The sequence below is a fragment of the Bacillus salacetis genome (assembly GCF_049177075.1).
In the GTDB taxonomy this organism is placed as follows: Bacteria; Bacillota; Bacilli; order Bacillales; family Bacillaceae_B; genus Rossellomorea; species Rossellomorea salacetis_A.
In genome coordinates this window covers 387,672-618,357 of record NZ_CP185377.1, presented here as the reverse complement: position 1 = coordinate 618,357, position 230,686 = coordinate 387,672, and the positions used below count along the sequence as shown (strand labels likewise).

Here is a 230,686-nt window from a genome sequence, read left to right as displayed (position 1 = left end):
AATTTGAGCGATGTAACGCTGATGGTTGAACATTTCATGCTGATACAGGATCTTTTCAATGATTTCCTGCGGACTGCCGATATTCATGATGTTATGTGGATCGACTCCCTGAGCAAAGTGCTGTTTCGGGAAGCCTCCTCCGTTTGTCTTTTTCATCCCTTCATTGATATGAGGGTACAAATCTTTCAAGGCCTGCTGGGATGTTTCAGCCGCATAGAAGAATCCGGCCGTTGCAACCGGCAGTTCAGCCGGGTCGAATCCTTTGCTCCGTGCTGCTTCGCGATAGGCGTCGACCGTCCGCTTGAAGACAGATGCCGGACCGCCTAAATGGGCCATGAACATCGGCGCCCCCGCATAACCGGCCTTTATGGCGCTGGCAGGAGTGCCTCCAACCGCACGCCAGATCGGCATGGATCCACCTTGAGGACGCGGCAGGATTTTCGCATTTCTTAACGGAGCCCGGAACTCGCCTTCCCAGTTCACCACTTCTTCCTGATTGATTTTCATCAGGAGGTCGAATTTTTCCTCATACAGTTCTTCATAGTTTCTCAAGTCATATCCGAGTAACTCGAAAAGCCCCACTCTGGACGCACGGCCGGCAATGATTTCAGCCCTGCCATTCGAAATCAGGTCGATTGTTGCAAAATCCTCATATACCCGGACCGGGTCGGATGTGCTGATGATAGTGGAAGAGCTTCCAATTTTAATATTTTTCGTGGCCTGTGCGATAGCAGACAGAACAACGGAGTGTGCCTGCGTCGCAAAATAATTCTGGTGGCTCTCGCCGACACTGAAGAAATCAAGTCCAGCCTGGTCTGCCAGTTTTGCATATTCGATGATTTCACGCAGCCGCTGCTGTGCAGAAATCCTTTCACCTGTCCTTGGGTCCGGGAGATGGTCACCTAAAGTGTAAATCCCGAACTCCAATCCCTTACTTTGATCGATACGATACTTTTCCATGTTGGTTCCCTCCTTCTTTCCTTTATTCCTCATTAACCGTGAGCCTAACATCCATATCCACTAGGCTTTCCAATTTATGAATGATATCCTCGTCGTCGATGTAAAAATCATTTACATATTTGGTGCCTGTATAAAACTGCTGCTCGCCTTCAAAGTAAAAAACATCTGCTGTTCCATGGCAGTTCTGGATGAAAACTGTTCCCTCTTGGGGATGAAGCTGGTATATGGACAGCAGGATGTCCTGATCATTGAATGGTTCAAACAGTTTTGCCACAGGGATGCCGTCCAGTGTTAATACTGATGATCCCTTTTCTTCTTTTAGTAGTACTTTTCCGGTAAAACTGGCCATTTTCTATCTCCGTGAAATCTTTTTGATTTTTTAAGGCTGACTCATTTGCGCCGCTTGCCATTCTAACTACATGATCTCTTCCTTTCAAGGCAATTCATGTATCCTGATCGACATTCTGACTACATGGCTTCCGCCTTTTAGGTCAACCCATGTATCCTGGTCGACATTCTGACTACATGGCTCCCGCCTTTTAGACCAACTCATGTATTCTGATCGACATTCTGGATACATGACTCCCGCCCTTTAGGCAATTCATGTACCAAAATTCGCTTCAGCTCGAGAAGAAAAATTCCTTCGCTCTTGATACTGATGTCTGCTCTTCCTCTGGAACTTCAAAGTCCTGATAAATAGCCCCGATTGGACAAACGACTTCACACATGCCGCATTCTATGCATCTTGATGGGTCGATGAAAAACTGGTCAGGGCCTTTTTCGATACAATCGACCGGACATACATCCACGCAGTCCGCTGCCTGTTCATGCATGCAGGGTGATGTGATTACAAATGCCATTTTCTATCGCTCCATTCTTTTATAAAAACTCATTTTTCAATTCTTCTGGTGACCTTTCCCAGTAGACCTCATTAAAATCAATCAGGAAGTCCTTTAAGAGAGATTTTGATAAAGAGTCCATGTGGCTGATCAATATTCTTCCTTTTAAAACTTTATCCAGAGTATTCACATGCTCAGGCAGGGACTTGTAGCCTGACTTGATCCGTTTTTCTTCTTGGGAGACCATAATTTCACAGGCACCGGCCCCTGAATAAAACGGACCGCCTTCCCCCACTTGCAAAGCCATCCAGACAATCCAATAAAGTTTCGGGTCCACCAGTTCATCCTTCACCGGCTTGAACCTCACTTTTTTCTCAACCTGGCTGCGTGCATGCAAGGCTCCCATATTGATAAAGACTTCCTGCTCGCCAGGGTCCACGATAATCGGAGTGATATTTTCAAGGGAAATGGTTCCTACTCCATATCCCCCTTCCCCTCGGGTCGGGTCATTTCTGAGTATATTAAATTGGGCGCTGGTGTTAGGTGATTTCGCCATCATCATCCTCCTTCCTTATGCCTCTTGCTTCCTATTTAAAAACACTTGTACTGTGCAGCGGCTGCACTCTGGCATTCGGTTCGATGAAGGCTTTCGCATTGTTGATGGCGATCGGGGCTTCCCCAAGACCAACTGCGATCAGTTTGACTTTCCCTTCATACGTGCTGATATCGCCTGCTGCATAAATTCCTTCTATATTCGTTTCCATCTTGGAATTGACGATAATAGAGTTTTTCTCCATTTCCAGTCCCCAGTTTTTGATAGGGCCCAGTGAAGAAACGCTTCCATAATTGACAATGACATGGTCAACATCCACGCTTTCTTCCTGTCCTTCTTTCGTGCTGAGTACAACCTGTTCTATCCTCTCTTCGCTGCCGCGGAGTTCCTTGATGTTAAAAGGTACTTTCACTTCAACGGAGCTGTCATGCAGCTTATTGACACTGCTTTCATGAGCCTTGAATTCTTTTCTTCTATGCGTCATGGTTACCTTTTCGGCAACGTCTTCGAGCATCAAGGACCAATCAAGCGCAGAGTCTCCCCCTCCGCAGACAAGGACTCTTGAACCCCTGAAATCTTCAAGGTTTTTTACAGAGTAATGAAGGTTTTTATCTTCATAGTATTCTGCTTTATCAATGTTCAGCTTTCTTGGCTGAAAAGCACCGATTCCGCTGGTGATCAAAATGGACTTGGTCAGGTGCTTTCCATTGTTTGTCGTCAGCTTGAAGATTTCTTCTTCTTTCACAACTTCCAGCACGGTTTCGTTCAGGCAGACTTCCGGGGAAGCAAACTCGGCCTGATCGATCAGATTCTGGATAAAATCTTTTCCAAGGACCTTCGGGAAACCGCCGATATCATAGATATATTTATCCGGGTAAAGCTCAGCAACCTGCCCGCCCAATTGACCGAGACTGTCGATGATCTTTACGCTCATGTTCCTCATTCCTGCGTAAAACGCGGAAAACAAGCCGGTTGGGCCTCCACCGATAATCGTTATATCAAATACTTTTTCCTCGTTCATAGTTAACTCCTCATGATGTTTTAAGATTTCTTGTTTGTCATTCTATTAATAGGCAGAATCCTTATGAAACTACTCAAGTATCAATTTGGCCTCTGCCTTATCCTCATTCATCTGGGCAACCAGCAAGTCCAGGTTATCGAACTTGATTTCATCTCTTAAGAAACGGAGAAAATGGATGGAAACCATTTTATCGTAAAGATCTCCGGAAAAATCAATCAGATAAGCTTCCAGGCGGTAGACGCGGCCGCCGACTGTCGGACTGAAACCTGCGTTGATCAGCACATTCCAATACTCCTTATGGTCAGGTGAGTGATGAATCTCTGCGGATCCCAAATACAGCCCGGGCTTCGGCGTTACATATTCCTCGATGCCGCCCATGTTGATGGTCGGAAATCCGAGTTTTCTTCCGAGGGCCTCTCCATGCACCACTGTTCCGGTGATGCTGTAAGGCTTGCCCAGCACAGCTTGGACCGACTCCATCTTTCCATCCGCAATCCATTCCCTGATTTTGGTGCTGCTGATTTTCCTGCCATTCTCTTTTATGACAGGAACGACCGTGACAGCTATATTCAAGTTGGAACAAAGATCGATCAGGTCATCTGTCCCTGACTCTCTTCCTGCGCCAAATCTGAAATCCTCTCCCACGACGATTCGTTTAATATTCAACTGTGAAAGGTGTTCCATAATGAAGGTTTCTGCGGAGATGGCTGCGTAATCCTTTGTGAAATCTACCTGATAGACCCTTTCCACACCGAATTGCTCCAGCACTTCCATCTGCTCTTTTTCCGGCAGAAGGCTGCCTTTAAAACGGATATCTTCTTTTAACACCCATAACGGATGCTGTTTAAATGTCCAAACAGCAAGGCTCTCTTCTGGTCCTTTCTGTTTAGCGGCTGCGTTCAACAGAGCCTGGTGCCCTTTATGAATACCGTCCAGCTTGCCGATCACAAGGACAAGAGGTTTGTCATCCCGAGCGGGTGTTCCATTCACGTACATGATCTCCATACTATTCCTCCGCCTGCCTGAAATAAGCCATAGAATAAGGCACCTTTAAAAAGGCACCTTATCCTTCTGCCTTATTTAGTTGTTTTGTGCTGCTTCATAGTTTTTTGCGACAGCATCCCAGTTGATGATGTTGAAGAAGCTTTCGATGTAATCCGGTCTTCTGTTTTGGTAGTTCAGGTAGTAAGCGTGCTCCCAGACATCAAGTCCAAGGATCGCTGTCTGGCCGTCCATGATCGGGTTGTCCTGGTTCAGCGTGCTTGTCACTTCAAGTTCGCCATTTGCATTGACGATCAGCCATGCCCAGCCGGAACCAAAGCGCGTTGCAGCTGCTTGAGCGAATTCTTTTTTAAAGCTATCAAAGCTGCCAAATGCTTTATCGATTGCTTCTTTCAGGTTTCCAGAAGGCTCATTGCTTTCCGTCGCAGGAGCGATCACTTCCCAGAACAGGCTGTGGTTCAGGTGTCCGCCGCCATTGTTTCTCACTGCAGTGCGGATATTTTCCGGTACACTTTCTAAATTGCTTAGAAGCTCTTCAAGAGATTTTGATTGAAGTTCTTCGTTTCCTTCAAGAGCAGCGTTCAATTTATCAACATATGCTTGATGGTGTTTTCCATGATGGATTTCCATTGTTGTTTGATCGATATGAGGCTCAAGTGCATCGAAGCCGTAGTTTAATGTTGGTAAAGTGAATTTTGTCATAGTGAATTCCTCCAAATTAGATGTTTTGATATTTTTTATACTAAAAAGTATAATTAAGACAAATTAAGAGTAATTCATAAGCAGGTGATAAAGCAATTCATTTGCTCAGGAGTTTCAAAGATTCCGAATCACTTCCTATTTTTTATACTTCATAGTATAATAATCCTTTCGTACTGCGTATCTTTCAATAGAATTGAGGTGTTCAGTTTGACTGTCACAATGAAAACGACGAAAGATAGAATACTTGATTTGCTGAAACGGGAAGTGGCGCTCAGTGTCAACGACCTGATCGATCAGCTTGGGATTACCCATATGGCCATCAGGAAGCACCTGAATGTTCTTGAAAAAGACGGCCTCATCCATTCCGTGGAAATCAAACAGCCCAAAGGGAGACCGCTTTACCGTTACTCCTTGACTGAAAAAGGCGAGAGGCTGTTCCCTAAAAATTATGAAGGTATCAGTGTAGAATTCCTGCAGGATATAGAAGAATCCTTCGGCAAAGAATCCGTCGATACTCTTTTTAAAAAGAGAGAAAAGAGATTGACCCAGGAATATAAAGAACAAGTTGAGAAAAAAAGCGGAAACCTCGCAAAAATACAAGAGATTGAAAGAATCCAAAACGATAAAGGCTACATGGCCAAGGCCAGCCAGATCGATGAGAATACCTACGAACTGATAGAATACAACTGTCCGATCATGGCCATTGCCAACAACTTTAAAACAGCCTGCAAATGCGAAACGGAAATGTTCAAAAACGTCCTCGGAACAGACCAGGTCAAGAGGGTAAGCTGCAAAACAGAAGGAAACAATCATTGTAAATTCCTGATCAAATACGAAGAATAATTCTTTAACACACTAACGCGGTGGGGGACAGTCCCCCACCGCGTTAATGCGTTAACCTACTAAAAGGGACTGTCCCTCTTAGCGCTTTAACGTGATAAAGGAGTCCATTAATTCTTGTCCATTTGATTCTTCCTGTTCATTTACAATTCATACCAACTGTCCTATACTTACTAAAAAAAGCGAGGTGTTCTGTTTTGGCAATTGTCACTGTAGATTTTGATGGGACGCTCTATCAGGGGAACTCTTTTAAAGCGATGTTCCAAATGGGGCAGAAAAGGTTCACCGCGAAGCAGTGGGCCGTTGTAGCTGCGGGCTTGGGGAAGGCGGCGGCTGCCGGTGTGCTTCAAGGGAAAACAAAATTCAAGCATGAATTTTTCAAAGCCTTCGCGAGGACATTCAAAGGAAAAACCACTGAGGAATTAGATCTTTTCTTCCAAGAGCTTGTTGCGGTTGGAAAAGACGAGGTTCACCGCAGCCTCGTACTCAAAATTCAGGAGCATCAAAACAACGGAGATACGGTCGTTGTCTTGTCCGGCGCCCTGCAGCCTTTCCTGAAAGCTTTTATCCAGGATCTTAAATTGGACGTGCATGTGCTCAGCACAGACTTATTATTTGATCAAAATGGCCACTGCACCGGCGAGATTGGGGAAATCATCAATGGAGATGCAAAAGTGAAAATTCTGCAGGAATGGATGGGCCAGCAGAAGCATCTTGAAGAGAATTCAGCAGACGAAATTTGGGCCTATGCGGATAGTGCAGCCGATATTCCCTTGCTTCACTATGTGACCCACCCGATCCTGGTCAATCCTAAACAGGAGATGGTAAAAGAGGCTGAGAAAAACAGCTGGTCTATTTTTGCCTGAAGAGTGCGGGGACATGGAACCTGTCCCCTTTTTCTCACTTAAAAAGAAATCCGAACACCTGCGGCAGCCTTTCTCTCCAGGCGATTTCGTTATGAACGCCGCCTTTGATAATATCAAAGCGGACATTTTCCACTTTGTCTTTCAAAATTTCATAGACACGCTCACTCGTGCGCTCATATGTCTCGCCGTCAATCGTTTCAGTGACTTCGGCAGTGCCGACATCCATATAGAAACGTTCAATGGCAGAGAGATCGCTTTTTCGAATATGGTTTTCAATTTCTTCCTGATTGAACCAGTAAGCGGAAGACAGTGATGCAACCCTTTTAAAAATATGAGGATACTCGCAGGCGGCATACGTTGAAATCAGCCCGCCCATCGAGCTTCCCGCCATACTTGTTTCATCAGGATTTGTCCTGTATTTTTGATCAATCAGGGGTTTCAACTCATGGACGATATATTCTATATACTCCCTGCCTTCTCCGCCGATTGTGCTGCGGCTGGCATCAAACACCTCGGGCATCTTGGAACTCTCCCAAGGGCCGTACTCATCAAGGCGCTTCAATCCCTCATTGCAGTCAATCCCGACCACAATCAAATCCAGCCCGCTATCATCCAGGTAATCTCCTACTCTCCAAGCCATTCCATAGCCAGCATCCTCATCACGATACAAATTCTGTCCGTCATGCATATATAGGACCGGATAACGCTTCTCATTTTTATCGCTGTACCCTTTCGGAAGATAAACACGGACCGTCCTCTCTCTATTTAAGGGTGTTATGTTAACAGTGAAGTGTTCGTACATCTGATCAATCCCTCCTGTAAAAGCGGTTACCCTTCCATTTTTAACGAGCAGGCTTCATCCGTCAATAATTGTTTCAAACCAGAAACAATATTAGAGGAGTTTTTCTTTCTATTGGCGAATAAACTGGGACGGAGGGACAGGTACATTGGCCCGGCTGATTGTCTGATTGCGGGCTATCGACGAGTTTTCGTTTTCTAACGTCGAGTTTGCACACTCTATCAACGAGCTCTAAAAAGGGAGAGTTACTATGAAAAAGCAAGGCAGCCTGAGAAGATATGATTTGGATTGGATCAAGGTTTTGGCGACGATGTTTGTGTTTTTGTATCATTGTTCCATGTTTTTCAATCCATTCGAGTGGCATGTGAAAAATAATGAAGTGGATTCGACTGCCATCCTGACATTTTCACTTTTGATTGGAACTTGGATCATGCCGATCTTTTTTGTCATTTCAGGGGTAAGTTCAAATTATTCCTTGCAAAAAAGGAGTGCAGGAACCTATTTAAAAGAAAGATTCATACGACTGGGGATTCCGCTGTTATTCGGGATTGTCCTCCTGTCTCCCCCGCAGGTCTATATCGAGCGGGTTTCCAACGGGCAGTTCATGGGATCGTTTCTGGATTTCGTCCCGCAGATGTATGAGGGGGTCTATTTGGAGATCGGAGGTTCGGGTAATTTCGCGTTTGTCGGCTTGCATTTATGGTATCTGCTCGTCCTGATTCTCTTTTCCGTGCTTACTGTGTTTCTATTCAAAAGAACTAGGGCTTTTATGAATATGACGTGGATTCACTTGCTGCTGATTCATGCGGCAGCGATTGCGGCCGCTGTCTTTGCGGATACTGTTCAGCTCGGGGGATGGGATCTGGTCGTCTATCTGGTGCTATTTCTCATAGGTTACTATATTTTCAGCAGTGAACAATTACTGCCCCTGTTAAAGAGGACCATATGGGGTAACCTCAGCCTGGGTGGTTTGGCGTTAGTCTCCTATACGATTTGGTTTGTGATGGACTATCCCGATAAGGGGTCTGCTGAATTTATCCTTTTCCAATCTTTAGCCGTCATCAGCACTTTAAATATCATTCTTTCATTCTATTATATTGCCAATAATTATTTGTCTTTCACCAATGGCCTGCTCCGGTACACCAGTGAAGCGTCGCTGCCATTTTATATCCTGCATCAGCCGGTGATTGTAATGACTGGTTTCTTCATTAAAGATCTAAACTGGCCGATTCCGGTGAAGGCTTTCTTCCTGGTCTTTGTTTCATTTGCTGTCATTTCTGCAGTGTATCATTTTGTTTTCAGGAGATTCCGGCTTCTAAGAGTGCTGGTCGGACTCAGCGGAAAAAAGAATTCGATTCCAGTACAGCCACCTGCTAAACCAACATTAACGAATTAACGCAGCGGGGGACTGTCCCCCGCTGCGTTAAAGCGCTAAAAGGGACTGTCCCTCTTAGCGCTTTAAAGTACAAAAGGATGGGTCCATTATTTCTTGTAGTATTCCATTGTCACCCACTCGTTTGTCTGCATGGTGTTTATTTTTTCAAAGCCTGCCTGCTCGAAGGCCTGCTCTACTCCTTCTGTGTGCCAGTTGACGAGACCCGACACGAGGAATCGCGGGCTTTTTTGCAGCAGCTCATGCCTTTGGATGATATGCAGAGCTTCGTCTCCGCCAATATTGATGAAGATCCAGTCGTACTCATCCTCAATCCGATACTCCCCGTCGATCAGGTCCTTCTGCATCACCTCGACCTGTTCTTCCACACCATTCAGCCCGGCATTATATAAAACTTCCCTTTCGACCGGCTCGTAATCGATGGCGGTTACATGACGGGCTCCTTTTAACAGGGCACCGATTGTCAGGATTCCCGATCCCGTTCCAAGGTCGAGTACTTTTTTATCCGTGAAATCCTGCTTGAGAATAATCCGCAGGCAGTCCTGGGTGGTTTCGTGGAGCCCTGTTCCAAAGGCAGCCTGGGGTTCAAACCTGAGCACATTCTTCCCTGGGTGTTTTTCCGGATCGCCAGAATAAGCGATGACCCAGTCCTCATTCAATTCGATATCTTCAAAATCAGGCACCTCTATATTCTCTTTCACTTTAGAATGAGTGATGCCGGCTTTGGGAATTCCGGAAGCCTCTGTAACAATGCTGAAGCAATCCTCAGGAAAGTGCTCCACCTCATTCTCTTCGAAATAGATGTTAAAATCGAGAAGCTCTTCTTCCGCTTCCTTATATTCATATCCATTTGAGAATGTGATGACCTCGATCGGCTGTTCATAATAGAAGTTGTACAGCCCGCGGCTGCTTAATTTTTCAATCAGTTCATCCACTTGGGATTGTTCTATCTTTATTTTAAATTCATACAGCATAGCTTTTTCCTTTCTCTTCCTTAACTTGGGCTGAAGCCGCTCTTGGATACGCCGACTTCAATGCCGCTGCCCTGCATCTCTTCATGGAGCATTTTCAGCACCACTTTGTAGGCAGTCGGATTGTACCACTTTTCCAGGCCGAGCTGCCGGTAGATCTCTTCGACCCCCAGCTTGCTTGTCCTTCTTCCGCCTGTTCCGTCGCCCATCCAAAAATCATCAATCGTGATCCTTTTGGCAATTTGTTTGAGCTTAGCAGGAAATTCCCTTGAACAAGGAAGCAGCGGTGCGATGGTCGCCTGCGTCATGATTCCCGCTTCCGTGATCTCTCTTAGTGCCTTCATTCTCGCAAGAATCGGCGGGGCGGACGGCGAGAACGCCTTCCTTACTTCTTCTTTATCGGTTTCGATCGTCATTGATATTCTAATTTTATCTCCGAATTGTTTAAAAAGGTCGATGTCCCTCTTCACTAGAGGAGAACGAGTTTGTAAATGAATGAAATCCGGCTGGACCTCCAGCATCAATTCCAGGAGGCTCCTCGTTAACCGCGTTTCATGTTCGATCGGCTGATAAGGGTCCGTAGATGAAGACATGAATAACGTGACCGGCCCTTTTTTCTTCGCTTTGATGAGATCTTTTCTGAGAATCTCCGCCGCATTGGTCTTGATATCGACCCATGTCCCCCATTCCTGTTCGCGAAAAAGAGAAATCGGCATCTGCCTGACATAGCAATACTTGCAGCCGAACACGCAGCCTGCATAGGGATTCAACGAATGAGTAAAATTATCGATGGCCCCTTTTCCCGGCGTTAAAATGGACTTCGAAACAATATCCTTCAGTTCTGGTTTCACCTTATCACCTTCTTTCCATTACTTATTATAAAACACTTTCATGCATTAACGCACTAAGAGGGTCTGTCCCTCTTAGTACACTAACGCATTACCGCGGTGGGGGACAGTCCCCCACCGCGGTAATGCGTTAGTTTAGTAAAATTTACTTAGTTTATTCATTAGACAAACTAAGTTTATTCTGATACAATTCAGATAACTTAAATAAAAAGTTACATTCATCTAGGAAAAGGAGGGATTAGGGCAGTCCTCAACTTAATTATGCTCACTATTGAAAACGCTTCATCTTTTATCAAAAATGTAAGCGTCATCACGGCATGATTATCCAGCAGATTTGCCTGTACCATTATGACAAAACAAAAAGGATCACTCTACATTTTTTCTATTACATTAGTCGCCACTCTCGGCGGATTGCTTTTTGGTTATGACACCGCTGTAATTTCTGGGGCCGAAAAATCCGTCCAAGCCTATTTGATTGATGGATTGGGATTAAGTTCCTTCATCCACGGTGCCACTATTTCAAGTGCATTGATCGGTTGTATCATCGGCGGCCTCATTTCAGGATATTTTTCCTCTGCTTACGGCCGTAAGAAATCACTGATCATCGCCGCTTTTCTTTTCTTATTATCCGCATTAGGTTCAGCCTATCCGGAGTTCCTTTTCTTCACTGCAGGGGAACCGACAATGGGATTGCTGGTGGCTTTTAACCTTTACCGCATCATCGGCGGTATCGGCGTAGGACTGGCCTCTGCGATTGTTCCAATGTATATCGGAGAAATCGCTCCAGCGGATATCCGCGGACGCTTGGTTTCTTTTAATCAATTTGCCATCATTTTCGGGATGCTAGTCGTTTATTTTGTTAACTGGGGCATCGCAAGCGGGCAGTCCCTCGAGTGGATCAACGAAGTCGGCTGGAGATACATGTTTGCTTCGGAAGCCATTCCGGCGCTGTTATTCGGGGTCCTCCTGTTTTTCGTTCCGGAAACGCCGCGTTATCTTACATTGAAAAATAATGATCAAGGAGCACTGGAGATTCTGAGTAAAATCAATGGTGCCGCTGCCGCCAAGTCCATTTTAAGTGAAATCAAACAATCCGTGAATGTTTCTTCTGAAAAGCTATCGGTTTTTGCTTACGGAAAGATGGTCATCATCATCGGAATCCTGCTCTCTGTATTTCAACAGTTTGTCGGGATCAATGTGGCCCTCTATTACGCACCGCGTATCTTTGAAAGCATGGGCGCGGCCAAAGATGCTTCCATGCTGCAGACCATTGTCATGGGACTGGTCAATGTCATCTTTACCGTCATCGCCATCATGACAGTTGATAAATGGGGACGCAAGCCGCTTTTGATTGTTGGTTCCATCGGTATGGCTGTTGGGATGTTCGGTGTTTCCGGACTGGCTTTCTCCAATATCATCGGGATCAGCACGCTGTTCTTCATTATCGTCTATACAGCATCCTTCATGATGTCATGGGGTCCGATTTGCTGGGTATTGATCTCGGAAATCTTCCCGAACAGAATCCGTGGACAAGCCGTGGCCATCGCCGTTGCAGCTCAATGGGCAGCCAACTACCTTGTCTCTTCCACTTATCCAATGATGATGGAATTCAGCGGAGGCATGACATATGGCATCTACGGACTGATGAGTGTCCTTTCCGCCATCTTCGTGTGGAAGTTCGTTCCTGAAACCAAAGGAAGATCACTAGAGCAGATGGAAGACCTTTGGAAGACCCCTGCTCCTAAAAACACAAAAGCAGTATAATTCATATAACCCACCTTTCTTCCAATGAAAGGTGGGTTTTTAATATGCTTCATTACGTTAAAGCAGATCTATTTCCAGTCCCGAAAACTTCGCCCCTCTAAAAAAGTTTCACTTTTTACCTGATTCTTTTTCACCAAAAATAGTAAAGCTCTTTACATCCTATTTACCTAAGAGACATCAACCAAATAGTAAAAATATGTATTTTAGTAGGTACTTTAAATTAAGAAAATTCAGAAATTATTATTTTTGCGGAATAAACCTAGTAAACTCCAATAAGACTAGTAGGACTTCTTCACCTTTTTAGTAGACTGACTATTCTGATATATTCTATTTGTACTAAATTTGAAGGAGTGGTGCACTTGTTAAAAGTCTTATCAAAAACGGGTCTATCCCTTGCGCTTGCTGGCAGTGTGGCGTTTGCCGGGTTCCAGGCAAACAGTGATGCCCCTGTCAAAGAAACCAGCAAATATGATTTAAGCCTTGCCCATTATGTGGGAGCTTCTCCCGAATTAGCCCAAAAGGCGAAAGATTTGGGGGTCGATGTATCCAAAGCAGATCCAGCTGAAAAAATCGCAAACAACGGCGCGAAGTTCCAGCAGGCTGGTGATAACCATGTAGCTTATAAAAAGGCGACTGGCGATGTTCCGGTGCTTGTGTTATTAGCAAAGTATCCTGATGGAGACGAGCCTGTAGGTGATATGCCTGGACAAGTTCCTGCGCACTATTACGAGGATTTGATTTTTGGAGATGAGTATAACCCTTATGAATTGCCACAGTTTGCAAAATATGACGGAGACGATGTTCCTAAAGACCGCACAATGCAGAATGCGTATAAAGAGTCTAGTAGTGGTGCTGTTAATCTAGTTCGTAAAGAAAACACAGATTTTGCATGGGTAGAGCTGCCAAAAGGTGCTTCCTACTATTTAGATCAGGAAGGTACATATGCAGACAATGGTAAATACGTTCTTGGAAACGAGAACGGTGACGCCCATACAGGTGAATTCGTTCGTGACCTTTTGAAGGCAGCAGATGATCAAATTAATTTCTCTGATTATGCAGTAGATGGCGAAGTTCCTAACATATTCGTTATCCACGAAGGAACAGGAGCAGAATTCAGCCGCGACCCTGCACAGTTCTGGTCTCATAAATGGTCTTTATTAAGTGCCCTTTATTATGGTAAATACTATGAAACTGGTAAACCAGCAGATGTTGTAGCGGGTATGAGCCAAAAAGACTGGATCGCTAAAACCCAAAAAGAAGACATGACTTATGACGGCGTAGTAGTCAACAACTACAACATCCAGCCGGGTATCGGTGGTAACGTTGCAGGTTTCGACTTGAACACTGGCGGTTATAAAGAAGAACTAAAAGAAGGTCCATACCCAGCACAAACTGGCGTTTATGCCCACGAATTCGGACATGCCCTCGGCTTACCGGATTTCTATGACACTCTTTACACTTCTGAAGGTGTCGGAAACTACTCAATGATGGCCGGCGGATCCTGGATGCGCTACCCTAATAAACCTGCATACTCTGGTAACTCACCGACACACTTTGATCCGTTCTCCAAGATCTTCTTGGGCTGGGCAGATCCAATTAGTGTAGGACCTAACGATGGAGTTCAAGAAATCACTCTTCCATCTATTGATAAAGCGGATGCTGATAACGGTATCGTCAAAATGGAAGTACCGGGTTCCAACGGTACTGAATACTTCCTATTCGAAAACGTTCAGCAAAGCGGATTCAACAAAGGCTTGAACCGCCAAGGTGAAGATTCTCATGGATTGGTCGCATGGCATGTCGATGAGAACATCATTGAACTTTATCAATCTGCAGGCTTCCGTCCAAATAACGTTGAGAACTGGATGAACAAGCGCTTCCAGTACAACCAGTCTCAGACGGCAAGTGACGGTACAGAAGTAACACACTACGGCCTGTCCGTTCTTCAAGCAGATGGAAACTATGACCTTGAGAAATATGTAAACCGCGGAGATTCCGGTGACTTCTTCAAGACTGGAGATAAGTTAACACCGAACTCTTCAAATGTTCACACTGGTTCCTACTATTTCTGGAAAGGCAACGGATCCACTCCTGCTGACTCCGGTATCCATGTAACGGATATCGCAGAAAACGAAGATGGATCAATCACGGCTAAGTTTTATTACAGCACAAATGAAAAGAAACGATAAAAAAAAGAAGGCTGTCTCTAAACAGAGGCAGCCTTCTTTTTTTACTGATTATAAGATTTCAATAAATAGTTAATATTAACCATTACATAGAGTACAGCACACCCCCTGTCCCCTTCATGCCGATGATGTTACAATTGTGAGCATGCAATACATATATAAAGGACGGAATAATGAATAATTTTCAATACTATGATCCACTCATCAATTTTTTGCTGATTATAATCAGTTGCTTAATCATTGTTTTTTTGGCTGAACTAAGAAGTTTTAACAGAAAAAATTACAAACTCTTTATTTTTCTGACATTTTCAATAGTCATCATTTTATGCATCCACTTTTCCACCTATCTCACTGAGGGGCTCATCTGGGATCTTAGGGATATCCCTATAGTTTTCGGCACTATCTATGGTGGACCGGTTGTAGGCATCGGTTTGTATGCAGTCACGGTTGTATACAGACTTTCCCTTGGCGGGCTCGGGATTTACACAACCATGCTGGGAAACGGTGCAGAGGTTCTGGCAGCCATTCTGCTGTATAAAGCTTATCACGCCTTTTCATACAGGAAAAAATTCCTTACGGGTATTGGTCTGACACTGCTTTCCCCTATCATCACAGGGATCTCAGGCCTGATCTTTTTCGAAATCAAACCCCAGCTTGTTATCGTGTGGTTGTTTGATTTCTCTTTGACACTGATCAGTTCCATGGTCGTTATGCTGGTCATTTTACTTCTTACAAGAAGCCTTCAGTATAAAGAAAAAACGCTGATTGCCGAAAAGAATGAAATTGTGGCCCATCTGTCAGCGAGCATCAATCATGAACTGAAGAATCCTCTGACCACTGTCTTCGGGTTTCTGCAGGTCCTCCATCAAAGTGAAGAGGACAAGCAGAAGAAAGAGTATATTGAGATTTCATTGAGTGAGCTGGAACGAGCCAAAAGCCTGATATCCAACTACCTTGCTTTTGCCAAGCCATCCTCTGAAAAAATGGAAAAACTGAATTTAAAAGAACAGATTGAATATGCGGTTCAGGTGGTGAGGCCATTGGCCAATCAACACAGTGCCGAATTGATAGCTGAACCAGGGGAAGGAAAAATCCTGGCTGATAAACAGAGGTTTCAGCAGGCCATCATGAACCTGCTGTTAAACAGCATCGATGCAACCGCACAGGCAGCACAAAGCGGTAAAATCACCGTCCAGTCGAAGACCTCTGGCAAAAAGGTCATTCTCACCATTGAAGATAACGGAATCGGCATGGATGAGGAGCAGATCAGCAGGCTGGGCCAGCCCTATTTCACCACAAAAGGTCAGAGCGGCACCGGCCTCGGCCTCATGGTATCCTACAGCATCATCAAAAGCCTCGATGGCACCATCGATGTGGAAAGTGAAGTCAACAAAGGAACCACCTTCACCATCACCCTTCCACTCGCTGAAGAATAAACACTTTCACACGTTAAAGCACTAAGAGGGACAGTCCCTCTTAGCGCACTAACGCATTAACGCGGCGGGGGACTGTCCCCCGCCGCGTTAGTGTGTTAAAGTCCTATTCAATTGAAAAAGGACAAGATCTACCTTGTCCCCCATTGGTTCTTTAGATTATTTTATCCTGCTGCAAATCACTTTTAATTTTTAAGATGTCCTTCAAGCTATTGGATTTTTTAGCTTTATCGTATATTACTTGCTTTCTCTTTAAATCCTTTTCGATCGTAAAGAGAAGACTTTCTTTTAAATAGTTCTTCAATATTTCTTTCAACAGTAATGTATCCAGCCGGCATTCTTGGTCAATAGATATGTTGTAAATCTCGGTTTTATCTTTTTTTATTTTTAAGATTGTTGTATTTCCCGAGCATTCAATTGAAATACCTGAATCTAGTACTTCATCAATCTTTATTAAATAGTCCTGAACGTTATTTAGATTGAGATCAATGATCATGAAATCCTCTAAGATACTTAATTCTTCGGGCATATTTAAGTATAAAATTCCCGCGGAAGTAATTTTAACTGGATAATTTGAGTTCATAGTGACCTCTCCTTAATGTCGATACTTAGGATAGGCAGTAGTTACTTTACCAGTATCCTTGTCATCATGCTGATAAAAATGTATGACCATTCCATTTTCCAAAACAGATTCATACAGCCTGGCCTTGATTTTATTCTTTTTATTATAGGCATTTTTTATCGCATTTAGAACATCCACAGGAGTTCACTTCTCCTATAAAAATATGAACTATTGAAGAAGTACTATAAATAATCTCTTTGTAGTCTTATAAAGCTTAGAAACATCCATGCATTCACCTCGTTTTGTGAAAGATAAATGCATCCCCTTCCTCTTCTTAGTTAACCTTACTTTTTAATTTTAGAACACATCATTTTGTCTATCTTCTGGGAGATTTTCTAAATACTCTTTAAAGGAAATAAGGAAGTGCTCCGGAGGATTACCAAAGTGGATAGTGAAGAAACCATTACCTTCATAGGTCATTAAATAACTCTTTTCTTTATTACAGTTCTCAAAAACATTTTTATAGGCTTTCAGCTCTCCAGCTGATAAATTGCCATCCAAATAGATTCTTATCCAATCCCCTTTTTTAGTTTCCAGGTGTACAGAACCATAGCCTCCTGAAATTTCTACCCGAAACGGAGTATTATTTTCTTCATCATACTCAGCATATTTATCATAGTGATAACCACAGATAGAACATATCAAAAACTTTTCATCTACCTTATAATACCAATCTTCCATAGCTACACGTCCACAATTGTGGCACTCAGTCTCATGTAATATTGATGCTATCGAAATCATCTCCTTATTTTTATAGTTTTGATAAATGAATAGGATATTAATTGAAGGATTTCTTCGTGCGGGATTTGAAGAGGCATAATGAAAGAGAAAGGGGATGCACTTCCATTGTATTCCATATTGTGAGTTTCGGCAATGAGATCCTTTCACTTTCACACGCTAAAGCACTAAGAGGGACAGTCCCTCTTAGCGCACTAACGCATTAACGCGGCGGGGGACTGTCCCCCGCCGCGTTAGTGTGTGAAAGGGCAGGTGTCTTTCCGCCCAGTCAATTTGGTAGTTTAATTCCCTGTTAGTTGGAAAAACACGTAATGTACTAACTTTTGAGGTGATTATTTTGAAAAGATACAAATTGGCAAAAGTATTATCAGCGAGTGCACTTTCTGCACTCATCATGGCCGGCTGCGGCAATGATGATGGAAATGTAACGACAGAGGATAATGCTGAAGAAACAGCAGTGGACGAAACCACTGAGGAAGAACCGGAACAAACGGACCAAGAAGAAACAGACCAATCAGCTGAGCAGGAAGAATCTGAGGTTGGCACCCGGTCGAACCCAGTGCCGATGGATGAAACTGCTACAATTGAAACCGTGGTTACCGATGATAACATGAATGAATACAATACGACAGTTGAATTGACTGTAGACGAAGTCATCCGCGGGGAAGAAGCTTATCAAATGCTAACTGAGATGAATGAATATAATGAAGAAGCCCCGGAAGGCTACGAATGGGTACTGGTTAATGCCAACGTGAAAGTGGTGGATTCTGAAACAGAAGACTATCCATTTTTGATTGACGGCGTCATGGATTTTGGCTTCGTTAGTGAAAACGGAGATGTATACAGCGGGGATCTTGTCGGGACAACGACACCTGAATTTTCCTTTGAGATGTATAAAGGAGGAGAAAAAGAGGGTTATCTCGCAGGCCTCGTGAAAACAGGAGAAGACGCCACGCTGTCCTATGATTCTTGGACAGGAGACAAGGTGTTCTTTAACCTTCAATAAGACGTGAAAAAACTACCTGGCACTTGTTAGTGGCAGGTAGTTTTTTTAATGGATTGAAAAGGGACTTCCCCCTCCTATGCCACTTCATTAATATTGACGGCTTTCCCTTCCTTCTTTCTCTCTTTTAACTCGCTGGCTGCCGTGAACAGCACATCCGTTGAGGAGTTCAACGCCGTTTCGAATGAGTCCTGCAAGACGCCAATGATAAAGCCGACCCCGACGACCTGCATCGCGACATCAGCCGGGATTCCAAACAAGCTGCACGCCAAAGGAATCAGAAGCAATGAACCGCCGGCTACACCTGAAGCGCCGCAAGCCGATATGGCTGCTACCACACTCAGGATGATGGCTGTCGGAATGTCCACTGGAATGCCGAGTGTATGAACCGCCGCCAATGTCAGAACCGTGATCGTCACAGCGGCACCTGTCATATTGATCGTCGCCCCCAATGGAATCGAGACGGAATAACTATCCTTATTCAACCCCAAGTCCTCGCATAACCTCATATTCACAGGGATATTCGCAGCTGAACTTCGAGTAAAAAAGGCTGTAATCCCGCTTTCCTTGAGACACTTAAACACAAGTGGATAAGGATTTCTTTTTATCAGCATAAATACAATGACCGGATTCACAACTAACGCGACCAAGACCATACAGCCGATCAATACGGCAAGCAGTTTTCCGTAGCTTAACAGCCCTTCAATCCCGGTAGAAGTGACCGACTCAATGACCAGTCCCATGATCCCTAACGGGGCAAATTTAATGACCCATGTCACCAGCTTCGTGACGGCCTCTGAAAAATTCGCAATCACTCCTTTAGTGGAGTCCGCTGCATTTTTCAGAGCCACCCCAAGCAGGACTGCCCAAGCCAAAATGCCGATATAGTTCGCGCTGGCTACCGCATTGAACGGATTGTCCACAATGTTGAGCAGTAAAGTTTCGAGAACCTCCGCAACACCACCGGGAGCCGTCATCTCCTCCGCCCCTTTAATAAGCGTCAAACTCACAGGAAAAATGAAGCTGACAACGACCGCAACCAGTCCTGCCAAAAAGGTTCCTAGCAGATATAAAAGAATAATAGATTTCATGTTGGTCTGGCTGCCTTTTTTATGCTGAACAATGGCCGACATCACCAGGAAGAGAACCAATACCGGGGCAATGGCTTTCAGAGCCCCTACGAATAATGAACCCAGTATGGATAAAGGTTTTGCTGCTTCCGGATTCGTTACAGCGAGGAGGATACCGACCACCAGCCCGATGATGATCTGCTTTACAAGACTTAACTGCCCCCACTTTTCGACTATGTTTCTCATATAAAATTCCTCCCTGCACGAACAAATGTATTTCTAGTAAAAACTATTATATAGCCTCTGTATTTTTTTACAATGACTTTCCCTCATAAAAATATAGTCTGAATTAACTGATAATTAACACGAGGTGCATCCGCGTCCACATAAATCCTCAAGTGTGCCAACAGAGGTTTATTTTTCCCCCACAAGTCTAAACTACCTAAAAGGTCTTTATCACACCACCGCACTGGGGGACAGTCCCCCGCTGCGGTAGTGCGCTAAAGCAATCCAGCCACACGAATCAAATAGATTGACTCTCTATTTCAATTGTGTAAAATTAAATTGTGCACAACTTAATTACAAACACTAATAAAACGAAAAGGAGAAATGAACATGTCTGATACATTATTTACAACTTCCGTTAAAGCAGTTGGCGGCAGAGAAGGACGAGTGGAATCTTCTGAAGGCAACATTAACTTGCAGTTGGCGATGCCGGGAACACCTCGTAAGAAGGAACTTCCTGAAGCGACAAACCCTGAACAGCTTTTCGCTGCCGGCTATGCGGCATGCTTTGATGGCGCTCTTAATCTGATTGCCCAAAAAGCCAAAGTGAAATTAGAGTCTGAAGTGACAGCGAATGTGAGTCTCATCAAAGATGAAAAGGATCAAGGTTTCAAACTCGGTGTGAAATTACAGGTGAAAGGTACAGGGGTTGACCGTGACACGCTTGAGGATCTTGTCCACAAAGCGCATGACTTCTGTCCTTACTCCAAAGCAACAAGAGGCAACATTGACGTAGAGCTGGAAGTTGTCGAATAAAAAAATAAAACGTTCACGATTGTTTAAGTCGTGAACGTTTTTTTATTAATCAAACGTTTGATTGAAGATTGTGAAGGAGCTTTAAAAGCGAATTTCTTAGGATTTCGCTTTCCTTTTCATCATTCCCGGCAAGCGAGAAAACACGCTCAGGAATATCCGCAGCCTTCTGCTTCAAAGACTGGCCGTTTTCAGTCAAAGTGACAAACACAGAGCGCTGATCTTCGGAAGAACGCTCCCGGACGATAAGCCCCTGCTCTTCCATCCGCTTCAGCATCGGCGTCAGCGTCCCTGAATCCAGGAACAGCATCTCCCCCATTCCTTTGACTGTCAGGCGTTCATGTTCCCAAAGCAGCAGCAGGACCAGATACTGAGGATAGGTCACATTCAGATTCTCCAGCAGTGTCTTATATTGCTTCGTCATTTCCCTCGACGCCGCATACAGCAAGAAGCAGAGCTGATTCTCAAGCTTCAAATGTTCGAAATCATTATTGTTTTCCATCGTACACCAACTCTTTTAAAAAGATTCTATCACTACTATACCCCTTTGCCCTCCTCAAATAAAACAAATTATCACTTCACCCCTTTAAAGCACTAAGAGGGACAGTCCCTCTTAGTGCTTTACCGCATTAACGCGATGGGGGACTGTCCCCCATCGCGTTAGTGTGCTAAAGCGACATTGGATTCTACAAATTTTTACATTTTCTTCATTCGATATCCTGTATACTTTTATCTAAAAAAACTAGGGGACAATTTCATGAAAAAAGGAACGATGATTGGGGTATTTATTTGTTTGTCACTGCTTCTTTCCGGATGCAGGGTCGTCTGGCATGATCCATCTCTTGCATTGAACAATAAGAATGTACTCGCTCGGAACATCGTCAGTACTCATATCAAAATTTATGGCGAGCTGACCGGTTCCGAAAGTATTACCGTGACTGGAGACAGCAATCTGAAAAAGGGCGTAAAATTATCGATCGCCATCCAGGAATATGTCCGCCGGCCTGGCCTCTCGAAAAATCATGTACTGTCAGGCGAACAGCCTACCGGACCAATCGTTGCGGAAAAAGAGGTCACTGTCGGCAGCAACGGCCATTTCACCACAGAAATTGATCGGAATGGAAGCAAAACCATGAGCAAACTGACGATCACGTTCAAACCGGAAAATCAATCCGAGTCCATCAAAGAGTTTTACGGAAAATATGGTGAAAAGATATCCAACACTGATTCCAGTATTACTACTATTCAATATACTCACGATGGAAAAGATTACAGAGGGCATCAGGTCTACGGAATCGTTGGTTCTACAGGAACAAAGTCCCCGCTCTGGTCCATTTATTCGGGAGCGGTCGAGGATGAAATCATTGAAGTTACAGCAGCAGAAGGCACGCCGGACTGGACATTCCAGCACCTGGAGAAAGCCGTGCAGGACCTGGACTACGAAACATTTATGAAGTTTCAAAACCAAAACAATCCTACTTTTTATAAAGAGCAGGCCAGATGGTTCGAAGAAGTCATGTTTACAGAGGCCAAAGGAAAGGATGTTAAACTGGCAGTCCTAGGTTTTAAGCAGATCGATGAGACAACCGGGACCGTGAATTTTCACGTGAACATGCAGCAGTCTGAAGGCAGTGAGGCCTATACGAACAATACTGTCACTTATGAATGCATCAAGGCTGGAAACACATGGCTCATCAATGATCTTCCTTTCGAACAGATTGTCTCGGAATCCGGGGATATTACGGTTTATTTTAAACCGGGAGATGAAGCCAAAGGTCAAAGCACTTTAGAAGACACCGAAAAGCTCGTCAACTTTTACTCAAAACAATTCAACTGGGATCCTTCTCCGATCACGATTAAACTTTATTCCACCAATGAAGAAATTTCGGCAACGGTCCCTTCTCCTTCTCTTGCGGGGTGGAATGAGACAGGAGAATCCTTGAAAATCAACACGGCAGATAAAATAGAAGACACTTTTTCCATCCTATCACATGAACTGACGCATAAAATGCTGAGCGATCTCACCAATGATAATGCAGCCATCTACCTTCAGGAAGGCTTTGCAACCTACTTACAAAACAGGGTGCAGAAAGATGAGGCAGGCGCCATTTATTTTGATGATGAACTCGTTGACACCAATACCAAGAAGGCCATTGAAAACAATCCAAAAGTTCTGTCCATAGAGGAACTGAACGAACTCTCCTACTCTGACGACATTTTCACTATCTACCGTGACGGCTACCTCATGTCCAACTATTTGATTAAAACGTACGGCATGGAAAAATTCAGTGAGGTCCTCAATGACCTGGCAGCCTATGAATACATCGATAAACGAATTGAACATAAAATGGAGACCATCCAGCCCCTGACCATAGAGGCTTTCGAAAAAGTATACGGTCCGGTGGATGCGCTCTCGAAAGAGTATATTGATTATTACTCAGACTAATAGGTACGCGGGAAGAGGGACAGTCCCCCTTCCCGCGCCGCACTTCCGACCTAATGCACGATCATTCCATAAGCAGTGTCTTTTCAGTACCAACAATCGTGCCTATTTGTTCTCCAGCAGAGATTTTAAGCATGACATCCTTTTCATTAAAATCAAAGATATGAACAGGCAGATTGAAGTCCCTTGCAAGCAATAAGGCAGACTGATCCATTACTTTAATATTATTTTGAACGATATCATTGTAGTTTAATTGTTTGTACATCCTTGCATTTTCATCTGTTTTTGGATCGGCTGTATAAACCCCATTCACCCCTTGTTTCGCGACAAAAAGAGCATCACAGTCCATTTCAATTGCCCGCTGTACACTCGGGTAATCGGTGGTCACAAAAGGCTGTCCGTTTCCTCCTCCAAAAATCACGATATACCCTTTATCTAAATGGTGGATGGCTTTCAATCGGATATAAGGCTCTGCCACAGAGGGAGCCGGTACAGAAGTCATGACCCGCACTTCTTTCTTCGTCTTTGCTTTTAATACCCCTCTCAACATCAGTCCATTTATAATGGTACCCAAGGTTCCGATATTATCTGCCTCTACCCTGTCTATTCCCCAGTTCGCTGCCAGATTCCCCCTGAATATATTTCCGCCGCCAACTACAACCGCTACTTCAATACCCTTGTCTGTTAAGGCGATGATCTCGTTCGTGATATGCTCCAGGTTATCAACTCCAAAACTATCACCTTCAGCACTTGCCAATGCACCGCCGCTTATCTTGATCAAAACCCTCTTGTACTTGCTCATCCTCTATTCCTCCCCATAATAAAAGAGCCAATGAACAACACGTTGACTCCTGCTAAGAATTAAATAAGTACTTTTTAAATATCAGAGTTTATCGAGCTGACCCACCATGCTTTTTCATTACCGGATAAGTAGTTTCTGATAAGATTTCGAATTGAAAAAGGCTGTAAATTCCGTTCATCAAGTTCGCTTACAGGACACCAGAAGAACTCCAGATGCGCTTCATTGGGAGTTGGGTTTTTTGCGTTCACATCAAAACCGTTCACTGAAAAAACCTGATTGATTTCATACTGCATCACTCCATTCTTACTCCATTGATGCTCAATCAACCCAAGAAAGTCACCTGCTTCAACATCCATATTCAACTCTTCTTTTATCTCTCTTGATAGTGCATCTTTTGCGCTCTCCCCGACTTCCACATGCCCTCCAGGTAAAAAAGTGTTTGGATATCCCTTTGCTTGAGCAAGCAGCACTTTATTATCCATAACAAAAATACCCCTTGCTAAATGATGAAATGGTTTTGACAAGGTAAACCCTCCAATTCAGTAAGTGAATTAATAAAACTGATGCTGCATACCACAATTTTATTTTCCTCAAAATTACATTACATACAAAACTTGTTAGAAATATAACCTTTGATATTTTAGCATATGTCTATATCTTTCAGTACATATTTTTCAGAAGGCTGGCTTAAATAAAATCCCAGAGACACTTCACCGCACTAACGCACGAAAAGGGACAGTCCCTCTTAGTGCGTTAGTGCGTTAAAGGACCTCTGTCCCCATCCCCCTTCTTCTGATATACTTCTAGAATACCTTTCAATACAAAAAAGAGTTTTTCGAGGTGTTCTCCATGATCAACGCAACCGGCTGGGTGACCTTTTCCTATACACCTAAAGCCGTTAAAAACTATGAACAAAAAGCCATCAAAACCATCAACGGCTACAGTAAGAACGGCAATACATTTCATGTTCAAAAAGTCTCGCCCCCATTCGACCGGGAAGGCGATATTGCCCTGCAGGTGAAGTGCAATTTCGATATCAATATAAAAGAGCGTTATGGATTCAGGGAAGGTACGGACTACATCCCTGTGGTAGGAGAGGAATTACAGGGGCTGCTTCCAATGGCGGGAGTGCCGATTACGCAGATTACCAATATTCATAGATTTTAAAATCTGGCCGTTCCCCCGCCCCCTGTCCGATTTCCCTCCACAAAAAAGAGGCCTTCCCCCAAAATTCGGGAAGGCCTCAAATCTATTTTAACTACCCTGAAAAAGCTTTGCATCGATAAAAGGCAGGATCGGACCGATTTCACTCAGCCCCTTTTTATTCAGAGCATCCACCGCCAGCTCATTCAAAAGCTTCTTTTGAATGAATGGAGCTACGGGCAGCAGTGACTGAATTCCCTTCTCTTCATAACTTATTTGGGCGCATTGAGCAAGCACCTCTTCACTCACCGAATGTGCCATCGCAGCCAAACTCCCCAAGCCGCTTCTTTCAAACTCTCGAACAGCTATTTCGTCAATGATTTCTTGACTGATAAAAGGCACTATTGGGGATAGCACTTTTGCACCCTCCAATTCAAATTGCTTCCTGGCACATTCATCGATCACTTCCTGGCTGATGAAAGGAGCGATCATAGCCAAATCAGAAAAGTCCTTCTCCTTTTTGGCTATGGCATCAACCACTTCCTGGCTGAGGTAAGGCGCTACAGATGCCAGTCCTGTTAAGCCATGCTGTTCAAACTCTTTCACCGCCAGCTCATCGATCAATTCCTGTCCGATGTAAGGCGCGATCAATGGCAGCTCCTTTGAAGACAAATTCTCCTTAAGGTTTTGATACACCATATCCGCCTGGTCCTGCGTCATGATCGGGGCAGCCTGCAGAAACTCTTCCTTATCAACCAGCTGTGACTTCATCTCTTCCTCATCTTCTACCAGCCCTTTAACCAATTGTGTCCCTTTGTCATTTGATAAAATTTCATCAATATTTATATCCAAGACCCTTGCCAGATCAGGCAGTTTCGAGATATCCGGCATCGTTTCTCCACGCTCCCAATTGCTCACCGCCTGAAAACTGACCCCCATCTGGTCCGCCAGTGCCATCTGGGTAATCTTCATTTCTTTCCTTAATTTCGCAATCTGCTTTCCTACTCTTTTCATGTCAAACAAACCCATCACCTCTTTTTTAAGTATAAATCAAGTGTAGAGGCTGAAAGCTGATTTTCCTATCAAGTGATGCTTGAGTTTTGTTGAAAGAAGGCTCAAGCAGCTGTTGAATGGGTAGGGGATGCGGGGCTGCCGTCTATGCAACTATAATAATTACATTTTTTTGCAATATCTCCCGCCCCCTGCATGTATAATGATTAAGACTATATATAAAAGGAGAAGTGTCTATGAAATCATCGCCGGTTTTGGGCAAGGATCGCATTGTGACGATCGATATTATCCGGGGCTTCGCATTGTTCGGGATTTTCCTTGTGAACATGCCTGCCTTCCATTCAGCTGAATTTTTAAGATCATTTAATGGAGTGGAAGCTGAACTGTCCGGAGCAGACTATTGGGTGGATTTATTTTTCGCCCTGTTCATTGATATGAAGTTTTTTACGATTTTCTCATTCTTATTCGGACTTGGCTTTTATATTTTCATGAGCCGCGCCGAGCAAAAAGGGCTAAACTACAAATCGCTATATCTTAGAAGAATTATAGGATTGTTGTTGTTCGGGGCAGCCCACCTGGTCCTCCTGTGGTTTGGGGACATCCTTCACACCTATGCTCTTACCGGCCTTCTTCTCTTATTCTTTTATAAAAGAAAAATCAAAACCATGCTTATATGGGCGTTCAGTCTGCTTGTCGTCATCAATGCGCTTTTCAGCCTCACTCTGCTCCTGCCTTCTGGGCTGCTGGAAGATATGGCTGGCACTCAAACAGCCGCTTTCAATGAACAATTTGATGAATATGTTGATGTCTACCAAACAGCAGGATACGGAGAATGGGTGTCTTACCGGCTTGGCGCTGAAGTCGTGCCGATTGTACTCAATACAATTCCAGCCATGATTCCTGTATTGGCGATGTTCCTGTTCGGGCTAGCGGCAGGAAAAGCCGGGATATTCAAACCCGACACACCGCACCTGGGCTTGATTCGCAAAATCCGTACAATCACGTTCCTAATCAGCATTCCGCTCGTCACGATCCTGGCTCTTTATAAACTGGAAATCCTTGACGCCGGAATTAAAAATTCAAGTGTAATACAGGTCTTCACCAGCTTGAGCGGTGTAACACTATGTTTCTTCTATATCTCCATGCTGACCCTGCTGCTGCGGAAGGACACTTGGCAAAAGCTGCTTCGTCCACTCGGATATGCCGGCCAGATGGCGTTGACCAACTATCTGTCACAGTCGATTATCTGTGTGGGAATCTTTGTCGGATTCAATCTATATGAGGAAGTCAGCCTGTTAACAGGCACCCTGCTCTGCTTTGTCATCTTTGCAGCGCAGATCATCTTCAGCTACTTCTGGTTAAAAGCTTTCCAGTTTGGGCCATTCGAGTGGCTATGGAGATCGTTTACCTATGGAAAGATTCAGTCTTTGAAAAAGAAAGAACCGCAAGCGGAACCGGCGGGGAATTCTGCGGCATTATAACGTATGGGGCCACTCCCCACAAGCATTTAAAAAGGGTGTGAGGGAATTTCCCTTACACCCATATTTATTACAATTTCTCACCATTACTGCTGATAACATCTTTATACCAGAAGAATGATTTCTTTCGGCTTCTTTCCATCGTACCGCTTCCATCATCATGTTTGTCTACATAGATAAAACCATAACGCTTTGAATATTCTCCTGATGAAGCACTTACTAAGTCGATGCAGCCCCATGATGTATATCCGATAAGATCCACACCATCTTCAACCGCTTCCCCCATTGCTTTGATATGATCACGCAGATAATCGATACGATAGTCGTCGTTGATGCTTCCATCTTCTTCAACCTTATCGTAGGCACCCAAACCATTTTCAACAACCATCAGCGGTTTTTGATAACGGTCGTATAGCTCATTCAGTGCTACACGAAGGCCGGTCGGATCGATTTCCCAGCCCCAGTCACTTGCTATAAGGAACGGATTCTTCACACCGCCGATCAGATTGCCTTCTCCAATCTCTTCTGGTGTTTTCTCCTTTTTCTCCGTTCTGGACATGTAGTAGCTGAACGAAATGAAGTCAACCGTTCCTTCTTTGATTATCTCCAAGTCTCCTTCTTCCATTTCAATCGTAATATCATTCTCTTTGAAATAACGATCGATGAAAGTCGGATATTCTCCGCGAACCTGTACATCGCCACAGAAGAAGTTAAAGATTCTTCCGTCTTCTAAAGCGTGCATAACGTTTTCAGGATTTGAATCGTAGGAATACGTCGGTGCGTAGATCAGCATATTGCCGATTTGAGACCCAGGGATGATCTGGTGTCCAAGTTTTACCGCAATCGCACTTGCAACAAATTGATGATGCAATCCTTGGAAGCTTTCCTGCAGGCGTGTTTCATCACTTGTTGCTGAGAATCCAAGCCCGAACAGCGGGAAGTGTGTCGCCCCATTGATTTCATTGAACGTGAGCCAATATTTCACTTTATCTTTATAGCGGTTGAACAATACAGTTACATAGCGCTCGAAAAACTCTACTAATTTACGATTCTTCCAGCCGCCATATTCTTTAATCAAGTGTAAAGGAGTTTCATAGTGAGCGATTGTTACCAACGGCTCGATTCCGTGCTTATGAAGTTCATCGAATACACGATCATAGAAAGCCAAGCCTTCCTCGTTCGGCTCAAGCTCGTCACCCTTAGGGAAAATCCGGCTCCAGGCGATGCTCATGCGGAACACTTTGAAGCCCATCTCTGCAAACAGAGCAATGTCTTCTTTATAACGATGATAGAAATCGATCGCCTCATGGTTTGGATAAGTATACTTTTCTGTATCCATTTCATAGTCAAAACCACTTGTTGCTAGAAGCTTCATCCGCACTTTTCCACCAGGTAATACATCTGCAAGATTTGGCCCCTTGCCCCCTTCATGAAATCCGCCTTCTATTTGATTCGCTGCTGTTGCGCCGCCCCATAAAAAGTTTTCTGGAAATTTCATCATAATTACCTCCTGTATTTTAGTAAAGAGTGTGATTCAACTTAGTAAAATCACACCCATTTTGCAAAACCTTAAGCTTCAAGCTCCAAAAGAACATCATCGTGTGTAACGGAAGGTTTATCCGTTTTGTTCACTTTTGCGAATGAAGTAGTGTTTGTGATGATAATAGGTGTCACTGTATCAAAGCCTTCTTTTTTAATGCCTTCAATATCCACTTCCAATAACGGCTGGCCGACTACAACACGGTCACCTTGCTCAATCAAAGCTTCAAAGTATTTGCCATCAAGCTGTACTGTATCGATTCCAACATGGATCAGGATTTCCACACCTTCCTCAGATGTGATACCAATTGCATGTTTTGTTCTGAAAAGTGTTGTTACAACACCATTCACCGGCGATACAACCTTTCCATCTACTGGCCTTACCGCAATTCCTTCTCCCATAACTTCAGAAGAGAACGTTGGATCACTTACATCAGCAAGTTTTATAACTTCCCCTTTAAGCGGGCTTACTAAAACAGCGTCAGTATCCACTTTAGTAGCAGCCACAGCTTCTTCAGCCGTTTCTTCAGGTGTTGTTTCACCCTGGTTTTCACTCGGGACATCTTCAAAACCTAGCAGGTATGAGATGATTGTCGCAGCGAAAAACGCAACTGCAAGCCCGATTAAAGCGTGTACAAAAGTTGGGCCAATAAATGATGTCACTCCTGGAAGACCAGCGCTTCCACCTAAGATATAAGCTGCAACTCCTGTAAGCGCGTAGTACAAGCCCCCAACAGCTGCACCTAATAAAGCGCCGACAAATGGTCTTTTAAGTCTGACGTTAACCCCATACATAGCAGGCTCTGTAATCCCCATTAATGCAGTAATAGAGACAGTCAATGAAAGAGATTTGAATTTTTTGTTGCGGGATTTCAAGAATACTGCAAATGCAGCACCCGCTTGCCCCATATTCGCCAAGAACATTGCCGGCATAATATAATCAATACCTTTTACGGTAAGATTATTGATCATGACAGGTACCAAAGCATAATGCATACCGGTCATAATGATTAGCGAGAAGGTACCCGCCAGTAAGACCATTGCAATAAATCCATAGTCTTCAAACAAGAAACCTAATCCGTCGGACAGATAGTCACCTAAAATAACCCCAAGCGGCCCAACTGTCATTAACGTGACAGGGACAACAAACAAAATAGTTAAAGTCGGTACAACAATCAGTTTCAATGAACTATGTGTGAATTTATCAACAAATCTTTCAACATAGGATGCAATCCAAATTGCCAAGATGATCGGGATAACGGTTGAAGAATAAACAGCCGCTATTACTGGTAACCCAATGAAACGAATAGGTTCTCCAGCATTAAATAAAGTCGTTAACGTCGGATGCAGAATCGCCGCTGCTATTGTGGCTGCAATATATGGATTGCTTCCAAACTTACGAGCCGCACTGACAGCTAACAGAATTGGCAAAAAGTAGAATGCTCCATCACCAATTGCATTTAAAATGATATATGTTTGTGAAGCTGCATCAAGCCAACCAAACGTCGATAGGATAGCCAGAATCCCTTTGATCATACCAGCTCCGGCGATAGCCGGAAGGATCGGAGTAAATACGCCGGATATTACATCAAAGATGGCACTAATGACGTTACCTCCGCCTGATCTTTCTCCATTGCTGCTATCTTCATTCAAGTTACTATTATTAATGATTGCTTTATAAACCTTCGGAACATCATTCCCAATGATAATCTGGAACTGCGAACCGCTTATATTCGTACCCATGACCCCATCTAAATTTTCCAACTCACTTCGTTTTACCTTCTGGTTATCACGAAGATTGAAGCGCAATCTCGTCATACAGTGAATAACACTTCGAACGTTATCCTCTCCGCCGACAAGTTCTAATATTTTCATACCTAACTCTTGATGGTTCATCACCATGCACCCCCTAGTATTTTCAATACATTTTGATAAAAGAAAAAACCTAAACTACGTGATGATCAGACATAAGTTGCCCGTCATTCCCGTAATTTAGGTTTTGCCTCGCAGAGTAACAATCCTAATATGGAATCGTTATTTACTTTTTGACTACTCTTTCAATATGAATCGTCAGGTAAAGAATCTCTTCTTCGGTTAACTCATATCGGTACTGCTTTTCCACAAACTTTTTGATCTTCAAAGAACATTGATAGGCTTCTGGATACTTATTGATAATGACGTTTAAGAGGTCATCTTTCCCATCCTTATAATGCTCTCCCTTGACCAGTCGGTGTGCAAAGAACTTTAGATGGGTAATAAACCGATGGTAATTCAAAGAGGTTTCATCAAATTCAATTTTGAAGCTGTACTTCACAATGGTTAAGATGTCTTGAATAACCTTCGTCATATCAACCGTGTTCGTCATGTCTTCATTGAGCTGGGCATTCACCAGATGCAGCGCGATGAAGCCCGCCTCATCTTCCGGTAAAAGGACACCGAAACGATCACATATTTTATCCAACGCTTCCAGTCCGATTTCGAATTCCTCTTTATAGAGGTTCTTCGTTTCCCAGAGCAGTCCATTCTTGATTGGAAGGTTATTATGAAAACGCTCAATCGCAAAATGGATATGATCCGTCAAAGAAATATAAATGCTGTCATTCAGCTTTTTCCCAAGCTTAAGTTTGGCGTAGTTAATGATTTCTTCAGACAGCTCCATATACTCCATAGGAATATCGGCAATCAAGGTCTTAAACTTCTTTGTAATATCCTGGTCTTCCAAAGTGAAGATCTTCTCTACCTTATCCTCATCGATGTCTTCTCCAACTCGTTTATTGAAGGCGATTCCCCGCCCCATAACGATAACTTCCTGCTTGTCCTTTAAGGAGACAATCACATTGTTGTTCAGTACCTTACTAATCTTCACTTCGTCCACCTCCGATAACAAAAAAGGCAAAACCTTCCCTTTTTTAATAAGGAATCGGTTTTGCCTGATTTAACAGTAACAATCCGTTCTGTATGCGCTTACTCATTATATTACATCATGTATTAGTTCTATGCAACCACTTTTTTATAAAGTTCAGAAAAGTAGTCTTAGGTAAATGGTTCCAACAACTGCACTTCACTGATACGGCCCAATCAAAGCATGCTGCGAAGCCGTCAGCAAGTCTCTCCATGCCCGGTTAAAAGGTGAATCCTGATCAGAAGCATACATTCCCAAGTACGGATACAAAGTAAAAGCAACTTCGCGGACTCCCTGTGCAATCTGGGCACAAACTACCCCCACTTCGTTATACTGCTCTTCAGTAGACTCTCCTTCTATATGGAGATTCCAGTTACCTTCAATCGTGTTATAAAATGTGCTTTCCAATGACTTTAACCGTGCTTCCTGTTCATCCAGCACGCTTTTCAGAACCTCCCTTTTAGGCGAATCCTCACTTAAAAGTTCCTGATAACGCAATGCTTCCTCCAATACACGACGCCCCAGCCCAAGAACTACTGCTGTAAAAGAAGCCTGTGCAAACGGCAGGAATGGATAGGTGTAGACTGGCGCATCCGCTACACCATTGGATTCAAAAACCGAAAATATCCTCTCCTCAGGAACAAACACATCCTTAACTTTAATCGTGTGGCTTCCGGTCGCCTTCAAACCGAACGCATTCCAATCCTTTACGATTTCCACTTGTTCCGGGGTAAAAGCAAAGGCCCTTATTTCCGGTTCTTCACCAGCTCCGGGAATCACCACAGTCGCAGTATAAGTGGTCGCAAACTCTGCACCTGAACAATACTTCCATTCACCGGTGACACGATATCCACCCTCACATCTCTCAGCTTTTCCTGTCGGAGCCCCGCTGCCCGCGATTACGTCATTGCCAGAATTGAAGACGTCATCCAGAACTTCTTCCTTCATATTCCCTGCAAAAAATCCGCCGCCCGAACCGATCGTCACGAGCCAGCCGAAGCTGCCATTGATCGATGAGGCCTCATCAAAAATCTGTACGCTTTCCGGAAGGGATACCATCCGGCCACCCAGGTTTTCCGGCACAAACAATTTGAACAGCTGTTTTTCATAGATAATATCGAGAAGTTCCTGTGGAAAACTTCCCTCCTGATCCATCAATTTTTCATAGGAACGAATCGTGTTTATTTGTTGATCTGTGAATTCTTTCATCTCGTACACCTCTTTATGCTGCTATATAAATAATGGTACGCTTTTCAAACTAAAAAAGACAGCCTGGCTACCCCGCCAAAACTGTCTAACTTAAATCTTTGGCTAACAGACCTTTATGCTGCTGAGATAACTTCATTAAGTCAAAATTCCCGCTTCTTATTAGATTTAACAGGTTCTTCTGCTCTGCCCAAGCCAAATCATATAAGTGCTTATCGATAATTCCAGCTGAAAAAGCCTCCTCCAGTTCATCCACATCTTTCTCAATGACTTCTCCGGATGGCAGTACAATGAGATCCAAATATAAATCGTGCATACAGGGTATTCCGTTTTCCACTGAGTTTTTAAAACAAATATCGATGTACCACTGCATGATATCCCCTTTCGCATCAAACATCGTTGTTACTGCATGATGCTGGCCCGTCGGAAACTGATGAAGCCACATATACCCATCGTCAACAATACAAACCTTCCGGCCACCATATCGAACTGTTAAAGGGTCCGTCACTTTCACTGTGTTTAAAAGAGTTATATATCCAGTAAATGATTTAGTATCCAGGTAAGTTTGGGCATACTTTCTGTCAATGACTCGTTTCCATCCGGAGCGGTTTCCGTATTTTCTTTTCATTATCCGTCTCTCCCCAAATAGACTCCATATTTATGATACAATTATACCAAATTCATCCAAATGGTATATTCGAAAGGAGCCTGATCATTGTTTCTGCTTAATGTCCTGATCGTCTACATACTCCTCGTCCCTCTAGCGGTCTTCATCCATGAGATGGGCCATGCCCTCGGAATCATTCTTTTCACAAAACACACCCATGCCAATCTATTCCTTGGCCCACCCAACAATGAGAAATGCAAACGTTTTGCGATGGGAAGAATCAACTTTCATTTCCGCTGGGCGACATTCGGATTCTGCTTTTCCGCAGATAAAGAAGGAAAAAGGACAACGGAAAAGCTTTCTGAAGCACAGGGAGCCATAATCGCAGCAGGCGGCCCCTTCCTTTCACTTGTCTTTGCTTTAATTGCTTTCTCCACCTCTCCTCTGTTTACCGGGGAATTATATGCACTCATGAGAGCCTTCACCATACTTAATTTAGCAACATTCCTATCAACTGCACTCCCGTATAAATACCCTTCCTGGAAAGCAAAACCATTAGCCGGCATGCCAACTGACGGATATAGAGTACGGGCGCTGGTACGGAAGATAAAACAGAAAAGGAAGGAACAGAGGAATGTTGGATGAAGATTAGTCATTTCTCGAATCAAATAACTAAAAGCCTGTTCCCCCGGTACGCTAAACTTTTAGTGTACCGGGGGAGCAGGCCCATTATCATGATCTTTTTATTCTTCTGCTTCTTTAAATTCCAACCCTTTTTTGCCCATCAAGTATTTAAGTCCATCTCTGAAGGTTGCATAGGTGATAAACTTGTTTGTATCAACGCCTGATACCACAATCTCATGAGCAAAATTAGGTGAGAAGCCTACAAAGATTGTCTCTACCCCCATCAGCTTTAAGCCTGACTGTATTTCAGTGATCTGATAAATCAGGTTTTGCAAGCCCAGGTCCTCTACCTCTAAGTGACTGATCCCAGTGAAATCAATGAGAACCGTGTCAGCTTTTTGTTTCTGTATACTAAACAAAACCCTGGTCTTGATATTATCCAAACGCTTCTCATTCAATGTCCCCATTAAAGGCACCAATATCGTATTAGGAATAATAGAAGGAATAATAGGAGTAGAAAGTTCATCAATCAACTTTTCACATTCTTGAACCCTTTCCTTAAGTTGAGCAATTTCCTCTTCTGGAGTCTGAAACTCACTCATCTATTTCCACCTCTTATAAAAATATTATACGGTCATTATACCACTCCACTGCTATTAGTGATAGAAAAGTACTACACTAAACCAGGTCAGCCACAGGGAGCCATGCCCTCTGGAAAACATTTTTTCAGCCTTTTTGTTAAAATAAAGATGATGAGAAGATAATCACTTACCATAAAATACCACTAAAGTCATTTTACTAGTTTGTTTTTTAAAAAAGGGGATACATATGAAACAATCGACTGAAGACCTGCTTAATCAAATAACGAATTACATTAATGAAATCCTTCAAGACCAACAGGGAACAGGGCTGAGCGTTTCAATCGTTAAAGATAAAGACATCATCTACTCGAAAGGCTTTGGGCATTCCCGCATCCAGCCTGATATGAAGCCTATCAACGGCGATACAATGATGAGCATTCAGAGCATATCCAAGAACTTCATGGCTCTTTCCATCATGCAGCTTGCAGGAAAAGGGTTGATAGCATTAGATGATCCTGTAGTGCAGCACCTCCCCTATTTTAGAACAAGAGATAAACAGCAAAGTGATACGATCACCATCCGGCACCTCTTAACCCATACAGCGGGCTTTCCTTCAGAGTTGGGCATCGCCAATATGATCGCCCCGAATGTAAGGGAAATATTTTCTGATACCCCCACTGAATTTCAAGAAGCACTAGATTACTACCAGCTTACAGAAGAAGAGATTGATAGGATTGAATCCAGAGAAGATATAACGAGATGGTTTCAAAAAGTAGAGTTGGAGTACCCAGTCGGACAGGGATGGAATTACTGTACGGATTCCTATGTCATCCTGGCCGATTTATTTGAGAAAGTGTCAGGTTCCCAATGGGAGACCCATCTTAAAGAGGAAATCCTCACGCCTCTAAACATGAACCGGACAACGAGCAATCCCGATCGAGTTCAACAGGATAAAAACAGTGCGAGGTATTACCTGGGCAAGGAAAGAGTGGAAACCCCTTTTCCGAAGAACCCGATTTCAGCTCCCATCGGCTATTTGTATTCAACAGCAAATGATCTCGCAAACTATTTAGCCTTCCACTTAAACAAAGAGCCGGAAATTTTGTCTTCAGGATTAATAGAAGAAATGCAGACTCCATTTCATCTTGTCAGTGAGGAATGGCAATTTGGAAGTGACGTCAGAAGCTATGGGCTGGCTTGGTTTACAGACAAGCACAAAGGACATAGAATCGTGGAACACGGCGGCGGTCAAATGGCTGTAAGGTCGCTTATGACCATCTTGCCTGAACTAGAGTTGGGCGTGGTTGTCTTGCTAAACTTTGATGGAACCGCTCATCATGATATTTGCGATAAGATCATTGATTTGTTCATTGAAGCATGATCTTTTTATAACCACTGTAATTCGTTTGAATCTCCATTGATTAAATAAGGGAAGTTTTTTCCGTTATTTAGTGGAATTGGACTAGGTTCGGGGTAAATAAAGGAAATTTTTTCCGTTAAAGCAACGTCAAATGCTTTTTTTCACACTTTTGGAGTAAATAGCGGAAACTTCTTCCTCTATTTGCTCTATTTTTTGCACTAATTCCTCAATAAGAGAAATTTCTTCCCTTATTTCAGAAAAAAATGCTTGGAGCATATGTCTCCAAGCATTCTTTCTTTACGATTACTCTCTATCAAACAATGACGCGCCCGCAATCCCAGGTTCCGTCATCTCATAAGGATTCAATATCAAATCAAGCTCTTCTTCCGTCAGTACATCATACTTCAGGCAGAGCTCCCTGATCGGCTCGCCGTTCAGAATCGCTTCCCTAGCGATCCTTGAAGCGACTTCATAGCCGATATGCGGATTGACGGCCGTGATGATGCCGACACTCTTCTCCACATAGTTCTTCATTCTCTCTTCATTTGCTTCGATGCCTTTTACACAGTACTCTGTGAAAGAATCAAACGCATTGTTCATGATAGAGATGGATTGAAGCAGGTTAAAAATAAGAACCGGCTCCATGACGTTCAAATCAAACTGGCCAGCTTCAGACGCAAGAGAGATCGTCTGGTCGTTCCCGATTACCTGGAAAGACACCTGGTTGATCAGTTCCGGCATAACAGGGTTCACCTTACCAGGCATGATGGAAGAACCAGGCTGTCTTGCCGGTAGTGAAATCTCTCCCAGACCAGCTCTCGGACCTGAAGCCATCAGACGAAGGTCATTGGCAACCTTGGACATGTTGATCATACAGATTTTCAGGCTGCTGGATACTTCCGTGTAAGAATCCGTATTTTGCGTAGCATCGACAAGATGTTCTGCGCCTTTGAACGGCAGTCCGCTGATCTCTGCAAGGTAAGGGACGACAAGCTCGATATACTTCGGAAATGCGTTAAGGCCTGTCCCTACCGCCGTAGCCCCCATGTTCAATTCATAGAGGTGCTCCCTTGTCTGCTTGATGCGCTTGATGTCTCTCGCAATCACTCGGCTGTATGCTTCAAACTCCTGGCCAAGCCTGATCGGAACAGCATCCTGAAGATGAGTTCGTCCCATCTTGATGACATGACTGAATTCCTGAGCTTTAGCGCTGAACGCCTCATGCATACGCTCCATTGTCGAAATCAACTGTTCGAGCAGGTTCAGAATCGCAATATGCATACTCGTCGGGAACGCATCGTTCGTTGATTGGGACATATTGACATGGCTGTTCGGGCTGCAATGACCGTAAGAGCCCTTCTCTTTACCCATCAATTCAAGAGCACGGTTCGCCAGGATTTCATTGATGTTCATGTTAAACGAAGTCCCAGCGCCGCCCTGGATCGGATCGACAAGGACCTGATCATGCAATTTCCCATCAATCATTTCATCTGCCGCTTTCATGATCGGTTCGGCAATGCCCTCATAAAGACGGCCGACATCCATGTTCGCCTTGGCAGCAGCCTTTTTCACCATGGCCATCGCCTTGATCAATTCCGGGTGAATCCGGTAGCCTGTTATCGGGAAATTCTCCACTGCACGAAGCGTCTGAATCCCATAATAAGCATGCTCAGGTACTTCTTTTTCTCCCAGGAAGTCTTTTTCAATTCTAGCGTTGTTCAGTATGACTGACATTTGGTTGTATCCCCTTTGTTTTTCTCTATTGGATGAATCTTTTTTCTATTAAATTTCCTACTCTATATTAGCATGAGACAGACTGCTTCTCTACCCTCAATTAGTACAATCCTTTGTAAAAACCCGCAACAATTAAAGAACTTTTATAAATGCTGCACCCAAAATGAAAGAGGGCTGAGAATCACCTCAGCCCTCTTTCATAATGCTCCTCGCTGCATAATACCCGCTCAGCGTCGAAGATAATGTACCAGGCCCGGGAAACACCTGCTCACCAACAATGTACAGCTTCGGCAGTGCAGACCGCACGCTTTTCGGCTTGGTGATGGCATTCCTTACAGTCAATGGAAAACCGCCAACTGACATTTTTCCAATATACCGCTTATAAGTTAAAGGTGTGCCGGCTTCGGCGAATACCAGGTTCTCTTTTACAGGGAGGACGTTCTCGATTTCAGCTAAAATTTCTTTCGTCACCTGCTCCTTAATCCGCTTGTACTCATCCTCCGTATAGTGGGACCAGCTGTCTAATTCAGTATGCAATGAGACCGTCATCATAACTTCTCCTTCAACATGTTCTCCCTTCCGATCCTGTGCGTTATTGAAGGTGACATAAACAGGTCCATGTGTGTTTTCTCTAAGGGCAGGGGGATCCAAACTCGGCACGATCTGATAAGCAAACGGTAATTTCTTTTCCTTTAAAAGCCCATTCCTCACCTCATCAGACAGAATGGCATCTATTCTAAAGGCTCCCCAGGAGAACTCATCCTCACTATCATAACTCGTCCCCTCCCCGAAGGAGATACCCGAATTGTTGATCACAAAATCGAAAGAAGAGGTGCGCTTCCTGCTGGTTACATCCCATTGTTTCCTGCTTGCGTCATAAACGAGTCTCTCAACTGGGGACACTTTCACAACCTCGCCGCCAAGTTCTTTAATGCGATTCGCTAGTGCTTTTCCCAGCTGGCCCATACCGTTTTCTATAAAAAAACTGCCTCGCCGGTAGATCGTCAAAGCCAAACTTGATGGAAGCAAAGCCGCCTTCGAGACATCCGTCTGCACCGCATCAAGAAGCTGGGCATTCAGCAATTGACGCAAGGGTTCGTACGATTCGAGCCGATACTTCTTTATGAGATCTTCGACCGTATAAAGCGCATAACGAGCCAGCCGAGCCATTGATTTTGGGTGCTTTAAGGCATGACGAGGTAAGCTTCCTAGGTCATAAAATTTTTGAATGGGCAACGAAACCCGGCTCTCCGTCACAGCGAGGACATCATCCGCTATCTGTTGAAGAGCCTCCCAGAACTTTAATACATCACCGCTCCTTGGATGAAAAACTTCTTTCAGTTCCTGCTCCCACATCGTTGAGGTCTTGAATATCGAAACCTTCCCTTCCGGCAAAACGACCTCCATCGGGTGAAGCAGCTCTTCTGCCGGCAGGTCGATATCCAATTCCTTCAACACCGTGCTTAACAATCCGCTTTCCTCTAACCCAAACGCAATCGTTGCGCCGGTAGGAAACTTCCGGCCATTGCGAAAATACCAGCCCGCAGAACCGCCAACAGTCGTGGCTTTCTCAAGGACCGTCACCTTATAGCCCGCTTTGGCTAAATAGGCAGCTGCCGTGAGCCCGCCAACACCGGCACCAATGACACATACAGACTTGGACAAGGAATCACCTCCACACCTTGCTTTTGTTAAGCAATGAACGATGTATTTTCAACCATTATATCGTTTACAGGTGGGTGAAGATAATAATGGAGGTGCTGGGGTGTGCTAGGGGGACATATGGTTATAACCTGCTCCTTCATATGGGGTTCAAATCTGATTGAAAAATGGCTTGTCATCAAGTAACATCCGGGTTTGTTCAATAGCTGGTCCCACCCAGCCTTCAAAGAGCGCAATGAAAATCAGCAGCATGAGCTTTTGAAAATAAGGGAAGAAACTTCTCTTATATAGGAAAAGTCACTAAAAATAATTGAAATAAAGGAAACATTTTCCGCTATTCATATGAAAATCATGAAAAACGAGGGATGTTCCAGGAATAAGGGAAATATCTTCCCTTATTTATCGCTCAATCAGCTATTTTAGCAGTATAAGGGAAAATTCTTCCCTTATTTTATGGATCTGCACCCCATTAAAGGAGCGGAATAGTCGAAGGTGATTTTTATCATACCCTAAAGTGAAGGGGTTGCACTTTACCTTAGGAATCAGGGTGCCGATTAGTATGCAGTTTCATATAAAAAAAGCAGTTCAATTAAGGGTACAAAGCTTGTTTATGCACTCCAAAACTGAACTACTTTGTTCTTATATTAACGCACCCTTTACTTGAACACAGAGGGTTATATCTTATTTAGAAATGTGTTTGTATTCAACTATTTCTATTCTGAAATCGTGATCACAGACCTGTTTATTAATTTTGCCACTGTCACAGGAAGGGGATACTCTTACTGTGACTAAATCTTCTTTTGCATTATCGTTATCGGAAGGAATATTAATCCTTACAGCAACATCATACGAATGATTGTCATTGTAGGTTACTCCGACGATTCTTTGTGTTTTCCAGTAAATGTGAGGACTACCTCCATACTCTTTTATTACTCTCTTATCAATAATCGGTATAATAAGGTCTAAAACAATATCTTCTGTTGTGACATAAATAGCTTCTGCCTTTGGAGCTGACTCCGCCCGAACAAATTGCTGCGGGATTAAAACAAATGTTAGTCCAAATAGAATCAAGCATTGTTTAATCATATTAATTCACCTCGTTTTGACTTTTAGCGTTATCCTCTCCAAAACGGGCTTCCTTATTAAACTAAACTTTCACTTTTCTTATATAGATTTAAAGACGCTGCTATTGAGCAAGCGTCATCGCTAGTTGTGTGGTTCTCTTCATCTATCCCTTTTGTAAAAAGTTAAGTTCAAAACCACTGCTATTTCATTTAGTTATGTTCCTTGTATTTGAAAATAACTAAATTACCCCTCGAATTCTGAATCGATCCTGCGTTTTTCAGACTCTATGTAGTCATACACATTCAATAGTTGTATTTATAATATTTCCATACACTTCGCGGTCATTTTGAAAGAAAAAGCCGGAGATCGGATAATCGATCTTCAGCTAATGCCCCCTTACTTCAATAAATTTATTAACTTGAGATCGCATTGATAATTAGAAATTGTGGACTTTTCATAAGCCGGTCATAACTTTTAGGTGCCTTTTCTTTAAAAGCACTTGTAGGCTGGGGCTCAACTACTTCTTCAATGGAAAAATATTTAAGGGTTGTGTTCAAAATATAACTTAGAGGTCTTCGATAATAAGGCACCTCATATAATTTACCTTCTTTATTCCATTTATCTATTATTAATTCAGTTGAGAAATATTGAGGGTCTTGGAGTAACTTTATGTCTGTAATTGGGTGATGCACCGAAAACAAAAGGGTACCTTTTGGCTTCAAAATCCTTTGAAATTCACGAAAGGTATAATCCCAATCCTTTAAATAATGCAGAGTAAGTGAGCTTATAATAAAATCAAAAGAATCATTTTCAAAAGGTAGTTCATCCTCTAAATCTATACAAATAACCTTTGCCTTTTCCCCAACACGCCTTTTTGTAGAATTAACCATCTCAGGACTAATATCAGTTGCCGTAACATTAGCACCTCTATTGATTAGTTGGAAAGTATACCAGCCGGCAGCACAGCCAGCATCCAATACAGTTTTACCCTTTAAGTTTTCTGGCAGCTGCTCTATCATTGATGGCCTTTCATATTCGCTATTAAACAAACTGGTTGTGTCCACACTATTTTCATAAACCTTTGCAAGTTGATTGAACGTTCCTTTTACCATTTCTTTCACAACTTTTCACCCCTATCTTAAATCGTTCCCAGACCTTCAACTATTGTTTCCTCTATAAACGGGGCCTGATCTCCGGTACCCTGATGCTTCTGTAAATAAAAAAAAGTACCCACCCTCCACAATGCCTTTTGCTGGTGATTTAGGAGTTCGAAATGAGTGAAAAAATAAGAGGCGCTGACGCTATATAGCAGCACCTCTATTTAATGTTTTTCTACATTAGCGTCCCAAAAATGAATACTTCCTAATCTTCAATTATCCTGATATCTTTAAAGGGAAAGTATACAACTTTTGTGGTTCCTACTACCTCATCTATGGGGATTGCTCCTATTTCCCTGCTATCAGTACTATTTCTTCTGTTATCCCCCATAAGGAATAAGTGACCTTCAGGTACAGTCGACTGCCCAACAGCTGTATTTTCCAATTTAAATGACTTTGTCAGGTCACCTTTAATGTTTTCTTTTTGCTTATCTAAAAATGGTTCATTATATGCTTTTCCGTTAATAAATAGTGTATCGTCTTTATACTCAATTCTATCGCCAGGCAATCCGATAACACGCTTAATATAATCTTGTTCAGCATTGGCGTGAAAGACAACAATATCAAATCTTTCTGGTTCTCCAAACTTAGTGACAACCATTCGATCCTGGTCATGTAATGTAGTGTTCATTGAAGCCCCTTCAACTACAATAGGTGTAATTAAGAAGGTACGAACTATGAATAAAATTAGTAATGCGAACCCCAATGCTTTTACCCATTCTAATACCTCATTTTTCTTTTCAACCAATCTTGATACTCCTCCCTATATTTAATTTTCTAAAAGTTAGACGCTATCCAATAGTATTTAGTTTCGGACGTATTTCGTCCCCCCTTTTATTGAAGAAGAAGGACAAAGCCAGAGGGCTATTGGCTGCTCTTTATATATCCTAATTGCTTAATGAAAATCAATTTTTGTTTTCCTCTTGAAAGTCCCGCCACTCTTCAGAATAATCAGGGTTAGTCACTTTAATTTCTTCAGAAACAATTTCCATATTATTTAAATCATATATAACAATATAATTCCCGAAAGGAGATTCATTTTTTGCCAACCCTCTATCTAATTCAACTAGCCCTTTGGAACTAACTTTGGAGGCACTCGTCGTTTTGTAATCAGGATCAACATAATCATCAAGAACAGGATTAAAATGGCTTAAATTATTTGCTAATTTATCCATTAACTCTTGTCTTTTTTCTTCTAAAATCCTTGATTGTTCCATTCTTTGAGTTTGATAGAACATTAATATTATTCCTAATACAACAATCAGAACACCACTAAATGTCGGAAGTACTCTCTTCAAGTTAACTCCCCCCTTAAAAAATTTGCAAAAGAACGTCCTTCTTCAATTAACCATTCCCCATTATTGAAGATAGGCTATATCCGGAGGATCGCTTAACTTATCTCCTGTTATTGCCCACTTTAAGAGACTCCTAATTCATTAGTCACCCTGTTAATCTCCCGGATCTTGAATTCTATAATTTCTTTGATTTTTTCTTCGGATGTATATTCTTGAAGATACTTTTCAATCTCCCACGCCAGCATCATAGTGGTATGGTCAATATAAAAGTAATTAAAATCTCGTTGATATTCTTCTGAGGGGATATGGAAGTCATTGTTGTGTAATACCTTTTGATAGGACTCTTTTACAAATTGAATCAACCGCGTGTCATATAAATCTTGGCACAATATTGTTATATCCCTTAAGGGGGAACTCAACGCTGCCCATTCCCAGTCAATCAACCATATCTGTCCATCTTTCAGGAAGATGTTCTCCAGGTGGGGGTCTCCGTGAGTTATTACTCGTGGACACTGCTGCTGAAAGTTTTTCAAATCTAATTGCTCATAAGCATTGTTGATGGTTTTAATCCATTCTGTCTTAGTCCAGTGGTTCTGTTCACATAAGCGATTCATTTGGTCAACGCACCATTCGTGCCAATCGGATGTAGTTTCGTGAGTGGGTAATCCGTTAGCATTCTTGCCGACACTCAAACTGTGTAGTACAGCTAGTCTATCTAAAATTCTTTCTATCAAGTTTCGCTTATCAGAACCTGATCGTAACTCAAAGTCCTTTTTAAGCGGGGAATTTAAGTCATGCATAAGAATAGCCTTTGGCCGGGAATCCCACACTGTTACCACTTTATTGAATTGTTTAATAAGGTCTGAATACTTTAAGTAGAGGTGGAGTTCATTGTTCCGGTCGGTTTCATACTCTTTATAGACCAGGTTCGCCTTTTGATTCTCTTCATCGACAGCTTCAATTCTATAAATTCTTCCTGCGTGAGACCCATTGATCGCCTCTTTTTTTAGTAACTTTAAACCTCTTTCAGCCAATCTTTCTTCTAAATGTGTCAATTCACCTTCTCCTTTTGATGCTGCCTGGTCAGCAACGCGAGCAGATTTACTTATGAGACATGATCGTTTTATCTAAAGGAACGGTTGTTTCTATAAAATCCTGGTCAATACTAAAAAACACTTCTTTCAATTTTTCTCGGCCGCCCATTTGTTGAAACCATTTCTGGACACGCTTAACGTGTTCTTCATCACTTTTGACTTTATTTTCAATGATTTCATATTCTTCATGGCTATCATATTCCCATATCGCAAAGATTTCTATAACACCTTCAGTATCTTTAGTCATCCATCTGCCAACTAACCTAGCACCGTATTTAAGCTGAGTCGGCAGAAGCGTCTGATTAAAATGCTCGTTAAAATCATTTAAAATACTTGGAGCGACTTTGTACATCTTTCTTCGAAAAATCATGTTTCACTCTCTCCTCTATGGTTTGATTGAGCCCTTCTTATTTAAATAAACCTCTCTAAATATTCACCATATATCTTGTTCATGACTTTAGGGGTGTTTTCTAAATAAACATTCATTTGTTCCGTGTTCGATTCGAATTGATCGGAGTTACTTTCTTCTGTTGGGAAGTCAGATATTCCTTTGATGATAATGCACTCGACCTCATTCTTCTTACAGATATAAGCGATTGCACTTGCTTCTGTATCGGCTATGATTATGTTGTTCTCTTTCAGTTCTAAATAGTCCTTCCACATCACCACTGCTTTATCAGCCGTGCCAATGGTTCCGGTATGAAAATCATTCCCATATTGGGATAGGTCAATATCGACTATGAAGGATTCTTTAATAAAAGGCTCGATTTCTTTTACAGTGCAATCATATTGAACGGCTTTATCGGGGACAAAAACATCCAAATTACTGAACTGATCATCGATTCCTGCACATGTTCCAGCAACGATGACTTTCGTTAAATTAAATTTGGAAATCATATACTGATTGCCGCCAACACCATTTACTTTCCGTACACCGGTACTGTAAAAAACAAGCTCCGTTTCATTAATCGTTCTCATGAAATACTCGCCATAAGGATAACCGAAACGTTCGTTATCTTTTATGCTGAAGTACTCCAATGTCGCTTCAAATTCCCACTTTGTCGCTATACTTATTCCGATCAATCGCTTATCCCCCTTACCTATTAAAGTTTTGTTCTATAAATCTTGTGAAAGTCGAACCATATCAATGACTTGAATACCATTTTCAAATATGGGCTCATCATAATGCCTGACAAAAAAATCACGATCAATGGAAGTCATTCTGAAACCGCATTTTTGATAAAGCGCCAATTGAACAACTCCTGAATTTCCCGTTCCTATTTCAATGGTTTTATAGCCTTCACGTCTTGCCGTTTCAATGGCATGGAGGACAAGCTGTTTTCCGTAGCCCTGACCATGATAATTTTCATCCACAGCTACATTTACAATTTCAACGGTTTCTGGCCGGGTTGGAATAAGGACATATGTACCTACTATTATTTCATCTTGTTTCATAATAAAGCACTTACCTCTTGAAACGTATTCTCTGACAAGCTTTTCTGATGGATCTGCCAGCAATAACAACTCTAACGGCAGCTCTTCATCTTTCCTTAATTCTCTTATCAACTTGAAAACCTCCCTAAACTTCCGTTAGCAGAAAACCTTAAATACTTCGGCAAAATAACGTTGGTTCAATTATTTTCGGTTTTTGCCAGTGTCTTGGCAAACTCATTGAGTTCCGTTTCATCATCGGTTTTAAAGATGATGCCTTCGTGATCTGTGACAATATAAGTCGGGGCGTCATCATATAGCTCTAACAATTGCTTTGTGTTTTTGACTTCATTGGCAGACATGTTCATCGACATCGAATGAAAAAGTTCCATTGTCTCAGGCGGGCTGTATCCCCCCTCCTCATTGGGCTTTGGATTGTAAATATATAGAGCGTATTCTCCTTTTTCCGCTGTCATTTCCTCTACAAGATCTTCTTTCGAATAAGGAGTGACTGTCACTTTTTCAGCAACATAATCAGGGAGTTCTTCTCTCTCATCAAAAAGGGCATTTGCCGTTACCAATTCTTTTTCATACTTCCCTTTAATCTCGACCGTCACCTTTTGTTCCATTTTCAAGTCCTCAAAAGACTTCACGTCCCCTGTTACCTCTGCGTCCTCAGCTCGAACCAAGAAGGCTTCAATATTTTTTTCTTCTTCATCAAAGTTCTGGGTTTCTCTTTGGGACTTTGTCAATTCATCATCAACATACACAATGATTGTTTTATTCTCTGGGTCTACACTGTATATCTCACTTTCAATAGAAACGGGTTCGCTGTTTGTGCATCCTGACAAAAGTAACAAAGCCATAAGAGTAACGATTCTTATATTTAACTTCATAATCCCCCTCCTATAACGGAATAAGGGGAGCTACCCAATAACCTGGAAGCCCCCTTTTTTATGGTATACTTTAAAAAATTATTCAAATGATCCTGCGGTTTCGATCAACTCTTCTTTCGTAACTTCATCACCATTTGCCATTAAATGATAGGTCAGATCACCGTCTTCCCAATGAAGACTCAATGAACCATTTTCAGTTTTTCCAAAAGTACCTTCGTGATCACCGATCTCTACTTGCTCATCATTATCAGTTCCTGAAAAGTGAACTTCGCCACTATTGGTTTTCAAATCCATAAACTGACCATCCACGCCTTCGAATTGGAAAGTCTGCATGACCTCTCGTTGATCTCCTGGAGTCGGAGTAAAAGTGGCTCCTTTCACTTCAAAAGGCATTTTCGTAGGCAGTTCTGATTGAAAGGCTTCCTCCTGCAGGTCGTCTTTCAAGTTTGAGTTATCAAAATCCTCGAGATTACTCGAAGCCCCGCTGTTCCCACACGCTGCCAGAAACAATATAGTGACAAGAATAAATAATTTTTTCATAAAACCCCTCCAATTAATTACTTTTACGGATGGGAGCAGGAAAAGTTTCAATATTCAGTGAAAATCCCATTTTATTAGGGTCCTAATTCTTCATCTGTTACCCTGATAATTTCCTGGATTCTGAACTCTGGATGTCCTTTGGTTAATCAATCCTCTTCACAAACAACACCCTATCTTGGTTTGGTCCATCATAATCAGAATAAACCGGTACTCCATCCACTTCTTTGTCACCATTCAGAATTTCAAATCCCATGTTCGTGTGATAGGCAATAGAAACCTTGTTTACTGGTGAAGTTACGGCACGGACAACTTTTCGGTCACTCTCTTTTACCACATTGAAAAATTCATTATAAAGCTGCTTTCCAACATGATTTTTACGGTAATCAGGATTAACGCCAACAAAATGTATGTAGGCAGCATCTGTATGAGATTGAGATAGGAAACCAATTAAAAAGCCAATAATCTGACCGTCTTTTTCGGCAATGAAACTAGTATTATTAAAATGGTCAAAAAACAACTTCGGCAGCATATCGGACATTTGCCTGCCTCCCCACCATTCATTAATCAAAGGTGAGATGACGTAATAATCAGAGCTTTCCACATTGCGTATCTCCATTTCTAACACCCTTTCTTATTTGTGTAAAAGCAAATTAATATCAGACCTTTGTTTTATCTTTCTTTAGCTGAGACTTTAAGATTATACTCCTTAGAGCCATTTTTAGGGATACTGAGGATAATCCATTCCGAATCTTTTATCTGTTTTCCAATATAAAGGATTTGACCGATATGATTGCTTATATGAGCAATTTCTATCTGAATAGCAGCAAGTACACTTTTGGGGTTATTTCTCAAAGTTACAATTCGCTGCAGGTCATCCTCTTTCAATATTTTCATTGTCTCCAAGAGTAACTTCCATCCAGCATTCCACTGCTCCATGAGGGATTCTCTAGTTGAACTGTGGTCAATGAACTCTTTATCTCTGTCACGAGTGGTTTTTTCACCGTCGGTAGTTAAAAAACTCAACCACCTTGAATTCATATTCCCGCTAAGGTGTTGAATTAGAATAGCTATGTTATTCGATTCACTGCTTGGCTTCCAATGCAATTCTTCGTCGGATAGCTGGATAAATGCCTCCTCTGCTCTCTTTTTTAGTGCTTCTAGCTGGTTTATCACAACATCTAAGTATTCCCGTCCGATACTACTCATGCAAAAATTCATCCTCCACTTCATAAGATACTCCACTCGACAGATTTATTTAATGGTTTCTTGAAAAGTAGAATATAGTTCCCACTCCATCATCGTCTTGCCAAGAAGTTCTTTGATATCACGAAGACGAGTATCTCCACAATCCTTTTTATTGGCAAGATCTAATAAAGCGATGATATCCAATAGTTTTGCTTGTTGCAGCCATTTCTGCGGTAAGACTCCTCCATTTTTTAGATAGCTTGATATAAAGGGTTTGATAAATGAAGACTCCTGTATATTCTCATACCGGAGCATATTCCCCACATCAATCAATGGCGAATTGCTGAAAGAAAACTCCCAGTCCAAAATGCCCGTTACGTTGACACTGTTCCCTTCTTTTTGAATCAGGATATTCAAAGGGTTAAAATCGCTATGTACTAAAGAAGATTTATTGCCTATATCATCTATTAGATGCGCTTGTTCATTTGTAAACTCCATGATGCTGCGAATCAATTCCGACCCTAGACTTTCCGTCACTGGCCCTCCACTGATCATTTCATCTATGAGACTCTTGAAGGATTCTGAACCTGATAGTTCGAATGGTTGTATGTTGAGGTGTTCATCAAAGAAACCTGGTGAGGCAAACTGGATAGAATGCATCTTTGCTAAATATCTGCCTACTTCATACCCTGCATTCGATAGTGATGCTTCATCCCCGGTTAAAAATAATTCTGACAGCTGAACACCTTCCACCCAGCTTAATAGTAAAAATGGGTAATTAAATTGAGACAACGAAAAGTCATAATAAAGGACTCGAGGTACTGGAAGGGTGTTTTCAACAAGTTCCAGAACCTTCATTTCAACTTTCGCTTTTACTCCAGACTCATTGTATATACGCAAAACAAACGTGTCTTTATTATCGACGATGATCTTCAAATTCGAATTGCTAAGTCCGCCGCCCAGAGGCTCTATTTGGACAATCTTTCTTCCATTTAAAAAGTTTTGCAGCATATGAGTTACCGTTTGATGATCCGGACTGATAAACGGCTTGTTTCTTTCCCACCCTGTCTTCAATTTTGATCACTCCCGCCGATTGTATAAGATAAAAAAAGCCCAATTTCTTAAGTATAAACTAAGAAATCAGGCTGCATTTTAATGTATGTATGTGACGTTCAGTATACTTCTCTCTACATATATATTATACAACGAAAAACGAATAATTTATAGACTACTCTTTCCGGCGTTCCTGGCCTATACTGTAGAAACAAATCTAAAGAATTCGGGGTGTGTCAATATGAATGACAATGTTTTGGATAAAGGGCCTTTCTTTCATGGAACAAAAGCAGAACTGAATATCGGCGACATGTTAGAACCGCAGCACCTTTCAAATTACCAGGATAAGAAGTCGAACTATATCTATTTCACGGCCACACTGGAAGCTGCCAAATGGGGTGCTGAATTGGCAAGGTCTTCATCCAAAGAAAGAATCTACATTGTAGAACCTACAGGTGCTTTCGAAAATGACCCGAATGTAACCGACAAAAAGTTTCCCGGAAACCCAACGCGTTCTTATAGGTCCAAATCGCCTCTTAAAATAGTCGCCGAACTAGGCTCATGGGAAAGACATTCCGATGAACAAATCAATCATATGCTTACCTCTTTAAAAACACTGCGGGAACAAGGAAAAGCTGTCATTTACGATTGATCCTATATAATTGAGACGCCATTCCATTCATCCCGCGTTTGTTGGATAAGTAAATTGAAATTTATTGGTCATACTATGCTTATTAAATCAGTAAGGAATAGATAATATGAGATATCCAACTCAAGAAGAAATAGACAATGTACATAAGCAACTTTTAGAGATGAGATATGAAAACTTTATACATCAAGATCTATTTAGTCCTCAATGGTGGTTTTTACTAAGCGTTCTATTCTTACCTTGGATCATCTGGTGGTTCTTAGTGGATAAGAATAGAATAAAAGAAGTGTGGCTATTTGGAACCATGTTGTCAATCCTCATCATCATATTAGACGATTTGGGGATTGAACTTAATTTATGGGACTATCCATATCAACTCATAAATATTATACCAAGGTTAAATCCAATAGATATTTCAGTATTACCTGTGTTCCATATGCTTGTTTATCAATACTTTACAAAGTGGAAATCCTTTATCATTGCTAATATTGTAACTGCCTTTTTATATGCATATTTAGCTGAACCGCTCTTTGTTAAAATAAATATTTATGAATTAACTAATTGGAAATATATTTATTCAGTTCCGCTTTATATCGGAAAGGCAGTTTTAATTAAATTTATCCTTGAAAGGGTTTTACAAAAGAGCAAGGGTGAGTAGCGACCTGACAATTCTCTATTAAGCATTACTCCACCTTTACTTGAACAAAGGGCGGCTGCTTGTTCAGCAACGCCCTTGGATTAAGCATTGATTAGTCAATATCCTCTTTACTTTTTCTTTTTTCTCTTTCCGATGATTACTACAGTTATTAACACAATCATTAGTAAAAACATACCTTCAGCCATAAAATTCGCCTCCTTGAATTTTTATATAATTCAACATAACGAAGTGGCCGATCTCCATTTTAAGATTTCCTTCTCTAAATAAATACGAAAAGAAAGATGATTAGTTTCAAAATCAGATAATTCACGCGATAAATCATACTCATTCTTAATTAAAGGACGGCTGAACTAAAATGGGACGGAGGGACAGGTTCCTTGTCCCATTGCCGGCACGTTATTATAGAAGAATAGGAGGTTTTAATATGGAATTTACTGAACTGGAATTAACAGAAGCCAAACGTCAAATTGATTCAACTTTGCACAAGTTAAGGGAAACAGTCAAAACGTTTGAAGGTAAAGATAACCCTGGCAGATATAAATCTCAAATCACCTTAGCAAAAAGGCGGATAACCGCATTCGAAATTTCATTAGCACTGATTAAAAGAGAGATTGATGAGCTTAAGAAAGGCGGGGCCTGACCCGGTACAGTAGGGTCAGCCCCGATTTAGAGGGATTGCCGTTTCTTTTTAAAAAGCGAAATTTCCTTTCACAAATACAGGGACTTGCGATCCTTTTGCGGTTGTTCCGATAATTTCGAGGTCCTCTGTCCCAAACATGAAGTCAGCATGGACGATTGAATCGTTGACCCCGATTTTTTCAAGGTCAGCCTCGCTTAAATGCTGGCTGTTCTTCACACAGATAGGATACGCTTTCCCAAGGGCGAGATGGCAGGAAGCATTTTCGTCAAAAAGGGTGTTTAGAAAAAGGATATCCTGCCTCGAAATCGGCGAGTCGAACGGGACAAGGGCAACTTCACCGAGATAACATGAACCCTCGTCCATTTCGATCAGATTTTTTAGAGTTTCATGTCCTTCCCGGGCTTCAAACTCCACAGCCTTTCCGTCTTTGAATACAATATAAAAATCATCAATTAAATTCCCATTGAAAATAAGTGGTTTTGATGCTACTACCTTACCGTTGACGTTGGTCTTCATTGGAACTGTAAAAATCTCTTCCGTCGGCATGTTGGCGACAAACTCGACTGCGTCTGCTGCGGTTTCAGACCCTCCAATCCACAGATGGTTTTCAGGCAGCTCGACCACTAAATCAGTCCCGATAGAATTTTTGAAGTGAAGCTTGATAAATTGGTTCTCATTCATGAACTTCTTTTTTTCCCTAAAGGATTCCTTATGATTTGTCCAGGCATTCTCAGGATCTTCAACATCAGCCCTGACAGATGCTAATATCACGTCCCAAAGCTTCTCTACTGCTTCTTCTTCACCAATCCCCGGAAAGACTTGCCTTGCCCAAGCGGCGGTGGCTGCCGATGCGACCGTCCAGCGGTTTTGATTGCTCATACGACGCTCTCTATATTCCTTGACCGCAGGCCCCCTCACTTTCTGGACCTTGGCAATCCTGTCTGCATCCACATCCTTGAAAACGCCGGGATCTTCCGCATAAATGCTTATGTATGCCGCCCCTTGCCTTGCAGAGTGATTGTAGAAGTCCTTCTCCCAGTCGGGATAATACTCCAGAGCCTCTTCCGGTGCAGACTGAAGACGAAGCTTTTCCATCAAGTCGTCATTCCATTTGACAATTACATCCCTTGCCCCTGCATCATACCCTGCCTTTGCCACCATCCTGGCGAATTCTGCTGTTTCAATGGGTGAAGAAATCACCAACAACTGCCCTTCTTGCAGGTTTACCCCAGTTTTGACCAGCAATCTGGCGTACTCTTCGATTCTGCCATTTTTCATTTCCCAACCTCCAATTTGAATCAGATAATCGTCATGTTGACCACTGACTAACTAAATAATTCTCCCCATACTGCCTGATTTCCTTTATAGATAAGGGTGGATGAAAACTAAAAAAAAGCTGTATCAGCAGGATCTTTTCTAAAAAACCAGGACCATCACATGGTTTTATTAGTAACAGGTGAAGAAAGATTCATCATTGTATATGGTTCACCGTATTCCATCGATAAGTCGATAAACTCTTCCAGCAACTTATACGTTTCGGTAACGATCTTAACGAGGTAACTGTATTCGCCAGTCAACCTATGACATTCGATAACCATAGGATTTTCCTTGCAAAACTCTCTGAATGCTTGGCATCGATGCGTTTTAATAAATATGAATGCTTGAACCGGCTTTTCAATCTTCGAATTGTCAATCACTGCCCTGTATCCTGTAATGACTCCTTGTTCCTCAAGCTTTCTCACCCGTTCTGTGACCGCAGGAACAGATAAAGAAATTTTCTTGCCTAACTCTGTCATTGAAATCCTGCCTTCTACTTGTAAAACATTTAGTATTTGCCGATTAATGGGGTCCATAATGCTACCTTCTTTTTTAAAGAATTTTTAAAAAATACATTTTTTTATTAAGTTTACCAAGCTAAATACCTTAAGAAAAGTATGTTGTGAGTTTTATTTTTTACCTAGAATTATATGTATATCTAATGTAGGAGGTTTTGTAAATGGGATTGGAAATGAAGACCCGCTGTGAGAGATGCGAAAGTGAATTGAAGGGAAATGCTTATATATGTGTCCATGAATGTACGTTTTGTGAAGACTGTACGACCGAAATGTCGGGAGTATGTCCGAACTGTTCAGGAGAACTTGTTAGGAGGCCTAAAGGAGCCGGATATTGTCCTGTCAGCTGATTATATGAAGAAAGAGGTGCTCTATGAATAAGGCATTGTTAATCATCGACGTGCAGAATGCTTTTAACGATCCAAGTTGGGGACATAGAAACAATCCTCATGCTGAAGAGAATATTAAGAAATTACTAGATCAGTGGCGAAATCAAGGTGATGAGGTGATTTTCATTCAGCATGTTTCTCAAAAACCCCAATCCCTTTTTTACCATGCTGAAGCTGGCAGCACGATTAAAGACATCGTAAAACCACTGAAAAACGAGAAAATCATTCAGAAACAAGTAAATAGCGCATTTATCGGGACTGACTTAGAAAAGCATTTACATGATCGTGGTGTGGGAAAAGTCATTATCACGGGACTCACAACCCCTCACTGCGTTTCCACCAGCGTTCGGATGAGTGCCAACCTAGGTTTTGAAACCATTCTTATTTCTGATGCAACAGCTGCCTTTGGGTTATATGATCACACGGGAAACTATATAGACGCTCAAACCGTTTATGATGTTTCCATCGGGACACTTCATAAGGAATTTGCCACAATATTTTCTACGGAGGAATTTCTTTCTAACGGTAAGCACGGTCATTAAATCAAGGAAACTAGCAACATGAAAAATAAGGGGAGAAACTTCCCTTATTTTTCTAATGACAGTAAAAATAGGTGAAATAAGGGAACTATTTACCGCTATTCCTTTAAAAATCATGAAAAATGGGGTGCTGAGCCAGGGATAAGGGGAAATTCTTCCCTTATTCATCGCTAACTCAGTCATTTTTGCAGTTTAAGGGTAATTTCTTCCCTTATTTATACATCACCTCGCGAATGAGGTCCTTAATTTCAAAAAAAAGCAGCTCAATTAAGGGTACAAATCGTGTGTTTGTACTCCAAAACTGAACTGCACTCCCAAGTAACGGATACTAGTTTACACTTCCACCTGCATTAATGTAGCGGGCATTAAATTCCTGAACAAATTGATTCACCACTTCCGCATCGTGGATGATCAACATGTTTTCATCATTCACATTATTGCCATTGTTGCTCCAATTGGTTGAACCGACAATCACGGTTGGGTCACTGGAAGTGTCGGCATCGATCAACATCGTCTTGCTGTGAAGTTTACGATCTTCATTAGCTTGATAGACCGGTGCCGGATTAGCCCAGCGGTTATTGGGATTATCTGTGCTTGCCTGGCTGCCGGTTCTGCCCGTCATTTCCACACTGGCACTCCACCATTGATTCCAGAAGCTTGGGTCGAATACCCCTCTCACCTCGAACCCCGTAGGCGTACCTTCCATATCATTGTAGGAACCTTCGTATTTATTTTTCAGCTCATCGACAAGTCCTTGGTCACTCCACGCAAAGATCGAGAAGTATGTATTGATGTCAGCTTCATTTTTCACCAAGTCTCTCATGCGGCCAAGCGCATCATCGCCAGTAGAGAAATACACTTCAACCGTTTTACCGCCTATATCAAATAGATGCTGCGTATTGTCTGCCTTGCCTGTTCCAAAGTTTGAAGCCATAGGATCTGGAGCCAATGTGTCACTTCCCCACATTTCGTTGAACTCTGTTTCATACGCCTTGGCAATGGCAGGCGCATGCAGTTCCACGACATGCTGTTGATTTCCATCGAGGACTCCATTTGCCATGTTTTCTTCCGTACCATAAAGCCCTGTTACAGTGAAATTCCAACTACCTGTAAAAACCCACGTGTCATCCACCACTGCAAACTTATTATGCATTTGGATACCTGGAGAATAATAATCTCCATCTGTTTTTTGCTCAGCATCTACAAAAAGATAGCCAGTTTGATTAGTACTTCCGATTGTAACGGTAACTTGCGGGAAATCACTTGGATCAGCAGGAAGCCCGTGTTCCGCTCGCAAGGCCGCATCCTCCACTGCCAGCATGGCGGAATCAGAAAAGACATGAACATCATCGTCAGTACCGACAACGCCATCTTTCCCCCGTACCATTTCCTCAATAAATAATCTCATTGTGTTAAAACGATCAGCATAATGGGGATCGGCAGCGTCCTTGGCATCCGCAATGACACGCACATCCACTCCTTCAGCTGCTTTGTTGATCAATGTATCCACCACCCGCGGCAAATTGATTTCGTAAGTGGCAAAATCAATGCTGGTCGTCGCTTGGTTGAGGCGCTCAATCAATCGGTCTTCCAGATTGACATTATAATTGGCGGAATTTCCCGCGGTGCCATATTCCGTAAACGCACACTTATTAAAGTAAACATTGATGGCATGCAGTTCATTAGAGACATTGTTCAGACTTTCCGTTGTATCGCCGCATACATTATCACCGGCACCACTGCCATTTACTGTCGAACTATTGGAAGGTGTACCATACCCGCCATCATAAACGGCTGTGGCAGTACCCCAATTCTCAGCAGTCGTTCCTGCTGCCATGGTGTCCACTCTTTCCATTGTCGACTTGGAATCATTATCACCACTATACCAGCTATCAACTGTATCCACTATCATTCCACTGGCATCACGCAATTCCAAAACCTCGCCGCTGTTGCCCAACGAGCCGCTGTAGATGAAATCAGCAGCCAGGCCGGCAACCGAATCGTCATCTGTCTTTTCCAGTAAAAAGAATCCGTTCGCTGGAATTTGCCCTTGCAGCTCAATAGCAGGCGACCCATCTTGGGCATTTAACGACCATCCACTCAGGTCAATGCTTTGTCCGGAGTTGTTATACAATTCGATCCACTCATCCGAATAACTGTATGTAGTGCCCATCCAAGCAATCTCGCTAAGCACCACCGTTCCAGCAGTCGCTGCGGTCGCTTTCTCTTCCTTTTCAAAAACAGGAATAAAAAATGAAAATACTAGAGCGAAAATCAATGAAATATTTAATGTCTTTGTCATTTCCCCAACCCCTTTAATGTTTTTAAAATTATGTACGACCCAAGTATACAGGTATCAAGGAGTGTATAACGTAAAGGTTTGTATTTTGTCTGTAAAACAATCGTAAAGAACTAGAGGTGTAGAGAGGTATGGTTCAAACGCAGGAGATATCAAGTATCTTCGGCTAACGTGCAGTATTAAAAACCCAAATTCTGAATATGACAATAAAGAGGAAATTCATTAGATTGGGAGTGTTTACTGTGAGGATATTAGTAACTGGTTCAACAGGACAACTTGGTTCGACTTTAATTAAGCAGCTTAAAGGTTCCGATCATAAAGTTAAAATAACATCTAGAAGAAAACCTGAAGGAATAGGACATTTCGAGTGGATTTATAGTGATTTATCGTCTGGTGAAGGATTAGAATCAGCAGTAAAAGATGTAGATGTCATTATACACGCAGCAACAAGTCCTATTAAAAATTCAAAAATGGTCGAAGTCTTAGGGTTTAAAGAGTTTTTAAGTAAAATGAACCACATAAAACATCTTATTTATCCGTCAATTGTCGGGATAGATGAAATACCATTTAGATATTATAAGCAAAAACATGAAGCAGAAGAATTGATAAAAAATTCTTCTATCCCTCATACGATTGTACGTGCCACTCAATTCCACAACTTTGTCGAAGATTTATTTATATCAAAACCACGCTTTAAAAGATATATTGTCCCTGGAAACTTTAAATTTCAAAGTGTTGATGTTAATGAATTTGCCAGTCATCTAATAGGTTTAGCGGAAAAAGAGCCCCAAGGAAGAGCCGAGGATTTTGGCGGACCAGATATTATGACATTAAAAGAAATGGCTGAACTGAAAATCAAAAAAAATAACGAATCAAATAAAGTTATAAGTATTTCGTTTCCAGGAAAACTCTACAAATCTATCTCTGATGGTAAAAACACAAATTCATTGCGGAAAATGGGGAAAATCACCTTTGGGGAATATCTAAGTAATAAGCTAGATGAAGTATTTTAAGCTCAGACTTCTAAGATCTTTTCGCATTACTCATCCCTTTAACTTACCGCTGGAAGAGATCTTCTATTATGAGGGAAAAGATCCCGATTTTTGGCACTGAGTTCTCCTGTGAAATTGATTCAGTAGGCAAAGAAGTCGGACGGAGGGCAGGTTCCTTGTCCCTTCAAACTTGTTCCTTGATATGGGACAGTGTACCTGTCCTTCTGTCCCCTACAAGTATCCATTTTTTGGAGGGAGCCAGATTTTCTATTAGAATGAGACAATCTTTCTACACGTATATATTTAAATGAAATATTCGTAAAGAAGGAGGATTGTATGACAAATCCATTCGTTGTAAGGTCGTTGGATGAAATTCGATTCTGGTCGAGGATCATGAAGGAACATGCCTTATTCTTAAGTTTGGGCTTCACTTATGAGCAGGCACAGCTGATTGAAGAAGCTAAAAGGTTCATTACTATTTTTGAAAGGATAGAGGAAAAATTATCAAGGTTCACGATAAATTCTGATTTGCGTGAGGTTCAAGCATTCAACAGCGAAGTTTACCAAGCGGCAGCAGCCATATGGAGCTATAAACGAAAGGTCTTAGATTTAACACTAAGATGTGAAATCCGTCATAACAATTTCCCGCTGTTAATTGATCACATTAGCAGAGAAGCAGCTTACTTCGCTAATCGACTAAAGGAGTTAAATGAAGGAAGGCTGGCGCCTACACCGGATGATGTGATTCAGGAAAATGTATTCTTTTTGAAAATTATGGCGGACCATGCCAAGTTCATCGGTCACCTTCTGGATCCATCAGAAAGACAGTTAGTGGAACAGGCAAGAGAATTCAGCCATGATTTTGACCAGCTGATGTTTCAAGCGGTGGATCTAGACTCTATGCGTCATCAATCAGAGACTGTACCTATTTTGGATCAGTTCCTGGATCAAAACAGAGTTTCAGTCGTTTCGTTAAGGGACTTTAAGAAAACAGCAAGAGAATTAATTGAAGCCTGCCGTATTAAAAGCAATATTCATCCCCTTTTAGCTGACCATACCTTTAGAGAGGCTGAGAGATTTCTGCAAATTATTGATTTATTCGAAGCAAACCTTCAAGAGAATAAAAAATGAGTTACTCCTATTTCGGGACAGAGGGACAGGTGAACTGTCCCTCCTGTCCCATATTAAATAAATTCAAATATCCTTATATCAACCGAATCTAAGTAACCTAATTCTTCTTTCAGATCCCAGAGTCTTATTTCAGTAGTTTCATTATTTTCTATAAAAGGTTGCAGCTTTTCCATTTCTGTAAAATAAACCGGGTTATATCTAACTTCGCCACTTATTGTTCTTTTTGACTTTAATAACCCCTTAAATTCTATATCGCTCACTATTTGTCCCGTTTCCTCATATAACTCTCTAATCGCACATTCCTTTGGAGTTTCATCACCTTCTCTACGTCCAGCTGGCAGTTCCCATTGTTTGCGCCATTTGTTGTAACACATAAGATATTTACCTTCACACTTAATCACTGCAAAGGAACCAGCCAGTGGCTGATATTTTAATATATCTTCTTCATCCATACTAATGAAATCAAGAAATTCAATCCCATTGTTCTTAGTTAAATTCAAATGGTTTCCTCCTCGAACAGGTGTCACTTGATATACGATCTTAATTCAGAATATGAACCGCTCCAACAATATACATATATAATCCTGTGAGAGATAGAATAGCCCCCAATATAAATGTCCAAGGATTGTCTTCTTTTTCTTTATCAAATGTCCCAATTGTAAGTATGGTTACTGTCAAAGTTACTACTGGAAAAATGACATATTGTGGTCCAAATGCGAATGAAATTCCACCAAACATTAAGACAATAAGTCCATAAGGATTAGCTTTCTTGATGTTATCAATATATTCTTTCTCAGAAGTCGAAAAATCATCATCCTCATAATAATAAAACACTTGTTTGAGTCTATTTAGGAGAGTAACTATCTTTTTAAATAAGCCCATATCGCCCTGGTTCAATTCCTTCCTTTTTTCAGTAGCCCTGAGAAAGGGTGTGGCCTGACCCCAGGTTCGTTTACACCTTCAAATACTTAGAATTAACCCTTACCCTTTCGCCCAAATAATGCTGCCTCCAATAGTAGTTATCTCTTAATCTATTTTGGCACTGAGCTGTAAACTCGTCTCTTACTTCTGGATTCTCAAATATGAAGTAGTCACGATTCTTTTGGGTGCTCAACATACTCATAAAAGAAAAACCGTATGTAGCATAATTCTTTATTCCTGAACTCTTTCTTGGAATAAACATCATGATTTCTTTAATAGTGAACACTTTGCGCGGATCTAATTCGCTCTTTTCTACTTCCATCAAAAAACGTAAAAACAACTTATCCGCATTAGCCCTGTTATCAATATTCGTTGTAGAAAATAGTTTGTATTCTGATTCCCAATCTAAAGCTGCCATTGTAATCCCCCTATTTATTAATACTTCCCTATCCACCTAATCAACTTCGTTTTACTAGGGTCATACCACTGAGAACACAGCAAATACTTCTTTCCTTGAATTGTAATAGGCTTAGCATAATACCGATTGCGCCCAGTATGATCCTTTTTTAGCTCATCAACCTTACCCATGTCCGTTATTTCCTTAAGCAAAGGGAAGTTCAGGTCAAAAGTGTCTTTGGAGTACCTTTTGTTCTTCAAATTCTCTATCACAGATTGCGGAACACGTCCACTTTCCAGAAGATTTTTCAAATCCGTTTTGGCGATAGCCCCTACCTTCTTCTCACTAACAGGCTCAACTTCCACCACTCCCGTCACGGCAACCTCTTCTTTAGCTCGATTATATTCTTCGTACCTGCGGGCTTTCCGGTTTAACCGCTTCAGCAGCCTCTTCTTTTCCTCTATCTTTTCTTCCAGCTCCAACAGTTCTTTCTGTCTTAGGCTGATGGTTGTTTCAAGGTTTGAGAGTTCTAAGAATTTCTTAATCATTGGGACCTCCTATATTCGCTCGCACGATTCCAGTTATATCTATGTTATTATAATTATACCAAATAAACCCATATATTAGGAAAGGATCCCCAACATGCTTAAACAAGGAATCTATGAAGAAATCATTACGAAGAAGCTTCAGGACGAGCTGTCTGGCTCCGACTTGGATTTTGATATCGGCAAGTCCCCTCTGGATGTGGAGGAAGCGCGGAAAGTCCTTTCTTCTTACATCAGTTCGGTAACGAGGAATGCTCTGAAAGCTGTTCGCGATGAGGAGCGGAATGATCAGCAGGCTCTCCTGAGACAGATCGAGACCTGCAATGAAATCATCACCATTCTTAGCCAGCGATTGGACCGCCAGGAGTTTGAACGACTGAAGATTGCCGAAGAAGGCGAAGTCCTGACACATATCTACTCCAAGATGAACTCCATCCGGAGCATCGGGAATCAGGAAGTCATCCGTCCCGTGACACCCATTTCTGAGAGCTCCTTATTCACCGGCTCCAGCTACGAGCCGAACATGCTTGGTGAACTGAAGAAGGAAATCGTCTCTTCTGATTCTATCGATATGCTCGTTTCCTTCATCAAGTGGAGCGGGCTGCGGATCATTTTAGAAGAATTGAAGACATTCACGGAGGGTGGCGGCAGGCTCCGGGTCATCACGACCTCCTACATGGAGGCGACGGATTATAAGGCGATCCAGGAGTTGAGCAAGCTTCCCAACACCGAAATCCGGATTTCCTATGATGTGCAGCGGACAAGACTGCATGCCAAGGCCTATCTTTTTAAAAGAGAGACCGGCTTCAGTACGGCTTATATCGGCTCTTCCAATCTCTCCAACCCCGCTCTAACTTCCGGGCTCGAATGGAATGTGAAGGTAACCGAGAAGGATTCATTTGATGTTCTCAAAAAATGTGAGGCCACCTTTGAAAGCTACTGGAATGACAAGGAGTTCAAAGCGTTTAACGGAGAAAATGAGGAAGACAACCTAACGCTCAAGCTGGCTTTGGAAAAAAGCAAAGTCGCTGAGGAATCGGTTCAGTACCTCTTTGACATCCAGCCTTACTACTATCAAAAAGAAATCCTGGAAAAGCTACAGGCAGAACGGGAAGTTCATCACCGCTATAAAAATTTGTTGGTCGCCGCAACAGGTGTTGGAAAAACGGTTATCTCTGCCTTTGACTACAAACGCTTCAGGAAAGCAAACGGCGGGAAGGCAAAGCTTCTATTCGTTGCTCACCGGGAAGAAATTTTAAAACAAAGCCTGAACACCTTCCGCGCGATTTTACGGGAACCGAACTTCGGAGACTTGCTTGTTGGTTCACACAAGCCGACTTCTCTCGATCACTTATTTATCAGTATCGATAGCTTTAACAGCAAGGAGCTTCATCAGCATACCGAAAGCGGCTTCTACGACTTTATTATTGTCGATGAGTTCCACCATGCCGCCGCTGAATCTTATCAAAAGCTGCTGAACCATTATCAGCCGCAGATTCTCCTGGGACTGACCGCTACCCCTGAGAGGATGGATGGTAAAAGTGTTCTTTCTTATTTTGATGACCACATCGCAGCCGAAATGCGGTTAACCGAAGCGGTCAATCAAAAGCTGTTAAGCCCTTTTCAGTACTTCTGTGTCACCGATACCGTCGATCTCTCAAACCTGAAATGGTCGAGAGGCGGTTACGATACCAAGCAATTAGAAAATGTCTATACGTCCAATCACCTTAGAAGCTCACAGATCGTCCAAAGCGTCCAGAAGTATGTCACGGATATCAGCGATGTAAAAGGACTGGGCTTCTGCGTATCGATTGCACATGCGCAGTACATGGCCGATTTCTTTAACAAATCCGGCATCCCTTCCATCGCATTGCATGGAGGAACCGACCGTAAATCCCGTCTGGAAGCTCAACAGTTGCTCGTCTCAGGAGAAATCAAGTTCATCTTCGTCGTCGACTTATATAATGAAGGAATCGACATCCCGGAAATCAACACCGTGCTGTTCCTGCGGCCAACGGAAAGTTTAACCGTCTTCCTGCAGCAGCTCGGACGCGGTCTTCGTCTATCAGAGGACAAAGAATGCCTGACCGTCCTGGATTTCGTTGGACAAGCCCACCGCAACTATTCGTATGAAGAAAAACTGAGAGCCCTGATCGGCAAATCCAAGCACTCCGTCCAGTACTATGTCGAAAACGGATTCTTCAACCTGCCAAAAGGCTGCTTCGTCCAGCTGGAAAAACAAGCGAAGGAATACATCCTGCGGAACATCAAGGCCGGGGCCAACACCAAAGCAAACCTGGTAGCCAAACTAAGAACCTTTGAGCACGATACCGGAAAATCTGTTACCTTGAAAAACTTCCTGGAGCGCTATCACCTGGATCTCTATGACTTTTACGGAGGAAATAAAAATAGAAGTTATTCCCGCTTGTTAGTGGACGCGGGACTTGCAGAGGGTTTCACCTATGAAGGAGAACAGTGGCTTACAAGCCGCCTGCCGAACCTCTTTCATCTCAACTCAAGAAAGCTGCTGGAGTTTTTAATAGAGTATATGGAAACAAGTGAAGCGAACGGGAAAGAAGAAGAACTGATGCTGAACATGTTCTATTACTCCTTTTATCAAGCCCATCCTGAAAAAGAAGGACTCTCTTCTATAAAAGAAGGATTTGAACAAGTGTTGAAGCATCCTCTGTTTAAAGAGGAAATCAAACAAATTATAGAGGTTCTATATGACTCTTTAGAAACGATTGAGCTGAAGCCGAACTTCGCCTTCCCTTGCCCGCTCCAAGTCCACAGCCGCTACTCAACTGCTCAAGTGCTGGCTGGATTTGACTACAACAACGAAGAGCAAAGCCCGGCGTTCCGGGAAGGAGTCAAGTACTTCAAGGACAAGAACCTGGACATCTTTTTCATCACCCTGAACAAATCAGAAAAAGACTTCTCGCCATCAACACTTTACGAGGACTATGCCATAAACGAAAAGCTGTTCCACTGGCAAACCCAAAGTAAAGTCAGCGAAGAAAGCCCAACCGGCCAGCGATACATCCATCACCGCCAGACCGGAAACAAGATAGCCCTGTTTGTCAGAGAATACAAAAAAGAGAAAGGCAGTATTCCTTCACCTTTCATCTTTCTTGGGACAGCCAATTATATTAAGCACTCTGGGAACAAACCCATGAGTTTTGTCTGGGAGCTTGAGGAAAAGATGCCTTCTTATTTGGTGCCTCGGGCTAATAAAAATATATTATAAAGGGGAAACCGTATGGAATTAACAATGTTCTTAGTTAAGAAAGGTGATTCTTTTTTGTTAAAAGACAAGGACTTTCACCTACTAGTAGATGGAGGAATTAAGGAGAGTGATGCAGTCGGTAATGTTACAGCTGTTACTAATAATATAGATGTTATGATATGTACTCACTATGACAGTGACCATATCCGAGGACTTCTAGGGCTTATCAAACATGCTCTGTCATCAAAAAAATTTTTCATTAAAGAAATCTGGCTCCCAGAGATATTTGGAAGAATCTCAGTATCAAAGGCAAAAGGGTTAATAATTGAGAATATTAACAGAAATGATTCTATTAAAGTTGAAGATGAGGACGGTAAGCTTGTAACACTTACTTCAAAAATTAATGTTGATATAGCAGTTCGACTTATACATGAAATAGTGACCTTAAGCTACCATTTACAGTCCGCGAGAAAAACAAAAATTCGTTGGTTTTCATTCACAAATAATGTTGTTAACAAGTCAGTAGGAAACAATACTTTCGGAATAAACTGTAAAGAACTTAAAAGAAAAATCGTTCCTTACAATAATTCTAGAGGGTTAATATTACATCTTACAAAGATTAACCAAGAGAGTCTAGTGTTCCGGTATAATGATATTGGGAAACCTAATGTACTTTTCACCGCTGACACAGCCTTTACTTTTATTCAACCAGGGCAGATAGTTCCTATAACAGATTCAAAATCTGTTGTTACAACTCCCCATCATGGATCAAGTGCCAAGGAACATAGAAAGGTTTACGCACATTTAAATTCACACTATCATGATTTCATTTTTATTAGAAGTAGTGAGCTCCATCGAAGTCGTCCCTGTCCTGAATATAATTCACATCCAGTAACCAAAAGGTTTTGCACTAGATGTAATACTTCAAAAATCACTGGAACTGTTAGGCTAATATTTAATGGTTCGCAGTGGGTCCCTGTCAATAGAGGTATTGCTTGCAATTGCATCTAAGCCTATGGCACATGTCAAATTAAGTACTAGATTCGTAGACTCTAGGTAGGCAGGTTCAAGGGAGGGACTTCCTAATGGTAGTCCCCACTTCTGACTAAGATATTTCGGAAACAAAAAACTCTTTTATAAGTACCATTTCTTCCAACAGTTAACTCTACTAAATACAATTTCAATCTCTATACTTTAGATTCGAAGTAATCCTGAATTAAATCCAAGGAATTTTCACCGTTTAACATAGATTCAAACTCTAGTAAATCTCGTTTCTTAATCTCAACCTGCTCTTCAATTAAATTAAATGAAAAGTAAAAAATAACTTGAATAATACAATCTACAACTACTTCCAGCTGTGATAAATGCGACTGAATCGCATCTTCATTAAATTTCATATAGTCGGAGAGATATTTATGTGGTGTAAAGTTTTCTTTTGTGTTCACATGAACAATACTAGAGAAGTTTGAATATAATTCATATAAGCAACAGTATAATCCTTCCACTGGTGTCCCACTATAATAATCAATTACAAATCTAGTAAGTCTCCCTATCTTATGAGTATCCTGCATACTTTTTAATTCACGTAGGGACTCTGTTACAGAGAAAAGACCTTGTTTCTTATTTTCCTTGTATTCAATATACCTACTTATAGCTAACGACAACCTAAAAAAGGATTCTATAGCGGAACGTAAAATTTGTTTTGAAGCATTGATATAGTTTACATTTGCTAAATCATAACTAATAATTAAATTGTTCTTACATTCGTTAAAAAAATTTTCAACTTTACTACGTTTATCAAGATTAGTCACAGGGCTTGTAAAAGTTGTATACAAAAATATTTTCTTATATATTTTCACTAACTCGTCTCTCAAGTCTGTATTAGTAAAAAGATCTCTTTCACTTAACAACTTCTCATAGTGTTCAAAGTCCTGTTGCCAACTAGGCTTTATATCTTCAAACATTTTATCAACTCGCTTAAGATTCTATTATAGAGCGCCAGCCCTCAATTACTTTTTTATTGCCATTCTTTTGCTTCTTATTATCACCGCTCGGTGTTTTTTTTGAAGTCTCATTTTGGATATTACCTTCAAATTCCTCATTATATTTAGTAGATAAGAATTCTTGTATGTTCTGTTCTAATTGTAAAAAATGATCTTGGTTTTTCATTTTATAATCCCTAAGATCCTTTATAATACGCGCATAGAGCGCCGGTCTAGAATCAAATAAGTAGTCTTTATAACTCTCTAGAAGTATTTCGGTTGTAAATTCTTTCAAGTCTTTATTTTTTTCAAAATGGAGCCTATCTAGTATAATCTCACTTAGTACAGCTACACTAAGAAATAGAAGATTTTCTATCACTTCCTCATTAGTATCCTTACTATTAATCTCTAAAAAATCTCTAATGTAGTTCATATTGACACCTCTCTTTATGTCAAATTGCCTTTCTAACAAACTCGTCACAAAGTTCTATTATTTCCTCTTTCGAATATTCCATATCATACATTAAAGTAGATAATCTTCCAGTACGGACTCTTTCATACTCTGATAATTTATTACTAAAATGTGGTTCTTCCTCAAAAGACTCTTGAATCGCTATTCTTCCATGTCTATCTTCCTTACATAAAGTAAAGACTATGCCTATATTTGAAATATCATGCCCTTTTAATGCATAATCTTTACCCATTATTTTGTGTAGTAAAGAATATCCCAGTGTGGAAAATACGTCAGGTGCTATCGGAACCAAATAGAAATTTGATGCCAGTAGTGCAGCTTGTGAATAAATTGAGTACGTGGCAGGAGTATCTATTAGGATATAATCTAAATCATAATTTTGGAGGATATTCTCTTCTATAAAACTCGCAAGAATCTTTTCAGCCCCTCGGCGACTTGATTCATAATCGATAAGTTCTAAATCTCCCGGAATTAAATAAAGTTGTTTTTCATTAGTAGTCCTATGTAGTTGAATCACTAAATCTTCGTGAGTATAAGCCTGGGCTTCCATTGCTACACCGCTACCCCTATTTTCCATTACGACACTAGCAATAGTTTTTCTCTCTTTCCGTAACTTTTCATACTCGTTTATTGATTTAAATTTTGTAAACAATGCTTGTGTGGCATTAAATTGGGGGTCCATATCAATCACTAAAACATTTTTATTAAAATGTCTTACTAATGTATCTGCAATATTAATAGTAGTTGTTGTTTTACCAACACCACCCTTCATATTAATAAACGAAATAACTTTTGTATTTCCCATTTCTTTTTAGCCTCCATTGTTTTAGAATATATATGTATTTTATTACACTTAGAAAATATTGTAACCCTTAATATTATTTGAATTTTTGTTTGTTAGTCGAAATCCTCCCTTGTAAAAGGCAGGGCCTGCCCCTCGGTACGTTAAACGTCAGTGTCCTGGGGGCAGGCCCTAATTCTGATATTAATGAATTGTTCGGAATTAAGAAATATTCAATTCAGTATATACTTCTTCAAACATATCATCCATAATAAACGATCTAAATTCACTGTTTTCAAGCATTTTCATAAAGAACTTTTCGTTTTGTCCCATTCTGGAAATAACAAAGTCCATAAACGCCTTTTCATAAGAGAATTTAAAGTTATCTTTCGTGTTGTTACGAGCTTTACTTGCTAAATCTTCATTATTGATTATGTCTTCTTTGATTTGGTCTCTTGAAAGCTTATCGGTATCTGTAAATTCCGTACCAAACCTCTCATTCAACCGGTCAATGATAGAGGATAGCCTTTCTTTCTCTTCTTCTTTTCCCCCGCCTTTTCCGTGTTTTGTACCACGTAGTTCTGCTCCACCTTCCACACTCAGTGCGATACTACCCTCAAATACTTTCTCATTACGGTAATATTGTAAGGCAACATCATCTGCCAAATAAACGTCATCAGTTGTTCGCCTCGGAAGTTTCTTTAATAGGTAGTTTAAGTAAACGAACAGCTTATGAAGTTCTACATCACCAAATGGGGCAATCTGCAATATAAAGGAATACGTTCGGATAAATTTAGTGGAAGCTCCTTTAAAGTCTTCCTGTTGTTCTTTCTCAATTTGATTATTAAAACGTTCAACAGCTTTATCAAGTATGGCATTAAGCTTTTCTTGTGTTTTAGCTGTCTTCTTTTTCCCGTTAAATTCTAATTTACAAACTTCCTCTACCTCTTCTTTTGTATACACTTGACATGCATCTAACTCTCGCTCTAAGTCATACAGTACATTTGGATCAGTGGTGCTTTCTAATCCAGTTACTTCGTAGTAGGGCTGAAAAGCCTCTTGGATTTCCTCCGCATCATTTACAAAATCAAGCACAAAGGTATCATTTTTACCCTTACACGTTCTATTTAACCTTGATAATGTCTGTACTGCCTTTATGCCTGATAACGGCTTGTCTACGTACATTGTATGTAGCAAGGGTTCGTCAAAGCCAGTCTGATATTTTTCTGCGACTAACAGCACCTGGTATTCATCTGAATGAAACTTATCTGGAAGTTCCTTTTCACTAAATTTATTCATATCTGGTTCTGTATAGGAGATTCCATTATCTTCAACCGTACCGCTGAAAGCGACCACTGCTTTCATATCATGATAGCCTTTTGATTTGATATATTTATCGAAGGCATGTTTGTATCTCACCGCATGAAGACGACTTCCTGTCACAACCATCGCCTTCGCTCTTCCACCAATCTTATACCTTGTTACAGAGCGATAATGCTCTATAATAATTTCTGTCTTCTGAGCAATGTTATGTGGATGTAGGGATACATACTTGGCAATTTGTTTTGTAGCTTTACTTTTCACCACTTCTGGATCATCTTCCACGCTCTTCGCTACTTTGTAGTAGGTTTTATATGTGGTGTAATTCTTTAGTACATCAATAATAAAGCCTTCTTCTATCGCTTGTCGCATAGAGTAGACATGGAATGGATGCGGTTTTCCTTCTGCATCATATGTACCGAATTTTTCAATGGTTTTTGCTTTCGGAGTTGCGGTAAATGCAAAAAATGAAATGTTATCTTGGCGGCCACTTTTTGCTATTATTTCAGCAATCTTTTCTTCCATATCTCCCAATTCTTCTTCTGCAATACGATCAACTTCAATCGCTTCTTCCAAAGACTTATCAGACAAAATATTTGTCATTGCCTTGGAAGCCTTTCCGCCTTGACTACTATGAGCTTCATCAATAATGATTGCATACTTACCTTTTGCAAAGTCCCCTACCTTTTCCATTATGAAAGGAAACTTTTGAAGTGTAGTTATGATAATTCTTGTCCCGCTTGATATGGCATTCGCTAATTGTGATGAATCCTTATCAATCTTCTCTACCATACCGGCTTTATGTTCAAGTTGATAAACAGCATCTTGTAACTGCTTATCGAGAACCCTGCGATCAGTAATAACAATCACACTATTAAACATCGCTTCATCATCTTGATTGTGCAGCTTTGCTAAACGGTGAGCTAACCAAGATATGCTATTCGTTTTCCCACTGCCGGCACTATGCTGAATCAAATAATTCTGTCCTACACCTTTACCCGTTACATCATCTTCAATCTTTCTTACTACATCCAATTGATGATAACGTGGAAAAATAACTGTTTCCTTTTTATCAATAATTTCTCCAGTGCTATCAAGTATATCTTCTTGATTGACATAGACAAAACGAAAGAGAATGTCCAAAAGACTGTCTCTTTGTAAGACATCTTTCCACAAATACGATGTCTTATAATCGTTATAGACAATAGGATTGCCTTTTCCCCCTTCATTTCCCTTGTTAAAAGGTAAGAAAAAGGTCTTTTCTCCATTCAATTGTGTTGTCATGTAAACCTCGTCCGTATCCACGGCATAAAAGACAATAGCACGTTTTTTAAATTCGAAGAGAAGCTCTCTTGGATCTCGATCATTCCGATACTGCTTTTTTGAGTCTTCCACTGTTTGACCCGTTAATTGGTTTTTCAATTCTAATACAGCGATGGGGAGTCCATTAAGCGAAACCATCATATCAATGCTGTTGTTATTCTTACTGCTGTAAAACACTTGTCTACTAACAGTAAAGATGTTTCGCTCATATTGTTCAATAAGAGTTCTATTCATGGTGCTGACAGGTTTATTAAAGGCAAGTTTCAGTGTCACACCATAGTCTTTAATACCATGCCTGAGAACATCAATTGTACCACGCTTTCCAAGCTCCTTATGCAGACGGTCAATGATTTTAGCCTTGTACTGTTCCTTATACACCTTTTGTAACTGTTCTAGGGCTTTTTCTTGCGTTACTTCTAAAAATTGAAAAAGCACTTCTACATCTATTGCATACTTCTTAAATGAAGCTAATGCTTGACCCGTTAGTTTTCGCTCTGAAAAACCAGATTGTATCAAACTTTCCTCAATATTTTCTTCAAACCCTCTTTCACTGTAATCAATCGCCACAAGTCTCCCTCCTTAGTTTGTCACTTTTTGATAATCCCGCACATCAATTTTTCCTGTGACAGCTTCGTAGATGAGAGATTGGCGGTATTCTTTTAACTTTTCTATTTGTTGTTTTATCTCTAAAATTAATTTATCAATGTCGGATATTTTGGTATCAAGGTATTTTACAATATCTTGCTGTTCTTGAACTTTTGGTACTGCCCATATTTCATTTTCAATATCAGTTCCCACAATACTTGGTAAGGCTGTCTGTGTCATGTATACATCCCAAGGGAAAACAATAAACATATAATAAAACCATTTTGAATTCATCCCTTTATAGAACTTTGTAAAATACATGGTATCAACTGCCCAAAATCTCCCCTCTACGAATATTGGCTTTCCAATTGTACCCTTACGACCAAACAAAACAGATTTACCTTCATATAAAAACTCATCTGTCTTTTTAAAAACCCCGCCTGACCCATAAACGTCAACACCAATTGGTTCCTCAATACTTATTTCATTCTTTATTTCTTTTCCATTTAATACTTTTAAACATCTTTTTAGCTTAGTTATTTCCCAATGCTCTGGTACCTCCCCAATCCATTGTACACCTGAATTTTTATATTTCACATCAGGATTTAACCCTTTGGTCACTGCTTCAGTAATAATCGCTTGACGTTTTTCTTCGAGCAGGTCGATGAGCTTTTGTTTGTCTCCTATGAGTGTTTCGACATCAGAAGTTTTATGTTCAAGGAATTCTGATATTTGATTTTGTATCTTTCTAGATGGTAGTGGCATTTTAAAATCTAAAATATCCTTTAATGACAAACTTGCCTGGTTAGCTGTACCATGTGCAAATAAGTCCAGATACTTTCTATATGAATGACTATTCAAAAAATAGAACAAAAAATTATTTGTTATATCTTTAGACTTACAACGAAGAATTACAGCGTTTTGATTAAGTAAAGCGCCCTCATATTTCTTTTGTACCTTTCCGATTTGTCCAACGGCGGAATTTGTTACTTCTACTTTACTACCAACTGTACTCATTAAAATATCATTTTTCTTCACACGAACATTTTTATATTCATGTTCGAATCTTTCATCAATAAATATATCACTATCTTGTATTTTGCCATTCTTTATATCAGTAGTTTTTATTATTGGTACACCTTTATCCCCAAATAATTGGGATTTAAAAGCATAGCCCTTGATAGTCTCAACTAAATATTTTAACTTTTTTTCAGACCAATCTTCAGGAACTCTCTCATACCAATTTATATCTGCACTATTTTGAAATTCATTTAGTACCACTACACCATCACCTTTTTCAATTTCTCTAAGATGTCCTTCTCTAACTCTTTAATTTCTTCCTTGATTTCCTCCGAGCTTCGTAATGCAGTATATTCATAAAAGTGACGAGTAAAGGGAATTTCATAACCGATCTTAGTTTTTGCGTCATCTATCCAAGCATCAGGTAAGTGAGGCTTTACGTCCCGTTCAAAGTATTCATGAATATCCTCTTTTAATGGTACATTCTCTGTATCACGTAAATCTGCATCTGGTTCAGATTTCCCTTTACTATCTGTACATATATCAGCAGTTTCATCTTTCTCTGATAGAGCATTTAAGATTGCTTTTAGTAAGGTAGCGTTTATCGTTAAATCAAGTTCCTTAAACAACTTCTTTAGAATTTTGGTGAATTCAGTTCTATTTTTATAGATTTTCTCATCTTTTATTGACATTAGTGCGTTAATAATCTTTTCCTGTTGCTGTTTTCCTTGTTCTATTTCTTGGATACCCGATTCGCCCTTTTTCTTGGATTTTGCTAAGTTTATAAAGGCAGTTTGATTATAAAGCTCTTGTATACGAACCTCGTCAATTTTAAAATTTAGGCGTAGAGGCCGTTCTACTGTAATCTTCTGATAACCGAAGTCTTCATTTTCAAATATTTTCACTTTTTCATTATCAGAGAAATCACCATAAAGTTGAACAATTTCTTCAAGGTGCTTATCTGAAAGTTCTTTCCTCTTACTTCCCATGTTTTTTTTCATTTTTCGCCAGAAATCCACTGCATTTACAAGTTGTATCTTGCCTTTACGCACTGAACTTTTGTGGTTTGTTAAAATCCATATATATGTAGAAATTCCAGTATTGTAGAATAAATCAGTTGGCATGCCCACAATTCCTTCAACTAAATCATTCTCAATTAGATAACGACGAATCTCGCTTTCCCCACTGCCTGCATCCCCTGTGAAAAGAGGTGATCCGTTCATAATGATTGCAATTCGCGAGCCTTTTGGATTATCTTCTGAAACAGTCTTCATCTTCGATACAAGATGCTGTAGGAATAGTAGTTGTCCATCTGAAATACGTGGCAATCCTGCTCCGAAGCGGCCGTTAAAACCTAAGTTTTCATATTCTGCTTTTACAGCCTTTTCCGCAGGCTTCCACTCTACTCCATAAGGTGGGTTTGTAATTAAATAATCGAATTTCATTTCAGAAAAAGCATCATTGGATAACGTATTTCCGAAGCGAATATTCCTTGCCTCTTCCCCTTTAATTAAAATATCAGCTTTACAGATTGCGTATGATTCTTCATTAATCTCTTGTGCAAAAAATTCTAAATCTGCTGTTGGATTCAACTCCTGTAAATATTCCTGTGCAACAGAACCCATTCCACCCGTACCCGCACAAGAATCATACAAAGTTTGCGTAATACCCTGTTTTGTCAGTATGTCTTCATCTTCAAGAAACAGCAGATTGACCATAAGACGTACTACTTCTCTTGGTGTATAGTGATCACCTGCTTCGGCATCCTCGGAGAACCTACGAATCAATTCTTCAAATATATATCCCATCTCAACATTAGAGACTACTTCTGGATGCAAATCAATCTCACTAAATCGTTTCACAACAAGATATAGTAGGTCATTCCGCTCCATTTTTTCTATTTGCGTATCGAAATTAAAATAATCAATTATATCCCTTGCTGTTTTAGAGAAGCCGTTAATATAGTCACGCAAGTTGTCAGCGATATTGTCAGCATCACTTAACAGCTTCGAAAAATCGTATTTACTTATATTGCTAAACTTTTGCTGCGCTACCCGATTTAAGATTTCATCTCTTGATTCTTCGGGGAGATTCTTGAATTGTTCATGCTTTTCCAGCACTTCATCTTTGGTGTCTTCAAGAACACAATCAAATCTTCGAAGGACTGCCATTGGGAGTACGACTTTTCCATAGTCTTCTGGCTTATATGGCCCCCTTAAAATCTCAGCAATTGTCCATATAAAATTGACTTTATCATTAAAATTAATCATCGTTAGTTCTCCTTTACTCATCGCATTCTATCTTTTTCCATTTTAACAAAATCATTAAATTGATGATACTGGTCTTCTTTCTATTTCCTTTTCTTACCTGTTAACAAATGAAGCTGCCTACTCTATATCAATCTTATTAGCAATAATTCACTACATGCTGAATAGTTATATATTCATAGCTCTTTTGTTATAATGATGATAAGTATTTATTACATTTTTTTCTATATTTCGACAGAAAGTTCACATAAATACGTAAAAAGCTAAAACGATAAAATGAGGTTATCTAATGAGAGAACAATTAATACACATGCGGGACAAATTGAATAATATCAGCAGAAGAAACCGCTCAATTCGTCTATTGAAACTCTATAATAAATGGAGCTTTGACTTAACTGAGCTGGATAAAATAAGTGATGAAAAAGTAAGCCCCAAAATTGTAGAAAAGATTGTTAAACAATCTAAAAGTGACATTACCCTTTTCAAGCCTTCAATGGATAAGGATGAAACCATGATTCTATCCAAAAAACTCACAGACCTTTCTCGAAATATGAGAGGAATAGAAGAGGAAACAGGAGTCCATGATTTCTACTTGGGGTTTCCTTTCATTTCAGGTACTCTTCAAGACGGGACATTTTTTCAAGCTCCCCTATTTCTGTATCCCATCCGTTTGGAAAAGAATAATGTTAATTCACAAAAATGGATCGTTCGTTTAGATGAGGGCGAACCTCAATTAAACAGGACTTTGTTTCTTGCTTTTAAAAAGTTGAACAACTTATCTTTTACGGAAGATTTTTTCGAACAAGGTGCAAGCCTCTCAACCACACTGGACTACGAAAGCTGGATAAGCTTTTTAAAAGAGTATGATTTGAACGTTCAACATACAGAGACAGGAATCAAAAAACTTACTCAATTTAAAAAAGATGAAATCCCCGAAATAGCAAATCTAACTATATTGGAAAATGCCATCATAGGTAACTTCCCACAAGGCGGCTCTTCATTAGTAAAGGATTATGAAATGCTAATTGAAAAAGTTGAAGAAGGAGGCGGCCTTTCACTTGCTGGTGAACTAATTAATCCAGAAGCGAATTCTGAAAGAAATGAGGAGTTTGCTGAATCGGAAGAAATAGATACTAGTCAACCTCAAAGTGAACCTGATATCCTAAATCTCCTTAAAGCAGACGGATCCCAAGAGGAGATTTTAAGAGAAGCCCGTTATCAAAAAGGGTTAGTTGTTCACGGACCACCCGGCACCGGGAAATCACAGGTGATTGTTAATCTAATCACTGATGCTTTACAGTTGGAGAAAAAAATCCTGGTCGTATGTCAAAAACGGGCAGCACTTGATGTCGTTTATCAGCGGCTGGACAGTTTGGGATTAAGCAATCACGTCGCCCTTGTACATGATGAAAAGCAGGATAGAAAAAAGTTATATACGAAATTATCATCTGTCTTAGACCAAAATGAAATTACACATGAAGAAGCTGTGAATATGTTAGCCTCCGCTTCTAACAAATTGAATAATCAAGAAGAGCTGCTGAATAGCATTGCCAAAGCTTTATATGAACAACAGGCTTATGGTTTTAGGTTATACGATTTATACGGTCTCGCAAATGCTGTAGGAGATACCACACAAATCATCGAGCTATCTAATATCTTAGATTCCTTAAACCGTGAGGAATTGGATAGCATGTCTGAAAGTGTTTATACCTATGCGGAATGGTACGACCAGTTTGGATCTGAAGACTATATCCTTAAGCATCGTAAAAGTTTCGCCTCAATGGATATGAAAGAAAAGCTGCAGGCTATAGAACTGCTGAACGGTGTACTTGAAAAAGCGAGAAATTCTGTAAGCTACCTGGAGTCACTTGATCATGAAAAAATTACTCCTGCCTATACATGGATGATTGAAAACAAGCTAGATAAGGTTTATCCGGATTTAGATGACAGCAATCAGCGTACACTGCAGGGTCTGAGATTATGGTGGTGGACATCTTTTTCAGGAAAGTCTATCTTAGAGGAACTTTTAAATGGAGATAAGTTCAAGGGAACAAACTCGACTGAATGGTTAGAGATTAGGAAATCACTCATTACCATGCATCAACTTGCAAAAGAAACAAAACAAATGTCTGATGAAATAGACAAGCTCAATAAGTATATAAACGATGAAAAAATCAAGGAATTCAAGACCAGGATTTCTGAAGGAGATATTCCTCTTAAAGAACTCGACCAAATCACGGAATATTTCCATCGGGATTTTGAGGAATTGCAACAAATGGACAGCTATTGGGCACGATGCTCTGAAAACGTTAAAGATGTGATTTTAAAGCTGCAGAGTAAAACCAATCATACAGAGATGTCTCTTCCAGACTTCTGGGTGGACTTATTCAGGAATTCAGCTTACGTCCATTGGATTGATCAAACTGAAAAGAAATATCCACAGGTACAAAAAGTATCAACCAGTGAATTCCAAAGAATCAGGGAATCATTTGCTCAATTAATTGAAGAAAGAAGAACAGTCGCAACACAGTACCTTATTCACTCTCTAACTAAAAGTGTAGATTTTGTACAGTCTACACATCCAAAAAAGGTGAAAGAGCTTAAACACCAAGTCGGCAAAAAGAGAATGATCTGGTCCTTAAGAAAACTTGTTAACCAATTTGCCGGCCAGGGGCTTGTTGATATTATGCCTGTTTGGCTTGCTTCACCAGAAATAGTTTCATCAATTTTCCCACTTGAAGAGGGATTATTCGATTTAGTTATATTTGATGAAGCTTCACAATGTACAGTAGAGAACGGAATTCCTGCTGTTTACAGGGCAAAACAGCTAGTCATTGCAGGGGATGAAAAGCAGCTCCCTCCTTTCAACATGTTCCAATCTTCAGCAAGCAGTGATGATGAGGATGAAGAACCTGAATTCGATACTGATGAATCAATCAGTCTGCTAAATCTTTCGAAGAGGAGATTTCCAGAGAAAATATTACAGTGGCATTATAGATCGAAATACGAAGAGTTAATCAACTTTTCCAATCATGCCTTTTATAACGGTCATGTCCAGATTGCTCCGAACGTAATTCCTTTTAAAAATCCACCTGCAATTCAATGGAAAAAGGTAAACGGCAGATGGATTAATCAGTCGAATGAAATGGAAGCTATTGAAATAGTGAAGGTATTAAAAGACTTGCTGGTTAATCAGCCTGGTAAAACCGTAGGAATCATCACCTTTAACTCTAAACAGCAATCTAAAATCATGGATATCATTGATAAAACAGCTGGCGAAGACGAAGAATTCAATGTTCTTTATCAGCAAGTTATGTCAAAAGAGTTGGATGAAAGAATTTTTGTAAAGAATATTGAAAATGTCCAAGGGGATGAGCGGGACATTATCCTCTTCTCAATAGGCTATGCAAAAAATGAAGAAGGCAGGATTTATAACCGCTTCGGAATGCTGAACCAAAAGGGCGGAGAAAACAGACTAAATGTTGCCGTTACACGGGCAAAAGAAGGCATTATCGTTGTATCAAGTATCGAGCCTGAAGAACTTAATGTAACGAATACGGCCGAGCTTGGTCCAAAGCTTTTCAAATCATATCTTAAGTATTCAAAAGCAGTAGCCAGTTCACAGGTTGAGCAAATAAATGCAGTAATCCAGGAAATCAATGAAAATGTAAATACTCACGTGAAGCAGCAAGACCTACATTTTGATTCACCTTTCGAGGAACAAGTCTATAAACAGCTGAGAAACCTTGGGTATGAGGTTACCACTCAAGTAGGAATGTCAGGCTACCGAATAGATATGGCCATTGTACATCCTAACGATTCATCTAGATTTATTCTAGGAGTAGAGTGCGACGGCGCTATGTACCATAGTTCCCAGAACGCTAAGGAAAGGGACGTTTACCGCCAAGCCTTCCTCGAAAGCAGAGGCTGGACTATAGAAAGAATTTGGAGCAGAAACTGGTGGAAAAACCCGATTGCCGAAACCGAACGAATCGATCAGCGGGTTAAAGAATTGGTTAAGAGAGAGAAAATCACTGAAAAGATAATATAAAAAAAGTGCCGTATGAGTTTATGTTCATACGGCGCTTTTTTTGATTTAAATTATTAAATTAAACCTTTTCTCTTAAGCTCTTCAATTTGCTTTAATTCTTCAGCGGTTGGACTTGTAGATGGTTCCTCTCGAACAGGGAAATCCGATTGATTTAATCCCCAATCATTTAGTAAAATTAATAGCTCATCAGAAATCCTAATATCTCTTTCACGAATTTCATCTAACCCCCAATCATTATGGTGGTTAGACAGGTCAAGTAATAATTGCACCTCTGATTTCTCGTAACTGGCTTGTTTCTTTTTAAAGTATCCATTACTCGCAACAATGTTTAATTTTTTCTCAAAAGGAATCTTATTTCCTATATGTTCCACTAATTCTCTTACTTCTTCATCAGAATTGCTTGGAAAATAACTTGATTGCCATTTCTGAGGAAGTATATGCTCTATTTCCCATTTAACAGGAAGTAGTTTCTCTTGGCGTTGATAAGTAAGAATCTTTAATATCATACGGACAGTGTTACGGTGAGCCGTCTTAACCTTTCCTTTTAATTCCTGTTCATCCACTTTAGCAAAATCAAATACTGGCATAGGAGATCTAATGATTTCAGAGTTTAATTTCAAGATTCCTCGTTTTACAGCATTAATAGTTGGTGTGACTATATACTGCGCTGCTAAAACTGCGAGTAATTTCTTGAGAAATCTCAAAAATAGTTCTTCAAAATCTTGAGTACCCTGATATTTAAGATAGTAAATTACTACAGGATACTTCCAAAATTCATTTGGATACGAAGATAATCCATCTAGCACTTGGATAATTTTATTATTTTTTGACCAAACTTCTCCCTCAATCTCTACACGATTATTAATTACAATCCATAAATTAAGAATCCTATTTAGATTTTTCATTACGTCTTTCTTATATAACTGCTCAAAATTATTTCTAGAATAGTACTTTCTTATTCCTGGTGTAGTTGTATTTTTATCTTTGTCTAAGGCTCTTAAATAAAACATATAATAGTAAAATAATTTTTGAATACTCTCATTGGCATTAATTGCTTCTGCATCTAGTTGTTGCCACTGTTCAATAAAAGCCCCTTTCCCCTTATCATCCAATTGATTATAGATCTTCGCTTTAAATATATCTGCGTCGGATAAAGCTAGTCCCCTATCGTTCAAAGTGGAGAATATTGTTAACGCCGTATCCTGGGAATCTGCAGTAATGGGTAATAATATTGCTTTATTTAAAACATTCCGGATGAACCAAAAAAACAATTCGGGTTCATTTGTAGCATAATTATCTATAAGCTCTGTGAAAATTTTATAATTTAATGAATAGTTATCTTTCTCACCTTCTTTAATAGTACCTCTGGTAAGAATTTCTGCAAAGATTTGGTTTCCTTCATCCCTCATTACCCTTGATTCAATAAGCGTTTTTTCGTAATCAACCTCAGCAGTTAACTCATCTTGTTCCCACAATGCTGATTCAATTTGTCCTTTAAAATTCTTTACTTCTTTTGTTTCTGTCATTGAATTAAGTTTTGAATAAAGGGCACGAAGTAATAAAAATAAAGAAGTTATACGCTGTTGACCATCTATAATTTCCTGTTCATCGTTGTTTTCATAAGATACAATTGTTCCTAGAAAATAAGTACTTTCGTTCTGATTTTTCGTGTATTCCACTAAATCATCAAAGAGAGTCTGGACTTGTTCGTCAGACCACGCATATGGACGTTGATACTCAGGGATAATGAATTTATTAACTTTTCCTGTTTCCAACAATTGTTTGACACTCTGTTTGTTCACTTCGATTGTCGTAGCCATTGTCTATTCTCCGTTCTATATTTTTACTTATTTAACTGTTTTTTAAGATTAACTCATTCTAGCTCATCTGGTCCCTTGTACCGATACATCGTATACAGCCAGTTAAGTAAAGCGGTATAATTTCTGCTGCTACATTAAGCTTTAGAATTTCCATAAACTACGGAAAGAAAAATAGTATTCATAACAACTTTGTGCTAACTAATGATACAATTTTTTATGATGTTTCTAAATGAGATTTTTAATTAATTTTTGCATCAGTATAGTACTTTTTTAAGGTATCTAATTCCCTCAACCAAGTCAGCTGGCTAAATGCTTATTTTGCACCTAAACTTGGCTCTTCCACACTTCAATAAATTTCATCTTATTTCAGTAGAAACCGGATCAAGGAAGAATAGCCCAGAGGTTTCATTGTATTCCTCAACCACAGCAGTGATATGGAGATTTTGTCCCACCCCAATAGTTTCTGGTATTTCAGAACCAGTAAGATGTAAATCAAAAACACTGACATCTTCGAACTTAAAATTAGGTCCACTAAAAGTTGTTTCACTATAATCACCAGCAAAAATCATAAAGTTATATCTTGTTTTATAATTATCATGTTTTACCATATATGCAATATTTCCATCAAATTCTATAGTTCTACCAGTATATTTTTTCGCAAAATTCCCGATAATGGGATCAAATTCATCCTTGACTGCCAATACAGCTGCAAGTTCTTCATTATTATTCACAGTTAATACTTCCTCATTAATTTCCTCAGCAGTATCATTGGTTGATTGTTCATCTGTCTCAGAATTCTCTTCATTAGTAGTTTTGGTGTCGGTTACCTCTTCTTCTGGAAATGTGTGATATGTAATAAGTATTTTGGAATCTTTTTGAAAACTATCACTCGCGGTAAATTCAGTATTTCCATTAATCTCTATTTGTTCAATTTCTCCATCCTTTGTCAGCCAACCAGTAATTAAATCATCCAATACTTTAGTCTCAATATTAGTAAATCCTGTTTCTTCTAATTCCGAAAGGACTGTTTGATAGTTTTCTCCAACTAACTCATCTGAAGATTTGCTTACTTTTAACACATTGGGATCCTGTTCATCAGAACATGCTGCAATACTAAACACTGCAACCATGAAACAAAGGAATAATAGAAGTTTTCTCACAATGTCGTCCCCCTTAAATTATGTATAAAACTTATTTATTGTTGCTTTCCACTCACCTTTTCCTAATTATACCATCAGGTAAATCGTAATAGGGGTATACTTTTCAGAAGGTTATAATATCTTCAACTTCCATCTACACCTCTAATTACTTCTAAGCAAACCAACTAAATTCTCTTTATCCCATCAGAAAATGGCTCTTTTTTCTACGTTCAGTAATACAATTTGTTAGTGAGAAAAGGATAAAAGGCGCATCAGCAGCCCCTCCCTCCTCTTGTTAATGTCATAGAGACAGAGCACATACACTCAGGTCCTTCTTGTAAACCTGTTAAAATAGAATCACATCACTATACAGAAACGAGGGATAGAAAATGACCACACTTGCCTTTGATCATCTTGTTCACTTTTCATCTGATCCTACATCAGCCAAGAAAACGATGCTACAGCATGGCATTCAGGTTAATGAGGGTGGGAAGCATGAAAACTGGGGGACTTATAACACGCTTGCTTATTTTGGTTTAGGTTATATCGAGTGGCTCGGAATTCAAGAACCATCTGTTTCCATGCAGGTTGACGATAACCCGCTGATTCAACAGCTTGTCGCTGAGCTGCCTTTGGGAGACCATCCGGGGAGGATTGCTCTCAGGACGAATAACATGGATCAACTTGCTGTCGAGCTTAAAGAGAAAGGTCTGAAACTTCATGGACCTGTCAAAGGGTCCCGGTTAACGGACAGTGGAGAACTTTTGCAATGGTCCATGCTGTTTATCGAGGAGGAGCATCCAACACTTCCCCTTCCCTTCTTCATCCAATGGGGAGAAGATGATGTGGTTAGGAGAGAGAAACTGAAGGTATTCTCCAGCCATCCAGCCGGCTCTCTTCAAGTAAAGGATGTGTTGTTAGCAGTTGAAAATTTGGGTGATACCCTTTCCAGATGGTCTTCTCTTTTCGATCTGCAAATCGGAGAGGCGTTTATAAATGAGGAATGGGGTGCAAAATGCCAGCGCCTAAACATGCCGCACGGAAACCTGTTGTTTTGTACACCTGTCGAAGATGGCGTTATTAAAGATTTCCTCAATGCATTTGGCGAAAGACCCTTTGGCCTTCAGCTTGAAAACGGACGCCAGAACCAGTCCTTCCACTTACAGGGAGGAATATATGAGATTAGCAAAGAGTGATTGGAGAGGGTGAACCAAAGAGGGACAGAGGTTTCACCTGTCCCAATGTATTTTAAACAAACGTTTGATTAATTATACACTCGCTTTATTCCGAATTAAACCAACTAAAATCCAAAATAAAATTCAATGTAACAGTCCCATGATTCTATCAAAATTGCACTTTATATTTAATTGATTGGATACACTTTATTTATAGAAAAATATTGGAGGTTCCAAATGGATATAAGAGAAGACATTGATTCTTACATAAGAGCAATGGAGGAGATTCAAGTTTCAATAATTCAACTTCAAGGAGAAAGGTACTTGAAGAATCACCAAAAGACTTTACTTTTTAGTCTTTTAGAGACTATTTCCAATGGTGTGTATGGAAACGGACTCCGAAATGTAGATAGATTTAAAAAATTCATCATGGAATTTTGTGAATGGGAAGACGCAACCAGAGTAAGCCTTCAACAATTGGCACTCTTACTTGAAAACACTCAAGAACCAGAATATCGAAGATTAAAAGATCATGTTTCCGAAGGGATAGAAGATTATCCTCCTGCAAGTGCAGCTCCATTTAGTTGTGACTCTACTATTGAAGAAATAAAAGCACTAATGCCAAGAGGTGAACCAGTAATAAATGGTGTGGACATACACAGTCTTACCCACGTAAATCTCTTGTGGAAATACCGCAACAGTTTGGTACATGAAGCAAGGTCAATTGGTTCAACAGAGTTATTCGACCATACTGACTACCCTCATTATGTTCATTTTACAATGTTAGAGAAAGACGGGGAATGGGAAGTTTGGAAAATCTCTTATCCTATTATGTTTTTTAATAACCTCGTGGAGAGAGCATTAAAAAATGTTAGAGTGCATTGTGTCGAAAGGGAGTTTGATCCAAGACAGAACTATGACTTTGGAGAACTTTGGATAAAACCAAGGCAATAAATATAGTAAAAGGAGTTGTTTTTAATGTTCAAGAAACTGTTTGGAATAAAGGACGAAAGTAAAAGCAAGTCCCCAAAAGCACCTATAAACACACCAAAGAAAAACTCATGTTTTAATACTCAAGTGGATAGAAACCTAAAAGGTAAAGAACTTGAAAGCCAGGGTAAGGTTGAAGAAGCAAAACTACTATATCTTCAAAATGTCAATGAAGGGTTTGAAGGAAACCACCCTTATGATCGACTTGCAATTATTTATAGAAAAGAAAAAGCGTATGACAATGAAATTGAGGTTTTGGAAAAAGCAATCAATATTTTCGAGAAAAAAGTAAATAACCAAAGGGCAGATAGACAACCAAAGTTGGAACGATTTAAAAAGAGACTTGAAGACGTGAAAAAGAAAGTCTCTCAATAAGAAAGGAAATATGTTATGAATGATATTCTTACCACGGTTCTGACAAGTGGGTTTACAACAGCAATTGTTTTAGCATTATATAGACATTTTTTAAGTAGAAATATTGAATCATTCAAGAGTAACTTATTGTTTGACTCACAAAGGAAGGTTCATGATTTCCAACTTTTCACCACAAAGAAACATGAGACATATCCAAAGTTGTACGGTTTGTTCTACAAATCAACAGATTCTATTTTAACTGTTACTAGCTGGTTCCAAGAGTATCCTTCATTTGTGGAATACTCAAAAACAGATTTAGAAAATTATCTAAGCAAGCATGAACTGTTAGAAACTGATAAAAATAGAATCCTTTCTCTTTGGGAATCAGACAAACGAAAAATGCAAAGTGAATTGCACACTCTCATTCAACATAAAATGTTTTCTGAAGCAGACATTTTAAGAGTTGACGCTTATAGATTGTTTAGTGAATCGTTACTTTATCAATCAGAAAACGTTGCTGAAATTGGTGAGAAAATTGTGCAGAAACAAAGACAGTTGCTTATAAATCATGATTGGTATAGACAAGAAGTTGAGGTTAAAGAGAGAAAAGAAATCCGAGAACAAATTAAAGAAAACAAAGACACACTTGAAAAATTGAGGAGAGAACTATTAGAAACAATGAAAGCTGAACTAACAGTGGGGTATTATGAAGATCCTGAAATGAAATCAATAACTTGAAGCAAAGAGGAACCTCAATTGGCTCCTCTTTATTATTTAGTCGTTTTTTTAATTGGCAAGTGTTTATCAAGCACTTTAACTGTTGCTTTGATACCTCTAAGAAACCCAATCATTGCTGCTTTAATTTCACTTGAAGTTGTGTACTTTCCAACACCCAATATTTCAACGCCATTTATTTTTCTTATTCCAGAATCTTTATGGTATGGAGGGTAATTGTGTGCAATGTCATTTCTCATTTTGACACCAATTTGGAAGTCATCAGTGTATTTTACTTTGTTGAGGTCTTTGTACAATGGACGATTCACGTTCTTTAATTTAAAGATTGCACTGTTAAAACTCACTTGGTCTCGTGGATCGTCTTCTTTGATTTCAAAGTTATAAACTTTAAAAAGTAAATGTCCAATCGTCTCATATAACGTGTAAGACTTTAGAAAGAAGGTGTCCACAAAATAAGTGAAGTTATAGTGATTACTGTAATGTTCCTCATCAAAGTGTGGGTAATACTGAACTGATTGACCGTTTTTCCCAGGGGACATATACCATTCATCATCTGGAATCCCTTTGTAATAGTAAAACATTGTGTAACCAAAATTACGTTCCACCGAGAGCAACCTATTTTCTAATAGTCTTTCCCAATGTTGTGTGTCCCAATTATCTAAGTCCATAAAATGATCGTCTTCTTTTTGAAACATTCCTTTTGGAAGTTCAAAGTCTTTTAAAGGACTCTCTTTTGTACACTCTTTAAAATCAACTTCTGTTATTCCTTCAAAAGGACTGATATTGATTTCTCCCATATTACTCCCCATTTCTTTTGGTTTTCTGATTTAATAATAGTTCAACACACCAAATTATTCCAATGAAAATTCACACGTTCTTTTTACTCCGAATAGAACAACCTCAAGTCTTCTTAAATCTATGGACGAGGTGACAACTTGGAGAAGACTATGAATAATAAAGGCACTGAGGGACAGCTTCCTCGTCCCCCCGAAGACGTTTCTCTCTGTTTAAATACAGAGGATCGACTTTTAGGAGCTTCCTTGAAGGCTCATCAAAAAGTTTCGTATATCCGGCAGGGAGTTAGCTCATAAAACAAATATGGGGCAGTTCACCTAGCCCTGCCCCATAACCTCTAAATTATCTCACAAGTACTTTTTGTAAAAACTGCTTCGTCCGTTCTTCTTTCGGTGCGGTAAAAAGTTCACTGGGTTTTCCCTGCTCAACGATAAAACCGTCAGCGATAAAGATTACCCTGTCTGACACATCACGGGCAAACCCCATTTCATGTGTTACAATAATCATTGTTTGTCCTTCTTCAGATAACTCTTTTATTACTGTCAATACTTCGCCAACCAACTCCGGGTCAAGTGCAGATGTGGGTTCATCAAATAATAATACTTCAGGTTTTAAAGATAACATCCTGGCTATTGCAGCACGTTGCTTTTGCCCCCCGGATAGTTGATCAGGATAGTGATCTTTATGTTCTATCAATCCAACCTTCTGTAAAAGGATCTCGGCTTCCTCGACGACTTCAGCTTTCTTCCTTTTCTGAACCACCATGGGAGCCTCAATGATATTCTCCAGGACCGCCAAATGAGGGAATAGGTGAAAATGCTGAAAAACCATTCCCGAAAACTTTTGTATACTTCTTTTTTGCTGCTTAGACGGGGCTTTCCCCCTGAAGTCCACCTGTACATCACCAACCCCAAGAATTCCTGAGGTGGGGATTTCTAATAGATTCAGACATCGCAGCAATGTCGTTTTTCCAGAGCCGGACGGTCCAATAATACTGATAACTTCACCTTTTTCAATTTCTAATGAGATTGATTTGAGTACTTCATTATCCTTGAAATTTTTACGTAACTTTTCGATCTTAATCATGCGTAAACCTCCAATCAAGCTGAGACATAACGGTTTGCTTTTTTCTCAAGATAATCCTGTATGAGTGTTACTACTGTACACAATCCCCAATAAATTAACGCAACCAGAATGTATAACGTTAAACTCTCGTAGGTTTGGCCTACAACCACTTTGGCACGGTAAAACATTTCTGACACCGTGATGACCATAGCAAGTGAAGTGCCTTTAATAATATCCATGAACACACTTGAGAGTGGAGGCAGTGCTATTCTGGTGGCCTGTGGTAAAATGATACGCCTCATCGTTTGCCAATACGTCATCCGTAATGTTTCAGCGGCCTCCCATTGTCCTTTGGGAACGGACGAAATGGCCGATCTAATAACCTCTGCACTGTACGCCGAAAAATGAACACTAATTCCTACAATCGCTGCTGTCAGAGGCTTTAATTCAATACCGATCATTGGTAAGCCAAAATATAAAATAAATAGGATGACAAGCAGCGGGGTGCCACGCATGAAGGATATAAAAAGCCGACTGAGGATACTGAACACCCAAAACCTGCTCATTCTGGCCAAAGCAATAAACAAACCAAGAACTAATGAAACCGCCATACTCACAACAGAAATCATGATCGTGTACCATGCTCCTTCCAGGATGAAAGGGAGTGAGTCAAGAGCGATTTCAATATTAAATAAATATTCCCACTTAAAATCAGCCATGAAAAGAACTCCTTTTTAAGTTGATGTTAGATAGCCTTATCGTTATAGCAAAGAAACGATATTTTTCCTGAAACAAGCTAAACCCTCCTAAAAAAAGAAAGGAATCATTAAGATTCCTCATCGAGTTCAACCGGTTTAGAAACATCAGCACCAAAGAATTCAAGGGCTATTTCTTTCACTGTGCCGTCATCGATCATTTCTTGCAGCACTTTATTTAATTCCTCTTGCAGTTCCGGGCTGTCCTTTTGCATAACAAGAGCTCCAACGTTTGGTTCGAATTTTACATTTTCAGCAAGTTTCAGGTCCGGGTTATCAAACTGCTTTAAGTGTTGAATTAATACAAGGTAGTCATTAAGGGTTGCATCCACACGCCCATTTACGATTTCAGTAAGCACTGTATCAGAACCTGTGTAGACAATAACTTCTGCACCTTGTGATCTGGCAAATTCAGAATAGTTACTTGTGGCAGAGCCTCCGACTTTTTTCCCTTCTAAATCTTCCACTGTTTCAATGCCAGAACTGCCGTCTGCGCGAACGACCGCTGAACCGAAGGAATGTTTAATCGGAATCGTAAAGTCAAACTTCTCTTCGCGCTCTTCTGTGATCGTAAAGTCATTCGCTGCTATGTCAATCTGTCCATTTCTAAGTGCAGGCAAAAGTCCTTCGAATTCCATCGTCTTAAACTCTACCTCAAGTCCCAGTCTTTCACCAAGTTCTCTCACGACTTCCACATCAAAGCCTGTTAATTCTTTCGTATCTTCGTCAAAATATGTAACTGGATAATAAAGGCCTTCCGTTCCAACAACAAGCTTGCCGGATTCCTTAATTCGATCCCATGAACTTTGTTCGTCACCAGCTTTGTCAGATGACGCTGTACTTGTTTCATCACTGCCGCAAGCAGTAAAAAGAAACCCAATGGTTACAATAAAAAGTAATAAAGACAGTTTTTTCACGTTTTACATACCTTCCTTTTCTTATGAATTTACTTGGATTTAAAGTTAAAAATGACTTGAATCGAATCCGCTAACCCACTCCCTAACAAACAAAAAACCTCTTCAGGTAAGAAGAGGTTTGAATTCCTTTTTGAAAACATAAAAGGGGCTCTTCTTATCTACCAAGCTATCGCTTGCTGGAATTGGCACAGTACTCACCTATGAGTCCGCTGCCGAGGCATCCTAGGGCCATTTCCCTCCACCTCTCTTGATAAGATCAAAATCCATTATTTAACTGATGAAAATAATACCATCAATTTACCAATGCGTCAATAAGTTTATTGATTGGTTTACTTGGTTTTATGCGTTAAAGCATTATGCACCTGCATTACAAGATGTGGTTAAGATTTCCATAAAAAGTTACAATAAAGGTATATCAAACTAGCAAGGAGATACTCATGCTATTATTCCTAAACTTTTTAAAGAAGAAAAAGAACGAAGATAAACCAAAACAAGCTAATGTGACCAAGTCAAAACCCAAAAAAGCGAATGAACAGGTTGCTGCACGAAAAGGTGAAATAGGAGAATACAAGATTGATATTCAACTTGATCAGCTGCCAAAGGAATATCGTTACTTAAGCGATCTCCTCATTAAAAATCCCAAAGCAAAGTCAGGTTATTCACAAATTGACCATGTGGTAATAACTCCATACGGTATCTTTGCCATTGAAACTAAAAACTATCAAGGGACCATCTATGGCGGGAAAGAGCGTAAAACGTGGTTGGTTAATGGAAAGTTCAAAATGATGAACCCTTTTGTGCAAAATTACGGTCATATAAAAGCATTAACTTCACTTATTGATGAGAGGTACCATGATTTATTTATCTCCATGGTATCTTTTACAAAACGCTGTACGTTTAAAGTAGACTTAGACTACCGTAAAATAGCATCCAACGAAATTATCGTTTATGACATCGAGTTATCAGAATTTATCCATCGAAAAGTCTCAGTATTGAAAATACATTATAAAGAGCCTCTTCTAACTGAAAGTGACATCTTAACAATTTTCAATGCCTTTTCAAAAGCTAACATTACTGACCCGAGAGTTAGAGAAGAGCATAAACGTGCATTGAAGACGGATACGCCTGAAGAAAAGACAGCGTCTGGAGCTACTTGTTTGGTCTGCAATAAACCTGTTTCAGATAAAGTTAAAGCGTATTGTTTATCAAACAATACTTTCAAAGGTAAAGTCTTTTGCTATGAACATCAGAAGTCAGTTCAAAAATAGAATCATCATTAATTAAAAAGGGATTTGGGACAGTTACCTTCTGTCCCAAATCCCTTTTTAATCAAACGTTTGATTAATTCTACACTCGATTTATTCCGAACTAAACCAACTAAATTCCTTACTAAAGGTCCCAACCGCGTAAAGCTGATGTATTTGTTTTTGGACCTACTATAGGTTATCATCTGTGTAGAAAATCAGGTTCCACTATGTTAGTGAGAATAAGTTATATGAAAAGAGGTCTAGAATGAAAGCCTTAGTATTTGAACGATTTGGCGGTCCAGAGGTTTTAGAGTATAGAGAGATGGCTGACCCGACTATTGGGCCAAATGAAGTTCTTGTTCGAACAAAAGTAATCGGGTTGAATTTTGCAGATATTTATAGAAGAAAAGGAAATTATCATCTGACAGGGCAGCCTCCATACATATTGGGTTATGAAGGTGCTGGAATCGTTGAAGAAATCGGGAGTGAGATATCATCCGTTAAAATTGGTGACCGAATTGGGTTTGCTGATGTTCCTTTTGCTAATGCAGAACTTGCAGCTGTGCCAATAGAAAAAGCCATTCCGCTTCCGGATCGTATTTCTTTCGAGACTGCTGCATCCATTATGCTGCAGGGCTTAACGGCTCATTACCTCGTCCATGACAGCTACTCTGTTAAACCTGGAGATGTTGCCGTCATACATGCATCAGCAGGTGGAGTTGGACAACTATTAATTCAAATGGTCAATCTCCTTGGCGGAAAAGCAATAGGACTTACTTCTTCCAAGGATAAAGCAGAGATTGCTTTGAAAGCGGGAGCAGAAGAAGTATTCCTCTACAGCGAAAAGTGGCCAGACAAAATCTTGCAAGCAACTGATGGAAATGGAGCAGATGTCGTATTCGAATCAGTCGGTTCCACCTTATCAGAAAGTTTTTCTGCTACCAGAGTTGGCGGTACGGTTGTATTTTTTGGTATGGCCGGCGGCGACCCTCAACCCGTTGATCCTAGGATGTTAATGGATACTTCCAAGACCCTAACAGGCGGTGACCTTTGGAATGTCCTCACTTCAGGAACAGAAAGAATAAACCGTTCAAAGCAGCTTTTCAAGTGGATTGAGAATGAAGAATTAATCATACAGAACCCTGTCACCTTTAAGTTAAAAGACGGTCAAGAGGCTCATCGATTATTAGAAAGCCGCAGGAGTACAGGGAAGATATTATTAATACCATAGAATGAAGGAAGGAGAACATTAATTGGTTCTCCTTTTTATATTACACCCAGGATGATTTTTTGGAATTAGACCATACTGTGCAACATTAAATATTAATATTATTTTTAAAATGGAATATGGTTAAACAGAATGTTCTTGAAGGGGGAGTCTCATTGAAACGTTTTAAAAGGTGGGTCAATCGGAAATTCAATCAAAATCCTAACAAAAAAGTGACTCTAGTTATGGGTGCTCAATTTGAGCCGCAAAATTTTGGCCAACCAGTTGAGAGAAACCAAGTGTCCTTTATAAGGACTAGGGATGTCGAAAAATACTTTCGTCCTTCCACTCTCCCTATTAAAAATAGTCTTGTGAAGAATTATCAATTTTTTGATACCTATTATGAAAAAAGCTACAACGAAATTAACCTCCCTGCACAATTGACACGGACTCCTGACGAAACGATTTTAAACTATTTTAGTATTTTAAGAGAGGCAGAAAACCTTACTCCAAATCAAATGGGTGGGTGCGGAACTGTAGGGGAGGCGAAATTACCCTTTCCAATTGCTTATAATTTTTTCACTCAAGACTATCATAAAAGAGTTCCTTATGATGACTATGTTCAATCGTTTACTGGAATTGGACATCTCAATTTAATTAAGATGAACAGACTTCCTGATGAAAAAGACCTTGTTCATTATTTCATTGAGTTAGAAACCATCGAAGGATCCTCAAAAGATATCACCTATTTTGCGTATTATTACGGCTATATTCAATTAAAGAAAGTTCAAAGTCTGTATAAGATTGACCAAATGAAAGTGTACGGAGAGGACTTTTTATGTGCTGCTTATCACCTCTGGCAGCATGATGCGGAAGCAGTCGTTGGGATTATGTATGGACAGTGGTGCAAATTAATAAAAAAACAGATGCCCACCAAACAGGATGGTTACGTCAAAACCATTGATTTTACAGGGAATGATGGAGCTGATTATCGTTTTATATTTTATCAATTAACCAACGATACAGATGTCTTAATTTCTCAATATAAAAAGGATGCTGATGGAAACTGGCAATCCATTAAAATTGATCCTTACAAATGTATTAAAAACTAAGCACTTTATTAGTTAAATACAGTATTTACAACAAACCCTCTATCCCTCTGTGTATTTAAACAAACGTTTGATTAATACTACATTCCACTATTCATCCCTCAGCAAACCAACTAAACTCCTTAATAAAATTCAATGTCACCGTCCCAACCGGCCCATTCCGATGCTTGACCAGGTTGAGTTCCGTCTCCTGCCCTTTGGCATCCCGTTTATAGTATTCCTCCCTGTAAAGCAGCATGACGATGTCGGCGTCCTGTTCGATGCTGCCGGAGTCGCGGAGGTCGGACATCATTGGCCGTTTGTCCTGGCGCTGTTCGACTGAGCGGGAAAGCTGGGAAAGCAGGATGATCGGCACTTTGTACTGTTTCGCCATCTGCTTCAGTTCCCTGGTGATGGCCCCTATCGCGAGGTCATGGCGTTCAAACTTCCCTTCAATCGGAATCAGTTGCAGGTAGTCAATGACCACTAAACAAGGGGCATTTTCGTTTTCCCTTCTCGTCTTCTGGATCCTTGCCCGGATTTCGTCCAGGGTCAGCCGGCCTTGGTCATGGATTTGAAAAGGCATGTTGTAACATGTGTTCAGCGCTTCATTTGCCTTGTGAATCTCTTTTTCCGAGAAAATTTGGGATGGATTCTGCCACTTGGATGCATCAATGTATGTCATCCTGCTGATCAGCCGCTGATAAAGCTGCACCTCACTCATCTCGAGCGAAAAGAAGTCGACAACGGTTCCTTTTGTGGCGGCATTATAGGCCAGATTCAGTACCAAGGCGGTCTTCCCCATCGACGGCCTTCCCGCGACGATGACCAGTTCCCCTGGTTTGAACCCTCCCGTCAATCCATCAAGGCGTTCATATCCGGAAGGGATGCCCCCAAATTCAGGCTCGGAATACAGGGACTCAAAAATCTCTGCCAATGCTTCGCCTCTTCCTTGCCCCTGCTCAATCCTAAGCTCCTGGGTCTCGACATACTTTTGATAAAAAGCTTCTGCCGTTTCAGCACTCGAATGGTTCAGGAAATAGACAGCCGATTTCCGCAGCTCCCTTATCCGATACGATTCGAGCACCACTTCCTGATAGTGCTCCAGCCCGCTTACGGAAGGACAGCAAAGGGAGATTTCCGTTATGTAAGAAACACTGCCGGCATTTTCAATCTCGGCTCCCAGAAGGTTGACCAGGCTAAAAAAATTGATTTCCACCCCGTCACGCTGCAGATCCCTCATCGCTGTAAAAATAACCAGGTGTCGGCTCTGCGAGAAATGTTCCGGTTTCAGAATGATGTCGTTGATGGCTGCGGGTTCCAGGAAAACCGCCCCAAGCAGCATGCTTTCGGCTTCAAACAAGTTCTGCTGACCCGCTGTTTCATCGGTTCCATACTGGCTCAAAGGTTGGTTTGATTCTCTTGGATCCGTTAGCAAGACGGCTCTCCCCCTCTCTCTTCCACTTCTCCAGTTTGGCCAGGAAGTCATTCGTTTCTTTTATCTGGCGGGCAGACGAACTTGGCGGCTTTTCCTTACTGTCCCTGATTTTTTTCCGCAATGCCTTCTCGTAGTATGTAAACGACCTGATGGTATCGTTCGCATTCCGCTTTCGGTAATCTGACTCGATCGTTTCCATCCAGGAAAGCAGCGTGTCCACTTCGATCTCCTTCTCGCAGATTTTTTCAATGGCACACTGTTCCTTGGGAGTGATATAGAATCCCGAATTTCGCAGATTCAGAAATTTTTCCGTGACCTTCTCAGCTCTATTCTGCACATCTGGTTTGGAAGGCAGCTCATCCCTCGCGCGCACGCTCTCTTTTTCTTTCTTTTCTCTATCTTTCTTACATTCTTCTTGTGGTACAGGCCGCGTATCCGGTTCGTCTTTCAGGGATTCATCCACCGTTCCCCCGTTTTCGGGCTCAGAAAAATCCTCTTCACTCCCAAATACAGTGAACAACGTGCCTATACTTGTTTCCTCAGTGGTGATGAGTCCATACTTTTTCAGGCGGTCCACACTCAGTTTGATCGTACTCTTCGACGGGATCTTCAAATTGCCATTCTCCACGTACTGCAAATCTTCAGCCAACATGGAGTACGACCGTAAGTACTGCCCTCTATGCACCTTCACATCTTCCACATAAACAAATTCCTTCTGCAAAGCCCTGCAGCTCAGCAATAATAAGAGCCTCAACGTAAACGGACTCCCCCAAATCGGTCTTTCCAATGTGATTCTGTGAAACTTGATCCATCCTGACGTCATTATTAATTCCTCCCTATATTTGTTTTCAGTGTTTATATAGGGAGATTTTTGGAAAATGGACACCCCTTTTTTAGAAAATATTGAGTTTCTCAGTTCGTGTAATAGGCAAGGCCCTGAAAAGATAAGGGAAGAAATTTCTCTTATTGAGGAAATATCACGAAAAATAGAGTAAATAGAGGAAAGAATTTCCCTTATTTACACTGAAAGCATGAAAATGGACCTTTTGACCTCGCCTTAAGGGAAAAAGTTTCCCTTATTTCCCCCTCACCCAGCCTAATTCAGCAGGGTAACCGAAAAAACTTCCCTTATTTAAACCATCACAGGTTACCACAAAAAAGCAGCCTGATTCAGTAGCGAATAGGACTGCTAATTGGTGTGCTATTGTCGTTTTTGCATTCGATATCACAACCCGTAAGATCATTCCTCACTGCTTTTTTCAGGAGTCAAAGCACTTACTAGCCCTAAGATGGCGGGTGGAATGCTGGCTATCAGGAAAAACCAGTTGCCAGTAATGATCGATGTTATTGTAAATATTAAAAGTGAGATTACCACAACAGAAATTCCGAATTTAACCCTGGACGGTTTCAACGGCTCTGACATATTCATATTGATCGACAAAATCATGCCAGTAAACCCCCAGCTTGCTAAATGAATAAGCAAAATGATTCCCAGCACCGTCGCTGTACTAAGTTCAATCCCGAATATAAGTAAAGAAAAGAAAACATAGATTGAAGCAAGGGTGACGAACCAAGACACTGACCGGGCCTTTTGCCAAATATGTTCATATAATTCATCCAACCCGCGTTCCTTTTTGGCCATACGCCTGCCAAACCACCAGCCTAATATACCAAGTATTGCTCCCCCATATAATCCTGCTGCCCCAGCTAATTGTATTCCCATTATCAATCTCCCCCTTCTCCCAATATAAAGACCTCTTCAATTATGCAGCCAAACACCTTTGAGATGTTGTATGCCAGTTCAAGTGATGGGTTATATTTTCCTGATTCGATGGCAATGATTGACTGCCTGGAGACGCCCACCTTGATTGCCAGCTCTTCCTGCGTCATCTTCGAATCTTTGCGCAGAGCTTTTATTCGGTTTTTCAGTGTTCCCTCACCTCCACCTTAATTGTAAAGTAAACTTTACACCTTATTATAAGTAAAGCTTACTTTACATTACATTTAATGTCAACTACACTTTACATTTTTTTAATTAATTGGGCAGCAGCCACGGAGAAAGGGCCTGACCCCCAGTACGTTAATGTACCGGGGATCAGGCCCTTATTTCTATTTTTGTCTTTAGTCAATAACCTGTGGATCAGCAGTAAAATCTTTGACTTCACCACTCGTGATATCTACTGCATACCGCCCATTTGTAGAGGTATGGCCAGAAAATAATGTCGCATATCTTACAATGATTTGGCCGTTTATCTCTCCATCGTATGCTAGAAAGTGGTCCTCATCTTCTACAAAATCATCAGAAGTATTACGCAAGTAGTCTCTGACTAAGGAAATAGCTTTTTTCTGGTCTTTTTCAGGGGTGTCTGTTTCAATTTCATCATCCTGATTACCGTTTTGATCAATCTTTTCAATTAACTTACTAATCTCTTCATCATCACGTGGTTCTATGTAAATCTGCTTTGTATTATTGATAATATCTCTCGTATATTCTTCCATGGACTTATCTATCTGGTTAGGGCTGGGCCAATGCGAAGGAATATTATATACATTAATCGTACCGTCCCCATTACCGCTATAAGTCACCATTCCATCTGCCATGATCTTGCCGCCCAATGAAATGACATATTCTGGATAGCTGACGCTGTCATCATCATAAGGGTTGACTTGTTCTCCTGCTGAAATGTGTACAACATTTAATTCCTCGATATCTTTATTCCCAACGATTTGCAGCCAAACGCGGGCATATTCAATTTCTTCAGCAGAATATCCGGATAGGGCATTACTTTTCTTGGTATTTGAAGAATCCAGGCTCGTGTTTTCATCTGGAACTGCGTCGTTCTTTTTGTTATTAGTTACTTCATTAGCATCCGCATGATTATGATCTTCTTCAGCAATAGTATTTTCATTGCTGCTATTAGCCTCATTTTGAACAGACGAATTCCCACAGGCAGATAAAACCAGAAAAACTGTTAGTAGAATGATCAAGTTCTTTATATTCATTTATTACGCTCCCTCTACCGCTTATTGCTCATCAATGTTGGACTCTACTCCACTATTTTAAAATCTATATAGGGTTTCTCATCTTCCTTGTCCTTTGAACGATAAAACTCTAAAACTGCTTTCTCGTACTCATTTTCAGCACTGAAATTTTCTTGATAATTCTCACCTATATAGATGGCACGATATTGATTGCCTTCTACATCTAAAACATCCATAAGTCCAGAAGAAAAGTGGTCATTCAACCCAGAGAAACTATCTGCGACAGACAACCTGACTGCTTCTTCACCCACGTCTGCTATCTTCACCTCAGTGTATTGCATGGTTTTGTTGTCCATCTCTTCTCTTTTTAAAAGTGTTGTTTCTGGAACAACTTCTTCCTGTGATACTTCCAGTTTCTCAAAAATAATTGAGTCCCTGGAATCAAGAGAACACCCTCCGAGAAACAGAAACAAAACAACCAGTATTACATACAAACTGTATTTGATATTGACTTCCCCCTTTATGAATTAGACGAGAAGCTGAGTGATGAAGTTTCGGGGACATGGGGACAGGTGAATTGTCCCGCGAAATATATATTTAGAGACAAGGTACTGTCCCTCTGTCCAACGCAGCACTTTCTGTCTATTACCTTATCAATATAGTATTGACAACTTCCTATATTGAGTATATATTTACGATAATGATAATCATTATCAAATAAAACGTTTTAAGGAAGGAATACATATGAATTCAAAACGTAAAATCTCATTTATCTCCACTTTATTAATTGCACTGCTTATGCTTTTACTTGCTGGCTGTTCTGGCGAGGAGTCTAACTCTGGTTCTGAACAGGCTTCGGGTGAGGCGGCTGGTTCTGAAGAAACAAACACTGAGTACCCAATCGTGATTAAACATGCATTCGGCGAAACGACAATCGAGGAAAAACCTGAACGTGTTGCTACAATCGCCTGGTCCAACCATGACGTTGCGCTGGCTCTTGGTGTCGTACCTGTTGGATTCTCAGCGGCAAACTATGGAGTTCAAGATAATACCGGGATGCTGCCTTGGACTGCAGAGAAGGTAAAAGAGCTTGGGGAAGAAAACCCGAATATCTTCCAGGATACAGACGGTTTGGATTTTGAAGCGATTTCCGATGCGAATCCGGATGTCATCCTGGCTGCATACTCAGGAATTACTCAAGAAGAATATGACACATTAAGCCAAATCGCTCCGGTTGTTGCTTATCAAACGAGTCCTTGGGTTGCTTCATGGAGAGAACAGGTGACTTACAACTCAATCGGTATGGGAATGAAAGAAGAAGGAGAACAACTGATTGCCGAGACAGAACAGTTGATTGAAGAAAAAGCAAGTGAACACCCTGAATTCGAAGGGAAGAAAGCTGCATTCGTCAGTATTGATGCTGCTGATTTATCCAAGTTCTATATCTACTCAGAGACAGATCCACGCGGTGCTTTCCTTACTGAGTTAGGGTTTGAATATCCTGAAAGCATTTCCAGCGAGATTGATCCGAGCAGCTTCTATATAGAAGTAAGTGCGGAAAATTCCGATATGCTGAACGATGCTGATGTTTTCGTGACGTATGGTAATGAGAATACACTACAAGCCCTGCAGGCTGATCCTATTTTAGGAAAGATTCCAGCAGTTGAGAGAGGCTCTATCGTTGTCATTGAAGATAACACACCACTTGCAGCTGCAGGGACGCCAAGCCCGCTCTCAATTAACTACACAATCGACGAGTACGTAGAGCTGCTCGCAGAAGCTGTAAGCAAAGTTGAATAATGAGTACTTTATCCGTTTCAGAAAATAAGCAGTTACTTATACCAAAAAACTTCATGAAGGTAATGATTCTATCGATTATCTTACTAGGTGTATGTGTATTAGCTTCCCTTGCGTTTGGATCTCGTACAGTCGGATGGAATGAGCTGATGGACGGCTTGTTCCACCCTGAGGTACAGACTCACGGAGCCAATGTCGTCCGCCAAAGAATTGCCAGAACGATCTTCAGCCTGATGTGTGGTGCTGCACTGGGCGTTTCCGGAGCACTCATGCAATCCGTTACCCGGAATCCGATTGCGGACCCCAGCATATTAGGAGTGAACATAGGAGCAGCACTCTTTGTCGTTATCGGCATTTCCTTTTTCAATATTGGTTCTGCCAGTCACTATATCTGGTTTGCCTTAGTCGGAGCTTTCATAACTGCCATTTTTGTATTCGGAATTGGTTCAATGGGGAGTGGCGGTGCCACGCCCCTTAAACTTGTTCTAGCGGGAGCGGCCACAAGTGCTGCGTTATCCTCTCTTGTGATCGCGATTATGATTCCCCGCTCAAGCGTCATGGACCAATTCAGATTCTGGCAGGTGGGCAGTGTGGGAGCAGGGAACTGGGATTCCATCTCCCTCTTCATTCCTTTTCTCAGTGTCGGACTCTTGATCGCCTTATTCACTGCTCCAGCACTGAACGCATTGGCACTGGGTGATGAAGTTGCCACAGGATTTGGCGTGCGGACCGGCACACTTCGCCTTATCGCTTCCTTTGGCGGTGTTTTATTGTGTGGTGTCACAACCGCATTGGCAGGTCCGATCGGCTTTATCGGGTTGCTGGCCCCCCACTGGATCCGGCTTATGATCGGTCCCGATTTACGTTTTGTGATTCCGATGTCGGCCCTTACAGGCGCCATTGTCTTAACGATTGCTGATGTGAGCGGAAGGCTTCTCGGCAGTCCCGGTGAGTTGGAAGTCGGCGTCGTTACAGCCTTTATTGGGGCTCCTATTTTAATTTTACTAACTATGAAAGCGAAAATGCGTGCCTTATGATGAATGAATCCATTACTCTACATACAATTATGACAGGAAGAATGAAAAGACGCCGCCGCTTTATTCTCGTTACTTCCTTTCTTGCCATCATTTCCTTGGCACTTTGCTGCACGATGCTTATGCTGGGAAATACAATCTATCCGGCTCAGGACGTCATTCGTGTTCTTCTGGGTGAGGATGTAAAAGGAGTATCGTTTGCAGTCGGGACCATCCGCCTGCCAAGGATGATTGCCGGGGTGTTTGCCGGTTTTGCTTTCGGGGTTGCCGGCACGGTATTTCAGACCATGCTGCGGAATCCTTTGGCAAATCCCAATGTGATTGGCATTACAGCAGGTTCAAGTGCCGCTGCTGTATTCTGTATCATCGTCCTCCATGCCAGCAATATGGTTGTTTCAATTGCCTCTGTTATCGGAGGACTTGCTGCAGTCGTCATTATTTTCCTGCTATCGAGGAGCACTTCTTTTTCAATCGGAAGATTAATTTTAGTAGGGATCGGAATCCAGGCGATGCTTGATGCCGTCATCTCCTATTTATTGCTTATCGGGCAGCATCACGATATCCCTACTGCCATGAGGTGGCTGAGCGGCAGCTTGAATGGAGCCAAGATGGAGACTCTTTATCCTCTAATCATCATTGTTCTGATCTGCGCCCCTATTATCATGATCTATGGGAAACAATTAGAGATGCTGGAACTCGGGGAGCAGGCAGCAACCTCACTTGGGATCCATACAGATAAGACGAGACTTATCCTGATTATCAGTTCTGTCCTTATGATTGCGTTGGCTACTGCTGCCACAGGTCCCATTGCCTTTGTTGCATTCCTTTCAGGCCCCATCGCCATAAGACTGGTTGGTGTTGGATTCTCACCTCTTATTCCAGCAGGTCTAATTGGAATCATCTTGGTATTGGGAGCGGACCTTATTGGACAATTCGCCTTCACTGCCCGATATCCGGTAGGTGTCATCACAGGCATCCTCGGTGCACCTTATCTGATCTACTTGCTCATCCGCATGAACCGAAAGGGGAATTTATAGTGAAACCAACACATACTTTTCAATCTGAAGGGATCACCGCCGGCTATGATGACAGGACCATCTTGCATGATGTCAGTCTTTCCATACCCAATAATAAAATCAGCGTGATTATCGGCGCCAATGGCTGCGGGAAATCCACACTGCTCAAGACGATGGCGAGGCTGATCAAACCTACTTCCGGACAGGTGACATTGGACGGGAAACCGATTAATAAAATTCCCCCAAAACAGCTGGCCCGCGTGCTGGGACTCTTGCCGCAATCCCCCATTGTTCCAGAGGGTATAACGGTTGCAGATTTGATTGGACGCGGAAGATACCCGCACCAATCGTTTTTAAAAGGCTGGACAAAACAGGATTATGAAGCTGTTGCGGAGGCAATGGAAATCATGAATATCACTGAATTTGCCGACAGAAGCATCGACGAACTTTCAGGCGGACAAAGACAGCGTGTATGGATCGCTATGGCGCTGGCGCAGCAAACAGATATCTTGTTCCTTGATGAGCCAACAACCTACTTGGATATTACCTATCAGGTCGAAATACTAGACCTGTTGACAGACCTCAATCGAAAACGCGGAACAACCATTGTCATGGTCCTTCATGATATCAACTTATCGGCACGGTATGCAGACCATATTTTTGCTCTTCAAAAAGGGAGGCTTGTTGCTGAAGGCGAACCGTCCAAGGTCATTACAAGTACTTTAATAGAAGAAATCTTTGGTCTTCATTGTACTGTAGTATCAGATCCGGTTTCAGGTTCCCCTTCAGTGGTGCCGATCGGGCGTTATCATAACAATAGGGTGAAGATGTATTCCTAGTAGGATTGTATATATGTAACACAAGGGCCTGCCCCAGGTACATTAATATGTTAGTGTACCAAGGGGCAGGCCCTGATTATAAAAATAGGTTTCTTTGAATATGGGACAGTTCACCTATCACTCCTTACTATCTTGATGCTTAGGCAAATAGATGCTTGCTTTAAACAAATCTCCGTCTACATGTATAGTGAACCTTCCCTTTTGCATTTCAATTAAATTCCCTGCAATGGATAATCCTAACCCGCTGCCTTGGCTCGTTCTGGATTCATCTCCTCTTTTAAAACGCTCCATTAATTCGTCTGCTGAGATATTCAGCTCAGTTGCTGAGATGTTTTTGAAAGTGATAAGCACTTCATTGCCCCAATCCTCAATATCTATATAGACTCTCGATCCTTCGAGAGCGTAATTGAATATATTCGATAATAAGTTTTCAACGGATCTCCACAATAATTTACCATCAGCTGCCACATAGATTTTGTCCTTGGGATGATTCATTTTAAAATCCAGATTTCTGGCAGTTACTTTGTCATTTAGTTCCCCGAGTCCCTGAGTAATCAAGGATACAATATCAATTTTCTCTAAAGTAACGGGTATATTCCCGCTGGATGCCTTCGCTGCTTCAAATAAATCATCTGTTAATACTTTCAGCCTTTTGGATTTTTGATCTAATACTTCAATATAACCTTCTGTTTTTGATGGATCCTTTTCAGTCTTTAACAGGTCAACATACGTGATGATGGAAGTTAAAGGAGTTCTTATATCATGTGAAACATTCGTGATGAGCTCCGTTTTTAACCGTTCACTTTTGAGCTCACTCTCCACCGCTTTTTTCAAACCATCCGTGATGCTGTTAATATCGGAAGCCAGTCTGCTGAACTCGCCTTTGCCCGTCACTTCGATTCGATGATGTATATTGCCATTCTTTATTGTCTCTACACCTTCCTGTAAGGCTTTAAAGGACTTGATTTTTTTAAAGGCAAACCAGGCTGCTATACCAATCGTTACCGGGAACATGAAGAACGTTAAAGCAACCAATATCGGATAGCCAATGACGATTAGTACCGTCTTAACTCCGATACTTCCACTTCTATATACATCCCCTATAAATTTAACAATTCCGTAGATCATACTGAAGATCAGTGTATGTTTGAAAAGCGTTTTATTTTTATAATGTTTCACTAGTGACAGAATCAGCAGCAATCCCGCTGCAGCAATGGGAACCGTTATGGGCAGGAAGAATAAATCAATTTTATTAGACACTTCTTCAGCCCATGCCCCCCAAAGCACGATAAGGATTATACCTAGCACTATCTTTATATCATTAAATAATTTATCTGCTGCATGGAGATGTACCTCTCGATCATCAAACGATTTTCTTCCTGCCACTATGACAAGATAGACAAATGAAAGGATAAAACCTAACAAATACCATGCTATATTATATAAATTCTTGGCAGCTACAGCTTTACTGCTTTCCCACTCATTTATTTGTGCATCTAAAAATTTTTCCGTAAAAGCAACATAAATAACTATATTTTCAGGATCCACGTCTTCCAGATGACTTGTTATCCAGTGTAAGTGTTCATTTTCTTTCACTTCATTTGGAAAGAACTCTCGTTTATAATCTTCAAACACCATATAAGATGGATAGCTTTCAAATTGTTCTCTATCTGTCATCGTCGTGTTCGAAAACACATTTTCTCCATCACTGGCATGGAACAACGGTGCTTCATATTCTTCAAGATTTTGCAAAAGTGCATGAAATTCTTTTAAGTCCTGCTTAATCAACTCATTCCTTGCCTGAGAGATTTTGTCAGCATATTCTTTTTTAAACGTTTCATAATTTCTTTCTTCACTAAACTCAGGATTATAACTTTTAGATTGGTTTTGATAATTTATATATAAGTCCTCTTCTTCATATCTCCATTCATCCTCAATGGTTTTGCCACTCTTTATATATTCCTCACTCTTGTAGTCATCAAGTAAGGTTGTAAGGGTACCAATGAGATTTTGACTTTCCTGAACAAAAGCCATACTTTCAAAATAATCATCATCGACCACACTGCTGAATTCACCATCATTTTCGATTTCTACCTCTACTAATGCTTTGACAATACCCGTAAGACATAAAACAGCAATAATAAAAACAACTATTTTTGTAATGAGTGAATGGCTATATTTTTTCAACCTTGTATCCAACTCCCCACACCACCTTCAAATATTTTGGCTCCTTTGGATTGATTTCGATCTTCTCCCTGATCTTTCTTATATGCACGGATACTGTATTTTCCGGATTATAAGCTGGTTCATTCCATACCTTCTCATAAATCTCTTCAATAGAGAAAACTCTGCCAAGGTTCGAAACCAGAAGCTTCAAGATCTTATACTGTACAGGAGTAAGATGGACTTCCTCCCCATCGACGGTGATCGTTTTACTTTCATCATCAATCATCAGCCCCCCGGTTTGATATACATAACTCTTTGTTTCAAGACCTCCAAAGGTTGTATATCTTCTCAGCTGAGATTTAATCCTTGCTATCAATTCCAAAGGATTAAACGGCTTGGTGATATAGTCATCCGCCCCTAAATTCAACCCGATAATCTTATCCGAGTCCTCAGACTTGGCAGAAAGCATGATCAAAGGAATATTATTCTCTTCCCTAATCTTCATGGTAGCTCTGATTCCATCCATTTTCGGCATCATGATATCCATGATAATAAGGTGGATCTCATTCTCTCTGATTACTTCGATCGCTTCCATTCCATTAAAAGCTTTCAGTACTTGATAGCCTTCATTCTCCAAATAGATTTCTATCGCATCGACGATCGCACTATCATCATCACAAACTAATATATTCATGGAAATTCACTCCTAAATGGGCTTTTCAACTTTATCCCCTCTTTATTATATGTTCTAAAAGAATCATACCAACCAAATCTTAATAAACACTTTATGCATTTCTTAAGATTTTCTTAATATGGGACATGGGACACAGGGACAGGTCCCTTGTCCCACTTGGTTAAAGAAAAGAATCCCCACATAATAAGGGAAGAAATTTCGCTTATTGAGACAATAGCACGAAAAATAGAGTAAATAGAGGAAAGAATTTCCCTTATTTACTCTAAAAGCATGAAAATGCACCCTTTGACATGGCCTTAAGGGAAAAAGCTTCCCTTATTTCCCCGTACCCAGCCCTGTTCTGCAGGATAACGGAAAAAACTTCCCTTATTTAGAAGGGACGGAGGGACAGGTTCCTTGTCCCAGGGTTCTGAAGAATATGGAACACCTGTCCCTCTGTCCATATCCCATCAAAAGGAATTTTTATATCCATTTTGTCAATCCTATTCATAATCTATGATTAAAAGGAAGGGTTCCTATTGTCTCTTGCTGTATGTGTTCTTATGACTTGGATTGTAGTCATTATCCTTATGCTGATTCCCAAAAAGTTATCTGAGATCGAAATGGTATTTGTTTATTTTGCAAACACCGTTTTTGAACTTAGTATCTTCACGATATTACATCTTAACTTAAAGTGGATTCAGATCGACCAAGGTTTTGAAAAGTCTATTGCTGATTTAGTTCTGCGAATATTTATGATTCCATTGATATTCGTCATTACTGCCAATATTTTATGCTATAGGTGGAAATTATTAAAATTCGTTGTGGTCATCTTGATCAATTTAAGTTTCCTTTTCTTAAATATCTTAATTACCAAGTTAGGGATACTAAAAGCGACTCACTGGAGCCCCCTATATACGGTAATCCTTTTCATGAGTTACACGATCTTCTCCGGTCTAATGGCTGTTTGCATTTCCAATATCAAAGGAAAAGAAGTGACCAGGACATGATTGTTTATGATGATCAATTCAACTGGAATGAATGGTCTGTTTTAATTGGATTGTTGATTGGGACATTGATTGTTCTATTTTTCCCAAAGAGATTCTCGCATAAAGTCACTCTTGTATTTCTCATGTGCGGGATTTTTACAGGATTCTTTTTTGACCACACTGTCAGTGTACAGCCTGTCAGCTTTTATGATGTCAATGATAAGTCCACTTACCAATTCATAGATTTCATTTCTTATTTAACATTTGGACCCATTTGTTATTTATACTTTTATGTATTCGATTGGGCCTCCTGGTTTTGGAGAAAGAAGTCGATATATATCTTAATGTGGAGCTTTATTTATTTAGGGTTGGAGTATTGGGCAGTTTTAGTGGGCGTTTATCACTACAATCATGGATATAAAATTTATTACTCATATTCCATTTACTTAGTAGTCTGCAGTGCATGGCTGGTCGTTTATTATCGCTATCACAATCAATAGGCGGGACAGGTTCCTTTTCCCACCCATAAAAGAAAATGGCCTGCCCTCCGGTACATTAGCGTACTGGGGGCAGGCCCTTAATCTTAGCTATCAAATTTTCAGTCCTTTAAAAATGCCTGAACCGAATCCGGTAATAATTGAAAGAACAAGCCTTCAAAAATGATATCGAGCAGACCGGCAATCACTAAAATAATAAGGATAAATACTAAAAGAGGTTTTTTATTTTTTTGAGACAACCACTTCACTTAAGCTCACTCCAAAGCAACACTTGACCCCCAGTTGAAATGGTAAGTCGACAGTGTATTAAAATAAGGTTGTCACATTGATTGTCAGCAACAACCTTTACATTATTTCTTTACACGCTTTCTTTTCCTTTATCCGAAAAGAAATGTTAGATCTTATCTAAACAGAATTCAAACTCCTCTGTGAAAAGTACAGTATAAGGTTTTTTATTTTCTCTTTTCATTGCGCCTGGATTTCAACTCTTTTCCAGAATATCTTTTCATATCCGGGTTGTCTAAATACCTAGCCAATGAAGCTTTAAGTTCAGGATATTCTTCAATTTCTTGTGCTAAATCCGAATCCACAGCATGATTTATTCTTTCTGAATCACCTTCTACTTCAACAGAAACTAATTTACCATTCAAAACAAAAACTCTTGACTCTTTACCATTTAGAGGACTAAATAATTCCTGTTTTGCCTGTTCACTCATTGAATTCATTTAGCTTTCACCTCAATTCAATTATATCAAATCTCTCTAAAAGAATTCTATTTAAGATTAAACACACTAAAAATGGTTACTGGGTTACAATATCTTTAATGAAGGACGCAAACGCTGAAGACACGCCCCTTCACCCATACTTCTTCTGATGCTCTTTCTTCCGTTTCAGATAATCCTTATCCTCCCGCGCAAGCTTCCACTTTTCCATAAAAATGGCCGCTGATTCTGCCTTCTCCGGGTCATTCTGCCTTTCGTTCACATTGCCATCCTCGTCATATTTCTTTCCGCCTTTATAATTGGTGTAACGGCGGGCACGTGTATAGCCCATCTGCAGAAATTTCCTTGCCATGTCCATCCCGACAAAATCATCTTTCTCCTTATAGTCGAGAAACATCTCATAAATCTTATCGGATGACTCCTTCGCAATTTCCGGGGTCTTGAACCGCCAATGCTGCAGAATTTCACTCTTGTAAGGCTCCACCAGCAGCACGCCCTGCTCTCCCCGGCCGACCCTGTACAGTTCAGGGTTTTCGCGGAAATCTATATTATCAAAATCCAAATCATAATCGAATGCCATGGTGATCATCCTTTTTATATGAGATTTACCCTTAGCCTGCTTTTGGTAAGCATTGAAAAATTCTTTAGCCTCCACCTGTTTCTTCAAGTATAATGAACACTATTCAGATCATGCATATGATATTTCTTTGAGAGAATCCTATTCATAGGACGAAAAAACAAATAAAGAGGTTGAATAATGAGTAAAAAAAGTTTTGCGGATTATCAGGTAAGCGATGAAATCAAAAGAGCACTAGCTGTTTTAAAATATGAAACGCCAACAGAAGTTCAAAGTAAAGTGATCCCGGCAGCACTGGAAAACCGGGACCTTGTCGTAAAAGCCCAAACAGGAAGCGGCAAGACGGCCTCCTTTGGCATCCCTGTTTCCGAAATGATTGAATGGGAAGAGAAAAAGCCACAGGCCTTAATTCTTACCCCGACCAGGGAGCTTGCGGTTCAAGTCCGGGAAGATATCACGAATATCGGACGTTTCAAACGCATTAAAGCAGTCGCCGTTTATGGAAAAGAACCTTTTTCAAAACAAAAGGATGAATTGAAGCAAAAAACGCATGTAGTGGTTGGTACGCCCGGCCGGGTCATGGATCATATTGACCGGGAAACCTTGGACTTGGATCAAATCAAGTATCTTATCATAGATGAAGCGGATGAGATGCTGAATAGGGGTTTCATCGATGAAGTCGAAGCGATCATCAATGAGCTTCCTTCCGACCGCGTCACAATGGTGTTTTCGGCTACCCTGCCTAAGGATGTTGAAAATCTCTGCCATAGATATATGAACGACCCTCTTCAGATTGAAATTGAATCAACCGGGGTAACGGCTGATACCATTGATCATTCTTTGATTCAAGTGAAGGAAGAAGAAAAGATTTCACTCCTGAAAGACATCACGGTTGTCGAGAATCCGGACAGCTGCCTGATTTTCTGCCGTACGAAAGAAAACGTTGATACTGTGTACAGTGAACTGGATAAAGCCGGCTATCCTTGCGAGAGACTTCATGGCGGACTGGAACAAGAGGACCGTTTCTCTGTTATGGAAGGATTCAAACTGGGGAACTTTCGCTATCTTGTGGCCACCGATGTTGCTGCTAGAGGGATTGATATTGATAATGTGACCCTTGTCATCAACTACGACGTGCCGATGGAAAAAGAGAGCTATGTGCACAGAACCGGAAGAACCGGCCGTGCCGGCAATAAAGGAAAAGCCATTACGTTCTCAACACCTTATGAAGAAAAGTTCATTAAAGCCATTGAAAGGTATATCGGCTTTGAGATACCCGCGATGGAAGCTCCAAGCTATCCGGAAGTGGCTGCCGGAAGGAAAGCATTCGAAGAAAAACTCAGCGGCCGTCGGGTTGTCAGAAATAACAAAACCGCTCGGATCAATCAGGATATCATGAAGCTTCATTTCACCGGCGGTAAAAAGAAGAAGATCCGTGCTGTTGATTTTGTCGGTACGATTGCCAAGATCCCTGGGGTCTCAGCAGATGATATCGGCATCATCACCATCCATGATCAAATGTCCTATGTGGATATTTTGAATGGAAAGGGATCGCTGGTTTTACAAGCCATGGAGAATGCGACTGTCAAAGGGAAGAAGTTGAAGGTTAGTAAGGCGATTAAGTAAATTTAAAAAAGCAGCATCCCGCTTACTTCGGGATACTGCTTTTTTTTCGATCCTAGCGAAATGAAAGAAATAAGAGAAAATTTTTCCGTTAAATCCAGATTAGTACTTATTTTGGAATAAATAGAGGAAGTTTTTTCTCTTATATGCAGAATATCGCCTGTTTTAGAGCGATTCGAAGCAATTAAGGGAAATTCTTTCCTTTATTTTGCCTGTTTCCAATGTTTCTTCCCTAATAAGGGAAATTCTTTCCGCTATTTTAGTTTAGGTGAAAGTGTTTTAGTTGCGTCCCTAACTGGTAAGAGCGAATTCTTCTTGTCCCGGATGCGGGAGTGAGCATTTGTTTCTCGACTAGTTGAGAAAGCACTTTACTAACTGTCCTGGTACTTAAATTAACATATTCCGCAACTTCAATAGGGGATATGGCCTCTCCTTTTCGAATTGCCAGACGGAGTACTTCCTTTTCGACTAAGGAAAGTGTTGTCTGATCCAGTTCATCCCCGAGCCAACGGCCAATCACTTGCTGAATAATTTGCTGGCATCGTCGCGGCTTCTCTTTAACTTGGTCGTATGAGAAGCGGATCACGGTCCATCCGTCGATCACCAATTGGTTTTGACGTTCGAGGCTATCGGAAAATTGCCATCTGCTTATTTTCTGCAAATGAGGGCCGTACCCGTCAATTTCAAAGCAAATCTGCATGGTTGGACGAATGTAAGCAAAGTCCAAGTACCTTTTCCCATCCTTAAAATCGTTAATTTCATATTCCGGATGAAGATACCGAAAATGCTGAAATAATGGCCACCACACTTGTTCTAAAAACAACCTTTCAGCATGTTTGTGACCTTCCTGTAAGCGCCGCAGCCGCTCCCCGGTCCTTGTCTGTAAGTGACTATCCATAAAGGCCTGGTATTCTTTTTCAAATTCCATAGCATCCCTCTTCCTATCCAAATGTTTATTATAGTATCCTTAAATTTGATATTCTGGAGTTTTTTCTGTTGGTGAGAGTAAGAAAAGCAGTTTTATGTGGTAATTAACTTACGGGGGAACTTGTCATCATTGAAGTCGTTCCTTACGCCAATAAACTTTTGTTCTTTAACTTCAATTGTGTTGGGGTCAGTATGAAACATGTAGTATCCACGTGTAGTTTCAGCTAAATGCAGTTTGTTATATTATTTTCATGCGGGGGTTGAATCGGGGTATCCAGGTAGTGTATTGAGATATTGTTCACGTACTTGTTCCCATTTCACTGGTATCACCTCCTATTTCTATTGTTTTTAGTATATCATTTTTCAAGAAATAGATTATCTCTTTAACTACTAGGATTATTAACAAAAATAGAGTCTCAGTGACAACTCCATTTTGCAGGCAAAAAATATGGGAACGTCTGATTTGGACGTTCCCGTTCATATTCCATTGAAGCCGCCTTAACCTGAATAACAATTATGGCATTGAAGTAACTGCTAAATGTATCACACCTGTTACTATAAGCAAAAATACCATAAAGGACGTTGAATATAATATAGGTTTCCTAGTAAAATGTTTTTCATTTATCTTCTTAAAAGCAATAAATCCTAACAAAATTGAAGTTAGCCATATAATAATACCCCACAAGGAAAATAAATATGGTGAATTAGAAATCCAAAATACAGTAATGAGTAAATAAAAAAGCATTAAACCCCAAGCTAATCCTTTCATCTCACTCCCCCAATTTCAAATAACAGTATTATCCTGCTCAATAATTAAAGAAGGGTATTAGCCCTAGATCAATTAAATGATGTTCAGTTATTGTCTCCTTTAGCGGAAGATAGGAGCAATAATAATCATAAATGCTGCACAACAAACAAGAGAAACACTTAACTTCTTCGGGAGTTTCACTTGATTTTCTCCTTTATAAAATCCAGAAAATTGGAGTTTATTTCTATACAATACAAAAGGAAATATATAAATTGCAATTCCTGCTAACCAACCTCCACTTGTATTGTCCAAATTTACCCCTAGACTGCCATAAAGGAATTTCAGGATTCCCCCTAACACAGCTCCCAAAATTAAAAATATAGCTATTATGCGAAATAATTCTAAGGTTACTCTTATCAAAGTCATCACCTCTTGGAATCTCAGAAACCCTTATTCTGCTATTTTGCCCTTTACTTGGACACAAGGCCGCTGCTTGTCTAGCACAGTCCTGCTTATCGATTTATTTGTTTTGACTTATCTCTTCAAGCAGTTCAATAATTCTTTTATTCTGTTTAGATTGTTCTTTCAAAAAACCAACAATGGTCCCAACACCTATAACAATAAGTAGTGTAAAAATCCACATAAAATCTCCCCCTTTGGATTTTAAGATACGTTAACTTTATTTTTGTGAGATAGCTTTATTAAAGATATATTTATTACTGAAAACAATAGAGGTATAACGGAAGTAATGAATAAAAAGTAGACAGTCCCTTCATCAATTGTGTTAAATTCCTCTATATTTAGCGGTAACAATAAAACTGGAAAGGCAGTTGAGTGAAACAATAAAGAAAAAAACACCTGACGTTTAAATCTTACTACCAGCCAATCTATAAAAATTGAAACAGGTACACCTAATAACAATATAACTAAGGCTGTGATTAAAAAGAAGTTAATAAAATCCAGGAACTGAGGTGGACTGTTAAACTCAGAAAATAAATAAAGAAAAGTAGTGCAAATGGAACATATTAAATATGATGTTAATTTTGTTAGAAACACATTAAAACTTCTCATTTTAAATTACCTTCCCCTAATGGACGCAGCGCCCCTTCCACTAACCTGCTCCTATACCTGAGCTAAGGGCGGCTGCCTGTTAAGCAAACGCCACAATGGCATACCATTTATACAATAAATTTCGTAAACCATGCTATATATTTTGCACCCCATATAAACAACAATTGGGCAAGTACTGTGCCTAACAACCTTGAAGTTACCATCATCAAGGACATATTTTTCAGCTTATTGTAACTTCCTCTTTGATTAACAACATCGTCTGCGATTACAGAAATTTTGGGATCTATAAAAACAACCAAGAGTATTGTTGCTACCCCATTTATTAAACCTGATGCCATTATAGCCGTATTACCTCTTTCAGGAACTAATAGGGCTGCATATAATGCAGATAAAACACCGATAGTATAAATCGATGTTATGATCATATTCACAAAAAATAGTTTTATTGGAATATCCTTAATTCTCGTTTCCTGTAAGTATGAAAACTTTGGTAAACTAAAATGCGTTATGCCGCGCTTTATGTACTCGAAAGAAAGTATCCTTTTCATTAAGGAAGGTACGGAACCTTTTTCCTGCGATAAATGAATGATTGCCCGTGAAAATAAAGCTATAAAAGTCGGAAGTAGTATTATTCCAAAAACTGTACCAACGGTTGATGCACCTATAAGAATTCTAAATTGAGTTTCTACAAATTCTAGAGCATTTTCCTTTGGAGCAGTATCGATTAAACTACCAGTGAATGGTTGTTGCATCATATTAGCCAGCCTTGAAACAATTACCATTATGTTAAAGAGAGATAAAGCGGACGCGATCATTTTAACTCTTGCTCCTGACAACCTCACAGCATAAGCAAGTGTTTCTATAGAATGAATGATAAAAATAAACAAAGCTATAAATAATAATTTTTCAGTTAAGAACTCCATTAAGTTACCTTCTTTTTAATATTTGATACCTAATTTTACCACAAGGGTTATTTTCCTTCTTGCACTAACCTGCTCCTTTACTTGAACAGAGGGGTTGCTTGGTCAACAAAAGACCTCTTGAATAAAAACTTTTTACTTTGAATTTTCCTTTAGTACTTCTATTAAGTGCACCAGTAATGAAGTTATAAAGGATAGAAGTATAATAATCAAAGTGCCAAATATATAAATTAGCCCTTCATAACCTGTTCCGCCCGAGAACAATCCAACCCCAAGCAAAAAATATAGAATAACCATAATAAACATAATAAGAACAAACCCACTAAACACCTTCATCACTTGGTATCAATCCTTTTCTTTCGCTTATCTTAATAAACCGTTATTCAATAATCCACCCTTTACTTGAACAAAGATCGGCTGCTTGTTCAGCAACGCCACCTTCAACTTAACAAGGTTCTATTATCTTTGCTCAGCATAAAATTCATCTTCATTTTCAGTAGCATCTAATATCTCGGTATCACAGCACAAATCAGAGTTAAAAGAAATTTTAATAAAGACAGTATCGCTGCTGCTCCCTTTTAATAAAGTAACTTTCAAGTTTTGATAATGTTTACCTTCTATATTTTCGTAAATATATGATACCTTCGCTTTTTTGTGTCCCTTAGCGTAAACATACGTAATTCCCTCTTCTGAATCTAAGCTATGGATTATTTCATCCTTGGAGGTTTCCGCATCAATCAACCATTGGCTAACTTCATCTGGAATTTCAGCATCTTTAGAAAGGGATTCATAATTCACTATGTTTTGGTCCTTATTTTTTTCAATATTGCATCCACTTAAAATTAATAAAGAAAGCATTAGTATTACACTGAATTGTCTCATACCATCCCCCTTTTCATATTTAATTAGACGAAAGCCCAACTATTTTTGTTTCGAAGTATGATGAAACATCAGTGGCAATTCATATTTTCAAAATGCAGATCGGCGTGCAATTTAATATACAATCACAAGTGGAAACGGTCAGAATCATTGGTTTATCAATAAAAAAAGCGATACAACATGCTATGCAAATTGTACCGCAATCACCTTCAGTTATAGATTACTTAACGCTTCTTTTACAGAAGCAGATCCACTCACCACTTGAAACTCTTTCCCGATCGTGGACTCATCTTCTAAGCATCCAAAGATGACCTTTGCAACGTCCTCACGCGGGATTTCTCCTCTTTCAACTTCACTTGCCGCTTCGACTTTCCCGGTTCCGCTCTCGTTTGTAAGCAATCCAGGATGGACGATGGTGAAATCCAGGTCTGTTCCCCGCAGCCACACATCTGCATAGTGCTTGGCAACTACGTAAGGGGCAAAGGATTCAGGTGCTCCCTGTATCGCTTCACGGGTGGTGTCGAATGAGCTGACCATGACGAACCGCTTCACACCTGCTTTTTCAGCAGCTTTGATTGTTTTTACAGCGCCGTCCAAGTCAATCAGCATCGTTTTGTCTGCACCAGTATGCGGGCCGGATCCAGCCGTGAATACGATCGCATCGACTCCTTCTGCTGCTTTTGCAATGTCTTCAATCTCTCCTTCTAAGTTCACCACTGCGGTTCTAGCACCCAAGCTTTCGAAGTGGGATACCTGCTCCTGTTTACGTATCATTGCTTTGGCCGTATGGCTTCCGCTGTCCTGAATGGTTTTTACTAAATGCTTTCCGACTTGTCCATTTGCTCCGACTACAAGAATTTTCAATGTATCCACCCTTTCCGTTTTATTTCTATCTATCCTAAACCTTATACAAGCCCGATGTCTAATGACCTGTTTGAACAGGGGCATAGGGTTGCCCAATAAATCTTAAATTTTGGGGTATAGGAATAAGAAAAATTTTTTCCAGGGAGTGAAGAAGTTGAATGTACAGAAAGAGGAAGTAATGAAGACCGTAAAAAAACGAAAGAACTTATTCGGAAGCTTGGCGGTAGCAGTAGGTCTGATCATTATTTTCTTCTCTTTGAGTGAGGACTTGATCTATAATGAGCTTTCTGCTTTTGATGAGACAGCAGGAGAGTATATCAGAAGTTATTCAAATGCCGCGCTGACCAACACGGCTATTTTCTTTACAGGGCTGGGGTCCTTCGTAACCGAATTGACACTGGGAATCATCTTTTCATTTATCTTTTACTACATCACTAAAGAAAAGCGGTATCCTCTATTTTTGTTTATCAGTCTTTTAACCGGGTGGCTGTTGAACAAGATTTTAAAATGGGCCTTTCAAAGGAAACGGCCCACCATCGAACAATTAGTGGATTTTCAAGGATACAGCTTTCCCAGTGCCCATGCTATGGTATCCACCATTTTCTACGGAATGATAATGTATGTCCTCTGGCAAATATTAAAAAACAGAGGAAAAACCGCTTGGCCTTTTGTAATTTTAACTATATTCCTGGTTCTGGCAATAGGCCTGTCGCGGGTATATTTAGGTGTACACTATACAAGCGACGTCATTGCCGGTTATGCCGCTGGCGGGGTCTGGCTCCTGGCCTGCATTTCAGTTTTGCGATCATATGATAAACTTGGATAATTGTCGGGACAGAGGGACAGGTCCGTCCCTCTGTCCCCCTAGTTACTCAGCCAGTACTTGCTGCAATCCCGGCTGCGGGACATGAACTTGTATTCAATGAAATAGCGTCGGATTGTCACAAAGTCATGAAAGACAGCCTTGATCACCTCGTTCACCTCTTTTTCCGTGTACTGTTCTTTCGGATCAAAGCGCTTAATCAAGTGCTGGATGACAATGAACTTCCTTTTCTCTTTACTCGGAAACTCGCTTAAAGGACCTTCCAGCCCCTCCTTGAAGTAAGTTGATAAAACCTTTTCCCGTTCTTGATCTGTAACGTTGTATTTCTCCATTAAAATTCCCTCCTATAAAATAATGACCGTGTATAAAGTGATTAGATAAGCATCTAACCTTCTATGATATTATATTAGATGATTATCTAATTTGACTCAAGTCTAATTAGGTAAATTGTACAGTTATTTAAAATTTCAGGAGTAAAAAAAACGCTCACCCCTTTGATCACAAAGGATTGAGCATTAAAATAATTCTTATTTCTTTTTATCTGACAAAATCAAAAAACACCTTATCATCTAATTGAATGGACTGCTTCAGCAATTCCTTGGTTTCTTTACCTATCCAGTATTTTTGCAGCATTTCTCCAAAGTGAACATTTACTTGCCAGGCAGCAATTTCTTTAATTCCATCAGAGATACTTTCTAAGCCCACAACCTCTATTTCAACGGTGATTCTTTCTTTTGCCATAAGACTGAATGCTATTAGCTTGCACGTATAGCCTGTTTCTAAGGGAAGCAGCCTCAGCAATAATTCCACTGAAAACAAATCAAAAATGCCTTCTTCCCTTTCGTAGGTCCGTTGTATTTCTCCTCCTTCTTCATCGGAACTAACCTCAATTCCATTTACGCCATAATGTACACTTACATTTTCATTACCTGTGTCTGTACATGACAGCGGCTCAAAAGTGGAAGCTTTTATATGTAGATTGACGGTTCTGGTTCCTTTTTCAGGATCATTGAATAGTAACCTTTGTACCCTGTGAAGAACATCATTTTCTTTATCTACAAACACCTCTTCAATGGTGGATCCCAGCACTTTGATCTCACCATCCTCTATCAGAACTACATCCTTCTTATCGGAACAACTCTTGAAGGATGTCCAGTCTATTGTTCTATCTCCAGTTTTTATCATATCTCCGCCACCCTTCTCATCATTTCATCATTCAGCGAGGGTCATCCACCCACCTTCCAACCCCCGACTGTCTTTCCATTCTCATGAATCACATACTCCTCAAACATATTAGCAACCGTACAGGCATGGTTTGGGATGATCTGTACTTTATCATTTAGTTTCAAAGACCTTTCTCCTTTAAAAGTTCCCACCCCATGCTCTTCGGATAACCGTTCGATTGTTATCTCCGGATGGCCGATGATATGGCCGAATCCTTTTACTGTCTCGTTTCCATGGGCACCTTTATCCAGGCAGAGGGTCTTGCTTCCCGTGTCCAATACAATCCGGTTTGGATATACACCTGAAACGGAAGCAAGCACGGTCAACGCACAGTTATCCAGAGTGGTAACCCCTAATCCTGCCTGGATGCTGTCAAAAAACACGGCATTTCCCGGCCTGATTTCCGTGATTCCCGGCACCTTGCCTGAAATCTTATAGGTGGGAGTGGAGCCGACACTTCTAACCAAAATTGGGATTCCCTCTTTTTCACATTCCTCCGCACTTTCCACGACTGCCTGCCCTTCCTGAAGGCCGATCCGTTCAACCTCAGCGTAATTCGAGGCCGCATAGGAATGTCCGGCATGGGTCAAGATGCCGCCCAGCTTCAGCTTGGAGTGCCTCATGATATCTTTGGCCAACACCACTGCATCTTTACCTGGTTCCACTCCGCAGCGGTTTAGTCCGGAATTCACTTTTATCCAGACTTCTAACGTAAACGGAGTATGCTCCAGCACTTGCTGCAGATAAGTTAACTGCTCCGTGCTATCCACTATTATTTTCAGTTTCACGCCTTGTTCCAACAGCTTAATCAATCTCTTGATTTTCTCGGGACTCGAGATTGGATAGGCGATCAGGATGTCTTTAATCCCGCCGGCAGCCATTGCCTCTGCTTCCGGGATGGTCGCGGTCGTTATTCCGACTGCTCCGGCCTGCAGCTGCAGCTTCGCGATTTCTACTGATTTATGGGTCTTGATATGCGGCCGGTAAGCTAGATCATGTTCCCTTGCAAAGCTTGCGATTTCATTAATATTTTTCATCAACTTCTGGTAATCCAGCAGCAATGTTGGTGTGTCCAGGTTTGATATGTTCGTCATGTTCTCCTCCCATATTGAGCTTAAGTCACATTTTTAATTAACTAAGACTTCTATCATTTGTTTTAATTCGAGTTAAAGGGGGCAATTCCTTCTCTTTCCCATCGGAAGCCGCTAAAATGAGAACATCTTCATTTTTTCCATTTTATAACACTAAATCATGCTACAATTGAGTTATCAACTTTTATAAAAGGGGGCTGGAAAAATGAAGCGCATCTGGCTTGTATTCGCACTTATTTTAACGATTGTTTTGAATGCCTGTGGAACCGAAAACGAGTCCGTGTCTTCCCCTGATAACAATGATGCTGCTCCAAGAGAGTGTTATGACGGAGAAGTCATCGTTGACTATGTGGATTTCTTAAAAATAAATGACATCACTTATGAGGGATTTTACAGGGAGGCCAATGAAGGTCCTGATCCAAAAATTCAAAAAGGCGATAAAATTGGTGAAGTAACTTTCATGCTGGCTGATTGCGCTCCCCCTGAATATATATCGCAAAATGGGGATGCCGCTTTCCTTGAAGCAGGAACCCCCATCCATGAGGTGAAAGGCTATCCCTCCGATTTGATGGTGGAAGCGGATGGAAAGCTTTACATTGTGGACCGGAATGAAGCAGCAGAAACAGTCGCAGACCTTTACCCGGCAGAGGGGAAAATCAAGGACCTCTACCTTCGAAGTACTGAAGATGGCTCCAAGCTTGGTTCCTTTACCAAGAAAAATACGAAAGCCTTTCTTAAGGATTTTTTCAAACAGGAACTAATTGACACTGAAGCTCTGTATAGGAATGGCGGGACAAAAGGGGAAATGGACTTCATTGAAATGGAGCTGGATAATGGGGCATACATCCGGCTGATTTACTGGAAGGATTCCAATGCATTCAGTGTAGCCCGTGGTAACGACCGGATAGCTGCAATCATTGAGGAGGAAAAAGCCAGGGCAGCCGGAAAGGAATAATTCCGCGGGCTTATATTCGGGAGGGATGAAATGAGGAAATTATCTATTGTCTTATTACTGTTTTTTCTTACAGGTTGCGAATACTCTCCTTCTAAGCATGATGTAGTCAATACACATGGACACATAGAGAATTTGAGATTACTTGAAGATTTTGTAGAAGATGTTTCGATGAATAAGGATAGTGAAGTCAGAGTAGTAAATTACACGGACGAAGGCGATCCCATCATCCATGACTTAACCTATTCCAACGATGAAATAGCCTCGAAAATAGATACTAGAGAAGATGAATTTGGAACTCAAGTAGTAATGGAAGATGTATGTGAGAGCATAAATAAAATAGAAAAGAACAATCATACGGTTTATCAGTTAGAGGGATGTGAAGGCAGCCAGGATGTACTACAAGTAACTTCAATTCCGAATGATTAAATACACAGGGCCTGATCCCCGGTACGTTGGTGTACTGGGGGTCAGGCCCTGTTTGGTTCTTAGAATTTATTCCATTTCAGCACGTCGTCAAGTGGAAGACGCGTCTTTTCGAAACCGGCTTTGGTTCCTTTTCCTAGTGAAAGCAACATGATTGGTTCGTACGTTTCCGGCACATTGAACGCTTCCATGAATTTCGCTTCGTCATAACCACCCATCGGCACGGTGTCGTAGCCTTTTGCTTTGGCTGCAAGCATCAATTGATTGGCAACGATTCCTCCGTCAATGTGAGCGATTTTCGCTTGGCGCTCTTTCGGGAAATTCCCGTAGTTGTCCATGATGCTGTTAACGTACATTTCTTTGACGTCTTGCGGCATGTTGCCTTTTTCAGCAATCTGGCTGTAGATCGCATCAGCATTTTTATACGCTTCACGGTCACCAAGGATAGCGATGACGACCGAAGCATCGACGATTTGCTGCTGGTTGTTGGCAATCGGCAGCAAGCGCTCTTTTTCCTTCTGGTCTTCTATCACTAAAAATCTCCATGATTGAAGGTTGCTGGATGAAGGCGCCAGTGTCGCTGTTTCCAGCAGTTCCCGGATTTCACTTTCTTCTATTTTGAATTCAGGGTCATACTGGCGTACGGAACGGCGCTCTCTCGCAACTGTCAGAAAGTCTGTATCCTCCAGTACTTTTGGAGCTTCTGTTCTTGTATCAAGTTCTTTTGCTTTATTTAAATATTCTTCTTTGCTCATTGTTTTTTCAGACATAAAGAATCTCTCCTTTTTAACTGTATCTTTTACAGGAACAGTATAAAACTTAAACTGTTCCTTTGTCAACTACAGTTAATTAAGAAAAACTTAAGATACAACAATCCCTATAAACAAACTGCCAAAATAAGGGGAGAAAGTCCTCTTATTGAGAAATTAGCACGAAAAAAAGAGTAAATAGAGGGAAAAACTCCCCCTATTTACTCCAAAAACATGAAAATGAACCCTTTACCTTTACTTTAAGGGGAAAAATTCCCCTTATCCACACCGAACCTAGCCCTATTCTGCAAGATAACGGGAAAAACTCCCCTTATTTTCACAAACTCCCCCTGCACCTTGCAAGTTTTCATGCATATGAAACCATGTTAAAAGAGTTTCGAAATACAAGCCGATCCACAAAAAAAAAAAGCAACCTAATTCAGTTGCGAAATGGACTGCTAATTTCGTTTTAGTATTCGATAACCAATTACATTAAAGTAGTTTTTCATCGTTTCATTAAGTCCTTAATGGTCTTCTGTTCCAAACCGCTCACTACCCAGCTTTCCATCTCATCGCGCAGCTCACTCATAGACTCACGCGTACAGGGAGCAAAACACGCCTTGCTTTCCACATCAAAAAATCCCTTAGGGAACGTTTCTGATCTCATCGCATCATAAACATCCGATAGTTTAATATCCTCCGGGGCTTTTACTAGATAATAGCCGCCGTCCCGGCCTTCTTTTGCCTGGATCAACTCTTCCTTCACCAGGTGCCTTAGGATTTTTCTTAGAAACACCGATTTGGAATCCAGCTTCTCCGCCAATTCTGCGCTTGGGCAGAGCCCTTCGTTATTGGCCAGCACCACCAGCGCCTGAATCGCCATGCCGAACCACTTCAAACTTGTTACTTTTTCAGCCATCGTTTCACCTCTTCATCTCCTTTTATTGTGAAACATTGTAAATAAAATGTCAAAACGTTTTATAAGGGTGCTAGAGTCCCGAAGGAGGTCTATGGTCTGGAGTAAAGGCGTGTAGAAGGGTTTTAGAGGCCCGAAGGAGGTCCGTTTGCAGTGGAAAAGGCTTCTAGAACCGTTCTAGAGGCCCGAATGATGAACATGGGCAGTGAAAAAGGCGTGTAGAAGCCTTTTAGATGCCCAAAGGAGGCTGGTGGTCCGAGGAAAAGACATCTAGCTGAGTTCTAGCTTCCCGAAGAAAGAACATAATGGGGACTGTCCCCCATCGCGTTAACGCTTTAGCGTAACGGGGGACAGTCCCCATCTGTTTATGATAGTTTCTCTGTTTTATCCACTGTCGCCTTGTCCGATACCTGCAGGTCATTCCCGTACTCTACTAGTTCTATCTCACAGCCAGGTCCAATCTCAACATTATTCCCGCGGACCACTTTTGCCTTCGTATACTGGAGTTTGATCTGATCGCCTTCGATCAAATCTGCATGAAGTTCCTTGCTCCAGGACTTGATCAGTTTATCCAGCTTCAGAAGGGAAGGACTGGATCTTTTTACCGTGATGGTCTCTCCGCCGATTTCTTTCACCTTCGACTTTCCTTGCAGTTCAATATCAATCCGGTCACCGTTCAACAGGCCGCCAATGGTAAAGGCGCCATTGAGGTCGGCCGTTTCCACTTCACAATCACCTTTCACCTTCATCATTCCTTCAAGATGAATTGTGTCTCCCTTCAATGATTCATCCACTTTCACATGGCCATTGACTTCCATCTCCCCGAAGACCACTTTTCCGTTCACTTCGGAATCTCCATGAACCTTGATATCCTCCGAGGTCAGGCTGCCCTGTATGTCTGTACTTCCCTGGATAAGCGTATAATCGGAAGTGATATTTCCGTAAATTTTACCTGAACCGTTGCATTCGAGGTGTTCACAATTCACATCTCCGGTAATCTTTCCACTTCCATTGATGACCACCTTCGAAAACGAACCGCCTCCAGACTCGCCGCTTCCTGAAAGGATCAAATCTCCCTTAGCTTCTCTATCCATCATAAGTCCCCCTTTTAAATCTTTTTCGCGTCCAAAATGTTTTTATCCTTACTGGTAAAAGTTGACCTGTATTCCACTTTCTCAATCTGGCAGCCCGGCCCGATCTCCACATGATTCCCCCGGACCATCTTGGCAGTTGTGTGCTCAAGGTAGATGTTGTCTCCTTCGATGACCTCTGCTTCCAATATATACGATTTAGTAAAAAAGCTTCTGCTTTTCACTTTGATTGTCTCCCCGCCGATTTCACCAGCTCTGCTCGGCGCATTCTGCAAGTTGATTTCAAGATTCCCGACGTTCAGAAGCCCGTTGATATTGATACCGCCTTTAACGTGCAGCTTCTCCAGCTCCACATTTTCTGTGCTGTTGAGGAAGCCTCTCGCTTTCACGGTATTTGCCTTAACCGAACCTCCGACGTTTAACTCGCCGATGATATTCATCTCATTGCCGCTCAGTTCTTCATCGATTGTCAGTTTGCCAATCACCTTCAACTGGTTCACCGCCGCTTTTCCTCTGACACGGCCTTCCCCCGTCACTTTTGCTTCCAGAGCACGGATATCCCCTGAAACAGTCCCCTGCCCGGTGATTTTCACTTTCTCATAATCCCCGCCTGGATAACTGCCTTCTCCGACAACCTTCAACCGCTTCGTTCTTTCCCCGCTCATTTAAAAACCTCCTGTCACAAGCTTGTTCATCAGTTGATCCACCTCAGAATCTATGGACAATGAGACCGCAATCTTCGTCTTTTCATCAGTATAGAAATCTTTAAAATTTGTAACGAGCAACACTGTTACGACTCCCATTTTTCTTAAGACCACCAAAGAAGGCTGCTTATCTTCCAACTTAGGGAAGTGTGCATGCAAAGTCTGCAGGATTTGCTTCCCTTCCTCCCAGCCGACTTCCCCTGTTTCCAGAGACCTTTCTAAAAGGTAAAGATATAGGGCTGTTTGAAAAGTGACCCCCTCTAGAGAGCCGAATTGCTCTTCAAAAATAGAAACCGTGTTCCGCGAAACAATGTTCCCTTCAATAAAATCTTTCTTCGTCATTTGGATGTCTTTCTTCTTTGGCGATAAGGCACCCGCCAGTTCATCCAATGAATGATGATCCTTCAGTTCTTTAATCCTGCCGACTCTTTCAAGGATCTGCTCCCTCGGAAAAAACGTTTCCTGTCCGGTAAACGTTGATTTTCTGATGAACCAGTCCTCCGGTATCAACTTCTTCCTCTTCCACCGATAAAGCTGGCCGTACGTAATATCCGTCTGCTCCAGCAAATCCTTTTTTGATATCAGTTCTTTATCCATTGTCTTCACTCCTTGAAAACAATGTAACATAACACTGTTACGTTGTAAAGATAAAACAGAGTGACAGGAAGTGCAAAAACCAGAAAAAGCAGCCCGCAACGGACTGCTTTTTAATATGAAATCATAATAGAATAAATCTACTTCACCAAGGGGAATTAAAATAAGAGAAAATTTTTCCGTTAATCTGAAGAATTCAACTGAGGAGAGGTAAATAAGGGAAGGATTTTCCGTTAAACATGCACAGCAACCCAATTTTCATGTTTTTTAAGTAAATAGCGGAAAATTCTTCCCCTATTTGACCTGTTTTTCCCGATATTTATTAAATAAGGGAAATTTCTTCCCTTATTTAATAAGCTCATGGTGCCTCGTTCTTTCTCGGTCCTGCCCCAGTCTAAATCAACTGACTGATAGTTGTTTCCCTTTTTCCCCAAGCAGCATTCCGGCTACGGCGGCAGCGCATACGGCTAGTACAACAAGGATCGTAAAGACCGTGTGCAAGCTGATTTCCAATGCATAGCCTCTTAATTGATCACTCAGCCACAGTCCTGAAACAGCAATCCCTATTGATTGGCCTAGGTTTCTCATCAGATTGAATGTCCCCATCGCTGCTCCACGGACTTTCCATTCAACAGCGGATTGAACTGCCACTGTAAAAGCGGTAAGCGATAAACCGAAACCAAAGCCGATGATGGCGGTGACTGCCATCATCAAAGGAACCGTCGTGTTTTCATTAAAGGAAACCAAGCCGATACATCCGGCTGCAATGACGGTAATCCCGACAATCGTGATTCTTCCAATGGAAGTCTTGGCTAACAATTTTCCTGACAGAACCGCAGCAACTGGCCATGTAATGGACATCGGCAGCATGGTGACACCGGAGAGTGTTGCATTTAAACCTGTAACTCCCTGCACCCATAAAGGAATATAGAATGTCACGGTGACCAGGATAAACCCGAGTAAAAATCCCGCAATCGTCGAGATTGTGATAAATCGATTTTTAAACAGCGATAGTGGAAGCATTGGCTCTTTCGCTTTCGACTCTATCCAGAGAAATAAACCAATTCCGATTACCGCCAGAATCATTAGCGAAAGGATCCCGCTTGTCATTTGATTTTGTTCTTTTAACAAGGTCAAGGCATACAGGAATGCCGTTATGCTGACGGCAAAGGTGAAAATGCCTGCATAGTCAATTTTGTGCTTCTTCTTCTCTACATTCTCCTTTAAGGAAGCCCATAACAGGAACAAAGAAATGATGCCAAAAGGAAGATTCATATAGAAAATCCAATGCCATGAAATCGTATCAACTATAAATCCACCGGCCAGGGGTCCCGCTATCCCTGCGATCCCCCAGACACTGCTCATCCAGCCTTGCATTTTCGCCCGCAGTTCAAATGTAAACACATCGCCAATGATGGTAAAAGGAAGTGTGGTCAACGCACCTGCCCCAATGCCTTGAATCAATCGAAACAGGACAAGCTGTTCCATCGACTGCGATAATCCTGAAAGCATGGAACCTGCCAAGAAAATACTGACACCGATCGTAAACATGATTTTCCTGCCGTATAAGTCTGCCAGTTTACCAAAAACAGGCGTACTCACGACGATCGCTAACAGATAGACGGAGATGACCCAGGTATACAGCTCACTACCCCCTAAATCCTCCACGATTTTGGGCATGGCCGTGCTGACAATCGTGCCTTCAATAGCCGTCAGAAATGTTGCAATCAATAAAGCAAACACTAGCGTTTTTTGTTTTGTCTCCTCACTATTCATCTCTTTCCTGTCCCTTTCCCTATTTGAATTTTTAAAATTAATTTTGTCCATCAAACATCATAATGATTGGAAGGGAAACTTGCAACCTATACGTTTTACTAAAAAAAACAAAGGCCTCCCTTCTATGAAACATGCTACAATAAAACTACCAATTGGAAAAAAGAGGAGGAAAACAATGAAACAACCCTGGCTGGCATGCGGTATGATTTTGCTAATGACTTTTACTTCTGCCTGTGGAACATCAACAGAAAGCGGGACTGAAAACGGAACTGAAAGTGCAGCTTCCCCTGAGAACGGAACTGCTTCTCCCGAAACCGGGACTGATTCCCCGGAAAGCAATGGCTCTGAAGCACCTGAATGCGACACCGGCGGCGCCATCGTTGACTATATCAGTTTTTTAAAAATCAATGACATCATGTATGAGGAATTTTACAGAGAAGGAACCAGTGGCCCTTACCCTGATTTTGAAACAGGGGAAAAGGTTGGAGAGATCACCTTCAGGCTTGCGGAATGTGCTCCTCCAGAGTACAGATCTCAAAACGGAGACGCCGCTTATCTTTATGCAGGAACTGCCATCCATGAGGTAAAAGGCTATCCCAGCGAGCTAATGGTGGAAGCGAATGGCAATCTTTACATTGCACACCGGAATGAAAATGCCGAAACAGTGGCAGACCTTTACCCGGTTGAAGGAAAGGTAAAGGACCTCCATCTTCAAAGTACCGGGGACGGTTCCCGTATGAATACTTTCAGCGAAGAAAACAAGGAAGCCTTCCTGGATGAACTATTGAACCAGGAACTGATTGACCTTGAAACGCTCTGGGAAGGCGATGGATTAAATGGCGACAGGGCCTTCATTGAATTGGAACTGGATAACGGAGCTTCCTTCCGCCTTGTGTATTGGGTGGACGAGAGTGCCTTCAGTTTTGGGGCATACGGAACTGACCGGATTGCAGAAATCATTCAGGAAGAAAGAGAAAGAGCAGCGGAACAGGAATAAGGCTGCAATTTATCCTGCAAAAAATGGAGGTTTAATATTTTGAGATTATCCCTTTTGGGCATTTCGATGTCCTTATTTGGAATAGCCCTTATTCTCACATCAAGCGGCGGTGCGGAAGGATTTGGACTTCTTGTTTCATTTGCCGGTTTAATCGTATCTCTCGTGTCTTGTTTAATGGAACTTGGTAAACGTACAGTTGACAATATATCCAAATAACTACAATCAGAAGACAGGGAGGTATCATTATGTGGATGATATTAGGGGTGATGGCGATAGCAGCAACGTTTATCAATCTTTATATGTATTCAGCAGGAAAAGATTATAAGCTTGCTATGGCGATGGGTTTATCATTTACAGCACTAACAATTTGTGCAGATTACAGCTATCTAACCCGGTGGGTCGAAGCAGAAGATTGGGCGGCTTTATCGGATGTAATACCCGGCATGGCAAGGGCATTTTGGTTGTTGACCATCGTTTCTATCTTACTGAATATAGCCCCGATATTTTTAGACATGAAACGTAAGAAATAATTCCTTATTTTCACTTCTATCTTTTCAAAACAAGAGCGTTTCTTCATGATGAGAAACGCTCTTGTTTTTTATCAGCTTCAAGCTATAACAATAACAATATAATAAAAAACAATATTCATTTATTCTAAAACAATAAATTATGTGTTAAAGTAATTTTATCATGAAGTCAGCGGGGTGCCCTAAATGAATGTTAAACCAGGTTCAACTTTTTTCTTAAAGATCATTGTTTTCCTTATTGGAATTGCGGTGCTGGCGGTGTGTGTATATTGGCTGCCCCAAGCAGCCAGAAGAGATGGGGTAGAACGCCCGGGTGATTATTCGCTATATCCCCTTTTGGCGTGTGCCTATGGAATTTTTATAACGTTTTCTGTAGCGTTGTATCAAGTATTTAAACTGTTAACCTATATCGAAAAGAACAGTGCTTTCTCTGAGTTATCCCTTCAATCTTTGAAGCTAATAAAGAAATGTGCTTTCACTGTTATTTTCTTCATTTTGATAGCAATAGTTTATTTAAGGGTCCTAGCTCAATTCACAGGTGATGACCCGGCAGGTCCGATATCACTCGGTCTAATGGGGATTTTAGCAACAAGCGTCGTCGCAGCTTTTGTGAACGTTCTTCAAAAACCTTTAAAAAAATTTCTTGAATAAAAAATAATGAATCTGTTAAAAACGAGGGACTGTCCCCCCACTGCGTTAATGCGTTAGTGTACCGGGGGACAGTCCCTGTTATGCTATAAAGCTATTTTTTCCTCTTTATAAACGTGAACCTTGTTACGCCCTGCATTCTTGGCTGAATACAGCGCTTTGTCTGCTTTGTTCAGAAGATCGAATAAGGTCTCTTCCCCTTCTGCTGTTGATTGGGCCACGCCTAGGCTTAGTGTCGCGGAAATGACTCCATCGTTTGTCATTAGGTGCTGCCCGGCCAGAAAAGTGCGGATCCGGTCAGCCAATTTCTCTGCCTCTGCTTCTGCGGCTCCCTTCAGGCCAAGAACAAATTCCTCACCGCCGTAGCGGGCAAAAAGCTCCCCGTTCGTCAGTTGAGACTGGCAGGACTGGATGACATGGACAAGCAATTGGTCGCCGACGAAATGTCCATAGGTGTCATTGACCCTTTTAAAGTGGTCCACATCCATTAGAATCACAGAGAACGGATGCCCTTCCTCCCTTGCCTCTTCAAACTCCCGGACACATTTCTGAAAGAATGCCCTCCGGTTAAGAATTCCTGTCAGCTCATCATAATAGGCCAGCTTTTCCAGCTTGTCGTGCAGGTCCTTGACCTCGGTCATATCATTAAAGATGATCAGCAGGCCTTTTCGCTGTGAGGGTTGGTGAAGCTCTGTAATCCGGACTTGATAGGTACGCAGGGATTGATCACCGGCCATATGCTCAAGCTCATATGTGCAGACGTTGTTTTTCAATGAGAATGGAAAAGGTTCGCCAGTAAAGCTTTCCCATACTTTTAAAAAGTCTTCACCCAGCATATTTTTTGTGAGCTGCGGAAACATGATTTGAGAGGCCTGATTGAATTCTATCACTCTATTGGTTTCATCTAGTACGACGACACCGTCATTAATACTATTAAAGATGGCGTCTTTCGCGATCGGCATCAAGCTGAACATCCTCGATGAACTGATGGACCAGAAATACAGCAGCGACGTAAGCCATAAGACCATCGGCACCGGGTCGACTCCCTGAGGTGTCAGTCCCATCAAATACACAAAGGCGGTGATGATCGGGACAAGCTGCCCCCACATTAACGCAAGAAGCTGTGGACGATACTCCTTTGCGGTCTCCCTCCACCGGGAAAATGCCAGCAGAAATGCAACAAACAAGCTGCCGAAAGTGTAAATCCCCTGTACCATATACCAGATGCCGATTTCCTGGTGAACGAACGGGGCACCCAGATCGGGATGAATTTCATATGTCCTGTAATAAAGATGGTGAAAATCATTTGTTGCAGCCAGAATCACACTGATAAGAGGAATGGCCAGCAGGATTATATAACTTTTAACTGTCAGCTTCTTCCCCAGATACTTCATGATGAACATCAAGCCCAGCGTGGTCGAAAAGAGCATGCCCGCAAGCAGAATGACCGTCCACAACTTAATCTCCGCCAGGGTGGTGGACATTAAAGAAAATGCTGTACCAAAACAGTAAATCGCTGTGAATAGTGCGTGGAGAATGAACAAAGGGGCGATATCCTTATAGCGGTGACGCCTGAGGAAAACATACGAACACAAATACAAATTGAACACGAACGAAGTGCAGATCAAGGAAATATAAGCAGTCAACTCTGAATTCACGACTTTAGACCTCTTTTAATACTTTTTTATTTAAATTTAGCATATTGGGAGACGTTTGTCCCTCCTATCTTTCATCCCATCATTCTCCCCCAGGGATTTGCCCACATCATTAAAAACTTCCCATCATAGGATAGATTAAGAGAACCTTACCAAATTTATAAAAGGCTGTGATCTGAAAAGATGAAAAGCGATGGTGCTGATCACTACTCATTTCAAAACCTGAAGAAAAGCAATATGTCTTTTGATGAAGTCTTTAATCATATCTTGAAGTTCATGAAGCTGCGCCCTAATGGGAGCTACCGGCTGATGGTCGGGACCGACTCACAGGTCCATGCAAAACATACCACCTTCATCACAGGGATTGTCATTTTAAATGAAGGAAAAGGTGCGTGGGCTTGTATCAGGAAAGTGGTGGTCCCGCGCAAGATGCTGCATCTGCATGAGCGGATTTCCTATGAGTTATCTTTATCGGAGGAGATTGTTTCATTATTTACGGAGGATAGAAAGAATCAGTTGATCGATATCGTCCTTCCGTACCTCTATCGCGGAGCCGGGTTTACCATGGAAGGCCATATCGATATCGGGGCAGGCAAACAAAATCGAACAAGCAAGTTTGTAAAAGAAATGGTTGCCAGGATGGAAGCCATGGGGGTCGAACCGAAAATCAAACCGGATGCCTTTGTTGCTTCGAGTTATGCGAATCGGTATACGAAGCGGAGGAGTTAGCAATGGGACAGCTCTGTTGTCCTGCCCGTAACAGAATGGGACAAGGCCTCCCCTCTCCTCCTGTATCTTTGGTATAATGATGGTAATTATTTGAATATTGAAATTAGGAGGAGCATGATGGGTTTCGATTTTTCACAGATCGGCTTGGTGCTTAAAGACCTGCGCCTGAGTATTGGAATGAGTCAGAATGTGCTCTGCAAAGGAATCTGCAGCCAGTCGCAGCTCAGCAAGATCGAAAGCGGCGAAGCACTTCCATTGGCCACGACGCTTTATCTGCTTTCCAATCGTCTCGGGGTGACGGTGAATCATCTATTTGATTTGACCGCTGATGGACGGCTGGATTACATCCTGGATGTGAAAGAACAAATCCGCCACCTGATCAGAAAGAAGGATTACAAAAGTGTTTTCACCCTTGTTCAGAGGGAAGAGGGAAATCCCAACTTTATGAAAAATCCTTCGAACAGACAATTTTTGTTATGGCATAAAGGCGTGAGCACTTTTTACATTGAGAACAACTTCCACAAAGCATTTTCTTTTCTGGAAGAAGCACTTGCCATCACCAAGAGCAGCGACCGCTTTCTATTGGAACAAGAGATAGCGATTCTGAATAGTATGGGAGCCGTTCATTTTGACATTAAAAACACGAAAGAATCAATACGAATTTTCAAAAAGGCACTGAACCACATAAAGAGTGCCCCACACCATACATATTCTCTTAAAATAAACATTCGGATTCTCTTTAATCTAGCGAGGTCGCTCACTGCGGAAAAGGAATACCAGGAATCCCTTAGCTTGTGCCAACAAGGTATCGAACTCTCCATTCTACAAGAATCATTGTATCTCTTGGGAGAGCTGAACCATTATGCCGCCTTTAACCTAATCCTATCCGGGGAGGCAGAAAAAGCGAAACCCTTTCTCGATCAAGCAGCGACCATTTTTAACATGACCCACCGGAAAAATTATTTAGTCAATGTTAAACATCTCAGAAATTTAATGGAGCAGCAGATGGAGACCATGCCTCCCGGTTAGAAGCTGGGAGGCTTTTTATCGATGTAAAAATATTCTTAAAGGAATATTCGTCCAGGAATATCGGAGTCCTTCCTGTCAGTTTTCCAACTATAATGAAAGAATGCTAGTTCGTGAAGGAGTGATTGCCGTGTTATATAAAAGCCTGGCCGGTATGGCTGCGAAGTTTCTTTTGGTTTCTGTCGGGATTGTCATGATCAGCAGTCTCATCGGCCTGTTCACCGATGGCATCAAGATGAGTGCCTTGGAATATATGAAAAATATTTGGCTCATCATCCAGTCTCTGGCCTCCCCAGCCGATATTACCATCACCAACGAAAGCAATAATACATACCCTATGTTTCCGACCTTCTGGAGTTATTACTTTTATTCTATGATTATCTTTATTTCGTCGATCCTGCTCGCCACCTTTGTTGCATTTGTGCTTACCTTCATCACCATCCGGCTTCCAAAACGGGCCTCCCGCATCATGCTCAGCATCCTTGATTTTCTGGAATCCCTGCCGGACTTGTTGATCATCATTATCATTCAGTTTTCTGTCATTGTCATTTTTAAAAGAACAGGTATCCTTCTTGCACCAGTCGCGGGAGGCAATGACCCGGTTTATCTTCTGCCGATTTTCGCTCTCAGCATCCTGCCATCAATCTTCATCTTCAGGATGTGCCTGCTGCTGGTTGAAGATGAGCTGACGAAGCCTTATGTGGATCTTGCCATCAGCAAGGGGTTTAAGAAGATGTATATCTTTACCGCCCATATTATCCGAAATATCATGCCGAGCCTGATGAACCATATGAAAGCCTTCATTCTTATATTACTATCGAATCTGATTGTCTTTGAGCGGCTGTTTAACATCTATGGGATCACGCATTTCATCTTTGCGTTCCCGCAGGTGGATGTGATCTGTTTCAGTTTAATCATGTTCTACCTTCCCATCTTCATTCTGCTGATGGTCAGCAATGTCATCATCCACCTGACAACAGGTCAAAGGGTGGTGATCTAATGCTGATGATTCGGTTAATCAAGAACCCTTATTTTGTGATTGGTTTTCTATTTTTGTTCGGAATGTTTGGCGGCAGTCTTGTTTATTATTGGCTCACGGGCGACCAGATTCCGACGGTCGAACTGCTAAAAGATGAAAATGGGAAGTTTATGAGCCCTCCCTATTCACCGATTGAATATCCTGTTCTGGGGACCGATAATTTCGGGCACGATGTTTTCTATTTGATGCTGGCAGGAGCCAAGTACACCATTGGTTCTGCCATGATCATCGCCATTTCCAGGGTCATCCCGTCTGTTTTCATCGGACTGGGAATCCATTTTTATTTAGGTAAAATCAAACGGGTGCTGGCTTCGATCGTAGATGCTTCCAATTATTTTCCGACGACCCTTTTGGCGTTCCTGCTGATGAATTGGGTGATGTTTGAAGGCCCCCTCAGGAACCCGGACAGCTTTCCCTATTCATTCATGGAAAAGGTGCTCATATACATTGTCATTTTGGTCGCCATCTCGATTCCATCCGTCTCCCTCTTGTTTGCGAATGAAGTGGAGAATGTCATGAATAAAGAGTTCATCCAGAGTGCAAGAGTGCTCGGTGCCCGGAGGTCTCATTTCATCAAAAATCACCTCCGGCCCTTCATCGTTCCGCAGATTTACCTGGTCTTGATCAGGGAATTCATTGCGTCCATGCTGTTGATTTCACATTTGGGCGTTCTCGGGATCTTCATCGGCGGAGCCAAATTGGCGGAGGATGTATTCAACAACCCGAATTTCGTTTCGTTGTCCCACGAATGGTCGGGATCCCTCGGCACCTGGTGGGAATTCCTCTGGACGACCTATCCCTGGATTGCCTTCATCCCGGTCATCTTCTTCACCCTGACAATCCTGTCAGGAAAAATGATGCTCGTCGGATTATCAAGGGAGTTGGAAAATAGCGAAGTGCCGCAGCAACCAGTAGAGGCAGCGGTATCAGGCGGCGCTTCAGAGGAGAACCCCTTCCAATTAGTAGGAAGAAAAATTTCATAAAATCTCTGGGGACTGTCCCCCGTTACATTAACGTATTAACGCGGTGGGGGACAGTCCCCCACCGCGTTAATGCGTTACTTCATTTGAAAAATCACGACTCCGGTAATCATGACAAGGACGCCGATGATTTTACTGAAACTCAGAGGCACCGCCTCTACCCCAAGCAATCCGAATGTGTTGATGATCAGGGCTATGGTTAATTGTGAAATCAAGACAACCGAAATGGAAAAAGCCGGCCCGGCCATCGATATTCCTTTCATGGTGCTGTAGACAATGATGACTCCGAATAAACCGCCAATCAAGTATACTTTATTGACCTCCGTAATCTTGCTTAGTGATCCGTCTTTCAGGAAAAGCAAGACGGCAATCGAGCCGAGCAGCCCGATTCCGTGGACAATGGCTGTCGTGTACCAGAGCCCCACCATTGAACTCACATTTGTATTAAAAATCCCCTGCAGGGTGATGAAGATCCCTGCCAGCAATGAAAAGATAATGCCTTGAATCATAGGTTGTTCTCCCCTTACTCGTATTTTATTCCATCCGCCAGCTCTTCCAGTTTTTCAAGATCGGTGATAAAAATTCGGCCATTCCTTTTTTCAATCATCTGCTTTTTGCAGAAGTCATTGATGACCCGATTGAGATGCCTGTAGCTGGTACCCAGCAGTTCCGCTGTTTCCACCAGGTTTTCCGTCCTGATTTCCTCCGAATTGGTTCCGCCCTGGTCCGGATTCACAGCAATTAAATACCCTGCAAATCGATTTTCCACTTTGGTCAAAGCATTCAGGATGGCCGTATTGGAAGAGGAGTATAATCGATGACCCAGGTATTTACTTATATATTGCAGGAACAAAGGGTCCTGGTAATAATGTTCGTAGAGCAAATCGAAAGGAATTCCAATCACATAGCATTCACCGACTGATGTAACAGTATTGCTCGTCGGTTTCTTCGTTACAAACTCCACTTCACCCATTATGGACAAGGCATCATTGAACCTGAGCAGCAGCGAACTTCCGCTGGGCAGAGTCTTGGTGATCTTGACTCTTCCCTCTACTAAAATCATGAGTTCCTCCAACTCTTCTCCTTCCGAGCAAAGGACTTCCCCTTTTTCCAAACGATATAATTGAAACTGGTTAACATGTTCAGTTTTAAATAAAGTTAGAAGATCGTGCTGTCCAAGAAAATCACGTATACGCTGAAGGCCGTTTATCCGCTCCATCATTCCCCACCCCTTGACGAATTGTTCTCCTTCATAATTTAAAATGTTTTATAGGATAAAAGAAAGGACAAATGTCCTTACTTGCCTAAATTATTTATCAGACACCAAACTGTAAATGCGAAAAGATATCAAAAAGCAGCGGCCTCATCCAGCCGCTGCTTTCTTTTCCTATTTTTTATAGGGGACTTGTCTTTCCGAAGTGGTATTCATACAGGTTTTTTTCAGCAGTGCGCAAGTCGGTCGTGATTCCTGTCAAAAATTGAAAATATGTTTCGTTCTTCCCTCTTGCTTTGATGGATTCAAATATATAGGGTTTCCGGTACTTTAAGACCGTCATCACTTCCATCATAGGTAAGCTATACGACTTGGGCCTCAATCTAAGGAACAAACGCAGGAACCTGGCGAATTCGTCGGCATTTTTCCTGTCGTCATCCAATAGTTCAAGCATCGCATTGAACTTTGAAAGGAATAACTGGATTTCATTCTCTTCTCTTTTCATTCTCATACTCCTTTTGAATAGTCGGCAGCCCGGCTGTCCTGGCATTTGCTTTAGACCCGCGGCTTTGCGTCCTTCTCTTTCGAAAAGTTTGCCTTTATCAACAGTTCAAAAAGCACAACTGCCTCAAATATTATATCGACAATTTTCTCATTTTTTCAACATCTTCTTTAGGAAAAAAGTTGCAGTCGCTTTTAAGCCCCGTTTCACTTTTACTTTATAAAGGTGGACATTCAAGAAAAAGTCGATGCTGGGACGGATCACTTTATGGACATCATTTTCTGCACGTTCCACTTTTGATGATGGCATAGATCCTCTTTGGGGACATCATTTTCCTCCCGCTCCTCTTTTGATGATGGCATTGACCCTCTTTGAGGACATCATTTTCTGCACGCTCCTCTTTTGATGATGGTATTGACCCTCTTTGGGGGCATCATTTTCTGCACGCTCCTCTTTTGATGATGGCATAGACCCTCTTTAAGGACATCATTTTCTGTACGCTCCTCTTTTGATGACGGCATAGACCCTCTTTGGGGACATCATTTTCTGCACGTTCCTCTTTTGATGACGGCATAGACCCTCTTTGGGGACATCATTTTCTGCACGCTCCTCTTTTGATGATGGCATTGACCCTCTTTGGGGGCATCATTTTCTCTTTCTCAACTTTTGATGTTCCCCGCTTCCCGTGCGAGAGACATCATTTTCTCTTTCTCAGCTTTTGATGCACCCCGCTTCCCGTGCGAGAGACATCATTTTCTCTTTCTCAGCTTTTGATGCACCCCGCTTCCCGAGTGAGATACAAAAAAATGCACAGCATATAATGCTGCGCATTTCCATTCAGGGTCTGATCAACTTCTTAACCTCATCCACCGCACGCTCCGCCGATCGAAGCGCCCCTTCGAGATGCCCGCCAAATTCCGGTGAGGTTTCTGTACCTGCAAAAATGATTTTCTTTTCCCAAGTCCCGCTTTTGACTGGCAGCCCGTAGTCCGGAAAGCTGTTCAGCGGCTGGAGATCCTCCTCAACAGCTGTTTCCGCATCAGAGGACCAATCTTTATACAACAGAGAAATTGGTTTGGCAGCAGCCGGTCCGAAAAGCCGCTCCAACTGCCTGACCACCAACTCCAGTATCTTTTCCTCCCCAAGTTCCCGGCGGTCGGCAGCCGACAATCCAAAGAAACCAAAGAATGCTCCGTGACCTGTTTCAGGAGAAGCATCATGGATTTCCTGCAACGGCCCCGCCCAGCTCATCACCTGGCCTGAAAGCCCGTCTTCCCGCCAAAATGGATGTTCATAAACAGCAAGAACCTTTGCTTGTCCTGCCATCCAGGTCGGCTTGTTTTTCAGGCTTGCCGCCAGCTCCCGGGGAAGGGCCGGAGAGAAATCAATGTGCTCTGCCACTATCCGGGGAGGCAGCGCAAAGATGACCGCTCCCGCACTGATTTTCTTAAGATGTCCATCAGAACGCTCTGCCTCAACCGTAATCCTCCCTTCTTCATCTTCCGACACGCCGATTACTCGTGTGTCCAATTCGATTACCCCAGAAGGAAGAGTTGCGAATACAGCTTCAATGAGGGACTGGACTCCTCCGACGAGCCGGACCGATTTCTGAACCGCCCCTTCCGGCAGTAAGTGCCGTTGGACAGGTCCATTTTTGGATTGCTCGAGAAGTACGGCTCCATCTGTATGCTGAATGATCGTCTGTAAGCCAAGTTCTGTAACCAGATTAGAGATCACAGGCTCATGATCCGGCCAAAACCAGGTCGGCCCCAGGTCGAACCGGCCAATTTCAGGGCTTACCTCGACCGCCCTGCTCAGGACTCTCCCGCCAATGCGGCTGCGCGCTTCGAGCACCCTGCACTCAATCCCCTGAGAAGTCAGCAGGGATGCTGCACGAAGGCCGCTTAAACCTGCTCCGACTATGATGATGGGATCCTTCATATTCTCATCTCCAATCTCTGTGTTCAATCATCGTTCCAATCCAGCCACGCCAAAGCCCCCTGCTCCAGAATGGGTGGAGATCATTCCGCCCGCTTGAATCCATCTGACATTTTGGAAGCCATTTTCTTTGGCGGCTTCATCCATCCGCTGCTTGATACTTTCATCAAGTCCGAGCGAGTATATAAAGTAAAGTTGTTCTCTATCAATGTTGAATTCATTTATGTAATCCCTGAAGAGCTTTTCAGCAGCTCCGCTCATTTTTCCGCGGTACTTCTTCGTTGAAACAAGCTTTCCATCCTTCAACTCGATGCATGGCTTTATTTTCAACAGTGTGCCAATAAGGGAAGCCATATTGCTTACCCGTCCTCCGGCTCTTAAAAACTCCAAGCTGCCCGGGATGAAGGCCAGCCTTGATTTAGGCACTGCCTCTTCTATTTTTTCTACCAAACGGAGAGGTTCAATGCCAGGTTCTTTTTCTAACAGCTTGGCCGCATACATCACGATTGCGGCCAGGCCGCCAGTAACGTTCAGGGCATCAATGAGGAAAATGTCATCGAATTCTTCGGCAGCAATGACTGCGTTCTGAAAGGAAGAAGATGCTTTTGAGGTATAGCCAATATGAATAATGGTGCATCCAGGATAAGTCTCTCGGATCTTCGAGAAGAACTCCTGATACTCATGGGCATTTGTTGACGTGGTAGAGGGTATCTTCTTGGTACGTTCATAATAGTCATATATTTCTTCAACCGGCAAAGAACCATCTAAATAATCTTTCCCGTCCATAATGATATGCATCGGCACCACTTGAACATTGTATTTTTCAGCTAAATCACCTGGTAAATCGGCACCGCTTTCGGTCGATAGGATAATCCTTCTCATTCATCTTCCTCCTTTGTATGATTGAATCCAGCAATTGCTCTACTCTAACTATACAGGAGAAAGGAAAGCCGTGCAGGCAGTTAAGCCATCGTACTTTCTCAACATAGTAAAAAAGGGACAAGGTTATTCCTCGTCCCTCCTACTCAAACCTCACCCGCTTCATCCCCACTGCCAAAAACACAACGGTGAACGCAAGCAGGATTCCAATAGGTACGATGATATCCGAGATGGTCCCGCCTCTTGCCGTCAGCTCTGTAAAACCTTCAAGCCCCCAATACTGAGGAATGAACTTGGCTGCCTTTTGCATAAAATCTGGCATGATTTCCACCGGCCAGTAAACGCCGGCCAGCATGCAGCTCGAAATGATGATCAGGTTGCCGAACACAGATTGCTGTTCTGATGTTTTGACGAATCCGGCGATGAAAAGGCCAAGGCCGATGGTGCAAAGCAGCAGGCTTGAAACCAGAAGGATGTTGGCGAGCGTGTTGCCCCATTGAATATCGAATAACCATTCTGACACGGTCATCAAGATGCCGAATTGGATCCAGCCGATCAGGAAGAATGCCAGCAGATATCCGCCTAGCAGCTCCGCTTTTGAAGCCGGTGTCGACATCATCCGGTACCAGACACCCGTCTGCCTTGCTTCCAGCAGCACCCCTGTACTGGATAGGATGGCGATCATGACGAACATGATGGTAAAACCGGCGGACCTTGCCGTCAAGTTGTTCATGGTTTGCTGGTCAGCACTTTTTGTTACCGTTACCGTTCCCACTGCTGCAGGAACCGAAGCCAATTCATCAGAAATTTTTTCCCGGACAGCACCGGCTTCTTCTCCCGTTGTCTCTTCATAAAAACCTGCAGCCGCTGAAGTGATTTGCAATTTTACAAGACTGTCATTGATGATCTGCTCCAGCAGTCCCGCTCCTTCGAAGGAAGGCGAGGAAACGAACTGGATCTCCGGTGTTCCCTCGTTCAGAACTTCTTCTTGAAATCCTTTTTCCAGGTTGATATAACCCGAGATTTCTTGATTGGCAAGTTTTTCACTGGCTGACTCACCGTCTTCCATCTTGATATGGACAGCACCGGCATTTTTTATCTCCTCAATCAAAATCTGCGACATCTCGGTGCGGTCCTGGTCGACCACGGAAATTTTCGGCCGTGTTTCTCCATCCCCGGTGAATAGGGCCCCGAAAATGAAGGTGAATAATAACGGCATTCCGAACAGAAGCAGGAATGACCGGCGTCTTTGGAAGATCCTTTTTATTTCAAAAGCAGCAATGGCTGTGATTCTTCTCATTTTTCTCTCTCCTTATCTATGCTTTAGTTTCATGGATCCGATTGCCAGCGCGGCCATTCCGCTCAGCAAGAGTACCGTGACGGGAAGGACCAGTGTATCCCAGGAAGTGCCGTTCATGATGTCCAGCAAGCTGGTAAGCGCCCATTTATTCGGAGCGATGTTCGCAGCCTTCTGCAGTGCGTCAGGAAAGGAAGCCAGCGGAATCATTGACCCGCCAAGAAGTGCGAGGATCTGAACGCCGATTCCCCCGATTGCGTCTGCTGCTTTTTCTTCTGTGATGAACCCGGCAATGACCATGGCCAATCCGGAGACTGCGACAGAATATGCAAGGCCGATTACAAGCAGCTGCCCTCCATTGCTTCCCCAGTCCACATCAAACAGATAGTGGGTGGCCATGACAAATACGATGAACTGCAGGATAGTAAAAGATAGAGTACCGAGGAACTTACCAGCCATGATGGTCGAATGGCGGATCGGACTGTTCATCAGCCTTGCCAATGTTTCCGTGTTTCTTTCCTGGATGATCGTTTTGGCTCCGATGGTTGTATTGAACAGAATGAACATGGCACCCATCGCTGCTGCGTAATATTGCATGCCGGAAATGGGCTCCTTTCCATCTTTTTCAGATGTGACGGCATTCATCTGGGATCCCGCAATGGCAGAGAGCTCTCCTGCCAGTTCCTCCATCATCCCTGATGGGTTGCTGCCGGGACTGGAAACCGGCACCGCCGAGGTCAATTTCTCGCCGACTGTCCGTGAAGCCGTAAAAACGGTTGTGACTCTGTCGGTAAAAGATTCTGTAATGGACGAAAGAATCGAAGCCTGAAGGTCCTTCGCCGGGTCTTTTAAAAGGGTGACCTGTTCTCCCTCTCCATTCATCAAGGCATCTCCCCAGCCTTCTGGGAACACCAGTCCGGTATCGATCTCCTGCTCTTGAAGCGCCTTCCGCAAGTCCGCTTCTGTTTCAAATTTCTTCAAGGTGATGCTTTCCGTTAATTCTTCTCCTCCTAAAACATCCTCGAGGAACTGATCTGTCAGGTCATCCGGTGAATTCACCACCGTCCCGGCTGTCAATTCAGGAAGTTTTCCACTCTCACCTAACACCCCGCTCAAGGCCGATCCAAGGATGGCCGTCAAGACAAGCGGCATGAATAACAGGGTGATGAAGGACTTCCGATCCTTGAGACGGATTTTCAAATCTTTCATTGCTATCGTGAACATTCTCATTTCTGTTCCCTCCTAGTCCCGTAACGATCTTCCTGTCAGCTGCAGGAAAAGCGTCTCCAAATTCGATTCTTTCAATTGTACGGATTCTATTTTGATCCCGGCGTTGACGGCTGACGTGATGACCGAGCTTAATGCCTCCTGGGGATTTTCAACATAGATTTCAATGATTCCGGTTTCTTCTTGGTAAGTGATCTTCGCCCCTTGCTCCGCCTGCTTCAGCATTTCCAGTTCCTCTTGGAACACCGACCCAACTTTTATCTCGATGAAACTGCTTCCCGCCAGGCGACTGCACAGTTCGGCTTTAGTCCCGATGGCAATCACCTCTCCATGGTCGATGATGCCGACACGGTTACACAGGAACTCCACTTCCTCCATGTAATGGCTAGTGTAGATGATGGTCATGCCTTTTTCGTTCAGGGCTTTGACCGTTTCCAGGATATGATTTCGTGACTGCGGATCGATTCCGACGGTCGGTTCATCCATGATCAGAAGCTCAGGTTCATGCATCAGGGCGGCTCCGATATTGATTCTTCGTTTCATGCCTCCGGAAAACGTTTCGATGCGGTCTTTTCCTCTGTCTTTCAGTCCGACGATTTCAAGTACTTCTTCGACCCGCTTTCTCGCCTGGGCTCCGGTCAGTCCGTACATCTTCCCCCAGAACAGGAGGTTATCGCGGGCCGACATCGTCGGATACAGCGCAATTTCCTGCGGCACCACGCCGATTTTCTCTTTTATGAAACGGGGAGACTCCTTCACTGACTGCTCAGCGACCCATACTTCACCCTGGTCATACGGCACGAGACCGCAGATCATCGAAATCGTCGTTGACTTACCCGCTCCGTTCGGTCCCAGCAATCCGAACGACTCACCTCTCCGTATCGCAAATGAAACATTTTTCACGACTTCTTTTTTTCCATAGCTTTTCTTCAACTCTTTAACCTCTAACATTTCTCCACATCCTTCGTCTTAATGGGATTCGTTAGTTTCAGTATAGAGGGGATTCCGTTTTTCCAAATCCCCCCAGCGATAGAACTTTCCATAAAAAAAATACAGCTGCGATAGCTGTATTTCATAGTTGGCATATGCCGAAAGTCATGGTGTTCAAAAAGTGGTGATGTTATAGCGGACCGCAAAGATGGCCGCCTGGGTCCTGTCCCTCAGTTGAAGCTTGCTGATGAGATTGGACACATGGTTCTTCACGGTGCCTTCCGAAATATACAATTCCTTGGCGATCTCCTTATTGTTCAATCCAAGCCCCAGCTGATTCAGAACTTCCATTTCCCTTTCGGTCAATTCTTTCAGGATCTCCGGAACTTCATGGCTTTGGTCTTCGGACTGGTTCCTCCTCATTTCCCTGACGATATCCGCGGTCAGTTCCTTCGGGAGAACCATGCCCCCTGACTGGACCGTCATAATCGCCTGCACAATCGCATCGGTCGGCATATCCTTCAGCAAATACCCGCTCGCCCCTTCTTCAAGGGCTTCAAAAATCAATTCACTGTCATTAAATGTTGTCAGCATCAGGACCTTGATATCCGGATAGGCCGAGGTAATCCGCTTTGTTCCTTCCACTCCATTGCTGACCGGCATCCGGATATCCATCAGCACGATATCCGGGTGGATCTGCCCTGCTTTTTCAAAAGCTTCCTGGCCATTGGACGCAACACCTGCGACTTCGAGCTCCGGACGCAGATTCAATATCGTCGCCAGGCCGTCCCTCATCAATTCCTGATCATCCGCAATTAAAATTCTGACCACCTATGCTCCCCCCAATTGCCACTTCATCTCTTCCAATGGAAAACTTGCTTTTACAATGAACCCTTGTGAAGCTGTGCTTTCGAACACAATCGTCCCCCCGTGTTCATGGACCCTGTCCCTCATGTTCTTCAATCCGAATCCGGGGCTTACCTTTGCCACGCCTGCCCCGTCATCCTGGATCATGATCCGGACAGCTCCGGCCGACACTTCCATTTCGACACGGCATTCCTTCGCCTGCCCATGGCGGACCGCATTGGTGATCGATTCCTGTATGATCCGGGTCATGTCCAATTGAACGGATATCGGGATGAGGGCAACATCCCCTTTTACGGAAAAATTGGACGCAAGCCCCGTCATGGCCTGGTAATCCTCCAGCAGTTTCCTCACTGTGGTGACGAAGGATTGCGGCTCATTGTCATCCTTAAGCGTCCTGACCGATAACCGGATTTCCTGAAGGGTGTTCCTCGCAAGCTCTTCGCACAACTGCATTGTCTGCCTGCTTTTGTCCGGCTGTGATTCCAGAAGTTCTTTTGCCACTTGAAGCTGGATGAGCAGCGCGGTCATTTTGTGGCCGACCGTGTCATGAATCTCCCCTGAAATCCGGTTCCGTTCCCGAACCTGTGTCAGCTCCTCCACCTGCCTAGAGTAATGATGCAGCTGCTCATGGGCATCTTTTAAAGCCGTGTGAGTATCCTTCAGCTCGCCATACTGGGTTTCAATTTTCGCCCTTGCTCTGAGCAATTGATGGATCAACCGGCCGACGATTGCTTCAAATACAATGAAGGAAAAATTGATCGTGTTTTCCATGATGGCAACCGTACCGGTAGCGAGATAAATGTAATAAATGCAGGCTCCCCACACGATAAAAAAGGATAGCGAAAATGCCCAGAGGACCCTCTTGCTTTCTGCCAGCAAAAAGAGGGTGACCGCATTGACACCAAATAGAATCAAATAAAGGGTGGACTCCGGAAAAAAATAAACAAAACCTAAAATCAACAGGGAATCCAGCGCCAGCGGGATCGGGTAATATTTATTCCCTCTCGTAGTGGCGAGCATAAGATGATTGATGCAGAACCCCGCGGCCGCCGCCGCAGCATAGATGAGCTGGCCCGTTGTATGTTCAGGAATGGAAGAATAGTAGATATAACTGATGAATAGGAACATGACCAGCCGCAGACTGCTCAAAAACGTCAGCTTCATGCCAACACCTCAATCGTTAGAAGATATTCCCATTATAATCCTATTCTGATAGTTTGGTAAGAAGAAGATGAATCGGACTTCCTGGCAGGTATAAATAGTAAATAGACCTGTCGATTGACGGGTCTATTGGTCTTGTAATATGACTGGGTAGCGGCATAACGATGTTTCATTAACGCGCTCTTATTTATCCTTATTTCGCAATTCTTCAAGGATTTCAGAATTGGTCCTATTAAGCTTTCTTAATGAACCATCAATTGATAGCAGAATAAGGAAAAAAATTATGCCTCCAAAAATACCTACTAACTCCACTGCTCTCCCTCCCCCAGCTCGATTACTTTCTCAGCAACCGAATCAGTCCAAACACAAAAACAATAACTGAAACCGGCTATGTATATAAAAAGCTGATTGGTGTCGCAAGGCCTGCTATAAAAATAATAATCCCGATGACTATTAAACTGATAGCCATAAAAGCTCACCTCTTTCACAGATGTTCCCTCATATTAATAAAATTCCTAATTGAACGCTGCCCTTAGTGGAGGGTTCGCTTTCTATGTATATCCTTATTTTACCACAGGACCCGGATCAATCATCAGACAAACAAAAAAGAAGATGGATGCCAGAGTCTCCCGCAGGATTCTCTACACCCATCTTCTTTTATTTTCCGTGCAGCAAGAGAACGCCCTCCGCTACACTATTTGTTCCTTAGCTCTACCTTTGATTTCAACCCTGACTGATGTCAACACGAAGATCGCAATTAAAATCAGCTGAGGGATAAGGGTTTCCCATGTTGGATAGAATCCTAACCAGCTGATGATCGGCAATGACTGGATCTGTGTCGTTTCCAGGTAGCCCGTCAATTGCAGGGCGTGAAGGCTCACTCCCAGTATCTTAAATGCCAGGAAGTAGATTAAGAACGTGGCAACTTTAAAGAATGGCGCCACCGGAATCTTCTTGCTGTAACGCAGGAAGACAAAGGCGAACACAGCCAGGATCGCTGCGGCAGCCGCAATTCCTGTCAAGAGCTTACCTGTGCTGATGGCTGGTGCCATTCCCACATAGAAGATGATGGTTTCAGCACCTTCCCGGAAGATGGAAAGGAAGCTGACAAGGGCCATCGTGATGATGCTTCCTGTCGAGACAGCCACTCCGATTTGTTTCTGGATATATTGATTCCAGAGCTTGATGCTCGATTTTTGATGAAGCCAGATACCGACGGCTGTCATCATCGCTACAGCAACGACTCCTGTAAACCCTTCGATTGCCTCACGGTTTGCCCCCGCGGACAATGAGGAGAATGCCGTTGTGATGAATACCGCTGCGGCAATACTCATCAAGACTCCGGCAGCTGCCCCCACCCAGATCCACTTTTGATGCTGAGGGGCGCCTGCTTTTCGGAGGAAGGCGATTAACGCCGTCACGATCAGCAGCGCTTCCAGGCCTTCGCGGAGCAAAATCAAGGCTGCATCCCAGATGGTATAGTCCGTTTTCGCCTGAAGCAGTTCCACCGATTGTTTGTATTCCTGGATTTTTTGCTGATTCTCTGCAAGGTCAGCATTTCCGGAAGAAAGCTTTCCTGCCAGGACAGGGATATCACTTTCCAGTTTCGTATACAGGCTTCCGTTTCTCGTTCTCACTTCCCCTTCAACCGACGGCCATACGGTTAAAAACTCCTCTAGGGAAGAGACCGCTGTATCAGTATCTTTTTGCGAAAGGGCATTGTCTGCTTTTTCGAGAAGCCCGACCAGGGTATCCAGCGAATAACTATTATTCTCGGCTTTCACTTGTTTTCCTGATGCAAACCCGTTTACAGCCTCTTCTAAAGATCCGTAAATCTCCCCGATCTTATTGAAGTCCTTCTCTTCTTTCGTCAGGGCGATCCTCAAAAAGCCCATCTGTGTTTCAATTTTTCCGTAATAGGCGATGCTCTGCTCCCGCACAACCGACTCATTCCGCGTCCACGCAGCTAAAAACGCTTCATACTGGGTGAAGGTTTCATCCGCATCTTTTGCCTCAATCGCTTGTTTCAGATCAGCCAATACCGGTGATAAAGCAGCTTGGAATTCTTCCCGCTGTTTCTCCTGGTCGACCGGATTTTGTTCTTTTTCAAAAGCGACGAGCGAATGGGAAACATCCGTTAGTGCGTCAAGGACCTGTTCCTTGTCCTTCTTCTCCAAAGCTTCATTCAAAGCGGCAATGGAGCTTTCCACATTCTTCGCTTCCTTGCTGTCCGTCTGATCGACTGCCTCCCAGTCATTGTTCAGCTGGGTGATAAGCCCATCTGCAGCCGTCCAATCCTCCGCCTTCACTTTCATGATGGCATCGCCGACCGAGATGAACAGATCTCCATATCCTTCGGCCGAAGCAGATTGGAAAGGAGAGAGTATCAATAATAGAAATAATAGAAAAATGCCTGTTTTTCTCATCTGTCCAGCTCCTTATTTAAGGCTCTTTTCTTAAACTTGTTGTTATCCAATAAGCATCTTAAAAGACACCGACCTTCTCCCCTTGAAAAATCATGGTAAGAAGAAAGAAAAGAGCTGCTCTCTCTTTCAAAAAGAAAGTCTATGTATTCAGGGGAAAAATCCGGCTCTTGGGATTTTTCCGAAACAATCAATTTATACGAAAACAACTATTTAAATAACTCAGCTCCAAGGAAGCTGCCTTTTTTTACACCCGGGAAGCAGGCGAATAAAGCACTTCCGCGATGGGTGATATACTCGTTCAACTTATCAACACGGCCGAAGCTGTTTTGGATATTGATGAATTGACTTGGATTTTTCTGAAATGACATGAACAAAAGCCCCGCATCAAATGTTCCTGTTTTGGAATGAATGCCGTCCGAATAGGAGAAGGAACGGCGCAGGATCCTGTCTTTCACCTGCTTCGCCAAAGCGACGTGGGAATTTACCGGAACAACAGGCTTCCCATTTTCTTTGCGGTCGATTTCCATATCCTCAAACTCACCTGTCTTTCCGATCGGCGCCCCCGAGTCACGGTGGCGGCCAAACGTATCTTCCTGCCCCTGCAGGGAAGTCCGGTCCCATGTTTCGATATGCATTTGAATGCGTCTTACGGCCAGGTAAGAACCCCCGGTCAGCCAGCCCTTTGAATCTCCCGGCTGTACCCAGACAACGTCATTCATATCTTTGGAATTGTCGACATTTGGATTCCCTGTGCCGTCCTTGAAGGCAAACAGGTTCCTCGGTGTCATGGTTTTCTTTCCTTTTTTCTGGTAGGAGTTGAATCCAACCTGCGACCATCTCATCGTCACTTTACCCCTGGCGGCGCGGATGAGATTCCGGACAGCATGGAACGCTACCTGCGGATCATCGGCACAAGCCTGTATGCAGATATCTCCCCCGACATACTCGGGATCAAGCTGATCTTTTGGAAAATGTGGAAGGTCCTTCAGTTCGGCAGGCTTTTTGCTTTGCAGGCCAAGCTCCGGTTTTTCGAATAGGCTCGGGCCCACTCCGTAAGTCAGCGTCAGGTTCGAAGCATCGAGGCCTTCAGATTCCCCTGTATCAGCAGTCGGCAGCAGCAGGTTAGCGCTGTTCGGCTCCACCAGCTGTCCATTCATCAGCTTGACGCTGTACTGGGTCCAAAGCTGGAACATTTCCTTCAGTTCCTGTTTGGATTTGGCCGTACAATTCAATGAGACAAAATAAACATGCTGCGGGTTCTTCGTCAGGATCCCCGATTGGTGTTTTCCATAGAAGTTCACCTTATTTACTGCAGTCGGATCATCGTCTGCAAACGGATTGGCTCCGACAGCTGTCAGCACCCCGGTCAGGCCGGAAGCGCCGAGAAGAACCCCGGCGCTGCCAATACCGGCGATTTTCAATACATCCCGCCTCGATATCTGTGTCTGCAAAAATGATTTATCTTCGTTGCTCATTTTCCTCACTCCATTACAATTGCCAGACGGCTCAACGGTTCCCCAAGACTGTCAACCGCTTCAGACAGTGCTTTTGTATCTTCGTCTGTCAGGTTCTCGTATGAAACATATCCGCCATTTCCATCTTCATATTTTTGAAGAAGGCCGTCCAATGTGGCAAAGTTTTCTTCTAAAGTTTGAACCAGCTCAGCGTCTTTTTCTTCCAGTTTGCTCTTGAATATTTCAAAGATTTTCTCGGCGCCTTCCACATTTGCCTTGAAGTCGTATAAGTCAGTGTGGGAGTAGATTTCCTCTTCTCCTGTGATCTTTGATGTTGAAACCTCATTCAGCAGGTCGACTGATCCCGTGATCATCAAGTCCGGCGTCACTTCAACTGTTTCCACTTTCGCGCGAAGCTCTTTCACATCTTTCAAAAGCTGGTCAGCGACTTCTTCGTATCCAGCCGTTGTCCCTTCTTCCCAAAGTGCGTATTCAAGCTTGTGATAGCCTGACCAATCTTCTTCTCCCTTGCCTTCTTCCTGGATATCCGCAAGGCGGGCATCGATTCGCGGATCCAAATCACCGAAACTCTCGGCAATCGGTTCCGAACGTTCAAAGTACATCCTTGCCGGAGCATAAAGTTCTTTTGCCTTCTCAACATCCCCGGCTTTGACAGCCTCAACGAACTTCTCTGTCTCCAATACAAAAGAATCCAGCTGCTCTTTCGCAAATGTTTCATAGGCATTTGTTTCTTCCTCCAGCACAGCGGCCGGTGTGGTGCTTGCACTGACTTCTGTATTCTCACCTTCATTATTAGAAGCAGCATTTCCGCAAGCCGCCAGTAAACTTCCAGATAAAAGCAATAGACTCATAGATTTGAACGTTTTTCCCATCTTATAAAACCCCTTACATATTAATCTTTTATATATTCTGTTTCTTCCACTAACAATGATAATCATTTTCAACTAAAGAGTCAATGAGATTTGAAAGATTGGTTGACATATCTGTTTTTTCTCCAAAAGAAGAGGCCAGGACATAGGTTCAGCCTTTTTAAAAGGAGCCAGGGAGCCATAAAAAAAGACCGGTCCCAATTGGGTTCCGGTCCTTTGATCTGCCCTATCCGATGTTGAACACTAAGATATCGAGTTCGCCCTCAGCTGTTTCGTCATCTTCTTCAGCAATCTCAACAAAGATCTCCTCAAGATTTTCCACTACCCTTACAATAGAAGATCCAGGAGCGAGGGTACCAGTCTCTGTTTCGCTGCCGTATTCAATCTCATAATCAAAAGGGTTGGATCCTGTATTGCGCAGAACAAATGAAGCATCTACCCTGGTTCCCAATGCAGCAAAAAGGAGCAGTTCTCCGTCATTGACATCCTCATCCAACACAAAGGACGTACAGAAACGCTGTGGAAGGAAGTTAGTATCCTCTTCCCCGCCTGTTCGATTTCGATTGCAGCTGCCAAATACTAGAGAGTCATTGGCGTTGTTATTCTTTTCCTTGCTCATTCCTATTCCTCCTAAACTTTTTTGCAGAAAAATTATTCCTGCTAGTTTATAGAATGCTAGAATGCCATTTTGGTACAGGCTATGATGGAAGAAAAGCGCACATTTTGCTAAAAATGATAATCCCCTCCCTTTTTCCCAATTTTTGAAAACGCTTAATGTTTTTTGTCTTACCCTATTGACTTGAGAATGGTTATCACTTATAAATGATATTGAGAATCATAATCAATTAAGTTTCTCAAAATAAAAACCATTTAGGGGTGAAGGTATGAGAAAGAAATCATTATGGACTACCCTGTTGGCGTTTATGCTGACATTTGGAGTTCTTGCAGCTTGTTCCAACTCTACTGCAGGGAATGAAGCAGCAAACAACACAGGAAATGATGGAAAGAACAATGACCAAGAAGAAACGGATCCAGGTGTGGTGAATGTATACACTGCCCGCCATTATGATACAGATGATGCCATCTATAAGAACTTTGAAGAAGAAACAGGCATCAAAGTCAACGTCATCAAGGGTGAAGGCGATGAATTGATGGAACGCCTGAAGCGTGAAGGTGAAGCAACTGAAGGTGACGTGTTCATCACGGCAGATGCCGGAAACTTACATAAAGCAAAAGAAGCTGGACTTTTACAAAGCATTGAAAGTGAAACAGTAAACAGCAACATCGCTGAGAATCTTCGCGATACGGATAATAAGTGGGTGGCGTTAACCCAGCGCGGACGTGTCATCGTCTATTCAAAAGACCGTGTCGACCCTTCTGAACTATCAACCTATGAAGATCTGGCAAATGAAAAGTGGAAAGGAAAAGTCCTCATCCGCTCTTCTGAAAACATCTATAATCAGTCGCTGATGGCATCATTCATCGAGCTTCATGGAGAAGAAAAAGCAAAAGAATGGGCTGCCGGCATCGTGGAAAACATGGCAAGAGACCCTAAAGGCGGAGATACCGACCAGGTAAAAGCAATCGTCGCCGGTGAAGGCGATGTTGCGGTTGCCAATACGTATTATGTCGGCAGACTTCTTAACTCTTCTGATCCTGAAGAAGTGAAAGTGGCAGAACAAGTTGGCGTATTCTTCCCGAATCAGGATACAACCGGTGCCCACTTCAACATCTCCGGAGCAGGCTTGCTGAAGCATGCCAAGAATGAAGATAACGCAATCAAATTCCTTGAATACATGACAGGAACGGACGCACAAGGCGCCTTTGCTGAAGGAAACAATGAGTATCCTGCGAATGCAGAAGTTGAAGCTTCCGAAACATTGAAGGCATGGGGAGATTACACGAAACAGGATATCCCGATGGCTGTGCTTGGCGAAAACAATGCGGATGCTGTAAAACTATTCAACGAAGTTGGCTGGAAATAATCTCATATCCATTTTGGCCGTATCAATCATTGATACGGCTGAAAAACTTTTATCCTATTAAACTAATTTTCGATAGAGGAAGTGCAGCCATTGAAACTCATACGTGATATTAAAAGACAATCGAATAGCTGGGCCGTGTTGAGCCTGTTGTTCTTCATTGTCCTTGCTCTGCCTGTTATTTCGATGGGAGTGCATTTTTTCTCGGAACCAAATGAAAATTGGTACCATATCAAAGAATATTTACTCAACAACTACATTACTAATACGCTGGTGCTGATCTTTTTCACCGGTTTGTTCTCCGTCCTCATCGGGTTAAGTCTGGCCTGGTTCGTTTCGGTTTACGACTTCCCCCTCAGGAGGTTCTTCAAATGGGCCCTCATTCTTCCGCTGGCGATTCCACCATATATCGGGGCTTACACGTACAACGGGATGCTTAATTATACAGGCATCATCCAAACGACTTTGCGAAACTCTTTCAGTGTTGAAGTGGACCAAAAATATTTTGACATTATGACGATGCAGGGCGCCGTCTTCATTTTCACGATCTTCCTGTATCCTTATGTTTATATCATCACGAGGGCCTTCCTTGAAAATCAATCCTCTGCACTGATCGAGAATGCGAGGCTATTAGGAAGCGGCTCCTTTGAACTCTTTTTCCGGATCATTCTTCCTCTTTCAAGGACAGCCGTCGTCGGAGGCGTGAGCCTGGTCATCCTCGAGGTCCTCAATGACTACGGGGTGGTCAAATTCTTTGGTATCCAGACCTTCAGCACGGCGATCTTCCAGGCCTGGTTTGGAATGGCTGATATTGACTCAGCCATCAAACTGGCAGGCATCTTGATGTCCATCGTCCTTCTGCTGCTTGTGTTGGAAAAGGTATTGAGGGGCCGAAAAAAATTCAGCTATTCCACCTCGAAGGTGAAGCCAATCCAGCCTGCAAAACTGGTGAGTTGGAAAGGCTGGCTGATGTTCAGTTATGTCATGCTTGTCTTTTCAGTTGGTTTTCTCATTCCCTTTTTACAGCTGGTTGAGTGGTTATGGATGACCTACGATTTAATTGTCAGTGAACAATTCCTTGAGTTGATTTGGAACTCTGTTTTCGTTGCATTTGCCGCGGCTTCGTTTGTCACGGTCATCGCCGTCATCATTGCCAATTTCAGCAGGCTTCATGAAGGGATCGTGCCAAAGCTTCTGTCCAAAACGACCTTGATCGGCTATTCCATTCCCGGGGCCGTCATCGCAATTGGAGTTTTAACATTATTTCTTGAACTGGATAAAGTTCAAAAGTACCTTTATGGATTAGCGGGACAGCAGCCTTCCGTCATTCTCAGTTTGAGCATCGCGATGCTGATTTTTGCCTACATCATCCGTTTCCTCGCCATCGGCTATAACTCTGTCGAAGCAGGCTTTGATAAAGTCGGGCGTACCTTTACCGAAGCGTCCAGGCTCCTCGGCATGAACATGACGCAGTCCTTTTTCCGAGTTGACTTCAAAATGGTGAAAGGTGCCGTGTTTGGCGGGTTCATCCTTGTTTTTGTCGAGGTGCTGAAGGAACTGCCTTTGACCTTGATCCTGCAGCCATTCAATTTTTATACCCTGGCGACCAAAGCGTTTCAATACGCCGGGGATGAGATGGTCCATGAAGCAGCGCTCGCCTCCATTCTCATCATCTTGATCAGCGGTGTGTCCATTTATGTTTTTCACAGTATCTTAGAAAAGGAGGCTGACTGATGTTTGTTCAATTAAAAAATATCGATTTCCGTTACCGCAACTCGAAGGAACTGGCTCTGGATGATATTTCATTCTCCATTGAAAAAGGTGAGTTCATTTCCATTCTGGGGAAAAGCGGGAGCGGGAAAAGCACGATTCTCCGATTGATTGCGGGGCTTGAGGTCCCGGCGGGCGGCTCCATCCTGATCAATGAGAAGGTGATGGCAAGCAGCTCTCACTTTGTTCAGCCGGAGAAACGCGGAGTAGGGTTCGTTTTCCAGGACTATGCCCTTTTCCCTCATATGACGGTCGCGAAAAATGTGAAATACGGATTGAGGAAGATGAGCCGAAAAGAAAAAGATATGCGGTTAAAGGAAGTGCTCGAGCTGGTCGGGCTTTCCGACTACGCCAAGCGCTATCCTTATGAGCTCAGCGGCGGGCAGCAGCAAAGGGTTGCCCTGGCCAGAGCGATCGCGCCGAACCCTTCCCTGATCCTGTTTGATGAGCCTTTCAGCAATCTCGATGCCGACCTGCAGATTCAAATTAGAAGCGACCTGCGGGACATCATTAAAAAAGCAGGAGTCACCTCGATCTTCGTGACACATGACCAATCTGATGCCCGTGCCCTTGCCGACCGCATCATCATAATGGAAGACGGAAAAGTGAAGCAGACCGGTTCCGCCTGTGAGTTGGTGGCGATACATTAATATTGTGACGATGGGGACTGACCCCCCTGTTACGCTTAGCCGCTGCTGGCACCTTGAGATCTCCATTAAAAAGACCTGATTCCAAAATGGAATCAGGTCTTACATTTCTAACTGGACCGGGACAAGGAACCTGTCCCTCCGTCCCAACTTATTTAAACAGGTCCATCAATAACTCCCAGAACCCTTTCTCTTTCTCAGGCTCCGCTTTCTTCACTTCCTGCTCTTCCATCTCAATGCTTTCTGTCTTGATGACGAACTGGACGGAAGAAACATTTTCGTTTTCATCGGAAACGAAGGATACCGGCTCGAAATCCGACTTATCATATTCCGAAATCATTTTATCGATTTCTTCCTGCATTTGTCCCGGCAGGTTTTTTGTTTCTTCATATAATTCGCTGGTACCATCATGCAGTTCGCCGACTCCGTCTTCCAGCTCGCTGGTGCCGCCGGTCAGTTCCACAATTCCTGAATGGAGCTTGCTGTAGGATGACGATAACTGACCTACCCCATCTGTATAGCTGACAAGCCCGGAATGGAATTCGCTGTAATTGGCAGAAAGGGAAGCAATGCCTTTTTGCAGTTCAGTCAGTCCGCTCATATCGGTTTCTTTGAGTGAAGCAGAGATGCTGTCAGCAGTCGTTGTCAGCTGGCCGCTCATTTCGCTCACCGAGCCGCTGAGTTTTGCCAGAGTCGGCTCAACCGCTGCAAAAGCTTCTTTTACCTGAGCATAAGTGCCTTTGACTTTTTGCGCTGCGGCATATGATGCTGCAAGCTTATCAACTACGGCAGGGTCCGCACCGCTCTCTTTCAACGCGGCAATCTCTTCTGGAGACACCTGCTCAGCCGGAATTTCCTGTATCGCTCCATCCAATGCCGCATAGGCACCCGCATAGTTTTCTTGCAAAGTTGAAAGGCCGTTGGCAACTTCCGTCAGGCCCCCAGCTAATTGAGTCAAGCCAGCAGGAAGTTCGTTCAAGCTTGAAAGGTCCATTTCGGATGACTGTCCTGAGAGTGATTGATTGATCTGAGCAAGAGCATTGCGGATGGAAGCTGAACCATTGACTAGGCCGGCGGAAGATCCGCTCAACTCGCTCATTCCATTTTTATATTTTGCCGACCCGTCCTGCAGGCTGGCCGTCCCGTCATTCAGTTCGGAAACACCCGTCTCGAGTTCAGCCACACCATCATTCAACTGCTTGATGCCATCCGATAATTGAGCCATATCTTCTGTCATGTTCCCTGTTTCTGATGTATCGATCGGCAGTGTGGAAGGGACCGCGGCGATTTCGACTCCAGTGAATTCGAAGTCTTTTACATTTGCTTCGACGCTGAGTGTATCCTCTTGCCCGGGCATGACCGTAAAGGTGATCTGCTTGTTCTTCCCTGCATTGGCGACCATTCCGTCAGGTGCCTCAATCCCTTGATAGGTGTTTGGAAGCGCCAAGGACACTTGCAGCAGGTAGTTTTCATAGAAAACAGAATCTCCCTCTTTGTTTTCTTTTACATCCACAGAGATCTCAAGATGACCGGTTTTTCCCGCCAGTTCCTCAGGCTTCACTTTTTTGCCGTCGAGCAGATAAGAAACCGTTACATCCCAAGGCAGCTCCGTATCCTTATCCATGTTTCCCTGATAATAAAACTTGCCTTCCGGGGCTTCCAGCTCCACTTTCTGCCCCTCTTGGGTGATATCCGTCAGATCAGTGAGGTTTTTGACACTGCTGTACTCCCCGTAATCGAGGACATCGCCGGCTTTTGCAACCTCAAGGGTATTCACAACATAGATGTTATCCAATTCCCCGCTGGCATTCAGCGTGGCATACACCACTTCATCCTTTGAAGCGACTCTGCCTTCCGTTGCAGCCTGTGCGGGATGACTAAGAAATGAAGGCAAGACGACCATCGCAGCGAGAGCGGTATATTGTAATTGTTTTTTTCTCATCATCATTTCTCCTCATAGTAGTTTGCTTTATAGGTTGTTTTTTTGATCAATTTATCGAATACCAAAAGCATGGCCGGCAAGGCGAACAGCACCATGATGAACGCGAGCAGCGCCCCTCTTCCCATCAACAGGCCGATGGATCCGACAATCGGATTGGAAGATGTGATCCAGAGGATGAAACCGACACTCGACAAAATGGCAGCTGAGATGGAAATCGAGAATGTCTTCTCATCCAATGTTTTTACGATCGCTTCTCTTGCAGGCATCTGTTTCCGGTTGTGATTGTATTCTTCTGTGAACAGAATCGCGTAATCCACTGTCGCGGCCAGCTGTACGGTACTGACGATCAAGTAGCCGACAAAGACCAGTGATGTGCTGGTGAAATAAGGGATCGATAAGTTGATCCACACAGCTGTTTCAATCGTGATCAGCAGCACAATTGGCAGTGAAATCGATTTAAAGCTTAGCAGCAGGACAATCGCAATCGTCACCACCGTCAACACATTGACGACGACATTGTCTTTATTGACTGTGTTTTTAATATCATAAAGCGTCACGCTTTCTCCTAAAGCAAGCGCCTCATCTCCATAATAGTCCTGAGCTGCTTTTTCCACGTTTTCCACAAGCTCAAATGGGATCTTTCCTTCTGTTCCCTGGTTTGTGTTGATGATGATCCGGCTGTAGTTTTCTGAATAAAACTCCTTGGTGATCGATTCATCCAGGTATTCAGGCGGAATCTCGGCACCGACCTGGTTGGCATACGCCATGACCCCTGTCACATAATCCATTGCTTCCAGGTCATCCACAAGCTCCGCTTCTTTCGCCGCATCCCCTTTAGGGACCAGCAGAACGATCGGCGTTGTTTCACCAAACGTTTGATTAATGATTTTCGCGTCGCTTCCAACCCTTGTATCTTCGGGCTGCGTACCTGTTCCATAAATAAACGACGTATTGGTCTGTGCCAGGAAGGCGGGAACAATGATCGCGGCGACAAGAATCAGGACAGGATACTTCACCTTCATCACTTTATTGCCGATACCCTTGAAGCTCGGCACAAAGTCCTTATGCTTCGTTTTGTCCATCCATTTATAAAAAACGAGCGTCAATGCAGGCAGGAATACCATGACACTGATGAAACTCAGGATGATCCCTTTTACAAGGTTCAACCCAAGATCCGAGCCGATTTCAAATTTCATGAACGTCAGGGCGATAAATCCAAAAAAAGTCGTCGCCGCACTCGCCACAATTGCCGGGAAGGATTTCTTCATGGCGAGCTCCATCGCCTCTTCCGGACTGCTGGTCGTTTTCCTGTAATCTGAAAAACTATGAAGCAGGAATACTGCGTAATCCAGCGACACGGCCAGCTGTAAAATCGGTGCAACCGACTGGGTGACAAATGAAACTTCCCCGATGAAAATGTTCGTTCCTAAGTTGATCAAAACGGACACACCGATCGCCGTCAGGAAGAACAGCGGCTCTATCCAAGATGTTGTCGAGACGACCAGGATCAGGATGATGATCGGCACCAGCAGCATCGCCGCATACATCGATTCTGAGCCTGCCATCTTTTGCGAGCTTGCTGTATTGATGGCCTCTCCCGCAATGGCGCCGTCTTCACCGATGATTTCATAAACAGCATCAGTGACTTCCACTTCTTCTCCACTCTCCACACTGATCGAGAAGAGCGCATTCTTATCTTTATAATAGTTTTCCACCGTCTCTTCATCTGCTATTTCGAGCGGTTTCTTTAAATCGACCATATCGTCGAGCCACATGACACTCGAGACTCCGTCAATGTCTTCTATTTGTTTTTTATAATCCAGGGCTTCCTGTATGGTGACACCGGTGACCATGACCCGGGTATCCGGAACATCCCCCGTAAATTCCTCTTCCATGATGTCCATCGCCTGTGTCGACTGGGCATCCTCCGGTAAGTAATCGACCATATTGTAGTTGACCGATACAAAGAATTGCGCAGCTGTTGAGAGTACCGTGATAAGGACGAAGGCAATCAAAACAGCTTTTTTATGTTTTATAATACGTGATGCGATATTTATCATTTTTCATCCTCTCTTGTATCTTTCCGATTTACACTTTATCATTATATTAAACACCGTGTTGGATATTCAACAAACAGTTGCTTATATAATGTACAGTACACAACAGATATTCATTTTATGTTGGGTAACTTTGTGAAAATAGTGTGAAGGAAAGGACTACGGATGATGAGTTCAAAAATGGATCGAAGAAAGCAGTATACCCGTATGGTTTTAAAAGAAAGCTTGATGGAGCTGCTGCAGAAGAAGCCGATTTCCAGCATCACGATCAAGGAAATCTGCGAGAAGGCGGACATCAACCGTTCCACCTACTATGCCCATTTTTCAAACCAATACGAACTGCTCAACACAATAGAAGAAGAGTTCATCGAGGATTTGGTCCGGACTCTCACTCAATACAATTTTTCAAAAGATGATGACGCCCTGCAGATGACCGAAAAATTCTTTGAATTCATAGCGGAAAACAGTGAAGTGTGCCAAACCCTTCTAAGTGAGAACACCGATATCCACTTTCAGAAAAAGGGCATGAAGATCACCCAGCAATTCATCTTCAAAGACTGGATCACCGACATGAAAATGGACGAGGAAACCTACGAATACATCAACCTCTTCATCGTCAGCGGCAGCATCTATGTAACCAAAAATTGGCTCGATAACGGGCAGAACAAGACCCCGAAGGAAATGGCGGAGATCCTTCATAACTTTATTAATAAAGGGTTGTCGAATATGCGGTAGGGACGGAGGGACAGGTTCCTTGTCCCGGTATTGGGGTCTAGGGTGATGAAAATAAGGGGAGATATTCCCGTTAAACTGGTGCAGGGTGCCCGTTTCGGGGTATATAAGCGGAAATATTCCCTTTAATCAGAGAAAAATTACTAATTTTCATATGTGTCGGGGTGAATAGAGGGAATATTTCCCTCTATTCACCCTATTTTCAATGTTTTTTTCTAAATAAGAGGAATTTCTCCGCTTATTTTTTGAGGGGAAGGTTCACTCCGCAAAAACAGGCCGCCTCTTGTCGTTGGCGGCCTTTTGCACGTTATTTCCTTCTCACGTTCCGAAGTTTCAATTTACTCTCGGGCAGACTCGGAATGTCGTTCATGCTGTAGCTCAAATTCTGCTCTGGAACGGTGTAGCTCAGATGATTCACCAGGTAGTCAACGGTCACCCTGAGAAGGTCAAGCGTCATCCACTCTCCCGCACAGCGGTGTCCGATATCGTACTCTCCCCCGCCCTGAGGGATAAAATCAAACGGGCTTCCGGACCAGGAGGCAAAGCGATCAGGATCAAATGTATCGGGCTGGTCCCACAGCTGCGGATGATGGTTCGTGCCATATAAATCAAGCAGCGTCAGGGTGTCTTTTTTAAACATAAAGCCCTTCCACTCGAAATCCTTTTTCACACGCGCAGCGGCAAATGGGAAAAACGGATAATAACGGCGCACTTCCTGGATGAAATGCTGCTGTTCATCCTTTCCGCCGCTTTTCACTTTTTCCGCTTCCTCTGGATACTCATGAACAGCCAGGGCCGTGAAATCCGCATAGACAGAAATGGCGGTAATCGGGCGCAGCAAGTTCAAGAGTTCAACTGCCACAACCTTCGGCTCCAGTAATTCCCCATTAAGATCCTTATGGAATGAAAACTGATAAAGCGCCCGCTGTTCATCCGGGTGAATGTCGTTTTTGCGGACCCTTTCCACTAATTCTTCAAGCCACTCTTCCGTTTTGGAACGGGATCTCCGTGCCTGGAAGTGCTTCAAACCAAAGTCCGCCGCGCCTTCAAACATGTCGCTAAGTTCGTCAGTCCACTCTTCCAGACGGCCCTGTTCAAGCGGCACCCCAGTCCAGTCAAAAGCGGTTTCCGCAAGCATTTTCTTCACTTCCTCATAAAGGACGATCTCATCCTCCTGTTCCCACCTCTTGCTATAGCGGTCCCACTTCCGAGCAAAGATTGACTGGGCTTCTTCAAGAGCGCCCTTCGACATCATGGACATGAACATCGCCTTCCGGTTCCGATGCTCATCACCGTCCAGTCCCTGGACACCGCCCTCACCGAACAGGGTTTTCTGTGCAAACTTAGGAGCCGCACTTTCCCGTTTGAACCGTTCATTGTCATAAAAAAGCTCCGCCGCTTCTTTTCCAGTCAAACAAATAGCGGCATCTCCTAAAAGACTGGTCTCAAAAACGGGAGTGTCGTACTTATCGCTCCGGTTCATGATATATTGATAGCCTTCCTTGAGAAGGCGATAATTTTCAATTAAACCTGTTTCTTTTGGCATTTCCTTATGTTCAGACATGATTTGTTCCTCCTTGAAAACAAAGAATCCATCTTATGTTTACCACTTCTTGGAGGAAACAAACACGGTAGGGATTGGTTGGTGGTGGAATGTCCCCTCTATTCCAGCTCCGCCTCCCGACTCTTCTCCTTAACCATCATCACGCCAAGCACACCGAACGCGGAAAAGATCACCGGGACGAGGAAGCCAAAATAGTAACCATTAAATTGATCCAGTATTAATCCAAAAACAGCCGGCAGCAGGACGGCGCTTAGAAATCCTCCCGTATTTGCAAACCCGGTGACGATGCCGGATTCTGTAACAGGAAACGTCTGCCGGACCGCTGCGAAGGTTAAGGAATTGGATCCGAACCCGAATCCAATGGCAAAAAACAGCGTAACCAGCAGGTAACCAGGCGGCTGCCCTTCAAATACAAGAAATGCAGCCCAGCACAATAGAACGAAAATATGAAACACAATATAGGGCCGTTTAATGGCTCCCAACCAGCTGGAAATCCAGCCTATCAGAGGCGCCCCGATAAGCGCCCCTACCAGGCTGATCATAATGAGCTGGCTGGCTTCCAGCCGGGTCATCCCGTATACATCCATTCCATAAGGCACAGCCCATGAACCGATGAACCCTATATATCCTCCGACAATCCCGAAGTGACACAAGAACAATGCCCATGCCTGCCGGTTCGAGAGGATTCTTCGAACTAAAGCTGGTATTCTTTCATTCTGTAAGCTGTTTTTTACATACAGCGGCTGCTTTGTTTTTTTCACAAGTACAAAATAAAGGGAAAAGCTGCACAGGCATAACAACAAACCTGCCAACAGAAATGCTCCCCGCCAATCAAGCGCGACAATCAGAGAAGAGAATGGAACGGTTGCCAACAGGAACCCCAGGCTCCCTGTCATTCCCGCAACCCCAATCAACCGTGTAAACTCCCTTTCGTTAAACCAGAGGCTCAGTACCAATATCATGTTAACCCAGATGGTCGCATCTCCAATCCCTGTAAGAATGCGGGCAAAAAACAGGACGACTTCATGCGTACTCAAGCTGTAAATGAGCGTTCCCACACCAGTGAGTGCAGTCCCGATGATAAGAAAAATATTCGGTCCATAACGGTCAGCTAAAATACCCATCGGAATCTGCAAACCGGTGTAGACAAAAAATTGGATACTTGTCACTAATCCGATCGTCGCTGCCGTGACACCGAAATCCTCCATCAGCCTGTCGGTGATCAAGCCAGGTGCGGTCCGCTGGCTTGCCATAATCAAATACGTAAATAATACGGAAGCAAAGATCACCCATCTGAAATTACTGTTTTGTTTCTCCATCCCATCTACTCCCGTTACCTTTTACTTCTATATATATGGATTTCTTTCAAGAGTAGTAACAGTGATTTCCAGGCTCCCCAAAAAGGAAAAAGCCCCTGGCAGCTGGATGCCGGGAGCTTTGTGGGTTACGCTTTTACTCGTGAGACCGTCAATCCATCGCCGATTGGAATGAGAATGGATTCCAGCTTAGGATGGCTTGCGGCCGTTTCATTGAATTTTTTCATGAACTCCGTTGAATGCTTAGGCTCAATAGCGGGGTCCGCGACACTTCCGCCGGCAAGGACATTGTCCGCAACAATCAAGGCACCAGGTTCCGCAATCCTGATGCAGGACTCCAAATAATTTTCATAATTCCCTTTGTCCGCATCGATAAAAAAGAAATCGTATTTCTTCTGCTCCTCCGCCAGTTTTTCAAGACTTACCAAAGCTTCACCCGTAATATAGGTTACCTGGTTACCGAAGCCTGCTTTTGTGAGATTGCGATGAGCGAGTTCCGCGTATTTATCCTCCAGCTCCAGTGATGTCAGCTTTCCTTCACTTCCGAATCCCCTCGCAAGGCAGATTCCGCTGTAGCCCCCAAGCGCCCCTATTTCCAGGACATTCTTAGCCCCTGTAATGGAAATGAGCATCGTAAGGAGCTTTCCGGATGAAGGAGATACCGAAATCGACGGCATCCCATTTTCTTTGATCGATAAAAGAACCCCCTCCAGAATCTCATCCTGAGTATTGAATACGGAATCGATATATTGATTGATTTGTTTCATTATGCATTTCCCCTTTCTTGATTCTTTACGAAATGAGTATTTTTTATTGTCCTGAAGGCTCTTCCTCAAGACACTTTCATTACCATTTTCCCAGGTTCATGTCCTTGAGACCCTTCCTCAAGACACTTTCAATCTCCTGTTTCCTTCTTTATGTCCTTGAGACTTCCCTTCAAGACACTTCCAATCTCTTTTTTCCACGTTCATTTCCTTGAAACTATCACAGACCCCCACTCCCGCCAAGAAAATTTTGTAAAACTAAAAATCTTCTACTCAGCCATGATATAATAGAAAAATGAAGGGAGGTATAGTAATGGAAGAACTATTAAAGCAGTTCATGGAACAGATGAATAAGCGGTTTGACCAAGTGGACAAGCGTTTTGAGAAAATTGATCAACGATTGGATAAGATGGATCAACGTTTTGACCAAGTAGACCAACGTTTCGAAAAAGTGGATCAACGCTTTGACCAAGTAGACCAACGTTTCGAAAAAGTGGATCAACGCTTTGACCAAGTAGACCAACGCTTCGAAAAAATGGACCAACGAATGGACAATTTGGAAAAAGACGTAAAAGAATTGAAAGTCGGACAAGACCAGCTGAAGGATAACCTTATCAATGGCCTTGGACCATACTTTGAACAAATCGAGAAACACATCGACGCCAAGACCGATGAAATTAAAGAAACTCTCGAAGACCAGCAGCGCGTCACTGATACTCTATCAGCTCGATCCATCAAGCATGAGAGCGAAATAAAGGATTTTAAACGTATTTTAAAAAATCAATAGGATCCCAATTCACAGCATCCACCTTCAGCCCAAATTATTTATCGAAAAGATCATTTCGAGATATTTCCTTCGTTTCTTGGTCAATTGTGATTCAGGCTCCTCACCCCACATCAGTTCCTCATACTCAATAACCAAATCGTTCTCCAATGTATGATAGGATTTGTCATATAAGACCTCCATAAGTGGAGCGTACTGAAATAGTGATTCATCAACAAAAAAATTCTGGGTTCTACTCTTTTTATATACAAAAATTTCAGACTCAAAATCGTCCCTGGTAATGTATAATTCCTTTTTGAATTCAAATAAAAAGAAATTGACTCTATCAGAATAAGATCATACAATCCTTGATGGCCTTAAATAAATAATGCCTTTGCCGGTCATACTCTGAAGTTGATGGCTGGTTTGCGGCATTCCCTTTTCTCTTGCAATCCTTGCATATATGCTGCTTATGGCCCTTCCCGCTGAATTTTTCATTAGGCCTATTGGTTCCGCAGCCTCGGCAGTAACGCCCCATTCTTTCCTTCCCCTCCCTGCCTTACCAAGATGAATACTCCTCACGGCATTCCTTGCACCTCTTCGGCAGAGCAAACCCTTTCTGTTTATAAAACTTCTGTTCCCCTACAGTAAACGTAAACCGCTCTCCGCATTCAAAACATTTTAAGAGGTAGTCGTATGGCGCTGAACCCATTAACGCTTCTTCAATTTTATTTTGTCTTTCCTGGACTTCCAGTTCGTGAACCGGTTCCCCAGTTTCCAAGACCCTGATGGTCTCCCGGATCTCTGCCCTGACTTTTTTATACTCAATTTTTTCCCAGAGTTTTAAGTAAGGAATGAACCCCTGATTGCCGGATTCCTTAATTTTCTCCAGCATTAAAAGAATCATCTGGCGGTTCCTGTCTTTTAAATACCTCATGTCGGGATTTTCTTGCCCTTCGGCGATCCAGTCTCTCCACTCACTGATTAACCCATCAGCATACTGGTCAGATTCAATCAGCCATCCCCTCTCCGTGTACACAACCCGAGGGAGTTTTCCAAAATACTCGATATCCAGAAAGTCATGATCAATCATCCAATCAATTTTCTTCGTTACCTCTTCCAGCTTTTCTGTCTTGAAAAATCCATAAAACGGCGTCTTATCCAACTCCAGCTCCAACACCTTTTTCTCTTTGGAACCTTTTAAAATCTTAGCGAGGAGTGTCCTCCCTCCCTGTGCGATAATCGGGTCTGCTGCCCTTAAGATTGCTTTGATTTCTTCATGGGACATTGTGTTTTGTTTGGACATTAGAACGGCAGCTCCTCATCTCTTTTTTCATCTGATTTTTCCTAATTCATCCAGGAAGGCCGGTTTTCTCTTATATAAATCCATAAGTGCCTCGATGACTCCCACCTGCTGCGGCTTGCCGGCAACCTTCTTGAAACGGTTTAGTTTGCGGCAGACTTCCCGATAATTGCTTCGATTCGATGCGGACTTCGCTTCTTCTAAAATATATTTTGTATAAATCTCGATGACTTCTTCTTTATAGTCTTTCTCCAGCTTACCGGCGTATTCTTCAATATATCTTGGATTGTCCCTCACGAATTCCAGCAAAGCTACTGTATCATTCTCTTCTTCAATTAGCTGAAGCAGCAATTGTTGGGAGTACCACCCTTTGGATGTCTTCCATTCTTTTTTAAGATGTGTGTAAAATCCCTTGTGATCTGCTGCCGCCAGTTCCTTCAAATCATGATAGTAGCTGAAGTCCCCGCCCAGCAAAAGTTCTCTTCCCAGTTGCTCTTGTTCTTTTTTCAAGGAAAGAGATTTGTATGCTTTATACCGGTACTTTTTCCAGCGGGAGACCAATCCTGGATATTGCTGATCCTTCTCTTCCCCCTCGAAAGAAACGTCAATAACTTTTTGATAATCCTCTTGTTTAAGGTATTTCTCCAGCAATTGCTCTTTAAAAGAAGAAAGGTGCATATGGTCCTGTATGAACTCCATCCCTTCCTCTTCAGTTCCGTATTCTTCGATCAATTGGTACAACAATTGAAGCAGGCTTTCGTTCGTATATTTCAAATAATCATTGTCTGCATCATTTCTTAGTGAATCCTCTACTTTATTTTTTAACTTTTCTCTAAAAACTTCATCGTCCGCAAATAGAAAACAGATATTCAGCAAGGCAATCTTGAAATCTTCCCAGCCATCAAAGATTTTCTTATCAGTATGGGCTAGAAGCTTTGTGAAAATCTCCTGTCTGTGGCTTGACCCTGTTTCAAGATCGGCGGCAATTACTTCTATTACAGACTGGGCCTCCGCAATCAGATCGCCAATATCCCCATCTGAATCATCAGCATATTGGAAAGCATAGATTGCTTCATCCATTACTAGAAGGGCTATATCAGTTCCTAACAGGGGACTTGCAGCACTCTCTGCCTTTTGTAAAACATCTCCCATTTCCGCGGTGAATTTCCCTGCCGACCAATAATTGATGAATCCATCTCTTCCTTTATATTTTTTAACGATGGACCTTATCTGTTTTTTACATAATGTAACTATTTGATCATGGTCCCCTTGTGAATATTTCACTATCAGGCTGTTTTCCAACGCTTCATCTTGGTCAGCTAGATCTGCTAGTATGTCCATCAATTGTTCTTTCGAAAGGCTGCTTAAAACGTCTTTTATCTGGGGGGTGTTTGGCAGTTTCTTTTTTGCCTTAGCTAATTGATTCACATCTTCATTGATCTGAAAATAGGCAGCCACTTCATGCTTGCACACCGGACCAAAATCATAAGGGCAGCTGCAACCTGAACATATAATCTCTCCATTATCATCGATCTTGACCAGTACTTCATACTGATCGTTTCCTTCAATATAAAAAAGAAATTCATTTTCACTGGTGCTGGCTCCAACTACTTTTCCATCGATGTAATAATCATGTCCTCTATCCAAAATTGTTTCGTTGATTTGGCTTTGAAAGCTTTTAAGATTCATTTCGTTCACCTCTCGATTAGACCTCTCCTGATATTTCTACAATTGCCGGCTCCCCGATCTCTTCCTCATCAATGATTTCCAACACTAGAATCTTGAATTCCCACTCTGCCATAAAGTCAAATAAATAGAGAAACATCTGTCCTTCGTATAAATCCAACATGCCAATCTGAACCTCATCCGCATAAGGTCTATTGGTATCCATCGGCGCATTGTAGAAGTGTTTACCGAACTTTTGCCCATCCATATAAAATGCATATAAATGATCGCCGCCAAATTCAAAAGCCTCTTGGATGGCATCATGTACATCCAATAAGGTATGAGAACTGGAGAATTTGAGCGTCTTCCAGTCTGAATCAAAATTCACTTTAAAAAGGTAATTTCCCGCTTTAAAGGCAGGCTCCTGCTTCCTTAAAACTTTCCTTAATTCCTCTTGTTGAAAATAGGGACTTAACAACTCGACAAGTGATTCAGCATTCTCTGGTTCTTCTTCTATTTCTTCCTCTCTCCCGGTTCGAAAACCAAACAATTCTCCCAGTGCATTAAAGGCTTGTTCCTCCGCAGGGTCCGAGTACATTTCATAGGTTTCAGCTAATACATGCTGAATTTTTTTAAAAAAGGGAGTCAATGTGATGGATTTTGCGATAGTATATTTATGGTTTCTTTCCTCACTTATCGTAAAAGTCCAAAACCCAAAATAACTGAAATAATAGAGAAAATGACCATATTCAACAACCGATCCAATTTCCTTTTTCCGACTTAACTTGATTTCTTTATTGTCAGGATATGCCTCAAGCTCTTCAAATAATATATCGACACCAATAGGCGGTCTGCCCGATTTCTCACCTTGAAGCTCTTTCCAATCTGCTTCCGTCCAAAATGCTTCAAGCAATGAGAGATACTGTTCGGTAGCAGTGAGTCCCATGAATACATCAATCGGCTCATCTTGAATGATGGCAGCAGCCGAAGATTTAGTACGCTTAACCTTTATAAAATCAAGAACAAGGGAAAGCTCGTAAAACAGATGCAGCATGGGATATTCCTGCTGTGTGGCATGCTCTGGAACCTCTCTTTTTTCTCCCTTCATTTGTGATTGAAGGGCAATCAGATCCTTTTTCGTAAAATATCCTTTTGATCGTGTTAATTTTATTTTATGAGTCGATACATAGGTTAAAAACCTTCTGAAGTTTTCTACTATATGAGAGGGATAGTCGGGAGTAACAATTATTCTGCTATATTTATCAGGTAATTCTTTCTCCATTATTTATTTCTCCCTTCCAAAGTTTTATATAAAAAATCAGCTGATTTTATGCTGTAAAACTAATAACAGCACCATTATAACATCCTTATCTACATAAGAAAGGGACAAGGCGCGTACCTTATCCCTCAAAACACCACCGTAAAAATAACCGTAGAAACCACCACCATCACCACCGCAATCAATATTTCATAAGGCAGCGCGATGAACCGTTCTTTCATATCCATATACAAACTCTCCCGTGATATGTGAAAGAGAGGACCGTGCGGCAGGAAGTCAAAGCCGACAGCTCCTGCGTTGATCATCGCGGCACTTGCCAGGGCGGTGACTCCATTTTCCAGCAGCATGTCTCCAAACACATTACTCGAGATGGCCGATGACGATGTTGCTGAAGCGGTCGCCATGGACATAAATGCTCCCGACAGCGGGGCGATGAACGAAACAGGCAGGTGAAAAAAGTTCAATCCGCTCATGATCAGGTCATTTAACGAGGAATGGACAATGATTCCGGCCAATGTCCCTGTTCCCAGGATGACGATGGCGATGCCGGACATTTTTTGGAGCCCGCTTGATATATGGAACTTGTAATCTTTTATTTTTCCCATCATGAGCAGGCCGAAGATCCCTCCAGCCGGCAATGCGACCAAAGAATCGATTTTGATGCCGAATAACGGCTGCAGCGAGAGCAGGAAGATCGTAAATAAAGGACCGGAGATCGCTCCGATAAAAGAAGGATGATCTTCTTTATCGACCTTTGCTTTTTCCACTTCCGTTACTAGTGAGCCCTTTGCACTCAACTTTTTCGCAAAAAAGTAAGTCAATCCCGCTCCAACGACTGCCGGCCCGATGCCCGCGGCCATTACACTTGTCAATGGCAGTGAAAAACTTTCAGCCGCCGCAATCGTACTCGGATTCGGTGCTATGGCATTCCCCGCTCTTCCTCCACAAATCACAGCCAGCAAAATACTCAGCCGGGATATCCCTGTGCGTTTGGCAATCATTAACGCAATGGGGGCTACAGTTAAAATCGCCGCTGCAATAAACACCCCTACTGCCGTCAAAACCATCGACGATAATGCAATCGCCAGCAATGCCCTTGTCTCTCCCAATTTGTTCACGATTGTATTGGCGATCACGTTGGCTGCGCCCGATTCGACCAAGACGCCGACTAATACACCCGCTGCCAAAATCCGCAGTACCGCCGGTGTCAGCAGCTGCGCACCGCCGATCATATACTCTATCGTTGCCGGCAGATCCAGGCCGCCGAGGAGTCCCCCCGCACAGGCACCTGCCATCATGGCATATGCCGGGTTGATTTTCCTGAAAATCATGATGATGGTCAGAGCCATCGCCAGAAACACGCCCCAAATACTAACTTGTAAATCTATTATGTCCACCGCCTTATTCTACTTGGAAGTCTTGAAATTTCCTGTTATTAAATTACATTTTTCAACACGAGATGCGCGAATTCCTTCTTCTTCGATTTTCTCTTCCCTGCAGGAAATCACGCCTTTAAAAAAGAAAACATAATGTAAGAGTTTACGAGTATGGTTTAAAAAGGCTGCCCAATCGAAAGGAGAATCTTATGTATAAAGCGTGTATGATGATGGTCCTGCTGCTGTTATTAAGCGGCTGTCGTATAGAGATGGATCTGAACGGGGTCTCCTCTCCGCAGCCAATCGCTGGATTGCAGGAACAATCTGCATCTGCAAAGAACACCTTCAGGCGAGATGAACCTTTGGGAGTATATCTTAATGGAGATGTGGTATACAGGGAAAACCGAATCACTCTGAAGCTGGAAACAGCATTGCCAAAAGGCACGATTTTGAATATCATTTTACGAGAATATCCGAAAGACGCGTCCTTAAGGGGAATTGCTGATGGCAGCGTGCAGCCTGTTGAGACCCCGGTTTATGAAGGAACAGTCGAAGCACAGTCCCAAAATATCAACTTACCGGTAAAACGGAATCCAGAACAAATATATGATTTGTCGGTTGAATTCAGGCCTGAAATCCAGACGGATGAGCTAAAAGAAGTCTATGGTGAAAGAGGCGAAAAAATCGTCATTGCCAGGAATCTTAACCGCTATGAATACGAGGGCAGGACCATGATCGGAGTCGAAGCATCCAGTTATATCGGTTTTCCTCCAGGTTCCGGGTGGCTTGAGTAGCAAAGGCTGGTTCCAGTTTTACATGGAAATGAAAGAAAAGCTGAAGATCCCTTTGGTCTTCAGCTTTTGCTTACTTTTGAACTATTCAGCTTTTCCATGCCGCTTCATCCGCTGGCTTGCCAGATAACCCGCTGCCAGAATAAAGAAGATCAGCAACAGGCCTGTAAATCCATTGGTAAAACCTATCCGTTCTATTGCAAATCCGAATAACGGAAAACTGATCATGATGACGAAACTTTCCAGCAACCCAATGAGTGAAAGAAAAGTAGACCTTATATTGCTTTTTAAAAATTGCTGTATAAACGAGCTGAAGATTGGTTCAAACAGGCTCAACAGCTGTGCCAGGAAAAGAAAGGACAAGAGGATAGCCCAGTCACTTGCAAAGATGAACAGGACAAAGAATAAAAGAAACAGTCCCAATCCGTAGTATAAAATATTGAAAAACTTGAACCTTCTTTCCACCCTGTAAGCAATCTTTGCCATTGCCACCCCTAAGAGCCCCTCAATTGTAAATACAGCTCCTACAACAACGGGGGAAAATCCCAATTGGATGAAATATTCCTGCCCGTAGAAAACAATGATCACCATGACGGCACTCGCCAGAATAAAGAGTACGACAGGCTGGTGGATGACCGAATTCCTTCTCCAGACATTGATCCCCAATTTAAATTGATGAACCCATTGATGATACCAGCGTCCCGCCACCTCTTCAGGCTTTTCACGGACTGGTTCCTTCATAAATAATAACGGAATAATCGCAAGGACATGAGTGAAGATTGTTGAGCCGTATACCCATTCCCAACTGATATCGGCCATGAAGCCTCCGAGGAACTTGGCAAGGCTCAATGACAATAAACTGATAGCCGTCATACTTCCAATGACCCGCGTATAATCTTTCTCACGATTTTGGTTTTTCAACGTGTCGTAAGCAAATGCCTGCTCGGCTCCCGAATGGAAAGTGACCAGGAGACCCATGGATAAAAAGGCCAGTGTGAACATTGAAAAGGTTCCGCTGATCAGCATAAAGATTCCATAGAGGAGGCTGAAAACATTCCCGATTATCAGGCTGACCTTTCTTCCATATAAATCAGCCACCATGCCGGTCGGAACCTCGAAAAGCACGATTGCTAAATGGAGAAGGGCTTCCAACACCCCGATTTCGCCAAATGTGAGCCCCTTATCACCCAGATAGATGACCCACAATGCCCGGTCAAAAAACAACTGGGCAAAAAATATATAAAAATAAAGCAAATAAATATTATTCTGTTTAACAGCCATTGAAATACATCCCTTCTTAAACATAAAAGTAAAAAACCACAGAGAGATCCCCTGTGGTTGTGACTATTTTTAGGAAATCCATGAATCGCTCATATTAAATTTTCAGCTAAAAAAGGACAGACTTGTCCCGTTGGCAGCTGAAAATCCAAAAATAGACATCATGAAGATAAGATATTTTTTCTCTTCTTTGATATCCAAAGTGAACGATTGCATGATTTTCCCTCCTTTATGTTCAAGATACTTTCCATTATATAACTCTTTTGATCACCAGACAACCTGGCGTTTTCCGTAAAAAAATCGGGATGAGTCAACCCCATCCCGATTCTTTCCTCTATCCCCAAATTTCTTTAGAGATATCGACAATGTATTTCAGCTTCGCCCACTGCTCTTCCTCGGTTAAAATATTCCCGTGATGGGTGGAGGCAAAGCCGCACTGCGGGCTTATACACAGCTGTTCAAGAGGCACAAATTGTGTGGCTTCTTCCACCCTGGCCTTGATGTTTTCCTTGTCTTCCAATGTTCCATGCTTGGATGCGAACACGCCCAGCACTACTCTCGGTCCTCTGTTTGGTATGTAATCCAATGGTTTGAAGTCTCCGGAACGGTCATCATCGTATTCAAGGAAGAATCCGTTCACCTTTTCTTTTGCAAACAGAGTCGGGGCAATTTTAGCGTAACTGCCTTCGAATGCCCACTTCGAGCGGTAGTTGCCGCGGCAGAGGTGAGTCGTGACAATCAAATCTTCCGGCTTATCTTCCAATACGCTGTTCACTACATGAAGCGCCAGGTCAATTAATTCTTCACGGGAATAGCCGCTGTCATTGAAGGGAATTTCCGGTGCATTGAGGCCGGCAATATAGACATCATCGAATTGTAAATAACGGCAGCCCGCATCATAAAAAGCTTGAACGGCATCACGATAAGTTTGGATCACATCAGCCGCATACTCCTGTACGTCCGGATAGATTTCAAGGTTGCGGATCCCCGCGTTGAATAACTGATTCGGACTCGGTATCGTCTGCTTCGGAATCGCGCGGTCCCCGACAATTTCTTTGAACTCAATAAAATCTTTTACATGAGGATGATCCTCGTTAAAAGAGATCTTTCCTGTAACGCGGACATCATATCTTTCCGTTTCTTCTCCTTTGAACTGAAAACCGCTCTCCGGAACATAACCTTCTACTCCGTTTAAATGCTCCAGGAAATCCGTATGCCAGAACCTGCGGCGGAATTCGCCATCCGAAACAGCCTGCAGCCCCACTTCAATCTGCTTATCGACAATCCTTTTGATCTCTTCTGTCTCGATTGCATGCAGTTCCTCCGAGGACAGGGTTCCTTCCTGAAATTCTCTTCTCGCCTGATGAATTCTCTCCGGTCTTAAAAGACTTCCTACGTGATCCGCTCTGAACGGAGCAGCAACTAATGTTTTTGTCATGATAACCATCCTTTTCAATTTGAATTTAGTGAAACCAAAAAACCCCTCTTCTTAAACATAAGAAGAGGGGTTGATAAACAAATTTAAATGACCGTCTCTTCTTATCTTCTAGCATTACGCTACTGGAATTGGCACAGTACTATGAAAAGTCCGCTGCCGAGGTATCAAAGGGCCAGTCCCTCCACCTCTCTGGATAAGAAAAATTTGCTTCTATTAAGTTATTTCCCACTATAAACCCACGGATGTTGGTTTGTCAATTACAAATTTTTAATTTTCTTGCAACTCATTTCACACCGGTTTAGCGGAAGGCAAACATCTTTTCTCAATTTGGTTAATAAGGTAAACTAATGGAAAATTCATACTGGAAAGTAGTGATGTTGTGAGGCTCCATATACAGGTCCCTTTTTTCCTGGCAGGGCTGATTCTGTTTAGTTATGGGATAGCTGTAGCGATCAAGGTGCAATATCTGGGTGTGCACCCCTGGGATGTCCTGAACCTCGCACTCCAAGACAGATGGGGTCTCACCATCGGAACGTGGAGCGTGATCGTCGGCATCATCCTTGTCCTGGTTTCATTGGTCATTGATCGAAGCTACATCAATGTCGGCACCTTTTTTAATGCGGTCATGGTCGGGCCGATGGTGGATCTTTTTCTCTGGCTGGATGTCCTTCCCCAGCCTTCCATACTTGCGTTGGATATTCTGATTCTTTTCACCGGGATTGTCATCATGGGAATCGGGGGCGGAATGTATAACGCCTCAAGAATAGGAGCGGGACCGAGGGACGGTTTCATGCTTTCGATTTCGGATAAACTTGGGTATTCCATAAGCAAGGTCCGTATATTAGTGGAGAGCACAGCACTCCTCGTAGCTCTTTTGCTGGGCGGGCCCGTCTTTATCTTCACCTTCCTATTCACGTTCATCCAGAGTCCCATTTTTCAGTTGTCTTATAAAATATGTACCGGGTGGATCGAAACACTTTCCCGTAAAGCCTATACAACCAGCGTGCCTGAAGAACAAAGAGACAGGCGCATCCCTTAGATCGGTCTCCTTAATTTGAAAAACAGCCCTGCCGGAACTGATATCCGGCAGGGCTGATTTGTTGGTGCGTCCTATTCGTGATCCGCGTTTCTCAAGCATTTTTCACATTGGTTAAAATAAGCGAATTGGCTGTTATCAATGAGTTTTCCGCAATCTGAACATTCCTTTGAACCTTTCTTTCCAACCTTACGTCCCGTCATCCTGAATCCCCTCCTTAACTTTTTTGATTGCCATTTCAAGGACATGAAACTCTCTCAATCTATTCAAAAGTGCTTTGAGAACCCGGCTCAAGGACATCAAATCAGGATTCATCCTTTAAAAATGTCTTGAGGGCCCTTTTCAAGTACATCAAACTCTCTCAATCAAGCTAAAAGTGCTTTGAAAGCTCCTCCCAAGGACATGAACTCAGCATCCCACCCTTAAAAGTGTCTTGAAGACACCTCCCAAGGACATGAAACTCTCTCAATCTATTCAAAAGTGCTTTGAGACCGGTCTTATTCAGCTTTGAAATTGAGCTGTCTCCGTCGATCCTTTCAGTGCGGTTGTAGAGGATGTTCCTCCTGTGATGACTTGGGTGACTTCGTCAAAGTACCCTGTCCCGACCTCTCGTTGATGTCTCGTAGCCGTGTATCCATGTTTCTCGGCTGCAAACTCTGCCTGCTGAAGTTCGGAGTAGGCACCCATGCCCCGGTTTTTGTACCCTCGCGCCAGCTCGAACATTCCATAATTCAGAGCGTGGAAACCGGCAAGTGTGACGAACTGGAACTTGTAGCCCATTTTACCGAGTTCAACTTGATAGGTTTCAATGGTATCTTTATCGAGATTGGCTTCCCAGTTGAAGGATGGTGAACAGTTGTACGCCAGCAGCTTTCCTGGGAACTTTTCATGGATGGCATCTGCAAATGTTTTCGCTTCTTCGAGACTTGGTTTGGACGTTTCACACCAGATTAGATCGGCATAAGGAGCATAAGCCAGGCCGCGCGCTATAGCTTGCTGAATCCCTGCCTTTGTGCGGTAAAAGCCTTCCGGAGTTCTTTCACCTGTTATAAATGCTGCATCCGCCGGATCGATATCACTTGTAATCAAATCCGCTGCATCCGCATCTGTCCGGGCCACCAATATCGTCGGCACTCCGGATACGTCTGCCGCAAGACGTGCAGAAATCAGATTCCTGACAGCTGTTTGGGTCGGCAGTAAAACCTTCCCGCCCAGATGTCCGCATTTTTTCTCAGAGGACAGCTGGTCTTCAAAGTGAACACCGGAAGCTCCTGCTTCAATCATGCTTTTCATTAATTCAAAAACATTTAACTGGCCGCCAAAACCGGCTTCCGCATCCGCCACAATCGGCGCGAAGTAATCGACATCCCCATCCCCTTCCATATGCTGAATTTGATCGGCGCGTGTCAATGCATTATTGATACGCTTTACTACTTGCGGCACCGAGTTGACTGGATATAAGCTTTGATCGGGATACATCTGGCCTGCTACATTGGCATCGGCCGCTACTTGCCAGCCGCTTAAATAAATGGCTTTAAGCCCGGCTTTGACTTGCTGGACGGCCTGCCCCCCAGTCAAAGCACCCAGGGCATTCACAAAAGGCTCCTCATTGATCAGCTTCCATAATTTTTCGGAACCTTTCTGCGCCAATGTATGTTCAACCTTCAGGGATCCCCGCAATCGTAAAACATCCTCAGGTGAGTAAGGGCGCTCAACCCCATTCCATCTCGGATTCATTTCCCAATCTTCCCTTAATGCCTTTGCCTCGTTTTGAACCAGTTCGTTATTCATTTTCCAACATCCCCCAATTCACATACTGTACTAATACAGTTTTAATTTGTTGGATTTATTATATAACAACATTTTCTATTATACAACAGTTATTTATTAAAAAATTCGGAATACTACTTTCGCCTATTTTTATTAACAAAACCTACTTAAATCAATTTTACTAAGTCCAGTGTTGTTATATAACAGTTAGAAACAATAAACAGAACTGCACCTATTTGACCTCTAGGTGCAGTCCTGTTTTACTTAACTGCCTTTTTCGCTCTGGCTTTCGCTTCCAGTCTGCGGCGGTGTAAGATCGGTTCTGTGTATCCATTGGGCTGTTCATAGCCATTAAAGATCAGATCTGCAGCTGCTTGAAAAGCAACCGATCGTTCAAAATGAGGAGCCATTGGCTGATAATCCGGATCGCCATCATTTTGCTCATCGACGACTTTGGCCATGCGCTCCAAGGTCGCTTTCACTTGGTCCTTAGAGCACACACCGTGGTGCAGCCAGTTCGCCACATGCTGACTGGAAATCCTTAGTGTCGCCCGGTCTTCCATCAGTCCGACATTATGGATATCAGGCACTTTTGAACAGCCAACGCCCTGGTCCACCCAGCGGACAACATACCCGAGGATTCCCTGAATATTATTATCAAGCTCCTGTTGAATTTCTTCCTTTGACCAAGATGGGTTCTCCACGAGCGGCAGTACTAACATCTCATCCGGATTCCTTTGCATATTCATTGCTAAACCTTCTTGAATCTGTGTCACATCCACTTCATGATAATGAAGGGCATGCAAGGTCGCCGCTGCAGGTGACGGCACCCATGCTGTATTGGCCCCCGCTTCAAGATGTCCGATCTTTTGTTGCAGCATTTCCGCCATTCGGTCAGGCATCGCCCACATCCCTTTTCCAATTTGAGCCTTACCCTTGAACCCTGCACCCAGGCCCGTCTCGACATTTGCCCGTTCATATGCCTGCAGCCATTTTGCTGCCTTCATCTCATTTTTCCGGCACATGACCCCAGCTTCCATGGACGAATGGATTTCATCCCCTGTCCGATCCAGGAAACCTGTATTGATGAATACCACCCGATTTTTCACTTGATTAATACAGTTTTTTAAATTCAAGGAAGTCCGCCTTTCTTCATCCATGACACCGATTTTAAGTGTATACCGCTCCAGCCCTAACAGGTCTTCAATCCGATTAAAGAGTTTATTTGCAAATGCCACCTCTTTAGATCCATGCATTTTGGGTTTCACAATATAAACCGATCCTTTGGTTGAATTCTTGAACCCACCCTGTTGAAGGAGGTCGTGCTTCGCTATTAAACTAGTGATCACTCCATCTAGGATACCCTCAAATATCTCCTCGCCATTTTGATCCAAAACGACGTTTGTTGTCATCAAATGTCCGACATTCCTTACTAAAAGAAGGGAGCGCCCACGCAACGAGAAAGGACTGCCTGCCAGGGAAGTATAGGTCCGATCCTCATGAAGGGAACGGACAACCGTTTTACCTCCCTTGGTGAATGTTGTTTTTAACTTACCTGTCAGTAATCCAAGCCAATTACGGTAAACCTCCACCTTATCCTCCGCATCTACGGCCGCAACGGAATCTTCACAATCCATAATCGTGGTAACAGCTGACTCCATGATGATATCTTTTACACCTGCTTTGTCTTTCCCGCCAATAGGATGGCTGCGATCAATCACAATTTCAAAATGCAGGTTGTTATTTTTCATCAGTAATACACTCGGATCTTCAGGAGTCCCGTTATACCCGGAAAGTTGCAGCGGGTTCATTAGTTGGGCTATTGTGCCATCCTCCAGATGAGCCTGAAGCTTTCTCCCCGCAATCCGATAATGAACCACATCTTCATGGGAACCTTGTGTAAGAGGAACCGTATCATCAAGAAACCGCTTGGCAAACGCGATCACCTTTTCTCCTCGCCTAGGATTATAAGATTGACCGCGTTCACAACCCTCCGCTTCCGAAATCGCATCGGTCCCGTAGAGCGCATCATACAGGCTGCCCCACCTGGCATTTGCAGCATTAATCGCATACCGCGCATTATTAACTGGAACCACCAATTGCGGCCCTGCCTGCATCGTAATTTCATCATCCACATTTTCCGTTGCAATAACAAAATCATCTACTTCATCTTCTAAATAATTGATCTCTTTTAAAAAAGATCGGTACTGATGCAGATCAAATTGTTTATGTTCATGGTGCCACTTATTCAAGCGCATCTGAATCTCGTCCCGCTGTTTTAAAAGAGCTTTATTCTCAGGAGTCAGCTCACTAATAAGCCTTTCAAAACTCCCCCAAAAATCGTGGACCCCTGTTCCCGGCAGTACTTCAGAGTTAATAAAATCATAAAAAATGTTTGCAACTTTTAAATCCCCACACGCAACATAGACTTCCATTTTTCTTCCTCCTTTTTCCTATTCCAATACTGTATTAATACAGTTGTTTATTTGTTATTTTTTATTATATAACAGACTAAATTTTCAGACAATGGTTTTCTTGCTGCCGCATCGAACGGGGTGCCGGTTCAAGGTAGGGCGGAAATCGGAGTAGCCACCGAGAGGCTATGGGGCCGTCGATTTAGTAGAACACGAGAATCGGAGTACCTAAAACAGCTCTATGGGGGTGTCGACTCAAGAGAAGACGAGAATCGGAGTACCCAAGAGGGCTCTTTGAGGTTGCCGATTCCGGAAAAGACCTGATTCGGAGTAGCCACCGAGAGGCTATGGGGGCGTCGGTTCCGGAAAAGACCAGATTCGGGGTACCCAAAACGGCTCTATGAGGGTGTCGATTCAAGAAAAGACAAGATTCGGAGTACCCAAAAGGGCTCTATGGGGTTGCCGATTCAAGAAAACACCAGAATCGGAGTACCCAAACTAACCAAAAAAAACCCCTCAATCAATGATCAAGGGGTTTCCAAAAATTAATTCTCTTCAATTTCCTTACGATTCTTCTTCAACATTTTTGATAGAAGTTCATACACAATCGGTACAATCAGCAATGTCAGAATCGTGGATGACGTCAGACCGCCAATTACCGTGATGGCCAATCCTTTGGAGATAAGGGCAGATCCTGCTCCGCCAAGCACCATTGGAGTCATGGCACCGATCGTGGCAATCGCCGTCATTAGGATTGGGCGGAGTCTTGTCGCTCCTGCTTCGACGATTGCATCACGCAGCGACATTCCATCGCGTTCCATGTGAATGATACGATCCACTAGTACGATGGCGTTTGTTACTACGATACCAATCAACATCAAAAGACCCATCATGACGGATACTGAAATCGTTTCTCCGGCGATCCAAAGACCGACAAAGGAACCTATCACAGCAAATGGTAATGAGAACAAGATCGCAAATGGCGCCAATCCTTCACCGAAGGTTACAACCAGGATAAAGTAAACAATCAGGACGGCCGCCAGCATGGCAATTCCGAGCTGCGTGAATGTTTCCTGCATATCAGCAGCTACGCCGGCCACGCCGACTTCGACACTATCCGGCAGCTCAAGCTCATCAATTTGCTCATCAGCTTGAGTTGTGGCTGCAGATACATCATCAGTCGTGACTGTACCAGAAACCGTTGCGTAGAACTCACCTTCACTGCGGGATAACGTGTTGTATGTCGTACCCTCTTCTGTCGTCACCAGCTCGGATAATGGAACCGTCGTGCCGGTTGCAGTAGGTATTTCTGTTTCCAGCAGTTCATCGAATGTTGCAGCGTCTGTTTTCTCTTCACGCTGAACGATGACATCCATTTCTTCGCCGTCATTTTCCACTGTTGTCAATACTTCTTCAGATCCAGTGGCTGTTAATGCCCCGACGATTTGTCCAGTCGTCAGACCGTATTGCAATACATGCTCGTGATCGATCTGCAAAACGTGCTCGACATATGGGTTTTCCATGTCAGATTCCACATCTTCAAGGTTATCTACCTCTTTCAATGCGTCTTCCACCTGGTTAACCGCTGCATTCAGATCATCTAAATTTTCACTATACAGTGTATAGCTTACTTCATTGGAGGCCATTCCTCCTGATCCCATCATGTCCTGGGATTTCCACTCACCCGATTGGCCGATGTTGAAGACATAATCTTCAACTTCTTCTTTGACTTCAGGGAAGTTTTCCGTATCGTCTTCAAAGAAGAGATACATTAACGCACCATTAGTTCCCCCCATCATAATCGAGGAGGCGTCCGTGCTGTTGCTGTTATTGAACGATAACTGAACAGTCTTCAGATCGTCACGCTTCATTAATTCCTGTTCAACTTCTTCAAGGTTCTCTAATGTTTCTTCCTCAAGCTCGCCCGCAGCTGGTGTGTACGTTAAATAGATTGTTTTTTCCTCTTCCGATCCCATGAAACTGAACCCGATGAGAGGAGTCAAAGCCAATGAACCAGCGAGCAGAACAACCGCCAATATTGACGTGATGATTTTGTGGTTCAATACTTTTACCAGTACACCTTTATACCAGGTAGCAAGTCTTCCAACTTCTTTATGCTTCGACGCTTTCTTCTCTCCGTATAATGACTTGCGGAATAAGAAATGCGACAGCGCCGGAACGATGGTGATTGCCACAAGGAGTGATGCACCCAGGGCAAATGCCATCGTCAAGGCAAACGGCCTGAACAGCTCTCCGACCATCCCGCCGACGAACATAAGCGGTGCGAATACTGCAACCGTTACAAGCGTTGAAGAAAGGATTGGCTTGAACATTTCAATTGTCGCCTCACGGATCAATGCACGTCCGCTGAGCTTCTCTTCTTTCAAATGCATTCTTCTGTATATATTCTCCACTACAACAATCGAGTCATCGATTACACGGCCGATCGCAACTGTAATCGCACCCAATGTCATGATGTTCAACGTTATATCAAGCCAGTTCAACAGCAAGAATGCCATAAAGATCGAAACCGGAATTGATACAATGGAAATGATCGTTGACTTAAAATCACGAAGGAATAACAGGATGATGATGATTGCGAACAAACCGCCGAATAATGCTTTTTCCACCATCGTGTAGACGGAATCTTCGATCGGTTCGGCCTGGTCAAGAGTGACATCAATGACCAATCCGTCAATTCCCTCTTCTTGTTCTGCTATCACATCTTTCACAGCATTCACGACATCCACTGTGTTCGCCTGCTGCCCTTTCGTTATCTGGATAGCAATGGCCTCTTCACCGTTCGTACGGGAAATGGATTGCACGTGGCCGACTGTTTCAATAGTGGCAATATCCCCTAATTCCACAAATGGATTTGGGTTTGCTTCTGATGGTGTAACAGGGATTTTCAATTCTTTTAATTGATCAACCGTTTTGATATCACCATCGATCGCAAGGGCCTCTTCACCCTCTTCATATTCCTGAAGGCCGAGAGACAGAGCCATATCACTTGCTTGAACCATCTGTTTGACGGTTTCTTCGGTTAATCCCAGCTCTTCCATTTTGGCTTGGTCATAAGTGAATTCCACTTCTTCAAGATGCTGCCCAGTAATTGTTGTGGATCCAACACCATCAATATTTTCAATTTCCGGCAGGATCTTATCTTCAACAGTTGCCGACAGGTCAACAATATCCCCTTCTGTACTGCTGATGGATAACGCGACAACCGGCATCATATTCATGCTAAGCGCCATGATCGATGGTTCTTCGGCATCTTCCGGCAAGGCGATATTATCAATCGCGCTTTCCAGGTCCCGTTTCTTCTCATCCATATTTACGCCATATTCATATTCGATCTGAACCTGGGCTACATTAGCTGACGAATTCGAATAAACAGCCTTAACATCTTCAAGCCCCTCGATCGTCTGCTCCATCGGCATGGATATCTCTTCCATGACCTGTTCAGCAGTTGCACCTGGATAAACTCCCATCACAATTAAATAAGGAATTGATACATCCGGTATACTTTCCATTTTCATTCTTGTCCCGGAATAGATCCCTGAGACTGTGATGATGATGGTCAGTAACCACACAGCCAGTTTATTTTTCAGGACGAAATTAACTAAACTTTTCAATAAAAGACACCTTCCTCTTCCCTTTTGAATAAGGTTGACAGCTTTGATATACTGTAAATGACTAGTTAGTCATTAACTCACTAACAATAAAACTAATATAACTGACCAGCCAGTCAGTAGTCAACGTTTTTGTTGGGTTTCCCATGATTGTTTACGATTACCGTTAACAAAAGTTTCACATTTTAGGTATAATAAAAGTTCAAAGCTCGGATTGGGGGTAATCTTATGAATGAAAAAGAAATGCAAATTATTGAAGTTGGAATGAGGCTTTTTGCCAGTAAGGGGTTCTCCACAACCTCAGTCCAAGAGATTGCCTCAGAAAGCGGAATTTCCAAAGGGGCTTTTTACTTACACTTTAAATCGAAAGACGATCTATTATTAGGTATCTTACAATATCATTTTGACATGATTAACAAGAGCATCATCGAAGAAACAAAAGAGATAGATAATCCCCGCGAAAAGTTAATACGGGAACAAATGGCGGTGTATTCACACTTCATCACCCATCGCGATCTTCTTGTCATGCTGGCCAAAGAGCAGGCCATCCCAAGAAACGAGACTGTGAAGCAATTGATTTTTGAAAAACAAATGGAATCTCATCAAAATTACCGGAAAAGCATCATTGAGATTTACGGCTCTGAAGTCGAACCGTTTTCATGGGATATCACGATCATCCTTGAAGGGATCATCAAATCTTATATGGGGATTCTATTGTTTTCCACACAGGATTTTGACTTGAGAAAGTTAACGGAGTATATGCTGAACAGGCTCGACAGCATCGTGAAAGACATTCATAAGGACCAGCCCTTCTTTACAAAAGAAAAAGCCGAAACCGTCTTATCCAATTTCTTATTTTCAGAACAGACGAATCTGTCCACTGTGATGAGAGACCTTGAAGAAGAGATCGAAAAACTGGGGGCAGACGAACTGGCAGTCACCTTTCAGGTCCTGCAGGAGGAAATTGGCAAGGAAAAACCTAGAGGGCCGGTCATTCATGGGATGTTATCAAATTTCTCCGGTTACCCGACCCTTCAATCTTATCGGGAGTTCATCTCACAGCACTTTTCAGACAAATGATTGTTAGCAGCTGGACAGGGCTTTCCTTGTCCAGCTTTTTTCATTACAGAATTAGATGGATCACCAAAGCAATTCCAAACAAAAGTGCAATTCCTTTGTGAATGTTTCTATAGAGAATATACTTTTTCTTTTTTGCCCATTTATCAAGAACCACTCCAATGAGTACCAGGGCAATCAACCCGATACCCGCTGCAATCCCGCTGTAGATTGAGTCCATATGTTCGGATGTCTGCAAAAGAAAATAGAGGCCATGACCCAATACAGCTGCCGTCACCACCCAGCCAAACAACGTATGATGGGTTTTTAACAGCTTCACGAAATCCTTCATATACTTATTTATCTTAATACCTCTTTTTTTCATTTCTCGAAAAACCAACCTGCCGAGCCACAGCGCACCTGCCAAAATGGCAGTGTACTCGCCAATCGTGCCTAATTTTTCAAAAATATCATTCATGAAGTCTGTCTCTCCAGGCAGGAAGATTCCCAGTATCATCAATCCAACCCCCGCTGCAATGAGCAAGATACCCCCTGCTTTAATGACATTGGATAGTCGATTAATCCACACTTGTACCACCTCGTATTGAAAAAATGATTTCAGTAAATGTTTACCCTTACGAGTTTGGATTTAAAATTGGATTTTTAGTCATGCGGCTGCGATAGTGGAACACCTTTTTTCCCGAAACCTATTAGTCAAACGTTTGATTAATTAAAATTCCGCCACTCGACAGAAATATCAAAAGGGACAAGGCGCCGCCTTGTCCCTTTTTTCATCTATTCATTTACCTTAAGCACGCATTAATGCGCCATCAGGCTGAGGTAAATCCTGCTCTACTAACTGATTCATTTTACAGAAATGGTCAAGAAATTGTTGGGCCAGCTCTCGTTCTTCAGTGTCACTTCTCAATGAAACGATATCATGCAGGATTTGAGCCATCCATAAATTATCAAAATAACGGTATTTCCCTGAATTCCACGTCATTTTTTCTGGGGACTTTTGATTTACATAATAGTTCCAGAAAAGCATCTGCTCTGATTCCTGTTCTGTCAGCTGCAGTCTGTATTCCGAATGAGCAGGAATATTTCCATCTTCACAAAGCTTACCGATGAAACCTTCTTTCACCATATAGACACCCAAGATCCGTCTGTCTTGTTCAGGCTTACTTGAATCTATCGCCGTCAGCAGGACAGCGCTATTTTGGTGCAAGCGAACTGGTTTGTTCGGTTTCCCTTTGTTATTACCACTTTTAATGATACCTGAGGATACCTTCCACTCGGAAAAGGCACTATCTTGTTCTTCTAGATCACACCAGGAAACCATTTGGGATTCGGGATGAAGCTTATGATTTTTCATAAGTTTTTCGTGTCCCAACCGGAGCTCCTGATATTTTCGCTGCCGTTCTTTCTCCTCTTCCTTCTTCATTTCGATCTCTTTTTGTTTCATTTCTTTCTCTTCTATAATCTTTTCAAGTGAGTTGGCAGCACTCTTATCATGCATTTTCAGGTGCTCTCCAAATACATCGGGGTAAATGAATTTTTTATTTTCCGACGCGAAATGGATTTCGATAACAGTATCAGTATGTTTAACGACACTCCCCATTCCAAACCGCTTATGTGTAACTTTCTTATCGATTAAATTCAATATACTAGTCCTCCTTGTATAATAACTCGGGTACTATCATCTTAAAAGCTCACAAAACTGTTTGAAATTTTCCTTCGGCATTAAAAAGATTTATATAAACGTACAGTCTAAAAGATATCTCAATGAAAATCATACCATTTTTCCGATGAAATAACAAATTCGTTATTGACAACTCATTTTATTGCAAGGTAAAATAAAAGTTTTATTCAAATCTCAACCCTTTGCAAACCTCTCATTTTTTTGGTTTTCACCTTCGTCTCGTGAATAAAAAAAACGGCCCAGATGCATTTCCTGGACCGAAAAAAACGTATTATTTTAATAACGGCTTTGATTATCATCGTTCCTTCAAGCGCGTGGTGTCCTTCAATTCCTGAATCGTCTGCGCCCCGATACCGAACATTGACATCCGAAGTTCCATTTCCCGAATTTCCATCACTGTACGAACATCCTCTGGGCTTTGGGTCGCTTCTCTCAGGATGGATCGACCAAATCCGACCAGGTCGGCACTCAATGCGATGGCCTTCGCTCCGTCCAAGCCCGTCTGCATCCCACCGCTTGCAATCAGTGGAGTGTTTCCGATCTCTTCGCGGGTTAACCTGATTGCTTCCGCCGTCGGAATCCCCCATTCGCTGAAGCTCTCAGCGGCTATTCGCCGGATAGGGTCTTGGGAGCGGAACTTTTCCACCTGACTCCAGGAAGTGCCTCCCGCTCCGGCGACGTCGATAAACGCAATTCCGGCCTCACATAACTTTTTGGCTGTCTGACCATCGATTCCCCATCCTACTTCCTTCACCCCGACCGGAACCTCCAGAGCGCTGCACAGATGTTCGATTTTCTTTAATAACCCTTTAAAATTCGTATCTCCCTTATCCTGAATCACTTCCTGAATGCTATTCAGATGAAGGACAAGCATATCCGCTTCGGTCATTTCAATAATTTTCCTGCATTCCTCAACACCGTATCCGTAATTAAACTGAACAGCGCCTAAGTTTGCAATAATCGGGACACTTGGTGCATACTTCCTCATCTGGAAAGAGGAAGTGTGTCCGTCGCTATCGAGAAGTGCCCGGGTAGATCCTAGTGCAAGCGCCCAACCTCTCTCCTCAGCTGCCATTGCCAGATTCCGGTTGATTTCCCCGGCGAGAGCTGTACCGCCCGTCATGGAACTGATGAGGAATGGCGTTTTGCATTCAAATCCAAGGAAATTAGTTTCAATAGAGATTTCGTCAAAATCAATTTCAGGGAGTGCATTGTGGATAAACCTAAGCGACTCAAATCCTGTTGAAATCGACTCCCCCGTAACCTTTTCTTTCAGCGCAATTTGAATATGTTCAGATTTTCTTTGCTCGATTGACTTGTCCAACGCCAACACCTGCCTTTACTATAAAGATTCTTGCTGACCTGCGCTTTCGCTCCATGTTAATGCCGGCAAATTTGTAAAAAACAAAAGCGCCCTTTACACCTGCATCACATGGAATTAATGGATTTGAACCTCTTTCACCGTTTGTTCCACTTCTGCACGAGTCATTTTTTCCTGCCCCTCTTTCATTGCTTTTAAAGTTTTGTGAGCCAGGGCAAGCGGCAAACGGCAGAATAATAGAATGCTTCTCTTTTGAAGAGACTTCATATATTCATCTGCTTTTGCCAGGTTTTCATCTGCATATTCGAATAGCTTTGCACGATTCCAGCCATCGGGTACAAAGCTGACATCACGTTCAACCAAATCTTCCTTCTCATTACGCAATATGTTAACAGCCTGGAGCCCGCGCCCATAAGCAATAGCAAGCTCACGGTCAGTTTCTTCCTCTCCGTAGTGCTCCCAGAGCTCCGAAAGCAAGACCCCAACAAGACCTGCGACGTAATAAGTATAATCATCCAAATCTTCACGTGTGCGAATTTCCCAATTTTCTTTCGCCCATTTTGCCATACCAAATGCCATTTCACTAGCAGCGTCCATGACTATCGACAGGACATCTTTTGGACAAGCTTGCAGCCATTCTTCTAATCGAAGTGTCACTTCGGGCATTTGATCTTTTGTTTCACCAAGAATTCTTACATATTCATCGTTATCAAATGGTTGTTTAAATAATTCGCTGACTTGCATTAAAATCGTGTATTTTACATCATTGCTCAATTCTTCATGATCTTCAATTTCATCAATTGCCCGAAATACTAAATAAGCCGATGCAACTGAATGCTTTAACTCCTTCTGCAAAAAAGTAATCGGAATATAAAATGTACGACTTGTCTCTTTTAGCATACGCATTGCATCTTTAGGAAACCCACTCATTCTTTTTCGCGTACCTCCTTTGTTTACATCTAACTGTACCTTTTATCGTACCATCATTTTAAAAAAGATTCACTTAAACATAATTTCACTAACTTCTATAAACAAAAACAGGCAATTTCATCAAAAATGAAATTGCCTGTTACTATTGGCGCCTTGCATGGCTCGAAGTTAGCTGGATTTTTCGAAAGCAGTTCCCTATTGATTAAATTAAATAGAGGTCTATTCCAATAAGATTAGACCCCTTTCAATTCATTTTAAGATTATTTTAGCCACACACTCAACATGCCTAGTGTCTGTACGGGGTATAAAAAATTATATTAAAAATATTAATGTATCATATTTTCTTAGGATTTCACCAAAATTAAAGTGTTAAGTTTTCAGTTCACCTACTTGCTTAATTATACAGCTATTGGGTTTTCCCCCACAATACTAGGTGGTCTCCCATATCTGCAAATTGAATATCTTTATAGTCTGCACGATATTTATGTTTATTATAAATAGAGAAGAAAACCGCCCAAAAATCTCCATGACAAAATGCCCACGACACAGTTAAGGCAAAAATGAACGTCTTTACTTGAAAGCCCGTAATAACCATAAGTAAAGTCCATAATACAGTATAAAAAATAAAAGGGGAGAGTGCAAAAACAATTTTTTCTTTAAGATTGAGCCATCTTTTTGGTTTACAAAATGGATGTGTGGGTGTTGATACCCCGTTTTCTCTTTTAATGCCAAACAGAAAATTATAGAAGCTCCATTTTAAATCTATTTCGCTATTTATACCTAAAAACCATTTTCCTCCTAGTCTATGGAACTGCTCATGTATTGCAATTTCTAACGCGACATAAATAATATAAATTATAAAAAATGTCTCTTCCATTCTAAGACTATCCATTAATACTAATCCAACAATTAAAACTAAGATAAAAGAAACAGCTAATGTTAACCTTACATAAACATTTACAAAGTTAAGTGTTTTTATTTCTATCCATTCATTATTGTCCATTTAGCTTTCCTTTCAAATTCAATATTCTTAAAGCGTAGCTTTTCTTAATATACCATCAAAGGTTAGGTGTTTAACTTTTCTGAATTCTTTTCCTATCTTTTCCCCATAGTAGTTAGGTCTACCTGTTATAAGAATTGTCTCTACCTCATAATTACTGTGTTCAAGTCCCCAGGCCATTTTCACATCCAGGATATTTTTTTCGAACCATTCTGCACGGGCCAATATTTTATTAATATCTTCATAAATCTTTTTATCTTTCAATAGCATTTCTCTTTGATTAACAGCAGGTTTAAAAAATTTTATTTCCATCAAAAATATTTTCCGTTTTACTAAATCAACAACCACAGCATCAATATCACCTAAGTCTTGATTTTCATTACTCATTAAACGTTTTTTTATACCATTACCAATAATTTGTTTAATATTAACATTGGGAACACCTTTTTGTTGAAGCGGTACAAAGTATCTATCATTCTTATAAAAATGCTCAGCTATTTTCATAGCCATTAGGTATGCTATGTCTTGCTGTGCTTTTTTAAATACCTTTGTGGCTTGGAAACCAAACAACTTGTCTATAAAATGGTCGGACGAAGTAATATTACTTAACATAGAAATGCTATTTGAAGAGTCTAATACCCCAAATGCTAATAAACCTTCATACCTAAAAATAAATTTAAAATCCATATACGGGTCTGTTAGATAATTTAATATATATTCTTCTTCATTCGAGGGTCCATAGGTTAAATATGAGATTATGTTTTCTCTTTCTTTATTTATTACATCTTTTAGCTGGTCATCAAAGATAAATACAGCTTGAATTGATTTATTTTCATTTAAAGGGAAAATATCAAAAACTTGTCCACTCTCTTTAGCAATTGTAATAATATCATTTCTAAATTCTTTTAACTCTTTAAATGAAAATCCGGCTAATCTTTCAATCTCTTTACTAACGCTTTTCTTTACTCTATTAATCTCAATACCTCTCTGAGTTAAAAATTTATTTATTTTTTCATCATTAATTTCTATCTCTTCGGGTTTAACAAGCTCCTGCACTTCAAAGTGTTGATAATACTCATTAAGTCTTTCATTCTCAATTCTTATTTTAATTATTTCTTCTAATGTGGGTTTCCATGAAAAAATCTTAGTACCAAGAATGTTAGAGGAAATCTTTTCTATTTCCTCTGTAAAAACAAAAAGTGAAATAAAATCAGTCTCATCAATTATTCCGTCAATCCCAAAATCATCCTCTTCCAAAGTTGATAGTATATTGGTAAAAAGGTGCGAAATATTTCTAACTTGTACTGAAGCCCAGCTATCTTCTGACTGTAATATGATTTTCCATGTTGCTAGTTCTCTCATAGCTAACATGATGAAATATAAATCTTCTCTAGGATAAGATTTAATAAGCGTTTTAATTTGTTCTAACAAATATCCCCTTAGTTTTAAGGCACCATCTATTGGTTCGACACGTCCCTCATTAAGGCTAATATAAGGATTATAAATTCTTTGATGAATATTTCCGAAATAAAAATCTTCATTGTGATCTACCAGTCTAGAAGCAATGGCAGTTATTCTTAACGCATGTTGAATGTAATGATAAAAACCACAATGGGGGCAATTCTCATTACTTATATCTTTTCTTAAATCAACGAGATTACCACACTTAGGACATTTCATAGTCGTCTCCTATCTACCCAAAGGTTTTTATATTTATTATATTTTTCCTTTTACGGCATTTATGTTGAGATAACTTTTACATGTGGTTTCTTTTGTCCCTTGTCATCTTCTGTATCTGTGGATTGAACATAGACTAAATCCCATCCTGCAGAACTTAGTTCCTCCTCGTGTCCTTCAATAGAAGACCTTTGTGCTGCTACACATAGTAAATCAGTTGGTCTAGACATTGCAACATAAGCATGTTTCAATGCACTTATTTCTCGCTTTCCCCTCTTGCCTTTCATTTCTCCTTTGAAGGCCCCAATTAATTGTTTAACATCGTAGCTATAGTAGTTTGTTTCTAAAAATAATGTTGCAGCATGAGTCTCACCTTTTACTCCTGCTACAGTGTCAATATATATTTCAATGGTATTATTTTCACCCTGGGTATAATGAAAAACATTATTGGTTGCAGGAATGCTATCCTCTACCAGTCTCTCTCTTTTATAGAAACGGCTTAAAATCGATAAATCAGTAATTCCAAATACTTTTTCTAGAAGTTCATTAGTGTAGATGATAAAATCTTGCTTAATATCATACCCTTTTCTAATCATTAAACACCATCGAACCAAGTTTTCTTCTAATCTAATATACATATGCTTATCTTTAGTAATTATCTCTTTCAACAGTGTTTTCTTATTGTAATACGAACCGTTATTTGTCTTAACCTCTAAAAGCCACAATGCCCTAAGTAGCGCACTTATCAGAGAATTATAATAGCTTCCAGCATCTCTATTTTGGCCTTGGTCAATTGCATCTTTATTAATGAAATCAACTAAATATAGTTTTTTTGTTTCTATAGAATTACTCTTTTGATTAAATTGTGGAAAATAACTAGGAATTTTCACCTTGTCATCTTCACTTTCTTTAGCAATTCTACCAACTGCTTTGAAAGTATTATTAGGATTACTGTGTAAGCCATGTTCATAAATCGTGTTTGCAAATTCAGACAGTACGCTTGTAATTGACTCTGTATCATATACAAATAGCTTGGGATTAATAGTCTCCCTTTCTCCGTTACCTTTCATTCCTGAGGGAATTAATTCAAATGGCGATATAAGCTTACTTATTATTTCTGAGTTTCTTTTACTATCGGTAATTTTAAGGGGACCATCCCAAATATTCCAAGCCATATTATCCGAGTCATCATAAATAGACTGATTAGGGTCTCCAAATCTTTGTATAATGACTTGTTCTTTATCAAATAATTTATCTAGTATTTCATTTTGTAAATGAGATGTATCTTGCATCTCGTCAATAAACATAAATGCAAATCTTTCGGACATGAAATTCCGGAGAGGAACTTCGCATTTTTTTAGATACTGGACCGATAACCAATATGCATCATCATAACAAAGAATACCTTTTTCCATAACCTCTTGTTTTATTCTCTTTAAAGCTAATAATATTTTCCCCTGTGATTTATATAGTGATTTTTGAAATTTATCTATCAAGATTTCTTCATCAAAAGCATATCTCATTTCTTTTAAGGCATCATGAATTCTATCTCGACTATCCCCATACTTCTTTCCAAACCCAAACTGTATACCGTAATCCAAAGAATAAAATTCTCTTAATATATTGCTGTTATATATTTCATCATCAATAGAGCTAACATGCCTCTTAAAAGTATTATTAAAATATGGAATTGCTAGAAACTGATTTACAAAAGATTGGATTGTACCAAAGAAGTTTGGATACTCAAATAATTTATTACCTTCAACCCCGAGCCGTTCTTTTATCTCATTAATTGCAACATTTGTATGCGTTAATACACAAATGCCTTTATTATTTTCTAATGGTAATTGTTTACCTATTATAGATAACTTAGCCAGTAAGGTTGTAGTCTTTCCACTTCCTGGACAGGCTATTATATCTTTCGACTCAACACATTCTATTATCCCCTTAACTTCTTCACTAAATTTATTACTTCCCGGCAAAAAAAGGCTCTCAGCACTACCAATATCTTCTTGCGTAAAATTTATCAATCAAGGCCACCTACTTTCGCTGCATAGTATACTGCCTTAACCAAGTAACTTAGATTTTCATCCTTTTGAAGCCTCTCTTTGACATTCTCTGCAGGCAATTCAGAAAGTACATTTGCAAAACATTGTGCAACTATAGCTTTTGATATCTTTTTTTCTAGCAAATAATCGTGATATATGAAATAACCTATTTCATCACTTGTACGTGCTTCTTCTTCCCATCTCTTCAGTTCTGATAAGACAAATTCATCACCCTTAACAATCTTTTCTGGTGTTAGACCAATTTTTTCGCTATTTTGAATAAATTCTGCATATTTAACGGCTTTAAAAAACTCTTCTTTAAAATCACTAGCTGCAATACAATATTCAAGTGTCCAACTATCTGATACAAAACATTTAACCTCTTTATCACTATACAACCCTTGCTTTCTAGCATTATGAAAACTCTTATACTCCTCATAGCTTACTTCATTTTTATCTATAAGATATGGAACACCACTGATAGGCGGTTTAACATCCAAATCAGTAATACAAGAAACAGAAATCCCCATAGTTTCTTGTTCATTCTTTCTAACAAAAATATTAGCGTAGCGTAAAAAAGCTGTACTACTTACATTAATAATAGAAATACCATATTTAGATAACGGGACACCCAAAATTCTAGAGATAGTTGGGAGTAATATATTCTCAGCGTCTCCCTCTACCATGATAATTCCATTGGCAAAAAAAAGATTAGATTTAGTTACATCTAGAAATCGTTGTAAAAATGAATAGTCACCCTCTCTAAGTTTTGTAAAAGAGGAAGACATATTAAATACATTGTTATTTCTACATATCAAGATTTTTTGAATATCAACTTTAGATGCCAAATTTGGACTATGTGTAGTTAATATCATTTGGATGCTTGATTGATTACAAACTTCCTCAAGGTATTCAATTAACAATACTTGAGACTGAGGATGTAAATGAGCCTCTATTTCTTCAATTAAAGCCAATTTTAATCCTGTATAATTCTCTCTCTTTAAAAGCAATAATTCTGCTGCTATAAATAATAGGTTTTGTGAACCAAGTCCAGCCTTACTATTAAATAGCTGGAGACTTAATTTCTCTAGGATAGATTTTAATTTAGACTCAGTTATAGTAAAATCTGATTTTAATGGATTACCTTCTCTTGAAAAACTTTCAAGATAAATATTAAGCTCCTCTAATAATTTTTTCCCTCCTGTATCTTCAATTTCAGAACCGTCTAAGTCTCTCCCTTGAAAGTAATTACTAATTCCTCTATTTGCATCTTCTATAATTTTTAATAACTCATGGTCTTCTTGATTATCAAAAGCGCCATGATTGAACAAGATTTGTGATAAGCGAGAGTTCCTTCTAGAGCTTAACTCTCTTTCTGAGTCCCTCAAAGGCTTTAAATAAGTAGATTTTAAGAGTTCTCTCGCTCGCCCATCTATTTGAGAACCACCTTCATGTTGACCAGCACTTAAATCGTAAAATATTTTTTGTCCTTCTCTATTTGCCGATAAAGTTAATTTCAAGTAATACTCAATCTCTCCATTCTCTTTCTCTTCAAAGCTTAGCCATTCTATAAAATTCTTTGCTTCTTCATCCAAAAATCCCCTAAAAATACATTCGATTTTAAATTCCGAACTTCTATAATGTTCCTCTTTCCCAGGTTCTAAATAAAAGTCTTCTAGTTCAGGTCTTTTAAAGTCATTACTTTGGGTATTTAATAACATTTTAACTGCATCTAAAATACTTGTTTTTCCTGCATCATTCTCTCCAACTAAGAGGTTTAACTTGGGGTTGAACTCTAAAGCGAGACCAGGATTATCAGAAGTTCCTCCATATTTCCTAAAATTCCATATAACTAATTTTGCTAGGTACATAATATTAACCTCCCAAACTCAATAGTTAAATTATACCATAAGCTTATTTGTAATCAGAAGTCACCAATAAATTGACACTTAAATACCTTAAAAGTAATTGATAGAACGGTATCACTCACCATTAAAACAATACCGGAGGTCTCTCTATTTTCTACAACCAAACTCTATGACATTAATTTCTATATTTATAAGAAAAATAAAAAACATAATCTTGGTTAACTGTCTTTAAGCTATGATTATCACCAAATAAGGAATTTTATAACTTCTCACCAGTTAATCACAATAAGCACCAGCTTATTTACGAAATTATATGAGAATATAAAATTAAATTATAATAAAGTGAATATAAACCCCTGTGAACTCAACTAAACATACATATGTTTCTACAATTTATAATTATCGCTGCTAAGATATGAGAAACTCTAGGGGTGCTTGAAGTGAGAACAAAAAGAAAACACTGCATAAAAATTATCAAAGGAAACTTTTATATTTATTCTTGGCAATATAGACCTAAATCAGTGAGAACTGCTTGTAAGAACCAAAGACACTACTGGAAGTACAGGGGCAAATATAGTTATCAGAATGAATATTTAAAGAAACTTGCTATAGCTGAACAGTTTATACTCAAGCTTGAATATGAGTACAAAAGAAAATGTAGCAGTCAAAATTTGATAAACACTTAGCCTCTTCAATCCCATCGCACTAAAGACATCAACCACTTCTTCTGAGATAATGTTACGTTCAAGCATTTGACTAACACGTGTCTCAATTTCTTTTTTTGATGTTTTTTGGAGGACCTTTCTTTTCATGCTTAGTTAAGCTTGCCTTAACAGCTTTGAAGTAACTAACTTCTAAAGCATTATTCTTACCTTCATCAGTAGCAGCGCAAAGAGAATACGCTTTTGCTAGCTCCACACAGAACTGTTTAAAATCTTTCTGTTCCTTCTCTTTTTTTCCTAAGATAAAGTTCATCCCACCAATTATGGCTCTCATTCTTGCAGCTTGTATGGCTACGTTGTTATTGATGGCACGTTACACTTAAGAACAGACCAAACACCTGAAGTTGTACAATGGATTTATGAAGAATATATCTCTGGAAGAGGTTTTGATAGTATTGCCAGAGAGTTATATGTGAAAAACATTCCCACCCCTTCGATGATTGCAAACAGAAAAAATTGTGGACCGAGGTGGCATGGGACTTCAGTGCGCTTCATTCTTGAAAATCCTCACTATACCGGGTCACTTGTTCAACAACGTGAAACGACTCTTAGTGTTACTAATAAAACTCGTATAAAAAATCCTAAGGACAAAATGATTATTGTTCCTAATACACATAAGTCTTTAGTTTCTGAAGTGACTTTCCAACTAGTTCAAGATTTAATTAAAAACCGGTCAAAAAAAAGGAACCCCTCCAATAAGCACCTGTTTTCAAACATAATTACATGTTACGATTGCGGGACTTCTATGCACTTTAAATCTAATAGAAAGGGCTATATTTGTGGTGCATATGTAAAATATACAAAAAAAGCCTGTTCACACCATGCAATTAAAGAAGAGAACCTTATTAGACATATTCTTGATGATTTGGATAAGTGTCGTAAAAAAGTTTTAATCTCAGGCACTAGTGAGAAATTACACGAAATTAATCGCAGAGAAAAAATCCGACTATCCAATAGAGTAACAACACTGCAATCCAAGATTGAAAGTGTTCAGGCTAAAAAGTCTAAACTACTGACTCTTTTAATGGATGAAACCATAAACAAATCTGAGTACCAAGTAGCTGTTAGTTCCTATGATAAGGAGATTTCTTCAATTAAATCTGAGGAAACACAACTTCAATACATCTTAAAAAGAAAAGATAATGAAGAGGAAATTAATAAACTACGAGAACTCTTAGATGAGGTGTCATGTAGGACAGACATCACTAATACTTCAATAAACAAATTAATAAAACATATTAAAATAAAAAGAAACGGTACTCCTCTAATAGAGTACCGCTTCCAAACTTTAAATTATTTAGAGGACCTTTGAAGAGACTTAATTTTCACACAATTAATCAATGCTATCTTACATTCCCAGAAACGTTGATATTTCAACGTTTAATCTTTTAAGCGTATACTTGCTACGCACTCCACGTGCATCGTCTGCGGGAACATATCCACCGGCTGTACTTCCAGTGTCTTGTACCCTCCGTCTTCCAGCACCCGTAAGTCGCGTGCGAGGGTAGCCGGGTTACAGGATACGTAGACCACTTTCCGCGGCTTCATTTCTAAAATTGTATTCAACAGCGCTTCGTCGCAGCCTTTTCTCGGCGGATCGACAACCAGGACGTCTGCCTTGATGCCTTCTTCGTACCATCTTGGAATGACGACTTCTGCCGGGCCTGCTTCAAATTCCGTGTTGATGAAGCCGTTCAGTTCGGCATTTTTCTTCGCATCTTCAATTGCCTGCGGGACGATTTCGACTCCGTATACTTTCTTCGCTTTTTGCGCGAGGAACAGGGAGATTGTGCCGATGCCACAGTAGGCGTCGATGACGTTTTCATCCCCGCTCAGGTCAGCGTATTCCAGTGCTTTTTCGTAGAGGACCCGTGTCTGATCAGGATTTACCTGATAGAAAGATCGTGCTGAAATTGCAAATTTAACGTCGCCGATGAAGTCATAGATTACTTCTTCTCCCCAAAGGACATTGGTTTGGTCACCCATGATGACGTTTGTTTTCTTGGAATTCACGTTTTGAATGACGGATTTTACCCCATCAATGGAGTTGACGATTTCCTCGACGATTTCATCTTTATTCGGAAGATCAGCGGTGCGGGTCACCAGGACGACCATCACTTCACCGGTTTGATAGCCGTAACGGGTCATGATGTGGCGCAATGTGCCGCGGTGCTTCTCTTCATTATATGGACGGATCCCGTACTTCTGGCAGATTTCTTTTACCTTCTGGATGATCTCATCATTTTTCTCATGCTGAATCGCACAGCGTTCCATATCAATGATTTCGTGGCTGCGCTGCTGGTAGAAGCCGGCGACCAAGCCACCTTCCCTTTCTCCTACAGGAACAGCCGCTTTGTTGCGGTATCTCCACGGGTTATCCATCCCGAGTGTCGAGTGGACCGGCACATCAGGAAGCTTCCCAATCCTGGCCATGACGTCGCGGACATGCTTTTCTTTCGCCTTCAATTGGCCTTCATACGTAATATGCATGACCTGGCAGCCGCCGCACTGATGGTAGATCGGGCACTCCGGCTCCTTGCGGTATTCACTTTCTTCATGAAGCTCGATCAGCTTGCCAAAACCGTAGTTCTTGCTCGCCTTGACGACTTTGACTTTCCCTCTCTCACCAGGTAGGGCATTCGGTACAAACAATGGATAGCCATCAATTTTCGTAACCCCATTCCCGTCGTGGGTCAGGTCTTCGAAATAGGCATCCTCTATATAATCGTTTTTATTAACGGGTGCTCTTTTGCTCATCGTATTACTTCCTTCGCTCATTTTGTCGTAACTGATTGTACCACAAACGGCGTGCAGATTGCGAAATGCTGTAAATTGCGGTTTGCTGGTAATTTTTATGATATGGTAGAGGAAGAAGGGGTGTGGGGTGTATGAAAAAGCTGACAGATTTTTCGTCTTTCCAATGGATTTTAGAAGAAACAGAACGGGTTGATTTTATTAATTGGCAAGGGAGTTTTGTTTATCATTTCATTCCGGAGAGATTTAGTCATTATTGCAAGATTATGCATCCCATTTTCCGTGACCTTAATGTTACCGATGAAAACCTTCTATGGAGTGATTGTGACCCTGATGAAGAAATCGATTTCAATAATAGCGAACGGCTTTCTTTTAAAGATCTGGCCTTCAAATATGATTTGAAATATACAAAGGAGTTCAGCAGCCATACCATCTGTCATCTTCACGGCACCCGGTTTCCAAAGTGTCCGCGGTATTTATTGTTTCCTTCTGAAGGCACGATGGATGAGGGAACCCTACGGCGAATGCTTCCTCTATTACAGTCGTTCACATCGGGCAGCTGTTATTTTCAGTATCACTTATTGGCTGTTAGAAATTATAGAGAAGATCATGGGAATGGGTATCTGTATCATGGGGGTTTAAAAGATGTGGTCGGTTTGTGCTCAAGCAAGGACCATCCTGTTTCACCCACTTATTGGTGGGATGAGAATAGAGAATGGTGCTTGTATACGGACCCTGACCTGGACTTCACTCTGTTTGGCGGGAATAAAAGAATGATCGACAAACTGAAGGGCGATTCCTTGCTGGAAGTGATCGAGGTCGACAGAGAAACACGTGTTGATCATTACGCCGATATGGAGAATCATCCTGGAATAGACCATATTAAATGATCACCAGCGTGTTTTTCTTGGAATCTTACCATTACAGCTGGAGTCGTTTTCTATAATGGCACATTTCCCTTCGAATCGTACCACTACAGCTGCAGACTCTCTCCATAATGGCACGCTTCCCTCCTAATCGTACCATTACAGCTGCAGACTCTCTCTATAATGGTACGTTTCCCTCCTAATCGTACCATTACAGCTGCAGACTCTCTCTATAATGGCACGTTTCCCTTCGAATCATACCACTACAGCAGCAAGCTCTCTCTATAATGGTACGTTCCTCCGCGAACGTACTACTCTGCCGACGAATGTAATAATAAAGGACGGTTCCCTAAAGAACCGTCCCCGACTTTATCTTAAATATTTTATGACAGCCATTTCCCTGCCAAACCGGTCACCATTATCCACAAACCCGAGACTCGCATACAGGTGATGCGCTCCTTTATTATCGGGATGATAGCCGACTACAATTTTATCCGCATCCGGCAGTTTCGCCATTTCCTCCAACATTAATCTCGTCGCTTCTTTTCCTACACCTTTTCCCTGGTATGCTTTATCGACCATGATCCTATACATCCAGTACCCGTCAAGCTCTTCTTTAACAGAGTTGAACATCAGGAACCCGACGATTTCTTCACCGAAATAGACGGCATATGGTTTAAGTGTTGGTTCGAATTTAGTCTGGGCAATGGAGACAGCGTTGGATTCCATGTACTCCGCTTGTTCTTTTGATAATTCCAGCTGGCAGCACTCATACCAGTTTTCTGCATTGATTTCTTCTAATCTTACATTCATCCTATTTTCCCCTTTCGATTTCGGGGAACGCTTCATAATCTTTGTTAATGAGGCGTGATCCCCTTGTGTTTACATGTGTTCAAGTTTGTTTTATTTGCCATAATGAACGCCTCCCTTAACAAAGATTGCCTTACTAATAGGCTTTTTTATCATACCATTATTTTCTACTTAAAAACGGCATTCTTAAAAAGAATGCCGTCACTCCTTACCTAGTATTATTCATTTCTTCTCTTTCAACGATATCCTTTACAACATCATCAATTGTTACGTGCCCTAATGCTTTCTCCAATGCTGTCTGGGCAATGGTGAAGAGCGGAACAATGGCATCTTGGATATTCCTGCCTACAGGACAACGGGGATTGGGGTTTTCGTGAATGCTGAACAACTCTTGATCCTGGACGACATTTACTGCTTTATATACATCAAGCAGTGTGATCTCCGTTAATTCCCTGGCCGGTACTGCCCCGGCAACACCCGGTCTCACTTTTACAAGTCCACCATTTTTAAGCATCCCCATGATTTTTCTGATGAAAGCCGGATTTGTACCGACACTGCCCGCCAAATATTCTGATGAATTTACCTCATTCTTGTTGTATTCAAGCAGACTTAATATATGAATTCCCACAGCAAACCGGCTGCTGATTGACATGTTTGGTACCTCCCTGAACATTAGGATTACATCATGTAATCCATTTGGTTACAAGTTTATTATACTCATCTTCTGCTGAAAATTAAAATTGAAAGTGTAACAAGTTGACTTACAGTTAACCTGTATCTATAATGATTACATGTAAACGAATGAGTTACAACCATAAACCAAACTGGAGGTTATTTTCATGAAATTATTAGTTACTGGAGCTACAGGAAAATTAGGTTCAAAAGTTATGGATGTTTTATTGGAATCGGTTCCGGCCGATCAGCTGGCCGTCAGTGTCCGTAATCCTGAGAAGGCTGAAGATCTTCGTTCCCGCGGTGTAGATGTCCGTCAGGGAGATTTCGATCATCCTGAAACATTAGATACTGCTTTTGCCGGTATTGACCGCCTGCTGATTATTTCTGCTGACGGTGACAATGATACAAGAATCCGCCAGCACGCTAATGCCGTCGAGGCCGCCCAGCGTGCCGGGGTGAAATTCATCGCATATACAAGCATTGCAAATGCATCCGAAAGTAAAAACTTGATGGCTCCTCCCCATGTTGCCACAGAAAAAGCCATCAAGGAAACGGGAATTCCGTATTCATTTTTACGCAACAACTGGTATTTGGAAAACGAAACGGGCAGCATCGAAGGTGTTTTGGCAGGTGCGCCATGGGTTACTTCAGCTGGATCCTGCAAAACAGGATGGGCTTTGCAGCAGGATTACGCAGAAGCTGCAGCAGCCGTCCTTTCAGGAGACGGTCACGAAAATACTGTTTATGAACTTTCTGGTCCCCTTTATACTCAAGAAGAGTTGGCCTCTGCGCTTGGGGAGGTATTAGGAAAAGACATTCCTGTTCAGCAGGTGACTGATGAAGAGTATGCAGAAATTATGAAAGGCCTTGGCCTGCCTGACTTTGTTATCCCGATTGTAGTCGGAATTCAAGAAAGCATCCGCAATGGATCCCTGGCTGTGGAAAGCAATGATTTTGAAAAAGTCCTTGGCCGGCAGGTTACACCGTTAAATGAAGGGTTAAAACAAATTGTGAATGCTATTCAAGCAAAATAGTATAAAGAAAAACCGGCGTACTGAATCAGCACGCCGGTTTTGTCTACTCAGAGTTACTTCCTTAAGTTCTCCTGATCCTTCAGACGGTTCTGCTGATCAGGTTCCCTGCTCTGGTCTACTACACTTTCATTCTTCTTTTCTTCTTGATAGTTACGTTCTGCTTCTTTGAGATTTTCATTCTTTTCTTTTTTGCCTGACATGAATGATCCCTCCCTGTTTTTGTATGTATTTCCCGTCTGATTCCTCATTGAAACACATAACCTTTTATATGATAGACTTAATTTGTATATAATTCCCAGGTTAGAGGTGAACAGTAAATGTCAGATGGTTTCGGTTTGTTTTTGACTGTGGTCCTGGAAATCCTTGCGTTCGGCCTGCTGAACTATTTTGCATTCACAAAATCCGCTGGCGATATTAAAAAACGTTTATGGGCGGGAGTGATTTTTCTATTGCTGACCCCGGTCATCCTTTTCGGCACACTCATTTTTGTTTCTATTTTTGATGAAAGCGGATGGGGCGCTGGTTTCTTAGGAGTAATTTTTACCGCGCTTTATATAGTGAACGGAATCATCATCCTGCTTTCTTCACTGCATATCTACCTGACCAAATGAATTAATCAAACGTTTGATTAAAAGCCTTACCTTCCTTTACGTGCTAGAATAGTAGAGGAATAACGTATGGAGTGATAAACATGAGCAGCAAGAAGAGAACAACCATTTCTTTATTCGGCAGCCTGATCATTTTTTTGTATGGGGCCTACCGCTTGGGTTTTGAAGAGCGGACGGATGAGTTTACGGCCCTGCCTCTGATTTTTGCGGTTACAGGGCTTGTGGGATTGATTGCAAACCTCGTTAAGTTAAAAGATGCCACTGATGAAGAACACTAAAAAACTCGCCCAAGATTGGCGAGTTTTTTAATGTCAATTGTATTTGGGATTTGGTCCATACCGGTTACTGCCCTCTTCACTGTCCAGGCAGGCAAATATAAATAAAACCAAAGGGCCTGCGATAGGGATAAAACTAATGAACATCCACCATCCGCTCCTCCCAATATCATGGAGACGGCGGACACTGACAGCCAATAAAACCCCGTTAACAGCGATCCCCAGCCTTTATAAGCCTCAAAAAAATCAAGCACCCAATAAATAAGTAAATTAATAAAGTGGAATACCCAATATTCCGTCCTTCTCGCTCTTCCTTCAAAAAACAGATAATTTTTAATGACTCTCAAATACCATTTCATGTAATGACTCCCCTTCTGTTATGGTATTACCTTCCATCATAACAAAAGGGGAGTCACGATTAACACTCAAATATAGGATTCTACGATATTGGCATCTTCCCCGGCAGCTTTCGGGACCAATGAAAAACGTTCCGGAATTTCTTTACGGATGGAATCCAACGATGGCCTCATCAGGATGACCGGCGTTGGCTGGTTTACATCGAACAATCTCGCAACAAACATTCCCTGATGATCCGAAGGGCTGTTGTAGATGCAGATGATCGGCATCGTGTATTCGCCAAGATCGATTTCTTTGAATGAATTAATAAGCTGGTCTTTTGTTTGCATAGTGTGAACCTCCAGTTTTTTAATAGGGCTGAACGGGCGGATCGAGATGGACTTGTTTATTGGGATGTATCCTTGCAATGACAGTGGATTTCATCAACCTTCTTATCTCGTTGGCCGGCAGCTCCATTGCGACTCCATTCAGTGCATTCGTATAGGTGTTTTGTATCGTGTAAGGAATCCGATTTTTCTCCAGAAGAATTTGCAGTTCTTTCCGGAAGGTTTGATGACTTTGTTCAACATGACTCTCTGCTTCCTCAAGAGTTAACTGCTTTCCCTGTGATTTGGCGGCCGCCACTGCCGAATGTGCCGGCAGTATCTTGAACTCAATGATGATCGACAGCTGCCTGCTTGTTGACAGATTGATGGAGGGATCTATGTATACAGAGGTATTCAATTTGCCCACCGCCTTTTTCTTTCTATTGCTTTTATTAAAACAGAGCTGGCGCTACTTTTAAACCAAAGCGGGAAAATTCCTCCAACAAGGAACTTTCCCGGCTTCCCATTTTAATGCTTCACAGTCATTTTCTTCGGCTCAGACGTTAGTGACAATCCATTTTCATCCGTTCCGGTTACCGTTACAAAGTAGTCCCCGTTCGGATATTCCTTGCCAGGATACCACTTCAGTCCGTAGATGGAATGTTCATTTTCAATATCGGCATATTCAAGGATATTCCCTTCTGAGTCCGAGATTTCAATGTGCCAGTCCAAACGCTTGTACCCGAAGATAAGCATCGAAGCTGGTTTTGTTTCATTGATGTTGGTCCCTGATACCGCGAAGTAGTTGATGAAAGGATCCGCATGAAGCCTTTCTTTATCGCCCCAATAGTTCACCCCTACATTCCGTACACCGTCAATCGCGGAAATCATGACGATTTCCGGTTTTTCTTTTGATACATATTCTTTGGCTCCATCTGCAAGCGATCTTGCCTTGCCGTTCACCCACAGCATGCTTCCAAGATAACCGGTTCTGTCTTCTTGTACATCCCATGTGATCTTATGGGTGCCATCCTCTTGTTCCTTCACTTGGATGTTTTCCACTTCTGGGGACTTTCCATCCAGTTTAAAAGGAATCTTCGTCTGCTGCGGTTCGGCTCCTTCAAAATTCAAGGTGCTTTCATATACATAATAGTAGTCGCCGTCCGGCAGTAGTTTGCCTTCATTATCCCTTCCGCTCCAGAACATACCGTCAAAGCTGTAAGAGTAATCTCTGTACGACATGATATTTTTGCGGAACGGATAAGGGCTGCCGTCCTCAGTATATTCACTGAAGTTCGTGATGTCAGCAACCGTATTTCCATCTTTATCCTGAATACTCAGTGACATTTCTTTCAGATTTCTGAAGGCGGTAAAAGAAGGATATACCCCTGTGACAATCGAGTTTGGCGAATAGCCCACTTCATCCGGATTGAACGTTCCTGTTTTGCTGTCAAAGCCCAGCGGCAGGTTCAGCATGTCATTCCACAGCACTGTGTATCCGAGGTAAGGATCGCCGTTCACCGGACTTTCATCGATATTATCAAGAGAATCCCAGTCGCCGTAGAAGCCCATGAATGGAACCGTCAAATCCGCCAGCTCTTTAACAGAGCTTCCTTTTGGGACAAAACGGACAAAACCTTCAACGAAACGATCTTTACTCAGTCCCTCCGGCAGTGTGACCGAAACCGTTACTTCGTCATCACGGAAAGGCTTGTATTGAAGCTTGTTTTCGTCATTGAGTTCTTTTCCATTTACTTTTATCACAGCGTCATCCACCGGGATGCTGTTCAGCGTTAAATATTCTTTTTCCTTGCCATTCACTGACCTTGTTTCTGTTTCATCCGTCAAAACGTCTACCTGGATTTCAAATTGGTGATTTGCTTTTTCCAGCTTTTTCGCCAAAGGTTCAACGTCCAAAGTAAAGTCGAAGGTGCGGCCGACTTCTTTCAAAGCAACAGAGGCAGCCTGCTCCAGCGATGCTCCTTCCTGCTTTACTAGATAAGGAGTTTTCACAGCCTGTTCAACTTTCATGATGCCCGAGCCCTGGCGGCGCGGTGAGTAAGGCAGGTTATCGTGCTGCGGGTTAGTCATGACCTCAGACGTATTCATCAAGGCCATCTTGGCTTTGAGTACCGTTTCTTCATTTTTCGGCAATTCCAGCTCCTGATAGTATTTCTGCAGCAGCAGCGCCGCTCCGCCAGCTACGTGCGGACTTGCCATGGACGTTCCGCTCATCGACTCGTATTGGTTGTTCAGGACGGTCGATGTGATTTTGCCGCCCGGCGCGGTGATTTCAGGCTTGAAGCTCAAGTCTGTCGGTGCACCATAGGAAGAGAACGTGGACATCGGTTCGGTCGCGGGATTCTGCACCCACAGGCCTTCATCCGAAAGTTGAATCGTTATCTTTTCACCACTTTGAAGCCTCTCTGCAATTTTAGAGGCTGTTACCTTGTCTGTCGCCACCCCTGGAATGGAGTATGGAGAGAAATATAAGTTCGCATAAGGTGCAAGTTCCCCAGGCGGTATGACTATGACTGCCTCAGCTCCATTTTTAGCTGCTTCATATTGAATGCTTGAGTAGAAGGCATATGGCTTTTCAGGTTGAGCGAGAACGATTTTCCCTTTGACGTCCAGGCCTTCATAATCCCCTCTCAATCCCTCACCGGCAACAACAAGTTCATATTCTTTGTTTGCTTCCAAATGATCAATCAGCTTTTTCGAAGAAGGCTGGATCTGATAACCAAGCGTACTGCCGTCATTCAGCGTGAATGAATCGACTCTCATCAAGTCAGCTTCAGATGATGCAACCTGAAGGGCCGATGGCGTTATTCCGGGATCTCCGACAAGCCCGATGTCCGGATTTTTGGCCAATGGCAGTTCGGACGCCGGCAGCAGGTTCTGCTTGGTGCTGTAAGAAGCATTTCCGGCAGAAGCAACCACAAGGACACCGTTATCTGTCGCATATTCAACAGCCCGCTGTACAGGATCATTCGGGTCCGCACTACCTGCATCAGACCCCAGACTCAAGTTGATGACATCCGCGCCTGCTTCCACAGCATGATAGATTCCTGCCGCAATATCGTCATCATAAGCAAAGCCTCTTGTGTCAGAAAAAACTTTTTCCGCAATCAGCTGAACATCGGGAGCCACACCGACTGCTTTCTTCTGGGACTCTTCAAACGCGCCGACAATCCCGGCTACATGTGTTCCATGGGAGTTGCTCGCAGGGATGACATCGGTATCTTTGTCTGCCCAGTCATAGCCGGTCGGCACTTTGTCTGTGTACCAGATATCGTCGACTTCCGTCTCATTTAAAACAGACTGGATATTTTCTTTATTGAATTTGGCTTTCTCTTTCCCTTTCTCGGTAAGCTGGAGCGCTTCGTGTCTGTGATCGATCCCTGAGTCCACAATCGCTACGACCATTCCGTCACCTGTGTAATTGTATTTCGCCCAGACGTTCATCGCTTCGACGATATCTTTGCTTTTCGCTACAAGATGCTCATACGTTTTGGAGACACGGATATCCTTCACACCATCCATTTTCTTGATTTGCTCTGCCTCTTTCATGGTCGTTTCCATACTGAAGCCGTAGAATCCTTCTGAATAGGTGTGGATGACTTCCGAGCTGCTGCTTCTCTTTTTCATGAAGCTGCCCTTCACTTGCTCGACCTTCTTTTCGGGCTGGTCTTTCTCATCCAACTCTACCTCGACGACCAGCCTGATCTTTTCGTTTGGATTCAATTTGCTTTGACTCTGGCCATATAACGGATGATCTCCCACGCTGTCTTTCCATAAGTTATCGAGCTCCACTTTCGCCTCTTTTGACAGGGGAACTGCCTGTCCATTCTGCTTCGGCAATTCAAATTCTGCCCCGGCCGGCGCTGCCATGCTTCCTGTAATGATGGCAGACAACCCGATTGCCGATATCTTCCTCTTTAATGACTTCTTCATCTTCTCACCCTTTTCATGTTTTCAATATGAAAGATTCATAGATGATGAGTGGGGTCCACCCCATGTGCGTGCTTCCTTTCATATGCTCACTTATACAATTCTTTGAGATTCGAAGGATGCCTCTTGGGGGAATTTCGGATGAACTATTAGGGTGGATGCGGGCATTGAGACCTTATTTTCTTCCTGTTGCAGCGCCGCTTTTGCCCGTGATAGTGCAAATAGTTGGATATAGTCAGCTAACAATAGGGGTAAATTTCTTTTTAAAGCGGTCAAAGAGTTTATCAGAGATTTTATCGAAGGTAAATTAAGAAATTTGTCCTAATTATTGAATGTTGCGTTTGGATTACATATATTTTACATATAAAGTATTTTCTGGAGGTTTTCTATGTCCACTAATATCTATCAAATTAATATTCAAACTACGGATTCAAGCGTTGTCCGGTCATTTTTGATGACCTGGTTTGAGGAAGCATACGGGAGCCGTCCCCAGGTAGAGACACAGCATGAACCCTCTATTTCCTTCTTCGAAAATGAAACTCCTTCTCTTTTTGCGGTTGGCAAATTGCATAGCGGCTGGATAACGGTTCTCCATGATTCTTATGAAAGATTAATAAAATTCAATCAGAGCCTGTCTTCTCAAATTGAGGGGATGGTGGTCCATACCCTTGGCCAAAGTACCGTTGATACTTACTACTTGAGCATTCACCAAAATGGAGAATTAGTAAGGGAACTTTACTTCGGGGAGGATTCCGATGGCATTGAGCAAGCGGGGCTGCCCCTTTCCTTCGAAAAACACCTGCCATTCCCTCGAGAGGAAGACTACACTTATTTTGATTATGAATACTTAGAAGCCTATGGTGAACTTCTTGGGATTGGAAGTCTGATAGACCTGGAGGAGTATAAGGGAGCATGGGAAATCATTCAGAAAAAACAAAAAAAAGGATGGTTCTCCCGCTTCAGATGAAGCAGGGGAACCCCCCTCTGTTTTATATTAAAATACTGAAATAAGTGCACCGTTTTTATGAATGACGTGAACGATATGGCCGGACATATTTTGAAAATCAGAAGCTGTTCCATATGGCACCTTCAATACGAACGGTTCGCCATGATACTTGAACTCGACTGTGAACTTGTCAGCCGCACCGATGACTTCCGCTTCCGTGACTTCTGATTTCCCCGGGATAACGAGATTCTGGCCGATAAGGACCATTTCTTTCTTCAGCCCATTTGCCTTGGTCACCTGTTCCGGCTTTACGCCAAACCGGTGTGAGATTCCCCACAGCGTATCTCCCGGAACAACTGTGTACAGCTCACCTTCCTGCTGTTCTGCTGCAGCAAGCTTGATTGTCTGGCCGATATTGATCTGGTCTGATTTCAGGCTGTTCTGTTCTTTCAATTCTTTTACCGTCACTCCATGCTTCTTTGCCAGGGAGTAAAGGGTATCACCCTTCTGAACAATATGAATTCCTGATTCCATCGATACCTTATCCGGAACCAGCAGCTGCTGACCAGCCATGATTTTATCAGAAGTCAATCCATTCGCTTCCATCAGCTGTTCAACCGTGACATTGTACTTTTGGGCCAGGCTGAAAAGTGTATCATTCTTCTTGACCGTATATTCGGTACTGCATGCGCCTGCCTTCCCATAAATCAGCATCGCTGTGATCGAACCTGCCGCTGCAGCTGCCGCAATTCTTTTCATTTTCTGCTTTTGCTTGGCTTTCCTTGTATCCTGGATCCTCTGTTTTCTCTTTGTCGTAATCGCTGTCAAAATTTCCTTCCCCCATTTTCAAAATGTATCCCACGACATAGTATTTTCGACACAATCCGAGGTTTTTGGGGGTGTTTAAGAAAAATGTGGCTAATTACCCAAAATTATCTATTGCAGAACCAACAGCATGAACTTATACCTTAAGGGAAGAAATTTCCCTTATCTAAGAAATGTCCGTAAAAATAGGTCAAATAAGGGAAAAATTTTCGCCTATTCATTTAAAAAACGTGAAATTTGCGTTACTGAGCATGCTTAACGGAAAATCCTTCCCTTATTCACCTCTCCCCAGCTAAATTCTGCAGTTTAACGGAAAAATTTTCTCTTATTTTAAGTACACTTCCTTATGAATTCATAGTAAAAAGCAGTCCGTGTTGGACTGCTTTTTCTACTTATAGCAGGGTACCGTCTTGTTTTCAACTATCAACAATCGTCATATACCCATCCACTTTTACCCCTTTAGGGACCTTCAGGTAAATGACCTCCTGCCCCAGATAAGTCCTGTGCTCTTCCTCAAATGGGTTGTTCCCTCCGTGGAATTGTGTGAACGGATAGGGCTGTGTCACTTTTGCTATTTTGATCTCTTCAGCCGGTGGCGGCAAGATTCTTATGACGGAATCCACAATATCAACTTCTGGAGGGGTGATCTCTTCGGTTACATCAATGTTTTCAATGAATGCCCGCGAAACATAGTATGCGACTTCAATTTTCCCGTCATCCTCGTCTTTTATTTCAACAACGACCGGCATGTATTGAGATCCCGAATTGGGTACTCTGATTCCTTCGCCTTCGAAATCAAACTCCCATTCCCCGGCCTTCATTGCACCTTCTGCCTCATCTATCTTTCCTTCATGGACCATCCTGAAGAAAGCTCCATCCTGCTCATTGGCTTTCTTTACTTCGGTATCTGTCTTTATTTCCCCTTTAAAAGAAGAATCAACAGGAATCACGTTGGAAACAAGAGCGCCAATAACAAGAAGGATGAGATATCCGCGGAAGATCATATTCCCTCTTTTTCCATTCAATAGCTTTTCACCAAGCGGTTTTGCCAGGAAAAAAGCGAATGCAATGATGGCTGCAACAATCAGCAGTGAGATAATCGCCATCATTGTTTCACCTCCATTCTATTGGAAATCAGGATGGCGGTACCGAAGGCGATGGCGGAAACCACAATCACTTTTACAGCAAAAAGAAAGAAGGATGTTTCCCTGCCGAAGAAGCTGAAAATCATCGGAATCAGTGTCGGTTCATTATGGGAGTAGAACCCCTCAAGGAACACAGCGCCGAAAACGACCGCCGGCAATACGCCCAGGAAGATTTTGCTGTATTGGACGAGCATTCCGCAGACATATCCGAGAGCAGCCAGCAAGAAGATATACAGGATCATGCCGCCCATTCCAGATAAGAATCCTCCAAATGTCATCGGTGCGCTCAGGATATACGCTCCACTGCCGGACAATTGTACAATAAGCTTTAAAACATAACTGGACAGGTACACCGTCACTGCTGCCAGAACGCTGGAATACATCATAAATAATATATTGGAAAAATGACTGGCGGCCCTGTTGGACACAAAAGAAAAATCATCATAGCGATACGCCTTCGTTGTGAACAGGATAGATGAAATGAAGGCCCACACCATGACAAAAGCAAGGATGAGACTGCCGGTGAAGAACTTCACTTCATAGCCGAAATACTCCGTCCCGCCTCCCGACATCCCTTCACCATTCATGGAAAACAGCAGTCCGATAATCTGAAGAACCATCAGGGACGAGAAGACTCCCCGGTACGACTTCAATTTGAAACGGAATTGCTTTTTCACTACATCCCACATACTAACTTCGGCCAAATACATCGTCGATTCCCCCTTTCGTTCTGCTGGTCAGGAATGTGCAGATCTCATCTGCGGTAACCTGTGAAAATTCCAGGCCTGTCTGCCGTGCTGATTCAATTTCCTGGATTGGGAAGTCATTTCTGACCACCGCATAGGTCCCGCCAATTCCCTGGCTGGATTCATGGATCACCTGCTTATTTTTCAGCCATTCGCGCGTAACGGAGTCTTTCCCGCTGACGCCAATTGCGTATTCCCTCAGCTCTTCCACAGACATATGCAGGAATTTCTCACCATCTTTTAAAAGTAAAATATCCTCAAGGATGTCTTCGATTTCATTCAATAGATGGCTTGATAAAATAATCGTCCTCGGGTACGCAAGATAATCCTTGAGAAGGGCTCGGTAAAAATCCTTGCGCACACCGGCATCCATCCCCGTCGTCGGTTCATCAAATATTGTCAGGGGCGTCCGTGCTGCCAGCCCAAGAATCATATTGAATGTGCTTCTCATCCCTTTCGACAGATCATTATGGTACTGATAAGGCTTGAATGAGAAGTAATCAAATAAGCGCTTGGCAAGTTCCCGGTCCCAATTCGGATAGAAGTCCGCAGCCGTCTGGAGTATCTCCTCCAGATTCATGGTCGGCGGCAGGTTCATTTCATCATCCACAAAAATCATGTTTGCCGATACTTTTAAGTTGTTGAATGGTTGCTCTTCAAAAACAAGCACGTCCCCTGACGACTCCTTGATGAATCCCGCGATTATTTTCAAAAGTGTTGTTTTACCCGCTCCGTTCCGGCCGATTAATCCGGTGATTTTGTCCGGCTGAAGAGTAAAAGAAACATCATTCAATGCCGTTTTTCTCCCATATTGCTTCATCAAACCCCTGCATTCCACTACATTCATTTCCCATCCCCCTTAAGCTTGCTGTTGGCACTCCTGATCATATCGACCAATTCCTCTTCGCCGACCTTCAGGTGCTCCGCTTCCTTGACCACTTCCTCCACAAGTTTGGCTAACGTCTGGTTTCTGCGTTTGGAAAGGATGATGTCTCTCGCTTCCGCAGATACAAACATGCCGAGCCCCCGCTTTTTATATAAAATATCTTCCTCTGCCAGCAGGTTCAACCCCTTTGCCGCTGTCGCCGGGTTGATGTTGAGCATTTCCGCCAGCTGGTATTGTGAGTAAACCTTCGAATCTATTTCTATACTGCCGCCGAGGATTTCCGTCTCCAGCCACTCGGCAATCTGGACGTAAATCGGTTTCATGCTATCTGAATTCAGGATCAAACGCGCACCTCCTCTTCGTAAGGTTCATTAGTGCATTACTGATGTAATGTACTATATGCCATTTCTCATAATTTGGCAAGGGTTATTTTGGTAAAAGTTTGTTGTTTTGGCTGGATGTTGCGTCTCGCGCAGGGTACACCAGGTCTATCAACGAAATTTTGTCGTTTATCGGCTGAAGCGTGTCGGATAACGACCAAGTTTTGTCGAATATCAACCGCTTTTTGTCGGATATCGACCAAACCTTGGCGGATATCGGCCAAGCGACAAAAATCGACACCTCACGAACACACCGCAGCCGCAGCCACAACCCCCAGCCCAACAAAAAAACACCAAACCCACAAAGGATTCGGTGTCTCTATCAAACTATATTACTTTCACAATACCGGACGCTCCACATCTTCCGTCCCATCGCTGTCTTCCAGCACCTGAATGGCCTGATGGAGGTGATCGGAGAATGTATCTCCGTTTTCGACTTCCGGAGATGCCTCAAGTGCCGTAATGATGCTGCGGAAGTTATCGATCAAGTGATCAGTCGACATGCCGCGGCTGACCAGGACGCTGTTCAGCCACAGCGCATAGTCGGTAAACACTTTCGCTGAACCAAGTCCGGCCGATGTCTCGAGATACTGAAAATGATAGACATTGTCTTCATAACATTTCTCACGGCCGCGCTCCCCGAACTTTTCATCCAGTTCAGGATATTTTACATAGATTTCTTTTACAGACCGGTTGATGACCTCTTCATATTTTTTACCGATGTCGATGATCATACGGCCACCACTTTGAACTTATGGATGGATGGAATGATGGACGCCAGCTCCTGATCCGGGTATTTCTTTTCGAGTTCATGGATGCGTTTGTAGTCTCCACTTTGGATCCATGTCATGAACTGCTCCTTGGAATCCCACTCCATGTGGACTGTGATTTCGCCTGGTTTCTTTTCGTTCTGCAGAAGCAGGAAACGCTGGAAGCCGTCTGCTTTATCTACTAAACGGGAACGAGAATGATAGATTGATATCACTTCATCCGCCTTTTCATTCGGCACGACAAACGTCGAGTGTACGATATACATGGTTTCTCATCCCTTTCACTGTTACTCTGATTCTATCATTAACTGTAACACACAGAGTCAGTGCCGGGAAACACGTACTACCTTTTCCGGTTTCTTAGATGAAGAAGGCTTGGCTGTTTGCAGGAGAGGCGACCAATTGCAGGCGCTCTTATGATGCAGAGATGTCGGTTTAATCAGTTTCTTACGCTTCTTAACTTGCTTTCTCTCATCCATACTCTCACTCTTTTCATCTATTATTCCTTCACCGCTTCACCGCGCTAAGAGGGACAGTCCCCTGCAGCGCGGCAACGCGTTACCGCGGCGGGGGACTGTCCCCCACCGCTTTAAAGGGTTAAAGGGTTGTTTTTTCTTCGATTCCGTTGACGATCATGTTTATGACCAGGATCAGCAGGGAGTACGCCATGACTGGGAAGAAGATGATGAATGGTTCGAGGAGCAGTTCCTCATAGCGGCTTCCGATCAGGCCGGCCCATTCGAAGGTCTGGGTGTAGTAGTTATTGAACTGATCGTGCTCCTGCCCCGATCGGATGATGGTCCCTCCCAAGAAGATGTGGAATATTGCCAGGTGTAAGATCAATGTCAGCACTTGCACAAGCTGCCGTCCGTACAGGACCGCCATTCTCGGCAGCAGATGCGGAAGCACGTGCACCCTGGCGATATGCCACCTGGACCCGCCCAGGATCCGCGCGCTTTCCATAAACTCGAATGTGTAAATGTGATCCGTTGTTTCGGCAACCATCCTCGTCAATGTCGGAATCCCCACAAGGGTCAGAACGACGATCTGCAAAACCAGCGTTTCCCCCAGATCAAGCGGCGGCTTGGTTCTCAGCTCATACAGGAGAAACGGTGCCAGCCAGATGATGGCGAGAAGCGACTGCGGAATATAATTGAATGCCTGCATGAAGCCTCCCACCCAGACAGTTGAAAATAACCTTCTTGAAAACAAACCGATAATTACTGAAATCAACACTCTCAGGGTGGTTACCGTCAACGCAAACAGAAGCGTCCACTTTGCACCGGCCACCAACGTGTAGAATAGGTCATTCCCTTCCCGGTCCGCTCCCAACCAGTACTCTTCAGAGGGACTATAAGGCGGCGTATCGACCAGCTTTCCAGCCTCATCGTATAAAAACACTTGCACAGCGGGTTCCGCTTTTACCAAAGGCCAGACTATACTTACCGCCAGTATCACCAGCAATATAGAGCTTCCGGCCAAAACTCCTTTGAATTTCATCCCTTCAGTCCCCCTGTCGTCTTCTGATAAAATCCTTCCCTGAATCTTGCCGTCCCTTTGAGGATCAGGAAAAAAGGAGTCATCAGTAAAATAAGAAGCAAGGTGCGGGACGCTGCCGGCTGGTCTCCCAGGACGAAACTGATCATCCCATGGCTGTGAAACAGAAATTCAATGATCACCAAATTTGTAAATAAAAGCAGGATAAGCCCCGGCAAATGGGCGATGGATTCCATAATCGTGTTCCGAAATGAATGCTGTAATACAATATAGAACTTTGATAGCCCCTTTGACTTTGCATAAAGAATATATTCCTTCATGTTTTCCTCTTCCATCAACAGGGCCTGCACCCGGAACATATAGATGGCCGGGACAATGCTCAGTGCCATCAACGGCAGCAGAAAAACTTGTTCCCTTGGTGTTGAATAGGCAGATGTGATTTCCAATCCGGTTTTTTTATAAATCCAGATGACGGCCAGCTGCATACTGAAGATAAAGAACACGTCCGGCAGGGATTCAAGGAGCTGAGAACCCTTCAAAACCATTTTTCTGAAGAAAGGGGGGAGCCAGGAAACCAGCAAACCGGCGAAAGCGGCCATAACGATGGCGATAAAGAAACTGCATATAAGAAGTAAAAGGCTGTAAAGATACGGCTCCAAAATGGCTGGAAAAAGTTCCTTCTCTACGGCCTGTTGATGAAACACTTCCGACCTTGCTTCCGGCATCTTTGGAAAAGTCCGTGTCTCGCCGTGGACATAATAAAATAGATCCCCCGGCTGCAGGATTCCTTTCATTATCGTCAACACCGATCCCGCAAAGCTTCCAAGCCCATTCACCACCGCAGGAGAAGCCAGCAGTATGACAATCCCCAGACATGCGAGGACATAATGAATGATCACATTTTTCACATTGGCCATCATAAAACACCTCACGTCAGGTCTGCTTCATAAATAAACTGCTCGAGCAGCGGAAGTGAGATAAACTGACTGAGGTCGGCCCGAAGCGAATTCATCCTTCCTCTGTTCCCGGAGTAGAAAATGTAATACCCCTTCCTCTCACTCGTCACAAGACCCGACTGCTGCAAAACCTTGATATGATTTGAAACCGTCGCTTCTGATAAACTGTATTTCCCTGCAAGCTGTTTTGTACTGTACGGATGTGTCAGCACATCCCGCAAGATCTTCAGACGGGTCGCCTCCCCCAAGGCCTTGAACATCTGGATCAAATCCGCCGGCGGCTCTTCATCGAACGTTTCCGCTTCCGGAACCGCAACATGAAGACCAAGGCATAACCTTCCTGGATAGACCCCCAGCATGACATGAGGAGTGACAAAAGAAGAGGCCTGCAAAGTGATATGGTCATATTCTGCCTTTGGAAAGACATACGTCTCCCCTTTATGGACTTTGACCACCTTTTCATCCACTTCCACATCCGGATGAAGCTCATTCAAAGCTAGAATTCTATTCCTTTCCAGTTTCTCCTGAAAAGCGGCCTCCGCTCTCGCAATCCAAGGTTGGATACGGAACAGCTCCCTGGCAAAAACCTTTTCATTATACTCATAAAAAAAGTGATGAATACGCTTCTTCCACTTACCCGGATCGGAAAGAAGATCCTTCTGCTGCACGCTGAGAGGCGAAAGGCGTGAATCCTTTTTCCAAACGTTGAGATCCTCCATCGGATATTGTTCGCCCAGCAGATAATAGACAAAGGCATCATCCGGCATGGAATAGATGAATTCAATAGCCTCTTCCGGTGTGGTCTCATTCAGCTTGTATTCATTCCGGATATTCACGAAATAAAACCACTCATACGAAACCGCCCCCAGTGCCCGGATGTCTTCCATCATCCCTTCCGGCAGCTGCCCCGCAATCCGTTCTGCCCATTGTCGCCGGTAAGGATGATGGACCGGGTTATACAGCACATGGAGACTCGCCATCATCTCATTAAAAGGAGAAAAAATGATTTCGATATTCATCATGACCACCCTAACTGATTAGCCATTTGACTAATCAAATTTTGAATTCCGATAAATCACTGACAATTTAATCCAAGTTGCGCATTCTGTCAACAAGAAAATTGTAAAATGTTTCTAAAGAAAAAGATGAATTGTATAAGTGATTTACCTCGCTCGTTGCTAAGATCGTGGTTTCCGGCAACAACCAAAAGGAGGACAAAATCATAATGCGATTTCATCCTCCTCTTGCTGGGTTTCTTGATATAGGAACCCATCCTCTATTAGGATTTTTGCATGCATGCCCTACTCGTCGGCTTCATCCTGATAATGCTCATTAAGATAAGAGTTTTCCGTAGTGGCAAAGTTCGTGGACTGCAGACTTTCCTGCTTGTCCAGCCCAAACAGCTCATCACGTGTCTGCGGCTGATTGATTGGTTCTCTTTCTTTCATGATTCTTCATCCTTTCTGTTTTGTTTTATGCTCATTCGATCCAAACGAAAATTCTATCTCTAATTCTATTGCTTTTAACCTCTCAGCTGAATTCTCCTTGAAAAGGAGTGCTTCTGCTTTGAAAGATATGTTCCCAGTATTTCATTTTTCTAAACTTTGATTGACAGTTTACATTAATGCTTGTTTTTTCCAATAAAGAGCCCTCACAAACATGAGGGCCCAGGTCCATCTTATTTATCTCCTTCATCATTCCGAATATCCGGTTTAACCGGCGTGATTTCCTCAGAAGCTTCTGTCTGATACTGCAGATTCCCCTGCATTCTTCTCGGTGTTTCATTTTCACTGAAGACACTCTTATACAGATACTTATGGTAAAAGTATTCAAACACCGCCAATCCTGCAGCTGCAATCAGCGATGGCATCAACACTTCATCCACCGGCGTCATGTTGGCGGTCATGGCCCAAATCAATATAAAGGCGAGACCGAAGTCAGCGAGGGTCGCCGTGGTATTATTTGACCTCGGCAGCAGAAATAGATCTCCCGCCGCATAGGTAATGATGCCAATAACCAATGACATCACGAAAACGTCTCCCAAAGTAATGCCGTAAATTCCTCCAAGTATGATAGCTAAAAGTGCAAAACTGGGAGTAAATTTAACAAGAAAGGCTTTAACATGTCTCATCATCTCACTCCTTTTGCCATTATTTTGCCTCAGGCCGTGAGATCTATTCATGTTTAGGCACCCGGCCAATCACATTCCCCGCCGGAAAATATACTGATAAAAAACAAAAGGAGAGAAGCCATGCGAGTCTTTTTCTATCCGCCTTTTATCCCTCCCTATATTCCGCCGCCTGTATACAAATATTACTTCTTGCAGAAGTTTCATGACATCGAGGAGTTGAAACAGAAGTACCCTTACTTTCATTCCCCTACAGGCTCATATATATTTGGTGAGTACCTTCCATCAGGCAATATCACACCGACGGGACCAACAACGCCTGCGAGTATCAGGCCCCGTTAATAAGTAAAAAAGGAAGTTCCGAGACTTAACCCGGAACTTCCTTTTCAACGGGAATTTTCCAACCTGTCTTATTGGCTTCCAACCCCAATTTTCTGTATACATCATGCCAGCGTGCCTTCATATCAAGTTCATATAAAAAGGGGACAAACCCAAGTTTGATGTACGTCTTTAAAGCTGGCAGGCGTTCATCGTTGGTGACGATTCTGATGCTTTGATAATCAGCTTTGATGAGACGCTCTGCGGCTAATGCTGTGACAAAAAGGCCAAGCCCTTTATTTCTATGATCAGGATGGGTTCTTACGAATCCGATGTCACCGCCAAATGGAAACGTGTAATGTGTCGATTCGGGATTATGAAGGGCCGCGGCGGTTGCTGCGATTTCTCCGGTTGTTTTATTTTTAATGAGGAACAGTCCACCCGGAAGAACCTTATGCAAAAAGGTTTGAAATGCATCAGCGTTCAGATTCCAGCCTTCTGCTTTTAACAACTCTATGTACTCCGGACTATCACTTTCTTGATAATCTGCCACTTCATAACCTTCAGGCAGCGGATAAACCGGAGGCTCCAATATTAACCTTTCCGGACAAATCATGATCAATGGTTTTTTCATTGTATCCACCTGTAATTAATCCTTTATGGTCCAGCTTGTATAGTGCTGCGTGTTCCAATCAAACCTTCCGTTCTGCAGCCAATCAAGGGCTTTCATTACTAATGGAGATGCGTTTTCAGAAGATATCTTTTCTGGAGAAATCCATACCGCTCCCAGTGAATCCTGGCCGTCGAACTGCTCCGGCTCCACCAGTTCTCCTCCGATTTTCTTAACTGAATAGAATACAGCGATATGATGAACTTGGTTAAACTCCTTCCACTCACTGGGGAAGATAAAATCCGCTGCACCTATTTGTTCGGTAATCATAGCGGTAAGACCGGTTTCTTCGGTAAACTCCCTCTTAAGTGCTTCATTTAACCCTTCCGAATCCTCCAGGCTTCCTCCGGGAAGATCATAACGGTTAATATAAGGGCCTTTACTTTTGTTAATGACCAGCAGTTGATCATCTTCCACACAAATGCCGTAGACCCCAAAAGCACGATGTGTTTTTACAATCGACTCCATCCCATACCTCCACCATACCAAGTTTTATCACCCTGGTTTGTATCATGTCAGAACTTCAATTTCAACCCTTCATGTGTGGCCTGAAAGCCTAATTTTTCATAAAAGCGCAGTGCTTCCGGCCTCTGTTTGTCCGTTGTGAGCTGAACCAGATGGCAGCCGCGGTCCTTTGCACGCTGGATGGCGTATTGGATCAGTTCCGTTCCCGCTCCCTGCCCGCGGACTGAAGATGCTGTCCGCACCCCTTCAATGGCTGCCCGCCAGCCGCCTTGGTGAGTGATATACGGTGTAAATGTGACTTGCTGAACACCCACCACTTCCCCTTCAAGGCAAGCAACGATCAATTCGTTGTTGGGATCGGCATCAATCGCATGGAATGCTTTTATGTAGCTCTCGGGAAGCGGCTGTTCGTAACGCTCCCTTTTGCTCCCCAGAATGTCATCAGAAAACATCTTCACAATACTGTCCAAGTCCTCTTCTTTTGCTTCTCTAAACGTCAGTTTCATTCGGTCTCCCTCCTTAACACCATTTTAGCGGGTAACCATCAGTGAGGTAATGACCGATTTATTATGACCAGGGATTAGAATTGGTTATGCCCCCAGGAACTCCTCCTTCAGGATGCTCATCCTCAGCCTGTCCACATATCCATCTTCACGCAGACGGTCCTGGCGAAGGATGCCTTCTTCCACAAACCCCATCGTGCGGTAGGATTTGATTGCCTTTTTATTATCGACTTCCACCCGGAGCCAGATCTTATTGAGGCCAAGCCTGGTAAAACCGTATTCCAGCATCGCTTTCATTGCTGCCAATCCGTATCCTTTTCCCCAATATCTTTTATCTCCGATGGCAATGCCAAGCTCTCCATGCTTATTCAGATTGTCTATATTTTTGATATCGACCCACCCAATGTGTACGCCGTCATCGGTCTGGATGGCCATCTGCTCGTAACCGTTGCTGCGGCTGATGCACAATTCGATCCACTGCCGCGTTTCCTCTCTGCTGAAAGGAGGATATTTATTCGGCATGTTCAAATGCCTGGTGACATCGACATCAAGGCACCATTGATAGCGGTCCTCCACGTCGCCTGGGGTCAATTCTCTTAAATTCACTTCTGGTAAAGTGTTGGGGTTCATTTGGCATCTCCTTCTTTGTACATTGTAAAATAGTGATAAACCTATATTCGGGACGGCTTACTGAATAGCCTTTTTTTATAAAAAAATTCGTTGAAACGTTTTCCCGCATTCAGATGTCTAACGGTTGTACAGAAAGGGGGATCCCGTAATGCTGCAGCTTACGAAAGTAAAAAAAGCCAAAAGGGGCAACGATAAAGCGTTCGAGGAACTTATCGGAGCCGAAAAGAACAAGCTTTACCGGATGGCTTACCTATATGTGAAAAATGAAAATGACGCCATCGATATTGTCCATGAAACCATCTACAAAGCGTATATCTCTATTAAAAATCTAAAGGAACCGGACTATTTTTCAACCTGGCTGTCCAAAATCCTGATCAATACAGCTCTCGATTTCATCAAGAAAAATAAAAAAGTGATACCTTTTGAAGAAATCGAGCGCTATGAAAGCAGCCAGGAACTTCCCATCGCCGATAACCTCGATTTAGTGGACGCGATTGACCGCTTGGAGGAGAAATATAAAACGGTGATCATCCTGCGCTATTACAAATGTCTGCAGGTCAAAGAGATTGCAGAGATGCTGGAATGTCCTGAAGGAACAGTCAAGACCAACCTTCACAGGGCCATCAACAAACTGAGAATCGACCTGAGAGAGGAGTGTCTGTAATGAAAGAATCCTTTAAAAATGAGGTAGATCAAATCCCCGTGCCCGAGAAAAAACTGGATGCTGCCATCGACTCGGCCATCCGCCGCGGGAAAAAGAAAAGATGGAGTTTTGCTAAAAAATCTTCTTACTCAGCTGGTGCTGCAGCTGCACTCTTCTGCCTTTTCATCGGCTCTGCCTTTGTATCACCGACAATGGCGGAAGTCGCTGCGAAGATCCCTTTTTTGAATCAAATTTTCGAATCGGAACCGGTCTTCCAGATTATCGCTGAAGAGTTAAGAGAGGACTATAAAGTGGATGGAGTGGGAATGAGCTTTAACCCAAAGAAAGAATTCACCGTAGCTGTAACAGGTTCGGAAGAATATTACTCCGATGTAAAAGGGGAAATTGAGGAACGGGTGGGAGACCTGCTCGCCTCCCGGGGATTTGATGCTTTTACTATCAAGGTGTACCGCCAGGAACCATTTGAAAGCACCCCGGAACAAGAAGAAGATGAACTCAAGACCAGTAAGTTGCTGAGTGTTGTCCAGGAAGGATTGAAGGAATACGATTTTGAAATCCTTTCAGTAGGCGGGTCGTATACCGATGATAGAAAAACCGTTGAACTTGATATCCCCAACACAGAAACAAGGACAGCTGAACTGGCAGAAATCGTGAACAAATTGGTTCAAAATGAAGGAATGGATAAGGTGGAAGTCAGTTTCCGCAAAATTGACATGGAAAAACAAGAGCAGGACGGCCGTTGGCAGAATGTGATAAGCACAATCGGTGAAGGCCTCATGGGACGAAAAGAATATAAAGTCAAAGGCGTCGGCTACTCTAACCATCCTTCACCAATGACCGTCTTTGTCACCCTTCAAGTTCCGGCTTCTGACGGTGAAGCCAAAGACCTCGCGGCAGAAACAGAAAAAACCGTCAATGAATTCATTCAGTCCGAGGAAGCAAAAGCAGCGGTACAGGATGACCCTTATAAAATTGTCATCTACAGCAAGGATAAAGAAATCCTTTTGGAAACGGATTATTAAGGATGAGAAGGCCCGCCAGGTGTGATTCGGCGGGCCTTTTGTCATTCGGTGGAGAAGACATTCACGTCCTTCTCACCCAGTATTATTCTTTTTTCCAGCTTCATGCCGATTTTCCTTGCAACCTTTTCGGAGGCGGTATTTTCCGGCTGGATCAGCGATATGAATCTTGCCCTTCCAATTTCATTCTTCCCGTACTCCAGAAGGGCTGCCGCTGCTTCCGTCGCATAGCCGAAGCCCCAGCATTCCCTCGCTATCCAATACCCGATCTCTAATTCTTCTTCCCCTTCTATCTTCTGAGGTACCAGGCCCGCGTGGCCCACTGGAATGTTATCCACTTTCCGGACCAGCACCTGAAGCCCCAAATCGCCGCCTGCTTCATAGGTCCTGTATATCCAGGAGAGAAAATCCCTTCCGCCTTGCCGATCTCTTGTTTGTCCGCCCCCGATGAACTTTACCATTTCCGGGTCGGACAATAATGTCATGAGAAATTCAAAGTCTTCGTCTGTATAAGGCCTGAATACCAGCCTTTCGGAGCTGATTGTCATAGTCCACGATCTCCTTACACTTATTCAAACGTTTGATTAAGAGGTTTTTCAATTCTGCCAGCTAATTGTCCATCTATTCTGTGCCATCTATTTCTCACTTCCTCAACGACAGCTTCCGGCCGGTCCCAATGCAGCAGATGAGTAGCCTTCGGAATCGGTTTTACTTCTGCTTTCGTTTTTCGCCGAAACCGTTCAGCCTGGCTGTTCCTGTCTTCCTTCAGATGTTCAGGCAGAGTTGCTTTTAATAAAAGGATACCCGGCGGCATGTCTACGAAAATATCTTCTATATCATCTTTGTGCATCGCCCGGATGATGTTTGCTCCGGTGACACCCCTCGCATGCCAGTAATACTTTCCGTCTTTTATTAAGGCCAGGTCTTCCGCCGCTTGTTCCTTCAATGGAGACCATGTCAGTGTTTCGCTCTGGACAAGTTCCATGAAATCTTCCCTGTTGATCCAAGTCTGTTCAAAATCTTCTTCATAATAGGCCATTTCCTCTTCCACTGTTTTACCTGAATGCCGTTTACTCTGATAACCTCCGTCTAGCAAAATGGACCCATTTACTCTATCACTGTAGTTCTTCAGATAAAAAAGATGGACGAAGCTTCCCCATGAATGGGATAAGAAATAGAATTCATTGAGTTTGAGGATGTTGACAATATCATCCATCCACTCAGCCATCCTCGGCATCTCGTAATCCTCCTGACTTGGAAACGGAGGTGTCTTGCCATGGCCGGGGGCGTCCACCGATATGATCCGGTAGTCTTTTTGAAGATCTTCCGCAACGTCAATAAAGCTGAGGCTTGTGCTCCCCAGACCGTGAAGACAGAAAATCACCTCATCGTTTCGGCTGCCCCACTCCGTTATATGAACCGGCATGGTGCCATTTTGGATGAAATAACGTTTCACAATTGGTCCACTCCTTTCTTGACCGGTATAGTGACAGTCACGACCCGGTTTTTGTCGAATGAACTTAAGAGATTAATAGTCTCTAAAGATCAGGTCGCTTGATACCGGTTTGCGCCCAATCTCTCTTGCCCATATGGATAGCTGGCCGATATGGTGAATTTCGTGCGAGATTAAATGTTTGATGATTTTTTCATAGGTAATGACATAGTCACTGCCGTCCCTGCGTTTCTTAGTGAGGGTTTGTCCAGCTTTTTCTTCATCCCAGGATTGAAGGAACTGCTCTGTTATTGGTTTGGTCAACTCGGTAAACCCCTCTGCTTCTTCAAGGGTTGTCACTCCCTCTTTGATGAGGACCGGCGTTCCCTGCATCTGGTTGATCCATATCTGTTCTCCCTTTGCTACATGAAACAGCGTAGCCAGTATACTTCCCATCCCACCGGTTCTCTCTTTGCTCAATTCCTCTGCCGGCAGCTCCCGGCACCACTCAAACCAGTCATCCCTCACTTGCCAATTGTATCTGAACATATCCAGCATATTATCTTCTCCTTTTCGTGACAGTCACGACCCGGTTTTTGTCGAATGAAATTGCTTTGGCACAATTATTTTGTATTTGGCACGATTCTTATTATTTTTGGAACGATTTTTTGTTATTTGGCATAATAATCTTTCATTTGGCACGATTATGTACAAACTTGGCACGATTCTTACCAGCCAGTCCTAGTCACACACCGTTTCCTTCTCCGGATTCCTCAGAAATTCAAAAAGGAGCCTGACTTGGGATTCCGTATTGCGGTCGACGGATAAATCTGGCAGTTCATCTTCACCAAAAAACCCGGTTTCGCTTGTTTCCAGTCCCGCTTCAGGATTTCCACCGGTGATCTCGCATTGAATGAAGATTTTATAGTAATGAAAAGGCTGCGAAGGATGAGGATGCTTGTGATAATCCAGAAGAGCCAGAAGCTTCTTGTACCTGACCTCATAACCGGATTCTTCCCTGATTTCTTTTACCGCGTTTTCTGCGGGTGACAGGCCTACATCGCAGAATCCACCCGGCAAGGACCATTTGTTATTGATTTTTTCTTTTACCAGGAGGATTTTGTTATTCTCAAACACGGCTCCCCTCACGTCCGCTTTCGGCGTTTGATAACCTTTTTCTGCGGCAAAAAGCTCTTTGATTTTCTCTTTTTCAACTTCAGCATATTCGGCCATGATTTCGGCGCTTAAGTCCTGAAGCTCTTCATACCGCTCTATGTCATATATATCCTTTGAAAAGGCCAGCCCTGACTGTGAAATCGATTGGATTTTCTGCGCCCATTTCACCCATTTTTGATTCATGCTTCCATCCTCCCTGTAATTGCCATGAAAAAACGCTGCTTCTAACGAGGCAGCGTTTTCTTTTTGAGTAGTCTTTAAGTCGATCAAATAAATCTCTGCTCAACCGTTCCCTTTCCATCTGCCACTTCAACAACCGCATACGCTCCATTGATGAACGTCACCTGCGGAGGCCTATGCCCGCAGTCGATATCGTAGACAACCGGTACACCCAGCTCGTTAGCCAGATCCTGATAAACATCTTCAATAGTGTAATTGCCGACTGATGCATTGGCATCACTTCGCCCGAACAGGATTCCCGAGCAGTTCTCAAACCAGCCAGCATATTTCATCTGCACCAGTGACCTGCGTAAATCCGTTACATTCATATCACAGTTTTCCAGGTACCATACGACTGGCTCCCCCGGGATATGCTTTTCACGGAATTCGGCCACTTGCCCAAACTCGGTACCGGCGAGATGACGGAGAATATCGATACAGCCGCCAAGCAGGCGCCCTTCCGCCTTTACCTGTGTGCCGCCAACTGTCTTCCATTTGGTTTCTTCGGTGAGATGGAACACACAAGGCGATGGTTCACCATGTTTCCACTCCTTCTGGTATTTGGGAGATGATTGCTGAATGACTGTTCCGCCCGGTTCAGTTGATAACACGGACTGCCATTTGGCTGTCGTTTCATCCCAATACTCACCTCTTAAATCAACAAAATTCGTTCCGTGTGCTGTTGCGATGCCGGTTTTCAATGTGATTGCCAGCATCAAGGCGCTCGTATCCGAATAGCCTAGAAGCCATTTATTTTTTACAGAAGAAAAATCGATATCTTGAAGTGTTTCAATCAGCAGTTCTCCTCCCCATGGAGGGATGATGATATCTATTTCCTTATTTCTCATCATCTCATTGAATTCTTCTGCCCTTTTCCTGCTTGGAGCCGACTTGGCTTTGTCCTGTGTCCATGCCGTTTCCCCTGTCACAACCTTGAAGCCCCTTGAACTCATCCGCTCGATGGCAAGCCTGAACATATCATGAAGCTCAGCCGGCACTCCGGACGACGGGGCAGTGACACCAATGACTGCTTCTTTTTTTAATGTTGGATAGCTTATCATGTTTTATCAGTCCTCACTTCTTGTCTTGATGAGTAATTCGAGATTGCTCTTCAGATTCCTGCTTTAAAATAGAATCCGCCCAGGGATGACCACCGGGAAACTGTGTCAATAGAGCTGTTCTGAGCCATTCTTTTTCGCCGATTGTCAAGAATGGAAGCACTTCACGCAGGTCGGCATGGTCCTTTTCCCGGACATGAGACGAACCCCCTTTATAGAGCAGTTGTATCTCAGGACGCAGATAAGGGAGCCCTTCCTTTGTTTTCAATAAAATATCTCTTCTCTTGATTGTTTGTTGTCTTCGATATACCCAGGTATCCCCTTCAAAATCCAGCACCAGGACTTGAAAAGCAAAAGGGGATGCCGGGGTCCGGCTGACCCATACGTTATTTATCTCCTCTGAAAGATCTCCTTCTTCCCATACGTGAAGCTTGCCTCCGCCAGCTTTATAAAGCATCCAGTTTTGTGAAAAGTGCTCGTACAGCCTCGGGAGATCTTTTTGCCAGATGATGATATCAATGTCACCATGCTCTCTAGTCTGCTTGCCGATATGCAGATCCAGCGCCCAGCCCCCGGCTATTGCCCAGAAGACAGGCAGATGAGAAAAAAGCTTTGAGGCTTCTGCTGCAGACAAGGGCTCCCAGTTTTCATAGTCTGTTCTCAAGTGACTGCCTCCTTTTCAACCCAATGATACCAAGTTATTTAATACCATTTTCCAAAAAAGTAATCCTGCCATTGTCTGCATCCAATTCAGCTTCAATTCCAATAGGAAAAACATGTGATGGGAAGGTATGCCCTATGTCTACATTGGTCATGATCGGAATCTGACGGTCACCCATGACCTCAAGCAGCAGCTCTTCAAAAGTGAACGGAGCATTGCAATCATCGAAATGTTCGTGTTTACCCACAATCAACCCTGCAATATCGTCAAATACTCCAGCCAGTTTCAACATACTCAAGGAACGTTCCTCAGTGGCCATATCCTTAAACGAATCTTCGATAAAAAGAATGGCCCCTTTTAGATCTGGGAAAAAATCAGAAGCAATAATCCCTGACATTGTGTTTAAATTGCCGCCAATCAGCTTTCCGCGGACTTTCCCTCTTTGTATAGAGCTCCATCCTGGATTGGGCACCATTTTCTTTGGCCGGTCCTGGGTCCTCCAATCAATCATTTCTTCTGTCCATTCCGCAGGGATTTCCAGAGTATATGGGATGGCCTGCTGATGCATGACCGAATTTACAAAGTACTCCCTTCCCTCTGGAAACATTTCCGGGTATTCACCAAAGGACGGCACAATTGCCGGTCCATAAAAGGTGGTCATTCCAGTCTTGGTGTAAATGCCCAATAGAATTGCCGTTACATCGCTGTATCCCATGATGATTTTCGGCTGCTTTTTTAACGATTCATAGTCCAGGTAAGGAAGGAGGGAATTGGAGTTTGTCCCTCCGATGGTGCTGATGATGGCTTTCACTTCCGGGTTGCGGATGAGTTCATTTATTTCTGCTGCGCGGTCTCGAATGGTAGCCGACCGATAGCCTTGGGAAGAATTCGAACACACCCCTTCAAGGATATTGAACCCCATGCTTTTAAGTTGGTTCAGCCCTCTTTCATATCTTTCCTTGAACAAAACAGGAGCGGGTGTGGAAGGAGTGATAATCCCAATCGTATCCCCCTTTTTCAATCTCTCTGGCTTTCTCATCGACGTAAATCCTGCATCAATGCCACCTGATAAGGGAACAGTTCCGCTGTCATGATTCCTTCTTTGACAGCAGGGTCGGCATTCATCACCATCAGTGCCTCTTCCTCAGAATCCGCTTCGAAAATGACGAGGCCGAACGTATCGGCATCCAATCCTGTAGTTTTACCTGCGAGGATCAGCTTCCTGTCGTTCAGCATCTTTTGCAGATAGGCAAAGTGGCGTCCCACAATTTGATTTTCTTTGTCTGTCCAATTTTTATCTTCTGTCAATTTATCTACTAACTTAAGTTTGTATACATATTGCTGCCTTTCCATGAAGCATTCTCCTTTATTAATAGTTTATGGGTGTCCCTCTATCTATCACCCTATCATATACTAACAATTATTGTCTGACTTTTTCGTTAAGTGTTATTTTCATAACTCCAAAATATATTACGTAATTGTTAAGATTACAGACTTTTCCCAATTATACTCCAATCTATGTTACGATGAATATAATAATTAAATCTAGGGCCCTTTCGACTTTTCTTAGTCATCCCTATTTATGGGAAGGAGCATTAAGAATGGAGAAAATCAGTGTTTTCCTAGATGACATTCGCACGGCACCTGAAGGGTATATCCTTGCAGAAACAATTGACGAATGTTTGAATCTATTGAAAAACAACAACATCGAACATCTGTCATTGGATCACGATCTTTTAAGCAAAACAAGAAACGGCACCATGCTGGTTCAAATCATGGTTCATGAAAGGCTGTTTGCCAACCGCATCACGATCCATTCAGCCAACTCGGTCCGCGGCCGCGGAATGTATAACTCTCTTAAACAAGCTCAGCACGATTTGATCATGCCCGCCGCGATTATCGTTTCCCTTCGTCCCCTGCCTTTATATTTCTATCCGCCAGGATTTTTGGAGCACTATCAAAACACTCTTTAAACTCATCTCTCAAACACTCAAACCCTGGAATCTTATATGATATTTAGTCTTATAGATGAAACCTTAAATTTTTGTGAATAGATGTTTCAAGGGCAGCTGCAGCAGGCTGCCCTTTTTTAATGTCCTCGCGCTTTATCCCTTTAAAGCACTAAGAGGGACAGTCCCCTTTAGCGCATTAACGTGATGGGGGACTGTCCCCCGTTGCGTTAATGCGTTAAAGTTTGGAAGAATCCTCCACGTTTAGGGAGGGGCTGTTGTGCTAAATACCTTCTAGGATAAGAAAAAGGAGGAGTTGTGATGGTTGAGAATTCCCTGGTGGATTTCATTTTAGTGGCCTGTGTTGTCCTTGGTGTCCTGATGACATTGAAATCACGGCGTTTTTGGCTTCCTTACGTACATATTGTCGTGACGATCTGGGTCCTGGCAGCCGGCTTTGGGTATGCTCTTCTGTTCGATAATGAATCCACGATCGGTTATTTATTTGTTTTCGTCATCGGTCAGATCTTCTGGGCCTTTCTCTTTGTGTTCACTGCCCAGGTACTTTCCTGGATGGTCCGCTCCCTTCCCCTTCGCCACAAGCAGCAGATCGGATGGATGTTCCTGATCGGTTTTCCCGTTACCTTCTCGATGACAATTTTATAAACCATTCTGAAAGCCATCAATCGATTTAGGGTTGATGGCTTTTTGATTAAGTTATGACATTTTTTTGAAACCAATCACCTTACTCATCCGTAAACATAAGAAAGGGGTGATTTAGATGGATGCCATCATAAGTCTCGTGATTTTCGCCTTGGTATTCGCCGGCGGACTCCTTCTCTTTAACACGCTGATGGGATATAAAAAAGGGAATATCGTCATCGATTTTGATGAACGTTACATTGATTATAATGAATACATCCAGGCCATACAGCAGGAATTGGAGAGTAAAGGACGGGAAGTACAATACGAGGGAAATGGAAGATTTGTCATCGACGGAATGCCGTATCTTTTCATGGAGCGGAATGTCAGCATGGGCGGGGCCCCGCTGCAGCGGACAATATTAAAACCAGATAAAAAATAACCTCCGCCTGATAAAGGGGAGGTTATTTTTTAAATTCAGGCAGTGGCAGGCTTCTTATCTCCGTCACCTTTGCCTTTGATAAAGATCTGAAGTGCAAGCATGATGCCAAACAAGATCAATCCGAAGATATCAGTCATGCCTTCAGGATAAATAAGCATGATACCTGCTGCCAAACAAAGTATACGCTCGATGGCTGTCACTTTGCGGTACCAGTAGCCGATCATGGCAGCACCGATGGCCATCATACCGGTGATTGCCGTGAATACGACCCAGATCAGATATGGAATGGTCGTGTCTATCATCAGCAGTTCCGGTGACAGGACAAACATATACGGAATGATGAACGCGGCAATCGCCAGCTTGGCGGAATTGAATCCGGTCCGTATCGGTTCTCCCCCTGACACCCCTGCGGCGGCAAAGGCAGCAAGAGCAACCGGCGGCGTGATATCCGCGATGATTCCAAAGTAGAATACGAACAAGTGAGCAGAAAGCTCAGGTGCACCCAGTAAAATAATCGCAGGTGCAGCAATTGTTGATGTAATAACATAGTTCGCCGTTGTCGGTGAACCCATTCCCAGGATGATGGAAGCCACCATCGTGAAGAATAATGTCAATAACAGTTTCCCTTGCGGAGAATTGGTCATGTCCGCGGCAAGGTCAACAAGTCCGTTTGCCATGGTCAGTCCAAGACCAGTCTTGGTTACTACACCGACAATGATACCCGCAGCAGCCGTCGCAGCGGCAACAGAAAGGGCCGTTCTCGCACCATCAACCAAGGCATCCACAGCATCCTTGAAGTTGATTCGTGTATCTTTCCGGATGGCACTGATGGCAATCGTTGCTACGATCGACCATAATGCGGCACGCATGACACTCATTCCAGAGAACAATAGAACGATAACTACCAGAATAGGAAGCAGCAGATAGATTTTCTTGAAAACTTCTTTTCGATTCGGCATTTCCTCGTCCGTTAACCCTCTTAAGCCGATTCTCTTTGCTTCAAAATGGGTCATGATCCAGATACCTGCAAAATAAAGCAGGGCCGGAATGGTGGCGGCTTTGGCTATTTCCCAATAGGAAACCCCGCCGATGAATTCAACCATCAGGAATGCAGCAGCACCCATGATCGGCGGCATCAGCTGGCCACCGGTTGAAGCGGCAGCCTCGACTCCGCCTGCAAATTCTTTACGGTAGCCGAGTTTTTTCATCATCGGGATGGTAAATGAACCCGATGTTACAACGTTCGCAACGGAGCTTCCGCTGATGGTTCCTTGAAGGGCACTGGAGAAAATCGCAACCTTCGCAGGTCCCCCTGTTCTCTTACCGGCAATGGAAACGGCCAGATCATTGAAATACTGGCCCACGCCGGTCTTGACTAGGAAGGCTCCGAACAACAGGAACAGGAAGATGAAGGTCGCTGATACATACAATGGTGTACCGAGAATTCCTTCACTTGTAAAAAACATTGTTTTGACGATGGCATCAATATCATATCCCCGGTGAGCAAGGAATCCAGGCATGATCCTTCCGTAGTACATGTACAACAGGAAGGCACCGGCGATAATGGTGATCGGCAGTCCGACCGCGCGGCGGGTTGCCTCAAGAACCAGGATGACCGCAATGATCCCAACCGTGAAATCCGCGGTTGTCATGATCCCGATCCTGCTGACGATATCCTCCTGCATGATCGGCCAGTAGCTTCCTACGACGATGGACAACAGCGCGAGGATAATATCATACCAAGCGACTTTGTCTTTACGTGATCTTGTTTTGCTGGCAGGGAATAATAAGAAGATTAATGATAGTGCAAATCCTAAGTGAATGGATAGAAGCAGCTGTCTTGGAATGAATTGAAAGATAGAGGCTACCAGCTGGAAAACTGAAAATGCCAGTAATCCAAAGAATACGATCCACTTGACGATTCCTGACTTAAATTTCCTCGTGGAGGAATCGGGATCATATTTTTCCAACAGCTCTTGCTGCTCTTCAGCGGTCAGTGACTCGAAGTTTTGTTTATCCATTGAGGATCACTCCTTTCCAAAGTTGAAATAATGATTGTTTTTGCACACTCATCCGGATGAGTGTCCCTTTTTCGAAATAGTCTGCAAGCCGATATACTTTTTCATTGTATATGAAACGGTGATTTGCCGCTACTTGTCCGATGGAAATATCAATATACGGAAAAGTCCGGTTCATATTGCTGATCTTATACTTGCCGTCTTCTGTTCTTCCAAAGACTTCTTCCCCTGTGGCATCCCCGGGCATCCCGATCGCTGTATCTTCGTAAATCAAGGTTGTTTGGACAATATTCATATCTTCGTCCGCCTTATAGACTTCCAGCACATCCGAAAGGTGGATGGAATGCGTATAGAGGATGGAGAACTCACTTTCTTTTCCCGAAGGCAGCGGCGCCAAAACGTTCTTCCCTTCACTTTTGAGAGATTCCATGACAACGCACTCTTTGAATGGGACCAATGCGATAAGGAGCAGAATTCCTGCTGCAAGCACTGCTGCGACTCTCTTCCACTTCATACTTCAACACTCTTTTCATGCTATTTGAAGAAAAAACATCATATCCCAAGCTGCATCCACCATAACAAAAGAATAGACCGATATGATCGGCCTATTCCGTCTTGCCTGAAGAAAGTGTATTTAGTCTTGAGAAATCCCTTTTTCTTCAAAGTATTTTGCAGCTCCAGGATGAAGTTCGATCCCCATGCCTTGAAGTGCATTTTCTGCGCTGATCAGTTCACCTTTTGCGTGGCTGATCTTGTCTGTATTTTCGAAGATGGCTTTTGTTACTTCATAGATGACATCTTCAGAGATATCAGAACGTGTAACAAGCATTGCACGGACGGCAACTGTCGGCACATCACTGTCAAGCTTGCTGTAAGTTCCGCCTTTGATTGTATCTTTCGCATAGTAAGGATACTTTTCGATAAGCTCATCCGCTTTATCAGCCGTTACAGGAACAATGGTTACATCCTGAGTCGCTGCAAGTCCTTCTACAGCACCAGTCGGCGTTCCGGATGTGATGAACGCTGCATCGATCGTACCATCCTGGATACCTGTTGTTGAATCATCAAATGACAGGTTGCGGGCTTGAAGATCGTCAAGTGAAAGTCCGTGAACTTCAAGGATTTGTGTAGCATTCAATAATGTACCAGATCCAGCTTCACCGACAGAAACTACTTTCCCTTTCAAATCTTCAACAGACTCAATGCCGGAGCCTTTTGTCGTTACGATTTGGATTGTCTCAGGGTATAGTGTACCGATACCTTGAGCATTATCTACTTTATTGTCAGAGAACATTTCAGTTCCTTCAGTCGCATAAGATGCGATATCTGTCTGCGTGAAGGCAATTTCAATGTCTCCATCTTTAATGCTTGCCATATTCTCAGCAGATGCCCCAGATGTAGATGCTGATGAATCATAATCTGTTTCATCTTTGATGATGTCTGCGAATGTACCGCCAAGTGGATAGTATGTACCACCAGTACCACCTGTTGCAATTCCGATAAAGTCTACTTCTCCGCCTTCACCAGAACCGCCGCCGCTTCCACCGCCGCAAGCTGCTAAAAGCATAGCCACAGCAAGAAGAATCACAGCACTGAATGATAAACTTCTCTTTTTCATGTCATTCACCCCTATAAAATTTTTAAGAACAAAGATAGTTTAACATATTTTGTAATAATATTGTTAATAATTTAACTTTTCGGATATTAATGGTAGTTTGTATTTATGCAAATGGAACTAGATCAAATGCAGTAATGCCGGTGCAGACTGCCTGGACTTTTCCACTATGCCCTGTCTCATACATATGTACTAATGTATTTATTTATGAATATTATTACAGAAAATGTAAACGGTTTAGCTTTGCATATCTATTCTAGCAAACCTTTGATGTTTTTTGAAATTTTTACGCCAGATTAGGAAGAGAGCCCCCTGGAATAACCAGTTTATAACTTTTTTCTAAGCAGTGAAAAGGCCCGGAAATACCGGGCCTCATCTTGTACACAAAATCCCGAAATGGTGGCTGGAATGAAATAGTTGATTTCCGCTACAGGCGCACGACTCCGCGGGGCGTGCGGTGAACTAAAAAGCGGAGGCAGCCGTTCAGCACCGTACAGATTGGAGAGCTCTCGCATGAGATAAAGGAATCACGAAGAGCGATAGCGATTCGATGATGACTTATCGGAAGGAGAGAGATCGAAATCTGCTAGGTGCTGGCTGCTGGAGCTGGATGAGCCTCCTCGGCTTCGCCTGTGGGGTCTCACCTGTCCCGCTAGTCCCGCAGGAGGTCGTTCGCCTTCCGCTCCAATCAACCCTTGGAAATTAAAGCCCGATTAAGAATTGGAAAACTGGACATGGAAAGCACCATGTCCAGTTTGTCTTTTTTTCAATAATATACTCTCATTCATTACCTTCTAGGAAATTCATCGTCTGGACGGTTTGGCTGGTTGTCAATGGTGCCGTCTTCATTCATGGAAGATGTCCAGTCGTCTTTCTGGTCTGTCTCTGCTTTTCTCTTGGCTTTTTCTTTATCAACTGAGATATCGGAAAGGTTATTTTCCATTTTGCTCAGATAGTTGGATGCAAACTCTCTGCCTCCAAGTCCGAATGACAGCCCGAATGCCAGGGCCAATCCGCCGAGTACAAGGATGAACGCAGAATTGACAATTGATTGTGCAATGCCCAGCTGATCCAGCGCCATGAAGAAGGCCATGATGATGATCGCATATTTTGCGATTGTCGCCAGTACATTTTTGTTGTTTCCATTCAGGATGCTTGATAACACTTTCTTGGCAATGTTCCCGAGGTAAAGTCCGACAGCCAGAATGACAATGGCCGCGAATACGCTAGGGATGTAAGCAAATACACCCGTTGCCAATGTTACAAGGAATTCAAGTTCAACGATTTGCAGTGCTTCCACAATGAACAGAAGTGCAATGACGAAATGAACAATGTATCCAATGATTTTTGTAATGGTTAATGAATCTGTTGACTCACCTGGCTTCCAGCTTCCCACTTTCATATTGCTCATCAGGGAATTGATGCCCAATTTATTTAGGAAATTCGTTGTCCATCTTCCTGCCATACGTCCGGCCCAAAGACCAACGAGGATAAGGACAATGGCAACTGCAATGTTAGGGATCATTGTCAGGACATCATTAAGCATGTCGATTGCCGGTGCAGAAACCCCTTCGATATCAAGCTTCTCCAACGCCGCAATCACAGTTGGAATCAAGATCAGGATGAATACGATGTTGCCGACGATGGAAGAAAGGGTCGTTCCACCAAGAGTATTCTCCAATCCAAGGCGCCCTCTTAATTTTTCAAGTCCGACAGCATGCAGGAAGTTCGTCACGATTGTACGGACCAGTTTTGCAACGAAATAGCCAACAAGGACAATCAGCGCAGCCGCAAGCAATTTCGGAATGAATGCAAGCATACTGTTCACCATATCCGTGAACGGCTCAGAAACGCCTGTGATATCCAATGCTGAAAGGACGGCAGGCAGGAATAGCAGAAGCACAAGGTAGAACAATACCTTAGCTGTTTTATTGATGCCTTCGTGAGCATCTTTCTCTGTATCTGCCATATTCCATTTCACCAGCAGATGATCGAAGTTCGTTGCCTTTCCAAGCTTGCGGACCCCGAAACTGACCAGCATCGCAATTGCATATGCAAAGAGCAGGATCAGTGCTGCTTTCAGGATGTTGTCAATTGCCCCGAAAATGGAATTCATCATATTCACCAGCGGTTCGGCAATTAAATTAAGGTTCAGGATGTTAAGTACAATGATGAATACGATCAGTAATAAAATCCAGTAAACAATTTTACTGATGATTTTTTCAGAAGAATACTTTTTGTTAGGGATGTGGGAAAATAACTTGTCGTCCATTCCGGTCTTTTTCAGCAGTTTGTAAACCGCCTTCTCAATCCCCTTGGCAACAAGCCACCCGATAAGAAGAACTACTAATGCAAGAATAAAGTCGGGTATCTTCCCCAGGAAGCCCTCAAAGTTATTGTACCAGTTCACGTTGTTCATTCCTTCAACTCCTTTGTCTTTTTCTAACCCTCCTATTCCCATTGGGTTTATTCATTAAACAACTTAATGTTGCAGTTTTATTAAATCTTTGTATAAGAAAAAGCCCCGTTTGTACGAGGCTCTGGGTTTCCTGAACTATTCAAATCGTTCATTGATTAATTCAAACTCCGGGATGATATCAGAAAGAGGGACCGCTTTTGCTTCATCCAGAAACAGCGGAATATACTCTTTGAGGACATTCACCATCTTATCCCCTGTTATCCCGACATGTCCGATGGCAATGATTTCTTTGTCTGTTTTCAATCGTTTGCTGATAAGGTCCGCTTGTTTTGCGATATGCGACGTCGTGTAAATATCATCAAAGAATAATTCATTTTCCAGGAAGGGGACCCCTATTTCTTTTGCCAGTTTTGGAACGACACTTTTAGGAGTTGTCCGGCTGTCGAGATAATATAATCCCCGTTCCCTGCAAACGGTCAGAACGATCCTCATGACTCGTTCATCCGCCGTTGCCTTCGAACCCATATGGTGATTCATCCCGACGGCATGGGGCACCGAGTCGATTGCATCCTCAACCCTTTTTCTTATTTCCTTATTGCTCAAATCTGTCGTTATGGCACCAGGCCCAAGCCAGCTCGATTTTCCCCTCACCGGCTCCATCGGCATATGGACAATCACTTCGTGTCCTAACCGGTGTGCCAGCTCTGCATCCTTCTGTGTCGTTTGCATGAGAGGCATGACAGCAACTGTCAGGGGAATGGGAAGCTCAAGCATTTCCTTTGTTCCGCGCATATTATTACCGAAATCATCAATCACAATGGAAAGAGATTTGGTTTTTAACGAAGTTGGTACAAGTTCCTTTGCAGAGACATTGCCTGTTAAAAATAAAACACCAACTAGAGTTAAAAATATCATTTTCTTCATAAGCTCGCCCCCTATTTGTTTTGGTTAGTATGTGATTTGAAGGGGTGATTTATCAGTGTTGCACAGCTGAAGTCGTTAGCTGCCGGCATAAAAAAAGACGCTGACTGGGTCAGCGTCTTGATTATAAGTATATTAGACAAGCAGGCGCTTAATTTCTATCCGCTTTATCCTGCTCGCGGATTTGATCGATCGGGACGAAAACTTCAAGGTGTCTGTAGAGATTTTCAAATTCCACCGGAAGCAGTCCGCCGAATTCTCCGTCAATATTCAACTGCACTTTGTCCTTGGAGTGCACTTTAATCCGGTTAGCTTGAGTGTAAATGACGTTAGGGTCCTTGATATGGTCGCCCCTTACTGCCAGGCTCGCAATTCGGATGAACTCGGCCAGATTAGTCTTTTTCAAGATGAGCAGAGAGAACATTCCGTCGTTGATGGATGCGTCAGGTGCGAGCTTCTCGAACCCGCCAACTGAATTGGTGAGGCCGATCAGGAATAACATGGCCTCTCCTTCAAACAGCTTGCCATCGTACTCAATCGTAAGGTCGGTCGCTTTGATGGAAGGAAGCATCTCGATGCCCTTCAAATAATAGGCCAGCTGTCCGATCACGGTTTTCAGCTTGCTCGGCACCTCATACGTAAGCTCCGTAATCCGGCCTCCGCCGGCAATGTTGATAAAATAACGGTCGCTATTCATGCGTCCGATATCAACCGGAATGGTGTCGCCTTTGATGATGACATCCACCGCTGCACCGATGTCCCTCGGAATATGCAGTGCACGCGCAAAGTCATTCGTCGTGCCCATAGGGACAATTCCCAGACGGGGGCGGTATTCCTGTTCCGCAAGTCCGTT

The 230,686-nt window shown here is 42.4% G+C and carries 232 protein-coding genes, 2 pseudogenes and 3 riboswitches (2 of these 237 only partly in view); of the genes and pseudogenes, 67 read left to right on the top strand and 167 right to left on the bottom strand.

Features of this window, described 5'->3' with window-relative positions; genetic code table 11:
* The 7 genes from ACOJQI_RS03220 to ACOJQI_RS03190 form a co-directional block, all read right to left on the bottom strand.
* Positions 1-960, bottom strand: partial view of an LLM class flavin-dependent oxidoreductase gene (locus tag ACOJQI_RS03220; RefSeq protein ID WP_421383500.1) — the 5' portion only. 99 nt of this gene lie to the left of the window's left edge; the window shows 960 of its 1,059 coding nt (coding positions 1-960); the start codon lies at positions 958-960; the stop codon falls past the left edge of the window.
* A gap of 22 nt (positions 961-982) precedes the next feature.
* The gene (locus tag ACOJQI_RS03215; protein WP_421383498.1) at positions 983-1,309 is read right to left on the bottom strand and encodes a hypothetical protein; all 327 of its coding nucleotides are present in this window, start codon (positions 1,307-1,309) and stop codon (positions 983-985) included.
* Positions 1,310-1,580: 271 nt separating this feature from the next.
* A complete protein-coding gene (locus ACOJQI_RS03210) occupies positions 1,581-1,820 on the bottom strand; it encodes an indolepyruvate ferredoxin oxidoreductase subunit alpha (protein WP_421383496.1) in 240 nt (79 codons plus the stop codon).
* A gap of 19 nt (positions 1,821-1,839) precedes the next feature.
* On the bottom strand, positions 1,840-2,355 hold the full coding sequence (locus tag ACOJQI_RS03205; RefSeq protein WP_421383494.1) for a YwhD family protein: 516 nt from the start codon (positions 2,353-2,355) through the stop codon (positions 1,840-1,842).
* Positions 2,356-2,386: 31 nt separating this feature from the next.
* Positions 2,387-3,373 (bottom strand): NAD(P)/FAD-dependent oxidoreductase, encoded by a 987-nt coding sequence (locus ACOJQI_RS03200; protein ID WP_421383492.1) that lies wholly within the window; start codon positions 3,371-3,373, stop codon positions 2,387-2,389.
* 69 nt (positions 3,374-3,442) lie between these two features.
* Entirely contained in the window at positions 3,443-4,378 is a 936-nt protein-coding gene (locus ACOJQI_RS03195; protein ID WP_421383490.1) for a bifunctional riboflavin kinase/FAD synthetase, read from the bottom strand.
* 75 nt (positions 4,379-4,453) lie between these two features.
* Positions 4,454-5,077, bottom strand: coding sequence for a superoxide dismutase (locus ACOJQI_RS03190; RefSeq protein WP_421383488.1), 624 nt, complete (start codon positions 5,075-5,077; stop codon positions 4,454-4,456).
* Between the two features lie 207 nt (positions 5,078-5,284).
* Here ACOJQI_RS03190 and ACOJQI_RS03185 point away from each other — a divergent pair, with 207 nt between their 5' ends.
* Both ACOJQI_RS03185 and ACOJQI_RS03180 read left to right on the top strand, forming a co-directional pair.
* Complete coding sequence (locus ACOJQI_RS03185; RefSeq protein ID WP_421383486.1) at positions 5,285-5,920, top strand: helix-turn-helix transcriptional regulator; 636 nt, start codon at positions 5,285-5,287, stop codon at positions 5,918-5,920.
* Between the two features lie 194 nt (positions 5,921-6,114).
* A complete protein-coding gene (locus ACOJQI_RS03180; RefSeq protein ID WP_421383484.1) occupies positions 6,115-6,783 on the top strand; it encodes an HAD family hydrolase in 669 nt (222 codons plus the stop codon).
* A 34-nt stretch (positions 6,784-6,817) separates the two neighbouring features.
* On the opposite strand, the gene ACOJQI_RS03175 is transcribed toward ACOJQI_RS03180, so the two are convergent.
* The gene (locus tag ACOJQI_RS03175) at positions 6,818-7,585 is read right to left on the bottom strand and encodes an alpha/beta hydrolase (RefSeq protein WP_421383482.1); all 768 of its coding nucleotides are present in this window, start codon (positions 7,583-7,585) and stop codon (positions 6,818-6,820) included.
* Between the two features lie 247 nt (positions 7,586-7,832).
* On the opposite strand from ACOJQI_RS03175, the gene ACOJQI_RS03170 reads away from it, so the two are divergent.
* The gene (locus tag ACOJQI_RS03170; RefSeq protein ID WP_421383480.1) at positions 7,833-8,978 is read left to right on the top strand and encodes an acyltransferase family protein; all 1,146 of its coding nucleotides are present in this window, start codon (positions 7,833-7,835) and stop codon (positions 8,976-8,978) included.
* An 86-nt stretch (positions 8,979-9,064) separates the two neighbouring features.
* On the opposite strand, the gene ACOJQI_RS03165 is transcribed toward ACOJQI_RS03170, so the two are convergent.
* Complete coding sequence (locus ACOJQI_RS03165; RefSeq protein WP_421383478.1) at positions 9,065-9,949, bottom strand: 50S ribosomal protein L11 methyltransferase; 885 nt, start codon at positions 9,947-9,949, stop codon at positions 9,065-9,067.
* A 20-nt stretch (positions 9,950-9,969) separates the two neighbouring features.
* On the bottom strand, positions 9,970-10,797 hold the full coding sequence (locus tag ACOJQI_RS03160; protein WP_421383476.1) for a radical SAM protein: 828 nt from the start codon (positions 10,795-10,797) through the stop codon (positions 9,970-9,972).
* A 345-nt stretch (positions 10,798-11,142) separates the two neighbouring features.
* Here ACOJQI_RS03160 and xylE point away from each other — a divergent pair, with 345 nt between their 5' ends.
* The 3 genes from xylE (at position 11,143) to ACOJQI_RS03145 (ending at position 16,180) form a co-directional block, all read left to right on the top strand.
* Positions 11,143-12,558, top strand: a complete 1,416-nt coding sequence (gene xylE / locus ACOJQI_RS03155) for a D-xylose transporter XylE (RefSeq protein ID WP_421383474.1) — start codon at positions 11,143-11,145, stop codon at positions 12,556-12,558.
* 359 nt (positions 12,559-12,917) lie between these two features.
* Complete coding sequence (locus ACOJQI_RS03150) at positions 12,918-14,747, top strand: M6 family metalloprotease domain-containing protein (RefSeq protein ID WP_421383472.1); 1,830 nt, start codon at positions 12,918-12,920, stop codon at positions 14,745-14,747.
* A gap of 170 nt (positions 14,748-14,917) precedes the next feature.
* Positions 14,918-16,180 carry an ATP-binding protein gene (locus ACOJQI_RS03145; RefSeq protein ID WP_421383470.1) on the top strand — a complete coding sequence of 421 codons (1,263 nt, stop codon included), beginning with the start codon at positions 14,918-14,920 and terminating at the stop codon, positions 16,178-16,180.
* A gap of 151 nt (positions 16,181-16,331) precedes the next feature.
* Here ACOJQI_RS03145 and ACOJQI_RS03140 read toward each other — a convergent pair whose 3' ends face one another.
* The 3 genes from ACOJQI_RS03140 to ACOJQI_RS03130 form a co-directional block, all read right to left on the bottom strand.
* Positions 16,332-16,760: a hypothetical protein gene (locus ACOJQI_RS03140; protein WP_421383468.1), complete on the bottom strand. Its 429-nt coding sequence runs from the start codon at positions 16,758-16,760 to the stop codon at positions 16,332-16,334.
* Between the two features lie 12 nt (positions 16,761-16,772).
* Positions 16,773-16,937, bottom strand: coding sequence for a hypothetical protein (locus ACOJQI_RS03135; protein WP_421383466.1), 165 nt, complete (start codon positions 16,935-16,937; stop codon positions 16,773-16,775).
* A gap of 159 nt (positions 16,938-17,096) precedes the next feature.
* Positions 17,097-17,480: a hypothetical protein gene (locus ACOJQI_RS03130; RefSeq protein ID WP_421383464.1), complete on the bottom strand. Its 384-nt coding sequence runs from the start codon at positions 17,478-17,480 to the stop codon at positions 17,097-17,099.
* A gap of 394 nt (positions 17,481-17,874) precedes the next feature.
* Here ACOJQI_RS03130 and ACOJQI_RS03125 point away from each other — a divergent pair, with 394 nt between their 5' ends.
* Complete coding sequence (locus ACOJQI_RS03125) at positions 17,875-18,543, top strand: hypothetical protein (RefSeq protein ID WP_421383462.1); 669 nt, start codon at positions 17,875-17,877, stop codon at positions 18,541-18,543.
* 74 nt (positions 18,544-18,617) lie between these two features.
* On the opposite strand, the gene sstT is transcribed toward ACOJQI_RS03125, so the two are convergent.
* Positions 18,618-19,856, bottom strand: coding sequence for a serine/threonine transporter SstT (gene sstT / locus ACOJQI_RS03120; protein WP_421383460.1), 1,239 nt, complete (start codon positions 19,854-19,856; stop codon positions 18,618-18,620).
* Positions 19,857-20,225: 369 nt separating this feature from the next.
* Here sstT and ACOJQI_RS03115 point away from each other — a divergent pair, with 369 nt between their 5' ends.
* Complete coding sequence (locus ACOJQI_RS03115; RefSeq protein WP_421383458.1) at positions 20,226-20,651, top strand: organic hydroperoxide resistance protein; 426 nt, start codon at positions 20,226-20,228, stop codon at positions 20,649-20,651.
* 49 nt (positions 20,652-20,700) lie between these two features.
* Here ACOJQI_RS03115 and ACOJQI_RS03110 read toward each other — a convergent pair whose 3' ends face one another.
* Entirely contained in the window at positions 20,701-21,150 is a 450-nt protein-coding gene (locus ACOJQI_RS03110; protein ID WP_421383456.1) for a MarR family winged helix-turn-helix transcriptional regulator, read from the bottom strand.
* Between the two features lie 255 nt (positions 21,151-21,405).
* Here ACOJQI_RS03110 and ACOJQI_RS03105 point away from each other — a divergent pair, with 255 nt between their 5' ends.
* On the top strand, positions 21,406-23,094 hold the full coding sequence (locus ACOJQI_RS03105; RefSeq protein WP_421383454.1) for a hypothetical protein: 1,689 nt from the start codon (positions 21,406-21,408) through the stop codon (positions 23,092-23,094).
* 61 nt (positions 23,095-23,155) lie between these two features.
* Here ACOJQI_RS03105 and pyrH read toward each other — a convergent pair whose 3' ends face one another.
* Together pyrH and ACOJQI_RS03095 are read right to left on the bottom strand one after the other, a co-directional pair.
* Positions 23,156-23,893 (bottom strand): UMP kinase, encoded by a 738-nt coding sequence (pyrH, locus tag ACOJQI_RS03100; RefSeq protein ID WP_421383452.1) that lies wholly within the window; start codon positions 23,891-23,893, stop codon positions 23,156-23,158.
* Between the two features lie 74 nt (positions 23,894-23,967).
* The gene (locus ACOJQI_RS03095) at positions 23,968-24,417 is read right to left on the bottom strand and encodes an NUDIX domain-containing protein (protein ID WP_421383450.1); all 450 of its coding nucleotides are present in this window, start codon (positions 24,415-24,417) and stop codon (positions 23,968-23,970) included.
* A gap of 325 nt (positions 24,418-24,742) precedes the next feature.
* Here ACOJQI_RS03095 and ACOJQI_RS03090 point away from each other — a divergent pair, with 325 nt between their 5' ends.
* Positions 24,743-25,060 carry a hypothetical protein gene (locus ACOJQI_RS03090; protein ID WP_421383448.1) on the top strand — a complete coding sequence of 106 codons (318 nt, stop codon included), beginning with the start codon at positions 24,743-24,745 and terminating at the stop codon, positions 25,058-25,060.
* A gap of 87 nt (positions 25,061-25,147) precedes the next feature.
* Here the strand turns inward: ACOJQI_RS03090 and ACOJQI_RS03085 are convergent, their stop codons facing one another.
* On the bottom strand, positions 25,148-26,050 hold the full coding sequence (locus ACOJQI_RS03085) for a helix-turn-helix domain-containing protein (RefSeq protein WP_421385378.1): 903 nt from the start codon (positions 26,048-26,050) through the stop codon (positions 25,148-25,150).
* Positions 26,051-26,283: 233 nt separating this feature from the next.
* On the opposite strand from ACOJQI_RS03085, the gene ACOJQI_RS03080 reads away from it, so the two are divergent.
* A complete protein-coding gene (locus ACOJQI_RS03080; RefSeq protein ID WP_421383446.1) occupies positions 26,284-27,528 on the top strand; it encodes a DUF418 domain-containing protein in 1,245 nt (414 codons plus the stop codon).
* A gap of 67 nt (positions 27,529-27,595) precedes the next feature.
* On the opposite strand, the gene ACOJQI_RS03075 is transcribed toward ACOJQI_RS03080, so the two are convergent.
* The 5 genes from ACOJQI_RS03075 to ACOJQI_RS03055 form a co-directional block, all read right to left on the bottom strand.
* The gene (locus ACOJQI_RS03075) at positions 27,596-29,026 is read right to left on the bottom strand and encodes a glycoside hydrolase family 1 protein (protein WP_421383444.1); all 1,431 of its coding nucleotides are present in this window, start codon (positions 29,024-29,026) and stop codon (positions 27,596-27,598) included.
* A gap of 68 nt (positions 29,027-29,094) precedes the next feature.
* The gene (locus tag ACOJQI_RS03070; RefSeq protein ID WP_421383442.1) at positions 29,095-30,960 is read right to left on the bottom strand and encodes a beta-glucoside-specific PTS transporter subunit IIABC; all 1,866 of its coding nucleotides are present in this window, start codon (positions 30,958-30,960) and stop codon (positions 29,095-29,097) included.
* Positions 30,961-31,102: 142 nt separating this feature from the next.
* Positions 31,103-31,930, bottom strand: coding sequence for a BglG family transcription antiterminator LicT (gene licT, locus ACOJQI_RS03065; protein WP_421383440.1), 828 nt, complete (start codon positions 31,928-31,930; stop codon positions 31,103-31,105).
* A gap of 195 nt (positions 31,931-32,125) precedes the next feature.
* Positions 32,126-33,175: an acyl-CoA dehydrogenase family protein gene (locus ACOJQI_RS03060; protein ID WP_421383438.1), complete on the bottom strand. Its 1,050-nt coding sequence runs from the start codon at positions 33,173-33,175 to the stop codon at positions 32,126-32,128.
* An 85-nt stretch (positions 33,176-33,260) separates the two neighbouring features.
* Complete coding sequence (locus ACOJQI_RS03055) at positions 33,261-33,800, bottom strand: DUF402 domain-containing protein (RefSeq protein WP_421383436.1); 540 nt, start codon at positions 33,798-33,800, stop codon at positions 33,261-33,263.
* Positions 33,801-33,887: 87 nt separating this feature from the next.
* Between ACOJQI_RS03055 and ACOJQI_RS03050 the strand changes: the two genes are divergently transcribed.
* Positions 33,888-34,424, top strand: a complete 537-nt coding sequence (locus tag ACOJQI_RS03050; protein ID WP_421383434.1) for a site-2 protease family protein — start codon at positions 33,888-33,890, stop codon at positions 34,422-34,424.
* A 98-nt stretch (positions 34,425-34,522) separates the two neighbouring features.
* On the opposite strand, the gene ACOJQI_RS03045 is transcribed toward ACOJQI_RS03050, so the two are convergent.
* Positions 34,523-35,005 carry an STAS domain-containing protein gene (locus ACOJQI_RS03045; protein ID WP_421383432.1) on the bottom strand — a complete coding sequence of 161 codons (483 nt, stop codon included), beginning with the start codon at positions 35,003-35,005 and terminating at the stop codon, positions 34,523-34,525.
* A gap of 226 nt (positions 35,006-35,231) precedes the next feature.
* Between ACOJQI_RS03045 and ACOJQI_RS03040 the strand changes: the two genes are divergently transcribed.
* Positions 35,232-36,365 carry a serine hydrolase domain-containing protein gene (locus ACOJQI_RS03040; RefSeq protein WP_421383430.1) on the top strand — a complete coding sequence of 378 codons (1,134 nt, stop codon included), beginning with the start codon at positions 35,232-35,234 and terminating at the stop codon, positions 36,363-36,365.
* A 282-nt stretch (positions 36,366-36,647) separates the two neighbouring features.
* Here ACOJQI_RS03040 and aspA read toward each other — a convergent pair whose 3' ends face one another.
* The 15 genes from aspA to ACOJQI_RS02965 all read right to left on the bottom strand — a co-directional run bounded on the left by aspA (position 36,648) and on the right by ACOJQI_RS02965 (position 49,477).
* Complete coding sequence (gene aspA / locus ACOJQI_RS03035; RefSeq protein ID WP_421383428.1) at positions 36,648-38,078, bottom strand: aspartate ammonia-lyase; 1,431 nt, start codon at positions 38,076-38,078, stop codon at positions 36,648-36,650.
* Positions 38,079-38,264: 186 nt separating this feature from the next.
* On the bottom strand, positions 38,265-39,743 hold the full coding sequence (locus ACOJQI_RS03030; RefSeq protein WP_421383426.1) for a phytoene desaturase family protein: 1,479 nt from the start codon (positions 39,741-39,743) through the stop codon (positions 38,265-38,267).
* Positions 39,744-40,421: 678 nt separating this feature from the next.
* Positions 40,422-40,826, bottom strand: a complete 405-nt coding sequence (locus ACOJQI_RS03025; protein ID WP_421383424.1) for a hypothetical protein — start codon at positions 40,824-40,826, stop codon at positions 40,422-40,424.
* Between the two features lie 392 nt (positions 40,827-41,218).
* A complete protein-coding gene (locus ACOJQI_RS03020; protein WP_421383422.1) occupies positions 41,219-41,926 on the bottom strand; it encodes a class I SAM-dependent methyltransferase in 708 nt (235 codons plus the stop codon).
* Positions 41,927-42,167: 241 nt separating this feature from the next.
* Positions 42,168-42,710, bottom strand: a complete 543-nt coding sequence (gene lepB, locus ACOJQI_RS03015) for a signal peptidase I (RefSeq protein WP_421383420.1) — start codon at positions 42,708-42,710, stop codon at positions 42,168-42,170.
* A 157-nt stretch (positions 42,711-42,867) separates the two neighbouring features.
* Entirely contained in the window at positions 42,868-43,260 is a 393-nt protein-coding gene (locus ACOJQI_RS03010; RefSeq protein WP_421383418.1) for a hypothetical protein, read from the bottom strand.
* A gap of 119 nt (positions 43,261-43,379) precedes the next feature.
* Positions 43,380-44,312, bottom strand: coding sequence for a phosphotransferase family protein (locus tag ACOJQI_RS03005; protein ID WP_421383416.1), 933 nt, complete (start codon positions 44,310-44,312; stop codon positions 43,380-43,382).
* Positions 44,313-44,358: 46 nt separating this feature from the next.
* The gene (locus ACOJQI_RS03000) at positions 44,359-44,721 is read right to left on the bottom strand and encodes an NIPSNAP family protein (protein WP_421383414.1); all 363 of its coding nucleotides are present in this window, start codon (positions 44,719-44,721) and stop codon (positions 44,359-44,361) included.
* 41 nt (positions 44,722-44,762) lie between these two features.
* Positions 44,763-45,434, bottom strand: a complete 672-nt coding sequence (locus ACOJQI_RS02995) for a permease (protein ID WP_421383412.1) — start codon at positions 45,432-45,434, stop codon at positions 44,763-44,765.
* A gap of 33 nt (positions 45,435-45,467) precedes the next feature.
* Entirely contained in the window at positions 45,468-45,917 is a 450-nt protein-coding gene (locus ACOJQI_RS02990; protein WP_421383410.1) for a GNAT family N-acetyltransferase, read from the bottom strand.
* Positions 45,918-45,982: 65 nt separating this feature from the next.
* Positions 45,983-46,678, bottom strand: a complete 696-nt coding sequence (locus tag ACOJQI_RS02985) for a hypothetical protein (protein ID WP_421383408.1) — start codon at positions 46,676-46,678, stop codon at positions 45,983-45,985.
* Between the two features lie 78 nt (positions 46,679-46,756).
* Positions 46,757-47,218: a DUF4367 domain-containing protein gene (locus tag ACOJQI_RS02980; protein WP_421383406.1), complete on the bottom strand. Its 462-nt coding sequence runs from the start codon at positions 47,216-47,218 to the stop codon at positions 46,757-46,759.
* 142 nt (positions 47,219-47,360) lie between these two features.
* Positions 47,361-47,834: a GNAT family N-acetyltransferase gene (locus ACOJQI_RS02975; protein WP_421383404.1), complete on the bottom strand. Its 474-nt coding sequence runs from the start codon at positions 47,832-47,834 to the stop codon at positions 47,361-47,363.
* Positions 47,835-47,887: 53 nt separating this feature from the next.
* A complete protein-coding gene (locus ACOJQI_RS02970) occupies positions 47,888-48,424 on the bottom strand; it encodes a DUF1572 family protein (RefSeq protein WP_421383402.1) in 537 nt (178 codons plus the stop codon).
* Positions 48,425-48,469: 45 nt separating this feature from the next.
* Positions 48,470-49,477, bottom strand: a complete 1,008-nt coding sequence (locus tag ACOJQI_RS02965; RefSeq protein WP_421383400.1) for a phosphotransferase family protein — start codon at positions 49,475-49,477, stop codon at positions 48,470-48,472.
* A gap of 220 nt (positions 49,478-49,697) precedes the next feature.
* On the opposite strand from ACOJQI_RS02965, the gene arr reads away from it, so the two are divergent.
* The 3 genes from arr to ACOJQI_RS02950 all read left to right on the top strand — a co-directional run bounded on the left by arr (position 49,698) and on the right by ACOJQI_RS02950 (position 51,403).
* On the top strand, positions 49,698-50,108 hold the full coding sequence (gene arr, locus ACOJQI_RS02960; protein ID WP_421383398.1) for an NAD(+)--rifampin ADP-ribosyltransferase: 411 nt from the start codon (positions 49,698-49,700) through the stop codon (positions 50,106-50,108).
* A gap of 106 nt (positions 50,109-50,214) precedes the next feature.
* Entirely contained in the window at positions 50,215-50,763 is a 549-nt protein-coding gene (locus ACOJQI_RS02955; protein WP_421383396.1) for a CBO0543 family protein, read from the top strand.
* A gap of 424 nt (positions 50,764-51,187) precedes the next feature.
* Positions 51,188-51,403 carry a hypothetical protein gene (locus ACOJQI_RS02950; protein WP_421383394.1) on the top strand — a complete coding sequence of 72 codons (216 nt, stop codon included), beginning with the start codon at positions 51,188-51,190 and terminating at the stop codon, positions 51,401-51,403.
* A 48-nt stretch (positions 51,404-51,451) separates the two neighbouring features.
* Here the strand turns inward: ACOJQI_RS02950 and ACOJQI_RS02945 are convergent, their stop codons facing one another.
* Both ACOJQI_RS02945 and ACOJQI_RS02940 read right to left on the bottom strand, forming a co-directional pair.
* Positions 51,452-52,681 (bottom strand): aminopeptidase, encoded by a 1,230-nt coding sequence (locus ACOJQI_RS02945; RefSeq protein WP_421383392.1) that lies wholly within the window; start codon positions 52,679-52,681, stop codon positions 51,452-51,454.
* A 155-nt stretch (positions 52,682-52,836) separates the two neighbouring features.
* Positions 52,837-53,256, bottom strand: coding sequence for an Lrp/AsnC family transcriptional regulator (locus tag ACOJQI_RS02940; protein ID WP_421383390.1), 420 nt, complete (start codon positions 53,254-53,256; stop codon positions 52,837-52,839).
* Between the two features lie 143 nt (positions 53,257-53,399).
* On the opposite strand from ACOJQI_RS02940, the gene ACOJQI_RS02935 reads away from it, so the two are divergent.
* Positions 53,400-53,585 carry a DUF1272 domain-containing protein gene (locus ACOJQI_RS02935; protein ID WP_421383388.1) on the top strand — a complete coding sequence of 62 codons (186 nt, stop codon included), beginning with the start codon at positions 53,400-53,402 and terminating at the stop codon, positions 53,583-53,585.
* A gap of 23 nt (positions 53,586-53,608) precedes the next feature.
* Positions 53,609-54,166 carry a cysteine hydrolase family protein gene (locus tag ACOJQI_RS02930; protein ID WP_421383386.1) on the top strand — a complete coding sequence of 186 codons (558 nt, stop codon included), beginning with the start codon at positions 53,609-53,611 and terminating at the stop codon, positions 54,164-54,166.
* 325 nt (positions 54,167-54,491) lie between these two features.
* Here the strand turns inward: ACOJQI_RS02930 and ACOJQI_RS02925 are convergent, their stop codons facing one another.
* A complete protein-coding gene (locus ACOJQI_RS02925; RefSeq protein ID WP_421383384.1) occupies positions 54,492-56,465 on the bottom strand; it encodes a phospholipase D-like domain-containing protein in 1,974 nt (657 codons plus the stop codon).
* Between the two features lie 239 nt (positions 56,466-56,704).
* On the opposite strand from ACOJQI_RS02925, the gene ACOJQI_RS02920 reads away from it, so the two are divergent.
* Both ACOJQI_RS02920 and ACOJQI_RS02915 read left to right on the top strand, forming a co-directional pair.
* Positions 56,705-57,475, top strand: coding sequence for an SDR family oxidoreductase (locus ACOJQI_RS02920; protein WP_421383382.1), 771 nt, complete (start codon positions 56,705-56,707; stop codon positions 57,473-57,475).
* Positions 57,476-57,790: 315 nt separating this feature from the next.
* Positions 57,791-58,585 carry a DUF2935 domain-containing protein gene (locus tag ACOJQI_RS02915; protein ID WP_421383380.1) on the top strand — a complete coding sequence of 265 codons (795 nt, stop codon included), beginning with the start codon at positions 57,791-57,793 and terminating at the stop codon, positions 58,583-58,585.
* A gap of 53 nt (positions 58,586-58,638) precedes the next feature.
* Here ACOJQI_RS02915 and ACOJQI_RS02910 read toward each other — a convergent pair whose 3' ends face one another.
* From ACOJQI_RS02910 to ACOJQI_RS02895, 4 genes are read right to left on the bottom strand one after another with little or no spacing between them, the layout of a single operon-like run.
* The gene (locus tag ACOJQI_RS02910; RefSeq protein WP_421383378.1) at positions 58,639-59,085 is read right to left on the bottom strand and encodes an NUDIX domain-containing protein; all 447 of its coding nucleotides are present in this window, start codon (positions 59,083-59,085) and stop codon (positions 58,639-58,641) included.
* Positions 59,086-59,125: 40 nt separating this feature from the next.
* On the bottom strand, positions 59,126-59,482 hold the full coding sequence (locus tag ACOJQI_RS02905) for a cell division protein FtsK (RefSeq protein WP_421383376.1): 357 nt from the start codon (positions 59,480-59,482) through the stop codon (positions 59,126-59,128).
* A 55-nt stretch (positions 59,483-59,537) separates the two neighbouring features.
* The gene (locus ACOJQI_RS02900) at positions 59,538-59,924 is read right to left on the bottom strand and encodes a hypothetical protein (RefSeq protein ID WP_421383374.1); all 387 of its coding nucleotides are present in this window, start codon (positions 59,922-59,924) and stop codon (positions 59,538-59,540) included.
* Positions 59,925-59,941: 17 nt separating this feature from the next.
* Positions 59,942-60,451: a hypothetical protein gene (locus tag ACOJQI_RS02895; RefSeq protein ID WP_421383372.1), complete on the bottom strand. Its 510-nt coding sequence runs from the start codon at positions 60,449-60,451 to the stop codon at positions 59,942-59,944.
* A gap of 94 nt (positions 60,452-60,545) precedes the next feature.
* On the opposite strand from ACOJQI_RS02895, the gene ACOJQI_RS02890 reads away from it, so the two are divergent.
* Positions 60,546-63,695, top strand: coding sequence for a DUF3427 domain-containing protein (locus ACOJQI_RS02890; protein ID WP_421383371.1), 3,150 nt, complete (start codon positions 60,546-60,548; stop codon positions 63,693-63,695).
* A 12-nt stretch (positions 63,696-63,707) separates the two neighbouring features.
* On the top strand, positions 63,708-64,685 hold the full coding sequence (locus ACOJQI_RS02885; RefSeq protein ID WP_421383369.1) for an MBL fold metallo-hydrolase: 978 nt from the start codon (positions 63,708-63,710) through the stop codon (positions 64,683-64,685).
* Between the two features lie 176 nt (positions 64,686-64,861).
* On the opposite strand, the gene ACOJQI_RS02880 is transcribed toward ACOJQI_RS02885, so the two are convergent.
* The 6 genes from ACOJQI_RS02880 to ACOJQI_RS02855 all read right to left on the bottom strand — a co-directional run bounded on the left by ACOJQI_RS02880 (position 64,862) and on the right by ACOJQI_RS02855 (position 73,427).
* Positions 64,862-65,638: a hypothetical protein gene (locus tag ACOJQI_RS02880; RefSeq protein WP_421383367.1), complete on the bottom strand. Its 777-nt coding sequence runs from the start codon at positions 65,636-65,638 to the stop codon at positions 64,862-64,864.
* Between the two features lie 13 nt (positions 65,639-65,651).
* Positions 65,652-66,089 carry a hypothetical protein gene (locus ACOJQI_RS02875; protein ID WP_421383365.1) on the bottom strand — a complete coding sequence of 146 codons (438 nt, stop codon included), beginning with the start codon at positions 66,087-66,089 and terminating at the stop codon, positions 65,652-65,654.
* A 19-nt stretch (positions 66,090-66,108) separates the two neighbouring features.
* On the bottom strand, positions 66,109-66,933 hold the full coding sequence (locus ACOJQI_RS02870) for a ParA family protein (RefSeq protein ID WP_421383363.1): 825 nt from the start codon (positions 66,931-66,933) through the stop codon (positions 66,109-66,111).
* A gap of 198 nt (positions 66,934-67,131) precedes the next feature.
* Positions 67,132-70,119 (bottom strand): type I restriction endonuclease subunit R, encoded by a 2,988-nt coding sequence (locus ACOJQI_RS02865; RefSeq protein WP_421383361.1) that lies wholly within the window; start codon positions 70,117-70,119, stop codon positions 67,132-67,134.
* Positions 70,120-70,131: 12 nt separating this feature from the next.
* Positions 70,132-71,418: a restriction endonuclease subunit S gene (locus tag ACOJQI_RS02860; RefSeq protein WP_421383359.1), complete on the bottom strand. Its 1,287-nt coding sequence runs from the start codon at positions 71,416-71,418 to the stop codon at positions 70,132-70,134.
* Positions 71,418-73,427 carry a type I restriction-modification system subunit M gene (locus ACOJQI_RS02855; protein ID WP_421383357.1) on the bottom strand — a complete coding sequence of 670 codons (2,010 nt, stop codon included), beginning with the start codon at positions 73,425-73,427 and terminating at the stop codon, positions 71,418-71,420. The genes ACOJQI_RS02860 and ACOJQI_RS02855 overlap by 1 nt, the downstream gene beginning before the upstream one ends.
* A gap of 286 nt (positions 73,428-73,713) precedes the next feature.
* On the opposite strand from ACOJQI_RS02855, the gene ACOJQI_RS02850 reads away from it, so the two are divergent.
* Positions 73,714-77,475 (top strand): AAA domain-containing protein, encoded by a 3,762-nt coding sequence (locus ACOJQI_RS02850; protein ID WP_421383355.1) that lies wholly within the window; start codon positions 73,714-73,716, stop codon positions 77,473-77,475.
* Positions 77,476-77,528: 53 nt separating this feature from the next.
* Here the strand turns inward: ACOJQI_RS02850 and ACOJQI_RS02845 are convergent, their stop codons facing one another.
* Positions 77,529-79,295 carry a DUF262 domain-containing protein gene (locus ACOJQI_RS02845; RefSeq protein ID WP_421383353.1) on the bottom strand — a complete coding sequence of 589 codons (1,767 nt, stop codon included), beginning with the start codon at positions 79,293-79,295 and terminating at the stop codon, positions 77,529-77,531.
* A gap of 356 nt (positions 79,296-79,651) precedes the next feature.
* The gene (locus tag ACOJQI_RS02840; RefSeq protein ID WP_421383351.1) at positions 79,652-80,455 is read right to left on the bottom strand and encodes a DUF4839 domain-containing protein; all 804 of its coding nucleotides are present in this window, start codon (positions 80,453-80,455) and stop codon (positions 79,652-79,654) included.
* Between the two features lie 368 nt (positions 80,456-80,823).
* Between ACOJQI_RS02840 and ACOJQI_RS02835 the strand changes: the two genes are divergently transcribed.
* The 4 genes from ACOJQI_RS02835 to ACOJQI_RS02820 all read left to right on the top strand — a co-directional run bounded on the left by ACOJQI_RS02835 (position 80,824) and on the right by ACOJQI_RS02820 (position 83,691).
* Positions 80,824-81,630 (top strand): VOC family protein, encoded by an 807-nt coding sequence (locus tag ACOJQI_RS02835; RefSeq protein ID WP_421383349.1) that lies wholly within the window; start codon positions 80,824-80,826, stop codon positions 81,628-81,630.
* Between the two features lie 216 nt (positions 81,631-81,846).
* Complete coding sequence (locus ACOJQI_RS02830; protein WP_421383348.1) at positions 81,847-82,563, top strand: hypothetical protein; 717 nt, start codon at positions 81,847-81,849, stop codon at positions 82,561-82,563.
* A 24-nt stretch (positions 82,564-82,587) separates the two neighbouring features.
* Positions 82,588-82,974 (top strand): hypothetical protein, encoded by a 387-nt coding sequence (locus ACOJQI_RS02825; protein WP_421383346.1) that lies wholly within the window; start codon positions 82,588-82,590, stop codon positions 82,972-82,974.
* 15 nt (positions 82,975-82,989) lie between these two features.
* On the top strand, positions 82,990-83,691 hold the full coding sequence (locus ACOJQI_RS02820; RefSeq protein ID WP_421383344.1) for a hypothetical protein: 702 nt from the start codon (positions 82,990-82,992) through the stop codon (positions 83,689-83,691).
* A gap of 32 nt (positions 83,692-83,723) precedes the next feature.
* Here the strand turns inward: ACOJQI_RS02820 and ACOJQI_RS02815 are convergent, their stop codons facing one another.
* From ACOJQI_RS02815 to ACOJQI_RS02800, 4 genes are all read right to left on the bottom strand, one after another.
* On the bottom strand, positions 83,724-84,485 hold the full coding sequence (locus ACOJQI_RS02815) for a Cthe_2314 family HEPN domain-containing protein (protein ID WP_421383342.1): 762 nt from the start codon (positions 84,483-84,485) through the stop codon (positions 83,724-83,726).
* 340 nt (positions 84,486-84,825) lie between these two features.
* On the bottom strand, positions 84,826-85,569 hold the full coding sequence (locus ACOJQI_RS02810) for an amino acid ABC transporter ATP-binding protein (RefSeq protein ID WP_421383340.1): 744 nt from the start codon (positions 85,567-85,569) through the stop codon (positions 84,826-84,828).
* Positions 85,570-85,583: 14 nt separating this feature from the next.
* Positions 85,584-86,267, bottom strand: coding sequence for an amino acid ABC transporter permease (locus ACOJQI_RS02805; RefSeq protein WP_421383338.1), 684 nt, complete (start codon positions 86,265-86,267; stop codon positions 85,584-85,586).
* Positions 86,268-86,374: 107 nt separating this feature from the next.
* Positions 86,375-87,220: a transporter substrate-binding domain-containing protein gene (locus ACOJQI_RS02800; RefSeq protein WP_421383336.1), complete on the bottom strand. Its 846-nt coding sequence runs from the start codon at positions 87,218-87,220 to the stop codon at positions 86,375-86,377.
* A 151-nt stretch (positions 87,221-87,371) separates the two neighbouring features.
* Positions 87,372-87,477: riboswitch (SAM riboswitch) on the bottom strand.
* Positions 87,478-87,657: 180 nt separating this feature from the next.
* Here ACOJQI_RS02800 and ACOJQI_RS02795 point away from each other — a divergent pair.
* The 3 genes from ACOJQI_RS02795 to ACOJQI_RS02785 all read left to right on the top strand — a co-directional run bounded on the left by ACOJQI_RS02795 (position 87,658) and on the right by ACOJQI_RS02785 (position 90,786).
* Positions 87,658-88,488, top strand: coding sequence for a nuclease-related domain-containing protein (locus tag ACOJQI_RS02795; protein WP_421383334.1), 831 nt, complete (start codon positions 87,658-87,660; stop codon positions 88,486-88,488).
* 244 nt (positions 88,489-88,732) lie between these two features.
* Positions 88,733-89,698, top strand: a complete 966-nt coding sequence (locus ACOJQI_RS02790) for a quinone oxidoreductase family protein (RefSeq protein WP_421383332.1) — start codon at positions 88,733-88,735, stop codon at positions 89,696-89,698.
* Between the two features lie 152 nt (positions 89,699-89,850).
* The gene (locus ACOJQI_RS02785) at positions 89,851-90,786 is read left to right on the top strand and encodes a hypothetical protein (protein WP_421383330.1); all 936 of its coding nucleotides are present in this window, start codon (positions 89,851-89,853) and stop codon (positions 90,784-90,786) included.
* Positions 90,787-90,877: 91 nt separating this feature from the next.
* Here the strand turns inward: ACOJQI_RS02785 and ACOJQI_RS02780 are convergent, their stop codons facing one another.
* The 6 genes from ACOJQI_RS02780 to ACOJQI_RS02755 form a co-directional block, all read right to left on the bottom strand.
* Positions 90,878-92,200: a replicative DNA helicase gene (locus tag ACOJQI_RS02780; RefSeq protein WP_421383328.1), complete on the bottom strand. Its 1,323-nt coding sequence runs from the start codon at positions 92,198-92,200 to the stop codon at positions 90,878-90,880.
* Positions 92,145-93,023, bottom strand: coding sequence for a DNA helicase (locus ACOJQI_RS02775; protein WP_421383326.1), 879 nt, complete (start codon positions 93,021-93,023; stop codon positions 92,145-92,147). Before ACOJQI_RS02775 ends, ACOJQI_RS02780 begins: the two co-directional genes overlap by 56 nt.
* A gap of 417 nt (positions 93,024-93,440) precedes the next feature.
* Positions 93,441-93,923: a hypothetical protein gene (locus tag ACOJQI_RS02770; protein ID WP_421383324.1), complete on the bottom strand. Its 483-nt coding sequence runs from the start codon at positions 93,921-93,923 to the stop codon at positions 93,441-93,443.
* 2 nt (positions 93,924-93,925) lie between these two features.
* Complete coding sequence (locus tag ACOJQI_RS02765; protein ID WP_421385377.1) at positions 93,926-94,129, bottom strand: helix-turn-helix transcriptional regulator; 204 nt, start codon at positions 94,127-94,129, stop codon at positions 93,926-93,928.
* A 192-nt stretch (positions 94,130-94,321) separates the two neighbouring features.
* Positions 94,322-95,203 (bottom strand): hypothetical protein, encoded by an 882-nt coding sequence (locus tag ACOJQI_RS02760; protein WP_421383322.1) that lies wholly within the window; start codon positions 95,201-95,203, stop codon positions 94,322-94,324.
* Positions 95,204-95,247: 44 nt separating this feature from the next.
* Positions 95,248-95,538 carry a hypothetical protein gene (locus ACOJQI_RS02755; RefSeq protein ID WP_421383321.1) on the bottom strand — a complete coding sequence of 97 codons (291 nt, stop codon included), beginning with the start codon at positions 95,536-95,538 and terminating at the stop codon, positions 95,248-95,250.
* A gap of 388 nt (positions 95,539-95,926) precedes the next feature.
* Here ACOJQI_RS02755 and ACOJQI_RS02750 point away from each other — a divergent pair, with 388 nt between their 5' ends.
* Genes ACOJQI_RS02750 through ACOJQI_RS02735 form a run of 4 tightly spaced genes read left to right on the top strand, consistent with a single transcriptional unit; the run spans position 95,927 to position 99,868 of the window.
* Entirely contained in the window at positions 95,927-96,982 is a 1,056-nt protein-coding gene (locus tag ACOJQI_RS02750) for an iron-siderophore ABC transporter substrate-binding protein (protein WP_421383320.1), read from the top strand.
* Positions 96,982-98,016, top strand: a complete 1,035-nt coding sequence (locus tag ACOJQI_RS02745) for a FecCD family ABC transporter permease (protein ID WP_421383319.1) — start codon at positions 96,982-96,984, stop codon at positions 98,014-98,016. Before ACOJQI_RS02750 ends, ACOJQI_RS02745 begins: the two co-directional genes overlap by 1 nt.
* Positions 98,013-99,050 carry a FecCD family ABC transporter permease gene (locus tag ACOJQI_RS02740; protein ID WP_421383318.1) on the top strand — a complete coding sequence of 346 codons (1,038 nt, stop codon included), beginning with the start codon at positions 98,013-98,015 and terminating at the stop codon, positions 99,048-99,050. Before ACOJQI_RS02745 ends, ACOJQI_RS02740 begins: the two co-directional genes overlap by 4 nt.
* Positions 99,050-99,868 (top strand): ABC transporter ATP-binding protein, encoded by an 819-nt coding sequence (locus tag ACOJQI_RS02735; protein WP_421383317.1) that lies wholly within the window; start codon positions 99,050-99,052, stop codon positions 99,866-99,868. The genes ACOJQI_RS02740 and ACOJQI_RS02735 overlap by 1 nt, the downstream gene beginning before the upstream one ends.
* 117 nt (positions 99,869-99,985) lie before the next feature.
* Here the strand turns inward: ACOJQI_RS02735 and ACOJQI_RS02730 are convergent, their stop codons facing one another.
* Both ACOJQI_RS02730 and ACOJQI_RS02725 read right to left on the bottom strand, forming a co-directional pair.
* Entirely contained in the window at positions 99,986-102,067 is a 2,082-nt protein-coding gene (locus tag ACOJQI_RS02730) for a histidine kinase dimerization/phospho-acceptor domain-containing protein (RefSeq protein WP_421383315.1), read from the bottom strand.
* Positions 102,042-102,728, bottom strand: coding sequence for a response regulator transcription factor (locus ACOJQI_RS02725; protein ID WP_421383313.1), 687 nt, complete (start codon positions 102,726-102,728; stop codon positions 102,042-102,044). Before ACOJQI_RS02725 ends, ACOJQI_RS02730 begins: the two co-directional genes overlap by 26 nt.
* Before the next feature lie 518 nt (positions 102,729-103,246).
* Between ACOJQI_RS02725 and ACOJQI_RS02720 the strand changes: the two genes are divergently transcribed.
* Positions 103,247-103,717, top strand: a complete 471-nt coding sequence (locus ACOJQI_RS02720) for a hypothetical protein (protein ID WP_421383311.1) — start codon at positions 103,247-103,249, stop codon at positions 103,715-103,717.
* Positions 103,714-104,196: a hypothetical protein gene (locus tag ACOJQI_RS02715; RefSeq protein WP_421383309.1), complete on the top strand. Its 483-nt coding sequence runs from the start codon at positions 103,714-103,716 to the stop codon at positions 104,194-104,196. Before ACOJQI_RS02720 ends, ACOJQI_RS02715 begins: the two co-directional genes overlap by 4 nt.
* Before the next feature lie 98 nt (positions 104,197-104,294).
* On the opposite strand, the gene ACOJQI_RS02710 is transcribed toward ACOJQI_RS02715, so the two are convergent.
* The 3 genes from ACOJQI_RS02710 to ACOJQI_RS02700 all read right to left on the bottom strand — a co-directional run bounded on the left by ACOJQI_RS02710 (position 104,295) and on the right by ACOJQI_RS02700 (position 105,495).
* Positions 104,295-104,441 (bottom strand): hypothetical protein, encoded by a 147-nt coding sequence (locus ACOJQI_RS02710; protein WP_421383307.1) that lies wholly within the window; start codon positions 104,439-104,441, stop codon positions 104,295-104,297.
* 204 nt (positions 104,442-104,645) lie between these two features.
* Positions 104,646-104,918: a hypothetical protein gene (locus ACOJQI_RS02705; protein WP_421383305.1), complete on the bottom strand. Its 273-nt coding sequence runs from the start codon at positions 104,916-104,918 to the stop codon at positions 104,646-104,648.
* A gap of 130 nt (positions 104,919-105,048) precedes the next feature.
* Entirely contained in the window at positions 105,049-105,495 is a 447-nt protein-coding gene (locus ACOJQI_RS02700) for a DUF4385 domain-containing protein (RefSeq protein ID WP_421383303.1), read from the bottom strand.
* 177 nt (positions 105,496-105,672) lie between these two features.
* On the opposite strand from ACOJQI_RS02700, the gene ACOJQI_RS02695 reads away from it, so the two are divergent.
* Positions 105,673-107,118, top strand: a complete 1,446-nt coding sequence (locus ACOJQI_RS02695) for a DEAD/DEAH box helicase (protein ID WP_421383301.1) — start codon at positions 105,673-105,675, stop codon at positions 107,116-107,118.
* A gap of 256 nt (positions 107,119-107,374) precedes the next feature.
* On the opposite strand, the gene ACOJQI_RS02690 is transcribed toward ACOJQI_RS02695, so the two are convergent.
* The 7 genes from ACOJQI_RS02690 to ACOJQI_RS02660 form a co-directional block, all read right to left on the bottom strand.
* Positions 107,375-108,043, bottom strand: coding sequence for a DNA-binding response regulator (locus ACOJQI_RS02690; protein WP_421383299.1), 669 nt, complete (start codon positions 108,041-108,043; stop codon positions 107,375-107,377).
* 513 nt (positions 108,044-108,556) lie between these two features.
* The gene (locus tag ACOJQI_RS02685; protein WP_421383297.1) at positions 108,557-108,811 is read right to left on the bottom strand and encodes a hypothetical protein; all 255 of its coding nucleotides are present in this window, start codon (positions 108,809-108,811) and stop codon (positions 108,557-108,559) included.
* A 99-nt stretch (positions 108,812-108,910) separates the two neighbouring features.
* A complete protein-coding gene (locus tag ACOJQI_RS02680; protein WP_421383295.1) occupies positions 108,911-109,216 on the bottom strand; it encodes a hypothetical protein in 306 nt (101 codons plus the stop codon).
* A 94-nt stretch (positions 109,217-109,310) separates the two neighbouring features.
* Complete coding sequence (locus ACOJQI_RS02675; RefSeq protein ID WP_421383294.1) at positions 109,311-109,433, bottom strand: hypothetical protein; 123 nt, start codon at positions 109,431-109,433, stop codon at positions 109,311-109,313.
* Positions 109,434-109,968: 535 nt separating this feature from the next.
* Entirely contained in the window at positions 109,969-110,784 is an 816-nt protein-coding gene (locus tag ACOJQI_RS02670) for a lipid II flippase Amj family protein (protein WP_421383292.1), read from the bottom strand.
* Between the two features lie 456 nt (positions 110,785-111,240).
* Positions 111,241-111,663 (bottom strand): hypothetical protein, encoded by a 423-nt coding sequence (locus ACOJQI_RS02665; protein WP_421383290.1) that lies wholly within the window; start codon positions 111,661-111,663, stop codon positions 111,241-111,243.
* 210 nt (positions 111,664-111,873) lie between these two features.
* The gene (locus tag ACOJQI_RS02660) at positions 111,874-112,524 is read right to left on the bottom strand and encodes an SDR family oxidoreductase (protein ID WP_421383288.1); all 651 of its coding nucleotides are present in this window, start codon (positions 112,522-112,524) and stop codon (positions 111,874-111,876) included.
* A gap of 154 nt (positions 112,525-112,678) precedes the next feature.
* Here ACOJQI_RS02660 and ACOJQI_RS02655 point away from each other — a divergent pair, with 154 nt between their 5' ends.
* Positions 112,679-113,350, top strand: a complete 672-nt coding sequence (locus ACOJQI_RS02655) for a phosphatase PAP2 family protein (RefSeq protein WP_421383286.1) — start codon at positions 112,679-112,681, stop codon at positions 113,348-113,350.
* Between the two features lie 38 nt (positions 113,351-113,388).
* Here the strand turns inward: ACOJQI_RS02655 and ACOJQI_RS02650 are convergent, their stop codons facing one another.
* From ACOJQI_RS02650 to ACOJQI_RS02640, 3 genes are all read right to left on the bottom strand, one after another.
* On the bottom strand, positions 113,389-113,679 hold the full coding sequence (locus tag ACOJQI_RS02650) for a DUF2087 domain-containing protein (protein WP_421383284.1): 291 nt from the start codon (positions 113,677-113,679) through the stop codon (positions 113,389-113,391).
* A gap of 205 nt (positions 113,680-113,884) precedes the next feature.
* Complete coding sequence (locus ACOJQI_RS02645; protein ID WP_421383282.1) at positions 113,885-114,532, bottom strand: hypothetical protein; 648 nt, start codon at positions 114,530-114,532, stop codon at positions 113,885-113,887.
* Positions 114,533-114,573: 41 nt separating this feature from the next.
* Positions 114,574-115,665: a D-TA family PLP-dependent enzyme gene (locus ACOJQI_RS02640; protein WP_421383280.1), complete on the bottom strand. Its 1,092-nt coding sequence runs from the start codon at positions 115,663-115,665 to the stop codon at positions 114,574-114,576.
* A gap of 202 nt (positions 115,666-115,867) precedes the next feature.
* Between ACOJQI_RS02640 and ACOJQI_RS02635 the strand changes: the two genes are divergently transcribed.
* Both ACOJQI_RS02635 and ACOJQI_RS02630 read left to right on the top strand, forming a co-directional pair.
* Complete coding sequence (locus ACOJQI_RS02635; protein ID WP_421383278.1) at positions 115,868-116,617, top strand: hypothetical protein; 750 nt, start codon at positions 115,868-115,870, stop codon at positions 116,615-116,617.
* A 30-nt stretch (positions 116,618-116,647) separates the two neighbouring features.
* Complete coding sequence (locus tag ACOJQI_RS02630; protein ID WP_421383276.1) at positions 116,648-117,043, top strand: DUF4362 domain-containing protein; 396 nt, start codon at positions 116,648-116,650, stop codon at positions 117,041-117,043.
* 59 nt (positions 117,044-117,102) lie between these two features.
* Here the strand turns inward: ACOJQI_RS02630 and ACOJQI_RS02625 are convergent, their stop codons facing one another.
* From ACOJQI_RS02625 to ACOJQI_RS02600, 6 genes are all read right to left on the bottom strand, one after another.
* Complete coding sequence (locus tag ACOJQI_RS02625) at positions 117,103-117,810, bottom strand: nitroreductase family protein (protein WP_421383274.1); 708 nt, start codon at positions 117,808-117,810, stop codon at positions 117,103-117,105.
* Positions 117,811-118,294: 484 nt separating this feature from the next.
* Entirely contained in the window at positions 118,295-118,708 is a 414-nt protein-coding gene (locus ACOJQI_RS02620; RefSeq protein WP_421383272.1) for an RrF2 family transcriptional regulator, read from the bottom strand.
* 362 nt (positions 118,709-119,070) lie between these two features.
* Positions 119,071-119,802: a polymer-forming cytoskeletal protein gene (locus ACOJQI_RS02615; RefSeq protein WP_421383270.1), complete on the bottom strand. Its 732-nt coding sequence runs from the start codon at positions 119,800-119,802 to the stop codon at positions 119,071-119,073.
* A gap of 11 nt (positions 119,803-119,813) precedes the next feature.
* Complete coding sequence (locus tag ACOJQI_RS02610; protein ID WP_421383268.1) at positions 119,814-120,461, bottom strand: hypothetical protein; 648 nt, start codon at positions 120,459-120,461, stop codon at positions 119,814-119,816.
* Positions 120,462-121,097: a YhbD family protein gene (locus tag ACOJQI_RS02605; RefSeq protein ID WP_421383266.1), complete on the bottom strand. Its 636-nt coding sequence runs from the start codon at positions 121,095-121,097 to the stop codon at positions 120,462-120,464.
* 396 nt (positions 121,098-121,493) lie between these two features.
* A complete protein-coding gene (locus ACOJQI_RS02600) occupies positions 121,494-122,870 on the bottom strand; it encodes an MDR family MFS transporter (protein ID WP_421383264.1) in 1,377 nt (458 codons plus the stop codon).
* 175 nt (positions 122,871-123,045) lie between these two features.
* Between ACOJQI_RS02600 and ACOJQI_RS02595 the strand changes: the two genes are divergently transcribed.
* From ACOJQI_RS02595 to ACOJQI_RS02580, 4 genes are all read left to right on the top strand, one after another.
* Positions 123,046-123,867 carry a hypothetical protein gene (locus tag ACOJQI_RS02595; RefSeq protein WP_421383262.1) on the top strand — a complete coding sequence of 274 codons (822 nt, stop codon included), beginning with the start codon at positions 123,046-123,048 and terminating at the stop codon, positions 123,865-123,867.
* 39 nt (positions 123,868-123,906) lie between these two features.
* Positions 123,907-124,083, top strand: coding sequence for a hypothetical protein (locus tag ACOJQI_RS02590; RefSeq protein ID WP_421383260.1), 177 nt, complete (start codon positions 123,907-123,909; stop codon positions 124,081-124,083).
* A 29-nt stretch (positions 124,084-124,112) separates the two neighbouring features.
* Complete coding sequence (locus ACOJQI_RS02585) at positions 124,113-124,397, top strand: hypothetical protein (protein WP_421383258.1); 285 nt, start codon at positions 124,113-124,115, stop codon at positions 124,395-124,397.
* Positions 124,398-124,580: 183 nt separating this feature from the next.
* Complete coding sequence (locus ACOJQI_RS02580) at positions 124,581-125,045, top strand: DUF2975 domain-containing protein (RefSeq protein ID WP_421383256.1); 465 nt, start codon at positions 124,581-124,583, stop codon at positions 125,043-125,045.
* An 83-nt stretch (positions 125,046-125,128) separates the two neighbouring features.
* Here the strand turns inward: ACOJQI_RS02580 and ACOJQI_RS02575 are convergent, their stop codons facing one another.
* On the bottom strand, positions 125,129-126,700 hold the full coding sequence (locus ACOJQI_RS02575; RefSeq protein ID WP_421383254.1) for a diguanylate cyclase: 1,572 nt from the start codon (positions 126,698-126,700) through the stop codon (positions 125,129-125,131).
* Positions 126,701-126,880: 180 nt separating this feature from the next.
* Between ACOJQI_RS02575 and ACOJQI_RS02570 the strand changes: the two genes are divergently transcribed.
* The 4 genes from ACOJQI_RS02570 (at position 126,881) to ACOJQI_RS02555 (ending at position 130,474) form a co-directional block, all read left to right on the top strand.
* The gene (locus ACOJQI_RS02570) at positions 126,881-127,426 is read left to right on the top strand and encodes a ribonuclease H-like YkuK family protein (RefSeq protein ID WP_421383252.1); all 546 of its coding nucleotides are present in this window, start codon (positions 126,881-126,883) and stop codon (positions 127,424-127,426) included.
* A 114-nt stretch (positions 127,427-127,540) separates the two neighbouring features.
* Positions 127,541-128,455, top strand: coding sequence for a helix-turn-helix domain-containing protein (locus ACOJQI_RS02565; protein WP_421383250.1), 915 nt, complete (start codon positions 127,541-127,543; stop codon positions 128,453-128,455).
* A 127-nt stretch (positions 128,456-128,582) separates the two neighbouring features.
* Complete coding sequence (locus ACOJQI_RS02560) at positions 128,583-129,452, top strand: ABC transporter permease subunit (protein WP_421383248.1); 870 nt, start codon at positions 128,583-128,585, stop codon at positions 129,450-129,452.
* The gene (locus ACOJQI_RS02555; RefSeq protein ID WP_421383246.1) at positions 129,452-130,474 is read left to right on the top strand and encodes an ABC transporter permease subunit; all 1,023 of its coding nucleotides are present in this window, start codon (positions 129,452-129,454) and stop codon (positions 130,472-130,474) included. The genes ACOJQI_RS02560 and ACOJQI_RS02555 overlap by 1 nt, the downstream gene beginning before the upstream one ends.
* A gap of 74 nt (positions 130,475-130,548) precedes the next feature.
* Here ACOJQI_RS02555 and ACOJQI_RS02550 read toward each other — a convergent pair whose 3' ends face one another.
* The 18 genes and pseudogenes from ACOJQI_RS02550 to ACOJQI_RS02465 all read right to left on the bottom strand — a co-directional run bounded on the left by ACOJQI_RS02550 (position 130,549) and on the right by ACOJQI_RS02465 (position 145,874).
* On the bottom strand, positions 130,549-130,980 hold the full coding sequence (locus ACOJQI_RS02550) for a DMT family transporter (protein ID WP_421383244.1): 432 nt from the start codon (positions 130,978-130,980) through the stop codon (positions 130,549-130,551).
* Positions 130,981-130,994: 14 nt separating this feature from the next.
* Positions 130,995-131,693: a Crp/Fnr family transcriptional regulator gene (locus ACOJQI_RS02545; protein WP_421383242.1), complete on the bottom strand. Its 699-nt coding sequence runs from the start codon at positions 131,691-131,693 to the stop codon at positions 130,995-130,997.
* Positions 131,694-131,865: 172 nt separating this feature from the next.
* Positions 131,866-132,189, bottom strand: coding sequence for a hypothetical protein (locus ACOJQI_RS02540; RefSeq protein ID WP_421383240.1), 324 nt, complete (start codon positions 132,187-132,189; stop codon positions 131,866-131,868).
* A gap of 20 nt (positions 132,190-132,209) precedes the next feature.
* A riboswitch (cyclic di-GMP riboswitch) is annotated at positions 132,210-132,292 on the bottom strand.
* A 44-nt stretch (positions 132,293-132,336) separates the two neighbouring features.
* Positions 132,337-132,495, bottom strand: coding sequence for a hypothetical protein (locus ACOJQI_RS02535; RefSeq protein ID WP_421383238.1), 159 nt, complete (start codon positions 132,493-132,495; stop codon positions 132,337-132,339).
* Between the two features lie 18 nt (positions 132,496-132,513).
* On the bottom strand, positions 132,514-132,654 hold the full coding sequence (locus ACOJQI_RS02530) for a hypothetical protein (protein WP_421383236.1): 141 nt from the start codon (positions 132,652-132,654) through the stop codon (positions 132,514-132,516).
* An 18-nt stretch (positions 132,655-132,672) separates the two neighbouring features.
* Entirely contained in the window at positions 132,673-132,813 is a 141-nt protein-coding gene (locus tag ACOJQI_RS02525) for a hypothetical protein (RefSeq protein WP_421383234.1), read from the bottom strand.
* A gap of 210 nt (positions 132,814-133,023) precedes the next feature.
* Positions 133,024-134,127: a flavin monoamine oxidase family protein gene (locus ACOJQI_RS02520; RefSeq protein ID WP_421383232.1), complete on the bottom strand. Its 1,104-nt coding sequence runs from the start codon at positions 134,125-134,127 to the stop codon at positions 133,024-133,026.
* A 27-nt stretch (positions 134,128-134,154) separates the two neighbouring features.
* Positions 134,155-135,006, bottom strand: a complete 852-nt coding sequence (locus ACOJQI_RS02515) for a DegV family protein (RefSeq protein WP_421383230.1) — start codon at positions 135,004-135,006, stop codon at positions 134,155-134,157.
* A 139-nt stretch (positions 135,007-135,145) separates the two neighbouring features.
* Complete coding sequence (locus tag ACOJQI_RS02510) at positions 135,146-136,303, bottom strand: ABC transporter permease (protein ID WP_421383228.1); 1,158 nt, start codon at positions 136,301-136,303, stop codon at positions 135,146-135,148.
* A 12-nt stretch (positions 136,304-136,315) separates the two neighbouring features.
* Positions 136,316-137,530, bottom strand: coding sequence for an ABC transporter permease (locus ACOJQI_RS02505; RefSeq protein ID WP_421383226.1), 1,215 nt, complete (start codon positions 137,528-137,530; stop codon positions 136,316-136,318).
* Positions 137,531-137,802: 272 nt separating this feature from the next.
* Positions 137,803-138,478, bottom strand: a pseudogene (locus ACOJQI_RS02500) (ABC transporter ATP-binding protein); the annotation flags it as partial.
* A gap of 153 nt (positions 138,479-138,631) precedes the next feature.
* Entirely contained in the window at positions 138,632-139,288 is a 657-nt protein-coding gene (locus tag ACOJQI_RS02495; protein ID WP_421383224.1) for a response regulator, read from the bottom strand.
* Positions 139,289-140,488: a sensor histidine kinase gene (locus tag ACOJQI_RS02490; RefSeq protein WP_421383222.1), complete on the bottom strand. Its 1,200-nt coding sequence runs from the start codon at positions 140,486-140,488 to the stop codon at positions 139,289-139,291.
* A gap of 180 nt (positions 140,489-140,668) precedes the next feature.
* Complete coding sequence (locus ACOJQI_RS02485) at positions 140,669-140,797, bottom strand: hypothetical protein (protein ID WP_421383220.1); 129 nt, start codon at positions 140,795-140,797, stop codon at positions 140,669-140,671.
* 377 nt (positions 140,798-141,174) lie between these two features.
* Positions 141,175-142,911 carry an FTR1 family protein gene (locus tag ACOJQI_RS02480; RefSeq protein ID WP_421383218.1) on the bottom strand — a complete coding sequence of 579 codons (1,737 nt, stop codon included), beginning with the start codon at positions 142,909-142,911 and terminating at the stop codon, positions 141,175-141,177.
* A gap of 206 nt (positions 142,912-143,117) precedes the next feature.
* Positions 143,118-144,386 (bottom strand): iron uptake transporter deferrochelatase/peroxidase subunit, encoded by a 1,269-nt coding sequence (gene efeB, locus ACOJQI_RS02475; protein WP_421383216.1) that lies wholly within the window; start codon positions 144,384-144,386, stop codon positions 143,118-143,120.
* A 5-nt stretch (positions 144,387-144,391) separates the two neighbouring features.
* Positions 144,392-145,258: an iron uptake system protein EfeO gene (gene efeO, locus ACOJQI_RS02470; RefSeq protein WP_421383214.1), complete on the bottom strand. Its 867-nt coding sequence runs from the start codon at positions 145,256-145,258 to the stop codon at positions 144,392-144,394.
* A 223-nt stretch (positions 145,259-145,481) separates the two neighbouring features.
* Positions 145,482-145,874: a hypothetical protein gene (locus tag ACOJQI_RS02465; RefSeq protein ID WP_421383212.1), complete on the bottom strand. Its 393-nt coding sequence runs from the start codon at positions 145,872-145,874 to the stop codon at positions 145,482-145,484.
* A gap of 265 nt (positions 145,875-146,139) precedes the next feature.
* Between ACOJQI_RS02465 and ACOJQI_RS02460 the strand changes: the two genes are divergently transcribed.
* The 3 genes from ACOJQI_RS02460 to ACOJQI_RS02450 all read left to right on the top strand — a co-directional run bounded on the left by ACOJQI_RS02460 (position 146,140) and on the right by ACOJQI_RS02450 (position 149,657).
* On the top strand, positions 146,140-147,240 hold the full coding sequence (locus tag ACOJQI_RS02460) for a Fe(3+) ABC transporter substrate-binding protein (RefSeq protein ID WP_421383210.1): 1,101 nt from the start codon (positions 146,140-146,142) through the stop codon (positions 147,238-147,240).
* 183 nt (positions 147,241-147,423) lie between these two features.
* A complete protein-coding gene (locus ACOJQI_RS02455) occupies positions 147,424-148,971 on the top strand; it encodes an ABC transporter permease (protein ID WP_421385376.1) in 1,548 nt (515 codons plus the stop codon).
* Positions 148,971-149,657: an ABC transporter ATP-binding protein gene (locus ACOJQI_RS02450; protein WP_421383208.1), complete on the top strand. Its 687-nt coding sequence runs from the start codon at positions 148,971-148,973 to the stop codon at positions 149,655-149,657. Before ACOJQI_RS02455 ends, ACOJQI_RS02450 begins: the two co-directional genes overlap by 1 nt.
* 148 nt (positions 149,658-149,805) lie before the next feature.
* On the opposite strand, the gene ACOJQI_RS02445 is transcribed toward ACOJQI_RS02450, so the two are convergent.
* Both ACOJQI_RS02445 and ACOJQI_RS02440 read right to left on the bottom strand, forming a co-directional pair.
* Positions 149,806-151,596, bottom strand: coding sequence for a YhgE/Pip domain-containing protein (locus ACOJQI_RS02445; RefSeq protein WP_421383206.1), 1,791 nt, complete (start codon positions 151,594-151,596; stop codon positions 149,806-149,808).
* Positions 151,597-151,598: 2 nt separating this feature from the next.
* On the bottom strand, positions 151,599-153,656 hold the full coding sequence (locus ACOJQI_RS02440; protein ID WP_421383204.1) for an efflux RND transporter permease subunit: 2,058 nt from the start codon (positions 153,654-153,656) through the stop codon (positions 151,599-151,601).
* Positions 153,657-153,818: 162 nt separating this feature from the next.
* Between ACOJQI_RS02440 and ACOJQI_RS02435 the strand changes: the two genes are divergently transcribed.
* A complete protein-coding gene (locus ACOJQI_RS02435) occupies positions 153,819-154,388 on the top strand; it encodes a TetR/AcrR family transcriptional regulator (RefSeq protein WP_421383202.1) in 570 nt (189 codons plus the stop codon).
* 304 nt (positions 154,389-154,692) lie between these two features.
* On the opposite strand, the gene ACOJQI_RS02430 is transcribed toward ACOJQI_RS02435, so the two are convergent.
* The 3 genes from ACOJQI_RS02430 to ACOJQI_RS02420 form a co-directional block, all read right to left on the bottom strand.
* Entirely contained in the window at positions 154,693-155,949 is a 1,257-nt protein-coding gene (locus ACOJQI_RS02430; RefSeq protein WP_421383200.1) for a cytochrome P450, read from the bottom strand.
* A 98-nt stretch (positions 155,950-156,047) separates the two neighbouring features.
* On the bottom strand, positions 156,048-157,268 hold the full coding sequence (locus tag ACOJQI_RS02425) for an MFS transporter (protein ID WP_421383198.1): 1,221 nt from the start codon (positions 157,266-157,268) through the stop codon (positions 156,048-156,050).
* A 125-nt stretch (positions 157,269-157,393) separates the two neighbouring features.
* On the bottom strand, positions 157,394-158,032 hold the full coding sequence (locus ACOJQI_RS02420) for an O-methyltransferase (RefSeq protein WP_421383196.1): 639 nt from the start codon (positions 158,030-158,032) through the stop codon (positions 157,394-157,396).
* Between the two features lie 310 nt (positions 158,033-158,342).
* On the opposite strand from ACOJQI_RS02420, the gene ACOJQI_RS02415 reads away from it, so the two are divergent.
* On the top strand, positions 158,343-158,816 hold the full coding sequence (locus tag ACOJQI_RS02415; RefSeq protein WP_421383194.1) for a hypothetical protein: 474 nt from the start codon (positions 158,343-158,345) through the stop codon (positions 158,814-158,816).
* 535 nt (positions 158,817-159,351) lie between these two features.
* Here ACOJQI_RS02415 and ACOJQI_RS02410 read toward each other — a convergent pair.
* The 4 genes from ACOJQI_RS02410 to ACOJQI_RS02395 form a co-directional block, all read right to left on the bottom strand.
* Complete coding sequence (locus tag ACOJQI_RS02410; protein ID WP_421383192.1) at positions 159,352-160,098, bottom strand: RQC-minor-1 family DNA-binding protein; 747 nt, start codon at positions 160,096-160,098, stop codon at positions 159,352-159,354.
* A gap of 27 nt (positions 160,099-160,125) precedes the next feature.
* Entirely contained in the window at positions 160,126-161,784 is a 1,659-nt protein-coding gene (locus tag ACOJQI_RS02405) for an SWIM zinc finger family protein (RefSeq protein ID WP_421383190.1), read from the bottom strand.
* 16 nt (positions 161,785-161,800) lie between these two features.
* Positions 161,801-163,042, bottom strand: a complete 1,242-nt coding sequence (locus ACOJQI_RS02400) for an IS1096 element passenger TnpR family protein (protein ID WP_421383188.1) — start codon at positions 163,040-163,042, stop codon at positions 161,801-161,803.
* Positions 163,043-163,167: 125 nt separating this feature from the next.
* Positions 163,168-164,427 carry a GntP family permease gene (locus ACOJQI_RS02395; RefSeq protein WP_421385375.1) on the bottom strand — a complete coding sequence of 420 codons (1,260 nt, stop codon included), beginning with the start codon at positions 164,425-164,427 and terminating at the stop codon, positions 163,168-163,170.
* A gap of 197 nt (positions 164,428-164,624) precedes the next feature.
* Here ACOJQI_RS02395 and ACOJQI_RS02390 point away from each other — a divergent pair, with 197 nt between their 5' ends.
* Positions 164,625-165,209: a hypothetical protein gene (locus ACOJQI_RS02390; protein ID WP_421383186.1), complete on the top strand. Its 585-nt coding sequence runs from the start codon at positions 164,625-164,627 to the stop codon at positions 165,207-165,209.
* Positions 165,210-165,290: 81 nt separating this feature from the next.
* On the opposite strand, the gene ACOJQI_RS02385 is transcribed toward ACOJQI_RS02390, so the two are convergent.
* Positions 165,291-166,487: an MFS transporter gene (locus ACOJQI_RS02385; RefSeq protein ID WP_421383184.1), complete on the bottom strand. Its 1,197-nt coding sequence runs from the start codon at positions 166,485-166,487 to the stop codon at positions 165,291-165,293.
* A 331-nt stretch (positions 166,488-166,818) separates the two neighbouring features.
* On the bottom strand, positions 166,819-167,922 hold the full coding sequence (locus ACOJQI_RS02380) for a 5-methyltetrahydropteroyltriglutamate--homocysteine S-methyltransferase (RefSeq protein WP_421383182.1): 1,104 nt from the start codon (positions 167,920-167,922) through the stop codon (positions 166,819-166,821).
* Positions 167,923-168,020: 98 nt separating this feature from the next.
* A riboswitch (SAM riboswitch) is annotated at positions 168,021-168,122 on the bottom strand.
* A gap of 179 nt (positions 168,123-168,301) precedes the next feature.
* Between ACOJQI_RS02380 and ACOJQI_RS02375 the strand changes: the two genes are divergently transcribed.
* Entirely contained in the window at positions 168,302-168,961 is a 660-nt protein-coding gene (locus tag ACOJQI_RS02375) for a YczE/YyaS/YitT family protein (RefSeq protein ID WP_421383180.1), read from the top strand.
* 71 nt (positions 168,962-169,032) lie between these two features.
* Here ACOJQI_RS02375 and yhfH read toward each other — a convergent pair whose 3' ends face one another.
* The 4 genes from yhfH to ACOJQI_RS02355 form a co-directional block, all read right to left on the bottom strand.
* Positions 169,033-169,161, bottom strand: a complete 129-nt coding sequence (yhfH, locus tag ACOJQI_RS02370; RefSeq protein ID WP_421383178.1) for a protein YhfH — start codon at positions 169,159-169,161, stop codon at positions 169,033-169,035.
* Positions 169,162-169,459: 298 nt separating this feature from the next.
* A complete protein-coding gene (gene aceA, locus ACOJQI_RS02365; protein ID WP_421383176.1) occupies positions 169,460-170,749 on the bottom strand; it encodes an isocitrate lyase in 1,290 nt (429 codons plus the stop codon).
* A gap of 239 nt (positions 170,750-170,988) precedes the next feature.
* The gene (locus ACOJQI_RS02360; protein WP_421383174.1) at positions 170,989-173,163 is read right to left on the bottom strand and encodes a malate synthase G; all 2,175 of its coding nucleotides are present in this window, start codon (positions 173,161-173,163) and stop codon (positions 170,989-170,991) included.
* Between the two features lie 524 nt (positions 173,164-173,687).
* On the bottom strand, positions 173,688-176,777 hold the full coding sequence (locus ACOJQI_RS02355) for an efflux RND transporter permease subunit (RefSeq protein ID WP_421383172.1): 3,090 nt from the start codon (positions 176,775-176,777) through the stop codon (positions 173,688-173,690).
* Between the two features lie 225 nt (positions 176,778-177,002).
* On the opposite strand from ACOJQI_RS02355, the gene ACOJQI_RS02350 reads away from it, so the two are divergent.
* A complete protein-coding gene (locus ACOJQI_RS02350; RefSeq protein ID WP_421383170.1) occupies positions 177,003-177,854 on the top strand; it encodes a TetR/AcrR family transcriptional regulator in 852 nt (283 codons plus the stop codon).
* A 43-nt stretch (positions 177,855-177,897) separates the two neighbouring features.
* Here the strand turns inward: ACOJQI_RS02350 and ACOJQI_RS02345 are convergent, their stop codons facing one another.
* The 10 genes from ACOJQI_RS02345 to ACOJQI_RS02300 all read right to left on the bottom strand — a co-directional run bounded on the left by ACOJQI_RS02345 (position 177,898) and on the right by ACOJQI_RS02300 (position 189,351).
* A complete protein-coding gene (locus ACOJQI_RS02345; RefSeq protein ID WP_421383168.1) occupies positions 177,898-178,419 on the bottom strand; it encodes a hypothetical protein in 522 nt (173 codons plus the stop codon).
* Between the two features lie 219 nt (positions 178,420-178,638).
* Positions 178,639-179,493, bottom strand: coding sequence for a malate synthase (locus tag ACOJQI_RS02340; RefSeq protein ID WP_421383166.1), 855 nt, complete (start codon positions 179,491-179,493; stop codon positions 178,639-178,641).
* A 334-nt stretch (positions 179,494-179,827) separates the two neighbouring features.
* Positions 179,828-180,856 (bottom strand): type 2 isopentenyl-diphosphate Delta-isomerase, encoded by a 1,029-nt coding sequence (fni, locus tag ACOJQI_RS02335; RefSeq protein ID WP_421383164.1) that lies wholly within the window; start codon positions 180,854-180,856, stop codon positions 179,828-179,830.
* A gap of 114 nt (positions 180,857-180,970) precedes the next feature.
* On the bottom strand, positions 180,971-181,783 hold the full coding sequence (locus tag ACOJQI_RS02330; RefSeq protein WP_421383162.1) for a squalene/phytoene synthase family protein: 813 nt from the start codon (positions 181,781-181,783) through the stop codon (positions 180,971-180,973).
* Between the two features lie 406 nt (positions 181,784-182,189).
* Complete coding sequence (locus ACOJQI_RS02325; RefSeq protein WP_421383160.1) at positions 182,190-182,786, bottom strand: hypothetical protein; 597 nt, start codon at positions 182,784-182,786, stop codon at positions 182,190-182,192.
* Between the two features lie 27 nt (positions 182,787-182,813).
* Positions 182,814-184,463 carry a zinc ribbon domain-containing protein gene (locus ACOJQI_RS02320; protein ID WP_421383158.1) on the bottom strand — a complete coding sequence of 550 codons (1,650 nt, stop codon included), beginning with the start codon at positions 184,461-184,463 and terminating at the stop codon, positions 182,814-182,816.
* Positions 184,464-184,522: 59 nt separating this feature from the next.
* Positions 184,523-186,490, bottom strand: coding sequence for a UvrD-helicase domain-containing protein (locus ACOJQI_RS02315; RefSeq protein WP_421383156.1), 1,968 nt, complete (start codon positions 186,488-186,490; stop codon positions 184,523-184,525).
* Positions 186,487-188,379, bottom strand: a complete 1,893-nt coding sequence (locus ACOJQI_RS02310; RefSeq protein WP_421383154.1) for an ATP-dependent nuclease — start codon at positions 188,377-188,379, stop codon at positions 186,487-186,489. The genes ACOJQI_RS02315 and ACOJQI_RS02310 overlap by 4 nt, the downstream gene beginning before the upstream one ends.
* 590 nt (positions 188,380-188,969) lie before the next feature.
* Complete coding sequence (locus ACOJQI_RS02305) at positions 188,970-189,128, bottom strand: hypothetical protein (protein ID WP_421383152.1); 159 nt, start codon at positions 189,126-189,128, stop codon at positions 188,970-188,972.
* 16 nt (positions 189,129-189,144) lie between these two features.
* Complete coding sequence (locus ACOJQI_RS02300; RefSeq protein ID WP_421383150.1) at positions 189,145-189,351, bottom strand: type I restriction enzyme endonuclease domain-containing protein; 207 nt, start codon at positions 189,349-189,351, stop codon at positions 189,145-189,147.
* A gap of 30 nt (positions 189,352-189,381) precedes the next feature.
* Here ACOJQI_RS02300 and ACOJQI_RS02295 point away from each other — a divergent pair, with 30 nt between their 5' ends.
* Positions 189,382-190,410, top strand: a complete 1,029-nt coding sequence (locus ACOJQI_RS02295; RefSeq protein WP_421383148.1) for a recombinase family protein — start codon at positions 189,382-189,384, stop codon at positions 190,408-190,410.
* A gap of 68 nt (positions 190,411-190,478) precedes the next feature.
* On the opposite strand, the gene rlmD is transcribed toward ACOJQI_RS02295, so the two are convergent.
* Complete coding sequence (gene rlmD, locus ACOJQI_RS02290; protein WP_421383146.1) at positions 190,479-191,855, bottom strand: 23S rRNA (uracil(1939)-C(5))-methyltransferase RlmD; 1,377 nt, start codon at positions 191,853-191,855, stop codon at positions 190,479-190,481.
* A 131-nt stretch (positions 191,856-191,986) separates the two neighbouring features.
* Between rlmD and ACOJQI_RS02285 the strand changes: the two genes are divergently transcribed.
* Positions 191,987-192,742, top strand: a complete 756-nt coding sequence (locus tag ACOJQI_RS02285) for a hypothetical protein (protein ID WP_421383144.1) — start codon at positions 191,987-191,989, stop codon at positions 192,740-192,742.
* 345 nt (positions 192,743-193,087) lie between these two features.
* Here the strand turns inward: ACOJQI_RS02285 and ACOJQI_RS02280 are convergent, their stop codons facing one another.
* Entirely contained in the window at positions 193,088-193,531 is a 444-nt protein-coding gene (locus tag ACOJQI_RS02280; protein WP_421383142.1) for a GNAT family N-acetyltransferase, read from the bottom strand.
* Positions 193,532-193,736: 205 nt separating this feature from the next.
* Complete coding sequence (locus ACOJQI_RS02275; protein WP_421383140.1) at positions 193,737-194,180, bottom strand: Rrf2 family transcriptional regulator; 444 nt, start codon at positions 194,178-194,180, stop codon at positions 193,737-193,739.
* A gap of 187 nt (positions 194,181-194,367) precedes the next feature.
* On the opposite strand from ACOJQI_RS02275, the gene ACOJQI_RS02270 reads away from it, so the two are divergent.
* Positions 194,368-195,237, top strand: coding sequence for an SDR family oxidoreductase (locus ACOJQI_RS02270; RefSeq protein ID WP_421383138.1), 870 nt, complete (start codon positions 194,368-194,370; stop codon positions 195,235-195,237).
* Between the two features lie 53 nt (positions 195,238-195,290).
* On the opposite strand, the gene ACOJQI_RS02265 is transcribed toward ACOJQI_RS02270, so the two are convergent.
* On the bottom strand, positions 195,291-195,437 hold the full coding sequence (locus ACOJQI_RS02265) for a hypothetical protein (protein ID WP_421383136.1): 147 nt from the start codon (positions 195,435-195,437) through the stop codon (positions 195,291-195,293).
* A 117-nt stretch (positions 195,438-195,554) separates the two neighbouring features.
* On the opposite strand from ACOJQI_RS02265, the gene ACOJQI_RS02260 reads away from it, so the two are divergent.
* Both ACOJQI_RS02260 and ACOJQI_RS02255 read left to right on the top strand, forming a co-directional pair.
* Positions 195,555-195,848, top strand: coding sequence for a hypothetical protein (locus ACOJQI_RS02260; protein ID WP_421383134.1), 294 nt, complete (start codon positions 195,555-195,557; stop codon positions 195,846-195,848).
* An 80-nt stretch (positions 195,849-195,928) separates the two neighbouring features.
* A complete protein-coding gene (locus ACOJQI_RS02255; protein WP_421383132.1) occupies positions 195,929-196,123 on the top strand; it encodes a hypothetical protein in 195 nt (64 codons plus the stop codon).
* A 33-nt stretch (positions 196,124-196,156) separates the two neighbouring features.
* Here the strand turns inward: ACOJQI_RS02255 and ACOJQI_RS02250 are convergent.
* The 4 genes and pseudogenes from ACOJQI_RS02250 to ACOJQI_RS02235 form a co-directional block, all read right to left on the bottom strand.
* Positions 196,157-196,479: pseudogene (locus ACOJQI_RS02250) on the bottom strand (DUF805 domain-containing protein).
* A gap of 66 nt (positions 196,480-196,545) precedes the next feature.
* Positions 196,546-196,806: a hypothetical protein gene (locus tag ACOJQI_RS02245; RefSeq protein ID WP_421383130.1), complete on the bottom strand. Its 261-nt coding sequence runs from the start codon at positions 196,804-196,806 to the stop codon at positions 196,546-196,548.
* Between the two features lie 19 nt (positions 196,807-196,825).
* Positions 196,826-197,200, bottom strand: a complete 375-nt coding sequence (locus ACOJQI_RS02240) for a protease inhibitor I9 family protein (RefSeq protein WP_421383128.1) — start codon at positions 197,198-197,200, stop codon at positions 196,826-196,828.
* A gap of 110 nt (positions 197,201-197,310) precedes the next feature.
* The gene (locus ACOJQI_RS02235; RefSeq protein WP_421383126.1) at positions 197,311-200,736 is read right to left on the bottom strand and encodes a S8 family serine peptidase; all 3,426 of its coding nucleotides are present in this window, start codon (positions 200,734-200,736) and stop codon (positions 197,311-197,313) included.
* Positions 200,737-201,121: 385 nt separating this feature from the next.
* On the opposite strand from ACOJQI_RS02235, the gene ACOJQI_RS02230 reads away from it, so the two are divergent.
* Positions 201,122-201,700 (top strand): hypothetical protein, encoded by a 579-nt coding sequence (locus tag ACOJQI_RS02230; protein ID WP_421383124.1) that lies wholly within the window; start codon positions 201,122-201,124, stop codon positions 201,698-201,700.
* Positions 201,701-201,727: 27 nt separating this feature from the next.
* Here ACOJQI_RS02230 and ACOJQI_RS02225 read toward each other — a convergent pair whose 3' ends face one another.
* The 16 genes from ACOJQI_RS02225 to ACOJQI_RS02150 form a co-directional block, all read right to left on the bottom strand.
* Positions 201,728-202,507 carry a LysM peptidoglycan-binding domain-containing protein gene (locus tag ACOJQI_RS02225; RefSeq protein WP_421383122.1) on the bottom strand — a complete coding sequence of 260 codons (780 nt, stop codon included), beginning with the start codon at positions 202,505-202,507 and terminating at the stop codon, positions 201,728-201,730.
* A gap of 413 nt (positions 202,508-202,920) precedes the next feature.
* Positions 202,921-203,613: a hypothetical protein gene (locus tag ACOJQI_RS02220; RefSeq protein WP_421383120.1), complete on the bottom strand. Its 693-nt coding sequence runs from the start codon at positions 203,611-203,613 to the stop codon at positions 202,921-202,923.
* Entirely contained in the window at positions 203,610-204,359 is a 750-nt protein-coding gene (locus ACOJQI_RS02215; RefSeq protein WP_421383118.1) for a hypothetical protein, read from the bottom strand. Before ACOJQI_RS02215 ends, ACOJQI_RS02220 begins: the two co-directional genes overlap by 4 nt.
* Positions 204,340-205,242 carry an ABC transporter ATP-binding protein gene (locus tag ACOJQI_RS02210; RefSeq protein ID WP_421383116.1) on the bottom strand — a complete coding sequence of 301 codons (903 nt, stop codon included), beginning with the start codon at positions 205,240-205,242 and terminating at the stop codon, positions 204,340-204,342. The genes ACOJQI_RS02215 and ACOJQI_RS02210 overlap by 20 nt, the downstream gene beginning before the upstream one ends.
* A complete protein-coding gene (locus tag ACOJQI_RS02205; protein WP_421383114.1) occupies positions 205,239-205,625 on the bottom strand; it encodes a GntR family transcriptional regulator in 387 nt (128 codons plus the stop codon). Before ACOJQI_RS02205 ends, ACOJQI_RS02210 begins: the two co-directional genes overlap by 4 nt.
* Positions 205,626-205,999: 374 nt before the next feature.
* A complete protein-coding gene (locus ACOJQI_RS02200) occupies positions 206,000-206,395 on the bottom strand; it encodes a hypothetical protein (RefSeq protein WP_421383112.1) in 396 nt (131 codons plus the stop codon).
* Positions 206,392-206,697: an antibiotic biosynthesis monooxygenase family protein gene (locus ACOJQI_RS02195; RefSeq protein ID WP_421383110.1), complete on the bottom strand. Its 306-nt coding sequence runs from the start codon at positions 206,695-206,697 to the stop codon at positions 206,392-206,394. The genes ACOJQI_RS02200 and ACOJQI_RS02195 overlap by 4 nt, the downstream gene beginning before the upstream one ends.
* A gap of 331 nt (positions 206,698-207,028) precedes the next feature.
* Positions 207,029-207,931, bottom strand: a complete 903-nt coding sequence (locus ACOJQI_RS02190) for an ABC transporter permease (RefSeq protein WP_421383108.1) — start codon at positions 207,929-207,931, stop codon at positions 207,029-207,031.
* Complete coding sequence (locus ACOJQI_RS02185; protein WP_421383106.1) at positions 207,928-208,848, bottom strand: ABC transporter permease subunit; 921 nt, start codon at positions 208,846-208,848, stop codon at positions 207,928-207,930. The genes ACOJQI_RS02190 and ACOJQI_RS02185 overlap by 4 nt, the downstream gene beginning before the upstream one ends.
* A gap of 8 nt (positions 208,849-208,856) precedes the next feature.
* Complete coding sequence (locus tag ACOJQI_RS02180; RefSeq protein WP_421383104.1) at positions 208,857-209,906, bottom strand: metalloregulator ArsR/SmtB family transcription factor; 1,050 nt, start codon at positions 209,904-209,906, stop codon at positions 208,857-208,859.
* A gap of 279 nt (positions 209,907-210,185) precedes the next feature.
* The gene (locus ACOJQI_RS02175) at positions 210,186-210,332 is read right to left on the bottom strand and encodes a hypothetical protein (protein ID WP_421383102.1); all 147 of its coding nucleotides are present in this window, start codon (positions 210,330-210,332) and stop codon (positions 210,186-210,188) included.
* A gap of 230 nt (positions 210,333-210,562) precedes the next feature.
* Positions 210,563-211,015 carry a YndM family protein gene (locus ACOJQI_RS02170; RefSeq protein ID WP_421383100.1) on the bottom strand — a complete coding sequence of 151 codons (453 nt, stop codon included), beginning with the start codon at positions 211,013-211,015 and terminating at the stop codon, positions 210,563-210,565.
* Positions 211,016-211,379: 364 nt separating this feature from the next.
* Positions 211,380-211,964: a GNAT family N-acetyltransferase gene (locus ACOJQI_RS02165; protein ID WP_421383098.1), complete on the bottom strand. Its 585-nt coding sequence runs from the start codon at positions 211,962-211,964 to the stop codon at positions 211,380-211,382.
* A 15-nt stretch (positions 211,965-211,979) separates the two neighbouring features.
* Positions 211,980-212,468 (bottom strand): NUDIX hydrolase, encoded by a 489-nt coding sequence (locus tag ACOJQI_RS02160; RefSeq protein ID WP_421383096.1) that lies wholly within the window; start codon positions 212,466-212,468, stop codon positions 211,980-211,982.
* Between the two features lie 47 nt (positions 212,469-212,515).
* Positions 212,516-212,971, bottom strand: a complete 456-nt coding sequence (locus tag ACOJQI_RS02155; RefSeq protein ID WP_421383094.1) for a GNAT family N-acetyltransferase — start codon at positions 212,969-212,971, stop codon at positions 212,516-212,518.
* 84 nt (positions 212,972-213,055) lie between these two features.
* Positions 213,056-213,598, bottom strand: coding sequence for a GNAT family N-acetyltransferase (locus ACOJQI_RS02150; RefSeq protein ID WP_421383092.1), 543 nt, complete (start codon positions 213,596-213,598; stop codon positions 213,056-213,058).
* A gap of 148 nt (positions 213,599-213,746) precedes the next feature.
* On the opposite strand from ACOJQI_RS02150, the gene ACOJQI_RS02145 reads away from it, so the two are divergent.
* Together ACOJQI_RS02145 and ACOJQI_RS02140 are read left to right on the top strand one after the other, a co-directional pair.
* Complete coding sequence (locus ACOJQI_RS02145) at positions 213,747-214,262, top strand: sigma-70 family RNA polymerase sigma factor (RefSeq protein ID WP_421383090.1); 516 nt, start codon at positions 213,747-213,749, stop codon at positions 214,260-214,262.
* Positions 214,262-215,284 carry a DUF4030 domain-containing protein gene (locus ACOJQI_RS02140; RefSeq protein WP_421383088.1) on the top strand — a complete coding sequence of 341 codons (1,023 nt, stop codon included), beginning with the start codon at positions 214,262-214,264 and terminating at the stop codon, positions 215,282-215,284. The genes ACOJQI_RS02145 and ACOJQI_RS02140 overlap by 1 nt, the downstream gene beginning before the upstream one ends.
* A 41-nt stretch (positions 215,285-215,325) precedes the next feature.
* Here ACOJQI_RS02140 and ACOJQI_RS02135 read toward each other — a convergent pair whose 3' ends face one another.
* The 8 genes from ACOJQI_RS02135 to ACOJQI_RS02100 all read right to left on the bottom strand — a co-directional run bounded on the left by ACOJQI_RS02135 (position 215,326) and on the right by ACOJQI_RS02100 (position 221,180).
* Positions 215,326-215,829, bottom strand: coding sequence for a GNAT family N-acetyltransferase (locus ACOJQI_RS02135; protein WP_421383086.1), 504 nt, complete (start codon positions 215,827-215,829; stop codon positions 215,326-215,328).
* Between the two features lie 20 nt (positions 215,830-215,849).
* Positions 215,850-216,737: an alpha/beta fold hydrolase gene (locus tag ACOJQI_RS02130; RefSeq protein WP_421383084.1), complete on the bottom strand. Its 888-nt coding sequence runs from the start codon at positions 216,735-216,737 to the stop codon at positions 215,850-215,852.
* 72 nt (positions 216,738-216,809) lie between these two features.
* Positions 216,810-217,271, bottom strand: a complete 462-nt coding sequence (locus ACOJQI_RS02125; protein WP_421383082.1) for a DinB family protein — start codon at positions 217,269-217,271, stop codon at positions 216,810-216,812.
* A gap of 183 nt (positions 217,272-217,454) precedes the next feature.
* Entirely contained in the window at positions 217,455-218,072 is a 618-nt protein-coding gene (locus ACOJQI_RS02120; RefSeq protein WP_421383080.1) for an NUDIX hydrolase, read from the bottom strand.
* A gap of 83 nt (positions 218,073-218,155) precedes the next feature.
* Entirely contained in the window at positions 218,156-219,169 is a 1,014-nt protein-coding gene (locus ACOJQI_RS02115; protein WP_421383078.1) for a S66 family peptidase, read from the bottom strand.
* A 13-nt stretch (positions 219,170-219,182) separates the two neighbouring features.
* Positions 219,183-219,830 (bottom strand): nucleotidyltransferase domain-containing protein, encoded by a 648-nt coding sequence (locus ACOJQI_RS02110; RefSeq protein WP_421383076.1) that lies wholly within the window; start codon positions 219,828-219,830, stop codon positions 219,183-219,185.
* A 34-nt stretch (positions 219,831-219,864) separates the two neighbouring features.
* Positions 219,865-220,866 carry a S66 family peptidase gene (locus tag ACOJQI_RS02105; protein ID WP_421383074.1) on the bottom strand — a complete coding sequence of 334 codons (1,002 nt, stop codon included), beginning with the start codon at positions 220,864-220,866 and terminating at the stop codon, positions 219,865-219,867.
* Positions 220,863-221,180: a YciI family protein gene (locus ACOJQI_RS02100; protein WP_421383072.1), complete on the bottom strand. Its 318-nt coding sequence runs from the start codon at positions 221,178-221,180 to the stop codon at positions 220,863-220,865. Before ACOJQI_RS02100 ends, ACOJQI_RS02105 begins: the two co-directional genes overlap by 4 nt.
* Before the next feature lie 248 nt (positions 221,181-221,428).
* On the opposite strand from ACOJQI_RS02100, the gene ACOJQI_RS02095 reads away from it, so the two are divergent.
* The 3 genes from ACOJQI_RS02095 (at position 221,429) to ACOJQI_RS02085 (ending at position 222,860) form a co-directional block, all read left to right on the top strand.
* Positions 221,429-221,800, top strand: coding sequence for a cyclic-phosphate processing receiver domain-containing protein (locus ACOJQI_RS02095; RefSeq protein WP_421383070.1), 372 nt, complete (start codon positions 221,429-221,431; stop codon positions 221,798-221,800).
* A 297-nt stretch (positions 221,801-222,097) separates the two neighbouring features.
* Positions 222,098-222,442, top strand: a complete 345-nt coding sequence (locus tag ACOJQI_RS02090) for a hypothetical protein (protein WP_421383068.1) — start codon at positions 222,098-222,100, stop codon at positions 222,440-222,442.
* Between the two features lie 115 nt (positions 222,443-222,557).
* Positions 222,558-222,860 carry a hypothetical protein gene (locus tag ACOJQI_RS02085; RefSeq protein WP_421383066.1) on the top strand — a complete coding sequence of 101 codons (303 nt, stop codon included), beginning with the start codon at positions 222,558-222,560 and terminating at the stop codon, positions 222,858-222,860.
* A gap of 35 nt (positions 222,861-222,895) precedes the next feature.
* Here ACOJQI_RS02085 and ACOJQI_RS02080 read toward each other — a convergent pair whose 3' ends face one another.
* The 6 genes from ACOJQI_RS02080 to ACOJQI_RS02055 all read right to left on the bottom strand — a co-directional run.
* On the bottom strand, positions 222,896-224,881 hold the full coding sequence (locus tag ACOJQI_RS02080) for a TRAP transporter permease (RefSeq protein WP_421383064.1): 1,986 nt from the start codon (positions 224,879-224,881) through the stop codon (positions 222,896-222,898).
* On the bottom strand, positions 224,874-225,392 hold the full coding sequence (locus ACOJQI_RS02075) for a DUF1850 domain-containing protein (RefSeq protein WP_421383062.1): 519 nt from the start codon (positions 225,390-225,392) through the stop codon (positions 224,874-224,876). The genes ACOJQI_RS02080 and ACOJQI_RS02075 overlap by 8 nt, the downstream gene beginning before the upstream one ends.
* A gap of 120 nt (positions 225,393-225,512) precedes the next feature.
* On the bottom strand, positions 225,513-226,496 hold the full coding sequence (locus ACOJQI_RS02070; RefSeq protein WP_421383060.1) for a TAXI family TRAP transporter solute-binding subunit: 984 nt from the start codon (positions 226,494-226,496) through the stop codon (positions 225,513-225,515).
* A 784-nt stretch (positions 226,497-227,280) separates the two neighbouring features.
* On the bottom strand, positions 227,281-228,903 hold the full coding sequence (locus ACOJQI_RS02065; RefSeq protein ID WP_421385374.1) for a mechanosensitive ion channel: 1,623 nt from the start codon (positions 228,901-228,903) through the stop codon (positions 227,281-227,283).
* Between the two features lie 144 nt (positions 228,904-229,047).
* The gene (locus ACOJQI_RS02060; RefSeq protein ID WP_421383058.1) at positions 229,048-229,836 is read right to left on the bottom strand and encodes a divergent polysaccharide deacetylase family protein; all 789 of its coding nucleotides are present in this window, start codon (positions 229,834-229,836) and stop codon (positions 229,048-229,050) included.
* Positions 229,837-229,984: 148 nt separating this feature from the next.
* Positions 229,985-230,686, bottom strand: partial view of a diacylglycerol kinase gene (locus ACOJQI_RS02055; protein ID WP_421383056.1) — the 3' portion only. The gene runs 222 nt beyond the window's last position; the window shows 702 of its 924 coding nt (coding positions 223-924); the start codon falls outside the window, past its right edge; its stop codon occupies positions 229,985-229,987.

What these genes read in the sequence shown, in the direction of transcription:
- ACOJQI_RS03040 (WP_421383430.1), top strand. Translation starts at nt 35,232, where the DNA reads ATGAAACAATCGACTGAAGACCTGCTTAATCAAATAACGAATTACATT.
- ACOJQI_RS02270 (WP_421383138.1), top strand. Translation starts at nt 194,368, where the DNA reads ATGAAATTATTAGTTACTGGAGCTACAGGAAAATTAGGTTCAAAAGTT.
- aceA (WP_421383176.1), bottom strand. Translation starts at nt 170,749, where the DNA reads ATGAATAACGAACTGGTTCAAAACGAGGCAAAGGCATTAAGGGAAGAT.
- ACOJQI_RS02830 (WP_421383348.1), top strand. Translation starts at nt 81,847, where the DNA reads ATGGATATAAGAGAAGACATTGATTCTTACATAAGAGCAATGGAGGAG.
- ACOJQI_RS02085 (WP_421383066.1), top strand. Translation starts at nt 222,558, where the DNA reads ATGGATGCCATCATAAGTCTCGTGATTTTCGCCTTGGTATTCGCCGGC.
- ACOJQI_RS03195 (WP_421383490.1), bottom strand. Translation starts at nt 4,378, where the DNA reads ATGGAGATCATGTACGTGAATGGAACACCCGCTCGGGATGACAAACCT.
- ACOJQI_RS02825 (WP_421383346.1), top strand. Translation starts at nt 82,588, where the DNA reads ATGTTCAAGAAACTGTTTGGAATAAAGGACGAAAGTAAAAGCAAGTCC.
- ACOJQI_RS02585 (WP_421383258.1), top strand. Translation starts at nt 124,113, where the DNA reads ATGTGGATGATATTAGGGGTGATGGCGATAGCAGCAACGTTTATCAAT.
- ACOJQI_RS02380 (WP_421383182.1), bottom strand. Translation starts at nt 167,922, where the DNA reads ATGACAAAAACATTAGTTGCTGCTCCGTTCAGAGCGGATCACGTAGGA.
- ACOJQI_RS02075 (WP_421383062.1), bottom strand. Translation starts at nt 225,392, where the DNA reads ATGAAGTGGAAGAGAGTCGCAGCAGTGCTTGCAGCAGGAATTCTGCTC.
- ACOJQI_RS02480 (WP_421383218.1), bottom strand. Translation starts at nt 142,911, where the DNA reads ATGAGAAAAACAGGCATTTTTCTATTATTTCTATTATTGATACTCTCT.
- ACOJQI_RS02150 (WP_421383092.1), bottom strand. Translation starts at nt 213,598, where the DNA reads ATGAACCCCAACACTTTACCAGAAGTGAATTTAAGAGAATTGACCCCA.
- ACOJQI_RS02635 (WP_421383278.1), top strand. Translation starts at nt 115,868, where the DNA reads ATGAAGCGCATCTGGCTTGTATTCGCACTTATTTTAACGATTGTTTTG.
- ACOJQI_RS02210 (WP_421383116.1), bottom strand. Translation starts at nt 205,242, where the DNA reads ATGAATGTAGTGGAATGCAGGGGTTTGATGAAGCAATATGGGAGAAAA.
- ACOJQI_RS03025 (WP_421383424.1), bottom strand. Translation starts at nt 40,826, where the DNA reads ATGATTAAACAATGCTTGATTCTATTTGGACTAACATTTGTTTTAATC.
- ACOJQI_RS02810 (WP_421383340.1), bottom strand. Translation starts at nt 85,569, where the DNA reads ATGATTAAGATCGAAAAGTTACGTAAAAATTTCAAGGATAATGAAGTA.
- yhfH (WP_421383178.1), bottom strand. Translation starts at nt 169,161, where the DNA reads ATGACGGGACGTAAGGTTGGAAAGAAAGGTTCAAAGGAATGTTCAGAT.
- ACOJQI_RS02980 (WP_421383406.1), bottom strand. Translation starts at nt 47,218, where the DNA reads ATGAAAAAATTATTTATTCTTGTCACTATATTGTTTCTGGCAGCGTGT.
- ACOJQI_RS02970 (WP_421383402.1), bottom strand. Translation starts at nt 48,424, where the DNA reads ATGAGTAGTATCGGACGGGAATACTTAGATGTTGTGATAAACCAGCTA.
- ACOJQI_RS02665 (WP_421383290.1), bottom strand. Translation starts at nt 111,663, where the DNA reads ATGAGACAATTCAGTGTAATACTAATGCTTTCTTTATTAATTTTAAGT.
- ACOJQI_RS02740 (WP_421383318.1), top strand. Translation starts at nt 98,013, where the DNA reads ATGATGAATGAATCCATTACTCTACATACAATTATGACAGGAAGAATG.
- efeB (WP_421383216.1), bottom strand. Translation starts at nt 144,386, where the DNA reads ATGAGCAACGAAGATAAATCATTTTTGCAGACACAGATATCGAGGCGG.
- ACOJQI_RS02895 (WP_421383372.1), bottom strand. Translation starts at nt 60,451, where the DNA reads ATGATTAAGAAATTCTTAGAACTCTCAAACCTTGAAACAACCATCAGC.
- ACOJQI_RS02540 (WP_421383240.1), bottom strand. Translation starts at nt 132,189, where the DNA reads ATGAAAAGAGAAGAGAATGAAATCCAGTTATTCCTTTCAAAGTTCAAT.
- ACOJQI_RS02880 (WP_421383367.1), bottom strand. Translation starts at nt 65,638, where the DNA reads ATGTTTGAAGATATAAAGCCTAGTTGGCAACAGGACTTTGAACACTAT.
- ACOJQI_RS03060 (WP_421383438.1), bottom strand. Translation starts at nt 33,175, where the DNA reads ATGAAAGAATTCACAGATCAACAAATAAACACGATTCGTTCCTATGAA.
- ACOJQI_RS02985 (WP_421383408.1), bottom strand. Translation starts at nt 46,678, where the DNA reads ATGAAGTTAAATATAAGAATCGTTACTCTTATGGCTTTGTTACTTTTG.
- ACOJQI_RS02890 (WP_421383371.1), top strand. Translation starts at nt 60,546, where the DNA reads ATGCTTAAACAAGGAATCTATGAAGAAATCATTACGAAGAAGCTTCAG.
- ACOJQI_RS03215 (WP_421383498.1), bottom strand. Translation starts at nt 1,309, where the DNA reads ATGGCCAGTTTTACCGGAAAAGTACTACTAAAAGAAGAAAAGGGATCA.
- ACOJQI_RS03175 (WP_421383482.1), bottom strand. Translation starts at nt 7,585, where the DNA reads ATGTACGAACACTTCACTGTTAACATAACACCCTTAAATAGAGAGAGG.
- ACOJQI_RS02305 (WP_421383152.1), bottom strand. Translation starts at nt 189,128, where the DNA reads ATGCTTGAACGTAACATTATCTCAGAAGAAGTGGTTGATGTCTTTAGT.
- ACOJQI_RS02750 (WP_421383320.1), top strand. Translation starts at nt 95,927, where the DNA reads ATGAATTCAAAACGTAAAATCTCATTTATCTCCACTTTATTAATTGCA.
- ACOJQI_RS02265 (WP_421383136.1), bottom strand. Translation starts at nt 195,437, where the DNA reads ATGTCAGGCAAAAAAGAAAAGAATGAAAATCTCAAAGAAGCAGAACGT.
- ACOJQI_RS03045 (WP_421383432.1), bottom strand. Translation starts at nt 35,005, where the DNA reads ATGAGTGAGTTTCAGACTCCAGAAGAGGAAATTGCTCAACTTAAGGAA.
- ACOJQI_RS02700 (WP_421383303.1), bottom strand. Translation starts at nt 105,495, where the DNA reads ATGGCATTCGATTATGATTTGGATTTTGATAATATAGATTTCCGCGAA.
- ACOJQI_RS02580 (WP_421383256.1), top strand. Translation starts at nt 124,581, where the DNA reads ATGAATGTTAAACCAGGTTCAACTTTTTTCTTAAAGATCATTGTTTTC.
- ACOJQI_RS02640 (WP_421383280.1), bottom strand. Translation starts at nt 115,665, where the DNA reads ATGACGAACATATCAAACCTGGACACACCAACATTGCTGCTGGATTAC.
- ACOJQI_RS03190 (WP_421383488.1), bottom strand. Translation starts at nt 5,077, where the DNA reads ATGACAAAATTCACTTTACCAACATTAAACTACGGCTTCGATGCACTT.
- ACOJQI_RS02440 (WP_421383204.1), bottom strand. Translation starts at nt 153,656, where the DNA reads ATGATAAATATCGCATCACGTATTATAAAACATAAAAAAGCTGTTTTG.
- ACOJQI_RS03000 (WP_421383414.1), bottom strand. Translation starts at nt 44,721, where the DNA reads ATGATTTTTCGAAGAAAGATGTACAAAGTCGCTCCAAGTATTTTAAAT.
- ACOJQI_RS02080 (WP_421383064.1), bottom strand. Translation starts at nt 224,881, where the DNA reads ATGGATAAACAAAACTTCGAGTCACTGACCGCTGAAGAGCAGCAAGAG.
- ACOJQI_RS03170 (WP_421383480.1), top strand. Translation starts at nt 7,833, where the DNA reads ATGAAAAAGCAAGGCAGCCTGAGAAGATATGATTTGGATTGGATCAAG.
- ACOJQI_RS02940 (WP_421383390.1), bottom strand. Translation starts at nt 53,256, where the DNA reads ATGGACCCCATTAATCGGCAAATACTAAATGTTTTACAAGTAGAAGGC.
- ACOJQI_RS02070 (WP_421383060.1), bottom strand. Translation starts at nt 226,496, where the DNA reads ATGAAAAAGAGAAGTTTATCATTCAGTGCTGTGATTCTTCTTGCTGTG.
- sstT (WP_421383460.1), bottom strand. Translation starts at nt 19,856, where the DNA reads ATGAGAAACATAGTCGAAAAGTGGGGGCAGTTAAGTCTTGTAAAGCAG.
- ACOJQI_RS02875 (WP_421383365.1), bottom strand. Translation starts at nt 66,089, where the DNA reads ATGAACTACATTAGAGATTTTTTAGAGATTAATAGTAAGGATACTAAT.
- ACOJQI_RS02790 (WP_421383332.1), top strand. Translation starts at nt 88,733, where the DNA reads ATGAAAGCCTTAGTATTTGAACGATTTGGCGGTCCAGAGGTTTTAGAG.
- ACOJQI_RS02405 (WP_421383190.1), bottom strand. Translation starts at nt 161,784, where the DNA reads ATGAATCTTAAAAGCTTTCAAAGCCAAATCAACGAAACAATTTTGGAT.
- ACOJQI_RS02450 (WP_421383208.1), top strand. Translation starts at nt 148,971, where the DNA reads ATGTTTGTTCAATTAAAAAATATCGATTTCCGTTACCGCAACTCGAAG.
- ACOJQI_RS02490 (WP_421383222.1), bottom strand. Translation starts at nt 140,488, where the DNA reads ATGAAGCTGACGTTTTTGAGCAGTCTGCGGCTGGTCATGTTCCTATTC.
- ACOJQI_RS02445 (WP_421383206.1), bottom strand. Translation starts at nt 151,596, where the DNA reads ATGAGAAAAAAACAATTACAATATACCGCTCTCGCTGCGATGGTCGTC.
- ACOJQI_RS02565 (WP_421383250.1), top strand. Translation starts at nt 127,541, where the DNA reads ATGATGGGTTTCGATTTTTCACAGATCGGCTTGGTGCTTAAAGACCTG.
- ACOJQI_RS03110 (WP_421383456.1), bottom strand. Translation starts at nt 21,150, where the DNA reads ATGGAAAACAATAATGATTTCGAACATTTGAAGCTTGAGAATCAGCTC.
- ACOJQI_RS02235 (WP_421383126.1), bottom strand. Translation starts at nt 200,736, where the DNA reads ATGAAGAAGTCATTAAAGAGGAAGATATCGGCAATCGGGTTGTCTGCC.
- ACOJQI_RS02145 (WP_421383090.1), top strand. Translation starts at nt 213,747, where the DNA reads ATGCTGCAGCTTACGAAAGTAAAAAAAGCCAAAAGGGGCAACGATAAA.
- pyrH (WP_421383452.1), bottom strand. Translation starts at nt 23,893, where the DNA reads ATGAGCAAGTACAAGAGGGTTTTGATCAAGATAAGCGGCGGTGCATTG.
- ACOJQI_RS02320 (WP_421383158.1), bottom strand. Translation starts at nt 184,463, where the DNA reads ATGAAATGTCCTAAGTGTGGTAATCTCGTTGATTTAAGAAAAGATATA.
- ACOJQI_RS02390 (WP_421383186.1), top strand. Translation starts at nt 164,625, where the DNA reads ATGTATAAAGCGTGTATGATGATGGTCCTGCTGCTGTTATTAAGCGGC.
- ACOJQI_RS02855 (WP_421383357.1), bottom strand. Translation starts at nt 73,427, where the DNA reads ATGATTAATTTTAATGATAAAGTCAATTTTATATGGACAATTGCTGAG.
- ACOJQI_RS02180 (WP_421383104.1), bottom strand. Translation starts at nt 209,906, where the DNA reads ATGATGAATATCGAAATCATTTTTTCTCCTTTTAATGAGATGATGGCG.
- ACOJQI_RS02325 (WP_421383160.1), bottom strand. Translation starts at nt 182,786, where the DNA reads ATGGACAATAATGAATGGATAGAAATAAAAACACTTAACTTTGTAAAT.
- ACOJQI_RS02455 (WP_421385376.1), top strand. Translation starts at nt 147,424, where the DNA reads ATGGGAGTGCATTTTTTCTCGGAACCAAATGAAAATTGGTACCATATC.
- ACOJQI_RS02950 (WP_421383394.1), top strand. Translation starts at nt 51,188, where the DNA reads ATGGAATTTACTGAACTGGAATTAACAGAAGCCAAACGTCAAATTGAT.
- aspA (WP_421383428.1), bottom strand. Translation starts at nt 38,078, where the DNA reads ATGTCAGTCATACTGAACAACGCTAGAATTGAAAAAGACTTCCTGGGA.
- ACOJQI_RS02430 (WP_421383200.1), bottom strand. Translation starts at nt 155,949, where the DNA reads ATGTCTGAACATAAGGAAATGCCAAAAGAAACAGGTTTAATTGAAAAT.
- ACOJQI_RS02925 (WP_421383384.1), bottom strand. Translation starts at nt 56,465, where the DNA reads ATGACAAAGACATTAAATATTTCATTGATTTTCGCTCTAGTATTTTCA.
- ACOJQI_RS02350 (WP_421383170.1), top strand. Translation starts at nt 177,003, where the DNA reads ATGAATGAAAAAGAAATGCAAATTATTGAAGTTGGAATGAGGCTTTTT.
- ACOJQI_RS02610 (WP_421383268.1), bottom strand. Translation starts at nt 120,461, where the DNA reads ATGAGCGGGGAAAGAACGAAGCGGTTGAAGGTTGTCGGAGAAGGCAGT.
- ACOJQI_RS02520 (WP_421383232.1), bottom strand. Translation starts at nt 134,127, where the DNA reads ATGAAGGATCCCATCATCATAGTCGGAGCAGGTTTAAGCGGCCTTCGT.
- ACOJQI_RS03130 (WP_421383464.1), bottom strand. Translation starts at nt 17,480, where the DNA reads ATGGAAGATTGGTATTATAAGGTAGATGAAAAGTTTTTGATATGTTCT.
- ACOJQI_RS02200 (WP_421383112.1), bottom strand. Translation starts at nt 206,395, where the DNA reads ATGATCATCGACATCGGTAAAAAATATGAAGAGGTCATCAACCGGTCT.
- ACOJQI_RS03200 (WP_421383492.1), bottom strand. Translation starts at nt 3,373, where the DNA reads ATGAACGAGGAAAAAGTATTTGATATAACGATTATCGGTGGAGGCCCA.
- ACOJQI_RS02385 (WP_421383184.1), bottom strand. Translation starts at nt 166,487, where the DNA reads ATGGCTGTTAAACAGAATAATATTTATTTGCTTTATTTTTATATATTT.
- ACOJQI_RS02160 (WP_421383096.1), bottom strand. Translation starts at nt 212,468, where the DNA reads ATGGAGTCGATTGTAAAAACACATCGTGCTTTTGGGGTCTACGGCATT.
- ACOJQI_RS02690 (WP_421383299.1), bottom strand. Translation starts at nt 108,043, where the DNA reads ATGGAATTTGAAAAAGAATACCAGGCCTTTATGGATAGTCACTTACAG.
- ACOJQI_RS02090 (WP_421383068.1), top strand. Translation starts at nt 222,098, where the DNA reads ATGGTTGAGAATTCCCTGGTGGATTTCATTTTAGTGGCCTGTGTTGTC.
- ACOJQI_RS02095 (WP_421383070.1), top strand. Translation starts at nt 221,429, where the DNA reads ATGGAGAAAATCAGTGTTTTCCTAGATGACATTCGCACGGCACCTGAA.
- ACOJQI_RS02745 (WP_421383319.1), top strand. Translation starts at nt 96,982, where the DNA reads ATGAGTACTTTATCCGTTTCAGAAAATAAGCAGTTACTTATACCAAAA.
- ACOJQI_RS03070 (WP_421383442.1), bottom strand. Translation starts at nt 30,960, where the DNA reads ATGAACCATCAAGAGTTAGGTATGAAAATATTAGAACTTGTCGGCGGA.
- ACOJQI_RS02360 (WP_421383174.1), bottom strand. Translation starts at nt 173,163, where the DNA reads ATGGAAGTCTATGTTGCGTGTGGGGATTTAAAAGTTGCAAACATTTTT.
- ACOJQI_RS02535 (WP_421383238.1), bottom strand. Translation starts at nt 132,495, where the DNA reads ATGCCATCATCAAAAGTGGAACGTGCAGAAAATGATGTCCATAAAGTG.
- ACOJQI_RS02220 (WP_421383120.1), bottom strand. Translation starts at nt 203,613, where the DNA reads ATGATGGCGATTATCTCACTGCTGATTGTTGCAGCCATCATTGCATTC.
- ACOJQI_RS02415 (WP_421383194.1), top strand. Translation starts at nt 158,343, where the DNA reads ATGGAAGAACTATTAAAGCAGTTCATGGAACAGATGAATAAGCGGTTT.
- ACOJQI_RS02260 (WP_421383134.1), top strand. Translation starts at nt 195,555, where the DNA reads ATGTCAGATGGTTTCGGTTTGTTTTTGACTGTGGTCCTGGAAATCCTT.
- ACOJQI_RS02530 (WP_421383236.1), bottom strand. Translation starts at nt 132,654, where the DNA reads ATGCCATCATCAAAAGAGGAGCGTGCAGAAAATGATGCCCCCAAAGAG.
- ACOJQI_RS02620 (WP_421383272.1), bottom strand. Translation starts at nt 118,708, where the DNA reads ATGGCTGAAAAAGTAACAAGTTTGAAGTGGTTCGGCATGGCGATTCAG.
- ACOJQI_RS02650 (WP_421383284.1), bottom strand. Translation starts at nt 113,679, where the DNA reads ATGGAGAAATACAACGTTACAGATCAAGAACGGGAAAAGGTTTTATCA.
- ACOJQI_RS02900 (WP_421383374.1), bottom strand. Translation starts at nt 59,924, where the DNA reads ATGGCAGCTTTAGATTGGGAATCAGAATACAAACTATTTTCTACAACG.
- ACOJQI_RS02285 (WP_421383144.1), top strand. Translation starts at nt 191,987, where the DNA reads ATGAAAAAGCTGACAGATTTTTCGTCTTTCCAATGGATTTTAGAAGAA.
- ACOJQI_RS02625 (WP_421383274.1), bottom strand. Translation starts at nt 117,810, where the DNA reads ATGTCTGAAAAAACAATGAGCAAAGAAGAATATTTAAATAAAGCAAAA.
- ACOJQI_RS03165 (WP_421383478.1), bottom strand. Translation starts at nt 9,949, where the DNA reads ATGCTGTATGAATTTAAAATAAAGATAGAACAATCCCAAGTGGATGAA.
- ACOJQI_RS02410 (WP_421383192.1), bottom strand. Translation starts at nt 160,098, where the DNA reads ATGTCCAAACAAAACACAATGTCCCATGAAGAAATCAAAGCAATCTTA.
- ACOJQI_RS02425 (WP_421383198.1), bottom strand. Translation starts at nt 157,268, where the DNA reads ATGGAGAAACAAAACAGTAATTTCAGATGGGTGATCTTTGCTTCCGTA.
- ACOJQI_RS02300 (WP_421383150.1), bottom strand. Translation starts at nt 189,351, where the DNA reads ATGAACTTTATCTTAGGAAAAAAAGAGAAGGAACAGAAAGATTTTAAA.
- ACOJQI_RS02330 (WP_421383162.1), bottom strand. Translation starts at nt 181,783, where the DNA reads ATGAGTGGGTTTCCTAAAGATGCAATGCGTATGCTAAAAGAGACAAGT.
- ACOJQI_RS02255 (WP_421383132.1), top strand. Translation starts at nt 195,929, where the DNA reads ATGAGCAGCAAGAAGAGAACAACCATTTCTTTATTCGGCAGCCTGATC.
- ACOJQI_RS02280 (WP_421383142.1), bottom strand. Translation starts at nt 193,531, where the DNA reads ATGAATGTAAGATTAGAAGAAATCAATGCAGAAAACTGGTATGAGTGC.
- ACOJQI_RS03075 (WP_421383444.1), bottom strand. Translation starts at nt 29,026, where the DNA reads ATGATGAAATTTCCAGAAAACTTTTTATGGGGCGGCGCAACAGCAGCG.
- ACOJQI_RS03140 (WP_421383468.1), bottom strand. Translation starts at nt 16,760, where the DNA reads ATGAACTCAAATTATCCAGTTAAAATTACTTCCGCGGGAATTTTATAC.
- ACOJQI_RS02100 (WP_421383072.1), bottom strand. Translation starts at nt 221,180, where the DNA reads ATGGAAAGGCAGCAATATGTATACAAACTTAAGTTAGTAGATAAATTG.
- ACOJQI_RS02755 (WP_421383321.1), bottom strand. Translation starts at nt 95,538, where the DNA reads ATGGACAACAAAACCATGCAATACACTGAGGTGAAGATAGCAGACGTG.
- ACOJQI_RS02835 (WP_421383349.1), top strand. Translation starts at nt 80,824, where the DNA reads ATGACCACACTTGCCTTTGATCATCTTGTTCACTTTTCATCTGATCCT.
- ACOJQI_RS02420 (WP_421383196.1), bottom strand. Translation starts at nt 158,032, where the DNA reads ATGAAACAAATCAATCAATATATCGATTCCGTATTCAATACTCAGGAT.
- ACOJQI_RS02170 (WP_421383100.1), bottom strand. Translation starts at nt 211,015, where the DNA reads ATGAGACATGTTAAAGCCTTTCTTGTTAAATTTACTCCCAGTTTTGCA.
- ACOJQI_RS02595 (WP_421383262.1), top strand. Translation starts at nt 123,046, where the DNA reads ATGAAACAACCCTGGCTGGCATGCGGTATGATTTTGCTAATGACTTTT.
- ACOJQI_RS02120 (WP_421383080.1), bottom strand. Translation starts at nt 218,072, where the DNA reads ATGAATCAAAAATGGGTGAAATGGGCGCAGAAAATCCAATCGATTTCA.
- ACOJQI_RS02795 (WP_421383334.1), top strand. Translation starts at nt 87,658, where the DNA reads ATGCTATTATTCCTAAACTTTTTAAAGAAGAAAAAGAACGAAGATAAA.
- ACOJQI_RS02435 (WP_421383202.1), top strand. Translation starts at nt 153,819, where the DNA reads ATGATGAGTTCAAAAATGGATCGAAGAAAGCAGTATACCCGTATGGTT.
- ACOJQI_RS02770 (WP_421383324.1), bottom strand. Translation starts at nt 93,923, where the DNA reads ATGGGAATACAATTAGCTGGGGCAGCAGGATTATATGGGGGAGCAATA.
- ACOJQI_RS02955 (WP_421383396.1), top strand. Translation starts at nt 50,215, where the DNA reads ATGAGATATCCAACTCAAGAAGAAATAGACAATGTACATAAGCAACTT.
- ACOJQI_RS03205 (WP_421383494.1), bottom strand. Translation starts at nt 2,355, where the DNA reads ATGGCGAAATCACCTAACACCAGCGCCCAATTTAATATACTCAGAAAT.
- ACOJQI_RS03085 (WP_421385378.1), bottom strand. Translation starts at nt 26,050, where the DNA reads ATGAAAAGAGTAGGAAAGCAGATTGCGAAATTAAGGAAAGAAATGAAG.
- ACOJQI_RS02165 (WP_421383098.1), bottom strand. Translation starts at nt 211,964, where the DNA reads ATGAAAAAACCATTGATCATGATTTGTCCGGAAAGGTTAATATTGGAG.
- ACOJQI_RS02705 (WP_421383305.1), bottom strand. Translation starts at nt 104,918, where the DNA reads ATGAATTCAATGAGTGAACAGGCAAAACAGGAATTATTTAGTCCTCTA.
- ACOJQI_RS02775 (WP_421383326.1), bottom strand. Translation starts at nt 93,023, where the DNA reads ATGACGTCAGGATGGATCAAGTTTCACAGAATCACATTGGAAAGACCG.
- ACOJQI_RS02175 (WP_421383102.1), bottom strand. Translation starts at nt 210,332, where the DNA reads ATGAAAGAAAGAGAACCAATCAATCAGCCGCAGACACGTGATGAGCTG.
- ACOJQI_RS03145 (WP_421383470.1), top strand. Translation starts at nt 14,918, where the DNA reads ATGAATAATTTTCAATACTATGATCCACTCATCAATTTTTTGCTGATT.
- ACOJQI_RS02600 (WP_421383264.1), bottom strand. Translation starts at nt 122,870, where the DNA reads ATGAATAGTGAGGAGACAAAACAAAAAACGCTAGTGTTTGCTTTATTG.
- ACOJQI_RS02545 (WP_421383242.1), bottom strand. Translation starts at nt 131,693, where the DNA reads ATGATGGAGCGGATAAACGGCCTTCAGCGTATACGTGATTTTCTTGGA.
- ACOJQI_RS02215 (WP_421383118.1), bottom strand. Translation starts at nt 204,359, where the DNA reads ATGTATTTGGCCGAAGTTAGTATGTGGGATGTAGTGAAAAAGCAATTC.
- ACOJQI_RS02460 (WP_421383210.1), top strand. Translation starts at nt 146,140, where the DNA reads ATGAGAAAGAAATCATTATGGACTACCCTGTTGGCGTTTATGCTGACA.
- ACOJQI_RS02680 (WP_421383295.1), bottom strand. Translation starts at nt 109,216, where the DNA reads ATGACTTTGATAAGAGTAACCTTAGAATTATTTCGCATAATAGCTATA.
- ACOJQI_RS02510 (WP_421383228.1), bottom strand. Translation starts at nt 136,303, where the DNA reads ATGAGAAGAATCACAGCCATTGCTGCTTTTGAAATAAAAAGGATCTTC.
- ACOJQI_RS02195 (WP_421383110.1), bottom strand. Translation starts at nt 206,697, where the DNA reads ATGTATATCGTACACTCGACGTTTGTCGTGCCGAATGAAAAGGCGGAT.
- ACOJQI_RS02310 (WP_421383154.1), bottom strand. Translation starts at nt 188,379, where the DNA reads ATGTACCTAGCAAAATTAGTTATATGGAATTTTAGGAAATATGGAGGA.
- ACOJQI_RS02695 (WP_421383301.1), top strand. Translation starts at nt 105,673, where the DNA reads ATGAGTAAAAAAAGTTTTGCGGATTATCAGGTAAGCGATGAAATCAAA.
- ACOJQI_RS03105 (WP_421383454.1), top strand. Translation starts at nt 21,406, where the DNA reads ATGAAAAAAGGAACGATGATTGGGGTATTTATTTGTTTGTCACTGCTT.
- ACOJQI_RS02605 (WP_421383266.1), bottom strand. Translation starts at nt 121,097, where the DNA reads ATGGATAAAGAACTGATATCAAAAAAGGATTTGCTGGAGCAGACGGAT.
- ACOJQI_RS02550 (WP_421383244.1), bottom strand. Translation starts at nt 130,980, where the DNA reads ATGATTCAAGGCATTATCTTTTCATTGCTGGCAGGGATCTTCATCACC.
- ACOJQI_RS02885 (WP_421383369.1), top strand. Translation starts at nt 63,708, where the DNA reads ATGGAATTAACAATGTTCTTAGTTAAGAAAGGTGATTCTTTTTTGTTA.
- ACOJQI_RS02675 (WP_421383294.1), bottom strand. Translation starts at nt 109,433, where the DNA reads ATGTGGATTTTTACACTACTTATTGTTATAGGTGTTGGGACCATTGTT.
- ACOJQI_RS03080 (WP_421383446.1), top strand. Translation starts at nt 26,284, where the DNA reads ATGAAATCATCGCCGGTTTTGGGCAAGGATCGCATTGTGACGATCGAT.
- ACOJQI_RS02815 (WP_421383342.1), bottom strand. Translation starts at nt 84,485, where the DNA reads ATGGGAGAAATCAATATCAGTCCTTTTGAAGGAATAACAGAAGTTGAT.
- ACOJQI_RS02670 (WP_421383292.1), bottom strand. Translation starts at nt 110,784, where the DNA reads ATGGAGTTCTTAACTGAAAAATTATTATTTATAGCTTTGTTTATTTTT.
- ACOJQI_RS02760 (WP_421383322.1), bottom strand. Translation starts at nt 95,203, where the DNA reads ATGAATATAAAGAACTTGATCATTCTACTAACAGTTTTTCTGGTTTTA.
- ACOJQI_RS02615 (WP_421383270.1), bottom strand. Translation starts at nt 119,802, where the DNA reads ATGATGGATAGAGAAGCTAAGGGAGATTTGATCCTTTCAGGAAGCGGC.
- ACOJQI_RS03090 (WP_421383448.1), top strand. Translation starts at nt 24,743, where the DNA reads ATGATCAACGCAACCGGCTGGGTGACCTTTTCCTATACACCTAAAGCC.
- ACOJQI_RS02725 (WP_421383313.1), bottom strand. Translation starts at nt 102,728, where the DNA reads ATGAATATATTAGTTTGTGATGATGATAGTGCGATCGTCGATGCGATA.
- ACOJQI_RS02190 (WP_421383108.1), bottom strand. Translation starts at nt 207,931, where the DNA reads ATGAAATTCAAAGGAGTTTTGGCCGGAAGCTCTATATTGCTGGTGATA.
- ACOJQI_RS02275 (WP_421383140.1), bottom strand. Translation starts at nt 194,180, where the DNA reads ATGTCAATCAGCAGCCGGTTTGCTGTGGGAATTCATATATTAAGTCTG.
- ACOJQI_RS02820 (WP_421383344.1), top strand. Translation starts at nt 82,990, where the DNA reads ATGAATGATATTCTTACCACGGTTCTGACAAGTGGGTTTACAACAGCA.
- ACOJQI_RS02555 (WP_421383246.1), top strand. Translation starts at nt 129,452, where the DNA reads ATGCTGATGATTCGGTTAATCAAGAACCCTTATTTTGTGATTGGTTTT.
- ACOJQI_RS02870 (WP_421383363.1), bottom strand. Translation starts at nt 66,933, where the DNA reads ATGGGAAATACAAAAGTTATTTCGTTTATTAATATGAAGGGTGGTGTT.
- efeO (WP_421383214.1), bottom strand. Translation starts at nt 145,258, where the DNA reads ATGGGAAAAACGTTCAAATCTATGAGTCTATTGCTTTTATCTGGAAGT.
- ACOJQI_RS02685 (WP_421383297.1), bottom strand. Translation starts at nt 108,811, where the DNA reads ATGAAAGGATTAGCTTGGGGTTTAATGCTTTTTTATTTACTCATTACT.
- ACOJQI_RS02630 (WP_421383276.1), top strand. Translation starts at nt 116,648, where the DNA reads ATGAGGAAATTATCTATTGTCTTATTACTGTTTTTTCTTACAGGTTGC.
- ACOJQI_RS02845 (WP_421383353.1), bottom strand. Translation starts at nt 79,295, where the DNA reads ATGGCTACGACAATCGAAGTGAACAAACAGAGTGTCAAACAATTGTTG.
- ACOJQI_RS02400 (WP_421383188.1), bottom strand. Translation starts at nt 163,042, where the DNA reads ATGGAGAAAGAATTACCTGATAAATATAGCAGAATAATTGTTACTCCC.
- ACOJQI_RS03115 (WP_421383458.1), top strand. Translation starts at nt 20,226, where the DNA reads ATGTCTGATACATTATTTACAACTTCCGTTAAAGCAGTTGGCGGCAGA.
- ACOJQI_RS02185 (WP_421383106.1), bottom strand. Translation starts at nt 208,848, where the DNA reads ATGATGGCCAATGTGAAAAATGTGATCATTCATTATGTCCTCGCATGT.
- ACOJQI_RS02230 (WP_421383124.1), top strand. Translation starts at nt 201,122, where the DNA reads ATGTCCACTAATATCTATCAAATTAATATTCAAACTACGGATTCAAGC.
- ACOJQI_RS02715 (WP_421383309.1), top strand. Translation starts at nt 103,714, where the DNA reads ATGATTGTTTATGATGATCAATTCAACTGGAATGAATGGTCTGTTTTA.
- ACOJQI_RS02135 (WP_421383086.1), bottom strand. Translation starts at nt 215,829, where the DNA reads ATGACAATCAGCTCCGAAAGGCTGGTATTCAGGCCTTATACAGACGAA.
- ACOJQI_RS02115 (WP_421383078.1), bottom strand. Translation starts at nt 219,169, where the DNA reads ATGATAAGCTATCCAACATTAAAAAAAGAAGCAGTCATTGGTGTCACT.
- ACOJQI_RS02140 (WP_421383088.1), top strand. Translation starts at nt 214,262, where the DNA reads ATGAAAGAATCCTTTAAAAATGAGGTAGATCAAATCCCCGTGCCCGAG.
- ACOJQI_RS02930 (WP_421383386.1), top strand. Translation starts at nt 53,609, where the DNA reads ATGAATAAGGCATTGTTAATCATCGACGTGCAGAATGCTTTTAACGAT.
- ACOJQI_RS02245 (WP_421383130.1), bottom strand. Translation starts at nt 196,806, where the DNA reads ATGCAAACAAAAGACCAGCTTATTAATTCATTCAAAGAAATCGATCTT.
- xylE (WP_421383474.1), top strand. Translation starts at nt 11,143, where the DNA reads ATGACAAAACAAAAAGGATCACTCTACATTTTTTCTATTACATTAGTC.
- ACOJQI_RS02525 (WP_421383234.1), bottom strand. Translation starts at nt 132,813, where the DNA reads ATGCCATCATCAAAAGAGGAGCGTGCAGAAAATGATGTCCCCAAAGAG.
- ACOJQI_RS02060 (WP_421383058.1), bottom strand. Translation starts at nt 229,836, where the DNA reads ATGAAGAAAATGATATTTTTAACTCTAGTTGGTGTTTTATTTTTAACA.
- rlmD (WP_421383146.1), bottom strand. Translation starts at nt 191,855, where the DNA reads ATGAGCAAAAGAGCACCCGTTAATAAAAACGATTATATAGAGGATGCC.
- ACOJQI_RS02155 (WP_421383094.1), bottom strand. Translation starts at nt 212,971, where the DNA reads ATGAAACTGACGTTTAGAGAAGCAAAAGAAGAGGACTTGGACAGTATT.
- arr (WP_421383398.1), top strand. Translation starts at nt 49,698, where the DNA reads ATGAATGACAATGTTTTGGATAAAGGGCCTTTCTTTCATGGAACAAAA.
- ACOJQI_RS02515 (WP_421383230.1), bottom strand. Translation starts at nt 135,006, where the DNA reads ATGAGAAGGATTATCCTATCGACCGAAAGCGGTGCCGATTTACCAGGT.
- ACOJQI_RS02915 (WP_421383380.1), top strand. Translation starts at nt 57,791, where the DNA reads ATGACAAATCCATTCGTTGTAAGGTCGTTGGATGAAATTCGATTCTGG.
- ACOJQI_RS02505 (WP_421383226.1), bottom strand. Translation starts at nt 137,530, where the DNA reads ATGAGAATGTTCACGATAGCAATGAAAGATTTGAAAATCCGTCTCAAG.
- ACOJQI_RS02805 (WP_421383338.1), bottom strand. Translation starts at nt 86,267, where the DNA reads ATGGCTGATTTTAAGTGGGAATATTTATTTAATATTGAAATCGCTCTT.
- ACOJQI_RS02850 (WP_421383355.1), top strand. Translation starts at nt 73,714, where the DNA reads ATGAGAGAACAATTAATACACATGCGGGACAAATTGAATAATATCAGC.
- ACOJQI_RS02125 (WP_421383082.1), bottom strand. Translation starts at nt 217,271, where the DNA reads ATGCTGGATATGTTCAGATACAATTGGCAAGTGAGGGATGACTGGTTT.
- ACOJQI_RS02465 (WP_421383212.1), bottom strand. Translation starts at nt 145,874, where the DNA reads ATGAGCAAGGAAAAGAATAACAACGCCAATGACTCTCTAGTATTTGGC.
- ACOJQI_RS02945 (WP_421383392.1), bottom strand. Translation starts at nt 52,681, where the DNA reads ATGAAAAATGGCAGAATCGAAGAGTACGCCAGATTGCTGGTCAAAACT.
- ACOJQI_RS02975 (WP_421383404.1), bottom strand. Translation starts at nt 47,834, where the DNA reads ATGGAGATACGCAATGTGGAAAGCTCTGATTATTACGTCATCTCACCT.
- ACOJQI_RS02935 (WP_421383388.1), top strand. Translation starts at nt 53,400, where the DNA reads ATGGGATTGGAAATGAAGACCCGCTGTGAGAGATGCGAAAGTGAATTG.
- ACOJQI_RS03210 (WP_421383496.1), bottom strand. Translation starts at nt 1,820, where the DNA reads ATGGCATTTGTAATCACATCACCCTGCATGCATGAACAGGCAGCGGAC.
- ACOJQI_RS03055 (WP_421383436.1), bottom strand. Translation starts at nt 33,800, where the DNA reads ATGAAAAGAAAATACGGAAACCGCTCCGGATGGAAACGAGTCATTGAC.
- ACOJQI_RS02570 (WP_421383252.1), top strand. Translation starts at nt 126,881, where the DNA reads ATGAAAAGCGATGGTGCTGATCACTACTCATTTCAAAACCTGAAGAAA.
- ACOJQI_RS02105 (WP_421383074.1), bottom strand. Translation starts at nt 220,866, where the DNA reads ATGAGAAAGCCAGAGAGATTGAAAAAGGGGGATACGATTGGGATTATC.
- ACOJQI_RS02645 (WP_421383282.1), bottom strand. Translation starts at nt 114,532, where the DNA reads ATGATAAAAACTGGAGATAGAACAATAGACTGGACATCCTTCAAGAGT.